196 protein-coding genes, 1 tRNA gene and 4 pseudogenes are annotated in these 230,686 nt (G+C 71.1%); 114 read left to right on the plus strand and 87 right to left on the minus strand.

What is annotated here, in order from left to right:
- Positions 1 to 28 precede the first annotated feature (28 nt).
- The 4 genes from OG766_RS29570 to OG766_RS29585 all read left to right on the plus strand — a co-directional run bounded on the left by OG766_RS29570 (position 29) and on the right by OG766_RS29585 (position 2,865).
- Positions 29 to 232, plus strand: a complete 204-nt coding sequence (locus tag OG766_RS29570; RefSeq protein WP_003973099.1) for a cold-shock protein — start codon at positions 29 to 31, stop codon at positions 230 to 232.
- 329 nt (positions 233 to 561) lie between these two features.
- Entirely contained in the window at positions 562 to 2,055 is a 1,494-nt protein-coding gene (locus OG766_RS29575; RefSeq protein WP_266386951.1) for a DEAD/DEAH box helicase, read from the plus strand.
- A gap of 46 nt (positions 2,056 to 2,101) precedes the next feature.
- Positions 2,102 to 2,506 carry a CBS domain-containing protein gene (locus OG766_RS29580; RefSeq protein ID WP_266386948.1) on the plus strand — a complete coding sequence of 135 codons (405 nt, stop codon included), beginning with the start codon at positions 2,102 to 2,104 and terminating at the stop codon, positions 2,504 to 2,506.
- A gap of 50 nt (positions 2,507 to 2,556) precedes the next feature.
- Positions 2,557 to 2,865, plus strand: a complete 309-nt coding sequence (locus OG766_RS29585) for an SCO5918 family protein (protein ID WP_266386945.1) — start codon at positions 2,557 to 2,559, stop codon at positions 2,863 to 2,865.
- 105 nt (positions 2,866 to 2,970) lie between these two features.
- Here OG766_RS29585 and OG766_RS29590 read toward each other — a convergent pair whose 3' ends face one another.
- Entirely contained in the window at positions 2,971 to 3,327 is a 357-nt protein-coding gene (locus OG766_RS29590) for a hypothetical protein (protein ID WP_328726591.1), read from the minus strand.
- Positions 3,328 to 4,206: 879 nt separating this feature from the next.
- Between OG766_RS29590 and OG766_RS29600 the strand changes: the two genes are divergently transcribed.
- Together OG766_RS29600 and OG766_RS29605 are read left to right on the plus strand one after the other, a co-directional pair.
- On the plus strand, positions 4,207 to 4,545 hold the full coding sequence (locus OG766_RS29600; RefSeq protein ID WP_266386940.1) for a MerR family transcriptional regulator: 339 nt from the start codon (positions 4,207 to 4,209) through the stop codon (positions 4,543 to 4,545).
- Positions 4,546 to 4,788: 243 nt separating this feature from the next.
- Complete coding sequence (locus OG766_RS29605; protein WP_030052720.1) at positions 4,789 to 4,992, plus strand: cold-shock protein; 204 nt, start codon at positions 4,789 to 4,791, stop codon at positions 4,990 to 4,992.
- 489 nt (positions 4,993 to 5,481) lie between these two features.
- Here the strand turns inward: OG766_RS29605 and OG766_RS29610 are convergent, their stop codons facing one another.
- A complete protein-coding gene (locus OG766_RS29610) occupies positions 5,482 to 5,769 on the minus strand; it encodes a hypothetical protein (protein ID WP_266386937.1) in 288 nt (95 codons plus the stop codon).
- Positions 5,770 to 6,134: 365 nt separating this feature from the next.
- On the opposite strand from OG766_RS29610, the gene trhA reads away from it, so the two are divergent.
- Entirely contained in the window at positions 6,135 to 6,920 is a 786-nt protein-coding gene (trhA, locus tag OG766_RS29615) for a PAQR family membrane homeostasis protein TrhA (RefSeq protein ID WP_423247206.1), read from the plus strand.
- A gap of 127 nt (positions 6,921 to 7,047) precedes the next feature.
- On the opposite strand, the gene OG766_RS29620 is transcribed toward trhA, so the two are convergent.
- Positions 7,048 to 8,286: a PP2C family protein-serine/threonine phosphatase gene (locus tag OG766_RS29620; protein WP_328726593.1), complete on the minus strand. Its 1,239-nt coding sequence runs from the start codon at positions 8,284 to 8,286 to the stop codon at positions 7,048 to 7,050.
- A gap of 163 nt (positions 8,287 to 8,449) precedes the next feature.
- Positions 8,450 to 8,824 (minus strand): hypothetical protein, encoded by a 375-nt coding sequence (locus OG766_RS29625; RefSeq protein WP_328726594.1) that lies wholly within the window; start codon positions 8,822 to 8,824, stop codon positions 8,450 to 8,452.
- 95 nt (positions 8,825 to 8,919) lie between these two features.
- Between OG766_RS29625 and OG766_RS29630 the strand changes: the two are divergent.
- A pseudogene (locus OG766_RS29630) lies at positions 8,920 to 9,978 on the plus strand (hemolysin family protein); the annotation flags it as partial.
- The gene (locus OG766_RS29635; protein ID WP_266386877.1) at positions 9,975 to 10,994 is read left to right on the plus strand and encodes a hemolysin family protein; all 1,020 of its coding nucleotides are present in this window, start codon (positions 9,975 to 9,977) and stop codon (positions 10,992 to 10,994) included. The pseudogene OG766_RS29630 and the gene OG766_RS29635, both read left to right, overlap by 4 nt.
- Positions 10,995 to 11,045: 51 nt before the next feature.
- Here the strand turns inward: OG766_RS29635 and OG766_RS29640 are convergent.
- Positions 11,046 to 11,372: pseudogene (locus OG766_RS29640) on the minus strand (transposase); the annotation flags it as partial.
- Between the two features lie 120 nt (positions 11,373 to 11,492).
- Positions 11,493 to 11,858 (minus strand): annotated as a pseudogene (locus OG766_RS29645) (transposase); the annotation flags it as partial.
- Positions 11,859 to 12,931: 1,073 nt separating this feature from the next.
- Between OG766_RS29645 and OG766_RS29650 the strand changes: the two are divergent.
- The 5 genes from OG766_RS29650 (at position 12,932) to OG766_RS29670 (ending at position 16,871) form a co-directional block, all read left to right on the plus strand.
- Positions 12,932 to 13,270 (plus strand): MerR family transcriptional regulator, encoded by a 339-nt coding sequence (locus OG766_RS29650; RefSeq protein ID WP_266386875.1) that lies wholly within the window; start codon positions 12,932 to 12,934, stop codon positions 13,268 to 13,270.
- 750 nt (positions 13,271 to 14,020) lie between these two features.
- Positions 14,021 to 14,224 (plus strand): cold-shock protein, encoded by a 204-nt coding sequence (locus tag OG766_RS29655; RefSeq protein ID WP_266386873.1) that lies wholly within the window; start codon positions 14,021 to 14,023, stop codon positions 14,222 to 14,224.
- A gap of 315 nt (positions 14,225 to 14,539) precedes the next feature.
- Entirely contained in the window at positions 14,540 to 16,054 is a 1,515-nt protein-coding gene (locus OG766_RS29660; RefSeq protein WP_266386870.1) for a DEAD/DEAH box helicase, read from the plus strand.
- Positions 16,055 to 16,100: 46 nt separating this feature from the next.
- Positions 16,101 to 16,505 (plus strand): CBS domain-containing protein, encoded by a 405-nt coding sequence (locus OG766_RS29665; protein WP_266386867.1) that lies wholly within the window; start codon positions 16,101 to 16,103, stop codon positions 16,503 to 16,505.
- 54 nt (positions 16,506 to 16,559) lie between these two features.
- Complete coding sequence (locus OG766_RS29670) at positions 16,560 to 16,871, plus strand: SCO5918 family protein (protein ID WP_266386864.1); 312 nt, start codon at positions 16,560 to 16,562, stop codon at positions 16,869 to 16,871.
- Between the two features lie 104 nt (positions 16,872 to 16,975).
- On the opposite strand, the gene OG766_RS29675 is transcribed toward OG766_RS29670, so the two are convergent.
- Positions 16,976 to 17,335, minus strand: a complete 360-nt coding sequence (locus OG766_RS29675; RefSeq protein ID WP_266386862.1) for a hypothetical protein — start codon at positions 17,333 to 17,335, stop codon at positions 16,976 to 16,978.
- Between the two features lie 414 nt (positions 17,336 to 17,749).
- On the opposite strand from OG766_RS29675, the gene OG766_RS29680 reads away from it, so the two are divergent.
- The 4 genes from OG766_RS29680 to OG766_RS29695 all read left to right on the plus strand — a co-directional run bounded on the left by OG766_RS29680 (position 17,750) and on the right by OG766_RS29695 (position 27,218).
- Entirely contained in the window at positions 17,750 to 20,275 is a 2,526-nt protein-coding gene (locus OG766_RS29680; RefSeq protein WP_328727543.1) for a S8 family serine peptidase, read from the plus strand.
- The gene (locus OG766_RS29685; RefSeq protein ID WP_328726595.1) at positions 20,272 to 23,139 is read left to right on the plus strand and encodes a VCBS repeat-containing protein; all 2,868 of its coding nucleotides are present in this window, start codon (positions 20,272 to 20,274) and stop codon (positions 23,137 to 23,139) included. The genes OG766_RS29680 and OG766_RS29685 overlap by 4 nt, the downstream gene beginning before the upstream one ends.
- Positions 23,140 to 23,303: 164 nt before the next feature.
- Complete coding sequence (locus OG766_RS29690; RefSeq protein WP_328726596.1) at positions 23,304 to 26,501, plus strand: ATP-binding protein; 3,198 nt, start codon at positions 23,304 to 23,306, stop codon at positions 26,499 to 26,501.
- 66 nt (positions 26,502 to 26,567) lie between these two features.
- A complete protein-coding gene (locus OG766_RS29695; protein WP_266386851.1) occupies positions 26,568 to 27,218 on the plus strand; it encodes a MerR family transcriptional regulator in 651 nt (216 codons plus the stop codon).
- Positions 27,219 to 27,336: 118 nt separating this feature from the next.
- Here the strand turns inward: OG766_RS29695 and OG766_RS29700 are convergent, their stop codons facing one another.
- From OG766_RS29700 to OG766_RS29730, 7 genes are all read right to left on the minus strand, one after another.
- On the minus strand, positions 27,337 to 28,560 hold the full coding sequence (locus OG766_RS29700) for a cytochrome P450 (RefSeq protein WP_328726597.1): 1,224 nt from the start codon (positions 28,558 to 28,560) through the stop codon (positions 27,337 to 27,339).
- 61 nt (positions 28,561 to 28,621) lie between these two features.
- On the minus strand, positions 28,622 to 30,019 hold the full coding sequence (locus OG766_RS29705; protein ID WP_328726598.1) for an NAD(P)/FAD-dependent oxidoreductase: 1,398 nt from the start codon (positions 30,017 to 30,019) through the stop codon (positions 28,622 to 28,624).
- The gene (locus OG766_RS29710; RefSeq protein WP_266386843.1) at positions 30,016 to 30,234 is read right to left on the minus strand and encodes a ferredoxin; all 219 of its coding nucleotides are present in this window, start codon (positions 30,232 to 30,234) and stop codon (positions 30,016 to 30,018) included. Before OG766_RS29710 ends, OG766_RS29705 begins: the two co-directional genes overlap by 4 nt.
- A gap of 370 nt (positions 30,235 to 30,604) precedes the next feature.
- Entirely contained in the window at positions 30,605 to 31,087 is a 483-nt protein-coding gene (locus tag OG766_RS29715; RefSeq protein ID WP_328726599.1) for a hypothetical protein, read from the minus strand.
- Between the two features lie 13 nt (positions 31,088 to 31,100).
- Positions 31,101 to 31,469, minus strand: coding sequence for an ArsR/SmtB family transcription factor (locus tag OG766_RS29720; RefSeq protein WP_328726600.1), 369 nt, complete (start codon positions 31,467 to 31,469; stop codon positions 31,101 to 31,103).
- Entirely contained in the window at positions 31,466 to 31,912 is a 447-nt protein-coding gene (locus OG766_RS29725) for an SRPBCC domain-containing protein (RefSeq protein WP_266386834.1), read from the minus strand. Before OG766_RS29725 ends, OG766_RS29720 begins: the two co-directional genes overlap by 4 nt.
- A 97-nt stretch (positions 31,913 to 32,009) precedes the next feature.
- On the minus strand, positions 32,010 to 32,492 hold the full coding sequence (locus OG766_RS29730; RefSeq protein WP_328726601.1) for an IS110 family transposase: 483 nt from the start codon (positions 32,490 to 32,492) through the stop codon (positions 32,010 to 32,012).
- 298 nt (positions 32,493 to 32,790) lie between these two features.
- Here OG766_RS29730 and OG766_RS29735 point away from each other — a divergent pair, with 298 nt between their 5' ends.
- The 5 genes from OG766_RS29735 to OG766_RS29755 all read left to right on the plus strand — a co-directional run bounded on the left by OG766_RS29735 (position 32,791) and on the right by OG766_RS29755 (position 37,281).
- A complete protein-coding gene (locus OG766_RS29735; RefSeq protein ID WP_443045625.1) occupies positions 32,791 to 33,891 on the plus strand; it encodes an IS110 family transposase in 1,101 nt (366 codons plus the stop codon).
- A 32-nt stretch (positions 33,892 to 33,923) separates the two neighbouring features.
- Positions 33,924 to 35,201, plus strand: a complete 1,278-nt coding sequence (gene pcaDC / locus OG766_RS29740) for a bifunctional 3-oxoadipate enol-lactonase/4-carboxymuconolactone decarboxylase PcaDC (RefSeq protein WP_328726603.1) — start codon at positions 33,924 to 33,926, stop codon at positions 35,199 to 35,201.
- A 131-nt stretch (positions 35,202 to 35,332) separates the two neighbouring features.
- Complete coding sequence (locus OG766_RS29745) at positions 35,333 to 35,965, plus strand: MBL fold metallo-hydrolase (protein WP_266386824.1); 633 nt, start codon at positions 35,333 to 35,335, stop codon at positions 35,963 to 35,965.
- A 29-nt stretch (positions 35,966 to 35,994) separates the two neighbouring features.
- Positions 35,995 to 36,774 (plus strand): exodeoxyribonuclease III, encoded by a 780-nt coding sequence (locus OG766_RS29750; RefSeq protein WP_266386821.1) that lies wholly within the window; start codon positions 35,995 to 35,997, stop codon positions 36,772 to 36,774.
- A 66-nt stretch (positions 36,775 to 36,840) separates the two neighbouring features.
- Complete coding sequence (locus OG766_RS29755) at positions 36,841 to 37,281, plus strand: DUF6278 family protein (protein ID WP_266386818.1); 441 nt, start codon at positions 36,841 to 36,843, stop codon at positions 37,279 to 37,281.
- Between the two features lie 249 nt (positions 37,282 to 37,530).
- Here the strand turns inward: OG766_RS29755 and OG766_RS29760 are convergent, their stop codons facing one another.
- On the minus strand, positions 37,531 to 39,117 hold the full coding sequence (locus OG766_RS29760) for an alpha/beta fold hydrolase (protein ID WP_328726605.1): 1,587 nt from the start codon (positions 39,115 to 39,117) through the stop codon (positions 37,531 to 37,533).
- Positions 39,118 to 39,229: 112 nt separating this feature from the next.
- Positions 39,230 to 40,444 (minus strand): Ig-like domain-containing protein, encoded by a 1,215-nt coding sequence (locus OG766_RS29765; RefSeq protein WP_443045563.1) that lies wholly within the window; start codon positions 40,442 to 40,444, stop codon positions 39,230 to 39,232.
- Positions 40,445 to 40,655: 211 nt separating this feature from the next.
- Between OG766_RS29765 and OG766_RS29770 the strand changes: the two genes are divergently transcribed.
- Entirely contained in the window at positions 40,656 to 41,429 is a 774-nt protein-coding gene (locus OG766_RS29770) for an alpha/beta fold hydrolase (protein WP_328726606.1), read from the plus strand.
- The gene (locus OG766_RS29775; RefSeq protein WP_266386810.1) at positions 41,426 to 42,691 is read left to right on the plus strand and encodes a cytochrome P450; all 1,266 of its coding nucleotides are present in this window, start codon (positions 41,426 to 41,428) and stop codon (positions 42,689 to 42,691) included. Before OG766_RS29770 ends, OG766_RS29775 begins: the two co-directional genes overlap by 4 nt.
- A gap of 40 nt (positions 42,692 to 42,731) precedes the next feature.
- On the opposite strand, the gene OG766_RS29780 is transcribed toward OG766_RS29775, so the two are convergent.
- Positions 42,732 to 43,484 (minus strand): hypothetical protein, encoded by a 753-nt coding sequence (locus OG766_RS29780; RefSeq protein ID WP_266386807.1) that lies wholly within the window; start codon positions 43,482 to 43,484, stop codon positions 42,732 to 42,734.
- Positions 43,485 to 43,589: 105 nt separating this feature from the next.
- On the opposite strand from OG766_RS29780, the gene ggt reads away from it, so the two are divergent.
- From ggt to OG766_RS29845, 13 genes are all read left to right on the plus strand, one after another.
- A complete protein-coding gene (gene ggt / locus OG766_RS29785) occupies positions 43,590 to 45,395 on the plus strand; it encodes a gamma-glutamyltransferase (protein WP_266386804.1) in 1,806 nt (601 codons plus the stop codon).
- 101 nt (positions 45,396 to 45,496) lie between these two features.
- The gene (locus OG766_RS29790) at positions 45,497 to 46,135 is read left to right on the plus strand and encodes a hypothetical protein (RefSeq protein ID WP_266386801.1); all 639 of its coding nucleotides are present in this window, start codon (positions 45,497 to 45,499) and stop codon (positions 46,133 to 46,135) included.
- Between the two features lie 142 nt (positions 46,136 to 46,277).
- Positions 46,278 to 46,508, plus strand: coding sequence for a ferredoxin (locus OG766_RS29795; RefSeq protein ID WP_266386798.1), 231 nt, complete (start codon positions 46,278 to 46,280; stop codon positions 46,506 to 46,508).
- Entirely contained in the window at positions 46,498 to 47,892 is a 1,395-nt protein-coding gene (locus OG766_RS29800; protein ID WP_266386795.1) for an NAD(P)/FAD-dependent oxidoreductase, read from the plus strand. Before OG766_RS29795 ends, OG766_RS29800 begins: the two co-directional genes overlap by 11 nt.
- Positions 47,893 to 47,919: 27 nt before the next feature.
- Positions 47,920 to 49,152, plus strand: coding sequence for a cytochrome P450 (locus OG766_RS29805; protein ID WP_266386792.1), 1,233 nt, complete (start codon positions 47,920 to 47,922; stop codon positions 49,150 to 49,152).
- Between the two features lie 106 nt (positions 49,153 to 49,258).
- On the plus strand, positions 49,259 to 49,510 hold the full coding sequence (locus OG766_RS29810) for a helix-turn-helix domain-containing protein (protein ID WP_266386789.1): 252 nt from the start codon (positions 49,259 to 49,261) through the stop codon (positions 49,508 to 49,510).
- Positions 49,511 to 49,532: 22 nt separating this feature from the next.
- Positions 49,533 to 49,922, plus strand: a complete 390-nt coding sequence (locus tag OG766_RS29815; RefSeq protein WP_266386785.1) for a PPOX class F420-dependent oxidoreductase — start codon at positions 49,533 to 49,535, stop codon at positions 49,920 to 49,922.
- A 94-nt stretch (positions 49,923 to 50,016) separates the two neighbouring features.
- Positions 50,017 to 51,441 carry a UL36 very large tegument protein gene (locus OG766_RS29820; RefSeq protein WP_266386783.1) on the plus strand — a complete coding sequence of 475 codons (1,425 nt, stop codon included), beginning with the start codon at positions 50,017 to 50,019 and terminating at the stop codon, positions 51,439 to 51,441.
- Positions 51,442 to 51,619: 178 nt separating this feature from the next.
- A complete protein-coding gene (locus OG766_RS29825; protein WP_266386781.1) occupies positions 51,620 to 52,462 on the plus strand; it encodes a nitrilase-related carbon-nitrogen hydrolase in 843 nt (280 codons plus the stop codon).
- Positions 52,459 to 53,739, plus strand: coding sequence for an aspartate aminotransferase family protein (locus tag OG766_RS29830; protein ID WP_328726607.1), 1,281 nt, complete (start codon positions 52,459 to 52,461; stop codon positions 53,737 to 53,739). Before OG766_RS29825 ends, OG766_RS29830 begins: the two co-directional genes overlap by 4 nt.
- A gap of 18 nt (positions 53,740 to 53,757) precedes the next feature.
- Complete coding sequence (hydA, locus tag OG766_RS29835) at positions 53,758 to 55,161, plus strand: dihydropyrimidinase (protein WP_328726608.1); 1,404 nt, start codon at positions 53,758 to 53,760, stop codon at positions 55,159 to 55,161.
- Between the two features lie 9 nt (positions 55,162 to 55,170).
- Positions 55,171 to 56,172 carry a TIGR03842 family LLM class F420-dependent oxidoreductase gene (locus tag OG766_RS29840; protein WP_266386772.1) on the plus strand — a complete coding sequence of 334 codons (1,002 nt, stop codon included), beginning with the start codon at positions 55,171 to 55,173 and terminating at the stop codon, positions 56,170 to 56,172.
- Between the two features lie 41 nt (positions 56,173 to 56,213).
- Positions 56,214 to 57,755 (plus strand): NCS1 family nucleobase:cation symporter-1, encoded by a 1,542-nt coding sequence (locus tag OG766_RS29845; RefSeq protein WP_266386769.1) that lies wholly within the window; start codon positions 56,214 to 56,216, stop codon positions 57,753 to 57,755.
- 225 nt (positions 57,756 to 57,980) lie between these two features.
- On the opposite strand, the gene OG766_RS29850 is transcribed toward OG766_RS29845, so the two are convergent.
- Entirely contained in the window at positions 57,981 to 58,775 is a 795-nt protein-coding gene (locus tag OG766_RS29850; RefSeq protein ID WP_266386766.1) for an SDR family NAD(P)-dependent oxidoreductase, read from the minus strand.
- A gap of 56 nt (positions 58,776 to 58,831) precedes the next feature.
- On the opposite strand from OG766_RS29850, the gene OG766_RS29855 reads away from it, so the two are divergent.
- The 3 genes from OG766_RS29855 to OG766_RS29865 all read left to right on the plus strand — a co-directional run bounded on the left by OG766_RS29855 (position 58,832) and on the right by OG766_RS29865 (position 62,627).
- Entirely contained in the window at positions 58,832 to 60,259 is a 1,428-nt protein-coding gene (locus OG766_RS29855; RefSeq protein ID WP_266386764.1) for an amidase, read from the plus strand.
- A 5-nt stretch (positions 60,260 to 60,264) separates the two neighbouring features.
- A complete protein-coding gene (locus OG766_RS29860) occupies positions 60,265 to 60,861 on the plus strand; it encodes a TetR/AcrR family transcriptional regulator (RefSeq protein WP_266386762.1) in 597 nt (198 codons plus the stop codon).
- Positions 60,862 to 61,016: 155 nt separating this feature from the next.
- Complete coding sequence (locus tag OG766_RS29865; protein WP_328726609.1) at positions 61,017 to 62,627, plus strand: FAD-binding oxidoreductase; 1,611 nt, start codon at positions 61,017 to 61,019, stop codon at positions 62,625 to 62,627.
- Between the two features lie 128 nt (positions 62,628 to 62,755).
- Here OG766_RS29865 and OG766_RS29870 read toward each other — a convergent pair whose 3' ends face one another.
- The 3 genes from OG766_RS29870 to OG766_RS29880 form a co-directional block, all read right to left on the minus strand.
- Positions 62,756 to 64,315: an alkaline phosphatase D family protein gene (locus OG766_RS29870; RefSeq protein ID WP_328726610.1), complete on the minus strand. Its 1,560-nt coding sequence runs from the start codon at positions 64,313 to 64,315 to the stop codon at positions 62,756 to 62,758.
- A 242-nt stretch (positions 64,316 to 64,557) separates the two neighbouring features.
- A complete protein-coding gene (locus tag OG766_RS29875) occupies positions 64,558 to 65,691 on the minus strand; it encodes an aminotransferase class I/II-fold pyridoxal phosphate-dependent enzyme (RefSeq protein WP_328726611.1) in 1,134 nt (377 codons plus the stop codon).
- A 4-nt stretch (positions 65,692 to 65,695) separates the two neighbouring features.
- On the minus strand, positions 65,696 to 66,340 hold the full coding sequence (locus tag OG766_RS29880) for a helix-turn-helix transcriptional regulator (protein WP_266386753.1): 645 nt from the start codon (positions 66,338 to 66,340) through the stop codon (positions 65,696 to 65,698).
- Between the two features lie 216 nt (positions 66,341 to 66,556).
- On the opposite strand from OG766_RS29880, the gene OG766_RS29885 reads away from it, so the two are divergent.
- The 11 genes from OG766_RS29885 (at position 66,557) to OG766_RS29935 (ending at position 79,891) form a co-directional block, all read left to right on the plus strand.
- The gene (locus OG766_RS29885) at positions 66,557 to 68,419 is read left to right on the plus strand and encodes an alpha-L-fucosidase (protein ID WP_328727544.1); all 1,863 of its coding nucleotides are present in this window, start codon (positions 66,557 to 66,559) and stop codon (positions 68,417 to 68,419) included.
- A gap of 221 nt (positions 68,420 to 68,640) precedes the next feature.
- Positions 68,641 to 69,678, plus strand: a complete 1,038-nt coding sequence (locus tag OG766_RS29890) for a methyltransferase domain-containing protein (protein WP_266386747.1) — start codon at positions 68,641 to 68,643, stop codon at positions 69,676 to 69,678.
- A gap of 245 nt (positions 69,679 to 69,923) precedes the next feature.
- Positions 69,924 to 71,528, plus strand: a complete 1,605-nt coding sequence (locus OG766_RS29895; RefSeq protein ID WP_328726612.1) for an ABC transporter substrate-binding protein — start codon at positions 69,924 to 69,926, stop codon at positions 71,526 to 71,528.
- Entirely contained in the window at positions 71,525 to 72,478 is a 954-nt protein-coding gene (locus OG766_RS29900; protein ID WP_266386740.1) for an ABC transporter permease, read from the plus strand. The genes OG766_RS29895 and OG766_RS29900 overlap by 4 nt, the downstream gene beginning before the upstream one ends.
- Before the next feature lie 62 nt (positions 72,479 to 72,540).
- Positions 72,541 to 73,362, plus strand: coding sequence for an ABC transporter permease (locus OG766_RS29905; protein WP_423247208.1), 822 nt, complete (start codon positions 72,541 to 72,543; stop codon positions 73,360 to 73,362).
- Positions 73,359 to 74,378, plus strand: coding sequence for an ABC transporter ATP-binding protein (locus OG766_RS29910; protein ID WP_328726613.1), 1,020 nt, complete (start codon positions 73,359 to 73,361; stop codon positions 74,376 to 74,378). The genes OG766_RS29905 and OG766_RS29910 overlap by 4 nt, the downstream gene beginning before the upstream one ends.
- Complete coding sequence (locus OG766_RS29915; RefSeq protein ID WP_266386735.1) at positions 74,375 to 75,397, plus strand: ABC transporter ATP-binding protein; 1,023 nt, start codon at positions 74,375 to 74,377, stop codon at positions 75,395 to 75,397. Before OG766_RS29910 ends, OG766_RS29915 begins: the two co-directional genes overlap by 4 nt.
- Positions 75,398 to 75,546: 149 nt before the next feature.
- On the plus strand, positions 75,547 to 77,352 hold the full coding sequence (locus tag OG766_RS29920) for a gamma-glutamyltransferase family protein (RefSeq protein ID WP_328726614.1): 1,806 nt from the start codon (positions 75,547 to 75,549) through the stop codon (positions 77,350 to 77,352).
- 107 nt (positions 77,353 to 77,459) lie between these two features.
- Positions 77,460 to 78,317: an inositol monophosphatase family protein gene (locus OG766_RS29925; RefSeq protein ID WP_266386730.1), complete on the plus strand. Its 858-nt coding sequence runs from the start codon at positions 77,460 to 77,462 to the stop codon at positions 78,315 to 78,317.
- 146 nt (positions 78,318 to 78,463) lie between these two features.
- Complete coding sequence (locus OG766_RS29930) at positions 78,464 to 79,204, plus strand: peptidase E (protein WP_266386727.1); 741 nt, start codon at positions 78,464 to 78,466, stop codon at positions 79,202 to 79,204.
- 87 nt (positions 79,205 to 79,291) lie between these two features.
- Complete coding sequence (locus OG766_RS29935; protein ID WP_266386724.1) at positions 79,292 to 79,891, plus strand: TetR/AcrR family transcriptional regulator; 600 nt, start codon at positions 79,292 to 79,294, stop codon at positions 79,889 to 79,891.
- Positions 79,892 to 80,012: 121 nt separating this feature from the next.
- Here the strand turns inward: OG766_RS29935 and OG766_RS29940 are convergent, their stop codons facing one another.
- Positions 80,013 to 80,867: a nucleotidyltransferase domain-containing protein gene (locus tag OG766_RS29940; RefSeq protein ID WP_443045626.1), complete on the minus strand. Its 855-nt coding sequence runs from the start codon at positions 80,865 to 80,867 to the stop codon at positions 80,013 to 80,015.
- A gap of 134 nt (positions 80,868 to 81,001) precedes the next feature.
- On the opposite strand from OG766_RS29940, the gene OG766_RS29945 reads away from it, so the two are divergent.
- The 4 genes from OG766_RS29945 (at position 81,002) to OG766_RS29960 (ending at position 85,216) form a co-directional block, all read left to right on the plus strand.
- Positions 81,002 to 82,417 carry a phytoene desaturase family protein gene (locus tag OG766_RS29945; RefSeq protein WP_266386721.1) on the plus strand — a complete coding sequence of 472 codons (1,416 nt, stop codon included), beginning with the start codon at positions 81,002 to 81,004 and terminating at the stop codon, positions 82,415 to 82,417.
- A gap of 125 nt (positions 82,418 to 82,542) precedes the next feature.
- Positions 82,543 to 83,061: an O-acetyl-ADP-ribose deacetylase gene (locus OG766_RS29950; protein ID WP_328726615.1), complete on the plus strand. Its 519-nt coding sequence runs from the start codon at positions 82,543 to 82,545 to the stop codon at positions 83,059 to 83,061.
- Between the two features lie 94 nt (positions 83,062 to 83,155).
- On the plus strand, positions 83,156 to 84,703 hold the full coding sequence (locus tag OG766_RS29955; RefSeq protein WP_266386715.1) for an AlkA N-terminal domain-containing protein: 1,548 nt from the start codon (positions 83,156 to 83,158) through the stop codon (positions 84,701 to 84,703).
- Between the two features lie 9 nt (positions 84,704 to 84,712).
- On the plus strand, positions 84,713 to 85,216 hold the full coding sequence (locus tag OG766_RS29960) for a methylated-DNA--[protein]-cysteine S-methyltransferase (RefSeq protein ID WP_266386712.1): 504 nt from the start codon (positions 84,713 to 84,715) through the stop codon (positions 85,214 to 85,216).
- A gap of 45 nt (positions 85,217 to 85,261) precedes the next feature.
- On the opposite strand, the gene OG766_RS29965 is transcribed toward OG766_RS29960, so the two are convergent.
- From OG766_RS29965 to OG766_RS29975, 3 genes are all read right to left on the minus strand, one after another.
- Positions 85,262 to 86,002, minus strand: a complete 741-nt coding sequence (locus OG766_RS29965) for an SIR2 family NAD-dependent protein deacylase (RefSeq protein WP_328726616.1) — start codon at positions 86,000 to 86,002, stop codon at positions 85,262 to 85,264.
- Between the two features lie 165 nt (positions 86,003 to 86,167).
- Positions 86,168 to 86,659: an NUDIX domain-containing protein gene (locus tag OG766_RS29970; RefSeq protein ID WP_266386706.1), complete on the minus strand. Its 492-nt coding sequence runs from the start codon at positions 86,657 to 86,659 to the stop codon at positions 86,168 to 86,170.
- A 91-nt stretch (positions 86,660 to 86,750) separates the two neighbouring features.
- Complete coding sequence (locus tag OG766_RS29975) at positions 86,751 to 87,848, minus strand: ADP-ribosylglycohydrolase family protein (protein ID WP_266386703.1); 1,098 nt, start codon at positions 87,846 to 87,848, stop codon at positions 86,751 to 86,753.
- 164 nt (positions 87,849 to 88,012) lie between these two features.
- Here OG766_RS29975 and OG766_RS29980 point away from each other — a divergent pair, with 164 nt between their 5' ends.
- Positions 88,013 to 89,143, plus strand: coding sequence for a glycerate kinase (locus OG766_RS29980; RefSeq protein ID WP_266386700.1), 1,131 nt, complete (start codon positions 88,013 to 88,015; stop codon positions 89,141 to 89,143).
- Positions 89,144 to 89,422: 279 nt separating this feature from the next.
- Positions 89,423 to 90,241 (plus strand): SAM-dependent methyltransferase, encoded by an 819-nt coding sequence (locus OG766_RS29985; RefSeq protein WP_328726617.1) that lies wholly within the window; start codon positions 89,423 to 89,425, stop codon positions 90,239 to 90,241.
- A 190-nt stretch (positions 90,242 to 90,431) separates the two neighbouring features.
- Here OG766_RS29985 and OG766_RS29990 read toward each other — a convergent pair whose 3' ends face one another.
- Entirely contained in the window at positions 90,432 to 91,334 is a 903-nt protein-coding gene (locus OG766_RS29990; protein WP_328726618.1) for a helix-turn-helix domain-containing protein, read from the minus strand.
- 92 nt (positions 91,335 to 91,426) lie between these two features.
- Positions 91,427 to 91,660, minus strand: coding sequence for a DUF397 domain-containing protein (locus OG766_RS29995; RefSeq protein ID WP_328726619.1), 234 nt, complete (start codon positions 91,658 to 91,660; stop codon positions 91,427 to 91,429).
- Between the two features lie 167 nt (positions 91,661 to 91,827).
- Between OG766_RS29995 and OG766_RS30000 the strand changes: the two genes are divergently transcribed.
- Entirely contained in the window at positions 91,828 to 92,373 is a 546-nt protein-coding gene (locus tag OG766_RS30000) for an ATP-binding protein (protein WP_266386689.1), read from the plus strand.
- A 262-nt stretch (positions 92,374 to 92,635) separates the two neighbouring features.
- Here OG766_RS30000 and pssA read toward each other — a convergent pair whose 3' ends face one another.
- The 9 genes from pssA to OG766_RS30045 form a co-directional block, all read right to left on the minus strand.
- Positions 92,636 to 93,505, minus strand: coding sequence for a CDP-diacylglycerol--serine O-phosphatidyltransferase (gene pssA, locus OG766_RS30005; protein WP_266388731.1), 870 nt, complete (start codon positions 93,503 to 93,505; stop codon positions 92,636 to 92,638).
- Positions 93,498 to 94,145, minus strand: coding sequence for a phosphatidylserine decarboxylase (locus tag OG766_RS30010; protein ID WP_266386686.1), 648 nt, complete (start codon positions 94,143 to 94,145; stop codon positions 93,498 to 93,500). Before OG766_RS30010 ends, pssA begins: the two co-directional genes overlap by 8 nt.
- A 191-nt stretch (positions 94,146 to 94,336) precedes the next feature.
- The gene (locus OG766_RS30015; RefSeq protein WP_266386683.1) at positions 94,337 to 95,542 is read right to left on the minus strand and encodes an acyl-CoA dehydrogenase family protein; all 1,206 of its coding nucleotides are present in this window, start codon (positions 95,540 to 95,542) and stop codon (positions 94,337 to 94,339) included.
- A gap of 2 nt (positions 95,543 to 95,544) precedes the next feature.
- Positions 95,545 to 96,126: a MaoC family dehydratase gene (locus OG766_RS30020; protein ID WP_328726620.1), complete on the minus strand. Its 582-nt coding sequence runs from the start codon at positions 96,124 to 96,126 to the stop codon at positions 95,545 to 95,547.
- Positions 96,127 to 96,131: 5 nt separating this feature from the next.
- The gene (locus OG766_RS30025; protein WP_266386678.1) at positions 96,132 to 97,097 is read right to left on the minus strand and encodes an HpcH/HpaI aldolase/citrate lyase family protein; all 966 of its coding nucleotides are present in this window, start codon (positions 97,095 to 97,097) and stop codon (positions 96,132 to 96,134) included.
- A complete protein-coding gene (locus OG766_RS30030; protein ID WP_328726621.1) occupies positions 97,094 to 99,106 on the minus strand; it encodes a protein meaA in 2,013 nt (670 codons plus the stop codon). The genes OG766_RS30025 and OG766_RS30030 overlap by 4 nt, the downstream gene beginning before the upstream one ends.
- Positions 99,107 to 99,122: 16 nt before the next feature.
- Positions 99,123 to 100,460, minus strand: coding sequence for a crotonyl-CoA carboxylase/reductase (gene ccrA, locus OG766_RS30035; RefSeq protein ID WP_266386672.1), 1,338 nt, complete (start codon positions 100,458 to 100,460; stop codon positions 99,123 to 99,125).
- 463 nt (positions 100,461 to 100,923) lie between these two features.
- Positions 100,924 to 101,760 carry a TetR family transcriptional regulator gene (locus tag OG766_RS30040; RefSeq protein ID WP_266386669.1) on the minus strand — a complete coding sequence of 279 codons (837 nt, stop codon included), beginning with the start codon at positions 101,758 to 101,760 and terminating at the stop codon, positions 100,924 to 100,926.
- Positions 101,761 to 101,863: 103 nt separating this feature from the next.
- Entirely contained in the window at positions 101,864 to 103,645 is a 1,782-nt protein-coding gene (locus OG766_RS30045; protein WP_328726622.1) for a 3-hydroxyacyl-CoA dehydrogenase family protein, read from the minus strand.
- Positions 103,646 to 104,051: 406 nt separating this feature from the next.
- Between OG766_RS30045 and OG766_RS30050 the strand changes: the two genes are divergently transcribed.
- Positions 104,052 to 104,627 (plus strand): HEAT repeat domain-containing protein, encoded by a 576-nt coding sequence (locus tag OG766_RS30050; RefSeq protein ID WP_266386663.1) that lies wholly within the window; start codon positions 104,052 to 104,054, stop codon positions 104,625 to 104,627.
- Here the strand turns inward: OG766_RS30050 and OG766_RS30055 are convergent.
- The 3 genes from OG766_RS30055 to OG766_RS30065 all read right to left on the minus strand — a co-directional run bounded on the left by OG766_RS30055 (position 104,576) and on the right by OG766_RS30065 (position 108,118).
- Entirely contained in the window at positions 104,576 to 105,190 is a 615-nt protein-coding gene (locus tag OG766_RS30055; RefSeq protein ID WP_328726623.1) for a GNAT family N-acetyltransferase, read from the minus strand. The two genes, OG766_RS30050 and OG766_RS30055, sit on opposite strands and share 52 nt — an antisense overlap.
- A gap of 93 nt (positions 105,191 to 105,283) precedes the next feature.
- A complete protein-coding gene (locus OG766_RS30060) occupies positions 105,284 to 106,873 on the minus strand; it encodes an alpha/beta hydrolase (protein WP_328726625.1) in 1,590 nt (529 codons plus the stop codon).
- A 183-nt stretch (positions 106,874 to 107,056) separates the two neighbouring features.
- On the minus strand, positions 107,057 to 108,118 hold the full coding sequence (locus OG766_RS30065; protein WP_266386656.1) for an Rv2578c family radical SAM protein: 1,062 nt from the start codon (positions 108,116 to 108,118) through the stop codon (positions 107,057 to 107,059).
- Between the two features lie 134 nt (positions 108,119 to 108,252).
- Here OG766_RS30065 and OG766_RS30070 point away from each other — a divergent pair, with 134 nt between their 5' ends.
- The 3 genes from OG766_RS30070 to OG766_RS36780 all read left to right on the plus strand — a co-directional run bounded on the left by OG766_RS30070 (position 108,253) and on the right by OG766_RS36780 (position 112,320).
- Positions 108,253 to 108,696 (plus strand): SRPBCC family protein, encoded by a 444-nt coding sequence (locus OG766_RS30070; protein WP_266386653.1) that lies wholly within the window; start codon positions 108,253 to 108,255, stop codon positions 108,694 to 108,696.
- A gap of 351 nt (positions 108,697 to 109,047) precedes the next feature.
- Positions 109,048 to 111,471, plus strand: coding sequence for an MFS transporter (locus OG766_RS30075; protein ID WP_266386651.1), 2,424 nt, complete (start codon positions 109,048 to 109,050; stop codon positions 111,469 to 111,471).
- 606 nt (positions 111,472 to 112,077) lie between these two features.
- On the plus strand, positions 112,078 to 112,320 hold the full coding sequence (locus tag OG766_RS36780) for a DUF6415 family natural product biosynthesis protein (RefSeq protein WP_353961742.1): 243 nt from the start codon (positions 112,078 to 112,080) through the stop codon (positions 112,318 to 112,320).
- Between the two features lie 214 nt (positions 112,321 to 112,534).
- On the opposite strand, the gene OG766_RS30080 is transcribed toward OG766_RS36780, so the two are convergent.
- The 4 genes from OG766_RS30080 to OG766_RS30095 all read right to left on the minus strand — a co-directional run bounded on the left by OG766_RS30080 (position 112,535) and on the right by OG766_RS30095 (position 117,453).
- Complete coding sequence (locus OG766_RS30080; protein WP_266386649.1) at positions 112,535 to 113,086, minus strand: SUKH-4 family immunity protein; 552 nt, start codon at positions 113,084 to 113,086, stop codon at positions 112,535 to 112,537.
- 28 nt (positions 113,087 to 113,114) lie between these two features.
- On the minus strand, positions 113,115 to 114,686 hold the full coding sequence (locus OG766_RS30085; protein WP_266386646.1) for a WXG100-like domain-containing protein: 1,572 nt from the start codon (positions 114,684 to 114,686) through the stop codon (positions 113,115 to 113,117).
- A 79-nt stretch (positions 114,687 to 114,765) separates the two neighbouring features.
- Complete coding sequence (locus OG766_RS30090) at positions 114,766 to 116,130, minus strand: WD40 repeat domain-containing protein (protein WP_328726626.1); 1,365 nt, start codon at positions 116,128 to 116,130, stop codon at positions 114,766 to 114,768.
- A 444-nt stretch (positions 116,131 to 116,574) separates the two neighbouring features.
- Positions 116,575 to 117,453 carry an SUKH-4 family immunity protein gene (locus OG766_RS30095; protein ID WP_328726627.1) on the minus strand — a complete coding sequence of 293 codons (879 nt, stop codon included), beginning with the start codon at positions 117,451 to 117,453 and terminating at the stop codon, positions 116,575 to 116,577.
- Positions 117,454 to 117,805: 352 nt separating this feature from the next.
- Here OG766_RS30095 and OG766_RS30100 point away from each other — a divergent pair, with 352 nt between their 5' ends.
- From OG766_RS30100 to OG766_RS30115, 4 genes are read left to right on the plus strand one after another with little or no spacing between them, the layout of a single operon-like run.
- Positions 117,806 to 118,639 carry a M55 family metallopeptidase gene (locus tag OG766_RS30100; protein WP_328726629.1) on the plus strand — a complete coding sequence of 278 codons (834 nt, stop codon included), beginning with the start codon at positions 117,806 to 117,808 and terminating at the stop codon, positions 118,637 to 118,639.
- Positions 118,632 to 119,987 (plus strand): M20/M25/M40 family metallo-hydrolase, encoded by a 1,356-nt coding sequence (locus OG766_RS30105; RefSeq protein WP_266386634.1) that lies wholly within the window; start codon positions 118,632 to 118,634, stop codon positions 119,985 to 119,987. Before OG766_RS30100 ends, OG766_RS30105 begins: the two co-directional genes overlap by 8 nt.
- Positions 119,988 to 119,999: 12 nt before the next feature.
- Positions 120,000 to 122,000: an LpqB family beta-propeller domain-containing protein gene (locus tag OG766_RS30110; RefSeq protein ID WP_328726630.1), complete on the plus strand. Its 2,001-nt coding sequence runs from the start codon at positions 120,000 to 120,002 to the stop codon at positions 121,998 to 122,000.
- A gap of 28 nt (positions 122,001 to 122,028) precedes the next feature.
- Entirely contained in the window at positions 122,029 to 122,961 is a 933-nt protein-coding gene (locus tag OG766_RS30115; RefSeq protein ID WP_266386628.1) for a S66 peptidase family protein, read from the plus strand.
- 204 nt (positions 122,962 to 123,165) lie between these two features.
- Here the strand turns inward: OG766_RS30115 and OG766_RS30120 are convergent, their stop codons facing one another.
- Together OG766_RS30120 and OG766_RS30125 are read right to left on the minus strand one after the other, a co-directional pair.
- Positions 123,166 to 124,254 (minus strand): adenosine deaminase, encoded by a 1,089-nt coding sequence (locus tag OG766_RS30120; RefSeq protein WP_266386625.1) that lies wholly within the window; start codon positions 124,252 to 124,254, stop codon positions 123,166 to 123,168.
- 126 nt (positions 124,255 to 124,380) lie between these two features.
- A complete protein-coding gene (locus OG766_RS30125) occupies positions 124,381 to 125,130 on the minus strand; it encodes a GntR family transcriptional regulator (protein ID WP_328726631.1) in 750 nt (249 codons plus the stop codon).
- A 281-nt stretch (positions 125,131 to 125,411) separates the two neighbouring features.
- On the opposite strand from OG766_RS30125, the gene OG766_RS30130 reads away from it, so the two are divergent.
- The 4 genes from OG766_RS30130 (at position 125,412) to OG766_RS30145 (ending at position 129,251) form a co-directional block, all read left to right on the plus strand.
- A complete protein-coding gene (locus tag OG766_RS30130) occupies positions 125,412 to 126,881 on the plus strand; it encodes an MFS transporter (protein ID WP_328726632.1) in 1,470 nt (489 codons plus the stop codon).
- A 173-nt stretch (positions 126,882 to 127,054) separates the two neighbouring features.
- Positions 127,055 to 127,339, plus strand: coding sequence for a DUF1049 domain-containing protein (locus tag OG766_RS30135; RefSeq protein ID WP_266386618.1), 285 nt, complete (start codon positions 127,055 to 127,057; stop codon positions 127,337 to 127,339).
- 19 nt (positions 127,340 to 127,358) lie between these two features.
- Positions 127,359 to 127,940 carry a GNAT family N-acetyltransferase gene (locus OG766_RS30140; RefSeq protein ID WP_328726633.1) on the plus strand — a complete coding sequence of 194 codons (582 nt, stop codon included), beginning with the start codon at positions 127,359 to 127,361 and terminating at the stop codon, positions 127,938 to 127,940.
- A 207-nt stretch (positions 127,941 to 128,147) separates the two neighbouring features.
- A complete protein-coding gene (locus tag OG766_RS30145; protein ID WP_266386613.1) occupies positions 128,148 to 129,251 on the plus strand; it encodes an endonuclease/exonuclease/phosphatase family protein in 1,104 nt (367 codons plus the stop codon).
- Between the two features lie 90 nt (positions 129,252 to 129,341).
- Here OG766_RS30145 and OG766_RS30150 read toward each other — a convergent pair whose 3' ends face one another.
- A complete protein-coding gene (locus OG766_RS30150; protein ID WP_328726635.1) occupies positions 129,342 to 129,905 on the minus strand; it encodes a DUF4232 domain-containing protein in 564 nt (187 codons plus the stop codon).
- A 433-nt stretch (positions 129,906 to 130,338) separates the two neighbouring features.
- Between OG766_RS30150 and OG766_RS30155 the strand changes: the two genes are divergently transcribed.
- Positions 130,339 to 132,318 (plus strand): DUF5107 domain-containing protein, encoded by a 1,980-nt coding sequence (locus OG766_RS30155; RefSeq protein ID WP_328726636.1) that lies wholly within the window; start codon positions 130,339 to 130,341, stop codon positions 132,316 to 132,318.
- Positions 132,319 to 132,420: 102 nt separating this feature from the next.
- Here OG766_RS30155 and OG766_RS30160 read toward each other — a convergent pair whose 3' ends face one another.
- The 3 genes from OG766_RS30160 to OG766_RS30170 form a co-directional block, all read right to left on the minus strand.
- On the minus strand, positions 132,421 to 132,780 hold the full coding sequence (locus OG766_RS30160; protein ID WP_328726638.1) for a VOC family protein: 360 nt from the start codon (positions 132,778 to 132,780) through the stop codon (positions 132,421 to 132,423).
- A gap of 127 nt (positions 132,781 to 132,907) precedes the next feature.
- Positions 132,908 to 133,720 (minus strand): class I SAM-dependent methyltransferase, encoded by an 813-nt coding sequence (locus OG766_RS30165; RefSeq protein WP_328726639.1) that lies wholly within the window; start codon positions 133,718 to 133,720, stop codon positions 132,908 to 132,910.
- 98 nt (positions 133,721 to 133,818) lie between these two features.
- The gene (locus OG766_RS30170) at positions 133,819 to 135,462 is read right to left on the minus strand and encodes a bifunctional phosphatase PAP2/diacylglycerol kinase family protein (RefSeq protein WP_328726640.1); all 1,644 of its coding nucleotides are present in this window, start codon (positions 135,460 to 135,462) and stop codon (positions 133,819 to 133,821) included.
- A 157-nt stretch (positions 135,463 to 135,619) separates the two neighbouring features.
- Here OG766_RS30170 and OG766_RS30175 point away from each other — a divergent pair, with 157 nt between their 5' ends.
- The 3 genes from OG766_RS30175 (at position 135,620) to OG766_RS30185 (ending at position 138,977) form a co-directional block, all read left to right on the plus strand.
- Entirely contained in the window at positions 135,620 to 136,192 is a 573-nt protein-coding gene (locus OG766_RS30175) for a TIGR03086 family metal-binding protein (RefSeq protein ID WP_328726641.1), read from the plus strand.
- Between the two features lie 222 nt (positions 136,193 to 136,414).
- Positions 136,415 to 137,632, plus strand: a complete 1,218-nt coding sequence (locus OG766_RS30180) for an aminotransferase class I/II-fold pyridoxal phosphate-dependent enzyme (protein WP_328726643.1) — start codon at positions 136,415 to 136,417, stop codon at positions 137,630 to 137,632.
- Between the two features lie 112 nt (positions 137,633 to 137,744).
- Positions 137,745 to 138,977, plus strand: a complete 1,233-nt coding sequence (locus OG766_RS30185; protein ID WP_328726644.1) for an MBL fold metallo-hydrolase — start codon at positions 137,745 to 137,747, stop codon at positions 138,975 to 138,977.
- On the opposite strand, the gene OG766_RS30190 is transcribed toward OG766_RS30185, so the two are convergent.
- Entirely contained in the window at positions 138,954 to 139,619 is a 666-nt protein-coding gene (locus OG766_RS30190) for a DedA family protein (protein ID WP_266386588.1), read from the minus strand. The genes OG766_RS30185 and OG766_RS30190 overlap by 24 nt on opposite strands.
- Entirely contained in the window at positions 139,616 to 140,389 is a 774-nt protein-coding gene (locus OG766_RS30195; RefSeq protein ID WP_266386585.1) for an MBL fold metallo-hydrolase, read from the minus strand. Before OG766_RS30195 ends, OG766_RS30190 begins: the two co-directional genes overlap by 4 nt.
- Before the next feature lie 145 nt (positions 140,390 to 140,534).
- Between OG766_RS30195 and OG766_RS30200 the strand changes: the two genes are divergently transcribed.
- From OG766_RS30200 to OG766_RS30225, 6 genes are all read left to right on the plus strand, one after another.
- Entirely contained in the window at positions 140,535 to 140,966 is a 432-nt protein-coding gene (locus OG766_RS30200; protein WP_266386583.1) for a hypothetical protein, read from the plus strand.
- Between the two features lie 77 nt (positions 140,967 to 141,043).
- Complete coding sequence (locus OG766_RS30205) at positions 141,044 to 143,212, plus strand: phage holin family protein (RefSeq protein ID WP_266386581.1); 2,169 nt, start codon at positions 141,044 to 141,046, stop codon at positions 143,210 to 143,212.
- A gap of 66 nt (positions 143,213 to 143,278) precedes the next feature.
- Positions 143,279 to 144,709: an amino acid permease gene (locus OG766_RS30210; RefSeq protein WP_266386578.1), complete on the plus strand. Its 1,431-nt coding sequence runs from the start codon at positions 143,279 to 143,281 to the stop codon at positions 144,707 to 144,709.
- Positions 144,710 to 144,801: 92 nt separating this feature from the next.
- Entirely contained in the window at positions 144,802 to 145,149 is a 348-nt protein-coding gene (locus tag OG766_RS30215) for a hypothetical protein (RefSeq protein ID WP_266386575.1), read from the plus strand.
- Positions 145,150 to 145,238: 89 nt separating this feature from the next.
- Positions 145,239 to 145,427 carry a hypothetical protein gene (locus OG766_RS30220; protein WP_328726646.1) on the plus strand — a complete coding sequence of 63 codons (189 nt, stop codon included), beginning with the start codon at positions 145,239 to 145,241 and terminating at the stop codon, positions 145,425 to 145,427.
- Positions 145,428 to 145,487: 60 nt separating this feature from the next.
- Positions 145,488 to 145,946 (plus strand): DUF3093 family protein, encoded by a 459-nt coding sequence (locus OG766_RS30225; RefSeq protein WP_266386571.1) that lies wholly within the window; start codon positions 145,488 to 145,490, stop codon positions 145,944 to 145,946.
- 226 nt (positions 145,947 to 146,172) lie between these two features.
- Here OG766_RS30225 and OG766_RS30230 read toward each other — a convergent pair whose 3' ends face one another.
- Positions 146,173 to 147,039: a helix-turn-helix domain-containing protein gene (locus tag OG766_RS30230; protein ID WP_328726648.1), complete on the minus strand. Its 867-nt coding sequence runs from the start codon at positions 147,037 to 147,039 to the stop codon at positions 146,173 to 146,175.
- A 49-nt stretch (positions 147,040 to 147,088) separates the two neighbouring features.
- Here OG766_RS30230 and OG766_RS30235 point away from each other — a divergent pair, with 49 nt between their 5' ends.
- From OG766_RS30235 to OG766_RS30245, 3 genes are all read left to right on the plus strand, one after another.
- Positions 147,089 to 147,394: a 4a-hydroxytetrahydrobiopterin dehydratase gene (locus OG766_RS30235; protein WP_266386566.1), complete on the plus strand. Its 306-nt coding sequence runs from the start codon at positions 147,089 to 147,091 to the stop codon at positions 147,392 to 147,394.
- A 5-nt stretch (positions 147,395 to 147,399) separates the two neighbouring features.
- Complete coding sequence (locus OG766_RS30240; protein ID WP_266388730.1) at positions 147,400 to 148,206, plus strand: class I SAM-dependent methyltransferase; 807 nt, start codon at positions 147,400 to 147,402, stop codon at positions 148,204 to 148,206.
- Positions 148,207 to 148,351: 145 nt separating this feature from the next.
- The gene (locus OG766_RS30245) at positions 148,352 to 149,248 is read left to right on the plus strand and encodes a class I SAM-dependent methyltransferase (RefSeq protein ID WP_328726649.1); all 897 of its coding nucleotides are present in this window, start codon (positions 148,352 to 148,354) and stop codon (positions 149,246 to 149,248) included.
- Between the two features lie 39 nt (positions 149,249 to 149,287).
- Here the strand turns inward: OG766_RS30245 and OG766_RS30250 are convergent, their stop codons facing one another.
- The 10 genes from OG766_RS30250 to OG766_RS30295 all read right to left on the minus strand — a co-directional run bounded on the left by OG766_RS30250 (position 149,288) and on the right by OG766_RS30295 (position 161,909).
- The gene (locus OG766_RS30250; protein ID WP_266386560.1) at positions 149,288 to 150,409 is read right to left on the minus strand and encodes a YeiH family protein; all 1,122 of its coding nucleotides are present in this window, start codon (positions 150,407 to 150,409) and stop codon (positions 149,288 to 149,290) included.
- A 44-nt stretch (positions 150,410 to 150,453) separates the two neighbouring features.
- Positions 150,454 to 151,020: a cysteine dioxygenase family protein gene (locus tag OG766_RS30255; protein WP_266386557.1), complete on the minus strand. Its 567-nt coding sequence runs from the start codon at positions 151,018 to 151,020 to the stop codon at positions 150,454 to 150,456.
- A 99-nt stretch (positions 151,021 to 151,119) separates the two neighbouring features.
- Positions 151,120 to 152,025 carry a LysR family transcriptional regulator gene (locus OG766_RS30260; RefSeq protein ID WP_266386554.1) on the minus strand — a complete coding sequence of 302 codons (906 nt, stop codon included), beginning with the start codon at positions 152,023 to 152,025 and terminating at the stop codon, positions 151,120 to 151,122.
- Between the two features lie 78 nt (positions 152,026 to 152,103).
- Complete coding sequence (locus OG766_RS30265; RefSeq protein WP_266386551.1) at positions 152,104 to 152,574, minus strand: RICIN domain-containing protein; 471 nt, start codon at positions 152,572 to 152,574, stop codon at positions 152,104 to 152,106.
- 67 nt (positions 152,575 to 152,641) lie between these two features.
- Positions 152,642 to 153,478, minus strand: a complete 837-nt coding sequence (locus OG766_RS30270; RefSeq protein ID WP_266386548.1) for an aldo/keto reductase — start codon at positions 153,476 to 153,478, stop codon at positions 152,642 to 152,644.
- A gap of 318 nt (positions 153,479 to 153,796) precedes the next feature.
- Entirely contained in the window at positions 153,797 to 154,564 is a 768-nt protein-coding gene (locus OG766_RS30275; protein ID WP_266386545.1) for an ABC transporter ATP-binding protein, read from the minus strand.
- Entirely contained in the window at positions 154,564 to 157,362 is a 2,799-nt protein-coding gene (locus OG766_RS30280) for an ABC transporter permease subunit (RefSeq protein ID WP_266386542.1), read from the minus strand. The genes OG766_RS30275 and OG766_RS30280 overlap by 1 nt, the downstream gene beginning before the upstream one ends.
- A 12-nt stretch (positions 157,363 to 157,374) precedes the next feature.
- Positions 157,375 to 158,634 carry an ABC transporter substrate-binding protein gene (locus OG766_RS30285; protein ID WP_328726651.1) on the minus strand — a complete coding sequence of 420 codons (1,260 nt, stop codon included), beginning with the start codon at positions 158,632 to 158,634 and terminating at the stop codon, positions 157,375 to 157,377.
- A 156-nt stretch (positions 158,635 to 158,790) separates the two neighbouring features.
- On the minus strand, positions 158,791 to 160,590 hold the full coding sequence (locus OG766_RS30290; RefSeq protein WP_266386536.1) for an AMP-dependent synthetase/ligase: 1,800 nt from the start codon (positions 160,588 to 160,590) through the stop codon (positions 158,791 to 158,793).
- Positions 160,591 to 161,003: 413 nt separating this feature from the next.
- Positions 161,004 to 161,909, minus strand: coding sequence for a LysR substrate-binding domain-containing protein (locus OG766_RS30295; RefSeq protein WP_266388727.1), 906 nt, complete (start codon positions 161,907 to 161,909; stop codon positions 161,004 to 161,006).
- Positions 161,910 to 162,027: 118 nt separating this feature from the next.
- Here OG766_RS30295 and OG766_RS30300 point away from each other — a divergent pair, with 118 nt between their 5' ends.
- Both OG766_RS30300 and OG766_RS30305 read left to right on the plus strand, forming a co-directional pair.
- Positions 162,028 to 163,056, plus strand: a complete 1,029-nt coding sequence (locus OG766_RS30300; protein ID WP_266386533.1) for a bile acid:sodium symporter family protein — start codon at positions 162,028 to 162,030, stop codon at positions 163,054 to 163,056.
- A gap of 155 nt (positions 163,057 to 163,211) precedes the next feature.
- Positions 163,212 to 165,140 carry a LamG-like jellyroll fold domain-containing protein gene (locus OG766_RS30305; RefSeq protein ID WP_266386531.1) on the plus strand — a complete coding sequence of 643 codons (1,929 nt, stop codon included), beginning with the start codon at positions 163,212 to 163,214 and terminating at the stop codon, positions 165,138 to 165,140.
- Between the two features lie 77 nt (positions 165,141 to 165,217).
- On the opposite strand, the gene fdhD is transcribed toward OG766_RS30305, so the two are convergent.
- From fdhD to OG766_RS30330, 5 genes are read right to left on the minus strand one after another with little or no spacing between them, the layout of a single operon-like run.
- Entirely contained in the window at positions 165,218 to 166,057 is an 840-nt protein-coding gene (gene fdhD, locus OG766_RS30310) for a formate dehydrogenase accessory sulfurtransferase FdhD (protein ID WP_266386529.1), read from the minus strand.
- A gap of 5 nt (positions 166,058 to 166,062) precedes the next feature.
- Positions 166,063 to 166,923 (minus strand): 2Fe-2S iron-sulfur cluster-binding protein, encoded by an 861-nt coding sequence (locus OG766_RS30315; protein ID WP_266386527.1) that lies wholly within the window; start codon positions 166,921 to 166,923, stop codon positions 166,063 to 166,065.
- Entirely contained in the window at positions 166,920 to 168,728 is a 1,809-nt protein-coding gene (locus OG766_RS30320; RefSeq protein ID WP_266386524.1) for an NADH-ubiquinone oxidoreductase-F iron-sulfur binding region domain-containing protein, read from the minus strand. The genes OG766_RS30315 and OG766_RS30320 overlap by 4 nt, the downstream gene beginning before the upstream one ends.
- Positions 168,729 to 168,734: 6 nt before the next feature.
- The gene (locus OG766_RS30325) at positions 168,735 to 170,666 is read right to left on the minus strand and encodes a molybdopterin oxidoreductase family protein (protein WP_266386521.1); all 1,932 of its coding nucleotides are present in this window, start codon (positions 170,664 to 170,666) and stop codon (positions 168,735 to 168,737) included.
- The gene (locus OG766_RS30330; protein ID WP_266386518.1) at positions 170,663 to 171,634 is read right to left on the minus strand and encodes a 2-dehydropantoate 2-reductase; all 972 of its coding nucleotides are present in this window, start codon (positions 171,632 to 171,634) and stop codon (positions 170,663 to 170,665) included. Before OG766_RS30330 ends, OG766_RS30325 begins: the two co-directional genes overlap by 4 nt.
- A 164-nt stretch (positions 171,635 to 171,798) precedes the next feature.
- Between OG766_RS30330 and OG766_RS30335 the strand changes: the two genes are divergently transcribed.
- The 4 genes from OG766_RS30335 to OG766_RS30350 all read left to right on the plus strand — a co-directional run bounded on the left by OG766_RS30335 (position 171,799) and on the right by OG766_RS30350 (position 176,675).
- The gene (locus OG766_RS30335; RefSeq protein WP_266386515.1) at positions 171,799 to 172,155 is read left to right on the plus strand and encodes a VOC family protein; all 357 of its coding nucleotides are present in this window, start codon (positions 171,799 to 171,801) and stop codon (positions 172,153 to 172,155) included.
- A gap of 176 nt (positions 172,156 to 172,331) precedes the next feature.
- Entirely contained in the window at positions 172,332 to 173,276 is a 945-nt protein-coding gene (locus tag OG766_RS30340) for a beta-ketoacyl-ACP synthase III (protein ID WP_266386511.1), read from the plus strand.
- Positions 173,277 to 173,346: 70 nt separating this feature from the next.
- On the plus strand, positions 173,347 to 174,021 hold the full coding sequence (locus tag OG766_RS30345; RefSeq protein WP_266386509.1) for a GntR family transcriptional regulator: 675 nt from the start codon (positions 173,347 to 173,349) through the stop codon (positions 174,019 to 174,021).
- A 50-nt stretch (positions 174,022 to 174,071) separates the two neighbouring features.
- Positions 174,072 to 176,675, plus strand: a complete 2,604-nt coding sequence (locus tag OG766_RS30350; protein WP_443045566.1) for a SpoIIE family protein phosphatase — start codon at positions 174,072 to 174,074, stop codon at positions 176,673 to 176,675.
- 136 nt (positions 176,676 to 176,811) lie between these two features.
- On the opposite strand, the gene OG766_RS30355 is transcribed toward OG766_RS30350, so the two are convergent.
- On the minus strand, positions 176,812 to 177,666 hold the full coding sequence (locus tag OG766_RS30355) for an NAD(P)H-binding protein (protein ID WP_266386507.1): 855 nt from the start codon (positions 177,664 to 177,666) through the stop codon (positions 176,812 to 176,814).
- A 192-nt stretch (positions 177,667 to 177,858) separates the two neighbouring features.
- Here OG766_RS30355 and OG766_RS30360 point away from each other — a divergent pair, with 192 nt between their 5' ends.
- The 16 genes from OG766_RS30360 to OG766_RS30435 all read left to right on the plus strand — a co-directional run bounded on the left by OG766_RS30360 (position 177,859) and on the right by OG766_RS30435 (position 198,723).
- Positions 177,859 to 178,158 carry a hypothetical protein gene (locus tag OG766_RS30360; protein ID WP_266386505.1) on the plus strand — a complete coding sequence of 100 codons (300 nt, stop codon included), beginning with the start codon at positions 177,859 to 177,861 and terminating at the stop codon, positions 178,156 to 178,158.
- Positions 178,159 to 178,350: 192 nt separating this feature from the next.
- A complete protein-coding gene (locus tag OG766_RS30365; protein WP_266388721.1) occupies positions 178,351 to 179,532 on the plus strand; it encodes an ROK family transcriptional regulator in 1,182 nt (393 codons plus the stop codon).
- A 198-nt stretch (positions 179,533 to 179,730) separates the two neighbouring features.
- Complete coding sequence (locus OG766_RS30370; RefSeq protein ID WP_266386502.1) at positions 179,731 to 181,266, plus strand: sugar ABC transporter ATP-binding protein; 1,536 nt, start codon at positions 179,731 to 179,733, stop codon at positions 181,264 to 181,266.
- Positions 181,263 to 182,294 carry an ABC transporter permease gene (locus OG766_RS30375; RefSeq protein ID WP_266386499.1) on the plus strand — a complete coding sequence of 344 codons (1,032 nt, stop codon included), beginning with the start codon at positions 181,263 to 181,265 and terminating at the stop codon, positions 182,292 to 182,294. Before OG766_RS30370 ends, OG766_RS30375 begins: the two co-directional genes overlap by 4 nt.
- Before the next feature lie 172 nt (positions 182,295 to 182,466).
- Positions 182,467 to 183,513 carry a substrate-binding domain-containing protein gene (locus OG766_RS30380; RefSeq protein WP_266386496.1) on the plus strand — a complete coding sequence of 349 codons (1,047 nt, stop codon included), beginning with the start codon at positions 182,467 to 182,469 and terminating at the stop codon, positions 183,511 to 183,513.
- Positions 183,514 to 183,558: 45 nt separating this feature from the next.
- The gene (locus OG766_RS30385; RefSeq protein ID WP_266386494.1) at positions 183,559 to 184,782 is read left to right on the plus strand and encodes a Gfo/Idh/MocA family protein; all 1,224 of its coding nucleotides are present in this window, start codon (positions 183,559 to 183,561) and stop codon (positions 184,780 to 184,782) included.
- A 13-nt stretch (positions 184,783 to 184,795) separates the two neighbouring features.
- On the plus strand, positions 184,796 to 185,800 hold the full coding sequence (locus OG766_RS30390; protein WP_328726656.1) for a sugar phosphate isomerase/epimerase family protein: 1,005 nt from the start codon (positions 184,796 to 184,798) through the stop codon (positions 185,798 to 185,800).
- Between the two features lie 290 nt (positions 185,801 to 186,090).
- Complete coding sequence (locus OG766_RS30395) at positions 186,091 to 189,807, plus strand: ThuA domain-containing protein (protein WP_328726657.1); 3,717 nt, start codon at positions 186,091 to 186,093, stop codon at positions 189,805 to 189,807.
- Positions 189,808 to 189,927: 120 nt separating this feature from the next.
- Entirely contained in the window at positions 189,928 to 191,061 is a 1,134-nt protein-coding gene (locus OG766_RS30400; protein ID WP_266388718.1) for an inositol-3-phosphate synthase, read from the plus strand.
- 641 nt (positions 191,062 to 191,702) lie between these two features.
- Entirely contained in the window at positions 191,703 to 192,755 is a 1,053-nt protein-coding gene (locus tag OG766_RS30405) for an SCO3242 family prenyltransferase (protein WP_266386485.1), read from the plus strand.
- Positions 192,752 to 193,618: a sugar phosphate isomerase/epimerase family protein gene (locus OG766_RS30410; protein WP_266386482.1), complete on the plus strand. Its 867-nt coding sequence runs from the start codon at positions 192,752 to 192,754 to the stop codon at positions 193,616 to 193,618. The genes OG766_RS30405 and OG766_RS30410 overlap by 4 nt, the downstream gene beginning before the upstream one ends.
- Positions 193,606 to 194,196 carry an EboA domain-containing protein gene (locus tag OG766_RS30415; RefSeq protein WP_328726658.1) on the plus strand — a complete coding sequence of 197 codons (591 nt, stop codon included), beginning with the start codon at positions 193,606 to 193,608 and terminating at the stop codon, positions 194,194 to 194,196. Before OG766_RS30410 ends, OG766_RS30415 begins: the two co-directional genes overlap by 13 nt.
- Positions 194,196 to 195,044 (plus strand): TatD family hydrolase, encoded by an 849-nt coding sequence (locus tag OG766_RS30420; RefSeq protein ID WP_266386474.1) that lies wholly within the window; start codon positions 194,196 to 194,198, stop codon positions 195,042 to 195,044. The genes OG766_RS30415 and OG766_RS30420 overlap by 1 nt, the downstream gene beginning before the upstream one ends.
- Before the next feature lie 13 nt (positions 195,045 to 195,057).
- Complete coding sequence (gene eboE / locus OG766_RS30425) at positions 195,058 to 196,257, plus strand: metabolite traffic protein EboE (RefSeq protein WP_328726659.1); 1,200 nt, start codon at positions 195,058 to 195,060, stop codon at positions 196,255 to 196,257.
- Positions 196,254 to 197,657 (plus strand): nucleotide pyrophosphatase/phosphodiesterase family protein, encoded by a 1,404-nt coding sequence (locus OG766_RS30430; RefSeq protein ID WP_328726660.1) that lies wholly within the window; start codon positions 196,254 to 196,256, stop codon positions 197,655 to 197,657. The genes eboE and OG766_RS30430 overlap by 4 nt, the downstream gene beginning before the upstream one ends.
- 34 nt (positions 197,658 to 197,691) lie before the next feature.
- Positions 197,692 to 198,723 (plus strand): sugar phosphate isomerase/epimerase family protein, encoded by a 1,032-nt coding sequence (locus OG766_RS30435; protein ID WP_266386466.1) that lies wholly within the window; start codon positions 197,692 to 197,694, stop codon positions 198,721 to 198,723.
- Here the strand turns inward: OG766_RS30435 and OG766_RS30440 are convergent.
- From OG766_RS30440 to OG766_RS30455, 4 genes are all read right to left on the minus strand, one after another.
- A complete protein-coding gene (locus OG766_RS30440) occupies positions 198,720 to 200,108 on the minus strand; it encodes an OFA family MFS transporter (protein ID WP_328727547.1) in 1,389 nt (462 codons plus the stop codon). The two genes, OG766_RS30435 and OG766_RS30440, sit on opposite strands and share 4 nt — an antisense overlap.
- A 118-nt stretch (positions 200,109 to 200,226) precedes the next feature.
- On the minus strand, positions 200,227 to 202,377 hold the full coding sequence (locus OG766_RS30445; RefSeq protein WP_266386463.1) for an acetate--CoA ligase family protein: 2,151 nt from the start codon (positions 202,375 to 202,377) through the stop codon (positions 200,227 to 200,229).
- Complete coding sequence (gene frc / locus OG766_RS30450; protein ID WP_266386460.1) at positions 202,377 to 203,606, minus strand: formyl-CoA transferase; 1,230 nt, start codon at positions 203,604 to 203,606, stop codon at positions 202,377 to 202,379. The genes OG766_RS30445 and frc overlap by 1 nt, the downstream gene beginning before the upstream one ends.
- Before the next feature lie 12 nt (positions 203,607 to 203,618).
- On the minus strand, positions 203,619 to 205,313 hold the full coding sequence (locus tag OG766_RS30455; RefSeq protein WP_266386457.1) for a thiamine pyrophosphate-binding protein: 1,695 nt from the start codon (positions 205,311 to 205,313) through the stop codon (positions 203,619 to 203,621).
- Between the two features lie 179 nt (positions 205,314 to 205,492).
- On the opposite strand from OG766_RS30455, the gene sucC reads away from it, so the two are divergent.
- From sucC to OG766_RS30475, 4 genes and pseudogenes are all read left to right on the plus strand, one after another.
- Positions 205,493 to 206,632, plus strand: coding sequence for an ADP-forming succinate--CoA ligase subunit beta (gene sucC, locus OG766_RS30460; protein ID WP_266386454.1), 1,140 nt, complete (start codon positions 205,493 to 205,495; stop codon positions 206,630 to 206,632).
- An 11-nt stretch (positions 206,633 to 206,643) separates the two neighbouring features.
- Positions 206,644 to 207,525 carry a succinate--CoA ligase subunit alpha gene (sucD, locus tag OG766_RS30465; protein ID WP_328726661.1) on the plus strand — a complete coding sequence of 294 codons (882 nt, stop codon included), beginning with the start codon at positions 206,644 to 206,646 and terminating at the stop codon, positions 207,523 to 207,525.
- A gap of 145 nt (positions 207,526 to 207,670) precedes the next feature.
- The gene (locus tag OG766_RS30470) at positions 207,671 to 209,230 is read left to right on the plus strand and encodes an aldehyde dehydrogenase family protein (RefSeq protein ID WP_328726662.1); all 1,560 of its coding nucleotides are present in this window, start codon (positions 207,671 to 207,673) and stop codon (positions 209,228 to 209,230) included.
- A 140-nt stretch (positions 209,231 to 209,370) separates the two neighbouring features.
- Positions 209,371 to 209,610: pseudogene (locus OG766_RS30475) on the plus strand (hypothetical protein); the annotation flags it as partial.
- 203 nt (positions 209,611 to 209,813) lie between these two features.
- Here the strand turns inward: OG766_RS30475 and OG766_RS30480 are convergent.
- Positions 209,814 to 211,025, minus strand: a complete 1,212-nt coding sequence (locus OG766_RS30480; protein WP_328726663.1) for a serine hydrolase domain-containing protein — start codon at positions 211,023 to 211,025, stop codon at positions 209,814 to 209,816.
- A 685-nt stretch (positions 211,026 to 211,710) separates the two neighbouring features.
- On the opposite strand from OG766_RS30480, the gene OG766_RS30485 reads away from it, so the two are divergent.
- Positions 211,711 to 212,922: a hypothetical protein gene (locus OG766_RS30485; RefSeq protein ID WP_328727548.1), complete on the plus strand. Its 1,212-nt coding sequence runs from the start codon at positions 211,711 to 211,713 to the stop codon at positions 212,920 to 212,922.
- A 71-nt stretch (positions 212,923 to 212,993) separates the two neighbouring features.
- Here the strand turns inward: OG766_RS30485 and OG766_RS30490 are convergent, their stop codons facing one another.
- The 9 genes from OG766_RS30490 to OG766_RS30530 form a co-directional block, all read right to left on the minus strand.
- Positions 212,994 to 213,674: a hypothetical protein gene (locus OG766_RS30490; protein WP_328726664.1), complete on the minus strand. Its 681-nt coding sequence runs from the start codon at positions 213,672 to 213,674 to the stop codon at positions 212,994 to 212,996.
- Between the two features lie 613 nt (positions 213,675 to 214,287).
- On the minus strand, positions 214,288 to 214,917 hold the full coding sequence (locus OG766_RS30495) for an ABC transporter permease (RefSeq protein ID WP_328726665.1): 630 nt from the start codon (positions 214,915 to 214,917) through the stop codon (positions 214,288 to 214,290).
- Between the two features lie 222 nt (positions 214,918 to 215,139).
- The gene (locus OG766_RS30500) at positions 215,140 to 216,501 is read right to left on the minus strand and encodes a carotenoid oxygenase family protein (RefSeq protein ID WP_328726666.1); all 1,362 of its coding nucleotides are present in this window, start codon (positions 216,499 to 216,501) and stop codon (positions 215,140 to 215,142) included.
- An 88-nt stretch (positions 216,502 to 216,589) separates the two neighbouring features.
- Positions 216,590 to 217,030 carry an SRPBCC family protein gene (locus OG766_RS30505; protein ID WP_328726667.1) on the minus strand — a complete coding sequence of 147 codons (441 nt, stop codon included), beginning with the start codon at positions 217,028 to 217,030 and terminating at the stop codon, positions 216,590 to 216,592.
- Positions 217,031 to 217,094: 64 nt separating this feature from the next.
- Entirely contained in the window at positions 217,095 to 218,606 is a 1,512-nt protein-coding gene (locus OG766_RS30510; protein WP_328726668.1) for an MFS transporter, read from the minus strand.
- A 194-nt stretch (positions 218,607 to 218,800) separates the two neighbouring features.
- Positions 218,801 to 219,196: a nuclear transport factor 2 family protein gene (locus tag OG766_RS30515; protein ID WP_328726669.1), complete on the minus strand. Its 396-nt coding sequence runs from the start codon at positions 219,194 to 219,196 to the stop codon at positions 218,801 to 218,803.
- 110 nt (positions 219,197 to 219,306) lie between these two features.
- Positions 219,307 to 220,548, minus strand: coding sequence for a cytochrome P450, cyclodipeptide synthase-associated (locus OG766_RS30520; protein WP_328726670.1), 1,242 nt, complete (start codon positions 220,546 to 220,548; stop codon positions 219,307 to 219,309).
- Positions 220,549 to 221,037: 489 nt separating this feature from the next.
- Positions 221,038 to 222,066 (minus strand): hypothetical protein, encoded by a 1,029-nt coding sequence (locus OG766_RS30525; RefSeq protein ID WP_328726671.1) that lies wholly within the window; start codon positions 222,064 to 222,066, stop codon positions 221,038 to 221,040.
- Positions 222,063 to 222,404, minus strand: a complete 342-nt coding sequence (locus tag OG766_RS30530) for a PadR family transcriptional regulator (RefSeq protein ID WP_328726672.1) — start codon at positions 222,402 to 222,404, stop codon at positions 222,063 to 222,065. Before OG766_RS30530 ends, OG766_RS30525 begins: the two co-directional genes overlap by 4 nt.
- A gap of 425 nt (positions 222,405 to 222,829) precedes the next feature.
- Between OG766_RS30530 and OG766_RS30535 the strand changes: the two genes are divergently transcribed.
- Positions 222,830 to 223,834 carry a PI-PLC domain-containing protein gene (locus OG766_RS30535; RefSeq protein ID WP_328726673.1) on the plus strand — a complete coding sequence of 335 codons (1,005 nt, stop codon included), beginning with the start codon at positions 222,830 to 222,832 and terminating at the stop codon, positions 223,832 to 223,834.
- A 77-nt stretch (positions 223,835 to 223,911) separates the two neighbouring features.
- Here OG766_RS30535 and OG766_RS30540 read toward each other — a convergent pair whose 3' ends face one another.
- The 3 genes from OG766_RS30540 to OG766_RS30550 form a co-directional block, all read right to left on the minus strand.
- Entirely contained in the window at positions 223,912 to 224,559 is a 648-nt protein-coding gene (locus tag OG766_RS30540; protein WP_328726674.1) for a class I SAM-dependent methyltransferase, read from the minus strand.
- Positions 224,560 to 224,642: 83 nt separating this feature from the next.
- Complete coding sequence (locus tag OG766_RS30545; RefSeq protein ID WP_328726675.1) at positions 224,643 to 225,188, minus strand: ATP-binding protein; 546 nt, start codon at positions 225,186 to 225,188, stop codon at positions 224,643 to 224,645.
- Positions 225,189 to 225,464: 276 nt separating this feature from the next.
- A tRNA-Leu gene (locus OG766_RS30550) sits at positions 225,465 to 225,549 on the minus strand.
- A gap of 296 nt (positions 225,550 to 225,845) precedes the next feature.
- On the opposite strand from OG766_RS30550, the gene OG766_RS30555 reads away from it, so the two are divergent.
- Complete coding sequence (locus OG766_RS30555) at positions 225,846 to 226,565, plus strand: DUF899 domain-containing protein (RefSeq protein ID WP_328726676.1); 720 nt, start codon at positions 225,846 to 225,848, stop codon at positions 226,563 to 226,565.
- 89 nt (positions 226,566 to 226,654) lie between these two features.
- Positions 226,655 to 227,056: a hypothetical protein gene (locus OG766_RS30560; RefSeq protein ID WP_328726677.1), complete on the plus strand. Its 402-nt coding sequence runs from the start codon at positions 226,655 to 226,657 to the stop codon at positions 227,054 to 227,056.
- Positions 227,057 to 227,139: 83 nt separating this feature from the next.
- On the opposite strand, the gene OG766_RS30565 is transcribed toward OG766_RS30560, so the two are convergent.
- Positions 227,140 to 228,951, minus strand: a complete 1,812-nt coding sequence (locus OG766_RS30565) for a vWA domain-containing protein (RefSeq protein WP_328726679.1) — start codon at positions 228,949 to 228,951, stop codon at positions 227,140 to 227,142.
- Positions 228,948 to 230,009 (minus strand): ATP-binding protein, encoded by a 1,062-nt coding sequence (locus OG766_RS30570; protein ID WP_266386377.1) that lies wholly within the window; start codon positions 230,007 to 230,009, stop codon positions 228,948 to 228,950. Before OG766_RS30570 ends, OG766_RS30565 begins: the two co-directional genes overlap by 4 nt.
- Between the last annotated feature and the right edge of the window lie 677 nt (positions 230,010 to 230,686).

Raw genomic sequence — 230,686 nt, forward strand, 5'->3', positions numbered from 1 at the left:
GATGTACTGCCCCCAAAGGAGATATGACATGGCTGCTGGTACCGTGAAGTGGTTCAACGCGGAAAAGGGCTTCGGCTTCATCGAGCAGGACGGTGGCGGCGCGGACGTGTTCGCCCACTACTCGAACATTGCCGCGCAGGGCTTCCGTGAGCTGCTCGAAGGTCAGAAGGTCAACTTCGACATCGCGCAGGGCCAGAAGGGCCCGACGGCCGAGAACATCGTTCCGGCCTGACGCTCACGCACAATCTGTAGCTGGGGCCCGCATCCTTCGGGGTGCGGGCCCCAGCTGCACGCATCTCCCGCAGCGGTTTCACCCGCATGACGACGCGGAGGAATCCGCAGTCCAACCACGAGCAGCTGCTCCTCCAGGATGCAGGCGCATCCGCAGCCGACGCTCGGATCTCAAATCCCCATCGCGTGACTAATTGCAGCATCTGCGCTCGCGGAGATTTCTGCCGGCCACATCTGCTTTCTTTTGCCGCCGGTCCATACTCGTAATTCTCCATGCTGCTCATCGGTGCGGGAATTCCTTGATATGTGCCACATCGAGGAAGGTTCCGCATGAACCACACATACACGAACGACCGCCCCGCCCGCGCCCGTAATGGCAGTGCCGACGCCGGAAGGGGTGGCACCCGCTTCGGCTCGCAGGCACCACGCCGTTCGGGCGGGCCGGCCCGCTCCGGCGGTTACGGCCCCCGGCCCGCCGCGGTGCAGGGTGAGTTCGCGCTCCCCAAAACGATCACCCCCGCGCTGCCCGCCGTTGAGGGCTTCGCCGATCTCGCCATGCCTGAACAACTGCTGACCGAACTCGGCAAGCAGGGGGTGACCGCACCGTTCCCGATCCAGGGGGCGACGCTGCCGAACTCCCTGGCGGGACGGCACGTCCTGGGCCGCGGGCGCACCGGTTCCGGCAAGACCCTCGCGTTCGGCCTCGCCCTGCTCGCCCGCACCGCTGGACAGCGTGCTGAGCCCCGCCAGCCGCTGGGATTGATCCTCGTACCGACGCGTGAGCTGGCGCAGCAGGTGACCGACGCACTCACCCCCTACGCCCGTTCCGTCAAGCTGCGGCTGGCCACGGTGGTGGGCGGGATGTCGATCGGCAAGCAGGCCGGCGCGCTGCGAGGCGGGGCCGAGGTGGTCGTCGCGACGCCCGGACGGCTCAAGGACCTCATCGACCGTGGCGAGTGCCGACTGAACCAGGTCGCGATCACCGTCCTGGACGAGGCCGACCAGATGGCCGACATGGGCTTCATGCCGCAGGTCACCGCGCTGCTCGACCAGGTGCGTCCGGAGGGGCAGCGGATGCTGTTCTCCGCCACCCTGGACCGTAACGTCGACCTGCTGGTGCGCCGGTATCTGACCGACCCCGTCGTGCATTCGGTCGACCCGTCGGCCGGTGCGGTCACGACGATGGAGCACCACGTCCTGCACGTCCACGGCGCCGACAAGCACGCCGCCACGACCGAGATCGCCGCCCGCGACGGCCGCGTGATCATGTTCCTGGACACCAAGCACGCCGTCGACCGGCTGACGCAGGACCTGCTGAACAGCGGGGTACGGGCCGCCGCCCTGCACGGCGGGAAGTCGCAGCCGCAGCGCACCCGCACGCTGGCGCAGTTCAAGACGGGGCACGTCACCGTGCTGGTGGCGACCAATGTCGCGGCGCGCGGCATCCACGTCGACAACCTCGACCTCGTCGTCAACGTCGATCCGCCGACCGACCACAAGGACTACCTCCACCGCGGCGGCCGTACCGCCCGCGCAGGCGAGTCCGGCAGCGTCGTCACGCTCGTCACACCGAACCAGCGCCGCAGCATGGTCCGCCTCATGTCGGACGCCGGAATCCGGCCGCAGACCACCCAGATCCGCTCGGGCGGCGAGGCCCTGAGCCGGATCACCGGTGCCCAGGCCCCGTCCGGCATCCCGGTCGTCATCACCGCACCGGTGGTCGAACGCCCAAAGCGCAACGCCTCCTCCCGAGGCCGACGCCGCCCCTCTTCGGCGACCCGGCGCGCCCCGGTACGCAAGTCCGTCTTCGACGCGGCGGCCTAGAACCTTCGTGATCAGGAAGCTGACCCATCTCTGCAGGAGGCACCTTTTGACACTGGTTCAGATGCAGCCCCGCCCGGTGGACGTCAACCCCGTTCACAGGACGGCGGTGGAGGTCATGGACGCGGCCGGACCGCAGGTCTGTGACGACATGAGCGTGGAGGTGGCGCTGGCCGTCATGGCCGCCGCCCGCACGGGCCGACTGGTCGTTTGCGACCAGGACGACCAGTGCACCGGCCTGGTCACCCGGAGCGAACTCACCGTCGTCCGCAACAGCTCCGTTTACACGGACCGCGTCCGTCTGCGCGACATCCTCGGCGACCACGGATCGTTCACCTCACCCGTGACCACGATGGCCGAAGCCGAGCAAGCGATGCGCTCCCGCCGGCTCGGTGCCCTGCGGGTCGTCGACGAGCAAGGCAGCGACCCGGGCATCCTCGCCCTCCGTCGCTGAAACGACTCACCCCTGGTCGGACCGTTCTCCCCTTCTCTCTGTGAGGCCACATGCGCTGCGTCATCGCCCGCTTCCCCTTCGAGCTCACCAAGGGTGGCGTGCTGGAATCGATGAAGGGCATCAAGCCCGAACCGGTCACCGGCGAATCCGTGACCATCGGCCGCCGTCACTACCCCGTCAAGCAGGTCGGCCAGGTCATCACCCGCCAGGACCGCCGTGACTTCAGCGCCGCCGAAGTCCTCCGGGCCATGACTCAGCTCGGCTTCACCTGCCGCGCCGTCCCCAAGGCCGCGCCCCTGGGCATTCTCAGCCCGATGCAGCACGCCTCCGCGATGCTCGGCACCCCCGTCACGGTCTGACCGTGTAAACAGGCACGAGCCGACACCTGACCAGCAGTGTGGGCCCGACCGGTACGCCGGTCGGGCCCACACTGCTGTTCAGCGGGTTTTTGTCGCAGTGATTGTTCAGCGGTCGGAATAGCTGAAGTCGCCCACGGTCCAAGCGCTGACGTTTTCGATCGCGACACGGTACATCCCGCCTGTCTCCGGGATCCCCACCGTGCCCTGCAGGATCCGGGCGACATGGAAGTGCAGATGCGTAGGCGGCCCGTTCGTCGCGGGGGTGACGAAGACGGCGGCGAACTCGCCCAGGCGGTCCGAGTCCGTCAGTACCTCCGAGACCCTCTGTCGCCACACTGCTTCGGGAGCCAGCCGACCGGTGATGACAGCACCACCGGTGACCACGGTCAGGGACATCTGGGTGCTCTGGCCGGACTCCACCAGGGCGGCGACGTCAACCAGTAGTTCGTCAGGCTTCGACACGAGGCAGATTATATTCACCGGCCATCGGGCTGCTTGAGCGGTGGCGCTACCGGGCAAGAAGGGCGCTCACGGTCTTGCCGCCGGAGGCCCGGCGGGTGACCGCGGTGGCGCGGGCGAGGCGGTTGACCATCCGCGCGGAAATCTATGCCAGCCGGAGTAGACATTGGGTGGTGGTGTGGTTATGGTTTCTCTCGTAGCCCAGAGAGACACCAGGGCTCGGCAGAGATGAACTGCCGGGCAGGAGTACCCGCAGTTGCAGTTCGCGGGACGGTGCGGTGGTGGAGTTTCGAAGCCAGGGTTGTTGCAGGACGGCGACGGGACTGACGACCGGACCGGGTGGCCCGTAGTGATCAGGGGCCGCCATGAGCAGTACCGCAGTGGCAGTACCTGTAAGTGCAGTTCGCAGTACCCAGCAGTGAAGTGAGTGAGCAGTACCTCGGTGAAGGCGTCGGCTGCAGGCGCGCGCACCGGGAAGTTCGGCAGTGGGGTTCTAAGCCAGAGCAGATGCAGGACGGGCGACGGGGCCGGCTGTCGAAGAGTGGCGCTGTCGCAGGCCACTGATCGGTTCGCATCACCAGCAGTACCGCAGTACGCAGTCCCCGTTGGTAAGTAGTTGATCAAGAGGGAAGAACGGAGGAGCCGAGCGCCATCAGGATCGCCCGGGCGGAAGTCTGAGTCCGGGTACCGCAGGACATCGATAGTGAGGTGGTCTCCGGTCAAGCAACCGCGATCCCCGCACCCCCGGCAACTTCCAGGTCGGGTCAGCGGACACAGAAGGCCGGCGCGGTATCAGGGCCGGCAGATGGTGTAGTAGTTCCTTCGGGGCCCTGGTGCCAGTACGGCGCCAGGGCCCCTCCACGCGTTCCACAGAGAGGTGCAATGACAGCAGACGACTCGTTCGGCCGTCTCGATGATGACGACTACCCCGCCTACACCATGGGCCGGGCCGCCGAGATGCTCGGCACCACCCAGGGCTTCCTCCGCGCCATCGGCGAAGCCCGCCTGATCACCCCGCTCCGCTCCGCGGGTGGCCACCGCCGCTACTCCCGCTACCAGCTGCGCATCGCGGCCCGAGCGCGCGAGCTCGTCGACCAGGGCACCCCCATCGAGGCCGCCTGCCGCATCATCATCCTCGAAGACCAGCTCGAGGAAGCCCAGCGCATCAACACCGAATACCGCCGCGCCGCCGAATCAGCGAATCCAACGACAACGGCATGAGATGAGCGTGCCCGTCAGCGTCGGCGGGCACCGCACGCGCGGTCTCGGTGCGCGGTGTGATCATTTCCTATGGTGACGCGGCGTGTGGGCGTGTAGCGTCTGCGTCAGCTGTCGTGGTTCGGAATTCCCTCTTACCCACGCCTTTGGTGTGGGCGTTTTGCTGTGCTGTGCCGCAGGGACCAGGGCGATCACCTCCGTCTGCCACATGGAGTGGCAGGTGTTCATCGACTGGAAGGCATGACCATGGCTACGGGAACTGTGAAGTGGTTCAACGCGGAGAAGGGCTTCGGTTTCATCGCCCAGGACGGCGGCGGCCCGGATGTCTTCGCGCACTACTCCGCGATCAACTCCACAGGCTTTCGTGAGCTCCAGGAGGGCCAGGCCGTGACGTTCGACGTCACCCAGGGCCAGAAGGGCCCGCAGGCCGAGAACATCAACCTGGCCTGAGCTCGCAGACCTGCCCGAGGGATCGCGCACGCCGCGTCCGGTGGCCGCCGCCCGTGCGGGCCCTGCCGCCCACCTGGACGAAGGCGCCTGCTCTCGTGCCGGGACGGCACCGGAACAGGGGTCGCGCAGCCATTGCTGCGCGGCCCCTGATCTGTGGAGGCCCGGGGCCGGTGCGACTTCGGCCCGGAACTTCCTGACCTCAGCCGCTGCAAGTGTCGTCGGGCACGGGAGCCGCATGTCCTGCGCGGCCGCCGTGCAGCTTGGAGGAGCCGACGTTCAGACGCTCGTCCAGGCGTCGAGGAAGGCTTTCCGTCCAGCCTGACGTGTCGCGGGAGAACCACATGGCCGTTGACACAGCCGGATCGTCCGACCTGCGGTCTGCGTGCAGGACGCGCCGGGCGGTGAGCTCGAGATCTCGGAGCCACAGTTCCCCGATGACCTGTGTCTTGAGGTCGGGCAGATGGTCGGACTCGACGAGGGCCTGACCGATCACCCCCCGGCTGCGACGCGCTGGGGAGGGGTCATCTCATCGACGGCCGAGAGGACCTGCCGGGCCAGGGCGGTTCCCTCTCCTGCCAGCGAACGCAGCACCAGAGCCTTGATGTTGACGGGCAGCAGGTACGCGGTGCCCGACGACCTCCACAGGTCCGACCAAAAGCGTTCTCCCGCCTTGGTGGGGGCAGGCAGCGCGGCCAGCAGCCCGAGGACACGGCCGGTGGCCGCATAGCCGTCGCAGTGGGCAGCTGCGACGACTGCGATGCCGGCGACGCCCGCCACATCGAGCCGGCCGGCCCCGAGAGCGGAGCCAGGTCCAGTTGGTGTTCCAACTGGCCTGCGAGGGCGCTGGATACGTGGGGGCGGACCTCAGGAAGCATCGGCGAACCTTGTGCGTAGGCGAGCGGAGATGCCCGTTCGGAAGCCCTGATCGTTCCCATGACCAGCCGCTCTATTCGGCTTCGGCAGGCCCAATCGGCGGCAGTGTCAACGGGGCTGGAGTTCACACGGTGGCGAACCGGCCCGGGCCCGGCGACGTGGCCCTGGGGTTCTGGACCGGCTTCCCGTCATGCTGTCGGGGTGAGGTTTCCTAGCATGACCGCATGGTTGCCAGTGACGCCCAGGAGCCCGGAGGAGGACGAGAAGCTGTGTCCCGCGACGCCGCTGAAGTCGAATGTGGTCACGTCGCGTCAGCGCGTGGAGAGCGCCGTGCAGACGGGCTACCCGACGAATCACCGGGCGACCATGCGGGGGAGGGGGCTCACTCGGTTGCTGCTCTGGTGGAGCGGGTGGCCGACCTGGCCGAACCGATCAAGCCGAGGTTGCGTGGCTGGCTCCACGCCGGAATGGTCCCCGCCGCACTGATCGCAGGCATCGTGCTCATCTGCCTGGCCCGCACCCCGCAGGCGGCCCTGGCCTGCGCCGTGTACTCGGTCACCGCCTGGCTGCTGTTCGCGACGAGCGCCATCTACCACCGCGGTACTTGGGGGCCGCTCGGCGAGGCTCTTCTGCGACGTCTCGACCATGCCAACATCTTCCTGATCATCGCCGGCACCTGCACCCCCCTGGCCGTGGTCCTCCTCCCGCCGGGCCAGCGGTCCGTGCTGCTGTGGATCGTGTGGGCGGGCGCGTTGGCCGGCATCGCGTTCCGGGTCCTGTGGGTCGCAGCTCCGCGCTGGCTGTACACCCCGTGCTACCTGGCCCTGGGGTGGGCACCCGTGCGCTATCTGCCCGACTTCCTGCACACCGGCGGAGCGGCCGTACTCACCTTGGTGGTGACCGGTGGTCTCCTCTACAGCGCGGGCGCGGTCGTCTACGCCCTGCAGCGTCCCGACCCCTCACCGCGTTGGTTCGGCTTTCACGAGGTGTTCCACGCCCTGACCGTGGCAGCCTTCACCGCGCACTACATCGCCATCTCCCTGGCCGTTTACTGACCGTACGTTCTGGCTCGCGCCGCTCGCCGAATGGCCGCCGAGGTATCGCGCCATTCGCGCAAGCCGTCCGCCCCGCCGCTTTGCCCGCCCAAGGGCCGCCGAGCGGGGCATCGGAGCAGTCCTCGAGTCATCGCCCGGGAGTGGCCCGTTTCGTCCGCGAGGGGGCGGAGGCGTCGGCGAGGTCGGCGCCGGTGTCGGCGTCCCGCCGGGAGTGGCCGACGCCGTGCCAGTCCAGGCACATGACGGTCGCGTCGTCCTGCAGGTGACCGTGGTTGGCGTCAAGGACCGCCGCGATGAGGGTGCGGGCGGCCTCACGGGGATGCAGCGCGCGGGTGCGGACGATCCGGTCCGACAGATCAAGACTGTGGGCGTTGCGCTCCAGCATGCCGTCGGTCAGCATCACCAGCCGGTCACCCGGCCGCAGTTCCAGCGACTGGACCCGGTAGCCGTGAGGGGCATGAAAGCCGAACGGCGCATCGATCTTCGGAGTGATCTCCCGCACCTGTCCGTCGCGCATCAGCAGCGGCCAGGGGTGCCCGGCGTTGATGAACTCGGTCTTGCCGTCGATCAGGCTGATACGCAGGAGCTGGCCGGTGACGAAGCCATGGCGGCCGTGCTCGCGCACAGCCTGGTCGGCCTGGCGGCCCTGTTCGGCGAGGTCGGCACCGGCCCGCCGTGCCCGGCGCAGAGCGCCCACCAGGAGAGTGGCCAGCAGTGCGGCGTCGACATCGTGCCCCATGGCGTCGGTGACGGAGAGCTGGACCGTGTCCCGGTCGACCACGTAGTCGAAGGTGTCGCCCCCGACGTGGTCGGCCGGCTCCAGCGCCCCGGCCACCGCGAACTGCGCCGCCTCACACGCCAGCGACGCCGGGAGCAGCCGGTGCTGGATCTCCGCGGCCAGGCTCAGCGGAGTGGTGCGGCGGCCCCACTGGTACACGTCGGTGAAGGACCGGTTCGCGATGACGATGTACGCCAGGGCGTGCGCGGTCTCGCTGACCTCTTGCATCACCTCCGCGTCCGGTGCCACGGGCAAGAACAGTTCCAGGAGCCCGATGGCGTCCCCACGGTTGGTCACCGGGGCGACGAGCCGCACCAGACCGCCGTCGCCCATGTCCTCCACGCTCGGCCGCTGGGTGCGGATCACGTCGTCGTAGAGGGTTCCCCGCAACATGATGCGCCGGGCGGGTTCATCGGTCTCGACGCTGCCCGCCGCCCCCAGCCGTACGACCGAGCCGCCGGTGAAGTCGGTGATCAGGAACGATACCGACGCGGCCCCGAGGTGCTCCTTGAGCATTCGGGCGACCACGTCAAGGGACTCCACCGGCGCCGCGGCCTCCGCCGCCGCCAGCGCCCCCGCCAGAGTCATCGCCCTGCCCCGGCCACCCCTGCTGTCGGGAAGACGAGCGGTCGGCCTGCCTTCTTCGCCAGGCCCGCATACGGTCACGGTGACTCCTCGCTCTTTTACTGGCCGCCGGTGCTCAGGGCCCCTGCCGAGTGGGCGAGGGGGCGGCGCCCGGGCCCGGTGCCGGTCAGATGTCATTGCACCACAGAGCCCCTGAACGGTCGCCAACCTCCGCCCCGGACTCGGCGGCCGTACGCCCTTGGCCGTGCGACACCCCAATGACCTTTCCCGCCGCCAAAGCCCTGGAGACCCGGCGCACCGAGGCGTACAACGGCTTCCTCGAACTCATCGACCGCGCCAAGGACAGCGGCCACCTGCGCGAGGACTTCGCCAGCCAGGACCTCGTCGTCCTGCTCATGGCCAACGTCGCGCCAAGGACAGCGGCCACCTGCGCGAGGACTTCGCCAGCCAGGACCTCGTCGTCCTGCTCATGGCCAACGCCGGCGTCGTCAACGCCACCGGCGACGCCGCCCCCGACACCTGGCGCCGCCTCGTCGCCCACATGCTCCGCTCCTACGCCACCCCCGACACCCCGCTGCCCGACGCACCCCCGCCGACCGCCCTGTATCGCGCGATGGTCCGCCTCAGTCGACCCGGCTGTCCGACGGCACGGTCTCGGCCATCTCGGTCACCCTTGCCTTCGTGCTGGCCACGGTGCTGCAGATGGTCCTGGGCGAGCTGGCCCCGAAGAACCTGGCGCTGGCCGTACCGGAGCGGCTCGCCAAGTCCCTCGCATCTTCCACCCTCATCTACTTGAAGATCGTCGGCCCGGTGGTGCACGTCTTCGACGGCGCCGCGAACAAGCTGCTGCGCAAGGTCGGCATCGAACCGGTCGAGGAGCTCCACCACGGCGCCACCCTCGAGGAACTCAGCCACCTGATCGGCGAATCCCACGAGCAGGGGCAGCTGCCCGCCGACACCGCCGAGCTCCTCGACCACGCCCTGCAGTTCTCCGAGCGCACGCTCGACGAGGTGATGGTGCCGCGCGCTGACGCCGTGTTCGTCCGCAAGGAGGCGACCCTCACCGAAGCGGTCGAGCTGATCGCGAAGCACGGTCACTCCAACTACCCTGTCTTCGGCGACCATCCGGACGACATCACCGGTGTGCTCGGCGTCCGGGACCTGACTTGGCTGCCGGCTGCCGACTTCGAGCGCGCCACCGCGGGCGAGACGGCCCGCCGCCCCCTGCTGCTGCCCGACACGCTGCCGCTGCCCCAGGCGGTGGCACAGATGCGTGAGCGGGACGACGAGTTCGCCGTCGTCCTGGACGAGCACGGCGGCCTCGCCGGAATCGTCACGTACGAAGACATCGCCGAGGAGCTGGTCGGCGACATCGCGGACGAGACCGACACCGTCATCCATCTCGCGGTCGCCGACGGGGACGGCTGGCTGGTGGACGCCGGCCGCCGCCTCGACGAGATCGAGGACGCCACCGGCATCGCCCTCCCCGAAGAGGACGACTACGACACCGTGGCCGGCCTGATCATCGACCGCCTCGGACGGTTCCCGGCCATCGGGGACCGCCTCACCGTGGACCTGCCCAACAACGGCTGGGCGGACATCGAGGTCCTCAGCCTCGACCGCCACGTCCCCGAGCGCGTACGCATCGAACGCCTCACCACCAAGCAGGACCAGGTCCAGGAGCCGCAGGCATGAGTTTCCCGATGGCACTCTTCGTCACCGTCCTGCTGCTGATCGGCAGCGGCTTCTTCGTCGCCGCCGAATTCGCCCTGGTCGCCGCCAAACGGCACCGCATGGAGAAGGCCGCCGCCGAGGGACAGCGCGGCGCCAAGGCCGCACTCGCCGGAATGCGCGAACTGTCCCTGATGCTCGCCGGCGCCCAGCTCGGCATCACCATCTGCACCCTGGGCCTGGGCTCGATCTCCAAGCCCGCCATCTCCCACCAGGTCGACCCCCTCCTGGAGAAGCTGGGCCTGCCCGCCGGACTCAGCTACGGAATCGCCTTCACCCTGGCCATGATCATCGTGGTCTTCCTGCACATGGTGCTCGGTGAAATGGCGCCCAAGTCCTGGGCCATCGCCCACCCGGAACGCTCCGCGATGCTCCTCGCCCCGCCCTTCCGCGCCCTCGTCAAGACCGTACGGCCGCTGATCTGGCTCCTCAACAAGGTCAGCAACGCGCTGGTACGCCTGTGCCGCGTACAGCCGCGCGACGAGCTGACCGCCGTACACAACCGCGAGCAGCTGACTCACCTGGTCGAGGAATCCGAGCGCCTCGGCCTGATCAACACCACCGACTCCGACCTGATCACCCGCTCCCTCACCGAACCCCAGACCCCGGTCGCCGACCTCCAGATCCCGGCACAGGACATCGTGAGCGTCCCCGCCGACGCGGACCCCGAGGCGATCCTCGCCCAAGCTGCCGCGGCCGACCGCTCCCGCCTCCTCGTCCGTGACGGCGAGCAGGTCCTCGGCTCGGTCCACGCCCGCGACGCTCTGGTCGCCCGCGCCCGCGGCCGCGTCCTGACCGCCCGCGACCTCGCTCGCCCCGTACCTGACCTGGCATCAGGCGACACGGTCTCGCACGCGGTCGAACAGCTCCGCCAGCGCCGCGCCTCACTCGCCGTCGTGCGCGACAGCAGCGGCAGGGTCACCGGCCTGGTCAGCCTCGACGACCTCATCGTCCGGCTCATGGGGCCGCAGACGGTGTGACCCCGGTAGAGCACCCTGATCTCGAATGTCCGTCAAAGCGGAACAAGCTCATACCAGTTTGATCAGCGTGGTGGGGTGCGGCACCGGAGAGGTCAACGGGATCCTGCAAAACCGCCGCCAGCTCAGCGAATCCGCCACCTCGCGGCATAACGTCTCGTAGCCGAGCTCGTAGCGATGCTTGAGGTACAGCAGCCTCAGCAGTGTCTCGACCGGGACCGAGGGACGCCCCAGCCGCTCGGCGAACACCGCCCGCCACGGGGCAATGAACCGTTCGTCGTCCAAGAACGCATCGATCCGGGCCAGCTCCGGGGACAGCTGTCGCGCCTGTTCCGGCAGCACGTCCCACCACGAGTCCTGCACTCCCGCGACACGCAACATCGCCACCACCCCCGGCTGCCGATGACCTACGTCAACTGTCCCGGCCAACCGATGGCTCCCACCAGCTCTCCCCAAAGCGTCACACCGCCAGCAGCCCCGACTTCTTCAGGGGCAAGTAGCTAGGGACTCGGCGAGCTTTTCCACTCGGCGGGTGGAAACGCCCAGCAGGTAGGCGGTGGCGACCACGCTGATAAGGGCGGCCTGCTCGGCACGCCGCCTGCGTTCCAGCAGCCAGTGCGGAAAGTAGCTCCCGCTGCGTAGCTTGGGGATGGCGAGCTCGACGGTGCCCGCCCGGGTGTCCCACTCGCGCGGACGATATCCGTTGCGGTGGTTGACTCGCTCATCGCTGACCTGGCCGTATTCGGCGTTGCAGAGGGCATCGGCCTCCGCGGACATGAGCGCGTCGGCGAACGTCTTGACCATCGCGCGCAGCAGGTCGGGACTCGCCGCGGCGAGGTTGTCTTCGGCGAGGGCGTGCAGGGGCAGACTGTCGGTGCGGTCATCGTGCTGATCTCCTTCGAGCTTCGACACCTCGAAGATCAGCCGGTGGCCGTTCCTCTATGCGGGGCTCATCCCAACGCCGGAGGAAACCCCGTATCAGGTCGAACCCGTACACCACCTCCCCGGACGCAACCGTGCCCCAGCCTGCGCGCGTTAACCACACGAAACCCCGGCTGTGGAGCGTGCCTGGCCGGTCATCCACGCAGTCGGACGGGGAAGCTGTGGTGTTCGCGGAGTCGAGGCCGCGCAACGGCGCTGCTCGGAGCGGGCGCCCCGGCTGGATTGTGCCGCCACGTGCCCCTCTGCGGTCGAGGACGACTATCTCTCTGACCGGCGAACGAAAATCTGTGTTGGCTGGAGTAGACATTGGGTGGTGGTGTGGTTATGGTTTCTCTCGTAGCCGAGATCAAGCAAGCCCGGCAGACACGAACTGCCGGGCAGCAGTACCCGCAGTTGCAGTTCGCGGGACGGTGCGGTGGTGGAGTTTCGAAGCCAGGGTTGTTGCAGGACGGCGACGGGACTGACGACCGGACCGGGTGGCCCGTAGTGATCAGGGGCCGCCATGAGCAGTACCGCAGTGGCAGTACCCGTAAGTGCAGTTCGCAGTACCCAGCAGTGAAGTGAGTGAGCAGTACCTCGGTGAAGGCGTCGGCTGCAGGCGCGCGCACCGGGAAGTTCGGCAGTGGGTTCTAAGCCGAGCAGACGCAGGACGGGCGACGGGGCCGGCTGCCGAAGAGCGGCATTGTCACAGGCCGCTGAGCAGTACGCAGTACCAGCAGTACGCGGTAGATGTTGATCAAGAGGGAAGAACGGAGGAGCCGAGCGCCATCAGGATCGCCCGGGCGGAAGTCTGAGTCCGGGTACCGCAGGACATCGATAGTGAGGTGGTCTCCGGTCAAGCAACCGCGATCCCCGCACCCCCGACAACTTCCAGGTCGGGTCAGCGGACACAGAAGGCCGGCGCGGTATCAGGGCCGGCAGATGGTGTAGTAGTTCCTTCGGGGCCCTGGTGCCAGTACGGCGCCAGGGCCCCTCCACGCGTTCCACAGAGAGGTGCAATGACAGCAGACGACTCGTTCGGCCGTCTCGATGACGACGACTACCCCGCCTACACCATGGGCCGGGCCGCCGAGATGCTCGGCACCACCCAGGGCTTCCTCCGCGCCATCGGCGAAGCCCGCCTGATCACCCCGCTCCGCTCCGCGGGTGGCCACCGCCGCTACTCCCGCTACCAGCTGCGCATCGCGGCCCGAGCGCGCGAGCTCGTCGACCAGGGCACCCCCATCGAGGCCGCCTGCCGCATCATCATCCTCGAAGACCAGCTCGAGGAAGCCCAGCGCATCAACACCGAATACCGCCGCGCCGCCGAATCGGTGGATTCACCGCCCGCGGTCTGAGGTGGTACGCCCGCCGGGTACCGGCGGGTCCCGCGTGTCGGGGGTGTGGCGCATGGATCGTTCCTATGGTGACAGGGTGTGCGGACGTATAGCGTCTGGGCTCACCTGTCGTGGTTCGGAAGTTCCCTTCACCCACGCCTTCGGCGTGGGTGTTTCGCTGTGCTGTGCCGCAGGGACCCCTTCCCGCCCGCGCTCGGAGCGTACGCCTGCCTCGGGGCAGGCCCTGCTGTCCGACGGGTTCACCCGAACAGCTGGCGTTGGCCGTCAGGCGACGGTGGCGGGATCTGGGGCGCACGTGATCAGGGCCGCGCAGCAATTGCTGCCCGGCCCTGATCTTGTCGGGGCCGGCGTACGGGCCGACGAGGCCGGCGCCGGGCTGAGTGGTACGGATCGTGTCACCGGAATACGCGTGTCCTCCGAGCCGTGAAGGGCGACCGCTCTTCCGGAAACGCTGCGTTCCGGGTGGATCAATATCTATGACCGCGAGGTGAGGGTTTAACGTGCCGCGCGGCCAGTGTTCTTGTCGCAGCTGGCAGAGCCGAATTATTTACCGTACGCGGGTCTCTGCCGCATGCTACTGTCGATCTCAGTTGCAGTTGTGGTTCCCAAAACTTAAAGCGCCTTCGCCGGTATTTCCAGCCACTGGAAGCGTTTTCGTGTTGCCGGTGATTTTCCGGACGGGGCATCATCGCGGCGACCCGGCATCCGTGCATCGCGGGTCCCGGCGTACTGCCCCAAAGGAGATATGACATGGCGTCAGGCGTCGTGAAGTGGTTCAACGCAGCCAAGGGTTTCGGCTTCATCGAGCAGGACGGTGGCGGCCCTGACGTGTTCGCCCACTTCTCGAACATCGCCGCCCAGGGCTTCCGTGAGCTGCTCGAAGGCCAGAAGGTCACCTTCGACATCGCGCAGGGTCAAAAGGGCCCGACGGCCGAGAACATCGTTCCCGCCTGACGCTGACGCGCACTTTGCAGCTGGGGCCCGCATCCCTCGGGGTGCGGGACCCAGCTGCGGGCATTTCCCGCAGTGGTGCCACCTGTGGGACAACACCGCCCGCAGCCCCTTCCTCATGGATGCGCGCCTCTTCGGAGCTGCACCCGTCGACGTCCGGGATTTCACGTCCACGTGACGTCACCCATTTCATCGCCTGCACCCCGCACCGGATTTACATTCGCTTTCGCATTCTATTCGGCCCGTTCTCGTGATTCCCCGCGCTGCGCTTCCGCTGCGGGAATTCCTTGATACGTGCCGTATCAAGGAAGGTTCTCAATGAACCCCACACGTAAGAACGGCCGCTCCTCCCACCCCCGCCGCCGCACCGGCGGCCCTGTTTTCGGCTCCGGCACCGCTTCGGGGCGGGGAGGCCGCTTCGGCTCACCCGCCCCGAGCCGTTCAGGGGGGCCGAGCCGCTCGGGCGGCCACGGCCGGCGGCCCGCAGCGGTCCAGGGCGAGTTCGCCCTGCCGGAGACGATCACTCCCGCGCTGCCCGCGGTCGAGGCGTTCGCCGACCTCGACATGCCCGAGCAGCTGCGGGCCGCGCTCACCGCGCAAGGCGTGAGCGTCCCGTTCCCGATCCAGGGCGCGACCCTGCCCAACACCCTCGCGGGCCGCGACGCCCTGGGACGCGGGCGCACCGGCTCCGGCAAAACCCTCGCCTTCGGCTTGGCCCTGCTGGCCCGAACCGCCGGACAGCGCGCCGAGCCCCGCCAGCCGCTGGCCCTGATCCTCGTGCCGACGCGTGAGCTGGCCCAGCAGGTGACCGACGCACTCACCCCCTACGCCCGCTCGGTGAAGCTGCGCCTGGCCACCGTCGTCGGCGGAATGCCGATAGGCAGGCAGGCCAACGCGCTGCGCGGTGGCGCCGAGGTGGTCGTCGCGACGCCGGGCCGCCTCAAGGACCTCATCGACCGCGGTGACTGCCGACTGAACCAGGTCGCGATCACCGTCCTGGACGAGGCCGATCAGATGGCCGACATGGGCTTCATGCCCCAGGTCACCTGGCTCTTGGACCAGGTCCGCCCCGAGGGCCAGCGGCTGCTGTTCTCCGCCACCCTCGACCGCAACGTCGACCTCCTGGTCCGCCGCTACCTCACCGATCCGGTCGTCCACTCCGTCGACCCGTCCGCGGGCGCGGTCACCACGATGGAACACCACGTCCTGCACGTGCACGGCGCCGACAAGCACCGGACGACGACGGAGATCGCGGCACGCGAGGGCCGGGTGATCATGTTCCTGGACACCAAGCACGCCGTCGACCGGCTGACGCAGGACCTGCTGAACAGCGGAGTACGGGCCGCCGCCCTGCACGGCGGGAAGTCACAGCCGCAGCGCACCCGCACCCTGACCCAGTTCAAGACCGGGCACGTCACCGTGCTCGTCGCGACAAACGTCGCGGCCCGCGGCATCCACGTCGACAACCTCGACCTCGTCGTCAACGTCGACCCACCGACCGACCACAAGGACTACCTCCACCGCGGCGGCCGTACCGCCCGCGCAGGCGAGTCCGGCAGCGTCGTCACCCTGGTCACCCCCAACCAGCGCCGCGCCATGACCCGCCTCATGACGGCCGCCGGCATCGTGCCCCAGACCACCCAGGTCCGCTCCGGCGAAGAGGCACTCAGCCGGATCACCGGCGCCCAGACCCCCTCCGGCGTCCCCGTGACGATCACCGCGCCGGTGGCCGAGCGGCGCAAGCGCAGCACGGCCTCCCGCGGCCGGCGCAGCCCCGCTTCGGCTGCCCGGCGCGTAACCGTGCGGCAGTCCTCCTTCGATGCGGCGGCCTAGAACCTTCGTGATCAGGAAACTGACCCATCTCTGCAGGAGGCACCTTTTGACGCTGGTTCAGATGCAGCCCCGCTCGGCGAATGCCACCCCCGTACACAGGACGGCGGTCGACGCCATGGACACAGGCGCACCGCAGGTCTGCGACGACATGACCATCGAGGTCGCCCTGTCCGTCATGGCAAGCGCCCGCACCGGGCACCTGCTCATCTGCGACAACGACGGCCTGTGCACCGCACTGGTCACCCAGGCCCAGCTCATCGCCGTCCACGACAGCTCCGCGTACACGGACCGGATCCAGCTGCGCGACATCCTCGGCGCCTGCGGGCCGTTCACCTCGCCCGTGAACACGATGGCCGAAGCCGAGCACGCCATGCGCTACCGCCGGCTCGATGCCCTGCCTGTCGCCGACGAACAAGTCAGCGCTCCGGGCGTCCTCGCCCTTGCCCGCTGAACCGCCTCACCGCGGCAGAACCATCCCCCTTCGTTCTTCTCCCTGTGAGGCATCATGCGCTGCGTCATCGCCCGCTTCCCGTTCGACCTCACCAAGAGCGGCGTCCTGGAATCCATGAAGGGCATCAGGCCCGAGCAGGTCATCGGCGAGTCCGTGATCATCGGCCGCCGCACCTACCCCGTCAAGCAGGTCGGCCAGGTCATCACACGCCAGGACCCCCGCGATTTCAGCGCCGGCGAAGTCCTCCGGGCCATGACACAGCTCGGCTTCACCTGCCGCGGCCTTCCTCGGACCGCCGCGCCCACGCGCGTCCTCGACCCGTTCCAACAGGCTTCCGCGATGCTCGGCGCCCCTGTGGTCGTCTGACCGAGGGGCAGGCGCGAGCCGCCACCAAACAGCAGTGAGGGCCCGACCGGCATGCGCCGGTCGGGCCCTCACCGCATACCGTCCGCTTCTCGACCCGGCGGGGGTCAGTGGTCGGAGTAGCTGAAGTCGCCCATGGTCCAGGCACTGACGTCCTCGATCGCCACGCGGTACATCCCGCCCGTCTCCGGGATCCCCACCGTGCCCTGCAGAATCCGCGCCACATGGAAATGCAGATGCGTGGGCGGCCCCTCCTTGCACGTAGTAGCAGTGAAGACAGCGGAGAAATCGCTCAGGCGGGCCGAGTCCGCCAGGACCTCCGACACCCGCTGCCTCCAGAGGGCTTCGGGAGCCAGCCGGCCCGTGATGACAGCACCACCGGCGACCACGGTCAGAGACATCTGATTGCTGTGCCCAGACTCCACCAGGGCGGCGACGTCAACGAGCAGTTGGTCAGGCTTCGACATGAGAGGCGATTTTAGTCACCGGCCGTCCGGTCAGCCCACGCAGTGGGTGCTTGATGGAAAATGCACGATCGAACTGAGTGGACGAGGGCGCGTTCGGCAACCGTGGCATGGGCGACCGAGGCGGGGCCGCCTTTCGCAAGTAGCTCTGCCCCGCCCGCCAGGAGTCGACTGCGCCCCGTACTCCTCGCCCGGCTGCGGAGGCGGGGAACGCAAATGCCTTTCAGCTCCTCAGGCGCGAAGTTGAGGCTCCGGCAACTCCCGTGATGAGACACCGCGTCAGTAATTCCCCAGTAACGGCCCGCTCGTAGCCTGCCCGGTCAAGCCAGCTCCGCGCTTCCGCTCTCGACATTTCGGTGGCTTCCGCGGAAACGGAGTACCGGCATTCCCTGCATCGGCCACTGAGGAGCTGTACAGATACATTTGCCTCGTTCGTCCCTGCGGCGAGCGGCCACCGCGTTGGCAGCGGTTGCCGCCACCCTCGCCGGCGGGCTTGCCGCCCCGGCCGCGAACGCGGCACCCCGGCACCATGCGATCGTCGACCCGGGCCTCACCGCCGCCGTTGAAGCCGGTCAGGAAGCGACCTTCTTCGTCGTCCTCGACAGCCACGCCGACCTGTCCGATGCTCTTCGGCAGCGCGGCAAGGCGCGGAAGGCAGCCGTGTTCCAGGCGCGGCGCGCCGAAGCCGCCCGGGACCAGAGCTCGCTGACCCGCTACCTGGACCAAGCGAAGATCGGCTACGAGTCGTACTGGATTGCGAACGCCGTAAAGGTCACCGGCGACAGGGATCTGGTCGAGCAGCTCGCCGCCCGTCCCGATGTCGCCGCCCTGAAGCAGGAGCAGCGCTACGCCATCGACACCGCCGCGATGGGCCCGGTCACCGCGACCGAGGCTGCGGACCCGGACTGGGGCGTCAAGGACATCCGGGCCGACCAGGTCTGGTCTCAGTACGACGACCGTGGCGAGGGCGTCGTCGTCGCCACCATCGACTCGGGTGCGCAGTTCGACCACCCGGCCCTGAAGGACAACTACCGGGGCAACCTCGGCGACGGCGCCGTGAGCCACGACTACAACTGGTACGACGCGTCCGGCCAGTGCCCCAGCAGCACACCCTGCGACAACAACGGCCACGGCATCCACACCACAGGCACCATCGCGGGCGCGGGCGGCATCGGCGTCGCTCCGGGCGCGAAGTGGATCGCCGTCAAGGGCTGCGAGGCCAACTCCTGCTCGGACTCCTCGCTGCTGAAGGCCGGCCAGTGGATCCTCGCGCCGACCGATCACAACGGGCAGAACCCGCGGCCCGATCTCGCCCCGGACATCGTCAACAACTCGTGGGGCGGCGGGAACACCACCTTCTACCAGGACATGATCGAGTCCTGGAACGCGGCGGGCATCTTCGAGGCGTTCGCCGCCGGCAACGCCGGCAACGGCACGACCTGTTCGACCACCGAGGCGCCGGGTGCCCAGGCTCCCGCGTACGGGGTCGGCGCGTACGACGCGAACGGAGCCATTGCTTCCTTCTCCGGCTTCGGCCCCTCCCTCGTCGACGGTTCCATGAAGCCGAACATCGCCGCGCCCGGCGTCAACGTCCGCTCTTCCTGGCCGGGCGACGGCTACCGGGCGATATCCGGTACGTCCATGGCGACCCCGCACGTCGCCGGTGCCGTCGCCCTGCTCTGGTCCGCGGCACCCTCCCTCGTCGGCGACATCGACGCCACCCGGGCCGTCCTGAACGACTCCGCACGGGACGTCGACGACACCCACTGCGGCGGCACCGCCGACGCCAACAACGTCTGGGGCGAGGGCAAACTCGACGCCTTCGCCGCCGTCGACCAGGCCCCGCACACCGCGGCCACCATCACCGGCACCGTCTCCGACCGGGCCACCGGCGCCGGGCTGGCCGGAATCGCTGTCGCCGCAGCGGGCGAGACCACCCAGCGCAGCGTGACCACGGACGCCTCGGGCGCCTACCGGCTGGTCCTGGCGGCCGGCACGTACACCGTTACCAGCGTGGGCTACGGCTACCGCACGGCCACGGAGACTCTCACCGTCACCAACGGCCAGGCCCTCTCCCGCGACATCGCGCTGGACGCCGCTCCCAGGCACGCCGTGACCGGCACCGTGTACGACGTGACGGGCAAGCCGCTCCCCGGTGCGAGCGTACGGATCGCCGAGGCGTCGCTCGCCCCTGTCGTGTCGGACGCCTCCGGCGCCTTCCGCTTCCCGGACGTCGCCGAAGGAACCTTCACCCTGGTCGCGACGCCGGCCGCGCCGGTGCTGTGCAACGGCACCTACCAGAAGGCCCTGACCGTGGACGGCGATGAGAGCCTGACCCTCCAGCTGCCCGCCCACAGCGACGCCTTCGGCAACAGCTGCCTGCCCGCCGCGTACTCCTGGGTCGGCGGCACCACAAAGGTCGCCCTCTCCGGCGACGAGAACGCCAAGACGGTCGCCCTGCCCTTCCCTGTGACGTTCTACGGCGTCCCGTACAACCAGGTCGGTGTCACGACCAACGGCCTGGTGAACTTCCTCGCCCCGCGGCTCGGCGACTACGCCAACACCGCGTTGCCGATGGAAGGTCAGCCCAACGGCATCCTCGCCGCCTACTGGGACGATCTCGTCCTCGACAAGAAGTCGGCCGTGAAGTCCGCTACCACCGGAACGGCCGGACAGCGGACGTTCGCGGTCGTCTGGGAGAACGCGGCCTTCGCGGCCGATCCGGGCCGGCGCGTCACGTTCGAGGCGGTCTTCGAAGAGGCGACCGGGGCGATCCTCCTGCAGTACCAGTCCATCGACGGCGCCTCGACGCTGGAGAAGGGTGGATCAGCGACCGTCGGCATCGAGAACCAGGCCGGCGTCGACGCCCTGCAGTACTCCTTCAACGAACCGGTCCTCACCGACCGTTCCGCCCTCCGCATTCTCCCCAAGGCGGCACGATGAAGAACCGATCCCGAGGCGCCGTGCGCCTCGCCACCGCCCTGCTCGCGCCCCAACTCGTGCTTGCCGCGCTCCCCGCGATCGCCAACCCGGCGTACGCCGAGGACGGGCCGCAGCAGGCCCGGGTCCTGACCGACGACCAGGCCGACGAACTCGAGCGTCGGTTCACGGCGGCCCCCGCTTCCCAGGGGGCGGCGGCGCCGAGCGAGACCGCCGAACCGGCGCCGGCCGAGCAGCCGCAGGACTCGGCATCACCCGTCACCCTCACCGAGGCGTCCGCACTGGAGACGTACCAGGGGCATGCCGAGACCGCCCAGCTCGGTGGCGGCAAGGGTGACTTCCTCGCCGTGCACAGTCGCGGCCTGATCACGCGTTTCGCGGCGGACGGCCGGGCCGTGTGGAAGCGCGACAACGAGTCCCTCTACGCCGACTGGCAGGTCAAGCCGTGGCGGCCGTGGCAGAAGGAGCCGTATCCGGCACGGATCACCGTCGGCTACGAGGCCAACAGTCCGTACGCCGATCTCGCCGACCGGGGCTTTGCCCAGGGGGACCTGACCGGCGACGGGGTGGCCGACGTCGTCTTCACCGCGGAGGTGGGCGCCAACCCGTATCGCCCGTTCACCTCCCCTGACTCGTCCCTGTCGACGGGTACCTTCGTCACCGTCCTCGACGGACGGACCGGCGCGACCCTGTGGTCGCGGATCTTCGCCGATGCCCAACAGGTCGCCCTCGTCGGCCGCACCCTGCTCGTCGCCGACCAGCCGTCCACCAACTTCGGTGCAGACAGCGCGTCGACGACGGTGCTGCACGGCTTCCGCTTCGCGTATGCGGACGGTCGGCTGACACCGGCGGCGACCTGGTCGTACGACACGGGCCGGCGCAACGGCCGGTGGGCCTCGGTCACTCCGCTGTCCGGCTCCGCGGCAGCCCTGTCCTGGTACGTGCGGAAAACCGATACCGCCCCGGCCACGAGCCGGACGCTCGTCATCGACACGGCGGACGGCACGCCGCGTTGGCAGACCGCCGGCACGATGTACGGGCGGGAGGCGGTCCACGACCCGTCCCGCAACCGGCTCGTGGCCATCGAGCAGGCCGACTACCGCGACGGGGTGTGGTACCAGCTGGTCGGCTATGACCTCGACGACGGCACCCGGACCGTGCTCGACGAGCGGGTCAACGCGCTCGGTACCGATCTGGCGGTCGGCGAGCTCAAGGGCGGCGGCGGCACCGAGTACGCGGTCGCCGAAGCCACCCTCGACGACAACCTTTCCATCAACGCGGCAACGGTGCGCGGACTGCGCGGTGACGGCGGGACGGAACTCTGGTCGTCCACCGTGAAGCGGGACGAGTCGAACGTGCGGGACGGCGACAGCGTCCTCGGCCTGCGGATCGCCGACGGCAAGGCCATCGCCTCCTACGTGACGACCGCGGACGGGGGCCGCGCGATCAACTCGGGAGGCAGCCGCTACGGCACGATCACCGCGTTCAGCGGTACGGACGGTTCGGCGCGGTGGTCGCACAAGGGCGCGGCCGCCTCCCCGATCTACGCACAGCCGTACCAGTCCGGCGACGACTGGCTGGTGCGAACCATCGACAACGACCAGAACATTCACAGCTACCGGCTGGGCAACGGCAAGTCGGCGGGGCTCGTACCGCTCCTGGCCGACCTGGCGACCGGCATCGCGGTCGATGTGAACGGGGACGGCCGCAAGGACCTGGTGGCCGGCGGCCAGTCGCGCGGCCTGTGGGCCTTCGACGGTCCGTCGCTGGCTGCGGGCAAGCCTCGGCTGCTGTGGCGGGCCACGCTGCCCGGCTCCGTGTACGGCGACATCGTGCTGGGTGACACGGACGGCGACGGACGCCGCGACGATGTGGTGGTGGCCGCGGAAACCGCCGCGGTGATCGTCGACGCCACGACCGGCCGGGTCGGCGCGACCATCGACCAGCCGGGGCAGTTCGTCCGCTCGGTGACCGTGGCGGATCTGAACAGCGACGGCGCTGACGACGTGCTCGTCCCGGCGGACGCCGTCCGCGCCTACCGGGGTGATGGCCGCCACCTGTGGTCGTACGCTCCCCAAGGTGCGGGGCCGGTTGTCTTCTCCGACCTGGCGGTGGCCGACGGCCGGGTGCTCGGTTCGTACCAGACGCCCTACCAGCGCGAGGCCGACACGGTCGGGGAGATGGCTCTTGACGCCCGGACCGGCACGGCTGCCTGGACCGCCGGCCCGGTGTGGACGGGTAGCGACCCGAAGATCTACGGCGCGCAGCTCTTCCACGGCGTGTACGCCTCGCCCGCGATCCCGTACGCGGACGGGCATGCGGTTGTCACCACCTGGATCGTGCGGGGCGACAACGGCTGGTGGACGGAATTCTTCGAGTTCCGCGACGTCCGCACGGGCGAGTTGGTGAAGTCCGCGACCGGTGGTGGGACCTTCACACTCGGCAACTGGTTCACCGGCGATGAGGGCCTGACCCTCGCCGGAACGGCCTCGCTGCAAACCTTCGGCAAGGACGGCAACGACTACCTGATCTACACGCTGCCGACCCTCCACCGAGCCGGTTTCGCGACCGGTCCCGGTGGGCGACGGCTGCTCGTGGGTGGCACCGAAGGCGCGGTGTACGTCTGGGACCCGTCGGTGCTCACGGCCGGCGCGCACTACCCGGATCACGAGGCCCGGCTGCAGCGGTACGCGACCCAGAACCTGGTGATCGCCGACCTCACCGGTGACGGCGTGGACGAGGTCGTCGGCCTGCACCCCGAACAACTCGGGCAGGACCGGGCGGCCGAACTGTCGGGCTACCGGTACGCGCTGGGGGCCGACAACCGGATACACGGGATGGTGACGGGCGTTCTGACCACGTCCTGACGTGACGCCGCTCATGAGGGCTCCCTATAGTGGGGGCCCTCATGAGCGTGGAGAGACCCCCGATGCTGCGGCTGCACCTCCTCGGCGGGTTTCGGGTCCACCGGGACGGCGGGCCACCGCTCGCGGAGCGATGGCCGCGACCGAGCGCCCGGACTCTACTCAAGTTGCTCGCGGTCTCCCCGGACCACCGCCTCCATCGCGAGGAGGCGATGGAGATCTGCTGGCCGGACGCCGACCCGCACGCAGCGCTCGGCAGCCTGCGGGTGGCACTGCACGCTGCCCGCCGGGCCGTCGAGCCGGAGCTCGCGCCCCGGGCCGCGTCGTCCTACCTCATCGGCGAGGGGGCGATGCTGCGCCTGGACCCGGACACGGTATGGATCGACGCCGACGAAGCCGAAGGGCTCGCGGAGGCAGCCCTCGCGCACGGCGACCGAGTGGAACTCGCCGTCGCCCTCGACGCGTTCACCGGCGAACTTCTCCCCGAGGACCGGTACGCACCGTGGTCCCGGGCCCGCCGGGAACGACTGGCCGCACTGCGGGAGAAGACCCTCCTCGCACTGGCCGCCGCTCATCTTGCGGCCGGCGCCACCGAGGAAGCGGTGGAGACGGCCGAGCAGGTCCTCGCGGCCTCGCCCGCCGAGGAGTACGCGCACCGCATCCTGATGGAGGCGTTCATCCGGCAGGGGCTCCGACGCCGGGCCGTGCACCAGTACCACCTGTGCCGGGAGGCACTGGACGCGGAGATCGGCGTGCGGCCGGGCCCCGAGACGGAAGCGCTGCACCGCAGAGCCCTCGCCGCGCCGACCACGGCCGCCCTGTCGCCGCGGCCCGCGCTGCCGGCAGCTCTGCGGGTGCCACCCTCTTCGCCCCTGCGCGGCCGGGACGACGTGCTGGCCGAGTTGCTAGGAGCCGACACCACGCCTGTCCTCCTCGTCACCGGGGAGGCCGGGCTGGGCAAGACGCGCCTCGTTGCCGAGGCGGCTCGCCGGGCCGCCGAGAAGGGCGCGGTCGTGCTGTGGGGCGCCGGCCACGACGCGGAAGGGCAACGGCCGTACGGCCCGTTCGCAGAGGCACTCGAGGGCTGGCTGGCGGACCGCTCCGTCGAGGAGTGGGCCCGTACGGGTGCGGAGTATCCGGAACTGGCCACTCTCCTGCCGGGGAGGGTGGAGCCGAAGTCGTGGAGAAGCCCGGAGGAGGAGCGGGACCGCCTGTTCCGGGCATCGGCCGCGTTGCTCGGCGAACTGGCGGAGCAGCGGCCGGTGCTGATGGTTCTGGACGACCTCCATGCCGCGGACGCGGGCTCCTTCCAGCTCCTCAGCCATCTTGCGCGGCGGGCCCGGGAGAGCGGCACGGGGTGGCGGTTTCTCGCCACGCTGCGCCCCGAGGAGTTGCCGGGCTCCGATCCGCGGCGGCACGCGCTGGAGATGCTGGTGCGCCAGTCGCTGGCCCGGGCTGTCCAACCGCCCCGCCTGCCCCGGCAGGCGTGTCTCGAGCTCGCGGCCGACGCGCTGGGCTCCCCAGCCGCTGCCGTACCGCAACGGGTCTGGGAGCTGTCCCTGGGCAATCCGCTCTTCGCACTCGAACTGGCGCGTGCGCTGCGGGACGGTGTCGCCGGCGATTCGGCAGCACCCGAGGGAGTACGGCAGTTGGTCGCACAGCGGCTCGGACGACTCGACCCGACAGCCCGTCGCGTGGTGGACGTGGTCGCGGTGGCGGGTCAGGACGCGGCGCTCGTCGAGGTTCTCGACGTCGCCCGTCGCTGCGGGCAGCGACAGCTGTCGACGGCCGAGGCGACGGAGGCCGTGGAGGCCGCTGTCGCCGCCTCGGTGCTGGAGGAGCGGCCGGTGGCCGTCGAGGGCCGTCCGATGGCCGGGCTTGCCTTCCGCCATCCCCTGGTCCGGATGACCTGCTACGAGATGCTGTCGGCGGCCCGGCGGCGGCTGCTGCACTCGGCCTACGCGGAGGCGGTGCTCCGGCGCCGGCCGGATGCCGTGGACACGCTCGCCGCCCAGTTGACGCGCGCTGACGACCCGCGCGCCACCGGGTATCTGCGCCGGGCAGCGGAACGCGCGGCGGCCCATTACGCAAACGACACCGCAGACCGCTACTACGCGGAGCTCACCGGCCGACTCGACGCGCTGGTCGCCGAATCGGCCCGCGCTCGGATGGACCACAGCGCCGTACTGCGCCGGATGGGGCGGTTCGAGGACGCGGCACGGCTGCTGCGCGAGGCTCTGGCGGAGATGGAGCGCTGCGGCGACCGGGACGGACGGGTTCTCGCCGCAGCCCGGCTCGCCGAACTCATGGCGAAGACCCGGAGCACGGACGAGGGTCTCCGGCTGCTCGATGCCTGTCCGCCCGCCCCCGACACACCGGCGGCGACGGCGAGCACCCACCATCTGGCCAGGGCTGTGCTCTGCTTCGTCGCCGGCCGGTACGAGGAAGGGGCGGCGGCCGCGCGGGCGGCGGAAACCGCGGCGCAGGCGGTGGAGGGCCCGGAGCGCAGAGGGCTGCTCGCCCGGGCGCTGGCGATGCGTGCGACGTCCCTGGGCTTGGCCGGTCGCTTCGGGGAGACGGGCCCGGTCGCTGAACGCGCACTACCGCACGCGAAGGCGTACGGAGATCCGCAGATACTCACCTTGGTCCTTTCGGTCCTGCGGGAAACCGCTCTTCGGGCGGGGCGGTTGCGTGAGGCCATCGAAACGGGGCGGCAGGCGTTGGACCTCGCCGAGCGGTCCGGCGATCCGACGGCGACCGTCTTCGAGCGGGCGAACCTGGCCAGACTCCACCTGCTGATGGAGGAGACAGCCGAGGCCCGGGACCTGGCGGAGACCGCGGTGCGGGAGACGCGGCCGGGTCTCGACTGGTGCGTGCCCTACGCTCAGGCAGCCCTCGCCCGGGTGCGGATTCGCATGGGAGAGCCGGGTGCGGGCGCGCTGCTGGACGAAGCCGAGCGTGCGGCGCGCGCGCAGGGGGACATTCAGGCCCAGCACGGGGTGCGGTCGGTGCGGGCCGAGCTGGAGTTGCAGGAGGGGCGCCCGGAGGAGGCGTTGGCGCTCCTCGCAGACCCAACGATGAGGCCGGCGGACCTGACGGCCCGCGCGTGGTTGGCATGCGGGCGCGTCAAGGAGGCCGTCGAGGCGGCGGCGGCAGAGGTGGAGCGCGCCGAGCGGGCCGGCGAGCGGCTTGCGGAGACGGATGCGCGGACGGTGCATGCCGCCGCCTTGGCGGAACTGGGCCGCGAGCGGGATGCGGCGGAAGCATTCCGACGGGCGGCCGCCTTGGCGGAATCCCTTCCCTACCCGGCGGGCTCTCGCCGCCTGGCGTTGGCCCGCCGCCGATGCGCGGCGGCGCCCCACTGACCGACACCGCACTTTCGCGCGAGGGGACGGTGTCCCGGTGCCCCTGTGGGGCGCGAAAGGTCGTCGTTGCAGGTCACGCGGCGCATCGGTACGACGATCAAGTACTACGTGCGTGAGGGGCTGATCCCGCCCGGGCGCCGCGTCGTGGCGACGCAGACCGACTACGACGAGCACCATCTGCGCAGGCTGCGTCTGGTGACGGCGCTGATCCAGGTCGGGAGGGTGCCGGTGGCCAGGGCACGGGAGGTGCTGGCCGCGGCGGAGGACGAGTCGCTGGACCTGTACAGCCGGCTGGGCGCCGCGGTCACCTCACTGCCGTCCTATTCCGTGCCGGACGAGACCGACCCGGCCGCGGCCGCTGCCCGCCGCGAGGTGGACGCCGTGGCGGACCGGCTGGGCTGGCGGTACGTCAAGGCGGCGGGCCGCCATTCCCCCGCCTACGGCACCCTGGTGTCCGCGGTCGCCGCCCTGGACCGCCTCGGCTGTCCGAGCAGTGCTGATCGCCTGATGCGGTACGCCCGCCCCGCCGACCTGCTGGCGGCAGGCGACCTCGATGAGATGGAGGAGTTCGGCACGACACCGGAACGGGTCGAAGCGGCGGTGGTCCTGACCGTTCTGTACGAACCGGTGCTGCTCAGCCTGCGCCGTCTCGGCCACATGGAGGAGTCCCGGCGGCGCTATGCGGACGGGCCGGACGGGCCGGACGCGGACTGCTGACCCTCGCCTCCACCTCGGCGGCCTGTGCCGCACGCTCCCGGCGCCACCGCGCCGGCGGACCTTCCCGAGGACCCTGGTCCTGCACGGACCGTACGCGAACCCCTTGCGGAAGCGGCCGTCAGTCGCGGATCCCGTCGATGTCGACCACGAGGTGGCGCGGGCCGCGGAAGATCTGGTTGCGGCGGTACGGCGGCGGATCCTCGACGAGCCGCGGGTTCTCCACACGGCGGACGAACTCCGCGACCGCGATCTGGGTCTCGAGCCGCGCGAGCGGGGCGCCGAAGCAGTAGTGGACGCTCTGGCTGAAGCCGACGTGCTGGTTGTCGGGGCGATCGAGGACCGGCTCGTCGGGATTCTCGAACCGCTCCGGGTCGCGGTTCGCCGAGCCGTACGCGAGGAGGATCGGCGCGCCCTTCGGGATCGTGGTGCCCGCGATCTCGATGTCCTCGAGCGCTGCCCGGGTGTGCCAGATGTGGACCGAGGACTCCAGGCGCAGGAACTCCTCGACGCCGGGCACGACCAGCTCGGGCCGGTGGCGCAGCTGTTCGTACACGTGGGGGTGGCGCAGCATGGTGAGCACGCTGTGGGCGATCAGATTGACCGACGTCTCGTGCCCGGCGAAGAGCAGGAGCACGGCATCGCTGACGAGCGTGTCCTGCGGCATGCGCCCATCGGGGCCGGTGTCGTGGACCATCGCCGAGAACATGCCCGGTCCGGGCTGCTCGGTGTACTGGTCGAGCAGGTCGGCGAGGAACTGCCGCAACTTGCCCACCTCCTCGACGCCCTTCTCCGCCCGGCGAAGCTGCTCCGGGTCGTTCGCCTCCGGGCCGAGGTCCGCGCCGTCCAGGGCGCTCTCGATCCAGTCGTGGAAGCGCGGGATGGACTCCAGCGGCACGCCCAGGATCTTGCAGATGATGGTCACGGGCAGCGGGAAGGCGAACTCGTCGACGAGGTCGATCCGGGTCTTGCCCTTCATGTCGTCCAGCAGTTCGGCGGTGAGGCGGCGGATCTCCGGCTCGAGGTCAGCGATCATGTGGGGGCGCTCGGGCGGTCCGAAGTGCCGCGTCATCCGGCGGCGATCCAGATCGTGCTCGGGCGGGTCCTCGGTGATGATCGACCCCTCGAAGGGGTTGGCGAACTGGTACTCCGCGGGGCGCTTCCGCGGATCCGAGGTGACCCGGTTGTCGTGGAGCAGCGCGACGATCTCTCGGTAGGTGCTGACGACGTAGGAGCCGTCCGGCTGCCGCGCCACCGGGGTCTTGCGGAGCTCTTCGTAGAACGGATACGGGTTGGCGCGGTTGGCGTAGCGGAGTGACTGCTGCCAGGGGGTTTCCTCGACCATGATGACGCTGTTTTCCTCCTGTTGCCCTGTCCGGCTGGATGCCCGATCCCGAGGGGCCGCATCAGCGGGGCCGGAACTCGGCCCTGCGCTCGCTTGGATCGTGGCCGGTCAGGACAACGTCGGGTATCGCCGTGGGGACGCCTGGCGCGGGGAACTCGGCCGGGATCGGCTTCATGTCGTCGGGCCGGTCCCAGCCCGGCGGCGGGGGCGGGAACGGACCCGACTGCTCGATCAGCTGCGCGTAGTGCTCCAGCCACCTGCCGTGATCGAAGGTGACGGCGGCGACGATGCGGCCCCGACGACCGTAGGCGGCGGCGAACCGGCGCTCCTTGACGGACCCCTGCATGAAGACGATCTCGTCGCCGAAGGTCGGCACGCCGACGGACTTGATGTTGACGCCGAACTGGCCGGACCAGAAGCCGGGCAGCAGCAGATGCGGGCGGTAGTCGGGCTCGAGGTTCACCATGTTGTGCGCCACGACCTCGGCGCCGAGGACGGCGTTGTCCCAGTGCTCCATCGCGAGGAACTGGTACTCGTACAGCACGTGGGGCGAGCGGGCCACGTCCCCCGCCACGTAGACGGAGTCGGTCACCACGCCGTTGATGTCGAAGGCCCGGCCGCCGGCGTCGCAGCCCACGCCCCAGAAACCGGACGCCAGCCCGGAGCCCTCCAGCCATTCCACGTTGCGGATCGACCCCAGCGAGGTCACCACCACGTCGGCCTCGATGGTGGTGTCGTCCGAGAGCTGAGCACGCCGCACGTGTCCGCCCGCGTCGCCGTCCAGCGACGACACGCCCACCCCGCAGCGCAGGTCCACGCCGTGGTCGCGCTGCATCTGAGCGGCGATCTCGCCGATCACCCCGCCGAGCGCGCCGACCAGCGGCGCCGAACCCCGTTCGACGACGGTCACCGGGATGTCGAGTTCCCGGCAGACGGAGGCCATCTCCGATCCGATGAACCCGGCACCTATGATCAGGACCCGCGACGGCCGCGCGGCCAGCGCCTGTTGGAGCCGTGCCGCGTCGTCACGCGAGCGCAGCGTGTACACGCCGTCCAGGGCGGCTTCGGCCGGATTCGGCCACTGACGCGCGCGGGTGCCCGTGGCGATCAGCAACCGGTCGTACGGGACCTGCTCGCCGGTGGCCAGGTGCACATTTCTGGTCATCCGGTCCAACCCGGTGGCGGCCACCCCGAGCCGCCAGTCCGCATCCACTTCCCGCAAGCGGGGCAGCTTGGTGTGGTCGGCCGGCACCCAGCCCTTGAGTACTTGCTTGGACAGCGGCGGACGCTCGTAGGGCTCGTACGGCTCGTCCCCGATGATGGTCAGAGGCCCGCTGAAGCCCTCATCACGCAAGGCTTCGGCGGCCCGCAGTCCCGCCAGGGAGGCACCTATGATGACGATCCGGCCGTTGGCCTTGAAGTCGCGCACCAGCTCAGCGACCGTTGCCGGCACGCTCATGACGTCCCACCCCGCTCCGCGCCGTCCAAGCGGTCGATCACGATCGCCTGCACCGGGCAGGCGGCAGCGGCTCGTTGAACCTGCAGACGCCGCTCGTCATCGGGGTTCGGCTCGTAGGTGAGCGCCTCCTCACCACTCAGTCTGAAGACCTCGTGGGCAAGAAACACGCACTGCGCGTATCCCTGGCAGCGATTCAGGTCCACGACGATCCGCATGGGCAGACTCCCTCCGTCCTGTCCCCCCACAGCCACCATCGAGGCGGTCGCTCGGCTACGCGGCGGTCATCAGGCCCTTCCGCCAGGTGCCCCTGCCCCACTGCCCACCCGTCGTCCGGCCAGGAAACCCGCTGGATCCCTGCATGCTCGATCTTGTCTGCCACGGCCATACCCGGCGGTGACGCACAGCCGGTGAGCATCACGGCCCGAGGGGCGTGGTCCACATCCGATGACGTCGGCATCGAGGCGCACCAGGAAGTTCCCGGATCCTGGGCGCGTCATCCAGACCGGACGTACGCCTCAAGGCTCGACGGGCCATGTCCACCGACGGCCTCAAGGTCTGGGAAGAGGCCAAGCCGTTCGCCGCCTTTCAGGCGTGTCCAGGGACGGCGACGCGAAGACCGAGGAGCTGTTCCGTATGCACGGGCACGTGGTCTTCGCCGAGGCCATCGATCAGGCTCGCCAGCGGAATCGGCTGGTCCAGCACGAGTGCGTCGTTGGACAGGAGGAGCGACGGCACCAGAACCGAGGCAGCTTCCTCGTTGAGCTGATCGGCGATGTCGCACAGGACGTTGGCCTGACTCCGGACATGATCAATCAAGTCCGCCCGGCCCGAGTGCTCGGCGATGATCCGGTCAAGATTCCAGCTGTCGAGGCAGATCCGATTGTCGAATGTGGGCCGCGAGCCGGCGACAACGCCCAGAGCAACCGCTGCGATCGAGGCATCGACGCTGAGGAGATGAGCCAATATCTGGTCGGCGTTCCATCCTCCATCGTCCGCCTCGCCGAGGTCGGGGATGGCTGCCGCATCGAGGAACCTGTCGTAGGCGCTGCGAAGTACCGACGTGTCCATAGCGTGCTTCCCTTCAGTTGGGGCGTGTCGAACTCGAATCCCGCTCCGCTGCCTCGGCGACGCGTTTGATGTTCGCCAGCCGCCGGTCCCAGTCGGCCGCGAGCGAGGCCATCCACCGTGCCGTCGTGTCCAGCGCCGCGGGCCGCACCGCGTACCGCACTTCGCGTCCGACCCGGCCGCCGGAAACCAGCCCGGCGGCGTCCAGGACGGCGAGGTGCTTGACCACTGCCTGCCGCGAGATGGGAAGTCGTTCGGCGAGCGTTGTGGCAGTGGCCTCACCTTGTGCGGCGAGCAGATCAAGCAGCTGACGTCGTGTCGGGTCGGCCAGCGCACCGAGGACGCTGTCGACGACCTCGGCGGCGCCGGGATGTTCTTCCGTCACGTGGAGGGCTGTTCGGCGCGCGTCTTGAGCGCGTCGAGCTCCAGGGGCCAGCCTTCGCTGTGGTCCTTCAGGTTCTGACTGCGCAGCTCCTCGGACCCGGCCAGCGCCGCGAACCCGCTCTCCACGACGCGGAGCCGCGTCTGGTCGCCTTCCTGGGTCAACGTGAACTCCACGAGGGTGCTGTTGTTCTCGCGCAGCTCTTCTCCGGGGAACGCGCTGGTCCAGCGGTACGCCAGGTATGTCGGCGGCTCGACCTTCTCCACGCGCACTGGGAAGTCGCCGTGCTCGGCGTTCTTCGCCACCATCGACTCACCCTCCCTGGCCACGGTGCCGGGCAGGCTAGCCTTGTCGGCCACCCAGAACCCGGGTTGAGCCACCAGCGACCAGACCCGCTCCAGGGGTGCCGCGATCAGGGTTTCGCGTTCGATCCGGTCCTCGCTCATAAGGGACTCCTTCATCGTCACGATCGGATGCAACCCCAGAGTTGCATATCGATCTCTAAGGTGCAACTCAAGGGTTGCACTTTGGTTGGGTGTCGCTTCAACCGGTTGCACCTTGGCGCTCATCGTTGGTTGGCGATGACGGATGGGAGCTGCGTGGGGGCCGCGATGATGGCCAGGCCATGTGAGATGCCCTGGTCAGGGCCGCAAGAGCCGAGCGTCGTTCGACGTCGCAGGTCGAGCGCGAAGGGCGGTCTCCGCCGGTGGCCAGCAGCCGGGCCCGGGCCGAGAGGGTGGAAGGAACGTCGACCACGTTCTCGCCGGCGGCGGCCAGCTGCTGGGCGAGCATACGGCCAAGTCCTCGGGCTCCTTCGACAGCGAAGCGGCGTTCGGGCCACTGCTGGCACCAGCGCATCAGCTGGCGGAAGGTGCCAGCGTTGACGGTAAACCGACGCTGAGCCACCTGGTGACCCGTGGCGTCGACGGCAACGGCGGTGTGGGACGACTTGTGGGGATCGACACCGATCAGGATCGCAGACAGGCCTCGCACTCGCTGAGTCAGGGAAAGGAGTGCGGTGGGCATCCTGACTTGAAGTCAACGTGTCGCTTTCATGCCTCTGTCGAGCCACACCGCGTAAGGTGCCGGTCGGCGATGGCACGCTATCGGTGAGCCCGCCAAGGAGCAGCAAGGAGCCTGCGGGCCCGTGCCGACCGGCACCCTGGACGCTACGGCTGCAGACCGGCGTCTGGGGTCGATTCAACAAGTCAGGGGACCTGCGGATCGTTGTGGCGTCCTCACGATTCTGACCGCCCTACCCGGCCCGGTGCCGGCAACGCGACGCGCCATCGGACCGGAAGGAACGGGCATGTCCGGATCGACCATGTCCAGTACGTCGCCTGCTCCAAAGTCCCGCCGTCGTCGCTCCGCGGGGGAGGTGGTTCTGGGAGTGGATACGCACCGGGATGCGCATGTGGCTGCGGTGCTCTCGTTGATGGGGACTGTGCTTGCCACCGACGAGTTCCCGGCCACCGCGGCCGGATACCGCGATCTGCTGAAGTGGGCCAGGAAGTTGGGAGCCGTGGGGCGGGCCGGGGTGGAGGGGACCGGCTCCTTCGGAGCGTCCCTGTCGCGCTATCTGCTTGCCCAGGGCGTGGACTTGTTTGACGTGAATCGGATGGACCGGGCAGATCGTCGTCGGCGCGGCAAATCGGATCCGCTCGATGCCCAGAACGCAGCGCGAGCCGTATTGAGCGGGCGGGCCCGTGCCCGGGCCAAATCGGGCGACGGACCGGTGCAGATCGCCAGGATGTACAAGCTGGCCAAGGGGTCGGCGGTGAAAGCCCGCACCCAGGCCGTCAACCAGCTCAAGTCCGTCCTCATTACTGCTGACCCCGCCTTGCGGGAAGAGCTGGCCCAACTGGGCAATGCGGAACTCTTCCGGACCTGTGCGCGGCTCGCCGACGTGAGCGGTCACGAGGAGGACGGTGAGGAATCGGTGCTGCAGGCCACTCGGATCACGCTGGGTCTGCTGGCTCACCGGATCGGCCAGCTCTCCGAGCAGATCCGCAGTGTGGACGCTCGTCTGGCCCGCCTCGTGAAATGTCATGCCCCGCAGCTGCTCGACGTGGTGGGGATCGGTCCGGACACGGCCGTCGCTTTGCTGATCACGGTGGGGGACAATCCGGAACGCCTGGACAATGAGGCGTCCTTTGCCGCGCTGTGCGGGGTCAGTCCTGTCGAGCGTTCGTCGGGGCGCCGGCAGTACCGTCGACTCAACCGCGGTGGCGACCGTCAGGCCAACGCCGCGCTTCATCGAATCGTGTTCACCCGTCTGCGGGTCGATCCGCGCACGCAGGTCTACTACGAGCGTCGGATCAAGGAAGGCAAGACCCGTCGCGAAATCGTCCGTTGCCTCAAACGCTATGCGGCCCGAGAGGTCTTCCACCTGGTCAAACAGGTACAGCCAGCACCCCGCTCATAGGGGCTGTCGTGACAGATGAGAGGGTCTCACGGGTGAGCGAGACACCACCGAACACCCTGCAATACCGCGTTGACGGGCCAGAAGACGCCCCGGTCCTGATCCTGGCTCCCTCACTGGGTACCACATGGCACATGTGGGACCGGCAGGTGCCGGAGCTGTCCCGGCAGTGGCGGATTCTGCGCTTCGACCTGCCGGGGCACGGCGGCGCCCCCGCGCACCCGGCGGGCTCGATGACCGAGCTGGCCGACCGCCTGGTCGCCACCCTCGACGAGCTCGGCATCCAGCGCTTCGGCTACGCGGGCTGCTCCATCGGCGGCGCGATCGGCATCGAGCTGGCGCTGCGGCTGCCGCACCGGGTCGCGTCGCTGGCGCTCGTCGCCGCCTCGCCGAGGTTCGGCACCGCCGACGAGTTCCGCCGGCGCGGTGTGATCGTCCGTACCAACGGTCTCGACCCGGTGGCGCGCACGGCCCCCGAGAGCTGGTTCACGTCGGGCTTCGCGGGCGCGCAGCCCGCGATCGTCGAGTGGGCCGTGCAGATGGTGCGCACCACCGACCCCGGCTGCTACATCGCCGCCTGCGAGGCGCTCGCCGCGTTCGACGTACGCGCCGATCTGGGACGGGTCGGCGTGCCCACCCTGGTCCTGGTCGGCTCCGAGGACCAGCTCACCGGGCCCGCGGAGGCCCGCACCCTGGTCGCCGGGATACCGGACGCACGGCTCGCGCTGGTCCCCGGCGCCTCGCACCTCGCGCCCGTGGAGCAGCCGGGGGCGGTCACCGATCTGCTCGTACGCCACTTCTCCCTGGCCTGGCAGGACACGCTCCACGCGATTCCGGTGCCGCCGATCAGCCCGTCGGTCTCCGCGCCGGTCGCCCCGGTCGCCGAGATCGCCCCGCCCGCCGAGCAGCCGCAGGCGGTGGGCGCGGTGCGGCCCGATCCGTACGAGGCCGGGATGAGGGTCCGGCGGGCGGTGCTGGGCGACGCGCACGTGGACCGGGCGATGGCGGGCGCCGACGACTTCACCGGTGACTTCCAGGAGCTGATCACCCGGTACGCCTGGGGGGAGGTCTGGACCCGCGACGGCCTGGACCGCCGTACCCGCAGCGTCGTGACGCTCACCGCGCTGGTCGCGGGCGGCCACCTGGACGAGCTGTCCTTCCACACCCGGGCGGCGCTGCGGAACGGACTGACCCCGGCGGAGATCCGCGAGATCCTGATCCACGCGGCGGTGTACTGCGGCGTACCGGCCGCGAACTCCGCGTTCCGGGTCGCCCAGACGGTGATCAAGGAGGAGACCACTCCCCACGAGTAGTCCCGGGTCTATCTCCGGCCCCCGGGCGTATCCCTGGTCCCGGGCGTGTTCCCGGCCCCGGGGATACGCCTGCGGCGGGGTGGGGAAAGATCCGTTCGGGGGCCGCCGTACGCGAGAGGGAGGTCACCCCGGTGAAGCTCACGAAGAAGTCGCACGCCTGCGTCCGCCTGGAGAAGGACGGGCGGACCCTCGTCATCGACCCCGGCGTCTTCAGCGAGCCGGACGCCGCCGCCGGTGCCGATGCCGTGCTGGTCACGCACGAGCATCCCGACCACTTCAACGAGGAGCGCCTGCGCGTCGCGCTCGACGCGAGTCCGGGCACCGAGATCTGGACGCTGCGCAGCGTCGCCGAGCAGCTCTCCGCCGCCTTCCCCGGCCGCGTCCACACCGTCGGTGACGGCGACACCTTCACCGCGGCCGGTTTCGACGTCCAGGTCCACGGTGAGCTGCACGCCGTGATCCACCCGGACCTGCCGAGGATCACCAATGTCGGCTTCCTCGTGGACGGTTCGGTCTTCCACCCCGGCGACGCCCTGACCGTCCCGGGCCGGCCGGTGGACACGCTGATGCTCCCCGTGATGGCTCCGTGGAACAAGGTCTCGGAGGTCATCGACTACGTACGCGAGGTCGCACCGCGCCGTGCGATCGACATCCACGACGCGCTGCTGACCGAGCTCGCCCGCCCCCTCTACGACACGCACATCGGCAATCTGGGCGGTGCCGAGCACAGCAGGCTGGCGTCGGGGGAATCCGCCGACCTCTGACTGTCGGACCCCGCGGTTAGGCTTGCCGCATGCGCATCGCCACGTTCAACGTCAATTCGATCACCGCCCGGCTGCCGCGGCTGCTCGCCTGGCTGGAGAGCAGCGGCACCGACGTGCTGTGCATCCAGGAGACCAAGTGCACCGCCGAGCAGTTCCCCGCCGACGCCCTGAAGGAGCTCGGCTACGAGTCCGCGGTCAATGCCGACGGCAGGTGGAACGGGGTGGCGGTGGTCTCCCGGGTGGGCCTCGACGACGTCGTGAAGGGCCTGGCCCGCGGCCCGGCCTACGGAGGTGTGCAGGAGCCCCGTGCGCTGAGCGCGACCTGCGGCGGCGTCCGGATCTGGTCGGTGTACGTGCCGAACGGCCGTGAGGTGGCCCATGAGCACTATGCGTACAAGCTGGCCTGGCTGGATGCGCTGAAGGCCGCGGTCGCCGAGGACGCCGCGGGGGAGCGGCCGTTCGCGGTGCTCGGTGATTACAACATCGCACCGACCGACGACGATGTGTGGGATCGGTCGTTCTTCGAGGGAATGACCCATGTGACCGAGCCGGAGCGTGCCGCGCTGGCCGGTCTGCGCGAGGTGGGCCTCGCCGACGTGGTGCCGCGCCCGCTCAAGTACGACCGGCCGTTCACGTACTGGGACTACCGCCAGCTGTGCTTCCCCAAGAACCGGGGCATGCGCATCGACCTGGTCTACGGCAACGAGCCGTTCGCCAAGGCGGTCAAGGACAGCTATGTCGACCGCGAGGAGCGCAAGGGCAAGGGCGCCTCGGACCATGCCCCGGTCGTGGTCGACCTCGACCTCTGAGACCTCCGGGGCGCCTCCTGCGCGCCGTGTGGTGCGCCCGTCCATGGGAATGCGAGGCTGATCCGTATGAACATCCCTTTCTTGGACAACTGGCGCAAACGGCACGGCGGTGACGGGAGCCGAACGCTGGCCTCCGCCGTCGGCGGCGACGCGGAGGGTGTGGCGGAGCTGCTCTCCGAGTGCGAACTGCTGCGGGTCCGGGCGGGGCAGCAGGGGCTTGAACTGGACGACACCCCGGCCTCGTTGGAGGCGCTCGACCAGCTGCCGCCCCGCTGGCGGGACGATCCGGAGGAGCTGCCCTGGCTGGGCAACGACGCGGGACTCTATCTGGGCACCGTGATCGTCCGGACCGTGCGGGGTGCCGCCTGGCATGTGTGGCCCGGCGGCCACCCCGTGGTGCGGCTCGCCTCGGGGCGTGAGATCAATGTGGTGGAGGCGGGACTGGGCTGGGCCGTGCACGGTTCGCCCGAGCTGTCCCAGGTCTATGCGGAGGCGGCGGAGGCCTGACGCCTCGCCCTTGCATTTAGATGCCAATTACCGCTTATGCCCCATTTGTGCGTGTCAGGCGTGAAGTCCCTTGTCCGGCTGGATAGTTTGCGTGACCTTGACACCGCTGAGATTGGGGCAGGGCAGCGTATGGCCGTCGATCTGTTGATCGAGCTGAGGGACGTCAACGACAACCACGCGGGGGGCGCACGTTCTCCAGGGCCGGGCAGTAGCTCATAGAGCCATGCCCTGCCCGGCAGCGGCCGGTGATCACTGCTCGCGCAGCGGGACCGACAGGTACGAGGGGTCGGCCGCGGGTGAGGAGAAGGTCAGCTGTGCGCCGGACGGGTTGTGCTCGATGTAGAGCGGGTCGACAGTGTCGACGACCACGGCCAGACGGTGGCCGGCCGGGACGTCGTAGGCGGTGGAGAACAACTCCAGGTCCACGGTGAACGGCTTGCCCGCGGTCTTGCCGTGGAAGGTGTACGGCGCATTGCTGACCAGCTTGCCGAGGCCGAGCGGCCCCACGTCGTAGAGATAGGCGACGAGGGTGCCGCTCTCCTTGGTGCTGGTGACCGTGGTGTGCAGCTTCACCGTCCCCCGGATCCGCCGGTCCGAGCCGTACCGCTCGGACTGCCACACGGCGGCGAACGACCGTGGCAGCAACGGGACCGAAGCGGTCGGGGGCAGCCTGACGAACTGGTCCAGGGCGTTCGACAGCATCAGGATGCCGCCGTTGGCGCCCGAATCGATGTTCGCGTGGATCCTCTTCGTGCCGCCCAGGGTGATCTTCCGGGTGTCCGCGCCCACCGACTTCCAGCTGGGGTACGTCTCGTAGCCGCCGCCGGAGCGGGACTTGAGGCGGACCGGCTGCTCGCGGTCCACGCCGTTGTCCGCGCCTTTGAGATGGTGGTCGAACCAGCGGTGGGCGCTGGTCCAGGTGTCGTTGGGCAGACCCAGCAGGCCGGTCGCCTCCGCGGTCGCGTGGTCGCCCGGGCGGAACTCCAGGCGCTTGGGCACCGTGAGCCGTTCGTAGAACTCGGCGTACTGGTTGGGCGGGAAGATGGTGTCGCCCCAGGCGTTTCCGAGCATCACGGCGGTGCCGTTGGCGTTGATGCGGTCGAGATGGGTGGCTGGGGAGCGCTTCTTGCCCCAGGCGATCATCTCGTCCTCCTTGGCCAGGTTCGAGCCGAGGAAGTCCTTGAGGATCTGCTGGAGTTCGGCACTGGGCCGGCCGGTGAGGTAGCCGGCGCCGCCGAGCATCGCGGCGGCCTGGAGGTGCTGGGTGCGGCCGCTGTAGATGGAGTCGATGAGATCGCCCCAGCCGCTGAGCGCCGCGACGGCCCTGACGCGCTTGTCGTGCGCGGCGGCGAGCAGGCTGATCCCGGCGCCGTACGACACTCCCGCCATGCCCACCCTGGAGGGGTCGGCGGGGGTGTGGGCGAGCGCCCAGTCGATGACCCGGGAGGCGTCGGCGACGTCCGGCGGCCCGGCCACCTCGATCCGGCCGCCGGACTGCCAGAAGCCGCGGGCGTTGTAACTGACCACCACATAGCCGGCACCGGCGAGCTTCGTGGCCTGCGCGAGGTACTCGACCTGCGGTGTGGCCCAGCTGGTCGGCAGCACGATCACCGGGTAGGTGCGCGAGCCGCCGGCGTCCGCCGGGGTGACGACATTGGCCTTCAGTACGGTGCCGCCGTCGCCGCGGATGTCGACGAACCGTACACCGGGCGCGGCCTCGGCCCCGGTGGCCGCCGCCGGGGCGGCCGGGGCCAGCCCGAAGGCGGCCCCGGCCAGCAGGGCCGCCGAGACGGCCCCGGTCGTCGAGGTGCGCAGGGGCTTGTGGGGGTGGACCATCGCTCACTCCTGACTTGGGCGAGTCCGAAAGTGAGCCGACGGTAACCGCTACGGCTTACCTGAGGTAACCGGCCGGTAAGTTACGCGAGCGTAACAATTGTTGGACATCGTGTCAGCGAAGTGCGCTCTTCTTCTGCCACTCCGCCCAGTCCAGATTCCACGCCCCGTAACCGTTGTTGAGGGCGATCGTGCCCTTGGCGTCACCACCGGTGATCTCGAACGGATCGCCGACCTGGACCTCGCCGTAGACCGCCGCGGCGTCCGCGTCGCTCATGCCGACGCAGCCCGAACTCCGGTTGGCGTTGCCGAAGTAGGCGGCGTTCCACGGCGCGGCGTGCGCGTACATCCCGGACCACGTCAGCCGCATCGAGGAGTCGACCATCTTGTCGTAGGCGTCGCCGAGTCCGACCGTCTCGGAGCGCATGTTGATCGTGCCCTCCTTGGACATCAGGACCGCCGTGCCGCGCCAGGAGCCCTTCTCGCCGCCGGGGGTGCCGGCCGACATCGGCACGTCCTTGATCTGCGTCCCGTCGCGGAACAGCTTCAGCCGGTGGTTGTCGAGGTCGACCTTCACCACCTGCTGCCGGCCGACCGTGAAGCCGGTCGTGTAGTCACGGACGAACCAGCCGCCGTCACCGCCCGAATCGACGCCGTTCAGCTCCGCGTCGAGCGTCACCCTGGTGCCGGGCTTGAAGTAGTCCTTCGGCCGCCAGTCCACCCGGGACCTGCCCGACCAGTCCTCCATCCAGCCCCAGGAGCCCTGGGTGTTGTCCGAGGTCACGACCTTGAGGTGGCGCTCGACCTCCGCCTTGTTCGTCACCTCGTGGTCGAAGACGATCGACAGCGGCTGGGCGATGCCCACCGTCGCGTTCTTGCCCGGCACCAGGGCCAGCTTGTTGACCTTCTCCGGCGCGGCCGTGGTGAACTGCGCCGTCGCCGTACCGCCCGCGTCGTCCCGCGCCTCGACCGCATAGGCCGTGCCCGGCGCCGCCTTGCGGGACGAGGTCCAGCTGCGGCCGTCGGCGGCGACCTTGCCGTCGAGCTTTCCGCCCTTGGAGTCGGTGACCGTGACCTGCTGCAGCTTCCCCGCGGCGAGCGTCACCCGCACGGGCTCACCCGCCCTGGCCTGCGTGCCCCGCAGGTTCACCGTGATGCTCGTCCGCGGTTTCCCCTTGTCGTCGGACCGGCCGTCCTCCGAGGCGGAGGCGCCGGAACACCCCGCCAGCGCGACCGTCAGGGCCACGGCACCGGCGGTCGCGGCGACGCCGGCCGGGCGGACGCGCAGGGTGCGCGGGTGGGTGCGGACGCGGACGCGGCTGCGGCTCAACTCAGACCTCCGTGAAGTTGTCTCTCTCCCCTTAAGAGAGCAACGAGCGAGAGGCACGGTTGCGCATATGCCGGGAATTTCCACCGCTGTTGGGTGTGATGTGTCCGACAGTGCGCCGGTTCTGCACCCTGGCGGTTCCGCGGACGGCGGTACACCGTGGTGGCGTACGCCCGCAGTCCCCTCGCTCCGCTGCCCCGCGAACGGAGAAGACGTGACCCTCTTCGTGCTCCCGCACACGCTGCTCGGTGACGGCCCGCACCGGGTCGTCGCCGTCCACGGCTGGCTCGCCGACCGCGACGGCTTCGCCGCCGTGCGTCCCGACCTCGACCTGGAGTCCTTCACGTACGCCTTCGTCGATCTGCGCGGCTACGGCGAGGCGATGGGCACGCCCGGCGCGTACACCACGAGCGAGGGCGCCGCCGATGTGCTGTGCCTCGCCGGGCGGCTCGGCTGGGAGCGCTTCTCGCTCGTCGGGCACTCCATGGGCGCTGCCGTGGCCCAGCGTGTGCTCGCCCTCGCACCCGGCCGGGTGCGGCGGCTCGTCGGCGTCTCGCCCGTTCCGGCCCACGGGATGCCGATGCCGCCCGAGCAGTGGGGGCTGTTCGCCGACGCCGCCGACCGCCCGGCGAACCGGCGCCTCATCATCGACCTCACCACCGGTTCGGTACGGCCCGGCGCCTGGCTGGACCGGATGGTGCGGCGGTCGGTGGAGCGCAGCGACGCCAAGGCGTTCCGGGCCTGGCTCGACTCCTGGGCCGTGGAGGACTTCCACACCGACGTCGACGGCTCGACCGTTCCGGCGCTCGCCGTGACCGGCGCACTCGACCCCGCCGTCAACGCCGCCCTGATGCAGGAGACCTGGCTGCGTTCCTACGTACGCGGAGAAGTCGCCGAACTGGCCCACGCGGGGCACTACGCCATGGACGAGACACCGCTGCAGCTGATCCGTACCGTCGAGGACTTCCTGCGGGCCGAGGCGGCATGAGCCCGACCGCCGTCCCCGACGTGTTCGACCCGCGGCGCTACGCGGCCGGGCTGCCGCACGACTCCTTCCGTGAACTGCGCGACCGTCACCCGGTGGCCTGGCAGGAGGAGTACGAGGTGCTGGGCTGGCCGGCGGGGCCCGGCTTCTGGGCCGTCACCCGGCACGCCGACGTGGTGCGCGTCCTCAAGGACGCGCGGACGTACTCGTCATGGGCCGGGGCCACCCAGATCCGCGACCCCGACCCGGCCGATCTGCCGTTCATCCGACGCATGATGCTCAACCAGGACCCCTCGCCCCGTTCCGCGGGGGAGGGCCCGGCCGACCACGGCCGGCTGCGGCGGCTGGTCAGCCGCGCCTTCACCCCCGGCCGCGTCGACCGCTTCGCCGGCGTCGCCCGCGGCCGGGCCCGTCGGCTGCTCGGCGCGGCCCGGGAGGCCGGCGGGGTCGTCGACCTCGTCACCGCCGTCACCGACGAGTACGCGCTCCTCAACCTCGCCGACCTGCTCGGCGTACCGGAGAGCGACCGGGGGCTGCTGCTGAAGTGGACCGAACGCGTCATCGCGTACCAGGACCCGGACGAGCCGCCCGTACGAGGAGAGGACGGCGAGCCGGTCAATCCGCGTTCGCCCGCGATGCTGCGGGAGATGTTCGACTACGCTCAGGAACTCGCCGCCTACAAGCGACGCAACCCGGGCGACGACGTCATGACCTCGCTCGCCGGCGGCGAACTCGCCGACGCCGAACTGGAGATGTTCTTCTTCCTGCTCACCGTCGCCGGGAACGACACCGTCCGCAGCGCCGCACCCGGCGGCTTCCTGGCCCTCGCCCGGCATCCGGACGAGCAGCGGAGGCTGCGGGCCCGGGAGGTGGCGGTGGACACCGCCGTGGACGAACTGCTGCGCTGGCATCCGCCCGTGCTGTCCTTCCGCCGCACCGCGGCCCGCGACACGACGCTCGGCGGCCAGGACGTACGCGAGGGCGACAAGGTCGTCGTCTTCCACGCCTCGGCCAACTACGACGAACGCGCCTTCGAGGACCCCCACCGACTCGACCTCGCCCGCTCCCCGAACCCCCATGTGTCGTTCGGGGACGGGCCGCACGTCTGCCTCGGCGCGCACTTCGCCCGCCTCCAGCTGCGGGTGCTGCACGAGGAAGCGAGGGCGCTGCTTCCCGCGGTCTCGGTGGCAGCGCCGCCGCGGCGGCTGGTGTCCAACTTCATCAACGGCCTCAAGTCGCTGCCGCTGGGCATGGACGGGCCGTGACACCGCTCCCGGACCCCGACCCGCCCGCTTCCCGCTCCGCTCAGTCCGACTTGCTCGTGGCCCGGTGGGAGGTGCGGACCGCCGGGGCCGGGGACTGCGCCGCCCGGGTCACATCGGCGACGAGTTCGACGACGTCCGGGCCGTACGCCTGGGTGTTGACGACCTTCAGCAGCAGCACGAAGGAGTTGCCGCCGTGCTTGCGCGCCAGCTTCTCGTGGTGGCGGGCCAGATAGCGGGTGGCCGCCTGGTTCGTTATCGCCCGCTGCCCGCAGAAGAGGAACACCGGCCGGCCGCCCTCACCCGCGGTCAGCCGGGCCAGCAGCACGTACTCGGTGGTGCCCGCCTCCAGGCGGTAGCGCTCGGAGCCGATCTGGAACGCGCCGCGGTCGGGGCCCGGCTCCACATCCGTGTTGATCGTCACTCCGGGCAGGAGACTGCTCAGGTGCGCGGCCATCCGTCGATTGGAGTAGGGACCTCCGACGCAGAACTCGGTGCGGTCGCCGAAGCCCTGCTGGGCGACGTCGTGCTGGAGGATCTGCGCGTTCGCACCGCAGTCCTTGACCAGCGCGGACAGCTCCATCAGCGCGAACACATCGAAGCGGTGGACCGCGCCCTCGCTGCCGGCCTCGCGGTTGACCACGAGCAGACACTCGGAATTGCCCGGGAGACCGAAGAAGGCCTGCTTGCGACGGAGCTTGCGACGCCACAGATAGGTGCGGGCGATCCAGCCGAGCGAGGCACTGATACCGGCGGCCACCACGCCGAGCACGATGTTGCGCAGGTCTTCATTCATGGGCGCGCATGCTAGCGGGCCGAGCGGAACAATGTTCGATGTGGTCCTGACGTACCGCGGGCGCCGACGTTACGCTGCGCGGACGTCCGCCGGCTGGAGGTACGCATGCGTCGCAAAGCCGTCCGTCATCTTCCGGTTCCCGCCGTCGTGCTGGCCGTACTGGCTGCCGGTGGTGCCGCGCCGCCGACCGGCACCGCGGTACCGGAGCCGGTCAAGCAGCCCGTGGCCGCCGGCCACGGGGGAGCCGTCGCGAGTGTCGACGCGGACGCCTCGGCCGTGGGCATCGAGGTGCTGCGCGGCGGCGGGAACGCGGTGGACGCGGCGGTCGCGACGGCCGCGGCACTCGGTGTCACCGAGCCGTACTCGGCCGGCATCGGCGGGGGCGGCTACTTCGTGTACTACGACGCCCGCACCCGCACCGTCCACACGATCGACGGCCGCGAGACCGCGCCACGCTCCGCCGACGCCTCGCTCTTCCTGGAGAACGGCAAGCCCGTCCCCTTCGAGGAGGGCGTGACCAGCGGCCTCGGCGTCGGCACCCCCGGCACGCCCGCGACCTGGGACGCGGCGCTCGGCGCGTGGGGCAGCCGGCCGCTGCGGCAGCTGCTGAAGCCGGCCGAGCGGCTGGCGAAGGACGGCTTCACCGTGGACGCGACGTTCCGCGCCCAGACCCAGGCGAACGAGGCCCGCTTCCGGGACTTCCCGGCCACCGCGGAGCTGTTCCTGCCCGGCGGGCAGCTGCCGGTCGTCGGGTCGGTGTTCAGGAACCCGGGGCTCGCGCGCACGTACGGGGAGATCGCGAGCAAGGGCACCGGCACGCTGTACCGGGGCGCGATCGCCCGGGACATCGTGAACACCGTGCGCGAGCCGGGCGTACGCGAGGGCGCGACACGCGTCGTGCGCCCCGGCGATCTGACCGCGCGCGACCTGGCCGACTACCGGACGCTGCGGCGGCTGCCGACGAGGATGACGTACCGGGGGCTCGACGTCTACGGCATGGCGCCGTCGTCGTCCGGCGGCACGAGCGTCGGGGAGGCGCTCAACATCCTGGAGGGGACGGACATCTCCGGGCTGTCGGAGGCGAAGTACCTGCACCGCTTCATCGAGGCGAGCCGCATCGCGTTCGCGGACCGGGGACGCTGGGTCGGCGACCCGGCGTTCGAGGACGTACCGGTGCGGGAGCTGCTCTCGCAGCGGTACGCGGACTCTCGGGCGTGCCTGATCCGCGACGACGCGGTCCTGACCAGCCCGCTCGCGCCGGGCGACCCGCGGAAGCCGGCGGCCTGCGTGAACGCGGGGAAGGCGGCTCCGACGACGTACGAGGGCGAGAACACGACGCATCTGACGGTCGCCGACAAGTGGGGCAACGTCGTCGCCTACACCCTGACCATCGAGTCGACCGGCGGCAGCGGCATCACCGTCCCCGGGCGCGGCTTCCTGCTGAACAACGAACTGACCGACTTCTCCTTCGCCCCGGCCGACCCCGCGGTCCACGACCCGAACCTGCCGGGCCCGGGCAAGCGCCCCCGCTCCTCCATGTCCCCGACGATCGTCCTCGACCACCGTGACCGGCCCGTACTGGCGCTCGGCTCCCCGGGCGGCGCGACCATCATCACCACGGCGCTGCAGACACTGACCGGCGTCGTCGACCGCCGCCTGCCCCTCGTGGACGCCATCGCCGCCCCCCGCGCCAGCCAGCGCAACCAGCCCACCACCGAACTCGAACCGGCCCTCTGGAACAGTCCGCTGCGGGCCGAACTGGAATCCCTCGGCCACGCCTTCCGCCAGAACCCGGAGATCGGCGCGGCCACGGGCGTCCAGCGCCTCCCGGACGGCCGCTGGCTGGCAGCCGCGGAGAAGACCCGACGCGGCGGCGGCTCGGCGATGGTGGTGCACCCGGCCACCCCGTAGACCCCGCGCCCGGCCCGCCCGGGCTAACCCGCCTGGGTTGCTTCCGGTGGCGCGGCCGGCGGGTGGGCTGCTTGCTGGACGGGAGAGAAAGCGAGTGGTCCATGGAGCCGAACAGAGAGCGGCTGCGGACCCCGCGGGCCGCGGGGCTGGCCGGGGTGGTGTTCGCGGTGCTGCTGGCGGCCGCCATCGTGCTGATGCGGCTGGCGATTCCCGAGGGGGCCGCAGGGGCGGCGGACGACACGCTGAGTCCCGACCGGCGAAAAGCGGTGCGCGTGGCGCTGGAGCTCGTGCCGTTCGCGGGGATCTTCTTCCTGTGGTTCATGGGCGCGCTGCGCGCGCAGGTGGGTGAGGCGGAGGACAAGTTCGTCGCCACCGTGTTCCTCGGCAGCGGGATGATCTTCGTGGCCAGTATGTTCGGCGCCGCCGCGGCCGCGGGCAGCATCGTGGACGACCAGTCGCCGTCGGCGTTCGGCCGCAACTTCGCGTACACCCTGCTGACGACCTATTCGATGCGGATGGCGGCCGTCTTCATCTTCGCCACCTCGACCATCGGTCACCGGCTCGGGGTGTTCCCGCGGCCCCTCGCCGTCCTGGGATACGTGGCGGGCCTGGTGCTGCTGGTCGCGGGATCCGGCTTCCCGTGGTCCGAGATGGTCTTCCCCGCCTGGTCCGTGATCATCGGCATCCATCTGATCCGGCTCCGGCTGCACTCCCGGCCCGAGCCCGCCGACGTGCACTGACGCCCGCCGACGTGCTCTGACGTCCGTCGGTTCACTCCCGCGGCCCGCCATGACATGCGGCGCCGGGTACGCGAGCGCATTCTGACACCGGTGCGCACTCCGACACCGGCGAGTGACCGGGCACGGGAAGGGCTGAACCGTGATGAGAGTTGTCGTCGATCTCAACCGCTGCCAGGGCTACGCGCAGTGCGCGTTCCTCGCACCGGACGTCTTCGAAATGCACGGCGAGGAGTCGCTGCTCTACAACCCGCGCGTCGACGAGGCACGCCGGGACGAGGTGAGCCAGGCCGTGGCGGCCTGCCCGGTGCAGGCCATCCTCATGGACCGGTCCGACGAGACCGTGACCCCGAGGGAGCCTCTCGATGTCCGTTGACGGATACCTCGACCGACTCAAGCGCGACGGCCGCATCGTCGTCGTGGGCGCCTCCCTGGCCGGCCTCAGAGGCGCGGAGACCCTGAGGGACGGCGGCTTCGCCGGGACGCTCACGATGATCGGCGACGAGCCCTACGAGCCCTACGACCGGCCCCCGCTGTCCAAGGGCGTCCTGCTGGGCAAGGCCACCGCCGACCACACGGCCCTGCCCCGGCGCCGCGCCCTCGACGCCGAGTGGCGGCTCGGGGTCCCCGCCTCCGGGCTCGACATGGCCGCCAAGCGGGTACGGCTGGCCGACGGCGACGAGGTGGAGTACGACCGGCTGCTGATCGCCACCGGCGTACGCGCACGGCCGTGGCCGCACGAGCGCGAGGCCGCACTCGACGGGGTCTTCGTCCTGCGCACCCGCGACGACGCCACCGCGCTGCAGAAGCGGCTGGCGGACGGCCCCCGCCGGGTCTTCGTGATCGGAGCCGGGTTCACCGGCTCGGAGATCGCCTCCGCGTGCCGCGAGCGGGAGATCGAGGTCACCGTCGCGGAACGCGGCGCCGCCCCCCTGGTGGGCGCGCTCGGCGGTGTCGTCGGTGAGGTCGCCGCCCAGATGCAGCGCGAGAACGGCGTGGACCTGCGCACCGGCGTCATGGTGACCGGTCTCGAAGGCGACTCGGCGGGCCGGGTGCGCGCCGCCCATCTCTCCGACGGCTCCAGCGTCGAGACCGATGTCGTCGTCGTGTCGCTCGGCGCGACGCGCAACACCGAATGGCTCGCCGGCTCGGGCCTGGGCGCGGGCCCCCGCGGCATCGCCTGCGACGCCGGCTGCCGGGCCTTCGACATCCGCGGCATCGTCACCGACGACATCTTCGTGGCCGGTGACGTGGCACGCTCCCCGCACCCGCTGTTCAACTACCAGTTCCTGTCCCTGGAGCACTGGGGCAACGCCGTCACCCAGGCCGAGACCGCGGCGCACAACATGCTCTGCGAAAGTGTGGACCGCCGCCCCCACATGTGGATCCCGGCCTTCTGGTCCTCCCAGTTCGGCGTCAACATCAAGTCGGTCGGCGTGCCGTCCATGGGCACGGAGATCATCGTCACGCAGGGCTCGCTCAGCGAGCACAGGTTCGCCGCCGTCTACGGGTTCCAGGACCGTGTCATCGGCGCCGTCACCTTCGACGATGCGCGGTGGCTGCCGTTCTACCAGCAGCTGATCGAGTCGACCGCGCCGTTCCCGCCGCAGTTCCCGACCGTGGACCGCCGTCCCGAGGGAGCGCGGCCGGTGTCCGCCGACTTCCCCGACCCGTCGGTGCCCACGCACGGCCCGACCGTCACCCTCAGTGGCTATTCGCCGGCGGACCGGCGGATCACCTTCACCCCCGGCCGGCACTGATCCGCGCGCGACCCCAAGGAACTCGTCATGACCCAAGGCAATCTCCTGCGCCAGATCCTCGAGTACGGCAACCGTCCGAACCCGTACCCCCTGTACGCGGAGCTCCGCAAGACCCCGGTGCTCAACGAGGGGGACGGCGCGTACGTCGTGAGCACCTACTGGGAGATCCTGAGCCTGCTGCACGATCCCCGGGTCAGCTCCGACCCCCACAATCTGGCCGTGCCCGGAGGCCCCGGGTTCGACCCGAACGACGAGTCGAGCCTGCCGCCCAGCTTCATCCGGCTCGACCCCCCGGAGCACGACCGGCTGCGCCGGATGACGAACACCTCGTTCGGACCGCCCCACAAGGCGCGCCGGATCCACGAGATGCGGGGCGAACTGGACGAGATCGTCTCCGGCCTCATCGACGGGATCGGGAGCACGGACCGGATCGATCTGGTCGAGCAGTTCTCGTACCCCTTCCCGGTGACGGTGATCTGCCGGCTGCTCGGTGTTCCGCGCGAGGACGAGTCGCGCTTCCACACCTGGGCGGACACCCTGGCCGCCAGCCTGGACCCGATGCCGGGGGAGGACCCGACCGAACGGAACAAGATCGCGCAGAAGGCCCGTACGGAACTGGGCATGTATCTGGCCGGGCTGATCGAGGAGCGCCGCAAGAACCCCCAGGACGACATGCTGTCCGAACTGGCGAATCTCAAGGGCCCGGACGGGTCGATGACGACGATGGAACTGCTCAGCACCTCCGCCCTGTTGCTGATCGCCGGCCATGAGACCACGGTCAACCTGATCACCAACGGGATGCTGACGCTGCTGCGCAACCCGGACGTGCTCCAGCGGCTGCGCGACGACCCGAAGCTGGCGGTCCCCATCGTGGAGGAACTGCTGCGTTTCGAGCCTCCGGTGCAACTGGTGCCGAACCGCACCACGCTCGCGGACATCGAGATCGGCGGCGTCACCATCCCCAAGGGCGCGTCGCTGTGGCTCGTCGTGGCCGCGGGCAATCGCGACCCGCAGCGGTTCAAGGAGCCCGAGCGGTTCGACCCGGACCGTGAGGACATCGAGCACCTGGGCTTCGGCAGCGGTATCCACAGCTGCTTCGGCGCGCCGCTCGCGAGGCTGGAGGCGCAGATCGCGCTGAGCGAACTGGCCCGCAGGCTCGTCAATCCCCGGCTGCTGGAGGATCCGCCCGAGTACCGCCAGAACGCCGTCCTGCGCGGTCCCCGTCATCTGCCGATCACCTGCGACGAGATCAGGCCCTGAGCCGGCGACGAGATCAGGCCCTGAGCGGGCGGCCCGGCGACGGAGGGCATCGCGATCCCGACCGTCCCAATTACTTTACCGGTCGACGCGGTACTACCATGACGGCATGGTGCGTACCCCCCTGACACCCGAAGAGCGTGAACGCGGAGAGCGGCTCGGCCGGATGCTCCGTGAGGCGCGCGGCTCGCGGAGCATGGTGGAAGTGGCCGCGGCCGCTCATCTCTCCGCCGAGACCCTCCGCAAGATCGAGACGGGCCGCGCGCCGACGCCCGCGTTCTTCACGGTGGCGGCGCTCGCGGGGGCGCTGGGTCTGTCCATGGACGAGATCGTGACCCGCTGCGCGCTCGTGCCGGTCTGAGGGGGCGCGTAGGCTCGCGCGCGTGGACCTCCAGGAGCTCGACCGCGCGAAGTACATCAGCCTCACCACGTTCCGCAAGGACGGGACGGGAGTCGCGACGCCCGTGTGGTTCGCCGTCCAGGGCGGTGAGGTGTACGTCTGGACCCGCTCCGACTCCTGGAAGGTCAAGCGGCTGCGCAGGGACGGCCGGGTCACCGTGACCGCGTGCGACGTGCGCGGCCGCGTCGAGGAGGGCGCCGACGTCGTGGAGGGGACGGCGCGGCTGCTGGACGGCGCGGAGCTGAAGAAGGTCCGGGGGCTCCTGGCCCGCAAGTACACCTGGCAGTTCTGGCTCGTCGACGTGCCCGCCGCCGTCGTACGCCGCGGCAAGCGCCCGCACACCGGCATCGCAGTGACGCTCCGGACACGTTGAGCGATCCGCACCGCCCACGAAAACTCCGTGTAGCCGTGGCGTAACACGGCTGGGGTCGAATGCCTGCGAACCCGATGCGGAGGGCGGGCAGGCAATGGCGGTGGATCAACTCCCCGTACAGGTGGGGGCGTTCGCGCGGTACCTGAGGGAGCTGACGGCGCGCCTCGACCCGGAGAGCGGCTGGTACGCGGTCTTCCGGCAGCGCGACCTCGCCGGACTGTCGGCGTGCCTGCGGGGTACGGAGATCCCGCCGTGGGACGTGGTGGGCTCGCTCCTGGACGACCTCGTCGCCGACGCGGCGGAGGCGGCGAGGGCGGGGGCGCTGCACGCGGCCGCGGCGGCCGCCCACGACCGCCGGGCGGGCGGCGGCGAAGCCCTCCTGAAGCGGCTGGAACTCATGCGCCGCGAACAGGCCCACGCGGCGGAACGCGGGCAGGAACTCCTGGGCCGGCTGGCCGTCCTCCCCGAGGGCAGCCCCGAACACCAGCGCCTCGCCCATGAACTGTCCTGGACCAACGACGACCACACCCGCGCCACGGCCCGCTGCTCGGAACTCATGTCCCGCCTCGCCGCACTCGCACCGCCCCCGGGCCCGCCACCGGCCGGCCCGTTCACCCCGGCCGGCCCGTTCGCTCCGAACGCCTCGCACGACGCGGCACCGGATGCGTGGTTCCGCCCCGCCGACGAGGAGAGCGGGGTCATGGAGTCGGCCGTGGCCGAGGTGGCGGAGCGTCAGCAGGCCGCGGGGCCCGAGGTGTCGGCGCGCGGTGGCAGGCGGGGCGGGAAGCGGCGGCCGCGCGGGGCGAGATACGCCTGGCTGGACGATGCCGAGGGCGAGGACGGCGAGGAGGCCGTCGCCGTACCCGTGACCGACGTGCCCGACCTGCCCATGGGCGGGGCGCGCCCGCGCGGCGCGCGGTTCGGCGGGGGCGGGGCCGGCGAGCCGGCCGCCGCGGCCGTGGAACCCGACGCGGCGCCGGCCGACGCGGAGGAGGAGCGCGCCGCCCTCGCGGCCGTCGCCGTCCTCTGGCGGCTACGGGCCGAGGGGCGCAGCGGAGAGGCGCACGCGCTGCTGTGCGAGGCCGCCGCCGGTCCCGTCGCCCGGCTGCCGGTGCTGGCGGCCGAGTTGCACCGCGCCGGGCTCGGCGCCGACTGGGCCACCCTGCTCTGGGAGGTGGCCTCGCTGCCGCCCGGCCGGCTCGCCGCCGCCGCGGGCGCGCTCGCCGCGGCGGGCCGGGACGACGACTGCGGCCAACTGCTGCGCCAGGGCGTCGCCCGCCCCGCGGGCGAGATCGCCGACGCCGTGCTCGCGCTCGACGACGCCGGTGCCCGGCGCGAGGCGGACGCGCTGCTGGAAGCGTTCCTGCGGGTCCGTACCCCGGAGGAGAGTGCCGGGATCGCCGCCACGGCTCCCCGCCGCCTCGTCCCGCAACTGCTCTCCGCCGCCCGTGCGGTGTCGGCCGACCGGGAGCGCGACCTTGTGCACGCGCTGCGCGTCGCAGGACTCATCAGCGGCTGAAGTGCGCCGGAAAACGTACGGTATACGCTGTATGTCGACCGCTCGGGTGCGAAACATGATCGACACTGCGGGTTGACGACGATGGTCTTGCCCCAGTGTGTGACGGGGCTTACGTTCTCCTCCTACGTATCGCATCTACGTGCGTAGAGGCTCTGACGTCTTGTCGAAGGAGCAGCTCATGACCAACGTCGTTCGCGCCGCACTCGTCCAGGCGACCTGGACCGGCGACACCGAATCCATGATCGCCAAACATGAGGAGCACGCTCGCGAGGCGGCCCGCCAGGGCGCCAAGGTCATCGGGTTCCAGGAGGTCTTCAACGCCCCGTACTTCTGCCAGGTGCAGGAGGCCGAGCACTACCGCTGGGCGGAGCCCGTACCCGACGGCCCCACCGTTCTGCGCATGCGGGACCTCGCCCGGGAGACCGGCATGGTGATCGTCGTCCCCGTCTTCGAGGTCGAGGACTCCGGCTTCTACTACAACACCGCCGCGGTGATCGACGCCGACGGCACCTACCTCGGCAAGTACCGCAAGCACCACATCCCGCAGGTCAAGGGATTCTGGGAGAAGTACTACTTCAGGCCGGGCAACGCCGGCTGGCCCGTCTTCGACACCGCTGTCGGCAAGGTCGGCGTCTACATCTGCTACGACCGCCACTTCCCGGAGGGCTGGCGCCAACTCGGCCTCGGAGGAGCCCAGTTGGTCTACAACCCGTCGGCCACCTCCCGGGGCCTGTCCGCCTACCTCTGGCAGCTGGAGCAGCCCGCCGCCGCCGTCGCCAACGAGTACTTCATCGCCGCCATCAACCGGGTCGGCCAGGAGGAGTACGGCGACAACGACTTCTACGGCACGAGCTACTTCGTCAACCCGCGCGGGCAGTTCGTCGGGGACGTCGCCAGCGACAAGGCGGAGGAACTGGTCGTCAGGGACCTCGACTTCGACCTGATCGACGAGGTGCGCCAGCAGTGGGCGTTCTACCGGGACCGCAGGCCCGACGCGTACGAGGGGCTGGTGCAGCCGTGAGCGACCTGTACGAGCGGCACCGCGCCGTCATCCCCGACTGGGTCGCCCTCTACTACAAGGACCCCGTCGAGATCACCCATGGCGAGGGACGGTACGTCTGGGACGCGGCCGGCAACCGCTACCTCGACTTCTTCGGCGGCATCCTCACCACGATGACCGCCCACGCCCTTCCCGAGGTCACCAAGGCCGTCAGCGAGCAGGCCGGGCGGATCGTCCACTCCTCCACGCTCTATCTGAACCGCCCCATGGTCGAGCTGGCCGAGCGCGTCGCCGCCCTCTCCGGCATCCCCGACGCCCGGGTCTTCTTCACCACCTCCGGTACCGAGGCCAACGACACCGCCCTGCTGCTGGCCACCGCGTACCGCAGGTCCAACCAGATCCTGGCCATGCGCAACAGCTACCACGGCCGCTCCTTCTCGGCCGTGTCCATCACCGGCAACCGCGCCTGGTCCCCGACCGGCCTCTCCCCGCTGCAGACGCTGTACGTGCACGGGGGCGTCCGCACCCGCGGCCCGTACGCGGCGCTGTCGGACGCGCAGTTCACCGAGGCCTGCGTGGCCGATCTGGAGGACCTGCTCGGCCACACCCACGACGTGGCCGCGCTGATCGCCGAACCGGTCCAGGGCGTCGGCGGATTCACCTCGCCGCCGGACGGGCTCTACGCCGCGTTCCGCGAGGTCCTCGACCGGCACGGCATCCTGTGGATCTCCGACGAGGTGCAGACCGGCTGGGGCAGGACCGGCGACCACTTCTGGGGCTGGCAGGCCCACGCGGCGAGCGGTCCGCCGGACATCCTCACCTTCGCCAAGGGCATCGGCAACGGCATGTCGCTGGGCGGGGTCGTGGCCCGCGCCGACGTGATGAACTGCATCGACGCCAACTCCATCTCCACCTTCGGCGGTTCACCCGTCACCGCGGCCGCCGGGCTCGCGAACCTCTCGTACCTCCTGGAACACGACCTCCAGGGCAACGCGCGCCGCGTCGGCGGGCTGCTCATCGAGCGGCTCCGCGCCATCGCCGCAGCGGTCCCCGCCGTGCGCGAGGTGCGCGGACGCGGACTGATGATCGGTGTCGAACTGGTCAGGCCCGGCACGGACGAGGCATTCCCGGAGGCCGCCACCGCCGTACTCGAAGCGGCACGCGAGGGCGGGCTGCTCATCGGCAAGGGCGGCGCCCACAACACCAGCGTGCTGCGGATCGCGCCGCCGCTGTCCCTCACCGTCGCCGAGGCGGAAGAGGGCGCCTCGATCCTCGAACGAACGCTGCGCAGCCTCTAGTCCACGCGAGGGGAACCCATGAGCAACCGCACCCTGATCCGCGGCGGACTCGTCATCACCGCGGCCGACGAGACCCACGCCGATGTCCTGATCGAGGACGGCCGCATCGCCGCCCTGGCCGCCCACGGCTCCACCGCCGCCGAGAGCTGGAGCGCCGACCGCACCATCGACGCCACCGGGAAGTACGTCATCCCGGGCGGTGTGGACGCGCACACCCACATGGAGCTGCCGTTCGGCGGCACCTTCGCCTCCGACACCTTCGAGACCGGAACGCGGGCCGCCGCCTGGGGCGGCACCACCACCATCGTGGACTTCGCCGTCCAGACACAGGGCCAGGGACTGCGCGAAGGGCTCGACGCCTGGTACGCGAAGGCCGACGGCAACTGCGCGATCGACTACGGCTTCCACATGATCCTCTCCGACGTCAACGAGTCCTCGCTCAAGGAGATGGACCTGCTCGTCGAGGAGGGCGTCACCTCCTTCAAGCTCTTCATGGCCTATCCCGGCGTCTTCTACAGCGACGACGGCCAGATCCTGCGCGCCATGCAGCGCGGCACCTCCAACGGCGGGCTGATCATGATGCACGCCGAGAACGGCATCGCCATCGACGTCCTCGTCGAACAGGCCCTGGCGCGCGGCGAGACCGATCCCCGCTACCACGGCGAGGTCCGCAAGGTGCTGCTGGAGGCCGAGGCCACGCACCGCGCCATCCAGCTCGCCCGGGTCGCCGGCGCTCCGCTGTACGTCGTCCACGTCTCGGCCGAGGAGGCCGTCGCCGAGCTCGCCACCGCCCGCGACAAGGGACTCCCGGTCTTCGGTGAGACCTGCCCGCAGTATCTGTTCCTGTCCACCGACAATCTCGCCGAGCCGGACTTCGAGGGCGCGAAGTACGTGTGCAGCACGCCTCTGAGGCCGCGCGAGCACCAGGCCGCGCTGTGGCGGGGACTGCGGACCAACGACCTCCAGGTCGTCTCCACCGACCACTGCCCGTTCTGCTTCACGGGCCAGAAGGACCTCGGCCGCGGCGACTTCTCCAAGATCCCCAACGGGCTCCCGGGGGTGGAGAACCGGATGGACCTGCTGCACCAGGCGGTCCTCGACGGGCACATCTCCCGCCGCCGCTGGATCGAGATCGCCTGCGCCTCGCCCGCCCGGATGTTCGGCCTCTACCCGAAGAAGGGCACCATCGCCCCCGGCGCCGACGCCGACGTCGTCGTGTACGACCCGGGCGCCTCGCAGACCCTGTCGGCGCAGACCCACCACATGAACGTCGACTACTCGGCCTACGAGGGCAAGCGGATCACCGGACAGGTGGAGACCGTCCTCTCGCGCGGCGAAGTCGTCATCGACCAGCGGGAGTTCACGGGCCGGGTCGGCCACGGCGTGTACACCCCCCGCTCCACCTGTCAGTACCTTAACTAGGAGGTCCCGGTGGACTTCGGACTCGTCCTGCAGACCGATCCGCCCGCCTCGGCGGTCGTGGGCCTGATGCGGCGCGCGGAGCGCAACGGCTTCCGCTACGGCTGGACGTTCGACTCGGCGGTCCTGTGGCAGGAGCCGTTCGTCATCTACAGCCAGATCCTGGAACACACGCAGAAGATGCACGTGGGCCCCATGGTCACCAACCCCGGGACCAGGACGTGGGAGGTCACCGCCTCCACCTTCGCCACCCTCAACGACATGTACGGCAACCGCACCGTCTGCGGTATCGGCCGAGGCGACTCCGCGATGCGGGTCGCCGGCCGCCGGCCCAACACCCTGGCGCGGCTCGGCGAGGCGATCGGAGTCATCCGCGACCTCGCCGAGGGGCGCGAGGCGGTCGTCGACGGACAGCCGCTGCGGATCCCCTGGGTCCGCGACGGGAAACTGCCGGTGTGGATGGCCGCGTACGGGCCCAAGGCGCTGGCCCTCGCCGGGCAGCGGGCCGACGGCTTCATCCTCCAGCTCGCCGACCTCTACCTCACCGAGTGGATGGTGAAGGCCGTGCGCGCCGCGGCCGCCGAGGCCGGACGCGACCCGGAGGCGATCACCATCTGCGTCGCCGCGCCCGCGTACGTCGGTGACGACCTGGCGCACGCCCGCGACCAGTGCCGCTGGTTCGGCGGGATGGTCGGCAACCACGTCGCCGATCTGGTCTCCCGCTACGGAGAGCACTCGGACATGGTGCCGGAGGCGCTGACCGCCTACATCAAGGAACGGCACGGCTACGACTACAGCCACCACGGCAAGGCCGGGAACCCCTCCACGGACTTCGTGCCCGACGAGATCGTCGACCGCTTCTGCCTGCTCGGCCCGGCGTCCGCGCACATCGAGAAGCTGAAGGCGCTGCGCGACCTGGGCGTGGACCAGTTCGCGGTCTACAACATGCACGACGCGAAGGAAGCGACGATCGACGCCTACGGGGCCGAGATCATCCCCGCACTCAACCGCTGAAGGCCGCTCTCCCCGCCGGCCACCGCTGAAGGGTCCCGTCCATGACCGCGACCGTCCCCCCGGCCCCGTCCCCCTCCCCGTCCGGCTCCGGCCAGATAACCGATGCCCAGGGCCGGGTGGAGCTCGTCCCCGGCGCCCTCCCCGACGAAGGCCGCTTCGTCAACGGCGATCTGCTGCCCGTGCCGTTCGCCCGCCGCCACTGGACCACGTACAACTTCGCCGCCCTGTGGGTCGGCATGGCCCACAACATCCCGTCGTGGCTGCTCGCCTCCGGGCTCGTCGCGCTCGGCATGGACTGGAAACAGGCCGTCTTCACGATCGCGCTGGCCAATGTGATCGTGCTGTTCCCGATGCTGCTCACCGGGCATGCAGGGCCCAAGTACGGCATCCCCTTCCCGGTGCTCGCGCGCGCCTCCTTCGGACTGCGCGGCGCCAACCTCCCGGCGCTGATCCGGGCCGCGGTGGCCTGCGCCTGGTTCGGCATCCAGACCTGGATCGGCGGCCAGGGCATCTTCGTGCTGCTCGGCACCATCTTCGGCGGCTGGGCGGAGGTGGCCGAGATCGGCGGCCAGCCGTGGACGCTGTGGCTGTGCTTCCTCGTCTTCTGGGTGCTCGAACTCGCCATCATCTACCGGGGCATGGAGACCCTGCGCAGATTCGAGAACTGGGCGGCACCGTTCGTCATCGTCGGCGCGCTGGTGCTGCTGGTGTGGATCGCCGTCAAGGCGGGCGGCTTCGGTCCGCTGCTCGACCAGCCCTCGAAGCTCGGCTGGGGCGAGGACTTCTGGCCGGTGTTCTTCCCCGCCCTGATGGGGATGATCGCCTTCTGGTCCACTCTGTCCCTCAACATCCCGGACTTCACCCGCTTCGGCGCCGGCCAGCGCGCCCAGGTCTGGGGCCAGACGCTGGGCCTGCCCACGACCATGACGCTCTTCGCGCTGCTGTCGGTGTTCGTCACCTCCGGCTCCCAGGCCGTGTACGGTGCGCCGATCTGGGACCCGGTCCAGCTCGCCGCCAAGACGGACAACGTCTTCGGGCTGCTGTTCGCCCTGGTGACGGTGCTGATCGCGACGATCTCCGTGAACATCGCGGCGAACGTGGTGTCACCCGCGTACGACCTGGCGAACCTCGCGCCGCGCTTCATCAACTTCCGTACCGGCGCGCTGATCACGGGCGTCGTCGGCGTCCTCATCATGCCGTGGAAGCTGACCGAGACCCCCGAGCTGTACATCTTCACCTGGCTCGGTCTCGTCGGCGGACTGCTCGGCACCGTCGCCGGCATCCTCATCGCCGACTACTGGGTCATCCGCCGCGCCCATCTGGACCTGGCGGACCTCTACCGGCCCGAGGGGCGCTACTGGTACGCGTCCGGCTGGAACTGGCGGGCCGTCCTCTCCTTCGTGGTGGGCGGCGTGCTGGCGGTGGGCGGCTCGCACTCCGCGCCGGGGAAGGGACCGTTCCCCGAGGAGGGCCTGATCCCCTTCCTGAAGCCGCTCGCGGACTACGGCTGGGCGGTGGGGCTCGCGGCCGCGCTGCTGCTGTACACCCTGCTGATGCTGCCGCAACGGGTCCGGCAGCACTGAGCACTGAGCACTGAGCACCGGGCACGGGCGGGGGACACCCGCCGGGGTCCCGGTGGACCCGGGGGCCCGGACCGCTCCCCAGCGGTCCGGACCCCCGGGAGCGGATGAGGCCGTGCCTCCGTACCGCCGGGCGGGGTAATGAGGTGCCAGCGGCCGCGGATTCCGGGATGCCTTCGCTTTCCGGGCGGGCCGGGCCCGAGGCCAGGGCCCGGCCCCGCGCCGGTGTCAGCGGCTGTCGCGCTGGGCCGCCACGATGCGGCGGACCGTCCGCTCCGCGCCGCCGGAGCGGCGCTGGACGCGCTCGGCGAAGCCGGGGAACTGGCCGCCGATCGCACTGAGGATCCTCATCTCGGGCGGGGCCACGTTCACTTCGGCGCGGTCGCGCTCCACGGCCCGTACCACGCCCGCGACGACCTGCCGCGGTGAGACGGTACGCAGCCCCGCCGGCGTCCCGGCACCCGTCGCCGCGAACATGCCCGCGTCCCGGACGAATCCGGGCTGCACCACCGACACGCCGACACCGTGCTCGTGCAGGTCCTGGCGCAGCCCGAGCGCGAAGCCGCGCAGCCCGAACTTGGTGGCGTTGTAGAGGGCCGAGTGCTTCGTCGCCGTCTTGCCCGAGATGGAGCCGACGAACGCCAGATGGCCCCGGCCCGCCTCGACCATGGCGGGGGCGAGCAGCCGGGCCAGCATGGCCGGGGCGCGGAGGTTGACCGCGAGGGCGCGGTCGATCTGGTCCGGGGTGTAGTCGAGGAGTTCGCCGCTGGAGGGCAGCGCGGCGTTGGCGATGAGGATCTCGGTGCCGGCCGCCTCGCGGGCGAGGCGCGTGACATCGTCCGGGTCGGCCAGATCGGCGACGATTCCTCGTGCGTCGTACGCCTTCACCAGCGGGTCGAGCGCGTCGGCGCGGCGTCCCGTGAGGATCAACCGGGCGCCTCGGCGGGCGAGTTCGGCCGCGAGCGCGGCGCCGATACCGCCGGTGACACCGGTGAGCAGAACGGTTGATCCGGTGATGCGCATCTGGTTACCCTCCAGTTCTGTTCGTTCGAACGAACGATAAGGAGCACAGGGTGGCCATGTCCACAACAGATTTCTCGGGACTCGTCGAGCACGCAGGAAAGCTGAGGGACGGCCAGGCCACCTCGGTGGAACTCGTCCAGGCGTCGATCGAGCGCATCGAGGCGAGCCGGCCCACCCTCAACGCCTTCCGGCACGTACGGGCCGAGGCCGCGCTCGCGGAGGCCCAGGACGCCGACCGCCGGCTGGCGGCGGGGGAGCGGCTGCCGCTGCTCGGCGTGCCCATGGCCGTCAAGGACGACACCGATGTGGCGGGGCTGCCCACGCTGTTCGGCTGCCAGGGGGACCTCGCGCCCGCCCGCGCCGACGGCGAGGTGGTACGCCGGCTGCGCGCGGCCGGCGCCGTCATCGTCGGCAAGACCAACTCCTGCGAGCTGGGCCAGTGGGCGTTCACCGAGGGCCCCGCCTTCGGCGCCACCCGCAACCCCTGGTCCACGGACCACACCCCGGGCGGATCCTCCGGCGGCTCGGCCGCCGCCGTCGCCGCGGGCCTCGTGCCCGCCGCCCTCGGCTCCGACGGCGCCGGCTCCATCCGCATCCCCGCCGCCTGGACCCATCTCGTCGGCATCAAACCGCAGCGCGGCCGCGTCTCGGTCCACCCGCACACCGACGCCTTCCAGGGCCTCACCGTCAACGGCCCGCTCGCCCGCACCGTCGCCGACGCCGCCCTGCTGCTCGACGTCGTCCAGGGCTCCCACCCGGAGGACCTGCACCGGCCGGACGCCATCGACGCCTCGGCCGCGGCCCGCCGCGAACCGGGCCGGCTGCGCATCGCCCTCGCCTGGCGGCCACCGCTCACGCTCACCGGCGCCAGGCCCCACCCCGACGTCCGCCGCGCCGTGACCCGGCTCGCCGAGGCCCTCGCCCGCCTCGGCCACGATGTCGAGGAGGCCCGGCCCCGCTACGGGCTGATCGGCCTCGGCTTCGTCCCGCGCGGCACCACGGGCATCGCCGAGATCGCCGCCCTGCACCCCGAACCGGACCTGCTCGACCCGCGCACCCGCACCGCCCTGCGCAACGGCAGGCTGCTCGGCGGCCGGGTCGTACGGGCCGCCCGTGCCCGCGAGGCCCGCCAGCACAGCCGTATCGGCGCGCTGTTCGACTCGTACGACGTGCTGCTCACCCCGACCACCGCCGCGCCCCCGCCGCGCATCGGCACCTTCGACGGGCTCAGCGCCTGGCGGACCAACAAGGCCATGGCGGCGGTGTGCCCGTACGCCTGGCCCTGGAACGTCCTCGGCTGGCCCGGAGTGAACGTCCCCGCGGGCTTCACCGCGGACGGGCTGCCCGTCGGCGCGCAGCTGCTCGGCCCCGAGGGCGGGGAGGAGCGGCTCATCTCGCTGGCCGCCCAGCTGGAGGACGACCTCCGCTGGCACGAGCACTACCCCGACCCCCTGATCACCTGGGGTGCCTCGGTGGAACAATGACGCGCATGTCCAGCCAGACCAGCGCGTCCGCGGCGTCCGCCGCACCCTCCATACCTCCGACCCGGCAGCGCATCATCGGCGCCGTCCTGCGCATCATCGGCCAGGACGGCATCGCCGCCGTCACCAACCGGCGGATAGCCAAGGAGGCCGGGGTCTCGCTCGGTTCGGTCACCTACCACTTCGCCAGCCAGCACGACCTGCTGCGTGAGGCGCTGTTGCACTTCGTCCGCGAGGAGACCAGGCGCTTCACCGATCTCGCGGACGCCGGCCAGGCCGAGGGCGTCGACATCGACGGTGCGGCCGTGCTGGCCGGACAGGTCGCGGACGGCACCGTCTTCGACAGCGAACACATCGCACCCTTCGAGCTGTACATCCAGGCGGGACGCGACGAGCGGCTCCGCGAGGCCGCCGCCGAGTGCTTCAGCGCCTACGACCGGCTCGCCGCGCAGATCCTCACCGCCCTCGGCGTTCCCGACGCCGACCGTCTCGCCGCCTCCACCGTCGCGCTGGTCACCGGGCTCCAGCTGCGCCGCCTGGCCACCGGCTCCCCGGCGCAGGACCTCACGGACGCACTGCTGCTGCTGGTGCGCGGCGCCGGCTGATCGCCCGTCACCGACCGGTCACCTCTCGCCGACCGGCCACCTCTCGTCGGCCGTTCGCCCGTCATCGGGCCCATGACATGGAGCGGGCACGGAACCCGCCGGCGCTCGACCGCATCCTCCAGGTCGGATGTCGACCAAGGGCGAGGGGCGGGACGATGGGCGGGACGGCACGGCGGGCGAACGCGGCGGCCACGGAGGGGGAGACGGGAGCCGGCGGCGGACTCACCCGGCGGGGACTGCTCGGCGCCGGGATAGCCGCCGGTGCGGCCGCGACCGCCGCCGGAGTCTTCGCCTCCAGGGCACCCGCCGCCACCGCGGGCCGGGCGCCCGCCGCACCCCGCGCCGGTGACTGGACGGCCCTGGCACGCGGCCTCGACGGCACGCTCGTACGGCCCGGCAGCCGCGACTACGACACCGCGCGCACCCTCTTCAACCCCCGCTTCGACGGCGTACGGCCCGCCGGGATCGCGTACTGCGCACGGCCCGAGGACGTCCGCAGCTGCCTGGAGTTCGCCCGCCGGCACCAGGTCCCCGTCGCGGTACGCAGCGGCGGGCACTCGTACGCGGGCTGGTCGTCCGGGCCGGGACTGATCGTCGACGTGCAGAAGATGGCGTCCGTCTCGCTCTCCGGGACCGGCGCGACGATCGGCGCCGGAGCCAAACTCATCGACGTCTACGACCGGCTGACGGCGCGGGGGCGGACCGTGCCCGCCGGGTCCTGTCCCACGGTGGGGATCTCCGGACTGGCACTCGGCGGCGGTGTCGGCGTCGTCAGCCGCGCCTACGGACTGACGAGCGACAGCATCACCGGCGCCCGCATCGTCACGGCCGACGGCCGGATCCGTGACGTGGACGCCCGCCGGGAACCCGACCTGTTCTGGGCGCTGCGCGGCGGCGGGAACGCCCAGTTCGGCGTCGTCACCGAACTGCGGCTGCGCACCCACGCGGCACCGCAGTGCACCACCTTCTTCCTGAGCTGGCCCTGGTCCAGTGCCGCGGCCGTCGTCCGCGAATGGCAGCGCTGGGCCCCCACCGCCCCCGACGAGATCTGGGCCAACCTGCATCTGTCCGCACCCGTCGGAGGACGGCCGGGCTCGGTCCGGGTCGGCGGTCTGACGCTCGGGACCCGCGGGGACATCGAGAACCGGCTCGACCGCCTCGCCGACGCCGTCGGCGCGCCCGCCCGTTCGGTGTCCGTGCGCACGCGGCCCTACATGGACGCGATGAAGGTGATGGGCGGCGTATCGGGCTACACGATCGCCCAGTCCCACCAGAAGGGCAGCCTGCCCGGCCGCACCCCGCAGGGCCGGGTGGCGCGCGAATCGTACGCGGCACGCTCGGACTTCTACACCCGGCGCATCCCGGCCGACGGCGTGCGGGCCCTGCTCGCCCGGGTGGAGAAGCTCGCGGCCCTCACCGGAGGCGGCGCGGGCAGCGTGGCCCTGGACGCCCTCGGCGGCGCGGTGGGCCGCGTCCGGCCGACGGACACGGCCTTCGTCCACCGCAACGCGCTGTTCCTGGCGCAGTACATCGTCTCCTGGCCCGACTCCGCCTCCGCGACCACCGTGGCCCGGCACCAGGCCTGGCTCGACGGCACGCACGGGGCGATGCGGCCCTGGGCGAGCGGCGAGGCGTACCAGAACTACACGGACCCCAAACTCCGCGACTGGCGCCGGGCGTACTACGGCGTGAACGCCGACCGCCTCGCACGGGTGCGGGCGGCGTACGATCCCGGGCGCCTCTTCAGGCACCCGCAGTCGCTCTGACCACCGGGCGCCGCCGGCGGTCACGAAGGCAGCGGCCGCGGCGAGGTGGCGGCGTGACGACGTCGCGTCGCCGTCCACCGCCCGGCCGGGCCCGTGTCCACCCGCCCGGCCGGGCGTCCTGCGGCGGATCAGGGCCGCGCGGCTGACGGATCCCGTCGGTACTGGGCGGGAGACCCCGACGTCCTCGGGTCCTCGTACGCGCCGGTCCTGCCCCGGTCGACGTGGAACCTGGTGAGGGTGGTCACGGGCGAGCAGGGGTCGCGGCGATCGGCGATCACCCGCATCTCCGTGGTCCAGCGGCGTGCGGTGACGTCGTGGACGTCGTATCCGTAGCGGTCGCCTTCGAAGTACTGCAGGTGCGGGTTGAGGCGGCCGATCTCCGGCCCGCGCGCGGCGTTCCACTCGGGCCCGTAGGAGTCCGAGGTCACCGAGTGCGCGGTGAACTCCGTACCGATCACGGGGGAGTCGGGGTTGGTGAAGTCGGGCCGGATGTCGTCCACGAAGGCCGAGTGCCAGTCGCCCGTGACGACGACGAAGTCCTCCAGGCCGAGCCCGTTCAACTGCGTGAGGACGTCGGCGCGTTCGGCCCGGTAGCCGTCCCACTGCATGTCGTAGTAGTGGTCGCCGCCGGGGGCGTCCAGCTTGGAGATCATGATCGAGTTGGCCCAGCAGTGCCAGCCGTGAGCATCGCGCGCCTGGTCCAGGAGCCAGTCGCGCTGCTTCGCGCCGAGAATGGTGCTGTCGGGCCGGTCGGCCCGGCTGCGGTACTGCCGCAGGTCGAGGATGGTCAGGTCCAGCAGGCTGCCCCAGTTGCGGCGGCGGTAGATCTGCTGGTGCGGCACGGGGTTCGCGCCCACCATGCGGTGCGGCATGTTTTCGTACCAGGCCTGGTAGGCCGCATCGCGGCGGGCGAGGAACGCGGCGTCGTCACGGCCGTCGTAGTAGCCCTGCACCTCGTGGTTGTCCCAGGTGAGGTACCACGGGTGGGCGGCGTGGGCGGCGCGCAGATCCGGGTCGCCCTTGTAGAGCGCGTGCCGCCTGCGGTACGAGACGAGGTCGAAGACCTCGGGCCCCTCGTGGCTGCGTACGGTGCCGCCGTACACGCCGTTCTCGTAGATGTAGTCGCCGAGATGCACGACGAAGTCGACGTCCTCGCGGGCGATTCCCCGGAGCGCGGAGTAGTAACCGCTGGCGAAGTTCTGGCAGTTGGCGGTGGCGAAGCGGACCCGGTCGACCCGCCCGGCGGGCGCCGTCCGCGTCCGGCCGAGGCGGCTCGTCCTGCCGAGCGCGCTGAACGCGTAGTAGTAACGGCGGCCGGGCTGCAGCCCGTGCACGTCGACATGGACGCTGTGGCCCTGCGCCGCGGTGGCCGCGACGGTGCCGCCCGCCACCTTCCGGCGCAGCGCACGGTCGGTGGCCACGACCCAGCGGACCTCCACGGCATCCGGGAGGGGCTGCTCGTCGGCGAGCGGCTCGGGAGCCAGCCGGGTCCAGAGAGAGACCCCGTGCTGCACGGGATCGCCCGAGGCCACGCCCAGTGTGAACGGCGCCGGATCGTACGAGGCCCCCAGCTCCTGGGCGGCTTCGAGAGCCTGAGCCGGTGAGAGCTTCGCGCTCAGGGGCCAGACCGCCGCCAGTGTCCCGGCCACGGCGGCCGATCTGAGCAGGTCACGGCGATTCAGCGACATGTACACCCTCCAGTCGATGTGCGGGCTGTGCCGACACAACGAATCAGCCGCGAGTGAACGCAAGGGGTGTGGCCGAAGACCGGCCGAGCACATCTCAACCTGGCCGCGATGCACGGGCCGAGACTCGTGGAACCGCCATGCACGGCCCGATGCTCGTGGAACCGCGGTGCGCGGGGCGGTGGTTCAGGCGATGAGCCGGTGCACGACGGCGCAGGGGGGCGCGGCGTCGACGACGGGGAGGCTCATCGGCGCGTCCGCAGCCAGCGGGCGACGGCGGAAAGGCCCTCTTCCGGGTCGCGCCGGCCGATGCCGATGCGGAACCGGTCGGTGGGGGTGGGGGTGAGGTCCGAGCGGTAGATGCTCGCGGGCAGGAGCAGGACGCCGGCCTCCTCCACCAGCCTGGTGCAGAACTCCTCCACACCCTCCGGCCCGAGGTAGCGGGGGTACGCCACGCAGCCGCCGTCCGGTGCCCGCCAGGCGAAGTCGTCCGGGAACCGGGCGAAGAAGGCGTCGAAGGCGGGCAGGTTCCGGGCGATCAACGCCCGGTTGCGGTCCAGGATCGTGGCGCGGGACTTGAGCGCGATCCGGGCCAGGACCTCGCTGGGGGCCGCGTTGCAGATGGTGGTGTAGTGCTTGGCCCGCTCCAGCCGGCCGAGGAGGGCCCGGTCGCGGCAGGTGATCCAGCCGATCCGCAGGCCCGGCAGACCCAGGGACTTCGAGGTCACGTTCAGCGACAGGGCGCGTTCGGACAGGTCCGCGGCCTGCGGCAGCGTACGGGCGGGGTCGCGTTCCAGCCCGCGGTAGACCTCGTCGCTGAACAGGTGGATGCCGCGCTCGTCGCACAGCCCGGCGAGTGCGGCGAAGTCGGCGGAGCCGATGACCTTGCCGGTGGGGTTGTTGGGGAAGTTGACCGACACGACCCGGGTGCTGGGCCGCAGCGCCGCCTTCACCCGGTCGAGATCCAGGGCCCAGTCGCGATCGGCGTCGAGAGCGACGCCGGTGACGTCGCACAGGGCGAGCGGCACGGTCTCGGCCGCCTGGTAGTTCGGGGTCACCACGACCGCGTGGTCGCCGGGACCGAGCAGCACGTTCATCGCCAGGTACAGGGCCTCTTCGGCGCCGGCGAAGCAGAGCACGTCGGCGGCGTCCGCCCGCTCGTACGTTCCGGCGATCACCTCGCGCAGGGCGGGATCGCCGAAGGTCTCGGTGTAGCCGAGCGACAGCTGCTCGAACGCGGCCCGGTCCTCGTCGTCGCCCAGCGCGAGCAGTTCGCCCAGCGTCATGGTCTGGACGTCGGAGGCGGTCAGGTGGTGGCGCGCGGTGAACTCCCAACGGGAGAAGTAGGTTTCCAGGCGGAAGTCGGGCAGCCGGGTCATGGTGCTAGTCCTTCGTACGGGGTGCTCTGAGCTCGGCCAGCAGGCCGTAGAGGGTGGACCGGGAGATCCGCAGGGCGCCCGCGACGACCGGCGTCGCACGGCGCACCGCGAAGACGCCGTCCTCGTCCAGCCGGCCGAGGAGCGCGAGACGGTCCTGGCGGGTGAGCCGCTCCACGGGGCGGCCGCATTCGCGTACGTACGCGCCGACGACGTGCTGGACGCGCTCGGTCCAGTCCTGCTCGAACAGCGGCTCCGGGCGGGCCACGCTCGGTGCGCCGAACGCGGACAGCACCGCCGCGGCCTGTTCCAGCGGCGTGCGATCGAGGTTGACGCACAGCACCGCGGACGGCTGCCCGGCGGGGTCGCGCAGGACCGCGCTGACCGACGACAGCCGCCGCCCGTCCGCGAGCAGCTTCTCGTACGGCCCGAACACGTCGCGGGCGGACGGATCGAGCGCGTCCAGCTCGCCGAGGAGCGACGGGTCGCCGGGGCCCCGGGAGGTCAGCGGATTCCAGATCCCCAGGATCCGGTCGGTGCCGGGATCGTGCAGCACCACCTCGGCGTACGGGCCGAGCAGCAGCGCCACGGCCTGGCACACCGGCGCCCACTGCCGCACACGAGGGTCCGCGCCGTCCTCCACATCACTCATGCCTGGACTGTACGTCCGATCTGGACAGATAGTCCAACCGTGTCCGCTCATCATCGGATGAATGTGCTCCATGATTGCCGAACTTCCCGATGGTTCGCGGGAGTTGAACCCATTGACATCCGATGTATCGGGGTCTCATTCTTCAGCGTGCGACAGGTAGGACGCCCTGTCGCGCACGCTCCCCCCACCACCGTCTCTGGAGCCGCCATGCCTGCCATGCGTGCCGTCAGTGCCGTCAGTGCCGTTCTCCGCTCGGTCCGCCGATCCCTCAGAGGGCTGTCCCTCCTGCTGGGCGCCTTCCTGCTGGCCGTCACCGGAGCCGGCGTGAGTGCCGGGCCGGCCGCGGCCGCGGGGCCGGGGACGAACCACGCGGCGGACGATCCGTTCACGTCCTCCCGCACCAGCTGGTTCCGCAGCGACAAGTTCGGGATGTTCATCCACTTCGGCGCCTACTCGCAGTACGAGGGCGAGTACACCCGCGCCGACGGGACCGTCTGCCGGAACGCCGAGTGGATCAAGCGTTCCTGCGGCATCCCCATGGCCGAGTACGAGGCCGCCGCACGGCAGTTCAACCCGTCCGCCTTCGACGCGAACGCGATCGTCACGGCGGCGAAGAACGCGGGCCAGAAGTACATCGTGATCACGTCCAAGCACCACGACGGATACGCGATGTGGCCGACGAAGCAGAACGCGTGGAACCTGCGCGACCACTCGTCCTTCGACCCGGGCCGCGACCTCCTCGCCGAGCTGAAGACGGCCGCGGACGCCCAGGGCATCAAGCTCGGCTTCTACTACTCGATCTGGGACTGGCACGACCCGGACTTCCCCGACGCCGCCACCTTCCCGAAGTACCGTACCCGGATGTACGCGCAGCTCAAGGAGCTGATCGACGGCTACGACCCGGCGCTGCTCTGGTTCGACGGCGAATGGGACACCGACAACCCCGTCAACCGCTGGTCGCCCCAGGACGGCGCCGCGCTGGAGACGTACCTGCGCGGGCTCGACCCCCAGCTGATCATCAACAACCGGGTCGGCAAGCGGCGCGTCGTCGACGGCGACTACGGCACCCCCGAGCAGGAGATCCCCGGCGCGCCGGTCGACGGCCAGCTGTGGGAGAGCTGCATGACCCTCAACAACAGCTGGGGGTACGCGAAGCACGACAACAACTGGAAGACCGCCACCACCGTGGTGCAGAACCTGCTCGACATCTCCAGCCGCAGCGGCAACTACCTGCTCAACGTCGGCCCCGACAAGCTCGGCCGTATCCCCGCGCCGTCCCTCAACCGCCTCGGTGACGTCGGCCGCTGGCTGAACACCGCGGGCCAGGGCTCCGCCGTGTACGGCACGGGCGGCGCCACCGGACTCGTCGCCGACCCGGCATGGGGAGCGGTCGCCCGCAAGGGCCACGACAAGCTGTACGCATCCGTGTTCACGCCCTCCTGGCCGGCCGCCGGGCAGGCGGTGCACCTCACCGCCAAGGCGTCGTTCACCGTCAACAGCGCGCGCGTGCTGAACAGTTCGCAGACCGTCACCGTCACCAGGGCGGGCGACGGCTTCGACATCAGGCCCTCCGGCGGAGCCACCGACGGCGCGGCCTCCGTCATCGAACTGTCCATCACCCCGCCCTCGCCCACGGCGCCGGGCACCGGCACCGGCCTGAAGGCCGAGTCGTTCGCCAACACCACCTTCGCGGGTACCCCGGCCGCCACCGTCACCGATCCCACGATCAACAAGGCGTACCGCTTCGACGGCTCCCCGGCCGCGGCCATCCCGGCCGACAACTTCGCCACCCGCTGGACGGGCTCCATCCAGCCGCGCTACGGCGAACCGCTCACCTTCACCACCGTCTCCGACGACACCGTCCGCCTCTGGGTCAACGGGCAACTCGTCATCGACAACACCACGCCCCATGTGCCGCAGGTGAACAAGGCCACGGTCACCGGCCTCCAGGCGGGACAGAAGTACGCGATCAAGGTCGAACACACGGAGCAGGGCGGCGAAGCCCACATGAAGCTGCTCTGGTCCAGCCCCAGCATGGAACAGTCCGTCGTCCCCAGGTCCCAGCTCTACGCCCCCTGACAGCCGTCCCGCCGGGAAAGCCCGTCCGCCCCGCGACCGCCCCGGCCGCGGGGCGGACGGGTTTCCCGGCGGGCGGCTGCCGCACCGCTCCTGCGGGAGGGCCGGCAACTCGGCGACCAGGCCGCCGGTTTCACCGTCCGGCGCGTAGTACGCTTCGTGTACTACGCGCCGCGTAGCATCGGGGGAAGCATCCCGGAAGCCCGTCCACAGCTGGAGCAGTCATGCGCACCAACGACGCCCAGATGCTCGTCCTCTGTGCCCTGACCGACGGGCCGCTGCACGGATACGCCATCAATGCGGCCATCGAGCGGGTCTCCGGCCGGCGCCTCGGTCCCGGGAGTCTCTACGGAGCGTTGGCCCGTCTGGAGGCGAAGCAGCTGGTGGAGCCCCTGGAGGGAGAGGATCGCCGGCGCACGGTGCGTCTGACGCGCGCCGGGCGGGAGCTTCTCGAGCGGGAGGCGCACTCCATGGCCCGCCTGTCCGGGCGGGTGTTCGAGAGTGCCGTTCCCGACGAGGTCGGCTACCTCGACCGAGTGGCGGCGACCGATCTGGGGCGTTCCTACAAGGGCGCCATGCTGGACGCGCTGGATGTCCGGCCCGGCGAGACCGCACTCGATCTGGGCTGCGGACCGGGAACGGATCTCGTCGCCCTCGCCGGGGCGGTCACGCCGTCCGGGAGGGTGATCGGCGTCGATTCCAGCCAGGAGATGGTCGAGCGGGCACGCGGGCGCACGGAGGGTATCGCCGCCGTCGAGGTGCAACTGGCCGATGTCCACGGGCTTCCGTTCGACGACGGCAGCATCGACCGTGCCCGGACCGACCGCGTGCTCCAGCATGTGGCGGATCCGGCCCAGGCGCTCGCGGAGGCCCGGCGGGTACTGCGTCCGGGCGGCAGGCTCGTCATGGGTGAACCCGACTGGGATTCGCTGACCATCGACTGTCCCGACATCGACGTGGCGCGTGCCTACACCCACCACATCACGGACAAGGTCGTGCGCAACGGGGTCATCGGCCGTCAACTGGCCAGGCTGGCGCAGGACGCGGGGTTCGCCGTGCCGGCCGTCGTCCCGGTCACATCGGTCTTTCGTGATGTCCAGGCCGCGGACCAGGTGCTCGGCCTTCAGCGCAACACCGAGCGCGCCGTGGCCGCGGGCCGCCTGTCCGCCCCGGCGTCGCAGGAGTGGCTCGACCACCTCGCCACGGGCCCCTTCTTCGCCGCGGTGACGCTGTACATCGTCGTTGCGGAAGCCGCCTCGTAGTCGTGGGTGCTCTCGTCCCCGGTTGCGGCGGTTGAGGCCTCCGCCCTGCCGTGAGGGACGGGTGGGGTTCGCCGGCCGGCCGCGTGGGCGTAGTTACGTGTGCTGTGCACCTTTTGCCGGGCGGGGTTACCCGATCTTCATCAAAAGCCTGCCCGCTTCCGCCTCCCGCCCCTTGTCGTGCGGACTGTATGCGAAATGCGGTCTGCGGTATTCCTTGATCACCTCTGGCGGGAGGAAGTTCCCTCGTGCGCCGAACAGCTGTTGCCCCCGCGGCAGTTGCCCTGATGGCCCTCACCGGCTGCTCGTCCCTGCAGACCTCGGCGACCGAGGTCGGCGGCGTCCGGATGACCGATGAGCGCCCCGTACGCGACGGCGGAACCCTCACCGTCGCCCTCAACGCCGACCCGGACAAGCTCGATCCGACCCTCGCCCAGACGCTCGTCGGCCGGACCGTCTTCTCGTCGATGTGCGAGAAGCTCTACGACATCGACCAGCACGGCACCGTCGTCCCCCAGCTCGCCGCCGCGCTGCCCACGACGTCCGCCGACGGCCGCACCGTCACCGTCCCCGTACGCAAGGGCCTCACCTTCAGCGACGGGACCGCCCTCGACGCACGCGCCGTCGTCACCTCGCTGCTGCGCCACCGCGACCTGCCCGGATCGGCGCGCGGCACCGAACTCGCCCCGCTCCGCGCCGTCGCGGCCACCGGCCCGTACACGGTGAAGCTCACCCTCCAGCAGCCGTACGTCCCGCTCACCGGTGTGCTCGCCGACCGCTCCGGCATGGTGATGTCCCCGACCGCGCTCAAGAAGTACGGCAAGGACTTCACCAACCACCCCTCCTGCGTCGGCCCCTTCCGCTTCGCCGAACGCGTCGGCGGCGACCGCATCGTCCTCGTCAAGGACCCGCACTACTACGACGCCGACCGGGTCCACCTGGACCGGGTCGTCTTCAAGCCCATCCCCGACGGCAACGTCCGCCTCGCCAACCTGCGCTCCGGCGACATCCAGATCGGCGACCAGATGAGCCCCGTCGACGTCCGCAGCGCGCTCACCGAACCGAAGCTCCAGCTCTTCAACTCGCCCTCCCTCGGCTACCAGGGCATCGGCCTCAACGTCGGCAACGTGAAGGGCCTCGGCGAGAAGCCCGGCCGGATCGACACCCCCATCGCCCGCGACGTCCGCGTCCGCGAGGCCTTCGAGCTCTCCCTGGACCGCGCCCTCATCAACAAGGTCGTCTACCAGGGCATGTACGAACCGGCCTGCGGCCCGCTCTCGCCCCAGTCCGCCATCGCCCCCGGCGAACCGGCCTCCCGCTGCCCGCAGCGCGACATCGACAAGGCCAAGCGCCTGCTGCGTGAGGCCGGCGTGAGCGTCCCCGTGGCGATGGAGCTGAAGGTCTCCACCACACCCGAGCAGAGCCGGCTCGGCCAGGTCGTCCAGGCCATGGCCAAGGAGGCCGGATTCGCGGTCACCCTGCGGCCCACCGAGTACGCCACGCTCCTCGACGAGACCGACGCCGGCCGGTACGACGCCTTCACCAGCGGCTGGTCGGGCCGGCTCGACCCGGACGGCAACATCGCGAGCTTCCTGCGGACCCAGGGCGCCATGAACGCCTACGGACTCTCCGACCCGGACATCGACCGCCTCGTCGAACGCGGCCGCACCGAGGCCGACCCCGCGGAGCGCACCCGTATCTACGCCGAACTGACCCGCCGGGTGCGGGCCGAACACACCCTCATCTACCTCTACCGGCAGAAGAACTACGTCGTCGCCTCCACCTCCGTCGCGGGTGTCCGCGTCTACGGCGACGGCCTCGTCCGGGTCAGGACCGCGGGGTACACACGATGACCACCTACCTGCTGCGGCGGCTCCGCCAGTCCCTCCTCACCCTCTTCCTCGTCAGCATCGTCGTCTTCGCCGGCATCCGGGCCCTGCCCGGTGACCCGGCGCTCGCCCTCGCCGGTGAGGAACGCAGCCCCGAGGCGCTCGCCGCGATCCGCGCGAGCTACGGACTCGACGACAACGTTCTCATCCAGTACGGCCGGTTCATCGGCCATGCCCTCACCGGCGACCTCGGCACCTCCTCCCGTACCGGACTCCCCGTCGCCGACGCCATCACCGAAGCCCTGCCCGTGACCCTCGAACTGGCCGCGCTGTCCCTCCTGCTGGCCGTCGTCGTCGGCATCGGCGCCGGAGTCGTCGCGGCCGTGCGGCGCGGCAGGCCGGAGGAGTGGCTGGCCAACGCGATCGCCCTGCTGGGCCTTTCGGTGCCGACGTTCTGGCTCGGCATCGTGCTCGTGCTCACCTTCGCCATCGCCGTACCCGTCTTCGCCGCCTCCGGATACGTCCCCTTCGGCACGGACCCGTTCGACAACCTGCGCCGCATGGTGCTGCCCGCGGTCGTCCTCGGCTCCGGACTCGCGGCCGTCGTCATGCGCCAGACCCGGGCCGCGATGCTCGACTCGCTCTCCGCCGACTACATCCGCACCGCCAGGGCCAAGGGCCTCTCCCGGCGGGCCGTCATCGGCCGGCACGCCCTGCGCAACTCCCTCGTCACCGTCGTCACGGTGCTCGGCCTGCAACTCGGCCACCTGATCTCCGGAGCCGTCGTCACCGAGCAGATCTTCGTCCTCCCCGGCTTCGGCAAGCTCACCATCGACGCCGTCTTCACCCGCGACTACGCGACGCTGCAAGGCGTGGTGCTGTGCACCTCCGCCGCGTACATCCTCATCAACCTGCTGGTCGACGTGCTCTATTCGGTGATCGACCCGCGCATCCGGCTCGGAGGTGCCCGGTGACCACGACCGTACTCAGCGCCCTGCGGCCGAGGTCCGGCGCCGCGGCCCCGGGCGCCGCCGGACTGCGCGCGCTCGGCCGCAACCGGCTCGCGCTCACCGGCGCCGTCATCGCCGCCGTGTTCGTCCTCGCGGCCCTCTTCGCCCCGCTGATCGCCCCGTACGACCCCGCCCAGCCCGACTTCGGCAACGCGCTGGCCGCGCCCGGCCGGTCGCACTGGCTCGGCACCGACGACCTCGGCCGCGACCAGCTCTCCCGCATCGTCCACGGCGCCCGCGCCTCGATGCAGGTCGGACTGCTCGCCGTGGTCCTCGCCTTCCTCGTCGGGGTACCGCTCGGACTGGTCGCCGGCTACTACGGCCGCCTCGCCGACAGCACCGTCTCCCGCCTCACCGACACCATGCTGGCGTTCCCCTTCCTGGTGCTCGCCGTCGGGCTCGCCGCGGTGCTCGGACCCTCGCTGACCAACGCCACCATCGCCATCGGCATCTCCCAGATCCCCGCCGTCATCCGCATCACCCGCGCCGAGACACTGCGCCTCAAGCACACCGACTACGTCGCCGCGGCCATCGCCAACGGCGGCGGCGACGCCACCGTCCTCGGCCGGCACATCCTCCCCAACGCCACCTCCGCGCTGATCGTCCAGGCCACCGTCGGCATCCCCGCCGCGATCATCGGCGAGGCGCTGCTGAGCTTCCTCGGCCTGGGAGTGCAGCCGCCCGACCCCTCGCTCGGCGTCATGCTCTCCGGCGCCCAGGCATTCCTCGCGCCCGCCCCCTGGCTGGCCGTCTTCCCCGGACTCGCGATCGTCGCCGCGACACTCGCGTTCAACCTGCTCGGCGACGGGCTGCGCGACATCCTCGACCCCCGTGGAGCGACCCGATGACCACACCTGTGCTCAGCGTCCGGGACCTGTCCGTGTCGTTCCGCGGCGACGCCCGAACCGTCCACGCCGTCGACTCCGTCAGCTACGACCTCGCGGCGGGCGAAGTCCTCGCGGTCGTCGGCGAGTCGGGCTGCGGCAAGTCCGTCACCTCGATGGCGGTGATGGGGCTGCTGCCGCCCACCGCCCGGGTCGAGGGCTCCGTCCGGCTGGCCGGCCGCGAACTGGCCGGAGCCGACGAGCGGACACTCGGCAAGATCCGCGGCAAGGACATCGCGATGATCTTCCAGGAGCCGATGACCTCCCTCAACCCCGTCCTCACCGTCGGCCGCCAGATCACCGAGGTGCTCCGGCGCCACCAAGGACTTCGCCGCAGGGAAGCCGTCGAGCGGGCCGTCGAACTCCTCACCCTGGTCGGCATCCCCGCGCCCCGCAGCCGTATCGACGAGTACCCGCACCAGCTGAGCGGCGGAATGCGCCAGCGCGTGATGATCGCCGTGGCGGTCGCCTGCGACCCGTCGGTCCTCATCGCCGACGAGCCGACCACCGCGCTCGACGTCACCGTCCAGGCCGGCATCCTGGAGGTGCTGCGGTCGCTGCGCGAGCGCCTCGGCACCGCGATCGTCCTCATCACCCATGACCTCGGCGTCGTCGCCGAACTCGCCGACCGGGTGCTGGTGATGTACGCGGGCCGCTCCGTCGAAGAGGCCCCGGTGCACGAACTGTTCGCCGCGCCCCGGCATCCGTACACGAGCGGGCTGCTCGGTGCCGTACTGCGCCCGGGCGGCGAGGGCAAACGGCGGCTCCCGGAGATCCCCGGCCTCGTGCCGAGCCTCGACACCCAGCCCGACGCCTGCACGTTCGCCCCGCGCTGTGCGTACGCCGACGACGACTGCACCGCCGCACGACCGGACTTCGAGACGCTCGGCGGCACCCGTGCCGGCCACGGCGGTGTCCACGCGGTGGCCTGTCGGCACCCGCTTCCGCTCACTCCCACGAGCCCGGAGGTCATGCAGTGACCAGCCCATCGCCCGCTCTCGAACTGGACGGCCTCACCCGCCACTTCGCCTCCGGCGGCAGCACCGTCCGCGCCGTCGACGGTGTCAGCCTCACCGTCGGCCGAGGCGAAGTGCTCGGCCTCGTCGGCGAGTCCGGCAGCGGGAAGTCGACCGTCGGCCGCTGCGCCGTACGTCTCGACGAACCCACCGCCGGCACCGTCCGCATCGGCGGAACCGATGTCACCCGGCTCTCCCGGCGCGCCCTGCGGCCCCTGCGCAAGGACTTCCACCTCGTCTTCCAGGACCCGTCGTCGTCACTCGACCCGCGGATGACGGCCGGCGCCATCATCGCCGAACCGATCCGGCTGCACCGGCTGGCCGCGCGCGGCGAGGCCGTACGCACCCGCGTCGCGGAGCTGCTCGCGCAGGTCGGGCTGCGCCCGGAGCACGCCGACCGGCACCCGCACGAACTCTCCGGCGGCCAGCGCCAGCGCATCTCGCTGGCCCGGGCACTCGCCGTCGACCCGGATCTGCTCATCGCCGACGAGCCCACGTCGGCGCTCGACGTCTCCGTCCAGGCGTCCGTGCTCAATCTGCTGGCCGATCTGCAGCGGGACCGGGGCTTCGGCTGCCTGTTCATCACCCATGACCTCGCGGCCGTCGAGTTCCTCGCGGACCGGATCGCCGTGATGTACCTCGGCCGGATCGTCGAACAGGCCCCGACCGCCGAACTGTTCGCGGCGCCCAAGCATCCGTACACCCGGGCACTGCTGTCGGCGGCGCCCGTACCGGACCCGGCGGCGCAACGCTCCCGCGAGCGGATCGTGCTCAGCGGCGAGCTGCCGAGCCCGCTGTCCCCACCGCCGGGCTGCCACTTCCACACCCGCTGTCCGGTGGCCGTCGACCGCTGCCGCACCGACGTCCCGGAGCTGCGTACGCTGCCGGGGACGGCCCGGCAGGTCGCCTGTCATCTGGTGGCCGAGGACGGCACGGCGCCCGTCGCGACCAACGCGTCCCCGGCGTCCGACCTCGCCTCCTGATCCCGGACCCGGAACCCCCGGACCGGGAACCCCGGACCGGGAACCATGATCCCCGAACCCCGAACCCCGAACCCCGAACCCCTGAACCCCGAACCCCGAACCCCTGAACCCCGAACCCCGAACCCCGTACACCGATGGAGCCATCCCGCATGTTCACCACCCGGCCGACCCTTCAGGGCACCTTCGGCATGGTGTCCTCCACCCACTGGCTCGCCTCGCAGTCCGCGATGGCCGTACTGGAGGACGGCGGGAACGCCTTCGACGCCGCCGTCGCCGCGGGCTTCGTCCTGCACGTCGTCGAGCCGCACCTCAACGGCCCCGCAGGAGAGGTCCCGATCATCCTCGCGCCCGCGGGCGGCGAGGTGCGGGTGCTGTGCGGCCAGGGCCCCGCGCCCGCCGGCGCCACCATCGACCACTACCGGGGGCTCGGACTCGGTCTCGTCCCCGGCACCGGGCCGCTCGCCGCCGCCGTCCCCGGCGCGTTCGACGCCTGGATGGTGCTGCTGCGCGACCACGGCACCAGGACGCCCGCCGAGGTGCTGAAGTACGCCATCGGGTACGCGGAGGACGGGCACGCGCCGGTCGAGCGGGTCGGCGAGACCGTGGAGACCGTACGCGAGCTGTTCGAGACCGAGTGGACGACCTCCGCCGAGGTGTATCTGCCGGGCGGCCGGGCCCCGCGGCCCGGCGAACTGTTCCGCAACCCGGCCCTGGCCGCGACCTGGCGGCGGCTGATCGCGGAGGCGGGCGACGGCAGCAGGACCGAGCAGATCGAGCGGGCGCGGGCCGTCTGGCGCGAGGGCTTCATCGCCGAGGCACTGGTCGGCCGATCCGCCGTGCCCACCATGGACACGAGCGGCACCCGGCACACCGGCACGCTCACCGCGGCCGATCTCGCCGGCTGGTCCGCCGCGTACGAGGCGCCGGCGACGTACGACTGGCGCGGCTGGACGCTGTGCAAGGCGGGCGGCTGGAGCCAGGGCCCCGCGTTCCTGCAGCAGTTGGCGCTGCTGCCGCCCGAGCTGCCCGAGTACGGTTCCGCCGAGTACGTCCACCTCCTCGTCGAGGGCTGCAAGCTCGCCATGGCGGACCGCGAGGCCTGGTACGGCGACGCCGCGGACGTCCCGCTGGAAGCGCTGCTGTCGGAGCCGTACAACGCCGAGCGGCGGGGCCTGATCGGCGCGAAGGCCTCGTACGAGCTGCGGCCGGGAAGCCCCGGCGGACGCGCCCCCGTGCTCAGCGCGCACGCTCTCGGCGTCGCGGCGGGCGGGACGGGCTTCGACGCGATGGGCATCACCGGCGGACCGGCGGCAGGGGTCGGCGAGCCGACCGTCGCCAAGGACGGTGCGACGCGCGGCGACACCTGCCACCTCGACGTCGTCGACCGGTGGGGCAACATGGTCGCGGCCACGCCCAGCGGCGGCTGGCTCCAGTCCAACCCGGTCGTGCTGGAGCTGGGCTTTCCGCTCGGCACGCGACTGCAGATGGCCTGGCTGGACCCGGGGCTGCCGAACTCGCTCACGCCGGGGCGCCGCCCCCGCACCACCCTCACCCCGTCGCTGGCGCTGCGCGACGGGAAGCCCGTGATGGCCTTCGGCACACCGGGCGGCGACCAGCAGGACCAGTGGCAGCTGCACTTCTTCCTGGCCGTGGCGCTGCGCGGCGAGGTCCGTGGCGGGCTGGACCTGCAGGGCGCGATCGACGCCCCGAACTGGCACAACGACAGCTTCCCCGGCTCCTTCTACCCGCGCGGGATGCGTCCCGGATCCCTCACCGTGGAGTCCCGGACGGACCCCGAGGTCGTGGCGGAGCTGCGGCGGCGCGGCCATGACGTCACGGTCGGGGAGCCCTGGTCGGAGGGCCGGCTGTGCGCGGTCGCGCGGGACCCGGAAACCGGTGTGCTGTCGGCGGCGGCGAACCCGCGTGGCATGCAGGGTTATGCGGTGGGCCGCTGACCGGACACCTCGCGTTCACCCTGCCTTGACCCGTGGTCGGCCGGGTGTCCATCCGGTGGTCACCGGGCGGCAGCTGGGATGTCAGTGGGGCGTGCTTTGCTGGACGCATGACCGAAGAGCTTTTGTCCGGGACGACCGGAAACCCCTGGGAGTCCCGAATCCTCGCGCTGGTCGAGGAGGCGGTCCGCAAGGCGGCCGCCTCCGAGATCATGCCGCGATTCCGCCGGCTCGCCGCGCACGAGATCGTCGAGAAGAGCGGTCCGTACGACCTGGTGACGGTGGCCGACCGCAACGCCGAGGAGCATCTGACGGCGTCCCTCACGGCGCTGCTGCCCGGCTCGGTCGTGGTGGGTGAGGAAGCGGTCCACGCGGACCCGGCGGTGTACGGGGCGCTGCAGGAAGACGCGCCCGTGTGGATCGTCGACCCCGTGGACGGCACGCGTCAGTTCGTGCACGGTGACCCCGGCTTCTGCACGCTCGTCGCGCTGGCCCGGCGCGGCGAGGTGCTCGCGTCGTGGACGTACGCCCCCGCGCTGGACGAGATGGCGACGGCGCTGCGCGGCCACGGCGCCCGGGTGGACGGCAGGGAGATACGGTCGGGTTCGCCGGAGCCGGGCGCGGTCCTCGAAGTGGCCATGTCCCACCCGGACTTCACGACCCCCGAGGAGAAGCAGGCTCTCCTCGCGCTGCGCACCGACGGCGTCCACGCCCGCCCGTGCGGCTCCGCCGGCCTGGAGTACCTCGCGGTGGCCCGCGGTGAACTCGATGCGGTTGCCTTCTCTTGGGAGAATGCCTGGGATCACGCGGCAGGCCTCCTCCTCGTCGCCGAAGCAGGCGGCACGGACCTGACCCTGACCGGCGACCGCTTCCGCATCACGGGCGGCAACGCCCTGCCGTTCACGGCGGGCAGGGACGCGGCCACGACGCGGCGGATCCACGAACTCCTCGCCTCGGGCGCGCGGTAGCTCGGGCGCGCGGTAGCGGACAGCAGCGCCGAGCGGTGGGGCGGCCCGGGTGGGACGGATCCAGCGCGACGGCGCCGGTGGGATGGTCCGGTGGGGCGTGGGGCCGTCGGAAAGCGAGCCGTGACGCCTCGATAGGGTCGTGTGCCATGACCGCTCCGGAACCCACCATCCTCGCCACGTCCGGGGGCCACCGCGCCGGAGACCGCACAAGGGTGACCTTCGATTCGCTGGTGCACCACGCCGTCGAGCTGTCCGGGGTCCACGGCCGTAGGCCCCGCGTCATGTACGTGGGCACGGCCATCGGGGACGCCGAGCACTTCAGCTCGCGGATGACCGAGGCCGCCCGCGTGGCGGGCTTCGACCTCACCCCCCTCCACCTCTTCCCCATGCCGAACCTCGAGGACATCGAGGGCGCCGTCCTCGACCAGGACGTCGTCTGGGTCATGGGTGGCTCCGTCGCCAACCTGCTGGCGGTATGGCGCGTCCACGGACTCGACGCCGTCCTGCGCCGCGCCTGGCGGGCGGGAGTCGTGCTCAGCGGGGTCAGCGCGGGATCGATCTGCTGGTTCCGGGGCGGCACCACCGACTCCTTCGGACCCGAACTGCGCCCGCTCACCAACGCCCTCGGCTTCCTGCCCTACGGCAACGGGGTCCACTACGACTCCGACCCCGGCCGCCGCCCCCTGGTGCACCGGCTGATCGCGGACGGCACCCTGCCCACCACACACTGCACCGACGACGGCGTCGGCCTCGTCTACCGCGGCACCGAACTCGTCGAGGCCGTCACGGAAGTACCGGGCAAGGGCGCCTACGTCGTCGTACGCGACGGCGACAGGGCCGTCGAGGAGCGCATCGAGCCCCGCGGACTGCCCGCGCCGAGGTCCTGAGCCTTCACCGCCCCGCAAGAAGTCGAACCACGCGTAGTACTCTGCTTGAAGTGGTGTGAACTCGGTGCTGCATCTGGAGTGGTGTCGATGGTGAGACGTAACGACCAGCGGCGCGCTGCCCTCGTCGACGCGGCGATCGAGGTGCTGGCCCGGGAAGGCGCAAGAGGCCTGACGTTCCGGGCCGTGGATGCCGAGGCCACCGTTCCCGCCGGCACGGCGTCCAACTACTTCGCCAGCCGCGACGACCTGTTGACTCAGGCCGGCGCCCGCGTCTACGAGCGACTCCAGCCCGACGAGGCCACGATCGCCCGCCAGCAGGCGGCCGGACGCGACCGCGATACCTACGCTGAACTGATGCGCGAGCTCGTCGGCCGCGTCGCATCCTTCCGCACCGGTTACCTCGCTCTGCTGGAGCTCCGCCTCGAGGCCACCCGCCGCCCCGAACTGCGCAAGGTCCTCACCGAGCGAGTCCGAGCCGACGTCGACGCCAACGTCGCCTACCACGAGGCTTCCGGCCTCCCCGGCGATTCCATGGCCGTCAAGCTGCTCATACTGACGCTGAACTGGCTGATCGTCGAACAGCTCACCCTGCCGGACGTCTTCACGGAGGCAGAGCGTGAACAACTGGTGACGGCCGCGGTGGAGCGCATCGTGGCGGCGGACGAGACGACTCGGCCCCAGAAGTGACGCGGTGACCTGCCGGCACTGGCGACGCCGACACGCCGGCACTGCCCCACCAGGTATGAGCAGCCGGAGGCAGGACCGGCGCACCCCCCCGGTCGCCCCGCGGGGCCCGGAGCCGCACGCGTCATCCGAGGGCGGCACGCACCTCGGCCGTCAGGGAGCGAGCCGACGCGACGGCCCCGGCGTCCAGGGCGCGCAGCGCCTCCGTGACGCGCGACGCGAGGCCGGGTGGCGCGGCGGGCAGGGCGGAGGCCGCCGCCAGCGCGCCCTTCTCGTTGAGACACCAGACACGGTGGTGCGCGTGCAGAGACTGCACGAGGATGCCGAACGCCCGTGAAAGACACAGCGAGACATGGAGGGCGTCACCGCCGGGCGCCGACTTGGCCGCGGCCGACACCGAGAACTCCGCCTCCCACACCGCACGGGTCAGCGCCTGCCGCAGCGGCTCGGGATACGTCGCCGTCGCCGACCGAAGAGCCGCCAGCTCGCCCCCGGGGTCGGCCAGGACACGGCACAGCGCCACCTCGCCGGGATACGCGGGGGACCAGAAGCCCAGCGGGTGCCCGGGCTGGACACCCACCTCGTACCGCCCCGCCCGGCAGTCCGCCCAGACGGACTCCACCCGGTCCAGATCGCGGAGGATCCAGTCGACCGCGACCCCGTCCACCGAGAGCCACGCGCCGCCGTTCACCCAGGGGCCCCAGCCGCCCGGCCCCGCCACCTCCACCGCGGCTCCCGTCACCTGCGCGGCCAGCGCGGCCAGGGCCGCCACGTCCAGGTCGCCCCGGTAGTAGACGCCCAGATCCCAGTCGGAGTCCGGCCGGTGCGCCCCACGCGCCCTGCTGCCGCCGAGCGCCACCGCGCGTACCCCCGGTACGTCCACCAGCGCGGTCGCCATCGCTTCGACGAGCTGGTGAGTCCCGTCGTCCACGGGGCCCGTCGCCCGCTCGTCAGCCCGGTCGTCCGCCGGGCCGATCATCCCGTCGTCCGCCGGGCCGCTCACCTGGCCGTTCACCTGGTCGTTCATCGCCGCGGAGGCTACCGCCGACGGCGTTGTCCGCGCCGCCGAATATCCTGGGTTCCTTGGCCATCGGCAGACGAAGGAGTCCCAAGGTGCCGTCGATGCTCGATGCCGTCGTCGTGGGGGCGGGGCCCAACGGACTGACCGCTGCCGCGGAGTTGGCGCGCCGCGGATTCTCGGTCGCCGTGTTCGAGGCCCTGGACACCGTGGGCGGTGGCGCCAGGACCGAGGAGCTCACCCTCCCCGGCTTCCGGCACGACCCCTGCTCCGCGGTCCACCCGCTAGGCGTGGGCTCGCCCGCGTTCAAGGCCATGCCGCTCGGGCGGTACGGGCTGGAGTGGCTGCACCCGCCGCTCCCCATGGCCCACCCCTTCGACGACGGCACCGCCGCCGTTCTCTCCCGCTCCGTCGCGGAGACCGCCGCCTCCTTCGGGCCCCGCGACGCGGGGGCGTACCGCCGCCTCGTCGCCCCGTACCTCGGCAGATGGGACACCCTCGCCCGGGACTTCATGTCCCTGCCGAGCACCGCCCTGCCGCGCGACCCCGTCACCCTCGCCCGCTTCGGCCTCACCGGACTGCCGCCGTCCACCTGGCTGTTGCGCCGGTTCAGCGACGACCGCGCCCGCGCGCTGTTCGCCGGTCTCGTCGCCCATGTCATCGCCCCGCTGAGCGGTCTCGGCACCGGCGCCGTCGCTCTCGTCTTCGCGCTCGCCGCACACGCGGGCGGCTGGCCGCTGCCGCGCGGCGGCTCGCAGTCGATCTCCGACGCCCTCGCCGCGTACGTACGGGACTGCGGCGGCACGATCCACACCGGCACCGAGATCAAGCGTCTCGACGACCTGCCGCCCGCCCGGGCCTATGTCTTCGACACCTCGCCCACCGCCCTCGCCCGGATCGCGGGCCTCGGCCGGGCCTACGACGGCTATCGCTACGGAGCCGCCGTCTTCAAGATCGACTACGCTCTGGACGGGCCCGTGCCGTGGACCGCCGAGGAGGCCCGTCGCGCCGGCACGGTCCAGATCGGCCCCAGCAGCCGTGAGATCGCCACCGCGCTCCGGCAGGCCTCCGGGGGCCGCGTCCCCGGCACCCCCTTCCTGATCTCCGCCCAGCCCAGCCTCGTCGACCCGTCCCGGGCACCCGAGGGCAAGCATGTCTTCTGGGTGTACGGCCATGTTCCGCACGCCTGGGAGGGCGACCTCACCGAGGCGATCGAGCGGCAGATCGAGCGCTTCGCCCCGGACTTCCGTGACCGTGTCCTGGCCCGCGCCACCGCGGGCCCGCCCGAACTGGCCGCGCGCAACGCCAACTACGTGGGCGGCGACATCGCCTGCGGCGCGGCCAGAGGCCTCCAGCTGCTGCTGCGCCCCAAGCTGTCCCTGTTCCCGTACGCGACCCCCCACCCGGCGGTCTTCCTGTGCTCCTCCGCGACCCCGCCGGGCCCGGGCGTGCACGGCATGTCCGGGCACAACGCGGCGAAGGCGGTGTGGCGGCACCTGCGCGCCCAGTGAGGCATGTGCGCCCAGTGACGTCGAGGCACCCCGGTGAATCCGGGCCCAGTGGCATCGAGGCGCTCGTGACGCATGTGCGCGCTCAGTGACGCCTGCCCCACGCGCCGGCGCGGCATGATGGCCGTATGAGCAGGCGCCCCGCCATCACCCTCGTCCGCGGAGACATCACCGAGCAGCACGTCGACGCCGTCGTCAACGCAGCGAACTCCTCGCTGCTCGGTGGCGGAGGCGTCGACGGGGCGATCCACCGACGCGGCGGCCCGGAGATCCTCGCCGCATGCCGCAAGCTGCGCGCCTCGCACTACGGCAAGGGCCTCCCGACCGGCCAGGCGGTCGCCACGACCGCGGGGAGACTCCCGGCCCGATGGGTCATCCACACCGTCGGCCCGGTCCACTCGGCGTCCGAGGACCGCTCCGGCCTCCTCGCCTCCTGCTACCGCGCCTCGCTGGGCGTCGCCGACGAACTGGGTGCCGCCACGGTCGCCTTCCCCGCCGTCTCCACCGGCATCTACGGCTGGCCGATGGACGACGGCGCCCGCATCGCGATCGAGACCGTACGGACCACGCAGACATCGGTGGAGGAGGTCCGCTTCGTGCTCTTCGACGACACGGCCTACGAGGCGTTCGCCGCGCACCTGAGCTGATCGCGCACCCGGGGGCCCGCGGCCGCCCCGGCCACGCCGGGTCGATGTCGTTTTCTCGCCAGCGCAGCCCCCTCCGGTGGCCGATGCTTGAGCCATGCACACCGACACCGAGCGTTGCGTGAGAGCCGTCCAGTCCAAGGACGCCCGGTTCGACGGCTGGTTCTTCACCGCGGTGCTGACGACCCGGATCTACTGCCGGCCCAGTTGTCCCGCCGTGCCGCCCAAGGTCGAGAACATGACGTTCCACCCCAGCGCGGCGGCGTGCCAGCAGGCCGGTTTCCGGGCATGCAAGCGGTGCCGCCCCGACACCAGCCCCGGCTCGCCGGAGTGGAACGTCCGCGCCGACGCCGTCGCCCGTGCCATGCGGCTGATCCAGGACGGGGTCGTCGACCGCGAGGGCGTGCCCGGGCTCGCCGCCCGGCTCGGCTACTCCACCCGGCAGATCGAGCGCCAGCTGCTCGCCGAGGTCGGTGCGGGCCCGCTCGCCCTGGCCCGCGCGCAGCGCGCCCAGACCGCGCGGCTGCTCATCGAGACCACCACCCTGCCGATGGCCGACGTCGCCTTCGCCGCCGGCTTCTCCTCGATCCGGACCTTCAACGACACCGTCCGCGAGGTGTTCGCGCTCGCCCCGAGCGAGCTGCGCACCCGTGCCGCCGCCCGCCCGGGCCGCGGACACGGACGAGGCCATGGACACGAACGAGGCCATGAACACGGGCAAAGGCACGGGCGCGCTACGGAACCGGTCCCCGGGACGCCCGGCGTCCTCGCTCTGCGCCTGCCGTTCCGCGCGCCCCTCAACCCCGACAACCTCTTCGGGCATCTGGTGGCGACCGCGGTCCCCGGCGTGGAGGAGTGGCGCGACGGCGCCTACCGCCGCACCCTGACGCTCCCGCACGGCCACGGCATCGTCTCCCTGGCCCCGTGCCCGGACCACATCGCCTGCCGGCTGTCCCTCACCGACCACCGCGATCTGACCTTCGCCATCAGCGTCTGCCGCCGCATGCTCGACCTCGACGCCGACCCCGTCGCCGTCGACGACCAGCTCCGCACCGATCCGCTGCTCGCGCCGCTCGTCGACAAGGGGCCGGGCAGACGGGTGCCGCGTACCGTCGACGCCGCGGAGTTCGCCGTACGGGCCGTCCTCGGCCAGCAGGTGTCGACCGCGGCGGCCCGCACCCACGCCGCCCGGCTGGTCACGGCCCACGGCACCCCCGTCCACGACGCCGAGGGCGGCCTCACCCATCTCTTCCCGGCCCCCGAGGCGCTCTCAGGCGTCGACCCGGAGACGCTCGCCTTCCCGCGCAGCCGGCGCACCACCCTCACCACCCTGTTCGGGGCCCTCGCCGACGGCACCCTGCGGCTCGGCCCCGACAGCGACTGGAACGAGGCCCGCGCGCAGCTCGCCGCACTGCCCGGATTCGGTCCCTGGACCGTCGAGGCCATCGCGATGCGCGGCCTGGGGGACCCCGACGCCTTCCTGCCCACCGACCTCGGCATCCGGCACGCCGCGGCCGACCTCGGCCTGCCGTCGACCCCCGCGGCGCTCACCGCCCGCGCCGCGGCCTGGCGGCCCTGGCGCGCCTACGCGGTCCAGTACCTCTGGGCCACCGGCGACCACCCCATCAACCGACTCCCCGTCTGAGGAAGCACCATGAGCCGCACCCACACCGTCGTCGACAGCCCGTACGGCCCGCTCACCCTCGTCGCCACGGACTCCGTCCTGAGCGGCCTCTACATGACCGGGCAGCGCCACCGCCCCGCCGAGGAGCACTTCGGCGACCCCGACCCGCGTCCCTTCGGCGCGACGATCCACCAGCTCGACGCCTACTTCGCGGGCGACCTGAAGGACTTCGACCTGCCGCTGCACCTCGCGGGCACCCCGTTCCAGCGCAGCGTCTGGGAACAGCTGTGCCTGATCCCGTACGGCGAGACCCGTACGTACGGCGAACTCGCCGACGCCCTCGGCAACCCCGGCGCCTCCCGCGCGGTCGGCCTCGCCAACGGCAAGAACCCGATCGGCATCGTCGTCCCCTGCCACCGGGTCATCGGCTCCAGCGGCAGCCTGACCGGCTACGGCGGCGGCCTCGACCGCAAGCAGCGCCTGCTGGCCTTCGAGAAGGGCACCCCGGACGACGCGCTGTTCCCGGCGTTCTAGACCCGTACGTCCAGAGCGCCTGTAGGTCCACGGCGCCCATACGTCCTACGTGTCCTGGGTGCCGTCCGCGATCCGTTCGAGCAGCGCCGGCAGTGCCGTGCCGATCGGCTCGCGGATGATCTCGGCCGCGAGTTCGTCGTACGGCGTCGGTTCGGCGTTCACGACGATCAGCCGGGCGCCGTTGTCCGAGGCGATCCCGGCGAGGGAGGCGGCGGGCTGCACCTGCAGGCTGGAACCGACCGCGATGAAGACCTCGCAGGCCTTGGCGATGCCCATCGCCTCACTCAGCACCACCGGGTCGAGCCGCTGTCCGAACATCACCGTCGCCGACTTCAGGATCCCGCCGCAGACCCGGCACGGCGGGTCCTCCTCGCCGTCGGCGACGCGCACGAGCGCTTTCTCCATGGGGGAGCGGGCGTGGCAGCGCGTGCACTCCACCTGGCGTGCGGTGCCGTGGAGTTCGAGGACCTTGCGGTCGGGCATCCCGGCGAGCTGGTGCAGCCCGTCGACGTTCTGCGTGATCACCCGCACCGCCACGCCGTTCCGCCCGCGCTCCAGTTCGGCGACCGCCCGGTGCGCCGCGTTGGGCTCCGCGCGCAGCGTCGGCGCGTCCCGCCGCATCCGCCAGGCGCGGCGGCGGATGTCGGGGTCGGCCATGTAGTAGTCGTAGGTGACCAGCTTCTCGGCCTCCGGGTCACGCCGCCACAGGCCGTTGGGCCCGCGGTAGTCGGGAATGCCGGAGTCGGTGGAGATACCGGCGCCGCTGAGGATCGCGACGAGAGTCATGCCGCGAGCGTACGCAGCGACGCCACGGTGCGGCGAACGGATAATCCTGCACCTGCGCGCATGACGGCCAGGCCACGGGCCGCAGCCGCCTGTCGCCCGTCGCCCATCGCGCCCCCGCGACAACCCTCGCCCCCAGGGAAGGTCGGGATCCGGCCCGACCGCCCTTCACCGCCCCGGGCGTCCGTCGACCAGCTCGACCGGGCCCGTGCCGGAGTCGAGCGCGTCCAGCGCGGCGAGGACGCGATGGCCCAGTTCGCCGAGCAGATAGGTCGTGATCTCCTCGGGCGACACCAGCTTCCAGGAGATCAGCTCCTCCTCCTGGAGCCGGATCGCCGAGAACCGCTCCCCGCTCAGCACGCCGCCGTCGTAGACGTACGCGACGATCGGCGGCCGGTCATGTCCCCGTACCCAGTCGATCGCGAGCAGCCGCCCCGGTTCGACGTCCAGCCCGATCTCCTCCAGCGTCTCGCGCCGGGCGGCCTCGCGGGGCGTCTCTCCGGCGTCGGACTCGACCGTGCCGCCCGGAAGCGCCCATCCCGCACGGTAGTTGGGCTCGACGAGCAGCACCCGGCCCTCGCCGTCCCGGAAGAGGGTGGCGGCCCCGGCGAGTACCCGGGGGAGGGACGCGATGTACGCGGCGTATTCGTTGGTGGTCACGCCGGAAGCGTAGTGGGCCGGGCAGATCGGGCGCCCGGCCGTCGTCCCGGTCAGGAGCGGTGGCGGGAGCGGTGGCGGGAGGGGTCTTCCGTCACGCCCCCGCGCCGGCCGGCGTCGCGGCAGCCAAACGGGCGGTCCGGTTGGCCAGTTCACCGATCCGTGCGCCGTCGAAGCCGAACACCGCGCTGCGCACCCGGTCCTCCAGCGGCCGGGTCCACTGCGGCGGAATGCCGGACGCGCCGCACAGCACCCCGGCGACCGAACCGGCCGTCGCCCCGTTGGAGTCGGTGTCCAGGCCGCCGCGCACGGTCAGCGCGATGGTGGACGTGAAGTCCCCCGCCCCGTACAGCAGTCCGGCCGTGATGACACCGGCGTTCGGAACGGTGTGGATCCAGCCGAGGCGGCCGGTCTCCCGGTCCAGCTCGGTGAGCGCGTCGGACCAGGGGAGGCCCGCGTCGTACAGGGCCGTCGCACGCCGGACGGTACGGGCGAGCCTGCAGCTCGCCGGGACACGGGTGAGGGCGGTCTCGACGGCCTCGCGGGCCGTCGTCGCCGTGAAGGCCGCGGCGATCATCGCCGCCGCCCACATCGCCCCGTACACCCCGTTGCCGGTGTGGGACAGCACTGCGTCCCGGCGGGCGAGGGAGGCCGCGCGGGCCGGATCGCCCGGGCAGGTCCAGCCGAAGATGTCCGCACGGATCAGCGCGCCGATCCACTCCTGGTGGGGATTGTCGTACGTGGCGGTGAGCGGCGGCTTCAGCCCGGCGGTGAGGTTGCGGTACGCCGCCCGCTCGGCCGTGAAGGTCTGCAGGTACGGCAGCCTCAGCAGCCACAGCTCGCCGACCTGCTCGGTGGTGAAGTCGAAGCCGTGGGTCTCCAGCAGATGGAGGCCGAGGATCGCGTAGTCGACGTCGTCGTCGCGGCAGCTGCCGTGGATCCGGCCGCGGACGCAACTCCGCCACTCCGGGCGCAGCTCGAAGTCCGCCGCCGACCCCGGGGGCGGCTCGGGGAGATAGTCGGTGAGCGGGAGCGCACCGGTGAGCCGCAGATAGCGGTCGATGCGGTCACGGGTCCAGTAGTCACCGCGCTCGACGGGCTTGCCGAGCATGTTGCCGGCGATCCTGCCCAGCCAGCCGCCGAGGATCCGCTCGGCGGTCCGGGGGCCCTGGGGGGTGCCTGGAGGCGTCATGACTCGGGTGTACCCCGTCCCCGCTCATCGATCGCCCCGCGGCGGCAGGGGCGCATGGCGACAGGGGCTGATATAGGACAGATCCCGTCCGCTTTCCAATCGGTGCTGGTGCGGATAGGGTCGTGGCGGCGCGACTGCCTGTTCGAAAGCAAGGGAAACAGAAGGTGACGGACGGAGCAGTTACCGCCGCGCACGTGCTCGTGGCGGCGGACAAGTTCAAGGGCTCGCTCACGGCTGTACAGGTCGCGGAGCGGGTGACGGCCGGGCTGCGGCGGGTCGTCCCGGAGCTCGCCGTGGAGACCCTGCCGGTCGCCGACGGCGGCGACGGCACGGTCGCGGCGGCCGTGGCGGCCGGGTTCGAGCGCCGTGAGGTGCCGGTGACCGGGCCGCTCGGTGAGTCCGTGACGGCGGCGTACGCGCTGCGCGGCACCACCGCCGTGGTGGAGATGGCCGAGGCGTCCGGACTGCAGCACCTTCCCGAGGGCGTGTTCGCGCCACTCACGGCGACGACGTACGGTTCCGGTGAGCTGCTGCGCGCCGCACTCGACGCGGGAGCGCGGACGATCGTCTTCGGCGTCGGCGGAAGCGCCACGACGGACGGCGGGGCCGGGATGCTGGCCGCGCTGGGCGCGCGCTTCCTGGACGCGGACGGGCGGCCCGTCGGCCCCGGCGGCGGTGCGCTGGCAGACGTGGCGACCGCCGACCTGTCCGGCCTGGACGCCCGTTTCAAGGACGTCGAACTGGTCCTCGCCAGCGACGTCGACAATCCGCTGACCGGCCCGAAGGGCGCGCCCGCCGTCTTCGGCCCGCAGAAGGGTGCCTCGCCCGAGGACGTCGCCACGCTGGACGCGGCGCTCGCCCACTACGCGTCGGTCCTCGGCCCCGAGCAGGCCGGGCAGCCCGGCGCCGGCGCCGCGGGCGGTATCGGTTACGGAGCGCTGGTCGCGCTCGGCGCGAGCTTCCGGCCCGGCATCGAGGTCATGCTCGACATCCTCGGCTTCGCCCCGGCGCTGTCCCGGGCCACCCTCGTCATCACCGGCGAGGGCTCGCTCGACGAGCAGACCCTCCACGGCAAGGCCCCGGCGGGCGTCGCCGCGGCGGCCCGCGCGCAGGGCATCGAGGTCGTCGCGGTGTGCGGCCGCCTCGCGCTCCCGCCGGCCGCACTCGCCGGCGCCGGTATCCGCCGCGCCTACGCCCTCCTCGACCTGGAGCCCGACCCGGCCACCTGCATGGCCCAGGCGGGCCCTCTGCTGGAACGCGCGGCGGAGTCGATCGCCCGGGACTTCCTCTCCTGACCACATCCGGCGGCCCGGCCCGGGTCCGCTCGAATCCGGGCCCCGGGCCACGGGTCGGCCCGGGGCAAGTCCCTTGCATGCTCTGCGGATTGACCTGAGCCGGCCGATGGGCGGGCCCTGGCCCGGTCCGCGCACGCGGCGAAGTGGCTTCCCCCGAATGGCCGAAAGAAGGCCCTGCCGCAACCGGGCTGTTCCAACGACCTGTACCGCCTCCCTGGTGCTCTTTAGCATGTGCGTCCTACCCGACCAGATTTCCCCGTTGACGTGAATGAGGACTGGATGCAGCGCGAGTCGTGGAGCCCGGACGCCATCGACACCAAGGTGCCCAGCGTGGCGCGAATGTACGACTACTTCCTGGGGGGCGACGACAACTACCAGTCCGACCGCGACGCCTGCGCCCAGTTGTTGCAGCAGGTTCCCAGCACCAAGGTGCTCGCGGTCAACAACCGTCGCTTCCTGCAGCGCGTCGTGCGAACGCTGGCCGCCGACTACGGAATCCGCCAGTTCGTCGACCACGGCTCAGGGCTGCCGACCCAGGACAACGTCCACCAGGTCGCCCAGGCCGTCGACCCGGAGTCACGGGTCGTCTACGTGGACAGCGACCCCATCGTGCTCGCACACGGCCGCGCGCTTCTGGAGGAGAACGACCGCACCGCGGTCATCCAGGCCGACATGCGGGACACCGAAGGCATCTTCAGCCATGAGGAGACGACACGGCTGATCGACTTCAGCCGGCCGGTCGCCGCGCTCTTCGTGTCGGTGCTGCACTGCATTCCGGACGAGGACGATCCGGCAGGGCTCGTCCGCCAGGTCGCCGAACGCCTCGCCCCCGGCAGCTTCATGGTGGTCTGTCAGCTGGTCAGCGACCGGCCCGAGATCCGCAAGTTCGTCACGGACTTCATGGCGGAGGCCACCGGCGGCCACTGGGGCCGGGTCCGCGAGGAGCACGAAGTGACGGAGTTCATCCGGAGCGCGGGCCTGGAGGTGCTGGAGCCGGGTCTGGTGGAGGTGTCCACCTGGCGGCCCGACACCGACCTCGCCCCCGTCCAGCAGACCGACGAATGGATCGAGTGGGGCGGCGTGGGCCGCGTCGTCTGAGCCCTCCGCTCACCCCCGTACGCACCGCGGCCCCCGGGCGTCTCTCCCGCCCGGGGGCCGCGGCGTTGCTCCAGAACCATCTCAGGGGACGGATCGGCCAGAGGGTCCCAGGGGGCCTCGGAGAGGCTCGGAGCCGGGACACGAGTCCCCGAGAGGCTCAGATAGGGCGGGACACGAGTCTCCGAGAGACTCAGAAGCGGGACAGGCGCTCCTGTACGAGGTCCAGTGACTGCCTCGGCGTGAGGGCGCAGGCACCGAGCCGGTCCATCATGTCGCGGTACTGCTCGACGACCTGCGGCTTCTGGCTGAACGTGCTGTCGGTCAGATGCTCGATGTAGACGGCGTCCTTCAAGTCGCTCAGCGCGAAGCGCAGATACGTCACCCCTGTACCGACGCCGACCGATGCCGTCAGGTCCAGCGGCGCGATCTGCAGGGTGATCCTGGGCTGTTGCATCATCGCGGCGAGATGCTCCAGCTGACCGCGCATCACCTGCGGACCGCCGACCGTGCGCATGAGCACGGACTCGTCGATCACGGCCCACAGGCGCGGACCGTCGGGCTGGTCCAGCTGACGCTGCCGCTCCTGACGGAGATCGACGCGGCGCTGCACGTCGTGGGTGTACAGGCGCGCGGGCCCGGACTGGATCACCGCGCGGGCGTAGGCGGAGGTCTGCAACAGGCCGGGCACATAGAACGGTTCGTACGTACGGATGGTCGCCGCCGCCCCCTCCAGCGCGACCAGCGGCGCGAAGAAGTCGGACAGGACGTCGCTGAAGGTGCGCCACCAGTCGCTGCGGCGGGACTGCTCCACCAGCCGCAGGAACTCCGCGACGCGTTCCTCCCCGTCCACGCCGTAGAGACCCAGCAGGGCGAGGGCGTCGGCGGGCTTGCAGCCGTGCCGGCCCAGCTCGATCCGGCTGGTCTTGGACCGCGAGAAGCCGAGCCGGACGTCGACGGCCGAGGGGTCGAGCCCGGCGGCGGCGCGGAGTTCGCGCAGCTTGCCGCCCAGGATCACCTTCAGGGCGGTCGGGTTGCTCTCGACCGCCCCCAAGGGCCCGGCGAACAACGACGGGCCCGGTTCTACTGCAGCCATCGCGCGCTCCTGCGGACTATTGAGAAGACGACGACACTATCCCGTACATCTATAGGTGAGCCATGGGGAAATGGTCGACGCGGGGGCGGTTTTCAGCCAATCACGCCGTCGAAATCGCCATCGCGGGCGCCCGCGACAAAGGCCTCCACCTCGTCGCGTGTGTACACGAGGGCAGGCCCTTGCGGATCGCGGGAGTTGCGCAGGGCCACCTGTCCGTCCGGGAGTGCCGCCAGCTCCACGCAGTTACCCGTGGCGTTGCTGTGACTGCTCTTGATCCATGTCGCCGCGTTCAACGCGTCCGCCCGCATGCCGTTGGAGAACTCCATGCCCACCAACCCCTCTGTGTTCGCACGTTCGTTCGCTCCGGATCTGGTCAATGCAATCTCAGATGCAATTGCATTTCCGAGGCCGACTCGACAATACTCGTTCACCACCGGCTGCCGCAGCGTCGAACACCCAGGCCTGCAGGGGGACATGAACAGTGACAACTCACATGTCAACCATTTCGACCACGAAGGCCGGGCACGGTAGTCGGCGCGCGTCAGCGCAGTTCGGCCCGAAACCGTCGCCCGGTGGTTCTGGTGCGACATGGCAGGACAACGCCCTGGACGGGCTGCCCGCCCTCGGCGGGTTCGCCGCGTGCGGACTGGACGGCACCCTTCTCAACGCCCGCCAGGCGCGGCGCTTCGTCGCCCTCACGCTGAACGGCTGGGAGCTGGAGCCGCTCATCCCGGACATGTCGCTGATCGTCAGCGAACTCGTCACCAACGCCGTCCGGCACGCGCTCGCCCCCCGTCCGCAGGGGGCCGCCACGGAGTACCCCCTCTGGCTGGGCCTCGTCCGCGAACCCGGACACCTCGTCTGCTCGGTCGCCGACCCGAGCCCCGAGCCGCCGCGTCCCCGCACCGCCGAGGCCTCCGCGCTGGACGGCCGCGGCCTCGACCTGATCGACGCGCTGAGCGAGAGCTGGTCCTGGTCGCCGACGGAGCCGCGCGGCAAGACGGTGTGGGCGAGCCTGGCGGTCCCGGGCCAGGACTGAGCCCGGCCGCGTTCCGCGCAACCGCCGGCACCGGCAGGAGCCGCCCCGTCGCGTACGCACCGCCGCGCCGGCCCTGCACGACATTCCACGCCTGCCGCGCTGCCGCGCACGACGCTCTCGCACACTCCACGCACCCGCCGCCGTCCCCGGACGACCGACCCCGGACCCGCGAACGCCCGCCCGTGCACGCATGGCACGACGAAGGGCCCGGGTGCCATGCACCCGGGCCCTTCGAGGTGGTTCTGAGACCGCTGTGAAGCCGCTACGGAAGCTGCGCCGAGGCCCGTGCCTCGCGACGGTTGTCGCGGAAGGTGTTCACCCGCCGTGCCGTCGCGAAGAGCGGGATCGTCGCCGCCAGCACGATCTGCAGGGCGCAGCCGGCCTGGAGCAGCATCTGGCCGCCCGGGGCGTCGAAGGCCCAGGCCGCCAGCAGGCCCATCGCCCCCACGATCCAGCTCAGCATCGCCACCGCGAGGACACCCCGCGGCTTCGGGTACTCGACCCGGCTCACCATCAGCCAGGCCGTACCGATGATCGCGAGCAGCGTCGGGATGAACGGCAGCCCGAGCAGCACGATCGAGACGACCGTCAGCGCGCCGAAGGGGCTCGGCATGCCCTGGAACATGCCGTCCTTCATCGTCACGCACGAGAAGCGCGCAAGCCTGAGCACCACCGCCAGCAGCACCACGATCGCGGCCACCGCCGAGACCTTCTGCTGCAGGTCTACGCCGGGAGTGACCATGCCGTACACGAGTACGAAGTAGGCCGGGGCCAGACCGAAGCTGATCAGGTCCGAGAGATTGTCGAGCTCGGCGCCCATCGGGGACGAGCGCAGCTTGCGGGCCACGATGCCGTCGAAGAGGTCGAAGATCGCCGCGGCCAGCATCAGGATCACGGCGGTGGCGGCGCTGTTGCGCGCCATGCCGGTCTCGGTGCTGCCCGTGAGGTGCGGGATCAGGATTCCGGTGGTGGTGAAGTACACCGCCATGAATCCGCACGTCGCGTTACCGAGAGTGAGGGTGTCCGCTATCGACAACCGCAGTGAGAGGGGCATCTCCTCCGCTTCGTCCGCGGCCCCGGACCCGGGCTCGGTCCCTTCGACCCAGCCCGCCTGTGTCTCGGGATCAATCACGGTCAATGCGAGTCACCCCCGCGGTCGTGGCCTGGCCGACCTCGACTGCGACCTCGACACCCGCCGGGAGGTAGATGTCGACACGCGAGCCGAAGCGGATCAGGCCGATGCGCTCACCCTGCTCCACCTTGGTGCCCTGCGGGATGTACGGAACGATGCGGCGGGCCACGGCGCCGGCGATCTGGACCATCTCGATGTCACCGAGTTCGGTGTCGAAGTGCCAGACGACGCGCTCGTTGTTCTCGCTCTCCTTGTTGAACGCCGGGACGAACCCGCCGGGCACGTGCTCGACGGACGTCACCGTGCCCGCGAGCGGGGCGCGGTTGACGTGGACGTTCAGCGGGCTCATGAAGATCGCGACGCGGGTGCGCCCGTCCTTCCACGGCATGATGCTCTGCACCACACCGTCGGCCGGGGAGATGACCCGGCCCTGGGTGATCTCGCGCTCGGGGTCGCGGAAGAACCACAGCATGCCCGCCGCGAGAGCGGTGGTGGGCACGGCGATGGCCGCGGCACGCTTCGACCGGCGCGCACGCGCCAGGCTGAGCGCCGCGGTCGCGACGGTCGGCAGAAGCCACGGCGATGCTCCGCGCGCGAGGCGGACGCGGCCGCGAGGTGCAGAGGTTTGGCTGTGGGGCATGGATGACCTTCGTAGCGGATGATGCCGCGCTGGCAACAAAGGGGACGGCGGCTTTTTGGCGATGCTATCGGTTGCGGGCCGCAACTGGGCAAGCCAGAAGCCGAGTCGGTCGGCCGGAAGCCTTCGCCAAAGGCTGCCGGAGTGTGACGTAGTTCGCGGCCGAACCGGCCGAACCGACTCAAAAGCCTCATTCAGCCCTGGAGCCGATACTCCTCGAGGAGCCGGCGACCAATGATCATTTTCTGGATCTCGGCGGTACCTTCGCCGATCAGCAGCATAGGGGCCTCGCGGTAGAGACGCTCGATCTCGTACTCCTTGGAGAAGCCGTAACCGCCGTGGATCCGGAAGGCGTCCTCGACGACTTCCTTGCAGTATTCGGAGGCGAGGTACTTCGCCATCCCTGCCTCCAGGTCGTTTCGCTCCCCGGAGTCCTTTTTGCGTGCCGCGTTGACCATCATCGCATGGGCGGCCTCGACCTTGGTAGCCATCTCCGCGAGCTTGAACTGAATGGCCTGGTGCTGCGCGATCGGCTTTCCGAAAGTGTGACGCTGCTGGGCATAGGAGACACCCAGCTCGAAGGCACGCTGAGCGACACCGCAGCCACGTGCCGCCACGTTCACCCGGCCGACTTCCACTCCGTCCATCATTTGGTAAAACCCTCGGCCCGTGGTGCCGCCGAGGACCCGATTGGCCGGAATGCGCAGTCCGTCCATGATGAGCTCGGTCGTGTCGACGCCCTTGTAGCCCATCTTGTCGATCTTCCCGGGAATGGTGAGGCCCGGGCGGACCTCTCCGAATCCGGGCTCCTTCTCGACCAGGAACGTCGTCATCGACTTGTGCGGGGCGGTGCCCTCGGGGTGTCCTTCGTCACTTCGGACGAGAACCGCCACGAGCGTCGACGTGCCGCCGTTCGTCAGCCACATCTTCTGGCCGTTGAGGACGTACTCGTCACCGTCCTTCACCGCCTTCGACGTGATCGCCGACACGTCCGAGCCGAGCGCCGGCTCGGACATCGAGAACGCGCCGCGCACCTCGCCGGCCGCCATCCGGGGCAGGAAGTGGTCCTTCTGCTCCTGGGTGCCGTGCTGCTTGAGCATGTACGCCACGATGAAGTGCGTGTTGATGATGCCCGAGACGGACATCCAGCCCCGGGCGATCTCCTCGACGCACAGCGCGTACGTGAGGAGGGACTCGCCCAGGCCCCCGTACTCCTCCGGAATCATCAGGCCGAAGAGCCCGAGTTCCTTCAGTCCGTCGACGATCTGCTGCGGGTACTCGTCGCGGTGCTCCAGCCCGGTGGCGACCGGGATGATCTCCTTGTCGACGAAGTCCCGGACGGTCGAGAGGATCTCCTGCTGGACGTCGGTCAGACCAGCGGTCTGGGCGAGTCGGGCCATGACTACTTCTCCGCCTTCTTCGAGGGCTCGATCGGCTCGGCACCAGAGGTGCCGCCCCGCAGGGGCGCCGTTTGAGGGTGGTGGTGGGAGACGGCCGGGCGGCCGGGCTGCTCGCCGCCGCGCTCCTTGATGTACGTCTCGGTGGGCACCATCACCTTGCGGCGGAACACGCACACCAGGGTGCCGTCCTGCTTGTAGCCCTTCGTCTCGACGTAGACGATGCCGCGGTCGCTCTTCGACTTCGACGGGGTCTTGTCGAGGACGGTCGTCTCGCCGTAGATCGTGTCTCCGTGGAACGTCGGGGCGACGTGCCGCAGCGACTCGATCTCCAGGTTGGCGATCGCCTTGCCCGAGACGTCCGGCACGGACATGCCGAGCAGCAGCGAGTAGATGTAGTTGCCCACGACGACGTTCTTCCCGAAGTCGGTCGTCTTCTCCGCATAGTTCGTGTCCATGTGGAGCGGGTGGTGGTTCATGGTCAGCAGGCAGAAGAGGTGGTCGTCGTACTCCGTGACCGTCTTCCCGGGCCAGTGCTTGTAGACGGCGCCGACCTCGAACTCCTCGTATGTGCGTCCGAACTGCATGATGCTCAGGCCTCCGGGGCTTCGAACTTCGAGGTACGGGTCATCCCGGCGGCGCGGCCCTTGCCGGAGATGACGAGCGCCATCTTGCGGCTGGCCTCGTCGATCATCTCGTCGCCGAGCATCGCGGAGCCCTTCTTGCCCCCCGCCTCGGACGTGTAGTAGTCGTACGCGTCCAGGATCAGCTCGGCGTGGTCGAAGTCCTCCTGGGAGGGCGAGAAGATCTCGTTGGCCGCGGCGACCTGGTCCGGGTGGAGCACCCACTTGCCGTCGAAGCCGAGGGCGGCGGCCCGCTGGGCCACGGCGCGGTAGCCCTCCTGGTTGCGGATCTGCAGGTAGGGGCCGTCGATCGCCTGGAGGTTGTTGGCACGGGCGGCCATGAGGATCTTCATCAGGATGTAGTGGTAGGCGTCCGCCGGGTAGCCGGGCGGCTGCTCGCCGACGACCAGCGACTTCATGTTGATGGACGCCATGAAGTCGGCCGGGCCGAAGATGATCGTCTCCACGCGCGGGGAGGCCTGGGCGATCGCGTTGACGTTGTTGAGGCCCTGGGCGTTCTCGATCTGCGCCTCGATGCCGATCTTGCCGACCTCGAAGCCCATGGTCTTCTCGATCTGCGTCAGCAGCAGATCGAGCGCCACGATCTGCTCGGCGTCCTGGACCTTCGGCAGCATGATGCAGTCGAGGTTCTGGCCCGCGCCCTCGACGACCGTGACGACGTCCCGGTACGTCCAGTGCGTCGTCCAGTCGTTGACCCGCACGACCCGCGTCTTGCCCGTCCAGTCGCCCTCGTTGAGGAACTTGACGATGGTGTGCCGCGCCTCGGGCTTGGCGAGCGGCGCGCACGCGTCCTCCAGGTCCAGGAAGACCTGGTCGGCCGGCAGTCCCTGGGCCTTCTCCAGGAAGCGCGGGTTCGAACCGGGCACCGCGAGGCAGGAGCGTCGCGGACGCAGGCGGTTCACGGGGCTGGTCATGCGGGGACCTCCAGGGGGTCGAGCTTGTTCGCTTTCCGGATCTCGTCGACGATACGGCCGATGATCTCCGTGATACCGAAGTCCTTCGGGGTGAAGACGGCGGCGACACCCGCACGCTTCAGGTCCTCGGCGTCGCTGTTCGGGATGATCCCGCCCACGATCACCGGGATGTCGGATGCGCCCGCCTCACGCAGACGCGTCAGTACGTCCGGCACCAGCTCGGCGTGCGAGCCGGACAGGATCGACAGGCCCACGCAGTGCACGTCCTCCGCGAGGGCGGCGTTGACGATCTGCTCGGGCGTGAGCCGGATGCCCTGGTAGACCACCTCGAAGCCCGCGTCGCGGGCGCGTACGGCGATCTGCTCGGCACCGTTGGAGTGCCCGTCCAGGCCGGGCTTGCCCACCAGCAGCCGCAGCCGGCCCGAGCCCAGCTCGCCGGCGGTACGGGAGACCTTGTCCCGTACGAGTGCCATCGGCGTGCCCTCCTCGGCGGTGACCGCGACCGGCGCGGACGACACACCCGTCGGGGCGCGGAACTCGCCGAAGACGTCCCGCAGCGCCCACGCCCACTCGCCGGTGGTGACACCCGCGCGGGCGCACTCGACGGTGGCGGCCATCAGATTGCCGTCACCGGCGGCCGTGGCCTTCAGAGCGGCCAGCGCCTCCTGGGCGCGGCCCTCCTCGCGGTTGTCGCGCCACTCGTGGAGCTTCGCGACGACCCGGGCCTCGTTCGCCGGGTCGACCGTCATGATCGCGGTGTCGAGGTCCGCGGTGAGCGGGTTCTCCTCGGTGGTCTCGAAGATGTTGACGCCGACGATCTTCTCCTGGCCGCCCTCGATCCGGGCGCGCCGCTCGGCGTGCGAGGACACCAGCTGCGACTTGAGGTACCCGGACTCGACGGCCGCCATCGCGCCGCCCATCTCCTGGATCCGGTCGATCTCGGCGAGCGACTCCGTGACGAGGGCGTCGACCTTGGCCTCGATGACGTGCGAGCCCGCGAAGATGTCCTCGTACTCCAGCAGATCGCTCTCGTGGGCGAGCACCTGCTGGATGCGCAGCGACCACTGCTGATCCCAGGGCCTGGGCAGGCCCAGGGCCTCGTTCCACGCCGGGAGCTGGACGGCGCGGGCGCGGGCGTCCTTGGAGAGGGTCACCGCCAGCATTTCGAGGACGATGCGCTGGACGTTGTTCTCCGGCTGGGCCTCGGTCAGACCGAGCGAGTTGACCTGGACGCCGTAGCGGAAACGGCGCTGCTTGGCGTTCTCGATGCCGTACCGCTCACGCGTGACCTTGTCCCAGATGCGCCCGAAGGCGCGCATCTTGCACATCTCCTCGATGAAGCGGACGCCCGCGTTCACGAAGAAGGAGATCCGGGCGACGACATCGCCGAACTTCTCCCGGGGGACCTGCCCGGAGTCCCGTACGGCGTCCAGGACGGCGATCGCCGTGGACATCGCGTAGGCGATCTCCTGGACGGGCGTGGCCCCGGCCTCCTGCAGGTGGTAGCTGCAGATGTTGATCGGGTTCCACTTGGGGATGTTCGCCACCGTGTAGGTGATCATGTCGGTCGTCAGGCGCAGCGACGGGCCGGGCGGGAAGACGTGCGTCCCGCGCGACAGGTACTCCTTGACGATGTCGTTCTGCGTCGTCCCCTGGAGCTTGGTGATGTCGGCGCCCTGCTCCTCCGCGACCACCTGATAGAGCGCCAGAAGCCACATGGCCGTGGCGTTGATGGTCATCGAGGTGTTCATCTGCTCCAGGGGGATGTCCTGGAACAGCCGCCGCATGTCACCGAGGTGCGAGACCGGGACCCCGACCCGGCCGACCTCGCCGCGGGCGAGGATGTGGTCGGGGTCGTAGCCGGTCTGCGTGGGCAGGTCGAAGGCGACCGACAGGCCGGTCTGGCCCTTGGCGAGGTTGCGCCGGTACAGCTCGTTGGAGGCCTCGGCCGTGGAGTGACCGGCGTACGTGCGCATGAGCCACGGCCGGTCCTTCTGACGCTCTGTCATCGAACGGACCTCTGCCTCAGATGTTCCGGAAGCGGTTGATGGCGTCGAGGTGCTTGGCGCGCAGCTCCTCGTCGCGCACGCCCAGGCCCTCCTCGGGCGCCAGCGCGAGGACGCCGACCTTGCCCTGGTGGAGGTTGCGGTGGACGTCGTAGGCGGCCTGGCCGGTGTCCTCCAGGGAGTACACCTTCGACAGGGTGGGGTGGATCTTGCCCTTGGCGATCAGGCGGTTGGCCTCCCACGCCTCGCGGTAGTTCGCGAAGTGCGAGCCGATGATGCGCTTCAGCGACATCCACAGGTAGCGGTTGTCGTACTCGTGCATGTAGCCCGAGGTCGAGGCGCAGGTGGTGATGGTGCCGCCCTTGCGGGTGACGAAGACGCTCGCGCCGAAGGTCTCGCGTCCCGGGTGCTCGAAGACGATGTCGATGTCCTCGCCGCCGGTGAACTCACGGATGCGCTTGCCGAAGCGCTTCCACTCCTTCGGGTCCTGGGTCTGCTCGTCCTTCCAGAACTTGTAGCCCTCGGCGTTGCGGTCGATGATCGCCTCGGCGCCCATGGAGCGGCAGATGTCGGCCTTCTGGTCGCTGGAGACGACGCAGATCGGGTTGGCGCCGCCGGCGAGCGCGAACTGGGTGGCGTACGAGCCGAGTCCGCCGCTCGCTCCCCAGATCAGCACGTTGTCGCCCTGCTTCATCGCCGCGCCGTTGCGCGAGACCAGCTGGCGGTAGGCGGTGGAGTTCACCAGGCCCGGTGCCGCGGCCTCCTCCCAGCTGAGGTGCTTGGGCTTGGGCATCAGCTGGTTCGACTTGACGAGGGCGATCTCCGCCAGGCCGCCGAAGTTGGTCTCGAAGCCCCAGATGCGCTGCTCGGGGTCGAGCATCGTGTCGTTGTGGCCGTCGGAGGACTCCAGCTCGACCGAGAGGCAGTGCGCGACGACCTCGTCACCGGGGGTCCAGGCGTTCACGCCCGGGCCGGTGCGCAGGACGACGCCCGCCAGGTCGGAGCCGATGACGTGGTACGGCAGGTCGTGGCGCTTGGTGAGCTCGGAGAGCCGTCCGTAACGCTCCAGGAAGCCGAAGGTCGACAGCGGCTCGAAGATCGAGGTCCAGACGGAGTTGTAGTTGACCGAGGAGGCCATGACCGCGACGAGCGCCTCGCCGGGGCCGAGCTCCGGGACCGGCACGTCGTCGAGGTGCAGCGACTTGCGCGGGTCCTTCTCGCGCGTGGTGAGACCGGAGAACATCTCGGTCTCGTCCTTGTGCACGGTCACCGCACGGTACGACTCGGGGAGCGGCAGTGCGGCGAAGTCGGCGGACGTGCTGTCCGGCGACTGGATCGCGTCCAGGATTTCCTTCACGGTGTTGCCTCCGGCGAATGGCGTTCGAGACGAGAACGCTGAGGGGAGCGTCGGGGAGTGTCTGCTGTGGAGGTGTGCCGTCGGTTCGGCGGGGTGGTGCCGGCAGCGCTTGTGGGCGCGGGAGGTTGCCTGTGACGCAGGCGTCCGGGCGCGCGAGCCGGTGGCTTGCGGGGACAGCCGACGTACGACAGTTGTCTGCACGCCGGCCGCCCGGACAACATCAACGTATGGCACCCCGTGCCAGGCCGCAAGACACTGCGTGCCAACAATTTCACTCACATGCAATCTCCCGGTCACAGATGAGCGATGATCGATCGGATAAGGGGCCTGACCTGCGACAACGGCCGCCCGGAAGGGGCGGCCGTTGCCTGGAGTATCCGTCTGTGACCACACAGTGGTGGGTGATGTGGCCCATGACTCGGGCCTCGGCGCGTACCCGGGGCGCGTCCCGGAGGGAACGTTCCTAGCGGCCGCGCAGCGCCTGTTCGATCGTGCGCATGACCTCCGGCAGCGGGGCGTCCGTCCGTGCCACCGCGACCAGGACCTCCCCGCCCGACTGGACCTGAGCCGCGGGACTCCGCTCCGCGCCCGCGCCCGGGCCCGAGCGTCCCGCGCCGATCCCGGATCCGAACGTGTCGCGGACGATCGCGAACGCGTGGTCGAGCTGCGCCTCCACGTCGCCCTGGCCGCCCGCCCGCAGCCAGCGCCGCAGCACATGGTTGTGCGCGGTGACCACGGCGGACGCGGCCACCTCGGCGAGCAGGGGGTCGTCGTTGCCGTCGTGGTGGTCGCGCTCGTCGAAGTGGCCCAGCAGATAACGGGTGAACAGCCGCTCGTAGCGGGCCACCGAGGCGATCTCCCGCTCCCGCAGCGTCGGCACCTCGCGGGTCAGCCGGTAGCGCTCGACGGAGACCGCGGGGGAGGCCGCGTACATCTTCATGACTTCCTTGATGCCCCGGCACACGGTGTCGAGCGGGTGCTCATGGGGCGGCGCGGCGTTCAGCACCGCCTCGGCCCGCACGAGCGTGTCGTCGTGGTCCGGGAAGATCGCCTCTTCCTTGGAGCGGAAGTGCCGGAAGAACGTCCGGCGGGCGACCCCTGCCGTCGCGGCGATCTCGTCGACGGTCGTCGCCTCGTATCCCTTGGTGGCGAACAGTTCCATGGCCGCCGCGGCCAGTTCCCGGCGCATCTTGAGCCGCTGAGCGGCGGCGCGGCTGCCCGCGGCGCTTTCCGGGGCGTCGGTCGAGGCGGGCGCGGAGGTCCGGGAGGGCCGTCGGGGGGCGTCAGCGGGCTGGGACATGCCCTGAACGTACTGCATCTGCGCGGCGGGCTGCGCCTGCAGGGGCGGGCCGCCCGCACCGTCCAGCAGCCCGCCCCAGCCCGATCCGTTCGCGCCGCCGGAATCAGCGCCGGGCATATTCGCGGAAGCCGCGACCGGTCTTGCGGCCGAGGCAGCCCGCGGCCACCAGGTGCTCGAGCAGCGGCGCGGGGGCCAGGCCCGGGTCCCGGAACTCCCGGTGGAGCACCTTCTCGATCGCGAGCGAGACATCGAGGCCGACGACGTCGAGGAGTTCGAAGGGCCCCATCGGATAGCCGCCGCCGAGCTTCATCGCCGCGTCGATGTCGTCGAGCGAGGCGTAGTGCTCCTCCACCATCTTGATCGCGTTGTTGAGGTACGGGAACAGCAGCGCGTTCACGATGAAGCCCGCGCGGTCGCCGCAGTCCACCGGGTGCTTCCTGATCCTCGTCGTCACCTCGCGGACCGTGGCGTGGACTTCGTCGGAGGTCAGCACCGTACGGACGATCTCGACGAGCTTCATCGCCGGCGCCGGGTTGAAGAAGTGCATGCCGATGACGTCCTGGGGCCGCGAGGTGGCGCGGGCGCAGGCGACGACGGGCAGCGAGGAGGTCGTGGTGGCGAGCACCGCGCCGGGCTTGCAGATCTTGTCGAGGGTGGCGAACAGCTGCTGCTTGATCTCCAGGTCCTCGGCGACGGCCTCCAGTGCCAGATCGACCTCGGCGAACGCGTCGAGCGAGCCGGCCGGCGTGATCCGTGCCAGCGTCTCCTCGCGGGCCTCGGAGGTCATCCGCCCCTTGTCGACAGAGCGCGAAAGCGACTTGGCGATACGGGACTTGGCCGTCTCGGCCTTCTCCTGGCCGCGGGCGGCGAGGACGACGTCGTAGCCGGCCTTCGCGAAGACCTCCGCGATACCGCTCGCCATCGTGCCCGAACCGGCCACGCCGACCGAGGCCACCGGGCGCCCGCCGGCGGCCTGCGCGGCCTCCAGCGGCGTCAGCGCGTCGCGCACGACGGCGGCGCTGTCCGGCGCCTCGTAGGTGTAGAAACCGCGGCCCGACTTGCGGCCGGTCAGTCCCGCCTCGCTGAGCTGCTTCAGGATCGGCGCGGGGGCGTGCAGCCGGTCGTGGGACTCGGCGTACATCGCGTCCAGGACGGTGCGGGCCGTGTCGATGCCGATCAGGTCCAGCAGCGCGAGCGGGCCCATCGGCAGTCCGCAGCCGAGCTTCATCGCGGCGTCGATGTCCTCGCGGGAGGCGTACTTCGCCTCGTACATCGCGGCGGCCTGGTTGAGGTAGCCGAAGAGCAGCCCGTCCGCGACGAAACCGGGCCGGTCGCCGACCGCGACGGGCTCCTTGCCGAGGTCACGGGCGAGCACGGTGACGGCCTCCACCGCGTGCGGGGCGGTCAGCACCGAGGAGACCACCTCGACGAGCTTCATCGCCGGCGCCGGGTTGAAGAAGTGCAGGCCGAGGACGCGCTCGGGGCGCGCCGAGTCGGCGGCGAGCCGGGTCACCGACAGCGCGTTGGTGCCGGTGGCGATGATCGTCTCCGGGCGCACGACGGTGTCGAGCGCCTGGATGACCTGTTGCTTCGCCTCGTACGACTCGGGCACGACCTCGATGACGAGGTCCGCTTCCGCGGCCGCCTGGAGGTCGGAGAAGGTGCGGAAGCGCGCGAGGATGTTCCGGCGCTCCTCCTCGGTGATGCGCTCACGCTCGACGGCGCGCGCGGTGGAGGCTTCGAGGGCGGTGACGGCGTGGCGGGCGGCGGCGTCGCTGCTGTCGATGCCGATGACCTCACGGCCGGCCCGGGCGAGGACCTCGGCGATACCGGTGCCCATGGTGCCGAGACCGACGACGGCGATGGTGGAGAGAGGGATGTCCATCACGGGACTCCAGGAATGAGTGACGACTGAGGGAGGGCGTACGTGCCGCGGGGCGCCGCCCGCGGTCCGCAGCCGCGGACCGGGCGAGGCGCGTGGCACGCGCAGAGCGCATGTCGCGATGAAGATGGCGACGGACCCTGTCCCGGAGTCACGCCGAACTGCCGAACCGACCAGCTCTCCCCGGCCCTGCGGCCTGGGAGTCACCCCCGGGCGGCTGCGTCACCAGGCCGCCGAGAGCAGTGCGGGTGTTGCCCGCTCACTTGAGGTTAACCGGCGAGTAACGAGCGCGCCAGCCCTGGGCGGATGTGATCTGCGCCGCGCTCCGTGGCCCCCGCCGCGCCCACCGGAGGGTGACGTCCGGATCGTGCCGGACCCGGTCCGGGGCGCAGCGCCTAGGCTGCTCCGTATGGACGCGGACCTGGACGACCTGGCACGGCGCACCCGGCGGGAAGTGTCCGGCCAGCACGAGGAGGAACTGCACCGGCGGCTGACCGCCGTCGCCGACCCGGACGACCTTGCCGCGGTGCTGACCGAGACCCAACGGCCCTTATGGGCGCGGGAGATCGCCGCCTTCCGCCTCGGCTGCGCCGGAGACCGCCGCGCCTTCGAACCCCTCGTCCTGCTGCTCAACCACCGCGACCCGGACCGCTGTGTCTCCGCCTCCTACGCCCTGACCAGGCTCGGCGACCCGCGTACCGCACAGGCCGCCGCCGCGCTCGCCACCAACGAGCGGCGCGTCGCCTACGCCCTCACCCCCGTACGCCTGCTCACCGCTCTGCGCGCCCCCGAATCCGCCCCGGCGCTCATCACCGCCCTCAACCGGCGGCTGACGCCCGGCGATCCGCACTGGCGCGTGGCACTCGCCTGTGTCGAGGGCCTGGGCGCCCTCGCCGACGAGCGTGCCCGCCCGGTCCTGCGGACGGCCCTCACTCACCCCCGGCTGTCCGCCGCGGCCTCCGCCGCGCTGAGCCGCCTGCCGTAACGCACCTCCTGCACCACGGCGCCACCCACCTCGAACGGCTCCTGTGCACCGTCCGCCGTGAAGCCGGCCTTCTCGTAGAAGCGGCGCGCCCGCGCGTTGTCCTTGAGCACCCACAGCAGCAGCGCGGGCCGGCCGTCCGCCTCCGCCCGGGACAGCAACCCGGTGAGCAGCGCCCGCCCCACACCGGTCCCGATCCGCTCCGGCCGTACGTACAGCGCGTACACCTCGCCGTCGCCGGTCGTCGTGTCCTCCTCGCGGTACGGCCCGTAGCATCCCCAGCCGACGACCTCGCCGGCCGTCTCGGCCACCAGGTGGACCACTCCGGCGCGGTCCGCGGCGGCCAGCTGGGCCCGGCGGCGCCCGGCGTCCGCCGTCTCGTCCATCGCGTCGAGGTACTCCTGAGGCATCAGCCCGGCGTAGGCGTGCCGCCAGCCCCCGACCCGGACGGCCGCGACCGCCTCGCAGTCGGCGTCGGTCATGCGCCGCAGGCGCACCTGCCGCGCGGCCGGTTCCCCGGGGACGGCGCTGGCAGGGGCGGGCACATGGAGGGGGTGCGGGCTCATGCCCCTCATCCTGGCGCACGCCACTGACAACGCTCCGTCCGGTCCTTCCGGTCCAGCCTCGCCCGTCCGGTCCCGCCCGTCGGTTCCCGCCCGTCAGTTCCGGTGGCCGAGCAGCCGGTGCAGCGCGGCCCCGGCCCGGTCCCCGTCCGTGGCACCCGTCCGTACCCCCGGCTTCAGCGGCTTCGGCTCGGGCTTCGCGGCGCAGACCGCGTCCGCGGGCCCGGCCGCGGCGGACGGCGGCAGCTTCCCGGTGGCCAGATAGTCCGTCACATAGCGGTCCAGGCACTTGTTCCCGCTCAGCGAGATCGCGTGGTTGCCGCCGCCGTCCTCGACGACCAGCCGGGAGCTCCGCAGTTTGCGGTGGAGGGTGACACCGCCCTCGTACGGTGTGGCCGCGTCGTCCGTGGCCTGGAGGATCAGCACCGGCGGCGCCGCGTGGTTGGTGACGTCCGTCGGGCCGAGGGGCGCCAGCGGCCAGAACACGCACGGCGCGTTGTACCAGGCGTTGTTCCAGGTGGAGAAGGGGGCCTTCGCGTGGACCGCCCAGTTGTCGTCGCGCCAGGTGTCCCAGCTCCGGGGCCACGCCGCGTCCCGGCACTGGACCGCCGTGTAGACGGAGTAGCTGTTCTCGCCCTGCTTGTCGACGGCGCCGAAGGACTCGTACGCCTCGACGAGCGACTTGGTGGCCCCGGTGCGTACGTAGGCGGCGAACGCGTCGGCGAGATACGGCCAGAAGCCGTTGTAGTAGCCGCCGGGCAGGAAGGTGTCCTCGAGTTCGGCCGGGCCGATCCTCTTCGCCGCGGGTGCCTTGCCCAGCGATGTGCGCATCGCGTACCAGGCGGCCTCGACCTTCGCCGGGTCGCTGCCCAGCCGGTAGGTCGCGTGGTGCCTGGCCACCCAGGCGGCGAACGCCTTGTGACGGGCGTCGAAGCCGAGGTCCTGGCCGAGGTTGGCGCGGTACCAGACGCCGTCGGGGTTCACCGCGGAGTCGAGCACCATGCGCCGGACGTGCTGCGGGAAGTACTTGGCGTACACGGCGCCGAGATAGGTGCCGTACGAGTACCCGAGGTAGCTCATCTTCCCGGTGCCGAGGGCCTGCCGTACGACGTCGAGGTCCTTCGCCATGGCGGCCGTGTTCATATGGGGCAGCAGATCGGCGTGCCTGGTCGTACAGCCCACGGTGAAGGACCGCGCCCTGGCCAGATTCGCCCGCTCGGTGCGGACGTCGAGCGGGAGCGAGTCGGGGCGTACGGGCGCGAAGTGGCCGGGGCGGCAGTTGAGCGCCGGCTGTGAGGAGCCCACTCCGCGCGGGTCGAACCCGATCACGTCGTACTGGGCCGAGACCTTGGCGGGGAGCGACGCCGCGACGAAACCGGCCGTCTTCAGCCCGGAGGCGCCCGGCCCGCCCGGGTTGACCAGCAGCGGTCCCTGGAAGGTCTTGGCGGTGTGCCGTACCCGCGAGAGCGCCAGCGTGATCTGTCTGCCGCTCGGATCGGCGTGGTCCAGCGGCACCTTCACCGACGAGCATTCGAGCTTCGGATGCTCCTCGGTCGCGCAGGCGGTCCACTTCAGCGCCCCGGCGCGGGGCGCCGTCGGCCCCGCGGTGGCGGCGGACTGCATGCCGGTGACCAGTGCGGTCACCGTCGCGCCGACGGCGACCAGCACTCCTGCGCGTCTGTTCACATGTCCTCCCGGGACGACGGGGGCGCGGCCGGGCGGCGCGGAGCCCCGGGGCAGCGTTCCCCGATATCCACCGTCAGGGACATGTTCGTGCCGTAAGTGACCCGTTTGGTGAGGGAGGAGGGGTGGGGCGGCGGACGGGGGAGGGCTGCGGACGACGTTCGCAGGAGGACGGCGGGGCGGCGGTCAGAGGAGGCTGAGCTGGGTCGCGGCGGGCTCGGCGAGAACGGGTTGGGGGGCCGGCGGGATCCGGCGAGGCGTGCCGCGTTGCGCCGGGCCTATCCCGAACTCGGTTGCCAGCTCGTGCACATGGCGGGTGATCCGCCGCTGGTACCACTTGGGCGCGTAGGCGCCCTCCGCGTACAGCCGCTCGTACCGCCGCACCAGGTGCGGATGCTCCCGGGCCAGCCACGCCATGAACCATTCGCGCGCTCCGGGCCGCAGATGCAGCACGAGAGGCGTCACGGACGTCGCCCCGGCCGACGCGATCGCCCGTACGGTCGCGCGCAGCTGGTCCGGGTGGTCGCCGAGGAAGGGGATGACCGGGGCCATCAGCACTCCGCAGCCGATGCCGTGCTCGGTGAGTGTCCGGACCACGTCGAGGCGCCGCTCGGGCGACGGCGTACCCGGCTCGACCGAGCGCCACAGCCCGGGGTCCGTGAAGCCGACCGAGACGGAGATCCCGACGTCGGTCACCTCCGCGGCCTGCCGCAGCAGCTCCAGATCACGCAGGATCAGCGTGCCCTTGGTGAGGATCGAGAACGGATTGGCGTGGTCGCGCAGGGCGCCGATGATGCCGGGCATCAGGTGGTAGCGCCCCTCCGCCCGCTGGTAGCAGTCGACGTTCGTGCCCATCGCGATGTGCGCGCCCTGCCAGCGGCGCGAGGCCAGCTGGCGCCGTAGCAGCTCCGGCGCGTTGACCTTGACGACGATCTGGCTGTCGAAGCCGAGCCCGGTGTCCAGGTCCAGATAGCTGTGGGTCTTGCGGGCGAAGCAGTACACACAGGCGTGCGTGCAGCCCCGGTACGGATTCACCGTCCATTCGAACGGCATCCGTGAGGCGCCCGGTACCCGGTTCAGGATCGAACGGGCGCGGACCTCGTGGAAGGTGATCCCGCGGAACTCGGGGGTGTCGAAGGTGCGTGTGGTCACGGCGTCCGTGCCGAAGAGCGCGATGTCCCCGGGCAGGGTCGCGCTCTCGGGGTCCGTGGCGTTCCGGCCGTTCTCGGCGAGATTGTCCCAGCGCATGGGCGCCTCCTCGGTAGCACTGACCACAGAATAGAACACTTGTTCCCTTGATCGCTGCAACCCCGATTTTGGGCGGCCCCCCGTGAGGTGGTTGGCTTGGTCCATCGCAGGAACCGAGTGCTGGAGGAGAAGCAATGGCGCAGGTCGAGGCCACGACGGAGCGGGTCATCGCGGCGGACGCGGAGACCGTGTTCGACACGCTGGCCGACTACAAGGACACCCGCGCGAAGCTCCTGCCCGAGCACTTCAGCGAGTACGAGGTGCGTGAGGGAGGCGACGGCGAGGGCACCCTCGTCCACTGGAAGCTCCAGGCCACGAGCAAGCGCGTCCGCGACTGCCTGCTGGAGGTCTCCGAGCCGACCGACGGACAGCTGGTCGAGAAGGACCGCAACTCCTCCATGGTCACCACCTGGACCGTGACGCCCGCCGGCGAGGGCCGCTCCCGGGCCGTGGTCACCACCGTCTGGAACGGCGCGGGCGGCATCGGCGGATTCTTCGAGCGGACGTTCGCTCCCAAGGGGCTCGCCCGGATCTACGACGAGGTCCTCGCCAAGCTCGCCGCCGAGGTGGAGAAGTAGGTCTTTCGTAGCTCTTTCGTTCGGTGGCCCGTCCGTTCGGTGGCCCGTCCGTTCAGTGGTCCTTGCGTCCGGCGGTCCGTTCGGCGGGTGTGACCCCGGTCTTCCCGGGGTGACGCCTCCCTTCACGGGCGCGGCACGGGTCACCGTTTCGAGTGGTTTTCCCTGCGGCTCCCTCGTGCGCCCGGCGTGCCGGGAGCCGCGGGAAAGCTCCTGATGAGCGCCTGTTGTGCGCCCCCGTCGCCCCGCCCGCCCTCCTCTCCGGCGCCTGTTTCCCGGTAACGTCCCGCTTGCTCCTCCTTGGCGTGTAATGCGAAGAATGACGCCGCGCAGCCGCGACGAGGGGAGCAGTACGTGGGCGGGACCACTCTGGTGAAGGACGGGCAGACCGCCGAGACGGCCGGTCGTCCCGGGCCTCCCGCGCCCCCCGCCCCGGCAGCGGCCGACGCCGTGGAGGACCGGAGCCCACGCCGCGTACGCCTCGTCTTCTTCAGCCTGATGCTCGCGCTGCTGCTCGCCGCGCTGGAGCAGATGATCGTCGCCACCGCCCTGCCGAAGATCGTCGGTGAACTCCAGGGCCTGGACCGCATGTCCTGGGCCATCACCGCGTATCTCCTCACGGCGACGATCGGACTGCCGGTCTACGGAAAGCTCGGGGACCTCTACGGTCGCAAGGGCGTCTTCCAGTTCGCCATCGTCGTGTTCGTCATCGGCTCGGCCCTGGCCGGCTGGTCCCGCACGATGGACGAACTCATCGCCTTCCGGGCGATCCAGGGCATCGGCGCCGGCGGACTGATGATCGGCGTCCAGGCGATCATCGCCGATATCGTCCCGGCCAGGGAACGCGGCCGCTTCATGGGCCTCATCGGCGCGGCCTTCGGGCTCGCCTCGGTCGCGGGGCCACTGCTGGGCGGCTTCTTCACCGACCATCTCTCCTGGCGCTGGTGCTTCTACATCAACGTGCCCTTCGGCCTGGTCACGCTCGCGGTCGTGGCCGTCGTCCTGAAGCTGCCCAAGCCGCCCGCGCGGGCCCGTTTCGACGTCCTCGGCGCCTTCTTCCTCGCGGCCGCCTCCACCTGCCTGGTGCTGCTGACGAGCTGGGGCGGCACGGAGTACGCCTGGGACTCACGCGTCATCCTGGGCCTCGCGGCGGGAGCCGCCGGAACGACCCTGCTCTTCCTCGTCGTCGAGCACTACGCGCCCGAACCGGTCATCCCCCTGCGGCTGTTCCGCGACTCGGTGTTCAACATCACCGGCCTCGTGGGAGCCGTGATCGGCGTCGCCCTCTTCGGCGCGGCCAGCTATCTGCCCACCTTCCTGCAGATGGTCGACGGTGCGAGCGCCACCGAGTCCGGACTGCTGATGCTGCCCATGATGGGCGGCATCGTCGTCGCCTCCATCGTCTCCGGACAGCTCATCAGCCGCACCGGCCGCTACAAGGTCTACCCGGTGGCCGGCACCGCCGTCTCGGCCGTCGGCATGTGGCTGCTGTCGCGGCTGGAGGCCGACACCACCCGGCTCGAGTACTCGCTCTGGCAGGCCGTCCTCGGCATCGGCGTGGGCATGGTGATGCCGGTACTGATCCTGGCCGTGCAGAACTCCGTACCGCCCGCCGATCTCGGCACCGCCACCAGCGCCAACAACTACTTCCGGCAGATCGGCGGCAGCGTCGGCGCGGCGGTCTTCGGCACCCTCTTCGCCGACCGGCTCACCCATGCGCTCGACGGGCGCGTCCACGCAGCCGACGGCCTTCCCGCCGCCGAGTCCCTCACCCCGCAGCTCGTCCACGCGATGCCGCCGGAGCTGCGCGACCACTACATCCAGGCGTACGCCGACGCGATGCCGCGGATCTTCCTCTACCTCGTACCGGTGCTCGTCCTCGGCCTGTTCCTCGCCTTCTTCCTCAAGGAGAAACCGCTGGTGTCCCATCACGCCCCCGCCTCCGCGGACCCCACCTCCGTACCGCACGCCCGCACGGCGCCGGCCGCTCCCTCGCCCGCAGCCCACAGCGCCGGGGTGCCCGTCTGCGGGACCGTCCAGCACCACGACGGCAGCACCGTCCCGCGCGCCGCGCTCACCCTCATCGACATCCGGGGGCAGCAGATCGGACGCGGCGCGAGCGGCGAGGACGGACGGTACGCGCTCAGCGTGCCCGGCTCCGGCAGTTACGTCCTCATCGCGGCGGCCGGCGGGCACCAGCCGCAGGCCGTGTCGGTCACCGTCGGCGAACGGCCGGTCGAACTGGACGTCGTGCTCGGCGGAGCGGGGCGCCTCGCGGGGAGCGTCGTCACCGCTGACGGGAGCCCGGTGCGCGATGCCGCCGTGACCCTGACCGACGTACGCGGCGACGTCGTCGCGTCCGCGCGGAGCGGGCGCGAGGGCGGCTATGTGATCGGTGAACTGGTGGCGGGCGAGTACACGCTGGCGGCGAGCGCCCCGGCCTTCCGCCCGGCCGCGCTGCCCGTCAGCGTCCAGGCCGCCCGCGAGACGCGGCAGGACATCGAACTCGCGGGTGGCGCGGTGCTGCGCGGCACGGTGCGCGCCGGCGGCGGACGGCCCGTCGAGGACGCGCGGGTGACGCTGCTGGACGCGGCCGGCAACGTCGTCGACACCCTCACCACGGGCCCCGACGGAACCTTCCGCTTCGTCGACCTGTCCTCCGGCGAGTACACCGTCATCGCGGCGGGCTATCCGCCGGTGGCGACGGTGCTGCAGGTCGCGGCCGGAGGGCGTACGGAGCGCGAACTCCAGCTGGGGCACGAGGACCGGTACTCCTGACCCACGGGACCGCGCCACCATCTGGGCCCGGGGGTAGACCCCGTTCCGCACCCGTTTCGGTGGGACCGCGCGGCTACATACGTAGCCATGACAGCCGAGGCCGACGATGGCATCTGTGTGGTCGGGCCGAGCCTGGATGGCCCCGGTCCTGGGACATCGCATGTCGGAGCTCGTCCGCTCGTTGGATGAGCTCCTGGTCCTCCCAGGAGCTTGTGATGCGGAGGATACGCTCGTGCCCGCTGTGCCTCTCGGCCGTCGTAGAACCAGCCTTCGACGGCTTCGCGGCTGGCTCCGCGTTCTCCAAACCGAGCCGCGAGGCAGTTCCTGGTAGAGCGGAAGGACATCCTCAGGGTTGCGGATGCCAAGCGCTTCGAGTGTGTGGCGGAAGAACAACACGGTGCCTTCTCCACCCCGCCCAGCACATCACTGCCGCGACGGTAGAACGCTGACTGCTTCAAGCGGCCCCGAACAGACGGTACTTGGCGATCCAGGGGAGAACGCCATCGTCCAGAGGGCGGTGCTGCCATCGAGTCCCGACGGCCTACGCATGGTCCTGCGCAAGTTGCGGAGCCGGGAAGCTTTCGTTGCGGGGCGCTCCTTGACGACGTGGCTGATGTGTTGGACGACATCGTGCCCACCGAAGAACACCTCGAGGAGACTGCGGATCGCTTCAGCGGCCACCTGCTGCGGCTCGTCCCCATCGCGGTTGCCGCCGGTGCGGAGAAGTGGGACGCCACCGCAGCTCGGCACATTGAGCGAGCCCGTGCCCTGCGCCCGAGGAGCTGCCCGGAAGTCACGGGATACGTGAAGTCCCCCGAGCCAGCTGCGGGCGGAGGTAGAGCAGCATGACGCAACAGCACTACAGGAACGGCATGCGCGTTCCCTACATGACCGACTGGAGCGCAGAGGCTGTTCTTCAGCCGAGGATCATCCGACTCATCGCACGCCGCTGAGGTGATCAGGTCCCGGCCGGAAATGGTGGCTCTGGGAGGGGGACACGGTCGGGTCACCGCTCTGCTGGGCTGAGCCGACGGCGCGGCCCGCGGTTGGATCGAGGGTGGCTCTACCAGCTGCCTTCCATGATTTCATCGAAGATGATGTTCCACTCTGAGATGGGGTCTTCGAAGGGAGTGCTGTCGAAGGCTTCGATCCGGGACCGTGTCTGCAGAGCGAGTGCTTCCTCGTCCTCGGAAGCGTCGCGTTCGAGGTGGAACTCCTGCAGCGCGCAGAGGCTGTAGACGAGGGACTCGACATTGCGGTGCATGAGAAGGTGACGGCTGGTGCCTTCCGGGAAGGCGTAGACCTTCTCGGTGGTTGAGTCGAGGGCCAGGAGCGAGTCCTGAAAGTAGCCCAAGACCGCCCATTCTTCGGCTCCTGGAGGGCATGGACGCCCGATGGATGCCAGGAACTCACCGAGGAGTGCCGGGTCGTGAACCGGGTCCTTGACATCCATTCGTGACAGGAACAAGTCGTCGTGGGGAAGGCCTACTTCGTGGAGCATGCGCATCGAGGGTGACTCGACGGTTTGGTGGTCATGCGCGTCGCGGGGGAACATGACGACGCCCGGCAGCCCGAACAAGCGGACAATGTCTGCCGTGCTGACGGAGTAATTCATGGCTGGAACCTCGCTGGGTGTGGTCGAGCTAGCGGCCGTGGGCCTTTTTCAATCCATCGACATACTTTTGATGCTGGGCGTTGCCCTCTTCTCTCTTCCCGTTCAGCTGATCGTAGTCGACCACATCAGTCACGGTGAGACCGGGGTTGTGTGTGGCGAAGTGCTTTGCGAGCCATGCGTCACATCGGCTGTTGCGTTTCTGGCATGGTGCACGTTCGGTGAAAACCTCGTCCAGTCCGGCTTGCTTTCCCTTGTGAATCAACGGGTATCCTATGACCCGCTCGGAGTGCATGCCGCGATCGCTGCGGCCGACGAGGATGATCTCCTTTTGCGAATCCGAAGGGTCAATGTACCTACCGGCCGCATAGTTGTGCTTGCTCTCGTAGTCGTTATTGGCGTAGCGGGCGATCTGTGTAGCCTGTCCCAGCGGATCGTCGTACGGGTCGACTCGGCTCGACTTTACAACTGCGGTCTCGTCGTCCTGAACTCCCACCCTTGCCTTCTCGGCCCTGCTCTCGGGCCGCCACACCGTGCCGTTGGACTCGAGAAGGTCGTGGATCCCCGACTTGTCGTCCTTGTCGACGGGCTTGAGTGTTCCGTCGGGTAGAAGCTGCTGCACCGTGCCGTCCTTGGCGAGGAGGTACATGGGTACGTCCTTGCCGTCTCCGTCCTTACGTCGAGGACTGCAGCCGTCGACCTTCTCCTTGACGTCCTTGTCGGTGCCGTCATTGGTTCGTTTGGTCTTGTCGAGGCCGTCGACGTTCTTCTCAATTTCCTTGTGCATCTTGACTGCGGTCGACTCGACCTTGTCTTCGGCCTTGTCGATGGCGGCACCGAACTTGGCGAAACGGTCGTCCTTCTTGGTGACGAGACTGCGCTTTGCTCGCTTATCGCCGAAGGTCTTCTTCTTGTCGTGCAGTCGGCCATGCTCCTTGCCGAGCTGGTCAATGGCGTCAGCGAACTCTGCGAATTCGATCCAGAGGTCCTGTCCGACAGCGCTGGAGCCCTCGGGCAAGAGGGAGCCGTTCTTGTCGCGCCCGCCGGAGGCGGTGGTGTCGTCGAACAGGCCCTCGAGTTTGGTCAGGATCTCGCCTTCGATCTTCTCGACGGCAAGATCGACGAGTTGTGATACGAGCAGGTCGATGGCTTCCCTGATAGCCATTTTGAGCGCCAAGGCGGCGCCGGCACCGATCAGCGCGGAGAGGCCGCCGGTAAAGATGGCGCCGATCAGTCCGCCGGTTACGGCGGCAGCCGCCGTGCCGAGGTCGGCAATGACCGCTACCTTGCAGGTGGTGACGTAGCCTGCGCCGGTGTCCATCGCGCCGGCAAGCAGGTCCATGGCGTCGGCCAGGTGCTTCATGTCCTGGCCGGAGACCTTGCCCCATCGCTGCCTGAAAGCGTCCACCGCGACGCCCTTGCTGCGGCCGGCCAAAACGTTACTGCAGGCCTTGTTGGCGTCGCGGATGGTGTCGCGTAGCTCCTCGGCGAACTCGCGATACTCCCGTGCGGTGTCCTTGAGGTCGTCCTCATCGATGTCGGGCCAGTCGACGCCCACCATCTCCATGATGTCCCGCAGGTCTTCAGGCAGCTGTATGCCCATCCGTGGCACCCCCGTCGTAGCAAGTCCGGTCCACAACGGTGATCCACTCTAGACGGATGCTCCTCCAACTGGACTGTGACTATGAGCCGTTGACTGGTGCGGAAGGATTCGGGACGAGTGCAGTGATGGCCTCGTCCATGCCGATCACGACGAGAGTCTCACCCGTCGCAGCACGCTGGGAGCAGACGGCCCGCACTGGTGGTCCCGGCCGGAAGGGAAGGACAGTTCCGCTGTCGAGGTCCATGTATTCGACCAGGCCATCGGCCCAGGCCACGATCAGTTCCAGGGAGTGAGCGGAGGAGGTACTCGCACTGATCGCCGCCAAGGAGGTGGACCTGCTCCGCAGGGGTTCGGGCATCGGCTCTGCCGCCGGGCTCCAGGCCCGGATGCGACCGTCAACACCGCCCGAGTAGACCAGCGTTATGTCCGTCCCGTTGAGCTCAAGCCCCGTAACGGCTTCAACGGGCCCATTGTGCAACAGCTGTGACGTGGCTTCTACCTCGCCACCTTTCCCTACGGAGAGAACGTGTACGTGTCCCGTGGCGTCTCCGAAGACGACACCGTCCGGCAGCGATGCGGCAGCCGTGAGCTTGGTGCCGTCTGGACGGTCCGGGAAGGCCAGCACGGCTTCACGTAGCCGGCTCCACGGGTCTGACTCTGGTTCGAGCAAGGCCTGCAGGCCCTGCTTCTGCGGAACCTCGCCAACAAGGCTGACCCCTCCGAACTCGTCGAGGACGGTGGCTGTGCCGTCGGGCAGGCACATCAGTGCCTTGGCCGGGCGGCTTCGACGGGTTGACAGGCGTCCGCGTGCAGTGCCCCCTACGCTGTCCAGCAGCCGTATGGCACCGAGGAAATCAGCGCACAGGACGTGCTCGGCGTGCCGCGCCCTTCCTGTCGCAAGTGCGGAGACAGGCCCGGGCCAGCCCGAGTGTCCGCCCTCCAGTGTGTACGTGCGCACCAAGCGCCATGACTCGGGTTGAGTCATTTCTTCCAGAGCGGAACGGGCCTCGGAAGGTCGGCCACTGTCCAACGCCGCCAGTAAGGTCAGTGCGCGGGTGGAAACCTTCGTGGCGCCACAAAGAGCCTGGCCGGCCCTCAGCCACGCGCGGCCGAGGTCGCTCGCCATTTCCGCTGCCCGGTCCTCGTGTTCCAACCACGCGGTCACCGCATGCGGATCGGCTCGCACCATGGAACCCGCAGTAAAGGCGATGTCATCGACTTCACGGGGCACTGCCACCTGCAGGCCCGGGCTCACCACCGGGCCGGGATAGGGGTACAGCGGCCCCACGTCGACTGCAGGGGCGACTGTCTGCCCCCACTGGAGGAAGCCGCCGAAGTCCGTCCAACGGGGCTGGCTGAGATCCATAAGCGCCGGTCCGGGGTTCTGATCGAGGAGTTGCTCCGTGCACAGAGCGTCACTGCGGGACTCGACAACCAGCTTCACGTGAGGGATCTTCAGGAGAGGCAGGATGAGTTGGTCAACCACGGACCCGGCTGCCTGCGAAAGGTGGAGGTCACAAAGGACCAAAACGGTACGTCGCATGTCCTCGGCGATGCTCGCAATGAGTTCACCGGGTGCCCTCGCCACCACTCCCAAGTGATCTGCGAGAAGCCACGCAGCTCCCCGCAGACCCGAACCTGCCAGCGGCGCCACCGCGTGAGTTCGCCACGTGTTTCCATCGACGGATGGAATCTCGCCGTGCTTCACGAGCCACGCAAGCAGGTTGGACTTACCTGAACCTGCCGGCCCCGTCAGCACGCACAACCGCGGAGCTCGGGCGTCGGCGAGCCACCCCAGCAGCGCGGATGCCGCAGGCTCCCGGCCGGCCCCCGGCCGCGGTTTTCGGACGGCCGTCCCCTCTGGCACCTCATCCCCCTGGTTCTTGGGCTAACCCTGCCGACGACGAGCCTGGCGAGCGGCGAAGATGATGGCCTCTTTGAGTCCTTCTTCGCGTGATTCCGCAGATGCCCCGTACCCGAAGCTGTGAGTGAACTGCGCACGGGGGAAGGTATGTTGCATCCACACAGCACAGTAGTGACCCGGCATGAAGCAAGGCTCAAGCTCGCAGTAGACCCGGGTGACCTGTTCCGGGCGCACTCCCGAGGACGAGAGCCGCTGCCAGATCCGCTCTTCGGGGTGCAACCTGCCAATCCCCGTGCTGTCCGTGACGACCTCCTTGCGCCCCCCTGCCAGCTCGAACTCGAAGGATGCCGAGAACGGGAAGTTCAGCGTGTGCCGTACGTCATCCAGGACACGCGGCCACCAGCTTTCACGCTCGGCGAAGGCCAGAGGGTCAAGCTCCTGGAGTCCAGTCATCAGGCTGTGCAGAACGGGCACGGCACCTTGCAAGCCGTCCGCCACAGCGATGCGCGACACAGCACGGTCCAGCAGGACGAGAGCCTCACTGAACAGATCGACGCTCGCGCTCACGTACATGTCCGGCAGCACCTCGGACAAGAACACTGCCTGGACCGCACCATCCGGCCTTACGCAAAGGTCGGCCCCACCGTCGGTCCCCAGACGCAACCAGCGGCTGAGCGGACCGGGCGGTGCCTGAAGCTGCTGACGCGAAGCAAAAGCGCCCAGCTGAGCTGCATCGCCGCTGGATGCTGCACGGAAGTACGGCCCGACAGCGACCGGTATGCCTTGCTCGCGTAGTGTCCGGGTAGCCCCCTCGGGGACATGGGAGCCCTGGAGCGCCACGGCGGGGAAACGGCGCAGACCCTCGGTGCCGAAATGCTCAATGATCGGATTGTTCGTTGACACCTGCGCTCCTCGCCGATGATCACACCGTGGCCATCGTAACTCCAGGGTTGATCAAGCCGGCCCCTGCGGTTCTGTGGTCGCGAGGAGCGGGCCGTCTGCCTGCTCCTCGTCCTGATCACCTGGGACCATCCCCGCCCGCGAGACGCGGCAGGACATCGAACTCGCGGGTGGCGCGGTGCGCGCCGGCGGTGGACGGCCCGTCGAGGACGCGCGGGTGACCCTGCTCCGGCCCGTGCTCCGGGCCCGTGAAATGGCTGGTCGCGGGCCCGAGTGACGGACGTCATTGGTCTGAACCACCAAGAGTTATCCACAGGGCTGGTCGGCTCGGCGGGCGGCGCGTACGGTTCCTGGCATGAAGATCCTGATCAGCGCCGACATGGAAGGCGCCACCGGCGTCACCTGGCCGGCTGATGTGCTGCCCGGCACCCCCCAATGGGAGCGGTGCCGGTCCCTGTTCACCTCGGACGTGAACGCGGCGGTGCTCGGCTTCTTCGACGGCGGTGCCGACGAAGTGCTCATCAACGAGGCGCACTGGACCATGCGCAATCTGCTGCTGGAGCGCCTGGACGAGCGTGCGGAAATGCTGACAGGACGCCACAAGACGCTCTCCATGGTGGAAGGCGTGCAGCACGGCGATGTGGACGGCATCGCCTTTATCGGCTATCACACGGGCGCGGGCGCCGAGGGCGTCCTGGCCCACACCTACCTCGCGAACTCGATCACGGGCGTCTGGCTGAACGGCACCCGGGCGAGCGAGGGCCTGCTCAACGCCCAGGTGGTCGCGGAGTGCGGCGTTCCGGTGATCCTGGTGACCGGCGACGACCTCACCTGCGACGACGCCCTGGGGTATGCGCCCGAGGCCCGCAAGGTCGCGGTCAAGGACCATGTCTCGCGGTACGCGGCGGTGTGCCGTACCCCCGCCCGTACCGCTGCCGACATCCGCTCGGCAGCCAAGGAGGCCACCGCGCTCGCCGTCCGCCACGAGCCGGTGCAGGGCGGCCCGTTCACGGTGGAGCTGGAGTTCGACGCCGAGCATCTCGCCGCGGCCGCGACGGTGGTGCCCGGCACGGCCCGCAGCGGCGAGCGCCGCACCGTCTACACCAGCGAGACGATGTATGAGGCCATTCGTACGTTCAAGGCGGTCACGACGATCGTCTCTGCCGCCGTGGAGGAGCAGTATGGCTGACGTGACCCGCCCCGAAACGCAGACCGGATCACCGGTCGACGACATCGCCCTCGACGAGGTCGTGGCCTTCACCTCCGAACTCATCCGTATCGACACCACCAACCGCGGCGGCGGCGACTGCCGCGAGAGGCCCGCGGCCGAGTACGTCGCGGAGCGGCTCGCCGGAGCCGGACTGGAGCCCGTGCTGCTGGAGCGCACACCGGGCCGTACGAACGTGGTGGCCAGGATCGAGGGCACCGACCCGTCCGCCGACGCCCTGCTCGTCCACGGTCATCTCGACGTGGTCCCCGCCGAGCCCGCCGACTGGACCGTGCACCCCTTCTCCGGTGAGGTGCGCGACGGCGTCGTCTGGGGCCGCGGCGCGGTCGACATGAAGAACATGGACGCGATGGTCCTCGCGGTCGTCCGGGCGTGGAAGCGCGCCGGCATCCGGCCCCGGCGGGACATCGTCATCGCCTACACGGCGGACGAGGAGGCGAGCGCGGAGGACGGCTCGGGCTTCCTCGCCGATCAGCACCCGGAGCTCTTCGAGGGCTGCACGGAAGGCATCAGCGAATCCGGGGCCTTCACCTTCCACGCCGGACCCGGGATGTCGCTCTACCCGATCGCGGCGGGCGAGCGCGGTACGGCCTGGCTCAAGCTCACCGCCCACGGCCGCGCGGGCCACGGCTCCAAGGTCAACCGGGCCAACGCGGTCACCAGGCTCGCCGCGGCCATCGGCCGGATCGGCGCCCACGAGTGGCCGGTCCGCCTCACCCGGACCGTGCGGGCCGCCCTGTCCGAGCTTGCCGCGCTCTACGGCATCGACGTCGACGTCGACGCACCGGACTTTGACGTGGACGCCCTCATGGCCAAGCTCGGCCGGGCCGCCGCACTCGTCGAACCCGTCGTGCGCAACAGCGCCAACCCGACCATGCTCGACGCCGGATACAAGGTCAACGTGATCCCCGGGCACGCCACCGCCTTCGTCGACGGGCGGATGCTGCCCGGTGGCGAGGAGGAGTTCCGTGAGACCCTCGACCGGCTCACCGGACCCGACGTCGACTGGGAGTTCCACCACCGGGAGGTCGCCCTGGAGGCGCCCGTCGACTCCCCGACGTTCGCCAAACTGCGCGCGGCGATCGAGCGCTTCGACCCGGCCGGGCATGTCGTCCCGTTCTGCATGTCGGGCGGCACCGACGCCAAGCAGTTCTCCCGGCTCGGCATCACCGGGTACGGCTTCTCACCGCTGAAGCTGCCCGAGGAGTACGACTACGCGGCCATGTTCCACGGCGTCGACGAGCGCGTCCCCGTCGACGCACTCCATTTCGGCGTCCGCGTTCTCGACCACTATCTGAAGTCCGCATAGGGGGAGTTGGCAATGGTACCCACGGGGGCCTACGGCACATGGCCGTCGCCGATCGACGCCGCGCTCGCAGCGTCGCACGACGGCCGTCCCGAGTTCGTCGGCACCGTCGGCGACGAGGTGTGGTGGACCGCGCCGCGCCCCGCCGAGGGAGGGCGCCGGGCCCTGGTCCGCCGCCGGGCCGGCGGAGCCGAGGAGTCGGTCCTGCCCGCCCCGTGGAACGTGCGCAGCCGGGTCATCGAGTACGGCGGACAGCCGTGGGCCGGAGCCGCCCGCTCCGAGGGCGGCCCGCTCATCGTCTTCGTCCACCACCCCGACCAGCGGCTGTACGCGTACGAACCGGACGGCGGCGGTGAGCCGCGGCCGCTGACCCCGGTGTCGACGGTGGGCGACGGGCTGCGCTGGGTCGACCCGGTCGTCCACCTGGACCGTGGCGAGGTCTGGTGTGTGCTGGAGGAGTTCACCGGCGAGAGTCCCACCGATCTGCGGCGGGTGATCGCGGCCGTGCCGCTGGACGGTTCCGCGGCCGGGGACCGCGCGGCCGTGCGGGAGCTGACCGACGACCGGCACCGGTTCGTCACCGGCCCCCGGCTGTCCCCGGACGGGCGCCGTGTCGCGTGGATCGCCTGGGACCATCCGCGCATGCCCTGGGACGGCACGGAAGCCATGATCGGCGAGGTGACGGACGGCGGGCCGTTCGCGGGCGCGCGCCCCGTCGCGGGCGGCCCCGACGAGTCGGTGGCCCAGGTCGGCTGGGCCCGGGACGGATCCCTGCTCTTCGTCTCGGACCCCGGCAACTGGTGGGAGCTGCGCCGTATCCGGCCGGACGCCCTGGACGGCGGCGAGCCGACGGCCGTCGGTCTCTGCGAGGGCCGCGGCGAGGAGTTCGGCGGCCCGCTGTGGAAGATCGGCCTGACCTGGTTCCAGCCGCTCGACAGCGGACTGATCGCGGTCATTCACGGAAAGGGCTCCACCGCCCTCGGGATACTCGACCCCGAGACCGGTGAGCTCGTCGACGCGGCCGGCCCCTGGACCGAGTGGGCCTCGACGCTCGCCGCGCACGGCAGCCGGGTCGTCGGCGTCGCCGCGAGCCCGCGCAGCGGGTACGAGGTGGTGGAACTCGACACCCGCACCGGCAGGACCCGCGTCATCGGCTCGGCCCACGCCGACTCGGTCGACCCCGCCTACTACCCAGAGCCCCAGATCCGCACCTTCACCGGGCCGGACAACCGGGAGATCCACGCCCACATCTATCCGCCGCACAACCCGGACCGCATCGCCCCCGGCGACGAACTGCCGCCCTATGTGGTGTGGGCGCACGGCGGACCCACCGGACACGCGCCGCTCGTCCTGGACCTGGAGATCGCCTACTTCACCTCGCGCGGCATCGGCGTCGCCGAGGTCAACTACGGCGGTTCGACGGGCTACGGACGGGAGTACCGCAACCGGCTGCGCGAACAGTGGGGCGTCGTCGACGTCGAGGACTGCGCCGCGGTCGCGGAGGCCCTCGCCTCCGAAGGCACCGCCGATCCCGACCGGCTCGCGATCCGCGGCGGCAGCGCCGGAGGCTGGACCACCGCCGCCTCGCTCACCGGCACGGACGTGTACGCGTGCGGCACGATCATCTATCCCATCCTGGATCTGATGGGCTGGGCCACCGACGAGACCCATGACTTCGAGTCCCGGTACCTCGAATCGCTGATCGGGTCGCTCGCCGAGGTCCCCGGCCGCTACCGGGAGCGGTCTCCCATCGAGCACGTCGACCGGATCTCCGCGCCCTTCCTGCTGCTCCAGGGACTGGACGACCCGATCTGTCCACCGGTGCAGAGCGAGCGTTTCCTCGCCCAGATGGCGGGACGCGGCATCGCTCACGCCTACATCGCGTTCGAGGGGGAGAGCCATGGGTTCCGCCGCGCGGACACCATGATCCGCGCCCTGGAGGCCGAACTGTCCCTGTACGGCCAGACGTTCGGCATCGCACGCACCGACGTCCCCCAGCTCGAACTGAAGAAATGAAGGACGCAGTGAACCAGGAGCCCGCGCAGTGACCCTCACGCCCCTGACCCGGCCCCCGCGTCTCGTCCCGGGCGACAGGATCGCCGTCGTCTCGCCGAGCGGTCCCGTTCCGGCCGAGCGGCTCGAAGCGGGGCTGGACATTCTGCGCGGCTGGGACCTGGAGCCGGTCGTCATGCCCCATGTCCTGGACGAGCATCCCCGGCTCGGCTACCTCGCGGGAGCGGACGAGGCCCGCGCCCGGGACCTGGAGCAGGCGTACGTCGATCCGTCCGTCTCCGCCGTGATGTGCGCCCGCGGCGGCTACGGCGCCCAGCGCATGGTGGACCTCGTCGACTGGGCGGCGATACGGGCGGCGGGCCCGAAGGCGTTCATCGGATACAGCGATGTGACCGCGCTCCATGAGGCGTTCGCGGTCCGCGCCGGGATGTCGACGCTGCACGGCGCCATGACCGCGGCGATGACGTTCCTCAAGGACGCCCCCACGCAGGAGTCGCTGCGCGCCACGCTGTTCGAGCCCGAGTCGGTCATGACCCTCGGCCTGGAGACCGCCCGCGGGCTGGTGCCGGGGCGGGCCAGGGGCATCACGCTGGGCGGCTGTGTCAGCCTGCTCGCCGCCGAGCTCGGCACCCCGCACGCCCGGCCCTCGGCACGCGGCGGGCTGCTGCTGATCGAGGACGTGGGGGAGGAGCCGTACCGACTGGACCGGATCCTCACCCAGCTGCTGCGCTCGGGATGGCTGGACGGGGTGGCCGGCCTGGCCCTCGGCTCCTGGGCGGACTGCGGCCCGTACGAGAACGTCCGGACGCTGTTCCAGGACCGGCTCGCAGGGCTCGGGGTGCCGGTCGTCGAGGAGGTCGGCTTCGGGCACGGCCCCACGACGCTGACCATGCCCCTCGGGGTTCCGGCGGTGCTGGACGCCGGGACGGGAACGCTGACGCTGGACGCTCCGGCGCTGACCTGACGCCCGGTCACGGCCGGGGCGCGTCCTGCCGGGTGCTGTTCCGCCGGGACCGGAGCGCCTGCCGGGGTTCCGCCCGGATCCCGCCCGGGGTTCCGCCCGGATCCCGCCCCGGTCCCGGCGGAACAGCCCGTGCCTGCGTCCGATGCCTCAGTCCGCGCCTGCGTCCGGTGCCTGCGTTCCTCACCTCCGTCCGGTGCCGGCGGATCAGCCGATCGCCGCATACCCCGGGCGGATCACCTCGTCGATGAGGCGCCGACGCTCCGGCAGCGGCAGGAACGCCGACTCGACGGCCGCGACCGTGAACTTCTCGAAGACCTCGGGCCCGTAGCCGAACGCGTCCGCCATGTGCTGGAACTCGCGGCTCATGGTCGTGCCGGAGACCAGACGGTTGTCGGTGTTGAGCGTGACCCGGAAGCCGAGGCGGTGCAGCAGGTCGATCGGGTGCGTCGCGTAGTCCTTCGCCGCACCGGTCTGGAGGTTGGAGGTCGGGCAGACCTCCAGCGCGATCCGGTTGTCGCGGACGTACGCGGCGAGGTGGCCCAGCGTGGCCGTGCCGTCGTCGTGGACCCGGATGTCGTCGGTGATACGGACACCGTGCCCGATCCGCTCGGCCCCGCAGATCTGGACGGCCTCATGGATGGACTCGGCGCCGACGGCCTCGCCCGCGTGGATCGTGAAGTGGCAGTTGTGCCGCTTGAGGTGCTGGAAGGCGGGGAGGTGGTTGGCCGGCGGATTGCCGATCTCGCCGCCGGCGATGTCGAAGCCGGCGACCCCGCGGTCCCGGTGGGCCACGGTCAGCTCGGCTATCTCCAGCGAGCGCCGTGTGTGCCGCATGCCCGTGAGCAGCGCGCGCACGGTGATACGGCCACCCGCCCGGCGCTCGCCCTCGCGGAAGCCCTCGTTGACGGCGTCCACGACCTCGTCGAGGCCGAGTCCGCGCTCCTGGTGCTGCTCCGGCGCATAGCGCACCTCGGCGTACACGACCCCGTCGGCCGCCAGGTCCTCGGCGCACTCCGCGGCGATCCGGAAGAGGGACTCGCGGGTCTGCATCACCGCGCAGGTGTGGGCGAAGGTCTCCAGATAGCGCTCCAGCGATCCGGAGTCCGCGGCGTCGCGGAACCAGGCGGCGAGCGCGGCGGGATCCTCGGTGGGCAGGGCGTCGTAGCCGCACTCCCGGGCCAGCTCGACGATCGTGGCGGGGCGCAGACCGCCGTCCAGATGGTCGTGGAGCACGGCCTTGGGGGCGCGGCGGATCCAGTCGGCGACGGCGGCAGAGTTGTCAGACAAGTGCATGCAGCGGGAGTGTACGCCACCGTGCTGCCCGACGCGTCAGAGCCCGGGCCTCCGCGCCCGGCACCCCGCGGCGCGGGGTGTGCGCGGCGGCCCCTGCGGGCGGCGGCGCCGCTGGCCGGGCACGCCCTAGTTCGACTGGAGCACCGGCAGGGCGGGAGCGCCCGTCGGCAGCATGTGCTTGGCGGCCAGGACGGGAACGTCCTCGGCCCGTACGACCTGGGTGACCAGCACGGCGGGGGTGTCGGCCGGGCGGTTCAGCTGGGCCCCGCGCCGCTGGCCGAGCACGGTCGCCGTCACGCCCGAATGGGCGGTCAGCGGCACGCCCCGGGACGCGCCGGCCAGCACCGCCAGCATCGACGTCCGGTCGTCGGTGACCGTACCGCGCAGGGCCTGCGCGAAGGCCGGATGGACCCGGTCCAGCACGTCGTCGGGCGCCGCCCACTCCTGGCTGAGCGCCGCCGCGGCGCCCTCGCCCGACAGCAGGGACTCCCAGAACCGAAGCTCCGCCCGGGCCGGGGCGAGCAGATGCTGGGTGGTGAAGTCGGTCGGCTCCTCGACGGCCCGCAGCAGCGCCCGCACCCGCAGCGGCGCCCCCGCGGAGAGCTGTTCCTCCAGCGGCAGGATGTGCTCGAAGCCGCGGCGCGGCGGGCGGTCGTTGACGGTCCTGCCGACCCCGCGGCGGACCGTCAGCAGCCCGTCCTCCTGGAGCAGCAGCAGGGCCTCCCGCAGGGCCGGCCGGCTGACGCCCAGCTCGGAGGCGAGGCGCGGCTCGGACGGCAGGGTGGAGCCGGGCGGATAGGTGCCGTCGTGGATGGCGTCCGCGATCCGCTCGTACAGGACGACGACCGGCCTGCGCTGCTGTCCGCCGACTGCCACGAACCCTCCTCGGCTCACTTGTCAGGCTGGCCGTTCCGCGGTCACCGGCCGTGTGGACGGGCCGCCTGGCGCGCCTGACGGTTCATTTTCCCGCTCACCGTAATTCACATCCGGAAGGCCTTAACGTTCTACGCACGTAGATCTCAGGCTGTTCGAGCAGCACTTGTCAGACAAGGTGGGCGAGGCCCGGCCCCTGGCGGGCTGCCGCGCTGTCGACGACCACATCGGTGGATTCGAGACCGACATCCAAGGCAACAAGGCAACAAGGCAAAGGGGCCGACATGTCATCCACGCCCGGCCGGACGCGTTCCGGGGCCGACTCCGACCTGGCGGGCCGCGGCGGCATGCTGACGGCCATGGTGCTGGCCGTACTCGGCTACCAGATCAACGCCACGATGCTGAGCCCCGCGCTGCCCGACGTCATCGAGCGCCTCGGCACCACGACGGCCGCCGCGGGTCTCTCCCAGACGCTGTTCTTCCTGATGGCGGCGATCGGCCAGGTCACCCTGGCCCGCCTCAGCGACCGACGCGGCCGCAAGCCGATGATGATCCTCTGCGCGATCGTGCTGATCGTCGGAGACCTGCTGTGCGTCCTCGCCCCGAACATCGAGGTCTTCATCGCGGGCCGGATCCTCCAGGGCGTCTCCGCCGCCATGTTCACGCTGGCCTTCCTCTCCCTGAACCAGCTGCTCAGCCCCGCCGGCTTCGGCAAGGCCGCGGGCATCATCACCGCCGTCAACGGCGGCCTCGCGGGCGTCGACGCCATCGCCGGCGGCCAGATCGCGGACACGATCGGCTTCCGGGGCATCTTCGTCTGCTCGGCGCTGATCGCCGTCGCCGGCCTGATCGGCGTCCGCAGGTACGTCCCCGACGTACCGCCCACCACCACCGAGGGCCGGTTCGACTCGCGCGGCATCGCCGCGCTCTCCCTCGGCCTCACCGGCGTCCTCGTCGGTCTCGCCCAGGGCGCCGCCTGGGGCTGGGCCTCGCCGCTGACCCTCGGCTTCCTGCTCGGCGGCGTCGCCGCCCTCGCCTTCTTCGTCGTCTCGCAGAAGTCCGCCACCGACCCGGTCATCGACATCGAGGTCCTCGCCTCGCGCCGCGCCTGGCCGCTGCTGATCACCACGATCTGCACCCTCGGCGGAGCCTTCGGCGCGATCGCCCTGACCATCCCGCTGTTCGCCCAGGACACCGAGGTCGGCCTCGGGCTCTCGGCCGTCACCGCCGCCGTGCTCTTCCTGACCCCCATCCAGCTCATCGGCGTGATCTCCGCCCCGCTGACCGGACGTCTCGGCCCGAAGTTCGGCTGGCGCACGATCGTCGTCACCGGCGCCGTCGCCAACTTCGTGATCTTCGTCTTCGCCACGCTCTTCCTGCACAACGAGTGGATCCTGGTCGCCACGCTGGCCGCGCTCGGCGTGACGTACGGCGGCTTCATGCTCACCGGCCTCAACGGACTGGCCGTCACCACCGCGCCCAAGGACAAGCCCGGCTCCCTCTCCGGGCTCAACGGTGCCTGCTTCGGCATCGGGGCCTCGCTCGGCATCGCCCTCGCCTCCGCGATGATCACGGCGGGCAGCGACGCGCACGGCGTCACCGGGGCCGGCTACCGGAACGCCATGTTCGTCGCGCTCGCGCTGCTGGCGGTCGGCGTGGTCACCGCGCTGCTGATCCAGCGCCCGGACCCGGCGGAGCGAGCCGGGTCCGGAAAGGGCGAGGACGAGCCGCGGCTGGTGCTCAGCCACCACTGAGACCGGGCCTGACACGCCGCCGCGCGAGCCGCCGCCGCAGCCAGCCGGTGGTGCCGCGCTCGGAGGCGGTGGCGCCGCCGCACGGCCCCGTCCCCGCACGGGGCGCCGTACGAGTCACCCGTACGGACCCCTCCGCAGGCCTCATGGGACCAGGAGCCGTCCATCCTGGTCCCATGAGCCGCAAGGACACGTCGACCGGTGCGAGGAACAGGACTAAGGGCGCAGGGAAGCGCGCCGTCCGGAGCCCGGAGGGCTTGCGCGGCCGACTCACACCGGCCAGGATCGCCGGCCTGGTGATCGTGGTCCTGACCCTGGTCTTCATCTTCGAGAACACCCGGCAGGTGAGGATCAGGCTGCTGATCCCCGAGGTCACGATGCCGCTGTATCTGGCCCTGCCGGCCACCTGGGTCCTCGGCGGTCTCTGCGGCGGATACCTCTTCCGCCGCCGTACCGGATGACGGGGACTAGCCTGACGCCATGACCGACAGACCCGGTCCGCATCCCCGCCCCGACGGCGCCTCCGGCGGACTCGTGGCCGAAGGCCCGCGGACCGTCATACGCCCGTTCCGCCTCGACGACGCGGCCGAGTTCACCGCGCTGGCCCGCGAGAGCGGCCGGCTGCACCGGCCGTGGCTGTTCCCGCCCCAGACGGCTGCCGCGTACACCGTCTACGCCCGCAGGCTCATCGAGGACCCGACGAAGGCCGGCTTCCTGGTGTGCGAGCGTGCGGACGGCCGCATCGCCGGTTTCATCAACATCAACAACATCGTCGAGGGCGCCTTCCTCAGCGGGGCCCTCGGCTACGGCGCCTTCGCGCACGCCGCGGGCCGCGGACTGATGAGCGAGGGCCTCGGCCTCGTCGTCCGCCAGGCCTTCGGCCCGCTCGGGCTGCACCGTCTCGAAGCCAACATCCAGCCCCGCAACGCGTCGTCCATCGCGCTCGTGCGCCGCCTGGGCTTCCGGCTGGAGGGATTCTCGCCCGACTTCCTCTTCATCGACGGCGCCTGGCGCGACCACGAGCGGTGGGCGATCACGGCGGAGATGGGGATCCGCGCTTGAAGAGCGTTCCCGTGGGGCATGCCCCTCGGACGTTGCCCGGCTGAATGAGGAGTGGCCGCTCTGCGTCCTCTCCGTGCCGATACGCAGCCAACTCGCCACGTTCCACCCGGGTTCACCCGTCGTACGCGGGGCGCCTCGATGCTTCGTCCGGGCCGGTGCCGAGAAGTGCCCGGGCAACAACTGTTCAGCGATTGACGGAGGTCATTGATGGTCAAGCGGCGTGAGCTGCTCGGGATGGTGGGCGCGACGGTCGGAGCCTCAGTGCTGGGGGTGGGCACGGCCGAGGCCGGGCCTCAGGTCGCGGAGGGCAGGCACCGCCCCTCGCACCGGACGCTCAAGGTCATGCAGTTCAACATCTGGCTCGGCGGCAGCCAGGTCCCCGGTGGTCGGGCCGGTATCGCCGACACCATCGCCGCGGTCCAGCCGGACGTGGTCATGCTCAGCGAGTCGACTCCGGAGCGGGTCGCCAACACGCTGGCCGATCTCGCCGAGCGCGGCCTGACCTTCTACGACAACGCGAACCCGAGCGATCCCGGCGTGATATCGCGCTACCCGATCATCGAGCACAAGTCCTTCCCGTACTGGTCGAAGGCGGTCATCGCGGTCGACGGCACCGAGGTCGCGGCCTACTCCGGGCATCTCGAGTACCGCTACTACGCCAACTACCTCCCGCGCGGCTACGGCGGCGGCACGCCGGCACCCCTGGAGACGTCCGAGTACGGCTGGGACGAGATCCCGACCGGCCCGATCACCGACGTCGACCTGATCGAGCGGCTCAACGAGGCGTCCGGGCGTACCGCGGTGACGAAGACGGTGCTGGCGGACGCCGCGATGGAGCGCCGCCGGGGACGGCTCACCGTGCTGGCCGGGGACTTCAACGAGCCGTCGCACCGGGACTGGACGCGCCGGACCCGGAACCTGTTCGACCACAACGGCACGGTTGTCGAGTGGTCGACGACCAAGGCGATCGAGGACGCCGGTTTCCGCGACAGCTACCGCGAGGTGTACCCCGACCCCGTTCGCTCGCCGGGCTTCACCTGGCCGAGCGACAACCCGGGTGTCGAGCCCGGGCAGCTCACCTGGGCTCCGAAGGCGGACGAGCGGGACCGGATCGACTTCATCTTCTACCACCCGGACCGGCGGATCCGTCTTCTCGACAGCGTCGTCGTCGGCCCGTCCACCACGATCGTCCGCAACGAGCGGGTGGAGGAGACCGGCCGGGAGAAGTTCTGGGAGCCGAGCTGGACCTGGCCCACCGATCACAAGGCCGTGCTCAGCACCTTCCGGGTGTCCACCCACCGCCCTCACTGACCGGTTGCCGTCCGTGACCGGTCGCCGACCGTCGGGGGTCGTCGGGGACCGGTACGGCCGGACCGGCCGGACCGGCCGGACCGGCCGGGCTCAGTTGTGGACGGGGCCCACGAAGTTGCCGGGACGCGTGGCCGATTCCTGTTCGGTGACCGGTCCCCAGCGCCAACGCAGGTTCTTCGACGCCGTGTTGTTGGGCGGGGTGACGATCGCGGTGACCGGCTCGATGACACCGTCGTCGCCCGACTGTGCCGCCAGGAACGTGAGGGTGAACCGGGCGGCCTTCCCTGGTTCGAGCGTCACGGCCGTGTGCGTGGCCGACCTCTGGTCGGTGAGGGTCTCCGTCGTCGCTCCCTGAGCGAGTGTCACCTTCGGGAAGCCGTCCAGCATGCACGAGAAGCGTTCGAGATTCCGCAGCGTGACGACGGCGGTCTGCTGGGTACCGGGATCTCTGCCGCCGGACACGGCCGTGCCGCCGGGGGCCCACGACAGCGCCAGATCCGAGGTCAGACACGGCGGGGGCGGCGCCGCTGCCGCGGGCGTGGCCATGACCACCGGGGCGGTGACAGCCGCTGCGGCCAGGACGCGTCCGGCATGCGTACGGATGCGGCTACGGTCGGTGGGCTTGCCCTTGCGGGCGCGTTTCGGCCATGACATGCGGTACCTCCGTCGTGGGTGGCTGGGGCGTCCGGACCCGCGATGCGCTGCTCTGGAAGATCACGAGCGCCGACGAGCACAGACCACTTCACCCTAAACCACCCATTTGGGTGATGCATCCCGAATCCGGGTCTCGGCCGGCCTTCCGCCCCCGTCCACCCTCATCCACCCGGTCCACCCCGGTCGTCCACCGCCGGCCCACCGCCGTTTCCCGACCTCGACCCCGGCCTCGACCCGGACGGCAGCGCGGGAGCGCCGCTCGCCGATCCGGTCGTCGCGGCCTTCCGTCGCGGTCTTTGCCGAAGACTGACCCGGAGAACCCCTGGTCAGCGCGGCGCTCACCGTGTTCCATGGTCAACGGGGCCGCCGGCCACAGGAGTTGCCGGGCCGGCGTGCGGCCCCGTGTGAGCGACGCGAACGAAGCGAGGTTGCCTTGGCCACGACCGTGCGACGTGCCGTACTGACCCTGCCCGCGGCCCCGTTGGGCCCGGAGAATCCGCTGCCCGCCCTGCGTCCCCTCGACGAAGTCCACACGCTCGACGACCGCGCCAGGGCGGGACTGCCGCGCGACATGGTGCGGCAGATCGGGTACGAGCCGCTGCGCACCGTCCTGCCGACCCGCCTGCGGGACGGATACGGGCGGGAGCGCGGACCGGCGGACCTCGACACGATCGTGATCGAGAACGACCGGCTCCGGGTCACCGTCCTGCCCGGGCTCGGCGGCCGTGTCCACTCGCTGCACCACAAGCCCACGGGCCGGGAACTCGTCTACCGCAACCCCGTCCTCCAGCCCGCCGACTTCGCCCTCAACGGCGCCTGGTTCTCCGGCGGCATCGAGTGGAACACCGGAGCCACCGGCCACACCACCCTCTCCTGCGCGCCGCTGCACGCCGCCGTGGTCCCGGCTCCCGACGGCGGCGACATGGTCAGGCTCTGGGAGTGGGAGCGGCTGCGCGACCTGCCGTTCCAGGTGGACCTCTGGCTGCCCGACGGCTCCGACTTCCTCTACGTGGGCGTGCGGATCCGCAATCCCCATGAGCGGTCCGCGCCGGTCTACTGGTGGTCCAACACCGCCATACCGGAGGGACAGGGGACCCGGGTCCTCGCGCCGGCCGAGGGGGCCTGGCACTTCGGCTACGAACGCACGCTGAGGCAGACGGCGCTGCCGGAGCACGACGGGGCGGACCGTACGTACCCGCTGCGCAGCGAGTACCCCGCCGACTACTTCTACGACGTTCCCGGCGACGCCCGTAAGTGGATCGCCTCGCTCGACGCGGACGGCCGCGGGCTCGTCCAGACCTCGACCGACCGGTTGCGCGGCCGCAAGCTCTTCCTCTGGGGCGCGGGGTCCGGCGGACGGAACTGGCAGCGATGGCTGACCGAGCCGGGCACACCCGGCTACGCCGAGATCCAGTCCGGGCTCGCCCGCACCCAGCTGGAGCACGTACGGCTCGACGCCGGGCAGGAGTTCAGCTGGCTGGAGGCGTACGGTCCGCTCGCCGCCGACCCGGCGGCCGTGCACGGCGACGACTGGGCCGCGGCCCGCGCCGAGACGGCCGCGCGTCTCGAGGAGGCCCTGCCCCGCGCGGACGTCGACGCCGCCCACGCGGCGTGGCAGCGGTACGCCGACACCGAACCCGGCGAGACGCTGGCCACCGGCTCCGGCTGGGGCGCGCTCGAAGTGCTCCGCGCCGGCCACAAGCTGCCGGGAACCCCCTTCGACGCGTCCACCCTCGGCGAGGAGCAGGCGCCGTGGCTGGAGCTGCTGCAGACCGGCGTCCTGCCCGCGCCGCGCCGAGTCGCCCCGCCCGGCCCCACCCTCGTCGCCCCGCACTGGCGCGACATGCTGGAGACCGCACCCGCGGAACCCCACACCGAGTACCACCTCGGCGTCGCCCAATGGCACGCAGGCGACCACGCCCAGGCCGTACGGAGCTGGGAGCGCGGGCTCCGGCTCGCGCCCTCACGCTGGCCGCTGCTGCGCTGCCTCGCCCTCGCCGACCGTGAGGGCGGCCATCCGGAGCGTGCGGCCGAGTTGTACGCCGAGGCCTTCGACGATCTGTGCGCGGAGCGTCGCGACGACGGCGAGGCCTGGACCGCGGCGACGGCGGCGCTGGCCCGCGAGACGCTCGAGAGCCTCCTCGGCACGGGCCGTGCCGCGGCCGCCCGCGCGGTCCAGGACCGGCTGTGGCCCGCACTCCGCGACCGTGGCCGGTTCCGGCTGCTGGAGGCCAGGCTGCTCCTCGCGGAGGGCGACCGCGCCGCCGCACGGGCCGTCTTCGACGACGGCTTCGAGGTGGCGGACCTCGGGGAGGGGGCCGAGATCCTCGGCGACATCTGGGCAGAGCTGACCGACGAACCGCTGCCCGCCCGCTACGACTTCAGGATGCGGCCGCTCCGCTCGCCCGAGTGAGCGGCCGCCCGGGGAGCCCGGAGCGCGGGGGCGGGCAGGGCGAGCGGCGGTGGGGCCCGGAGCGCGGGGGTGGGGCACGGCGGGCGGTCGGCGCGGACCGCCTCACTGCTCGGGCCCGGCCTTCCGGTCGACGTACTCGAACACCGACCCGTCCGGGTGGACCGCGATGAGATTGCGGCCCACCGGGGTCGGCACCGGGCCCGCCAGCACAGTGGCGCCCACCGCGGTGAGCGTCGAGTGTGCCGCGTCCACGTCCTCGACCGCGATGGTCGCCGTCACCTTGCGCAGGATCTCCAGCTCCGACTCGGGGCCGCTCATCAGGAGGAAGCATCCCACCGCCGCGACCGACACCCCGCCGCGCTCGAAGCGGAGCGGGGGCGTGCCCGTGAGGCGTTCGTAGAAGCCGGCCGCGGCCTCCAGGTCGTCGACGCAGATACGCAGCGTGGTTCCGAGGATCTCCATACGGGCGAGGGTAGTTGGCGTCGAAAGACCACGAGATCGATTCCCGCCGCGGGCTCACCGGAACCGGCGGAGCTGCCCGCGTGCCCCGCGGAGCTGCCCGCGTGCCGGACCCGGCGGAGCCGCCTGTCTACCGCACCCGGCACAGCAGTTCGCCGTGCGGCACCATGAACCAGCCGTCGTCCTGGCGGCCCCACTCGTGCCAGCCCGCGGCGATGTCCGCCAGGTGCCCCGGCTGTGCGTGCCCGCCCTCGACGGCCAGCGCCGCATAGGCCGACGCCGTCGTACGGTCCGCCCACAGCCCGCTCCACCACTCGCGTTCGCGCGGCGTGACGAAGCACCAGGCGGAGGCGGTCGCCGTCACCTCCGTGAACCCCGCGCGCCGGGCCCAGGAGTACAGCCTGCGGCCGGCGTCCGGTTCACCGCCGTTCGCCCGTGCCACCCGACGGTACAGCGCCAGCCAGTCGTCCAGGACCGGGACTTCGGGGTACCAGGCGAAGGCGCCGTAGTCGCTGTCGCGGACGGCGACGATCCCGCCGGGCCGGCACACCCGGCGCATCTCGCGCAGCGCGAGCACCGGGTCGCCGACGTGCTGCAGGACCTGGTGGGCGTGCACGACGTCGAAGGAGTCGTCGGGAAAGTCCAGTGCGTGGACATCGGCGACCGCGAAGCGGACGTTGAGGAGCGCCCGTGCGGCCACCACCTCGCGTGCCCGGTCCAGCACATCCGCGGCGGCGTCGACCGCGGTCACCGTGCCGGGCGCGACCAGGGCCGCCAGATCGGCCGTGATCGTGCCGGGACCGCAGCCGACGTCCAGCACCTCGTCCCCGGGCCGCAGTTCGGGAACGAGATACGCGGCCGAGTTGGCGGCCGTGCGCCAGCGGTGCGAGCGCAGCACCGACTCGTGGTGCCCGTGGGTGTAGACAGCGGTCTCCTTCGGCATGGCCGTGGCCCCTCTCTCCTGCTCTCTCCCGACGCGGTACGGCCACGGTACGCCGGACTCCCGGATACTGAGACCTGCGTCTCGGCATGCGGGCAGCGTCAGAACGACGTCGCTGGGGCCGACGGGCGGTACACGATGAGCGCCTCGGGCACCTTCTCCACCGTCAGTTCCTGCGGAGCCTCGGCCACTTCGCCGTCGAACGCGAGCGGTGTGCCCGACGGCAGACCCGCGATCCGCAGCCGCCGCAGCCGCACCGCCGCATGGACGGGGGAGCGGCTCAGCGGACCGGCGAGCGCCGCCGCCAGCAGCCGCAGCCCGGGGCCCCGCCCGCCGTGCACCACCCGTACGTCGAGCAGACCGTCCGCGAGGTCGTAGCGGCGGCCGGGCGTCGGGCCGACCCGCTGATACGCGCCGTTCCCGGCGAACAGCAGCCAGAGGGGCCGCCTGCGCCCGTCGAACTCGGCCTCCAGGGGATGCCGTCCGCGCAGGGTCCGCAGCGCGGCCAGCACCCCGGCCGGCCAGCTGCCGATCCGGGGCGACCACCGCTCACGCACCTGCACCATCTCCGGATACACGCCCAGCGAGAAGGTGTTGATGAAGTGGCCTTCGGGCGCGCCGTCCGGTCCGGGTGTGAACCGGCCCAGGTCGACCCGTACCGCGTCACCCGAGGCCAGGGCCCGGCAGGTGTCGTGGACGGTCTCGATGCCCAGATCGTGCGCGAAGTGGTTGAGCGTGCCGCCGGGGAACACGGCGAGCGGCAGCCCGTGCCGGGCGGCGAAGGTCGCGGCCCGGTTGACCGTGCCGTCGCCGCCGAGGATGCCGAGCGCCCGGCAGCCGCTCGCCGCCGCTTCCTCCAGCGCGTCGTCGAGATCCTCCGGCGCACACTCGACCACCCGGGCCAGCGGCAGAGCGTCCCGCACCAGCTCCGTCGGGTCGTCCCCGCCGGTGAGAGCCGTGCCCGCAAGGCCGCCGAGCGCACCGGAACCGTTCGCGCCGGACGAGCGGTTCGCGACGACCACGAGGTCCTTGCCGCCGGGCAGCTGCGGCGCCGGGGCGTGCGGCCGGCCGGGCGGCGGGAGCTGGTCGCGTGTCGGCACCAGACCACGCACGGCGAACGCCGCGCCCACACCGAGTGCCGCGCCCACCAGGACATCGCTCGGATAGTGCACTCCGGTGTACACACGGGACAGCGCGACCGCGGCCGCGACGGGCGCGACCACCGCGCCCCACGCCTTCGACTCCATCGCCACACCCGTGGCGAACGCCGCCGCCGAGGCGGAGTGCCCGGAGGGGAAGGACGTGGTGAACGGCTGCTGTTTCAGCTGCCTGACCAGCGGTACGGCATCGAGGACGGGCCGCGCCCTGCGCACCGACCGCTTGGCCACCGTGTTGATGGTCGCCGAGGCCAGCGCCAGCGACGCCACGCCCCGTACCGCGGCCCTGCGCGCCCGGGCGCCACGCCCGAGGAACGCCATCCCGGCCGCTGTGCCGAACCAGAGAAGCCCGTGGTCGGCGCCCCGGCTGAGCCTCGGCAGCACAGGATCGGCGCCCGGCCAGTGGCGGGTCGCCACCACATCGAAGGCATGGCGGTCCCATCCGGCGAGCACCGAGGCGACACGGCGGGCGAGCGCCGAGCGCGCGACGGGCCGCGGTCCCGGATGCGGCACGAGACGCGCGGCGGGATGCGCGGCGGGATAGGAGGCGGGGTGGTGCGGTGCGTGTTCACGAGGGAGGTCCGGCATGGAACGCGGGTACCCCGGGCGCCCGCACCCCAAGCGGCTCCTCGTGAAGTTCCCACCCTCAGGCGGCGGGCCCTGCGCACGCTCGTGCCCGCGCCGCCCGCCCGCCCGCCGGTGCGCGCGCTCGCGAGGGCCGCGGCGCCGGAGCACAGTGGAGCGTATGGACAATCGCCTGCTGGACCGGCACGCCGAGGCGCTCGCCCTCTTCACCGACCGGGTGCACGCCGTCCGGCCGGAGCAGTGGGACGCGCCGACACCCTGTGCCGAGTGGTCCGTACGGGACCTCGTCAACCACGTGGCCTCCGAGCAGTTCTGGGTGCCGCCCCTGGTCGGCGAGGGCCGGACCATCGCCGACGTCGGCGACGCCTTCGACGGCGACGTCCTCGGCGAGCATCCCGCCGTCACCTGGGACCGGGCCGCCTCCGCCGCCAAGGCCGCCTTCCGCGAACCGGGCGCGCTCGACCGCACGGTGACGCTGTCGTACGGCGAGAGCACGGTCGCCGCCTACTGCTCCCAGATGGTGGCGGACCTGGCCGTGCACGCCTGGGATCTGTCCAGGGGCATCGGCGCGGACGAGACGCTCCCCGACGAACTCGTCGGCTTCACCGTACGAGAGGTCTCCCCGTACGCGACGGAGCTCGTCGGCAGCGGACTGTTCGGTCCCGCCGTGCAGCCGCCGGCCGGGGCGGACGCGCAGACGAAGCTGCTCTGTCTGCTGGGCCGCCGTCCCTGACGCAGTCCTCGACGCGGCCACCTTCGCCCCGGTGGTGCGTCATCCGCTGCCCGTGGAGTGAGCGTTGGGGCCGGGGACCCGTGGCTGCGACCGCCGTGGGGACCCGCGGCTGCGGCAACGGCCGAACGGCCCGTCCGGAGCGGCGGTACGGCCCGAACCTCCGTATAAAGGGCACGTGGGCCGGGCAGGGATTCCCGGGCCGTGAGTACGGGAGGTGGGCGCATGCGGCGGACGGATCCGGAAGGCCGCGGCCCGGTCCGTTACGGCCCGCCCGCGCCGGACCCCGGCCTGCCCGTGCTGCCCGAACTCGCCGAGGTGCTCGCGGCCGCCGCCGGACGTACCTCGCCCGAGCCGCCCGGTGGCGGGCCGGTGCTGCGCGAGGCCGCCGCCGGCTACTGGTGGCGGCGCGGACTGCGCAGCCGCCCCGACGACATCGCGGCAGCCCCCGGTGCCCAGCCGCTGCTGCTCGCCCTGCTCGCCGCACACGGTGGCGACGTCCTCATGCCGCGGCCCTGCCCGGCCTGGTGGACACCGCAGGCCAGGGTCCTCGGCCGGCCCACCTACCACGTGCCCACCGCCGCCGAGAGCGGCGGCGTACCCGATCCGTACGCGCTGCTGGAGACCGTGCGCAGAATCCGGGCGGAGGGCGGCGCCCCGCACGTCGTCCTGATGTCCGTCGCCGACGACCCCACCGCCACCGTCGCCCCGCCCGAACTGGTCCGCGAGGCCTGCGAGGCCGCGGTCGACGAAGGACTGCACATCATCAGCGACGAGACCTGGCGGGACACGGTGCACGAGCCGCACGCACACGTGCTGCTCAGCCCCGCCGAGATGTGCCCCGACGACGTGACCGTCCTCAGCGACCTGTCCGGAGCGCTCGTACCGGCCGCATGGCCGGTCGCCGTGGCCCGGTTCCCGGCGACCGGGCACGCCATCGACCGGCGGGCCCGGGTCCTCGACATCCTCACCGCGCTCGGCGGATTCGTCGCCGGACCGGTCGCGGCCGCCGCCGCGCACGCCCTCGGCGAACCCGGCCCGGTCACCGCCAGGTCCGCGCACGCCAACGCGCTCCATGCCCGGGTCGCGACCGCGGTCCACCACGAGGTCCTCACCGCCGGCGCGCTGGCCCGCCTCCCTCAGGCCGGCCGCCATCTGTACGCCGACCTCGGTCCGCTGCGTGCCCGGCTCGCCGGGCGCGGAGTTACCGACTCGATGGAGCTGGAGGACTACCTCAGCGGCCGCCTGCGCACCCCGGTCCCCGGCGGCCACCGCTTCGGCGACGAACTGGGTGCCCTGCGCGTACGCCTCGACACCGGCCCGTTCCTCGGCGCGAGCCCCGAGGAACGCCTCGAAGCCCTCGCGGCCGAGGCGCCCCTGGAACTGCCCCATGTCGCCGGGGCGTTGGCCTTCTTCCGCTCGGCGTTCCAGGAACTCCGATGACGTCCGACGACCTCCGATGACCTCGGTCCCCCTCCACGTCCCCATCCCCATCCCCATCCCGACCCGGAAACCGCGCCCCGCGAGCCCCCCACCGCGCTGAACGGAGCCGCAGATGACGGAACAGACGGAGCAGCCCCCGCGCCCTTCCCCGACGGCGCCGACCACGTGCACCACGGGCACCGCGCGGGCCCTCGGCCGCACCACCCCGGACCACGTCCCGCACACGACCGACACGACCGACACGACCGACACGCCACCCTCCACCGCCCACACGCCTCCGGCGCCCCCGGCACGCGAGCTACGCGAGGCACGCGAGGCGCAGACCGCGTCTTCGGGGACCGCACGGAGGCCCGCGGCGCCGACCGGGTTGCGGCCGCTCGGGCTCAGCCGGCGCTGGCCGCGGTCGTTCGCCGACCGGCTCACCGCGCCGCTGCCCGGGGTACGGGCCATGGCCAGGCTGGCCAGGGAAGGGGCGCTGCGGCCCCCGGCCGCCGGGCTCAAGGACATTCCCCGGCTGCCCTTCTCGCCCGGGCCGCTTCCCGACGCCGAACCGGGCACGGTCGCCGTCACCTGGGCCGGGCACGCCAGCTGGGTGATCGGGATCGGGGAGCTGACGGTGCTGACCGACCCCGTCTGGTCCCGCCGGATCCTCGGTACGCCCGCACGGCTCACCCCGGTCGGCGTCCGCTGGGAGGACCTGCCGCCCGTCGACGCCGTCGTCATCAGCCACAACCACTACGACCACCTCGACGCCCCCACCATCGCGCGGCTGCCCAGGCGCACCCCGCTGTTCGTGCCCGCGGGCCTCGGCGGCTGGTTCCGGCGCCGGCGCTTCACCCGGGTGACCGAACTCGACTGGTGGGAGACGGCGGAGCTGCCCGCGGGGAGCGGGGTGGGCTCGGTCCGGTTCGAGTTCGTCCCCGCGCACCACTGGTCCAAACGCACGCTGACCGACACCTGCCGCTCGCTCTGGGGCGGCTGGATCCTCACCGACCAGCGCGGCCGGCAGGTCTACTTCGCGGGCGACACCGGATACGGCCACTGGTTCAAGGAGATCGGCCGCCGTCACCCGGAGATCGACCTGGCGCTGCTGCCGATCGGCGCCTACGCGCCGCGCTGGTGGCTCAGCTCCGTGCACACCGATCCGGAGGAGGCCCTGCAGGCCTTCGAGGACCTCGGCGCGCGGAACATGGCCCCGATGCACTGGGCGACGTTCGTGCTCTCCGCGGAGCCGGTGATGGAGCCGATCCGGCGGCTGCTGACCGCGTGGGCGCAGACCGGCAGGCCGCGCCAGGAGCTGTGGGACCTTCCGGTCGGCGGATCACGCGTGCTGACCGCCGGATGAGCTGTTCCCGCGGTTCCCGCGACGCCCGCGATGTCCGCGGAGCCTGTGCCACAGCGCGGGCACCACGCTGAGCAGCAGCGTCAGCCCCACCGCCGCCAGCACGCCCTGCCACGGCTCGGCGAACAGGGAGCCGCCGAGGATCCCGATCAGCCCGTACGTGGCCGCCCACGTCAGGCACGCGGGCGCATCGCCCCGCGCGAACCGGGCCATCGGCATCCGCGCCAGCAGACAGGCGAGCATCACCGGAATCCGCCCCGCCGGCACCAGCCGGGACAGGACGAGCACGGCCACGCCGTGCTCGTCGAGCCGCTGCTGAGCCTGCGCCAGCCGGTCCGGCGCCGCACGCTGCCTCAGCGCCTCCAGCCACGTCGAACCGTTCTTCGACCCGACGCCGCGCCTGCCCAGCCAGTACAGCGTGATGTCCCCGAGGAACGCCGCGGACGCGGCGACCAGGAACACGAAGACCATGGAGAACGGCGCGGTCTGATGGAGCGCCACCACCGCAGCCGAGCTGACCACCGCCCCCGTCGGCACCACGGGCACCAGCGCACCCAGCGCCACCAGCAGGAACAGCGACGGATAGCCGACGGCCTGCTGTGTGGACTCCGGCGGCAACTGCCCCACCACGTCCTGGAGGGTCACCTCGCGACCTCCGGCCGGACGCTCTCGCCGTGCCCCAGCCGGTGCACCGCCACCCGCGGCGCGAGGAGCGCCGCCTTCCGTACGAACTCGTCCCCCGGCGAATGGAACTCGTGCGGCCGGATCGCGTCCATCCCGATCGGCCAGTACGTGCCGTAGTGCACGGGCACCGCCGACCGGGGCGCCAGCGCCGCGAGGGCCCGCGCCGCGCGGTCCGGGTTCAGATGGCCGTGCCCCAGGAACGGGCCCCAGCCGCCGACCGGCAGCAGCGCCACGTCCACCGGGCCGACCGCGTCCGCCATACCGTCGAACAGGCCGGTGTCTCCGGCGAAGTAGGTGCGCGCGGTGCCCCGGATGACATAGCCGAGCGCCGGAGAGCGGTGCGGCCCCACCGGCAGCCGCCGTCCGTCGTGCGCCGCGGGCACGGCCCGTACGCGCAGGTCCTCCACCGCGACCTCGTCGCCCGGGCCCACCTCGATGACCCGCAGCCCGCCCAGCCTGCGCAGCCCCGGGACCGCCCGCCGGGCGCCGCGCGGCACGATCAGCCGGGTGCCGGGGGCGAGCCGGGCCAGCGACGGCAGATGCAGATGGTCGCAGTGCAGGTGCGAGACGACCACGACCTGGGCGTCCGCGGCCTCGGGCGGCGGCAGTTCACCGCGCCGCCGGCGCAGATGCGCCAGCCTGCCCGCGAACAGCGGGTCGGTCAGCACCCGCACCCCGGAGTCCTCGACCGTACAGGTGGCGTGACCCCACCAGGTGACCTCCACCGCCACGCACCGCCTCCACGTCGTCGCCTGCGTACGAGCGTAGGCGCTCGCACGCCCGCCGGACCCCCACGCGCCCCGATGCGCGCCTCCCCCGGGTGGGCGTACCCGGAGTAGGGTCGGCCCACGACAGCCGACGCAGGGGGAACGGTCCATGCCAGACGTAGGGGGCGACGGCGTGCGCGACGACGTGCGGGTCGCGGCGATCGCCAGCCTGACCCCGCTGGAGGAGCTCGACGCCGACCCGTTCCTCGTCGACACGCGCAGCCAGCACGCCATGTGCGCCCGGTGGGCCGCCGGCAACGGATATGTCGTCGCCCGCGAACTGCTGTTCTACCGGCTCCGTCCCGACCACCGCGGTCTGTGGGCCGACGTCGACGCCGGCCTCGTCGACCTCTTCGTCGCCCCCAACGAGCGCGTCCTCGCCCGCGCCCTGACCTCCGTGCCCGAGTTCTCCGCCGAATGCGAACGCCGCGGGGTCCCCCTGGCCACGGCGGGCCTCGACGAGCCCGCGTACGACGCCGCGATGAAGGCGAGCGTGCACCGGCGCATGTCGATGCCGACGGCGGGCTACGACGGCTGCTGACCCGGAGCACGGGCACCCGGCCGCTCTCCGTGCGTGACACGCTGGAACGGAGGCGAGGCGAGAGGCTGTGACGGCGCGTGGGTGAACGGCGATGGAGGACCGCGGGCAGCGCGCTGTGGCGGATCATCGTGGTGTGGGCGGTGTCGACCCTCACGCTGCTCGTGCTCGCCGGGGCGCTGCCCGACTTCCGGCTGCAGTCGGAGGACGGCGAGAGCATCACCAGGACCGCGATCACCGCGGCCTGGGGCGCCGGTGCGTTCGGGCTGCTCAGCGCACTGGTCTGGCCCCTGGTCGTACGCGCCTTCCTGCTGGTGCCGGCGCTGGTGCTGGGGCTGCTGGTGTTCTTCCTCAACGGCTCGCTGCTGCTGCTCGCCCTCCGGCTGATCCCCGACGGAGGCGGCGCGGCCGCCCCGGAGACCGCCGTCGTCGTCGCCGCCGTCATGTCCGCCGTCGCCTCCGCCACCTCCACCGCCCTCGCCGTCCGTGACGACAACGCCTACCGGCGGCGCCTTTCCCGCCTCGCCACCCGCCGCCGCAGACGGGGCGGGCGGGGCGGACCCGGCGCGGCGGACGGCGCCGCAGCCCCGCCCGGCACCGTGTTCCTGCAGCTCGACGGAGTCGGACACGCCGTGCTCGTACGGGCCGTCGAGGACGGGCTCATGCCCACCGTCGCGCGCTGGCTCGGTTCCTCGCACCGGCTCACCCGCTGGCGTACCGACTGGTCCAGCCAGACCGGCGCCAGCCAGCTCGGCATCCTGCACGGCTCGAACCACGACGTCCCCGGTTTCCGCTGGTACGAGAAGGACACCCGCCGGATCATGGTCAGCAACCGTCCCGCGAGCGCCGTCGAGCTCCAGCGCCGTGCCGTGCGGCGGACCCGGGACGCCGGACTGCTCAGCCTCGACGGCGCCAGCCGCGGCAACCTGTTCACCGGCGGCGCCGACCAGCTCGCGCTGGTGCTCTCCGTCGCGGCCCGCCGCGGCCGCGCCAACCGCTCCCGCGCCGGCTACTTCGCCTACTTCTCCGACCCCGCCAACGCCGTACGCACCGCCGTGTCGTTCGTCGCGGAGGTCGCCCGCGAGATCGGCCAGTCGGTCCGCTCCCGGCTGCGCGGCGACGAGCCGCGCACCGGGCGCGGCGGCCTCTACCCCCTCATCCGGGCCTTCGCCACCGTCGTCGAACGGGACGTGGTGGTCGCCGCGGTGATGGGGGACATGCTCGCCGGACGCACCACCGTCTACGCCGACCTCGTCGCCTACGACGAGGTGGCCCACCACTCGGGACCGCACAGCCGGGACGCGGCGAAGGTCCTGGAACGGATCGACCGCTCCCTCGCCCTGATCGCCAAGGTCGCCGAGCACGCGCCCCGCACCTACCGGATCGTGCTCCTGTCCGACCACGGCCAGAGCCCCGGCGAGACCTTCGACGGCGCCTACGGCCTCACCCTGAAGGATCTCGTCCGGGCCGGCTGCGGGCTGCCCGTGTCCCGCCGCGCCGGCCGTACGAAGAGCGGCGCCGAGGCCCGTGACGCCGCCCGGCACGCGCTGCTCGGCGCGCTGCACCGGCCCATGGGGGAGGACGGCGCCCCCGAGCAGCCGGCGGACGGCCCGTCCGAGCCGGTCGTCCTCGCCTCCGGGAACCTGGGCCTGATCTCCTTCCCCGGGTTGCCGGGCCGCCCCAGCCGGGAACAGATCGACCGCCGCCACCCCGCGCTGCTGCACACCCTCGCCTCACATCCCGGCATCGGCTTCCTGCTGGTGCGCAGCGAACGGCACGGCTCGGTGGTGCTCGGCCGGGACGCGTCGGGCACGGTGGAGCTGCCGGTGGACCCGCTCGACGACTCCGGGCCGCTGGCCGTGTTCGGGCCTGGAGCGGCCGACGCGATCCGCCGCACCGATTCGTTCCCTCACGTCGCCGACATCATGGTCAACTCGATGCACGACCCCGTCACCGGCCGGGTGCACGCCTTCGAGGCACAGATCGGCTCGCACGGCGGGCTCGGCGGCGAGCAGTCCTACCCCTTCCTCCTGTCGCCGTACGAACTGTCCGAGCCCGTCGCCGACGGCACGGAGCTGGTCGGTGCCGAACAGGTGCACACGGTGCTGCAGCGATGGCTGGACGAATCCCGGGGCGAACCGTTCGCGCCGCAGGTGCCCCTCGGTCCCGTGGAGGATCCCCGGTCACCGGGCCGCCAGGAAGAAGCATTTCCGGTCATCGGTCGGGTCGTACAGGACAAATCCGAGTGATTTGGTGCGGTGTTCACCGTCCCTGACCATGGTCGGGTTGTACGGAGAAAGGCGCACCACCCCCCCATGACCACCACAGTTCCCCGGAACGAACCGACCACCGCCATCGCCACCGCCGGGGAGCCGGGCGAAGACCGGAGCAAACACGCCAGGCGCTTCGGGCTGCCCGTCGCCACCGCACTGGTCATGGGCAACATCATCGGCGGCGGGATCTTCCTGCTGCCCGCCTCCGTGGCCCCCTTCGGGACGATCAGCCTGGTCGCCTTCGCCGTCCTGACCGTCGGGGCGATCGCGCTCGCCCTGGTCTTCGGACGGCTCGCCGAGCGCCATCCGCGCACCGGCGGCCCCTACGTCTACGCCCGTGAGGCCTTCGGTGACTTCGCCGGATTCCTCGCCGCCTGGTCGTACTGGATCACGGCCTGGGTGTCGAACGCCGCGCTGGCCGTGGCCGCCGTCGGCTATCTCGACGTCCTCCTGCCGCTCCACGACTCCAAGCCGGCGACCATGGCGGCGGCCCTGGTGCTCCAGTGGCTGCCGGCCGTGGCCAACCTGGCGGGCACGCGGTACGTCGGCGCCGTCCAGCTCGTCGCGACCGTCATGAAGTTCGTGCCGCTGCTGCTCGTCGCCGTCGGCGGTCTGTTCTTCTTCGACGCGGACAACCTCGGGCCGTTCGAGGCGAGCGGCTCCGGCACGGTCGGAGCGATCTCCGCCTCCGCCGCGATCCTGCTCTTCAGCTACCTCGGCGTGGAGTCGGCGGCGGTCAGCGCGGGCGAGGTCCGTGACCCGCGGCGCAATGTCGGACGCGCCACCATCCTCGGCACCCTCGGTGCCGCGGTGGTCTATCTGCTCGGCACGCTCGCGGTGTTCGGCACCGTCGCCCATGACGAACTGACCGGTTCCACCGCCCCGTTCTCGGACGCCGTCAACGCCATGTTCGGCGGCTCCTGGGGCGGTTCGGCCGTGGCGTGCATGGCGCTCGTCTCCATGGTCGGCGCGCTGAACGGGTGGACCCTGCTCAGCGCCCAGACCCCGTACGCGGCCGCCCGCGACGGCCTCTTCCCGGCCGCCTTCGCCCGCAAGCGGCGCGGTGTGCCGACGGTGGGAGTGCTCGTGACCGTCGTCCTGGCCTCGCTGCTGACGGTCTACAACTACACGGCCGGTTCCGGCGGCGTGTTCGAGATCCTCGTCCTCGTCACCACGTTCACGGCGACCGTGCCGTATCTGCTGGCGACGGCCGCGCAGATCTACTACCTGGCCTCGGGCCAGGCGCACCGCGTCAGCCGGGCACGGCTGCTGCGCGACGGTGTCCTCGCGGCGGTCGCCGCCGGCTTCTCGGTGTGGCTGGTCGCCGGATCCGGTTACGCGGCCGTCTACCAGGGCGTGCTGTTCCTCTTCGCCGGTGTCCTCGTGTACGCGTGGATGTCGGCGCGCAACCACCGGACCACGAGGACGGCGACGCCGGCGGTCGCCGGGGACACGGCAGCCCGAGAGGCGTAGCCGGACGTAGTCCGAAAGGGCGAATTCCCGGCACGGGTGGCGCGTCGCGGGTGGTTCCCGGGCACAGGTGGCATGTCCAGGAGGTTGTGCCCGTGAACCGTCCCGTGCGCTGTGCCGACCGTGTCGTGCTCGCCGTCCTGATGGCGCTCGTCGCCGTACTCGGGACCCGGGCGGGCGCCACGGCCGTCACCTCGCCCGGTGCGGATCGCCCGCCGGCCTCCGCACCCGCCGATCCGGCAGGTGAGGCACCGCAGGACACGTCCGAAACGGAACAGCCCCCGCCCGTCCGGGCGGAGCGGCGCCCCGCGCGGGCCTGCGAGCCGCCCGGGGACACGACCGAAGGCGCCGGCGCCCTCGGCCCGTATCCCCGTGGAGCGGCCCGGCCCGCGGCCGCGCCGCCCCCGCCCCCCGCCACGAGGCTCCTGGTCCTGCGCTGCTGAGGACCCGTACGGGACCGGCACCACGACATGCCGTGTCCCGACGGACGGTCACCACCCCTCACACCCTCACCATGCGCAAGGAGACAGCCATGCCCATCGACCCCTACGCCGCAGTGAACGCCATCATCCGTGCCGAGGTCGTCCGCACCGGTCCGGACGAGCACGGTGTCCCCGGTGCCGCCGAACGAGAACCCGAACCCCCCGAGCCCTCCGAAGGAAACGCCCCCGGCTCCCGCTCCGGCTCCCGCTCCGGCTCCCGGTCCGGCGACGGCCTCTGATCCACGCCGCCGGACGCCCCCAGCGCGCCGGGCGGCCCCAGGCGTGAAACCATCGGCCTCATGACTGCCTATCAGGAGCGCCTTGTCGTACCGGTGCGCTGGTGGTTGCTGGCCGCTGCGGCCAGCTGCGGAGTCGCCCTCGCGGTCGCTCCGCTCGGCATCGGACCGGCGCTGACCGCCGCGGCGGTCAGCGCCGTGCTCCTGGCGGCCGCACTCGTCGGCTACGGCGCGGCACGCCTGCGCGTCCAGGACGGTGTACTGATCACCGAAGGGCTCGCGATGCGGGTGGAACGCCTCGGCTGGATCGAGATCCTGGACGAGGACGAGGCACTGGAATGGCGCACGTTCCGGGCCGGTCCGCACGCGCGCTTCGCCCTGCGGGCGTACATCCCGACGGCGGTCCGGGTCGAGGTCGCCGACCCGGCCGTCCCGTTCCGCTATCTGTACGTGTCCACCCGGCATCCCGTGCAGGTGGTCCGGGCCATCAACGCCGCGAAAGCGGAAGCACAGCCCGTCTGAACCCGCCGGTGCGACCCTCCGGCGCGATCCGCCGGTGCGATCCGCCGGTGCGATCCGCCGGTGCGAGCTGCCGGTGTGACCGCCGGTCCCAGCCGCCGGTCTGAGCCGCCGAGGTCAAGGGCGGCGGCTCAGACCGGCTTCCGGCGGGCGCAGGGCTGCATCCCGGCGCAGGCCCTCGTCGTCGCGTGCCTCGCCGGGCCGCAGTGGTCGGCCCTGCGTGCCACGGTCACGGGGTGAGGGACCTCAGGTACGTCACCGTCGCCGGGTCGGCCGGCAGCAAGGTCTCGATGGCGAGCTCGGCCACGGTGACGTCCATCGGCGTGTTGAACGTCGAGACCGACGAGACGAAGGACAGCACCCTGCCCTCGTGCTCGATCACCAGCGGCAGCGCGACATGCGGGTACGGCGCCGCGTCCTCCCCGTCCCGCTCGCCCTCCCCGCCCTCCACGCCTGCTCCGTCACCTCGGTCCTCGCCGTGCTCCGGCGCGCCGCCCCCGGACCCCGCAAGCGGATACGCGGCGACCTCCTCGTACAGCTCGCGCAGCTCCGGAGAGCGGACCAGTGCCATCTGGTGCTCCATCCGGGCCAGCAGATGGGCCCGCCACTCCCGCAGATTCCGGATCCGCGGGGCGAGGCCCTCCGGGTGGAGGGTGATCCGCATCGCGTTCAGCGGGGGAGCGAGCAGATGCCCTGGCAGGCCCTCCAGGAGCAGCGCGATCCCCCGATTGGCCGACACCACCGTGTACGTCCCGTCGACCACCAGCGCCGGATAGGGCTCGTAGCCCCGGAGCAGCTGCTCGATACCCGCGCGCAGGGAACCCATCGCGGGATCGTCCAGCGGCGTCTGCGCGTACCGCGGCGCGTAACCGGCCGCCAGCAGCAGCACGTTCCGCTCGCGCACCGGCACGTCGAGCTGCTCCGCGAGCCGCAGGATCATCTCCTCGCTCGGCCGGGACCTGCCCGTTTCGACGAAACTGATGTGCCGGGCCGAGGAGCCCGCGCGCAGGGCCAGCGCCAGCTGACTCAGTCCGCGCCGCTCCCGCCAGCCGCGCAGGAGTGGCCCTACTCCCGTGTCGGGCGCGACAGTTGTCATACGGTCACCGTAACGTCGCCGACAGACACATCCGGAGGGAGCCTCGCTCATGCCCACAGAGCCGCTGTCGCAGAAGGAGATCGAGGACAGGCTGCGGGAACTGCCCGGCTGGTCACAGGAGGGCGACCGCATCGCCCGCACCTACCGGCTCGGCACCCACTTCGCCGCCACCGCACTGGTCGTCCATGTCGCGCAGATCCAGGAGGACCTGAACCATCACTCGGACCTGCTCCTCGGCTACAACACGGTCAACCTCACCGTGAACTCGCACGACGCGGGCGGCACGATCACCGAACGCGATTTCGAACTCGCCCGCCGCGTCGAAGCGGTCGCCCCGAACCACGGCGCGAGCTGACCGTGCTGCACGACGACGAGACCTGCGACACGGCCGGCAGCGTCAGCGCCGGCCGGGACACCTTCCTCGACCACGACGTCGAGGCCGCCGTCTACGACGCCACGCGCGGCGGCGCGCCCCGTGCCGCCGCGGCCGCGGCGGCGGTGCTCTCCCTCGTCCCGGACGCGGCCCGCGCGCTGCTCGACATCGGCTGCGGCACCGGGCTGGTGACCGAGCGGCTGGGCCGGCCGGGGCTTCGGGTGCTCGGCGCCGACTTCTCGCCCGGCATGGCCAGGATGGCCGCCGGCCGGGTCGAGGGCGTCGTCCTCGCCGATGCGCGCCGGCTGCCGCTGCCCGACGCGTCCGTGGACGCGGTCAGCGCGGTGTGGCTGCTGCACCTGGTGCCGGACGCCCGGACCGCGGTGGCCGAGGCGGCGCGTGTGCTGCGCCCCGGCGGGGTGTTCGTCACCACCGTGGACAAGGACGCCGGGCACGACGTCGGCAGCGACATCGACGCCGTCCTCGCCCCGTACCGGACGGCGCGGGCGTACGACCGCGCGGCCCGTATCGAGGCGTTCGCCGCGGCCCACGGCCTCGGCCCCGCGGGAGAGACCCACTTCACCGGCCATGGGCTGGGCCGCTCACCGCGCCGCACCGCGCAGGCGCTGCTCCGCGGCGAGTACGCGTCACGGCTGACGGCCCGCGGCGCGGTCGCCGAGAAGCTCGCGGCGGAACTGTCCGCCCTGCCCGAACCGGACGAACCGCGCGCCGAGCCCCGCTACCGGGTCCTGGCACTGCGTCGCTCCTCCGCGTCCTCGCCACCACCCCACTGATGCGTTCACCGTCACCGTCACCGTCGCCTTCACCCGATTCCCCTGCTCACGCCGGTGCAGGCGGACGACGGCTCCGAGCGCCCGCCGCTTTGCCGGAACGGCAACAGAACTCGCCATCCCGGCCCACTGCGCGCACCCTGGCGCCATGAGCCATCACCACCACGGGGCCGGCGACAGCCACGACCCCGCCCACGTCACGACCGACGTGGACTGGGACGAACTCGCCCCGCTCCTCGAACGCCAAGCCGCACTGCAGGGCCCGATGTACGCGCAGGCCGCGGCCTGGATCGGGGAGCAGCTTCCCGCCGCGGCCGTACGCCGCGTCCTCGACATCGGCAGCGGACCGGGAGTGATCAGCTGTCTGCTCGCGGAGGCGTTCCCGTACGCGGAGGTCGTCGCCGTCGACGGCACGCCCGCCCTCCTCGACCAGGCCCGCGCCCGCGCCGAGCGCACCGGCCTCGGCGACCGTGTCCGTACCCATGTCGCCGAACTCCCCGGCGGCATCGAGGATCTGGGCGAGGCGGACCTGATCTGGGCGGGCAACTCGCTGCACCACCTGGGCGATCAGCGCGCGGCCCTCGCCGGCTTCGCCCGGCTGCTGCGGCCCGGCGGGCTGCTCGCGCTCGTCGAGGGCGGGCTGCCGCCGCGTCATCTGCCGCGTGACATCGGCATCGGCCGGCCCGGCCTGGAGGGCCGGCTCGAAGCCGCCAACACCGCATGGTTCGAGGAGATGCGCGCCGCCCTGCCCGGCGCCAGGACGGAGGTCGAGGACTGGCGCGCCCTGCTCTCCGCGGTCGGCCTGACCCCCACCGTCACCCGCTCCTTCCTCCTCGACGTCCCGGCCCCGGTCACCGCCCCCGTGCGCGAACACCTGGTCTCCGCCTTCTCATGGCAGCGAAAGGCCCTGGGGGACCGGCTGGACGCCGACGACGCCGCCGTACTGGAACGGCTGCTGGACCCGGACGACAAGGACGGTCTGATGCACCGCCCGGACTGCTTTCTGCTGGCGGCCCGCACCGTGCACACGGCCCGGCGGGGCTAGGCCGTCTCGGACACGGCCCGCAGGGGTTGACCTGGAGGCTTAGAGCCTCGCGGTCAGCAGGACGCCCGCGTACGACACCGTGGCGATGAGCACCCAGGCCGTGAGCCCGGCCACGGCGACCCGAGTGCCGGTGCGGGTCAGGGACGGCAGATGGACCGCGCTGCCCAGGCCGAACAGCGCCGCGGCGAGCAGGAGTTCCTGAGCCGTGCCGGCCGCCGCGAGGGCGGGGGCGGGGAGCAGACCCGTGGTGCGCAGGGCCACCAGGGCGAGGAATCCCACGACGAACAGCGGGACCAGGGGAGGCCGGCCGGCCGAGGGGGCGCCGCGGCCGCGGCGGCGCACGCTGACCACGACGGCCGCGACCAGCGGGGCCAGCAGCGCCACCCGCATCAGCTTGACCAGGACGGCCTCGCCCAGGGCGTCCGCCCCCGCCGTCCCGGCGGTGGCCACCACCTGGCCCACGTCATGGACACCCGCCCCCACCCACCGTCCGAACTCGGCGTCGCTCAGCCCCAGGGGGCTGTGCAGCAGCGGCAGTACGGCGATGGCGAGCGTGCCGCACAGCGTCACCAGCGCCACCGAGGTGACGACGTCCTCGTCGTCGCTGTCGTGGACCGTGGCGACCGCGCCGATCGCGGACGCGCCGCAGATGGAGTAGCCGGTGGCGATGAGCAGCGGCTGGTCGCCCGGCAGTCCGAGGCGGCGCCCCAGCCACCAGGTGCCGCAGAACGTGGCGGCCACCACGGCGAGCACCATCGCGACCGTCGCCCAGCCCAGCCCCAGCACGTCCGCCATGCTCAGCTTGAGCCCGAGCAGCACGATCCCGGCCCGCATCAAGCGTTTCGACGCCAGCGTCAGTCCCGTACGGCAGCGGCCGCGGACATGGGCGCGCAGCCAGGGGGTGTGCGCGGCGGCGATACCGAGGACGACGGCGGCGGTGAGCATCGGCACGGCGGGCACGAGGAGGTGCACCAGCCACGCCGCACCCACTGCACCGGCGGCGAGCACCAGGCCGGGACCGGGGCCGGGACGGGAGCCGGGGCCGGGGCCGTTCGGCTTCTCGGGCGTCCGACGCGAGGCGCCGCGTGAAGCCCCACGTGAGGTCCCACCGGAAGGGCTACGTGAAGTGCCGTGTGAAGTCCGCGAAGTGACGCGTGACATTGCACGCGCGGTGATGCCGTGCGCCCAGGAGCCGGCGAGGGCCATCACCGGTCGGCGGGCAGGCTGTAGACGCGCCGGACGCTGGTGCCGAGGCGGGCGATGTCGGCGCCGTACACATGGAGGGACTGCGCCACACCGGTCCCGGCGTTGCGCACGAGGTGGATGTCGCCGGGCGGAGCGAACGCGGCGACCGCGCCGCGCGGGTTCACCACGTCCTCGGTGGCCACCAGCCGGGCCGTCGAGCCCTGCGGGACCAGGCGATAACGGCGTTCGTGCTCCTCGCCCTCATGAACACCCGTGACGCACCAGGAGACATGATCGTGGATGGGGGTGTGCTGCCCGGGCAGCCAGACCAGGGCCACGACGGAGAAGCTGCCGTCCTGCTCGGCGTGCAGGACGTGCTGCCGGTAGTGCCGCGGGTCCCCCTCGCACTGCTCGGCGGTGAGCAGGTCGGGCCTGCCGAGGTGCGGCAGGAGCTGTTCCGCCACGAGGTGTGCCGTGGGCTCCGGCGGCAGCCCGCGGTTCACGGTCTCGCGTATCTCCGTCACCAGCGAGCGCAGACGTGCGGTCGTCCGCGGAGGGGAGTTCGTGGCTGTGCTCGAAGGCGTCATGAAACGCAGCGTCCGCCCGCGTACTCCGGCGCGTCCACGTGGGATTGCTTGGCGGGTCCTCAACCACCGCTTATGGATGCGGCGGCGCGCGGCGGCTCCTCAGCAGCCGATCTTGCGCTCGGCCACCGCCACGAGCCGGTCCAGCACCAGGGCCGTGGCGGGGATACGGAGATGGTCGCGCAGAGCGTACGCGTGGACCCGGCGGCGGGTGTGCGGCTCCACGATCCGGCCCGTGACCTTCTGGTGGCAGAGGAACGACAGCACCAGCTGCGGCACCATCGCGATCCCCACCCCCGCCGCCACCAGACTCTGCATCACCAGGTTGTCGTCCGTGGTGCACGCGATGTCGGGGGTGAACCCCTCCTCGGCGCAGGCGTGCAGGAAGTTGGCACGACAGCGCAGACAGCCCGCGATCCACCGCTCGTGGGCCAGATCGGCCAGGCGCACCGAGCGGCGGCGGGCCAGCGGATGCCCGGTGGGGAGCAGGACCGTCAGCGGGTCCTCCAGCAGCCTGACCTCCGACAGCTCACCGGGAATCTCCGCCGACTGGCCCGGATAACTGAAGGCCAGGGAGATGTCGCACGCGCCCTCGGCCACCAGCCGCAGCGACTCCGGCGGCTCGCTCTCGGTCAACTCGACACGTATCCCCGGGTGTTCGGCGGCGAGCATGGCCATCGCCTCCGGGATGAGGGTCGCCCCGGCGCTGGGGAACGCGCACACCCGCACCCGCCCCGCGCGGAGCCTGGCTATCGCGTCGATCTGCTGCTGCGCCGCGGTCAGGCTGTCGAGGATCACCTCGGTGTGCCGGGTCAGCGCCTCCCCGGCCTCGGTGAGCCGGATGCCCCGGCCGACCCTGGTGAACAGCGGTGTGCCGAGGTCCCGCTCCAGCGCCTTCATCTGCTGGCTGACCGCCGGCTGGGTGTAGCCCAGCGTCCGGGCGGCCGCCGAGTACGAGCCGGTCCTGACCACCTCATGGAAAGTCCTGATGTACCGGGAGTCGAACACAGCAGAAGCATAAGCAGAAATTGGGACGTCGAAAGAAGGTAAGTCCCTGACAGAACAGGCCGATTGATCCGGCGTGGGTCACCCGGTGACCGGTTCCGGCCGCCACCACTGGAACGGCGAGTCGGTGTCCTCCCACTGCCGCACGTTCGCACCGTCGTCTCCGGAGCCGCCCTCGGTCTCCAGCAGCAGCCCGCTGATATGGCTGATGAGCGTCACGGTCCCGGGGGCGTCGAGGTGCTGCTCGATCAGCCACTCCTGAGCGCCGTAGTTGTTCGCCTTCCACTGCTGGACGTTGGCGCCGTTCTCGGTGGAGGCGTTGGCGACGTCGAGCCGCTTGCCGCTGTTCACGTTGATGAGGTGATAGAGGCCGCCGCCTGCGTGCGTGACGTCCCACTGCTGTGCCGGTGTCCCGGTCTCCCGGCCCTGCTGCACATTGGCACCGCTGCCCTTGGCGCCGTTGTACACCTCCAGGAGCAGTCCGCTGCCGGCGTTGCGTACGAGGTAGCGGCCTTCCCGGAAGGGCGCTGCGGGGGTGCGGGACCTGCTCATGGGGCCTCACCCTACGTGAGGCCCCATGGCAGGCGGCCGCTCAGGGCCTCGGCCGCCGCGGCGAGCGTCAGACGCCCAGCGAGAACGTCGCCGGGTCCGGTCCGAGGCGCCGGCCCTCTTCCAGGGCGCCGAACGCCGCCAGATCGTCGGCGTCCAGCTCGAAGTCGAAGACGTCGATGTTCTCCTGGATCCGGGACGGGGTCACGGACTTGGGGATCACGACGTTGCCCAGCTGCAGATGCCAGCGGAGCACGGCCTGCGCCGGGGTCTTCCCGTGCTTCTGCGCGATCGCGACGATCGTCGGGACCTCCAGCAGCCCGCGGCCCTGGCCGAGCGGGGACCACGCCTCGGTGGCGATGCCGTGCTTGGCGTGGAACGCCCGCGACTCGGCCTGCTGGAGCTGCGGGTGGAGCTCGATCTGGTTCGCGGCCGGCACGACCGAGGTCTCGCCGAACAGCCGCTCCAGGTGCGCGGGAAGGAAGTTGGACACGCCGATCGCCTTGGCGCGGCCGTCGGCGAGGATGGTCTCGAACGCCTTGTACGTGTCCACGAACGCGTCCTTGGCCGGAAGCGGCCAGTGGATCAGGTACAGGTCGACGTAATCGAGGCCCAGCCTGGCGAGCGAGGCGTCGAAGGCGCGGAGCGTCGAGTCGTAGCCCTGCTCGGTGTTCCAGAGCTTGGTGGTGAGGAAGAGCTCCTCACGGGGGATACCGGAGGCGGCGACGGCCTGGCCGGTTCCCTTCTCGTTGTCGTAGATGGCTGCGGTGTCGATGCTGCGGTAACCGGCCTCCAGGGCCGTACCGACGGCCTTCGCCGCCTCGTCGTCCGGCACCTGCCACACGCCGTAGCCGAGCTGCGGCATGGAGACACCGTTGTTGAGGGTGATGGAGGGGACCTTGCTCACGAGCGGTCGATCCTTACGTCGTCGGGAAGTGCTCCCATGGTCAACGATCACAACGGCCGGGTGATTCCCGTCAGGGGAGACCGACCGGTACGACTACGACCCTATGGGTATCGGCGCCCCCGGTCCTGTCGACCCCTGCACGTAGGCGGCGCCCCGCCCGGAGACGCTTGTCGGACGGCCCCGCAGCGGTGGGGTGGCTGTCGGGGAGAAGGGTGCGAAGCGGCCGGGAGGCAACCGGCGTGGTCACGGAACGTGTTCGGTCGACGCCTCCCCGTTCTCTTCTGCGGACGAGGCCACGTCGGTGGCACTCGACCCGGCTCAGGTACCGGCGGCCGGGGGCGCCGCGGTGGGTGTCCGGCCGGGGGACGGCGTGCCCAGATAGGCGTCCCGGACCCGCGGGTCGGCGCGGACCTCGGCCGGGGTGCCCTCCGCGAGGACCTCGCCCAGATCCAGGACGACGACGCGCGTGCACAGCTCCATCACGAAGGTGACATTGTGCTCGACGAGCAGCACCGCGCAGTTCTGCTCGGCGGCGAGGCGCCGGACGACCGCGGCGAGCCGGTCGCGTTCCCCGGCCGGCATACCGGAGGCGGGCTCGTCGAGCAGCAGCACACGAGGCGGGTCGGCGAGCGCCCTGGCCAGCTCCACCATGCGGCCCTGGCCGACCGGGAGCCCGCCCGCGTACGTCTGCGCGAGCGCGTCCAGACCGCACTCGCGCAGCACGGTGGCGGCGCGTTCGCGGCGGGCGGGGCCGGAGCCCCGCCGCCATTCCTGGGCGACGAGGAGATGGTCCCTGACCGTCAACTGCCCGAAGAGCTGCTGCCGCTGGAACGTACGGCGCACTCCGTGACGGGCCCGCCAGACGGGGGAGCGGCGCGTGATGTCCGCCCCCTCCAGCAGGATCCGGCCCTCGTCGGCGCGGCGGATCCCGGACAGCACGTCGAACAGGGTCGTCTTTCCCGCCCCGTTGGGCCCGATCAGCCCGCAGATCTCGCCGGGCCGCAGACCGATGCCGACGCCGTGCAGCGCCCGTACCCCGCCGAACCGCACCCCCACCGCGTCCGTCTCCAGTACGTACGCCGTCATCACCGGACCCCTTCCCCGAGGCCCAGGTACGCCTCGGTGAGCCGCTCCGCGTCGACATCGGCGCGCGGGCCGCACCAGCCGACCCGGCCCTGCGCGAGATACGCCACGGTGTCGGCGATCCCCAGCACCTCGGCGGCCTTCTCCTCCACCAGCAGCAGCGCGGTGCCCGCCGCGCGGAGCTCGGTCAGCAGCAGGAAGACCTCCTCGGCGACGCGCGGAGCGAGTCCGAGCGACGGCTCGTCGGCGATCAGGACGGCGGGCGGGCGCTGCAGGAGCGGGGCGAGGGCGAGCAACTGCTGCTCACCCCCGGACAGTGAGCCGGCGTGGACGCCGCGGCGGGCGGCGAGGTGGGGGAAGCGCTCGTACACGGCTTCCCGGGCGGCCCTGTCCGCCGGCCGCAGCGCGAGATTCTCCTCGATGGTGAGCCCCGGGAAGATCCCGCGCCCCTCCGGGGCGAGGAGCACACCCCGCCGCGCCCGCCGCACGGCCCGGTCCGAGGTCGCCTCCCGCCCGCCGACGCGGACCTCTCCACGCTCCACGGCGAGCACACCGGCGGCGACGCGGCACGCGGTGGACTTCCCGGCCCCGTTGGGCCCGAGCACGGCGAGTATCTCCCCGCCGCGGACGGCCAGATCCACACCGCGCAGGACGGAAGCCTCCCCGTAACCGGCGTACACACCGCGCAACTCCAGTGCGGTCTCCGCCCGTTCCCGCGGTCCGTCGGTGCCGTCGGTGCCGACGGTTTCGCCCGTGAGGTACCCGGTGCCGGCGCCGGTGAGGTACTCGCTGCCGGTGCGGGCGCCCACGCCCGTGTCCGTGCCGGAGTCGCCCCGAACTGCTGGGCGTTGCTCCCGCTCGGCTGCTTTGCCCACCCCGGGGGATGAGCGGCGCGCGGCCCTGCGGGCGTGCAGGCGTGTCGGGATCGCCGCGCAGTAGCCGTCGGGGTCGTTCGCCAGCGCCAGTCCCGCCAGCCCGAACAGGATCACCGGAAGGTGCGAGGACTCCGTCACGTACTGCGCCAGCAGATGCGGCATCAGCGCGAACACCAGTCCCGCCACCACCGCGAACTGGGGCCTGCGCACCCCTGCGGCGACCACCACCGCCAGCCACACCAGCCCCGTCATCGCGGTGAAGTCGGTCGCCGTGACACGGGTGTTGTACGACGCGTACATCACGCCGCCGAAGCCCGCGAGCCCCGCCGACAGCGTGAACAGCAGCAGTTTCGTACGGACGACGGACACGCCCGACGCCAGCGCAGCCGCCGGGGCGGACCGTACCGCCAGCATCGCCCGCCCCGTGGGGGAGTCGCGCAGGGCGCTGAGCCCGGCCACCGCGACCGTCACCAGCACCACCAGTGCCACGCCCAGCGCACGGTCGTCGGTCAGGTCCACGGGACCGAGGACGGGACGGGGGATCTCCCAGCCGGTGTCGCCGTTGCGCAGCGGGCCGAACTGGAACAGCACCTGGTCCGCCAGGAAGGCCAGCGCCAGCGTGGCGAGCGCCAGGGACCGCCCGCCCAGCCGGAGCGCGGGCAGGGCGACGACCGCGCCCAGCACCGCCGCCCCGCACGTCCCCACCAAGGCCGCCGCCGCGAACGGCCAGCCGTGGCTCATCAGCAGTCCCGCCACCAGCGCCGCCCCCGTGACGAACGTGGCCTGCGCGAGCGACACCATCGCGCCGAGTCCCGTCACCACCGTGAACGACACGAACACCAGCGAGATCGCCAGCCCCTGCGCCAGGACGCCGCTCCAGAACGGGGTCGTCACCGTGTAGAAGGCGGCCGCCAGCAGCACCGCCGCGCCCAGCCACACCCCCCACCGCCGCCCCCACGATCGCCCGGCGAGATAGTCGGCCGGTGCCGCGTCCGAGGCCGCCGTCCCCGCGGCCCGGCGGCGCCGCGCCATCACCAGCAGCCCCGCGAAGAGGATCAGGAACGGTACGGCCGTGCGGAATCCCGTGATCCGCTCCGCGAACGACGCGTATCCGGCGACGAGGTTCTGCAGCACCCCGAGCGCCAGCCCGCCCGCGAACGCCAGTGGCACCGACGCGAAGCGCCCCAGTACCGCCGCCGTCGCCGAGACGAAGAGGAAGAGGGTGTAGTCGTGCGCGGACAGGCCCAGCAGCGGGGTGGCCAGCACCCCGGCGAGCCCCGCGAGAGCCGACGACAGCATCCAGGCGACCGACGACAGCCGGTCCGCGCTGATGCCGCGCAGCTCCACCAGTTCACGGTGGTCGACGGCGGCCCGCAGCCGCAGCCCGAGCCGGGTGTGCCGCATCAGCACCCACAGCCCGGCCGCCGTCACCGCCGTGATGGTCCAGGTGATCAGCTGGTCGGAGTCGACGCCGACCCCGTCCACCGGCTGCCAGGACACCGCCGGGCTCGGCCCGACGCCCGGCAGCCCGTACTGGTTCTCCGCGGGCAGCACCGGGGCGCCGGCGTCCGCCAGCAGTTCCACCACCCACAGCCCCGCCGCGGGCAGCGCGACCAGCAGCCCGATTGTGGCGACGATCTGCGCCGTCTCCCCGGCCCGCGCGAGCCCCCGGAACATCAGCACGTCGAGGCCCCAGCCGATGCCGGGCGCCACGACGAACACCAGCAGCAGCGCGGTCGGCACGGCGGGCCATCCGAAGCCGGAGTGCAGCTCGTAGAAGGCGAGCGCGCACAGATAGGCCGTCGCGCCGTGGGCGAAGTTGAACAGCCCGGAGGCGGAGTACGACAGCACGAGACCCGTCGCCAGCAGCGCGTACAGCGCCCCCGAGACCAGTCCGCTCAGGACGAACCCCAGCAGATCACCCACGATCCGCGCCCCCTACCGGAACGGGACGGGCGGGTAGCACCTGAACGGCGACGACACCTCGTACCGCCCGTTCCTCAGCTGTACGAGCGCCCCGCAGCCGAAGCTCTCGCGCTGCCCCTTGGGTTCGGCCCGGTCCCCGACGAGCGTTCCGGTGTCGGAGAAGGCGGCCGCGGCCTTCTGGAAGGACTCGACGGTCAGCTCCCGGCCGGCCTTCTCCGCGATGGCGAGGAAGAGGTCCGCGGACATGTAGCCGGTCACCATGTGCATGTTGAGCGGGATGTCCTTGCCGCCCGCCGCATTGGCGATGTCCTCCTTGAACTGCCGCATCGCGGGGCTGTTCGACTCGAACGGCTCGAACTGGAGCAGGACGTGCACCCCGTCCAGGGCCTGCCGGGTCGCCTCCTTGGTGAGCAGCCCCGGGTCGTAGTCGGTCGGATCCGAGATGACCCCCTTGAAGCCGGCCCGCTTCAGCGCCGTGAACAGCCCGATGTTGTACGGCGTCTGCATCACGGAGACGACCGCGTCGGGCGCTTTGCCGCCGTCGGACCGGAGGATCTCCTTGGTGTACGCGGACCAGTCGCTCGGCGCCGACGCCGCAGGCACGACGGCCTTCGCGTAGGAGACCCGGAAGCCCGCCGCCGTGAAACCCTGGGTGAAGGTGCGGATGCCGAACTTGCCCGCGTCGCTGTCGGCGGCGATCAGCGCGACCGACCTGCCCTTCGTCCCGCCGAGCACCGCTCCGAGGCCCTCCGGCCAGGTCTGGTTGAGGGTGCCGCCCGGCATGGGGACGAGGCAGCCGTTGAAGCCGTAGATGTGCTTCGGTCCGCAGAACGACGGCAGCGTTCCCCAGCCGAACGTCGGCACCTTCTGCTGTTCCAGGAAGTCGGCGCCGGAGAACGTCACCGAGCTCATCGGCGCGACGGCGAAGACCTTCTCCTGCTGGACCAGGGTGCGGGCGGCGGCGAGGTTCCTGGCCGGATCCTGGCCGTCGTCCTCGGCGCCCAGGTAGTCGATCCGGCGGCCGTGGACGCCGCCCTCGGCGTTGGCGCGGTCGTAGCGGGCCCTGGCTCCGAGGTCCGTGTCCTTCTTGGAGTAGCCGCTCGCGGTGGTCATGGAGACGATCCCGCCGACCCTGACGGAGTCCGCGCTCACTCCGCGCGTCGTGGCGCCGGCGGCGCCGCCCGGTGCGCCGGAGGTGGAGGCGGAGTTGCAGGCGGTGGCGAGCAGCAGTGCCGCGGCGGCTGCGGCGACGGTGCGGATCGGTCGCAACACGGTGGGTCCTCCCTGGCGAGTGACCCGAATTGTGCGATGGAGCTGATGGACCGTCAATAACTGACGCATCGTCAATTCAGGGGCCGTCGGCACGTCGTGGCGCGCGGCCGGGTACGGTGAGGAGCCGTGCGGTGAGGCGGGGCGAGAGGCGGCGCCTCAGTGATAGAGCGCGTCCACCTCGTTGGCGTACGCCGTCTCGATCGCCTTCCGCTTCAGCTTCAGCGATGGCGTCAGCAGCCCGTGCTCCTCGCTGAACGGATGCGCCAGGATCCGGAACGTACGGATGGACTCGGCCTTGGACACCAGGGTGTTGGCGGCCACCACGGCCCGGCGGACCTCCATCTCCAGATCCGGGTCACGCACGAGCTCGGCCGGTTTCATCGGCGCCCTGTTGCGCATCGCCAGCCAGTGCTCGACGGCCTCGTGGTCCACGGTGACCAGCGCCGCGATGTAGGGACGGTCGTTGCCGACGACGATGCACTGCGCCACCAGCGGATGGGCCCGCACCCGCTCCTCGAGACCGATCGGCGACACGCTCTTGCCGCCGGACGTCACCAGGATCTCCTTCTTCCGCCCGGTGATCGTCAGATAGCCGTCCTCGTCCAGGGCCCCCAGATCGCCGGTGGACAACCAGCCGTCGTTGAGCACGGCGTCCGTCGACTTCGGGTCGTTCAGATAGCCGGAGAAGAGCTGTGGGCCGTGCAGCCACACCTCGCCGTCCTCGGCGATGTGGACCGTCGTCCCCGGGATGGGCTGGCCGACCGTGCCGTACTTGGTGCGCTCCGGCGGGTTCGCGGTCGCCGCCGCGGTCGACTCCGTCAGCCCGTACCCCTCGAAGACGGTGACGCCCGCGCCCTCGAAGAAGAGGCCGAGGCGCCGGTCCATGGCCGAACCGCCGGACATCGCGTGCCGCACCCGGCCGCCCATGGCCTCGCGAACCTTCTGGTAGACGACCTTCTCGAAGAACTGGTGCTGCAGCCGCAGGCTCGCGGACGGACCGGGCCCGAGCCCGAAGGCCCGGTGCTCCATGGCCTCCGCGTACCGCACCGCCACCTCGACGGCCTTGTCGAACGGCCCCGTCTTGCCCGCGGCCTCCGCCTTGCGCCGGGCTGCGTTGAAGACCTTCTCGAAGATGTACGGCACGGCCAGGATGAACGTCGGCCGGAAGGACGCGAGATCGGAGATCAGCGCACTGGCCTGCAGCACGGGCTGATGCCCCATCTTGACCCGGCCCAGGATCGCCGCGACCTCCACCATCCGCCCGAAGACGTGCGCGAGCGGCAGGAACAGCAGCGTCGCGGCCTCGTCGCCCGGCTTGGAGTGGAAGACCGGCTCCCAGCGTCCGATGAGCGTGTCGGTCTCGTACATGAAGTTGGCGTGGGTGATCACACAGCCCTTGGGCCGGCCGGTCGTCCCCGAGGTGTAGATCACCGTGGCGATGGACTCCGGGGTCACCGCCCGCCGGTGCCGGTGCACCACGTCGTCCTCGATGTGCGCGCCCGCCTCGAAGAGTTCGTCGACCGCGCCCTTGTCGAGCTGCCACAGCCGCTTGAGCTGCGGCAGCCGGTCGATGACCGAGCCGATGGTCATCGCGTGGTCCTCGTGCTCGACCATGCAGGCGGACACCTCGGCGTCGTGCAGCATCCACAGGACCTGCTCGGCCGAGGACGTGGGGTAGATGGGAACGGACTGCGCGCCCACCGCCCACAGGGCGAAGTCGAAGAGCGTCCACTCGTAGCGGGTGCGGCACATGATCGCGACCCGGTCGCCGAACCGCACGCCCTGGGCGAGCAGTCCCTTCGCGAGGGCGAGCACCTCGTCGCGGAAGTCGGCGGACGTCATGTCGTGCCACTGGCCGTCGTCGTCCTTGCGGCCGAGCGCGACCCGTTCGGGGTCGGTCTGGGCGTGGTCGAACACGGCATCCGCCAGTCCGCCGACAAGGGGGGCCGACGCCAAGGGGGGAACCGTGAACTCACGCAATGACCTGCTCCTTGTGGCGCTCCGCACAGCGCCGGTGACGGTACCCCACCGGGCGGTCATGCGGGAGCCCCTTCAACAACTCGGCACATTTCGCATCGGCGCTGGTCAGCCGCTCAGATCCAGCCAACGACGGTGATGGCAGGTCATGTTCTGACCGAAGAGTAAGTCGCGACAGATGGAATCTGCACGGAATCTGTACGCGGCCAACACGCCCTGGTCGTGCCCCGCGCCCGGAGCGCGGGGCGGCAGACCGGCACGGGGGACCACGGGCCGTCCGGCGGGCGGTGCGGGCCGGGCGGCGGCGTCAGCGGGAGCCGGGAGCCGGGAGCCGGGAGCCGGGGGACGGGGGACGGTGCGGGCCGGGCGCGGTCAGCGGGAGCCGGCGGACGTCAGTGCGGGCCGCCCGCCGGCCGGTGCAGCCGGTCGCCGCCCGCCAGGATCGCGGCGGCCAGCGCGTCCGCGGCCTCCTGGGTGCCGTGCGGGGCGCCAGCACGATGGCCGTGGAGCAGAACGAAGTCCACGTCGCCCAGCTCCGGCAGGCCGACGCGGGCCGGAACCGGCACCAGACCCGGCGGGATCAGCCCGCGCGTATGGGCCATCACCCCCAGGCCCGCCCGCGCCGCCGCGACCAGTGCGCTCAGGCTCGTGCTCGTGCAGGCGATGCGCCAGGCCCGCCCGTGTGCCTCGAGGACCTCCAGCGCGCGGGCCCGGGTGATCCCGGGCGGAGGGAAGACGATCAGCGGGACCGGGCGGTCCGGGTCCAGCCTCAGCTGCGGGGCGCCGATCCAGATCAGCGCGTCCTGCCAGACCAGTTCGCCGGGCGCGCCCTGAGCGCCGCGCGTGCGGCGCTTGGCGAGGACGAGGTCGAGCCGGCCCGCCTCCAGCTGCTCGTGCAGCGTGCCCGAGAGCTCGACGGTCAGCTCCAGATCGACCTCGGGATGGTCGCGGCGGAACGACTCGAGGATCTCCGGCAGCCGGGTGAGCACGAAGTCCTCGGACGCGCCGAAGCGCAGCCGGCCGCGCAGTCGCGTCCCGGTGAAGAACGCCGCCGCCCGCTCGTGCGCCTCCAGGATCGTCCGCGCGAAGCCGAGCATCGCCTCGCCGTCCTCGGTGAGCTGCACGCTGTGCGTGTCCCGGGTGAAGAGCTGGCGGCCCGCCGCCTCCTCGAGCCGCCGCACATGCTGGCTCACCGTCGACTGGCGCACGCCGAGCCGCCGGGCCGCCTGCGTGAAGCTCAGCGTCTGGGCCACGGCGAGGAAGGTGCGCAGCTGGGCCGGGTCGTACACGGAACCCATGATAGCCACGCCCATCACGAAACGTGATGGCAGTCAGAACGGTGTACGGGATTCCCGATCGCCCGGTGGGCGTGGACGATGGAGGGGGCACGACCTGAACCGAGAGCAAGTGGAGCACATGAGCCGCCGCACCCCCCTTCGACCGCCGTCCTGGCTGCCGGTCGACGCCTACATCCTCGCGCTGCTCGCCACCGTGCTCCTCGCGGCGCTGCTCCCCGCGTCCGGAGCGGCGGCCACGGTCACCGACGGAGCCGCCACCGGGGCGGTCGCGCTGCTCTTCTTCCTCTACGGCGCGCGGCTGTCGACCCGCGAGGCGATGGACGGACTGCGGCACTGGCGACTGCATCTGACCGTGCTGGCCGCCACGTTCGTCCTCTTCCCGCTGCTCGGACTGGCGGCCGGGGGACTGGTCCCCGCCGTCCTCACCCCGCCGCTGTACGGCGGACTCCTCTTCCTGTGCCTCGTGCCGTCCACCATCCAGTCGTCGATCGCGTTCACCTCGATGGCCCGCGGCAACGTGCCCGCGGCGATCTGCGCCGGCTCCTTCTCCAGCCTCGCCGGGATCCTCCTCACCCCCCTGCTGGCCGCGCTGCTCCTCGGGCAGGGTGCCGGCGGCTTCTCGGCGGACTCCCTGCTGAAGATCGTGCTCCAGCTGCTGGTGCCGTTCCTGTCGGGACAGCTGCTGCGCCGCTGGATCGGCGGCTTCCTCGGCCGGCACAGGAGGCTCCTCGGATACGTCGACCGCGGCTCGATCCTGCTCGTCGTCTACACCGCCTTCAGCGAAGGCATGATCGCCGGCATCTGGCACCAGGTCACCCCCGTGCGGCTGGGCGCGCTGCTCCTCGTGGAGGCGGTGCTCCTGGCCGTGATGCTCAGCCTGACCTGGTACGCGTCCAAGCGGCTCGGCTTCGTACGCGCCGACCGGATCGCGATCCAGTTCGCCGGCTCCAAGAAGAGCCTGGCGGCCGGGCTGCCGATGGCGAGCGTCCTCTTCGGCGCGCAGGCGAGCCTCGCCGTGCTGCCGTTGATGCTCTTCCACCAGATGCAGTTGATGGTGTGCGCCGTCATCGCCAAACGGCGGGCGAACGACCCGCAGCCGATGGCGCCCGCGCCGGAACGGACACCGGCGCGCGCCTCCGCCCGCTGAGTTCCCCTTCCCCGATCCGCTCGCGCGGCCTTCCCCGGGTCCGTTCACACAGTCTTCTTCCCGGCGTTGCCGATGTGGCGGGGTGTGACATGTGACGCGCGCATAGCGTCCCGGTCGTCACGAGGGACCAGGACGGGAACAAGGGGTGGGGAAGCATGTCCAGTCAGCTCCAGGGGCCGGACCGGGACGTTCCGGCGACGGACGGCACACGCGGGACCAGCCGGAGGACCGTGCTCCGGGCGGCCGGTGTCGCGGGAGCGGCGACCGCCGCCGCCGGGCTCACCGGCACGGCCGCGGCCGCGGCGCCCGCCGCGGGGCCCGCGTCTGCTCCCGCGGCGACGTCCGACAACGTTGCCGGATGGCGGACCGACCCCGACAGCCCCCGGTTCACGCTCGCCGTCATGCCCGACACCCAGTACCTCTTCGACGGTGCGAGCATCCACAAGGAGCCCGTCGAGGCGGCGCTGCGCCACGTACTGGACCACGCCCGCGACGAGAACATCGTGTTCCTGTCCCATCTGGGCGACCTCACCGAGAACGGCCGGGCGGAGGAACTCGCCCCGCTCGGCGAGGCGTTCCGGATCCTGGACCGGCGCGGCGCCGGCTACAGCGTCCTCGCCGGGAACCACGACATCGACTCCCGGACCGACGACCAGCGCGGCCGCACCCCCTACCTCGACGCCTTCGGACCGCAGCGGCTGCGCGGGCTGCGCACCTTCGGCGGCGCCTCGCCGGACGGCTACAACACGTACCACCGCTTCCGTGCCGCGGGCCGCACCTGGCTCGTGCTGGCGCTGGACTGGCGGCCGTCAGCCGCCGGGATCGCCTGGGCGAAGAACGTCATCGCCCAGCACCCGAGGACACCCGTCGTCCTCACGACCCATGAGCTCGTGTACGCCGACACCGCCGGCGAGGAGGCACGGCTCTCCGGCTTCGGGCAGCACCTGTGGGACGAGCTCATCGAGAGCCACGACCAGATCTTCCTCGCCCTGGGCGGACACTTCTGGCCGGCCGCCCGCACCGTCCGGACGAACGCCGCCGGCAACGACGTCCATCTGCACGTCACCAACTACCAGGACCGCTACTTCGGCGGCAGCGCGATGATCCGCCTCTACCGCTTCGACCTGTCCCGGAAAACCATCGACGTCTCCACGTTCTCCCCCTGGCTCCTCGCCAAGGAGAAGTCCGGCCGGCTCAACGCCCTGGAGCGGCGCGAGCTCGAACTCACCGACGCCGACAACTCCTTCTCCGTACCCGTCGACTTCGAGAAGCGCTTCGCCGGCTTCGCACCCCTCACCCCGCGCCGCCCCCGCCCCGCCGAGCGCATGCTGCTCCCCGGCACCGTCGCGTACTGGCGCTTCGACAGCGGCCGGCCCGACGGCTCCGCCGCGGACGAGGACCTCCGCGTCCGCGACCTCTCCGGCCACGGCAACGACCTGATCCGCACCGCCGTCCCCGGCAGCCCCGCCGACGCCCTGCGCTGGTCCGGCCGGCACCACCCCGACCAGCCCGGCCACGGCAGCCTCTTCCTCGACGGCTCGAAGCCCCCGCTGCGCGGCGCCTGTCTGCGCACCGTGCCGGGCGCGCCCCTCGACACCCAGACATTCCGGTCCGGTTGCACCATCGAGGCGTTCTTCATGCTGCCCGACGACTGGACGAGCTCCCGCAACGCCTGGTCGGCGCTGCTCAGCCGCCAGGGCACCCTCGGCGCGGCCGGGAAGACCGGCGACCCCGAGGAGCCCGTGGTCACCCTCTCCCTCTCCGACGGGCACGCCCTCCAGTGGGCCGCCGCGCCCCTCGACCAGAAGGGACTCGTCACGAACTGGAGCCATGAACTCCCGCTCGGCACCTGGTGGCACGCCGCCGTCGTCAACGACGGCCGCCGCACCACGATGTACGTCGACGGCTGCCCGGTCGCCCGCAACCCCGCCACCTCCACCCAGGGCCTGACCACCCTCGGACTGTCCTGGCTGCTCGGCGGCTACGAGTACGGCGGCAGGCTCGACCAGCTCTTCCGCGGCTGGATCGGCGACGTCCGCATCACCGGGCGCGCCCTGCCCACCGGCGCGTTCATGAACGCCTAGACGCACCGGTCCGCAGCGTCGTCGACGCGGGTAAGGACCCGGCCGGCGCAGGGGGCGCTCCCCGCCGGCCGGGTCCGTCACACCCCCGAGCGAAGGGCGAGACGTTCCTCACCCGCGTACACGTTCATGTCCGGGCCGCGCAGAAAGCCGACCAGCGTCAGCCCGGTCTCGGCCGCCAGGTCGACGGCCAGGGACGAGGGCGCGGAGACGGCCGCGAGCACCGGGATCCCCGCCATCACCGCCTTCTGCGCCAGTTCGAACGACGCACGGCCCGACACCAGCAGGATCGCCCGGGACAGCGGCAGCAGATCCTCGCGCAGTGCCCTGCCGACGAGCTTGTCGACGGCGTTGTGCCGGCCGACGTCCTCACGGACGTCGAGCAGTTCGCCGTCCTCCGAGAACAGCGCCGCCGCGTGCAGCCCGCCGGTCCGGTCGAAGACCCGCTGCGCGGCCCGGAGCCGGTCGGGGAGGCCGGACAGCAGCGCGGGCTCGACCCGGACCGGCGGAGTGTCGGCGATGGGGAAGCGGGTCGTGGTGCGTACCGCGTCGAGGCTGGCCTTGCCGCACAGGCCGCACGACGACGTCGTGTACACATGGCGTTCCAGGGTGATGTCCGGTACCGGAACACCCGGCGCGAGCTGCACGTCGACCACGTTGTACGTGTTCGTACCGTCGTCCTTGGCGCCCGCGCAGTACACGATCGACCGCACCTCGGCCGCAGAGCCGATCACGCCCTCGCTGACGAGGAACCCGGCCGCGAGTGCGAAGTCGTCGCCGGGCGTGCGCATGGTGATCGCCAGCGGCCGGCCGTTCAGCCGGATCTCCAGCGGCTCCTCGGCGACGAGTGTGTCCGGCCGGGCCGTCACCGCACCGTTCCTGATCCGGATGGTGCGGCGGCGCTCGGTGACCCGTCCCATGATGATCAGTCCCGATTCTGTACGTGGGCGAAGCCGAAGCGGCCCTTGATGCAGAGGTTGCCGTGGGTCACCGGGTTGTCGTGCGGCGAGGTGACCTTGACGATGTCATTGTCCTGCACGTGCAGGGTCACATTGCACCCCACACCGCAGTAGGCGCACACCGTCGTCGTCTCCGTCTGCGCCGACTCGTCCCAGGTACCCGCCGCACGCATGTCGAACTCGGACTTGAACGACAGCGCGCCGGTCGGGCACACCTCGATGCAGTTGCCGCAGTACACACACGCGGAGTCGGTGAGCGGGGCCGCGTGCTCGGTGGAGATCCGGGCGTCGAAGCCGCGGCCCGCGACGGCGATCGCGAAGGTGTTCTGCCACTGCTCGCCACAGGCGTCGACGCACTTGTAGCAGAGGATGCACTTGCCGTAGTCGCGCACGTACAGCTCGTTGTCGACCTTCGGGTCCTCCTCGACCCGGGCCGCGTCCGGGCCGAACCGGCCGGGCTCGGCCCCGTACTCCTCGATCCATCCGGCGACGCCGGGCGTCGTCGACATGTCGACCGAGGAGGCGAGCAGTTCCAGGACGACCTTGCGGCTGTGCCGGGTGCGCTCGCTGTCCGTGCGCACGCTCATGCCGGGCTCGGCACGGCGGGAGCAGGCAGGGGCGAGCGTCCGCGCGCCCTCGACCTCGACGACACACACCCGGCAGGCGTTCTTCGGCGTGAGCGTGTCGCCCTGGCACAGCGTCGGCACGTCCTTGCCCTCGGCCCGGCAGGCGTCGAGGATGGTGGACCCCTCCGGGGCCCTGACGGTCTCGCCGTCCAGGGTGAACTCGACGAGACGGCGCGGCAGTCCCAGCGGTACGGCGGTCATGCGTACGCCCCCAGACGGTCGATGGCGGACTCCACGGCGTTCCACGCGGTCTGCCCGAGACCGCAGATCGAGGCGTCCCGCATGGCACGGCCCACCTCCCGGAGCAGGGCGATGTCGTCGACGGCCGCCGCGCCCGTGCGGTCGGCGATCCGGCGCAGCGCCTCCTCCTGCCGGACGGTGCCCACCCGGCAGGGCACGCACTGCCCGCACGACTCGTCGCGGAAGAACTCCGCGATGCGCAGCAGGATCCGGGGAAGCTCGACCCGGTCGTCCAGGACGAGGACGACACCCGAGCCGAGGGTCGTGCCGGCCGCCCGGGTCCCCTCGAAGGTGAGGGGGATGTCCATCTCGTCGGGCCGTACGAAACCGCCGGCCGCGCCGCCGAGCAGCACGGCCCGCATCCGCTCCGGCTTCCCGGCGAGTTCGAGGAGGTCGCCGAGGGTGGCGCCGAACGGCAGCTCGTACACGCCGGGCCGCGACACGCTGCCCGAGACACAGAACAGTTTCGTCTCGGCGGCGGCGAAGGCCTCCGCCCCCCGGGTGAGGACCGGCAGGACGTTGACGAGCGTCTCGACGTTGTTCGCCGCGGTGGGCTTGCCGAACAGGCCCTTCTCCACCGGGAACGGGGGCTTGGAGCGCGGCTCGCCCCGGTACCCCTCGATCGAGTTGAACAGCGCGGTCTCCTCACCGCAGATGTACGCGCCCGCGCCGCGCCGGATCTCGATGTCGAAGGCGTAGCCCTGTCCGAGGACGTCGTCGCCGAGCAGGCCCCGGGCGCGAGCCTGGGTGAGGGCGTTCTCCAGCAGGCCGAGAGCCCGCGGATACTCGCCGCGCAGATACAGATAGCCCCGGTGCGCGCCCACCGCGTAGCCCGCGACGGTCATCGCCTCGACGACGGCGTACGGGTCGCCCTCCATGACCACGCGGTCCTTGAACGTGCCGGGTTCGGACTCGTCGGCGTTGCACACGAGATAGTGCGGGCCGTCGGGCTGGGAGGCGGTCGCCTGCCACTTGCGCCCGGTGGGAAACGCCGCCCCGCCCCGTCCGACCAGGCCCGACTCGGTCACCTCACGGATCACCGCGGCCGGCCCGAGCGCGAACGCCCGGCGCAGCGCCGTGTACCCGCCGTGCGCCCGGTAGTCGTCCAGGCTGTACGGGTCCACGGCCCCGACCCGGCGCAGCAGCACCAGCCCGTCCTGCCCGGCCTGCGGAACGGCGTCCGCGGCAACCGGCTCCGGGCCCGCGTCCGCGGGAGCGCGCGCCGCCTCCGCGACGGCCCCGGCGGCCGCGGGGGCGACGACGGCGGTCACCGGGGACTCGCCCGCGCGCACCACCAGTGCCGCCGGAGCCCGTTCGCACAACCCCAGGCAGGGGCTCCGCTCGAAGGACACCCCGGCCGCCTCCAGTCCCGCGCACACCCGGTCCGCGCCGCGGGCCGCGCACGCCAGGTCCGTACACGCGTGGACGACCGTCGTGGGGCGGGGCCGCAGGGAGAACATCGAGTAGAACGTCGCCACCCCGTAGGCCTCCGCCGGGGGCACCATGAGCCGGCGGCACAGATACGCCAGCGCCCCCTCGCTGATCCAGCCCACCCGGTCGTTCACCGCGTGCAGCCCCGGCAGCAGCAGATCGCGCCGCTCCCGCGCCGCGTGGCCGCCGCGCGCCCATCGCAGGTCCTTCTCGCTGCGGCCGGAGCCGTCGCTGCCGGGGCCCGCGTCCCACGCCGAGACGGGCGGCCCGAGCAGCGTGTCCACCGCGGCCCGTTCCTCGTCGGTCGGCCTGCTGTCGCCGAAGTGCAGATCCACGGTGCCTCAGCTCCCCACCCGCAGCTTCTCGATCCGTATCGCCGAGGCCTTGAACTCGGCCGTGCCCGCGATCGGGCAGTTCGCCTCGATCGTCAGCTGGTTGGTGTCGACCTCGTCGGGAAAGTGCATCGTCATGAAGGCGAGCCCGGGCCGCAGCGCGGTGTCCACCCACACCGGTGCCACCACCGAACCGCGCCGCGAGGTCACCTTGACCCGCTCGCCGACGACGACGCCGTAGCGCTCCGCGTCCTCCGGGCACAGCTCCACGTACTCGCCGCGCCGCAGCGGTGAGGCGAAACTCCCGCTCTGCACCCCGGTGTTGTACGAGTCGAGCCGGCGTCCCGTCGTCAGCCGGATCGGATAGCGCTCATCGGTCAGATCCACCGGCGGATCGTGCTCGACGAGCCCGAACGGCGCGCGCCGGCCCCGAGCGGCCGGGTCCGCCTCCCACAGCCGTCCGTGCAGGAAGCTCGACGGCAGCCGTTCGAGGTCGGGGCAGGGCCACTGCAGGCCCTGGTGTTCCTCCAGCCGTTCGTAGGTCATCCCGAAGTGGTCGGGGGACAGGGCCCGCAGTTCGTTCCACACGGCCTCGGCGCCGGCGAACTTCCAGTCGTGACCGAGCCGATGTGCCATGTCACACAGGATGTCGATGTCCTCGCGTGCCTCGCCCGGAGCAGTCACCGCCGCCCGCACCCGCTGGACACGCCGTTCGCTGTTGGTGGTGGTCCCGTCGGTCTCCGCCCAGGCGGCGGTCGCCGGCAGCACCACGTCCGCCATCTCCGCCGTCCTGGTCAGGAAGATGTCCTGGACGACGAGATGGTCGAGGGCGGCGAGGCGGCGGATCGCCTGTTCGCTGTCGGCCTCGGACTGGGCCGGGTTCTCGCCGATGCAGTAGACCGCCCGCAGCCCGCCCTCCTCCATCGCCTCGAACATGTCGGTGAGTGTCAATCCGTACCGTGGCTGGATGGCCGTGTCCCAGGCGGTCTCGAACTTCGCCCGGTGGGCCGGGTCGAGGATGTCCTGGAAGCCGGGCAGCCGGTTGGGGATCGCACCCATGTCACCGCCGCCCTGCACGTTGTTCTGCCCGCGCAGCGGCTGCACCCCGGAGCCGTAGCGGCCCACGTGCCCGGTGAGCAGGGCCAGGTTGATGAGCGCGCGGACGTTGTCGGTGCCGTTGTGGTGCTCGGTGATGCCCAGGGTCCAGCACAGCTGGGCCCGTTCGGCCCGGGCGTAGGCGTGGGCCAGTTCCCGGATCGCCGCGGCGGGGACCCCGGTGACTTTCTGGGCCGCGGTCAGGGTCCAGGGCTGGACCAGTGCCGCGTACTCCTCGAACCCGGTCGTGGCGCGCTCCACGAAGGCCCGGTTGACCAGCTCCGCGTGGATGATCTCGCGGCCGACGGCGTGCGCGAGCGGGATGTCCGTGCCGACGTCGAGGCCCAGCCAGCTCTCGGCCCAGGCGGCGGTGGAGGTGCGGCGCGGATCGACCGCGTACATCCGCGCCCCGTTGTGTATCCCGCGCAGCACGTGCTGGAAGAAGATCGGGTGCGCGAAGCGGGCGTTGGAGCCCCACATCACGATGACGTCGGTGTGTTCCACCTCCGCGTAGGAGGAGGTGCCGCCGCCGGAGCCGAAGGCGGCGGAGAGTCCGGCGACGCTCGGGGCGTGGCAGGTCCGGTTGCAGGAGTCGACGTTGTTGGTGCCCATCACCACGCGGGTGAACTTCTGCGCCACGTAGTTCATCTCGTTGGTGGCGCGTGCGCAGGAGAGCATGGCGAAGGAGTCGGGACCGTGCTCCTGGCGGGTCCGGCGGAAGCCGTCCGCCGCCCGGTCCAGTGCCTCCTCCCAACTCGCCCTGCGCAGCGGGCCGTTCTTCGTGTCACGGACGAGCGGATGGGTGAGCCGGGTGTAGTTCTGTTTCGTTCGCTCTCGCTTCTTCACGCTGCGCTCCTCGTCGCCAGCAGGTCCGAGATGGCGGCCACCGTGCGCAGGGTGGGCACCGGCACCGCGGTGATCCCGGCGAGTTCCACGACGGCGGCGAGCAGTACGTCGAGCTCCAGGGGTTTGCCCTTCTCCAGGTCCTGGAGCGTGGAGGTGCGGTGGTCGCCCACCCGCTCGGCGCCCGCGAGGCGCCGCTCGACGGAGATGGCGGGCCGGCAGCCGAGGGCCGCGGCGACCTGCAGCGTCTCGGTCATCATCTGTTCGATGACCTCGCGGGTGGTGCGGTGCCGGCACATCTCCCGCATCGTCGCCCGGGTGAGGGCGCTGATCGGGTTGAAGGAGATGTTGCCGAGCAGTTTGATCCAGATGTCGTTGCGCAGGTCCGGTTCCACCGGGCACTTCAGGCCGCCGGCCCGCATCGCCTCGCTGAACTCCCGGCAGCGCCCGGACAGGGAGCGGTCCGGCTCGCCGACCGAGAAGCGGGTGCCTTCGAGATGGCGGACAACCCCCGGGCCCGCCAGCTCGGTCGCCGCGTACACGACGCAGCCGACGGCCCGTTCGGGGGCGAGGACGGCGCTGACCGTCCCGCCCGGGTCGACGCTTTCGATGCGCTGTCCGTCGTAGGGGCCGCCGTGCCGGTGGAAGTACCACCAGGGGATGCCGTTCTGGGCGGCGACGATCGTGGTGCCGTCCTTCAGCAGCGGCTCGATCAGCGGCCCGCACGCCGCGTACGAGTTGGCCTTCAGGCCCAGGAACACATGGTCGACCGGGCCGATGTCGGCCGGCCGGTCCGTGGCGTGGACGCGCGCGGTGTGGTCGCCGCGCGGGCTGAGCACGCGGACGCCGTGCTGCTTCATGGCCGCCAGATGCGGGCCGCGGGCGATGAGATGGACGTCGGCTCCGGCGCGCGTCAGCGCGGCTCCGACGTAGGCGCCGATCGCACCGGCGCCGACGACTGCGACTTTCACGTGAGGCTCTCCGTTCGGTCGAGGGAACCGAGAAACGGGGCGACAGAGACAGGCTGAACGGTGTCGAACTGTGTCGACGATATATTGTCTACAGTATGGATTTGCCGCCGACAAGGCGTGTGGCAGCGTGGAGAGGACAGCCCGTCGGACGACAGGAGCCAGTGATGGCCGGGGAGATCTCGTTCTTCGAACTCGGGGTGGACGATCCCGTGAAGGCCCGTACCTTCTACGGGAACCTCTTCGGCTGGACCTTCGAGGAGGTGCCCACCGGAACCGGCTTCGCGATCACCACACCCTCCGTCCCCGGCGGAGTCCACGGCGCCGACGCCGAGGCCACTCCGTACCTCTTCTTCAAGGTCGACGATCTTGAGGAAGCCCTGGAACGGATCGTCGAACTGGGCGGTACGGTCGAGGGCCCCGACACCGAGGGCGAGGAGAGCGTCGCGCGCTTCGGCCGCTTCCGCTTCTGCCGTGACGACCAGGGCTCGCCGTTCGGGGTGCACCAGCCCCCGGCGAGCTGAGCGGACCCTTCCGGGCAGGAGGCGCCGGCGCGATGATCGCCGCCTCCAGACCGAGGCGCTGACCGGAAGCTCCAAGACGAGAGGGTGAATCCTGTCGGTTCGGCCGCCCTGCTACCCACCGGTCGCTGACGAGACTGGACAGCTCCTGATCTCGACAGCAAGGGGGGTGCCCGGGCATGACCGGCACTCGTATCGCCGCGCTCGGGCACTACCAGCCCGCCAAGGTGCTCACGAACGACGAGCTGGCGGCGAGGGTCGACACCAGCGACGAATGGATCACCAGCCGGGTCGGCATCAGGACCCGCCATGTCGCGGGCCCCACCGAACCGGTGGACGAACTGGCCGCCCATGCCGCCGCGAAGGCCCTCGCCGCCGCCGGGCTGACGCCCGCCGACATCGACCTCGTGCTCGTCGCCACCTCCACCGCCATCGACCGCTCCCCGAACACCGCGGCCCGGGTCGCCGCCCGGCTCGGCATGGGATCCCCCGCGGTCATGGACCTCAACGTCGTCTGCGCGGGGTTCACCCACGCCCTCGCCACCGCCGACCACGCCGTACGCGCCGGCTCCGCCACCCGCGCGCTCGTCATCGGCGCCGACAAGATGACCGACGTCACCGACTGGAGCGACCGCACCACCTGCGTCCTCGTCGGCGACGGGGCCGGTGCCGCGGTCGTGGAGGCGTGCGACGACCACGAGGCGGGCATCGGGCCCGTGCTGTGGGGCTCCGTCCCGGAGATGGGGAACGCCGTACGGATCGAGGGCACCCCGCCCCGCTTCGCCCAGGAGGGCCAGGCCGTCTACCGCTGGGCCACCACCCAGCTCCCGCCGATCGCCCGCCAGGTCTGCGAGCGGGCCGGAATCACCCCCGAGGACCTCGCCGCCGTCGTCCTGCACCAGGCCAATCTGCGGATCATCGAGCCCGTCGCCCGCCGGATCGGCGCGGTGAACGCGGTCGTCGCCCGCGACGTCGTGGAATCCGGCAACACCTCGGCCGCCTCGATCCCCATGGCCCTGTCCAAGCTCGTCGAACGCGGCGATGTCGCTCCCGGCGCGCCCGCGCTGCTCTTCGGCTTCGGCGGGAATCTGTCCTACGCGGGACAGGTGATCCGCTGCCCCTGAGGGAATGCGCTCGGTAGACTGTAGACGATAACCAATTGGTGTCGTAGCTCCGAGGACAGAGGGGGACCCGATGTTGTCCGCAGGACTGCCGCAGGGCGCCGTGCCCAGGCTGGAGCGGCCCGGCCCGCTGCGCGAGCGCGTCTACGAGGCGCTGCTCGAGCTCATCACCACCCGCGCACTGCAGCCCGGCCAGCATCTCGTCGAGAGCGAACTCGCAGGTCACCTCGGTGTGTCCCGGCAGCCCGTACGGGAGGCGCTGCAGCGGCTCAACACCGAGGGATGGGTCGATCTGCGCCCCGCCCAGGGCGCGTTCGTCCATGAGCCCACCGAGGAGGAGGCCGACCAGCTGCTGTCGGTCCGTACCCTCCTGGAGGCCGAGGCCGCCCGGCTCGCCGCCGCCAACTCCGGCTCGGCCGGCATCGCGGCACTCGAAGAGCTCTGCGCCAAGGGAGAGCGGGCCGTCGCCGACGACGACGTGGACCTGGCGGTGTCGACCAACGCCGCCTTCCACGCCAAGGTGATGGAACTCGCCGGCAATGTCGTGCTCGCCGAACTGGCCGGCCAGGTCGACCGGCGCGTCCGCTGGTACTACACCCCCGTCGCCCGGCAGCGCGGCAAGCAGTCCTGGATCGAGCACCGGGAGCTGATCGCCGCCATCTCGGCACGCGACGAGCAGCGCGCCACCGAGGTCATGCGGGCCCACACCGAACACACCCGCAGGACCTACCACCAGCGCGAGGCCTGAGGCCCGCCCGCCCCACGGCCCGCGGCGGCGCCGGAGCGGGCCGGCTGAAGGTGCGCTCCCGGGCGGCCGGGGCGCATCCTTACTGTGTGACCTGGTACGGCGCGGCCAGGCCCGGCACGCGCACGGAGCGCGGGCCGCAGAGCGGGACGAGCGGCGGCGCGGTCCACAACCTGGACGAGCTCGGCCTGGTGCTCGCCGAGGCCGCGGTCAAGGCGATCGGCGCCGTGGGCGGCTACGCCGGTGGGGTGTACCTGCGCTCGAAGGCCTCGAACCTGCTGCGGCTCGCCGTGCTCGTCGGACTGCCCGGCGAACTGATGCGACCGTGGTGGCGCATGCATGTGAACCGGCCCTTCCCGGTGGCCGAGTGCCATCGCAGGTCCCAGCCCATCCACCTCGCCGACGGCGAGGAGGCCATGCAGCGCTTCCCGCAACTCATGGCCGGCCTGCCCTTCCCGTTCGGCTCGCTCTACGCCCCGGTCACCTGCGGCGACGATCGATTCGGGGTACTCGTGGCGCTGCGCCCCGCCACCCCGGGGCAGCCGGTCGGCGAAGCCGACCGCCGCCGCATCACCGACGCGGGCCTGCGGCTCGGCGCCGACCTCGGCGAACTCCAGGACACCGGCACCCCCGTGCTGTGGGAGTGGGAGCCGGTCGTCGTCCACGCTCCCGACGCCCAGACCCCCGGAACCGCCGTCCGCCCCGTACGGATCGGCAGGTTCGACTGGGACCTCGGCAGCGGATCGCTCACCGCCGACGAGGAACTCTGCGCCATCCTCGGCATCGACTCCCCGGGATTCACCGGCACCATCGACGCACTCGCCGAGAGCGTCGTGCCCGAGGACGCGTACCAGCTGTGGGCCATGGCCCGCGAAGCGGCCCGGCACGAACGGCCGGTCGTGCGCCGGATACGGCTGCACCACCTCGAAGGCCCGCCGCTCCTGGTGGAACTGGCGGGCCGTCCCGCGCACCAGCCCTCCGGCACCGCGGCGTGCCGGATCACCGGATCACTCATCGACCTCGGCGCCGGAATGATCGCTGGAGAGGCCGGGGACCGTCTTCCCGACGGCCTCTTCGCCCTCGACCGGGCCTGCCGCATCACCTATGTCAATCGCGTCGCCGAGAAGCTGATCGGCACCAACCGCCACGATCTCGTCGGCCGGGTGCTGTGGGAAGCCGTGCCCTGGCTCGACTCGCCCGCCTACGCGGACTACTACCGGGCGGCGCTGCTCTCCCACTCCGCCGTCGAGTTCCAGGCCGGCCGGGGCCAGGACGACTGGTTCACGCTCACCCTCTTCCCCGGCCACCAGGGCGTGACCGGCACGGTCGTCGCCGCCGAACGCCCCGACTACACCCCGGGTTCCGTCAGCCACCCGGGTGCGGGCATCGGCACCTTCGCCTCGCCCGCCGACCGGGCCAGCGCCCTGTACCGGCCGGTCGCCCTGGCCATCGCCCTGACGGAGGCCGTCACCGCCCGCCAGGTCTCCGCGGTCGTCACCGAGGAACTGCTGCCCGCGTTCGGCGGCCGGCAACTGGCCATCTACGTCCTGCACGAACGCCATCTCTATCTGGCCTGGGAGACCGGCTTCCCGGCCGGCTTCCTCGAACCCTTCGACGGCGTGGGCCTGGACGCGCGCATTCCCGGCGTCGAAACCCTCACCACCGGCCGCCCGATCTTCTTCGAGTCCATGGACACACTGGCCGCCGCCTACCCCGGGCTCGCGATCGACGCCTCCGTCGGTGCCCGGGCCTTCCTGCCGCTCATCGCCTCCGGCCGCCCCGTCGGCTCCTGCATCCTCGGCTTCGACCACCCGCGCGGCTTCGCACCCGAGGAACGCACCGTCCTCACCGCCCTCGCCGGACTCATCGCCCAGGCCCTCGAACGCGCACAGCGCTACGACAGCGAATCCGCCCTGGCCCGCGGCCTCCAGGACGCCCTCCTCCCGCACCGGCTGCCCGTCATCAGGAACGTGGAGACCGCCGGCCGCTACCTCCCCGGCACCCAGGGCATGGACGTCGGCGGCGACTGGTACGACGTCATCGAGACCGACCGCGGGCTCGCCCTCGTCATCGGCGACGTCCAGGGCCACGGGGTGTCCGCCGCCGCCATCATGGGGCAACTGCGCAGCGCCGTACGGGCGTTCGCCCTGGCCGGCCGGGAGCCCGACGAGGTCATGTCCGGGACCAACCGGCTGCTCATCGACCTCGACCCGGCACAGTTCGCCACCTGCTGCTACGTACGGCTCGACCCGGCGACCGGCGCGGCCCAGGCCGTGCGCGCCGGACACCCGCAGCCGCTGCTGCGCAGACCGGGCGGCAGGACCGAGGTGCTGGACCTCCCCGGCGGCATCGTCCTCGGCGTCGACCCGGAGGAGGCGTATCCCGTCTCCGAACTCACCCTGGAGCCCGGGGCGGTGCTGGCCCTCTACACCGACGGGCTCATCGAGGAGGCGGGCACCGACATCGACGCCGGGATCGAGCGGCTGCGCTCCACCCTCTCCAGGGTCAGCGGGATCACCATCGCCGACACCGCCGACCGCCTCATCCGTGAGGCGCGGCACGCCAAGGACCGGCCCGACGACATCGCGCTGCTGCTCACCGCCCGCTGGACCGGGCGGGAGGCCGGCCGGACCCTGGCAGACCCGGGCGGATCCTGACGGCCCGGCGCAGGAGCGAGGGCCCGGCGAACGAACGACGGCGCTTCTCCGGAGCGACGGCGCGGCGCAGGAGCGGCGGCCCGGCGCAGGAACGACGGCGCTCCTCCGGAACCGCGGCCACCTCAGGGGCGCGGTCTCACATACGGAACGCGGCCGCACCCCGGAAGGCGTCGGCGTGCGCCTGCGCCCACTGCGCGAACGTCCGCGGCGGGCGGCCCGTCAGATCGCCGACGGCCGGCAGCACCGGCGACTCGTCCAGCGTCCCCTCGGCGAAGAAGCCGAAGAACGCGTCGACGTACTCGACCGGCATCCGGGCCTCCATCACGGCCCGTGCCTCCTCGTCCGACAGCGCCTCGAAGCGCAGCGTCCGGCCGAGCACCTCGCCGAGGATCCGCGCCCGGTCGGCGGGCAGCAGCGCCTCAGGACCGGACAGCGTGTAGGCCCGGCCCTCGTGACCGGACCCCGTCAGCGCGAGAGCAGCGACGGCGGCGATGTCGCGGGGGTCGACGACGGCGCTGCGGGCACCGGCGAACGGGGCGCGCACGGTGTCGCTCCCGGCGCGCAGCGCCTCCGCCCACTCCAGGGTGTTCGACATGAACGAGAACGGGCGCAGAAACGTCCACGGCAGTCCCGACTCCCTGACCGCCGACTCCGCCTCGGTCATGTAGCGGGTCACGGCGTTCGACGTGTCACCGTCGGGCACCGAGGCGCCGGACAGCAGCACGACCCGCTCGACCCCGGCCGCGCGCATGGCGGCGAGCGACTCATGCGCCTGCTGGTGGCCGGGCATCATGAAGACGGCCCGTACGCCGTCGAGCGCGGCCGCCACCGAATCGGCGCTGTTCAGATCCCCTGACACTCCCTCAGCGCCCGTGGGCAGATCCGCCGAGGCCGCGGACCGGCTGAACGCCCGCACCGGTGCTCCCGCCCGGGCCAGCGCGCTCACCAGCTCGGAGCCGACATGGCCCGTGGCGCCGGTCACCAGAATCATGCGGGTTCCCTCCACCTGCGGCCGGGCACTCCCACCCAGTCTCACGCCGGGCCGTGGCGCCCGCCACCCGGTGCCATCGGAGCGGCCGCCCCGGCGTGCCCGGCGCGGCGTGCGGGGAGCGGCCGGGCGGGGCACGCTGGTCCTGGGGCTGCCGGCCGCCCGGCGCAGGGCCGTGGAGGAAGGGGAGCTGCGATGTTCGCGAGACTGAGCAGGTACCAGGGGTCGCCCGTCCCCGCCGAGGGCGATCTGTCGGCGCATGCGGAAGCGGTCGTCAAGCGGATACGGGGACTTCCCGGGTTCCTCGGCGTGTACTACTTCGTCGAGCGGGCGACCGGCAAGGCCGTGTCGCTGACCCTGTGGGAGGACGAGCAGACCATGCAGGCGAGCGAGGAGCGGGCCGACCGGATCCGGGTGGAGACCGCACACAGGGAAGGCCAGCGCATCGTCTCCGTCGAGCGCTACGAAGTGGGGTTCAGCCACCTCGTCCCCTGAGCCGGTGCCGGGCCGTCAGCGCCTGCCCTCCCACGGCTTTGTCCTGGGTGTGGAGAAAGTTGTAGTGGATTGCTGCTCAACTTCTTCCCACTCGGGGAAAGCGCTGCTAGGTTCCCCTCGAAAGCCCGACGGAAGCGGCTGACTGGGGTTCCCCATGCAGATGTTCAGGGGAGGGAGGGGCGCGTGAGACGCATGACGGCTCGACCGGCCAACGCGCACCAGGCGCGACTTCTGCGGCTGTTGCGTGACGGCGGTCCCAACTCCCGTGCCCAGCTGGGCGATCAGGTCGACCTCTCCCGTTCCAAGCTCGCCGTCGAGGTCGACCGGCTGCTCGAGACCGGGCTGGTCGTCGCGGACGGTCTCGCCGCCTCCCGTGGCGGCCGCCGTTCGCACAACATCCGGCTCGCCCCGAACCTGCGCTTCCTCGGCGTCGACATCGGAGCCACCTCCGTCGATGTCGCCGTCACCAATGCCGAACTGGAGGTCCTCGGCCACCTCAACCACCCGATGGACGTCCGCGAAGGCCCGGTCGCCGTCTTCGAGCAGGTCCTCGCCATGGCCGCCAAGCTGAAGGCCTCCGGCCTCGCCGAGGGCTTCGACGGCGCGGGCATCGGCGTACCGGGACCCGTCCGCTACCCCGAAGGCGTCCCCGTCGCTCCACCGATCATGCCCGGCTGGGACGGCTTCCCGGTCCGCGAGGCACTCAGCCAGGAACTCGGCTGCCCGGTCATGGTCGACAACGACGTGAACCTGATGGCGATGGGGGAGCAGCACGCGGGCGTCGCACGCTCCGTCGGCGACTTCCTCTGCATCAAGATCGGTACGGGTATCGGCTGCGGCATCGTCGTCGGCGGCGAGGTCTACCGGGGTACGACCGGCAGCGCCGGCGACATCGGCCACATCCAGGTCGAGGCCGGCGGACGTCCCTGCGCCTGCGGCAACAAGGGCTGCCTGGAAGCCCACTTCAGCGGTGCCGCGCTCGCCCGCGACGCCGAGGACGCGGCCCGCACCGGACGGTCGCCGGAGCTCGCCGCACGGCTGGACACGGCGGGCAGGCTCACCGCCGCCGACGTCGCCACGGCGGCCGCGGCCGGCGACTCCACCTCACTCGACCTGATCCGCGAGGGCGGCAACCGGGTCGGCCAGGTCATCGCCGGACTCGTCAGCTTCTTCAACCCGGGCCTCGTGGTGATCGGCGGCGGGGTCACCGGACTCGGCCACACCCTGCTCGCCAGCGTCCGCACCCAGGTCTACCGGCAGTCACTGCCGCTGGCCACCGGCAATCTCCCCATCGTGCTGGGCGAACTGGGCCCCACCGCCGGCGTCATCGGCGCGGCCCGCCTCATCAGCGACCACCTGTTCTCCCCCGCCTGATCAACACCGGCGGCCCATGGCCGTCCGTTCCGCACGGGGCTCCGGACGAAGGCCCGGGGAAGGAACGGACGGGCACGAGCCACCCGGGATCCCGCACCTGACGGCACCACCGTCCCGTCACCTGACGGCACCACCCGCACCGCGCACTGGTCATCAGCCCTGCTCGCTCACCGGCCGCACCCGCCGAGGGGATCCGCCATGGCACCAGAACCACCCGCACCCCCCGCACCACCCCTGCTCACCATGTCCGGCATCACCAAGTCCTTCCCCGGCGTCCGTGCCCTCGACGGGGTGGACCTGGACGTCCAGGCCGGCGAGGTCCACTGCCTCCTCGGCCAGAACGGTGCCGGGAAGTCCACCCTCATCAAGGTGCTCGCCGGAGCCCACCAGCCCGACGACGGACAGATCACCTGGCGCGGCGAACCCGTCGCGCTGAAGTCGCCCATCGCCGCCATGCGCCTCGGCATCGCCACCATCTACCAGGAACTCGACCTGGTGGAGGGCCTGTCGGTCGCCGAGAACGTGTTCCTCGGCCATGAGCCGACCGCCGCCGGGTTCGTCGTCCGCGGCCGGGAGGCCCGGCAGGCCACCACCGCGCTCCTGCGCCGCCTCGGCCACCCCGAGATCGATCCCGCCCGCCCGGTCGGCCGACTCTCCGCCGCCCAGCAGCAGATCGTCTCCATGGCCCGCGCGCTCTCCCACGACGTACGCCTCATCGTCATGGACGAGCCGTCCGCCGCCCTCGACCCCGACGAGACCGACAACCTCTTCCGTATCGTCGCCGGCCTCACCGCCGCAGGCGTCGCCGTCGTCTACATCTCCCACCGGCTGGAGGAGATCCGCCGCATCGGCGACCGCGTCACCGTCCTCAAGGACGGCCGGGCCGTGGCCGGCGGACTGCCCGCCAAGGAGACCCCCACGCGGGACATCGTTGCCATGATGACCGGCCGCAACGTCGAGTACGTCTTCCCCGACCGGCCCACCGCCCCGGCCGGCGGCGCCCCCGTCCTCCGGGTCGAAGGGCTCGCCCGGGACGGCGAGTTCGCGCCCGTCGACCTGGAGCTGCGCCCGGGGGAGATCGTCGGACTCGCCGGTCTCGTCGGCTCGGGACGCTCCGAGATCCTGGAGACCATCTTCGGAGCCCGCCGGCCCACCGCGGGCCGGGTCAGTGTCGACGGCCACGCACTCAAACCCGGCAGCGTACGCTCCGCCGTCCGTGCCGGACTCGGACTCGCACCCGAGGAACGCAAGGCCCAGGGCCTGCTGATGCTGGAATCCGTCACCCGCAACGTGTCGGTGTCCTCCCTCTCCCGCTTCTCCCGCGGCGGCTGGCTCGACCGCGGCGCCGAGCGCCGGGCCGCACAGCGGGCCACCCGGGAGCTGTCGCTGCGCCCCGACAACCCCGACGCCCGTATCCGCACCCTCTCCGGCGGCAACCAGCAGAAGGCGGTCCTCGCCCGCTGGCTGCTGCGCGGCTGCCGTGTCCTGCTGCTGGACGAGCCGACCCGCGGCGTCGACGTCGGCGCCCGCGCCGAGCTGTACGCGGTGATCCGCCGGCTCGCCGACGAAGGGCTCGCCGTCCTCCTCGTCTCCAGCGAGGTGCCCGAAGTACTGGGCCTCGCCGACCGGGTGCTGGTGCTCCGCGAAGGCCGTGTCGTGCACACGGCGCCCGCCGGGGAGCTGGACGAGCACCGTGTACTCGACCTTGTCATGGAAGGGAGCCCGAGCTCATGACGCAGCCCGCCTCCGAGGCCCCGCAGGCACCGCCGCAGGCCCCGGCCACGTCCCCGGCCGCCAAGGGCGGCCGGCCGGCCCTGGGACTGCGCGCCGACATCCGCAACCTGTCGCTGCTCGGCGTCCTCGCCGTGCTCGTCGCGGTCGGCGGCATCACCAAGCCCGACACCTTCCTGGACACCTCCAACCTCCAGCTGGTGCTCACCCAGGCGTCCGTCATCGGCGTCGTCACCGTCGGCATGACCTTCGTCATCACCAGCGGCGGCATCGATCTCTCCGTCGGCGCGATCGTGGCCCTGGCGTCGGTGTGGGCGACGACCCTCGCCACCCAGGAGTACGGCTTCGCGGGCATCCTCTTCACCGCGCTGATCGTCGGCGTCGGCTGCGGCCTGGTGAACGGTCTGCTCATCGCCTACGGCGGCATGGTGCCGTTCATCGCGACCCTCGCCATGCTCGCCTCGGCGCGCGGTCTCGCCCTGCAGATCACCGACGGCAAGACGCAGATCGTGAGCGTGCAGCCGGTGCTCGACCTCGGCGTCCCCGACTCCTATCTGCTCGGCATCCCTCCGCTGGTGCTGGTCTTCGCCGCCGTCACCGTCGTCGGCTGGCTGGTGCTGAACCGGACCACGTTCGGACGCCGCACCGTCGCCGTCGGCGGCAACGCGGAGGCGGCCCGGCTCGCCGGGATCGACGTACGCCGCCAGCGGCTCTACCTGTATCTGCTCTCCGGGCTGTGCTGCGGCATCGCGGCCTTCCTGCTGATCATCCTGTCGGGCTCCGGCCAGAACACCAACGGCAATCTGTACGAGCTCGACGCCATCGCCGCCGCGATCATCGGCGGCACCCTGCTCAGCGGCGGCCGCGGCACCATCGTCGGCTCCGTCCTCGGTGTCCTCGTCTTCACCACCATCACCAACATCTTCGCTCTCAACAATCTGGAGAGCGCCGTCCAGCAGATCGCCAAGGGAGCGATCATCGTGGCCGCCGTCCTGGTCCAGCGCAGCACCTTGCGCAACGGCGAGGCATGACACGGCACATGTGACACCGGGCGTGTGACATTGCGCCCGTGACACCGCGCTCGTGCCGTTGCGTACGTGCCATCGCGTACGTGACACCTCGCACCTTTCGCCCTCGCACTCTTCCTCCTCTCACCCCGCCCCGCACGCCCGATCACGCCTGGCCCGAAAGGGGTCCATCGCCATGCCAGAAATCCCGGCCACCAGCCGCAGAGGACTGCTGTTCGGCACCGCCGCCGTCTCCGCCGGCGCCCTCCTCACCGCCTGCACCAGCAACGAGCCGAAGAAGAGCGACACGGCCACCAACAACGTCCCGGCCGCCGACGACAAGCCCGGAAAGGCCGTCACCATCGGCTTCGCCGGACCGCAGGCCGACCACGGCTGGCTCAACGCGATCAACGAGAACGCCAAGGAGCGCGCCAAGAAGTACTCCGAGGTGACCCTGGAGATCACCGAGGGCTCGAACGACACCGCCGCCCAGATCGGCCAGATCCAGACGCTGATCAACAAGAAGGTCGACGTCCTGGTGATCCTGCCGGCCGACGGCAAGGCCCTCACCCAGGTCGGCCTCCAGGCCATGAAGGCCGGCATCCCGGTGATCAACCTGGACCGGATCTTCGCCTCCCCGCAGGCGTACCGCTGCTGGATCGGCGGCGACAACTACGGCATGGGCCTCAACGCGGGCCGCTTCATCGGCGAGCAGCTCAAGGACAAGCCGAACGCCAAGGTCATCGAGCTCGCCGGAATGGACAACCTGGAGCTCACCAAGCAGCGCACCCAGGGCTTCGACGACGCCCTGAAGAACTACCCCAACATCAAGAAGGTCGCCCGCCAGGCGGCCGAGTTCACCGTCGAGTCCGGCCAGGCCAAGATGGCCCAGCTGCTCCAGGCGCAGAAGCAGTTCGACGCGCTGTGGAACCACGACGACGACCAGGGCGTGGGTGCCCTGCGCGCCATCCAGCAGGCCGGCCGGGACGACTTCCTCATGGTCGGCGGCGCCGGCGCCAAGTCCGCGATGGACGCCATCAAGGCCGACAACAGCGTGCTGAAGGCAACGGTCCTCTACCCGCCGACGATGGCCGCCTCCGCCATCGACCTGGCCCGCGCCCTCGGCCAGGCCAAGGGCGTCAGCGGCATGGCGGAGCTGGAGATCCCCGCCTCCATCACCCTCTACTCGGCCGTCGTCACCAAGGACAACGTCGACCAGTACCTGCCCACGGGCTTCAACTGATCGGCCCGCCCGCCCCCACCGCGCAACCGACGAGGAGGAATCCGTATGGCCGGTAAGGAACAGAGGGACATCGAGGCCGGGCCGCCCCCGCCCGTGGAGCCGGCACTCGGCGTCGGCATGGTCGGATACGCGTTCATGGGCGCCGCCCACTCACAGGGCTGGCGCACCGTGGGCCGGGTCTTCGACCTGCCGCTGCGCCCGGTCCTCGCCGCGATCGGCGGCCGTGACGCGGCCGCCGTCCGGGCCGCCGCCGACCGGCACGGCTGGGCGGCGGCGGAGACCGACTGGCGAGCCCTCATCGCCCGGGACGATGTGCAGGTGGTCGACATCTGCACCCCGGGCGACAGCCATGCGGAGATCGCCGTCGCGGCGCTGGAGGCGGGCAAGCACGTCCTGTGCGAGAAGCCGCTGGCCAATTCGGTCGCCGAGGCCGAGGCGATGGTCGCCGCGGCCGAGGCGGCCGCCGCCCGCGGGCAGGTCGCCATGGTCGGCTTCAACTACCGGCGGCTGCCCGCGATCGCGTACGCCCGCCGGCTGATCGCCGACGGCCGGCTCGGTGCGCTGCGCCACGTACGGATCACCTATCTGCAGGACTGGCTCGTCGACCCGGACTTCCCGCTGACCTGGCGGCTGGAGCGCGAGCACGCGGGATCGGGGGCGCTCGGCGACCTGGGGGCGCACGCCGTGGACCTCGCGCAGTACCTGACGGGGGAGCAGCTGGTGGGGGTCTCCGCGCTCACCGAGACCTTCGTACGGGAGCGGCCGCTGCTCGCCGGGGCCTCCACGGGGCTCTCGGCGAGCGGGGCGACCGGGCGCGGTCAGGTCACCGTGGACGACGCGGCCCTGTTCACCGGACGGCTCGCCTCCGGGGCGCTGGCCTCCTTCGAGGCGACCAGGATGGCGGCGGGCCGCAAGAACGCCCTGCGGCTGGAGATCAACGGTGAGCGCGGCTCGCTCGCCTTCGACCTGGAGCGGCTCAACGAGCTGTCCTTCCACGACCACACCGAGCCCGCGGTGTCGGCCGGCTTCCGGCGGATCCTCGTCACGGAGCCGGACCACCCCTATCTGGAGGCGTGGTGGCCGCCCGGTCACGCCCTCGGCTACGAGCACACCTTCGTGCACCAGGCCCGTGACCTGGTGCGGGCCATCGCCGCGGGCACCACCGCGCCCGCGCCGTCGTTCGCCGACGGACTGCAGGTGCAGCGGGTACTCGCGGCGGTGGAGGAGAGCGCCGAGAAGAACGCCGTCTACACACCCGTTCCCGTCTGAGGAGGTCCTCGACGTGCCACGTCCCTTCACTCTCTTCACCGGCCAGTGGGCCGATCTGCCGCTGGAGGAGGTCTGCCGGCTCGCCCGTGACTTCGGCTACGACGGGCTGGAACTCGCCTGCTGGGGTGACCATTTCGAGGTCGACAAGGCCCTCGCCGACCCCTCGTACCTGGACGGGCGGCGGGCGCTGCTCGACAAGTACGGGCTGAAGTGCTGGGCGATCTCCAACCACCTCGTCGGCCAGGCCGTCTGCGACAACCCGATCGACGAGCGGCACCAGGCCATCGTGCCCGCGAGGATCTGGGGCGACGGCGAGCCCGAGGGCGTACGGCAGCGGGCCGCGTGCGAGCTGCAGGACACCGCGCGGGCCGCGGCCGCCTTCGGGGTGCGCACCGTCATCGGCTTCACCGGCTCCTCGATCTGGCATCTCGTCGCCATGTTCCCCCCGGTGCCGGAGCGGATGATCGAGCGGGGCTACGAGGACTTCGCCGAGCGGTGGAACCCGATCCTCGACGTCTTCGACGCGGAGGGTGTGCGCTTCGCCCACGAGGTCCATCCCAGCGAGATCGCCTACGACTACTGGACCACGCACCGCGCGCTGGAGGCCCTCGGCCACCGGCCGGCGTTCGGGCTGAACTTCGACCCGAGCCACTTCGTCTGGCAGGACCTCGACCCGGTCGGCTTCCTCTACGACTTCCGGGACCGGATCTACCACGTCGACTGCAAGGAGGCGCGCAAGCGGCTCGACGGCCGCAACGGCCGGCTCGGCTCGCACCTTCCGTGGGGCGATCCGCGCCGGGGCTGGGACTTCGTCTCGGCCGGGCACGGTGACGTGCCGTGGGAGGACGTGTTCCGCATGCTCCGCTCGATCGGATACGACGGTCCCGTGTCGGTGGAGTGGGAGGACGCCGGCATGGACCGGCTGACCGGTGCGCCGGAAGCGCTTGCCACGCTCAAGAGGTACGACTTCGATCCGCCGTCGGCGTCGTTCGACGCGGCCTTCGGAGGCGGCGACTAGCCCGATCCCGCAGGTCCGAGCCCGGTGGCGGCAGCCGCCACCGGGCGGTCCGGCGTGCCCGGACACAGCTTTGTCCTGCCACGGGAGAAAGTTCAACTTCCCTGCCGTGCAAGGGCTTTCGGTCCAGGATGAACCCGGCTACCGTCCCTGAGGTGTACAGGACATAGCCCCGAAACATACTCCCCGACCACGACCACTGACCCGACCAGCGTGACGGCGCACGCCGGTCCCCGGACCTTCCGCACGGCAGCAGCACCCGCCCGTACGACCGCTATTTCCGGAGGACACACGTGCACAGAAAACGGCCCGGAGCACAGCGAGTACGCATCAGAAAGGGACTCGCGCTCCTCACCGGCGGCCTCCTCGCCGCGACGTCGCTCGCCCTCGCCGCCCCCGTCGGCGCCCTGACCCCCGCGCACGACGCGGAACCGGCCGCGGCGGCCGAGGAGTTCCAGCAGGTCACCCTCGCCAAGGGAGAGCCCGAGGTCGGCGAACCCATGTCGCTCGCCGTCCTGCCCGACCGCAGTGTGCTGCACACCTCGCGCGACGGCGAACTGCGCTCGACCGACGCGGCCGGCAACACCCGCGTCGTCGGCACCATCCCCGTCTACGCGCACGACGAGGAAGGCCTCCAGGGCGTCGGCATCGACCCCGGTTTCAGCGAGAACCGGGCGATCTACCTCTACTACGCGCCCCCGCTGGACACCCCCGCGGGCGACGCCCCCAACGACGGCACCGCCGCCGACTTCGCCAAGTACGACGGCGTCAACAGGCTCTCCCGCTTCGTCCTCAAGGCCGACGGCACCCTCGACAACGCCAGCGAGAAGAAGGTCATCGACATCCCCGCCACCCGCGGCATCTGCTGCCACGTCGGCGGAGACATCGACTTCGACGCGCAGGGCAACCTGTACCTGTCGACCGGTGACGATTCCAACCCGTTCGCCTCCGACGGCTTCACCCCCATCGACGAGCGGGCCGGCCGCAACCCGGCCTACGACGCCCGCCGCACCTCCGGCAACACCAACGACCTCCGCGGAAAGATCCTCCGTATCAAGGTCGCCGACGACGGCTCCTACACCGTCCCCGACGGCAACCTCTTCGCCCCGGGCACCGACAAGACCCGGCCCGAGATCTACGCGATGGGCTTCCGCAACCCGTTCCGGTTCAGCGTCGACAAGAAGACCGGAGTGCTGTACGTAGGCGACTACGGGCCCGACGCCGGCGCGGCCGACCCCAAGCGCGGACCGGCCGGACAGGTCGAGTTCGCCCGGGTCACCAAGCCCGGCAACTTCGGCTGGCCGTTCTGCACCGGCGACAACGACCCCTTCGTCGACTACGACTTCGCCACGAAGGTGTCGGGGGAGACCTTCGACTGCGCGGCCCCGAAGAACGACTCGCCGCACAACACCGGCCTCACCGAGCTGCCGCCCGCCGAGCCGGCCTGGATCCCCTACGACGGCGGCTCCGTACCCGAGTTCGGCACCGGCTCCGAGTCCCCGATGGGCGGGCCCGTCTACCACTACGACCCGGCCCTCGACTCCCCGGTGAAGTTCCCCGAGGCCTACGACGGCGACTTCTTCGCCGGCGAGTTCGGCCGCCGCTGGATCAAGCGCATCGAGCACGGCTCCGACGGCGCCGTCCAGTCCATCAACGACGTCCCCTGGACCGGGACGCAGATCATGGACATGAGCTTCGGCCCGGACGGCGCGCTCTACGTCCTCGACTACGGCACCGCCTGGTTCGGCGGCGACGAGCACTCCGCGCTGTACCGCATCGAGAACGCCACCGGAGGCCGCTCACCGGTCGCCGAGGCCGGTGCGAACAAGACCTCCGGCAAGGCACCGCTGAAGGTCGCCTTCTCCTCCGCCGGCACGACCGACGCCGACGGCGACGCCCTCACCTACAGCTGGGACTTCGGCGACGGCGGCACCTCCACGGCCGCGAACCCGGCGTACACCTACCGCAAGAACGGCACCTACACCGCGACCGTCACCGCGAAGGACCCCACCGGACGCACCGGCTCCGCCAGCGTCCAGGTCGTCGTCGGCAACACCGCGCCCAAGGTGACCCTGGAACTCCCCGCCGAGGGAACCCTGTTCGACTTCGGTGACGAGATCCCGTTCAAGGTGACCGCCACCGACCCCGAGGACGGCACCGTCGACTGCGCCAAGGTCAAGGTCACCTACATCCTCGGCCACGACAGCCACGGCCACCCCGTGACCTCCGCCAACGGCTGCACCGGCACCATCAAGACGTCCGCCGACGGCGGCCACGACCCGAACGCGAACATCTTCGGGGTCTTCGACGCCGAGTACACCGACGGCGGAGGCGGCGGCCAGGCCCCCCTCACCGGCCACGACCAGGCACAGCTCCAGCCGCGCCACCGGCAGGCCGAGCACTACACCGGCTCGTCCGGCGTCAAGGTCTACGACAAGGCGCCCGCCAACGGAGGAAAGACCGTGGGCGACATCGACGACGGAGACTGGATCTCCTTCAAGCCCTACAACCTCAGCGGCTCCACCAAGCTGACCGCCCGTATCTCCTCCGGCGGTGCCGGCGGCTTCCTCGAGGTCCGCACCGGCTCTGCCAACGGAACCCTGCTCGGCTCGGCGCCCGTCCCCGTGACCGGCGGCTGGGAGACCTTCCAGGACGTCGACGTCCCGCTGCGCGCCGTACCGAAGAAGACCACCGAGCTGTTCCTGGTCTTCAAGGGCGGGGCCGGAGCGCTCTACGACGTCGACGACTTCGAGCTCACCAACACACCCGTCGACCGCAGCGCCAAGCGGGTCCTCGTCTTCTCCAGGACGGCGGGCTTCCGCCACGACTCCATCCCGGCCGGTGTGGCGGCCCTGAAGGAACTCGGCGCCGGCAGCAACATCACGGTCGACGCCACCGAGGAACCGGCCCAGTTCACCACCAGCAACCTCGCCCGCTACGACGCCGTGGTGTTCCTGTCGACCACCGGTGACGTCCTGAACGCCGAACAGCAGAAGGCGTTCGAGAACTACGTCGCCACCGGCGGCGGCTACATGGGCGTCCACGCGGCCGCCGACACCGAGTACGACTGGCCCTTCTACGGCGGACTCGTCGGCGCCTACTTCCACTCCCACCCGCAGATCCAGAAGGCCACCGTCCGGGTCGAGGACCACGACCACCCGGCGACCTCCCACCTCGACGCGGCCTGGGAGCGCACCGACGAGTGGTACAACTACCGCAGCAACCCCCGCGGCCAGGCCCGCGTCCTCGCCACCCTCGACGAGACCACCTATCAGGGCGGCACCATGAAGGGCGACCACCCGATCGCCTGGTGCCAGACCTACCAGGGCGGCCGCGCCTTCTACACCGGCGGCGGACACACCAAGGAGTCCTACGCCGAACCGGCCTTCCGCCAGCATCTGCTCGGCGGACTGCGCTACACCTCCGGGCAGGTCAACGCCGACTGCAAGCCGGCCACCGGCTACCGGGACCTGTTCAACGGACAGACCCTGGAAGGCTGGAAGCAGGCCGGGCCCGGAAAGTTCAACGTCGTCGACGGTGAACTGCGCTCCGAGGGCGGCATGGGCATGCTCTGGTACCAGGCCAAGGAACTGAAGTCGTACTCGCTCAAGCTCGACTGGAAGATGGCGGGCGACGACAACTCCGGGATCTTCGTCGGCTTCCCGGCCTCCGACGACCCTTGGTCCGCCGTGAACAACGGCTACGAGGTGCAGATCGACGCCACCGACGCCGCCGACCGCACCACCGGCGCCGTCTACGGCTTCAAGTCGGCCGACCTCAAGGCCCGCGACCGGGTGCTGCGGCCCCCGGGCCAGTGGAACAGCTACGAGATCAAGGTCCAGGGTGAGCGGCTCCAGGTCTTCCTCAACGGCGTGAAGATCAACGACTTCACCAACACCGACCCGGTCCGCAGCCTCAAGGACGGCTACGTCGGCATCCAGAACCACGGCGCCGACGACCAGGTGTCCTTCCGCAACATCCAGCTCAGGGAACTGCCCTCGTCCTCATAGGGCGGCCCCTGCCGGACCCACAAGCCGGCGGCGGGCGGGGAGACGCCGTACCCCCGCCCGCCGCCCCACCACAGCGAGCCAGGGAGGCAGCCCGTGACGCCCGTGACGCCCGTGACGCCCATGACGCCCGTGACGAACACCGAGGAACGCCGCACCGGGGTCTGGCTGATCGGAGCCCGCGGCTCCGTCGCCACCACCGCGGTCGCCGGATGCGCGGCGGTCACCGCCGGACTGCACCCGGCGACGGGCATGGTGACGGAATCCGAGCCGTTCGCCGCGGCCGGTCTGCCATCGTTGTCATCCCTGGTCTTCGGCGGCCACGACACCGCCGCCTGCCCCCTGCCCAAACGAGCCGAACACCTCGCGGCGGGCGGCGTCCTCCCGCACGGCCTGCCGACGGCCGTGCGCACCGAACTCGCCGCGGCGGACGAGGAGATCCGCACCGGCGGCCCCCTCCCCGGCGACACCCGCACGGACGAGGAACTGATCGCGGCCTTCGCCGCCGACATCACCGCCTTCGTCCAGCGCCACGACCTGGCCCGGGCCGTCGTCGTCAACGTCGCCTCCACCGAGCCCGCCCCCGGCCCGGACTCCGCACGGCTGCCCGCCAGCTCCCTCTACGCGGCCGCCGCGATCGAAGCCGGCTGCCCCTATGTCAACTTCACCCCCTCCACCGGACTGCGCACCGCGGCCCTCACCGACGCCGCCTCCGCCCGCGGACTTCCCCACGCCGGCCGGGACGGCAAGACAGGCCAGACGCTGCTCCGCTCCGTACTCGCCCCCATGTTCGTGCAACGCGCCCTGTCCGTACGGGCATGGTCCGGCACCAACCTGCTGGGCGGCGGGGACGGGGCGGCGCTGGCCGACCCGGCGGCCGCCGCCGCGAAGAACGCCGGCAAGGAACGTGTCCTCGCCGACACCCTCGGCACCGCACCCGAGGGCGAGGTCCACATCGACGACGTCCCGGCCCTCGGCGACTGGAAGACCGCCTGGGACCACATCGCCTTCGACGGCTTCCTCGGCACCCGCATGGTCCTGCAGACCACCTGGCAGGGCTGCGACTCCGCCCTCGCCGCCCCCCTCGTCCTCGACCTCGCCCGGCTCGCCGCCCGCGCCCACGAAGCCGGACTCGCCGGTCCCCTTCCGGAACTCGCCTTCTACTTCAAGGACCCCGATCCGGGAGCCCCGCCGGCCCTCGCCGACCAGTACGCGACCCTGCTCGCCTTCGCGGACCGCCTCCGGGACCCCCGATGACCCCGGCCGTCCTGCGCCGGGCCACCCCCGGCGTGCTGTGCGCCCTGGCCCTCCTGGGCCTCCTGCGCTCCGCCGCGGCCCACCTGTCGCCCGCCGGCCGGCCGGACCCCGCGCCCACGGGCGGGGACGGCGCCGACGGCTGCGGTGAGGCCTGGACCCCCCGGGGGATCCCCCGACCGCGGACCACGGAGCCCTCACCGGCGACCGTGACCGCCGACGACCGCCCGGGCACGACACCGGGGGGCGTGCCCGGGCCCCCCACCGAGGACCCCACGCCCACGGCCGCGTCCGGGCGGACGGCAAGCGGCGCGGTTCCGGTGGGACCGGCGGGTGCCACGGCACCGGCGGGACCGGGGGCGGGGGCGGCTCGTGGCTCCGCCGGGGACGCGCCGTCGGGGGCCGAGCCCGAGCCCGTGTCCACGGCCACGGCAACGGGGCCTGCCTCCGCATCCCGGCCTGCGGCCGCGCGGACGGCAAGTCCGGCGGGTCCGGCGGGCGCCACGGCGCCGGCGGGACCGGGGGCGGGGGCGGCTCGTGGCTCCGCCGGGGACGCGCCGTCGGGCGCCGAGTCCGAGCCCGTGTCCACGGCCACGGGGCGCCTCCCCGTATCCCCGCCCGCGGTCGCGCGGACGGGGGGTGCGATGTCCCGCACGGCTCCTTCAGGCGGAGGGCGGCTCAGGGCGTGGGCGGAACTCCTGCGCGTCTCCGCCCTGTTCACCGTTCCCGGCGACGCTCTCGCGGGCGCGGCCTGCGCGGGAGTGCGCCCCAATCGCCGAACCGTCCTCGCCATCGGTTCCTCCCTGTGCCTCTACGAAGCCGGCATGGCCCTCAACGACTGGGCCGACCGCGACGAGGACGCCGTCGACCGCCCGCACCGTCCCATCCCGTCGGGGCGGATCAGCCCCGCCGCGGCCCTGAGCGCGGCGGGCGCGCTCACCGCGGCCGGGCTGGCCCTGGCCGCCCGCGCGGGCCGTGCCCCCCTGGCCGTCGCCACGGCTCTGGCGGCGGCCGTCTGGGCGTACGACGTCCACCTGAAGCACACCCCGGCCGGCCCCGCCGCGATGGCCTCGGCCCGCACCCTGGACCTCCTCCTCGGCGCAACGGCCAGCCAGCCGCGTGCCTTTCGCAGCGCGCTGCCCCACGCGGCCCTGCTCGGCGCCCACACCTACGCCGTGACATCGGTGTCGCGCAACGAAACCCAAGGTGGCTCCACCAAGGCCCCCCTCGCGGCGATGGCGACGACCCTCGCCATCGCCGCGATCACCGCCCGCGACGCCACCGCCCACCGCTCACCGTGGCGCGCGACCGACCCGGCAACGACACCCGCACGCCCCGGGCAGCACACCCGGCCCGCGGCCCTTGGCGCGGTCAGGGCCCGGTCCCTGCCCCCGACGCACCCCGCACCGCGCGGAACCGGGGGAGCGCACCCCGCGCACTCCGCGCACCCCGCCGGGCCCGTCGTCGCCGCCCTCACCACCGCCCTCTACGTCCGCACCGCCCTCACCCCCCTCCTGCACGCCGCCCTCAACCCCTCCCCGCCCCTGACCCAGCGCGCCGTCGGCGCGGGGATCCGCGCCATGATCCCGCTGCAGGCCGCACTCGCCGCCCGCGCCGGAGCGACCGGCACCGGACTCGCGGTCCTGGGCCTCATCCCCGTCGCCCGCCGCCTCGCCCGGAAGGTGAGCCCCACATGAGCCTGCGCCTCGGCTACGGAACCAACGGCCTCACCGACCTCCGTCTCGACGACGCCCTCGTCCTCCTCGCCGACCTCGGCTACGACGGCGTCGGCCTCACCCTCGACCACATGCACCTCGACCCCCTCGCCCCCGACCTCGGCCCCCGCACCCGCCGTCTCGCGGGCCGCCTCGCCGACCTGGGGCTCGAGGTCACCGTCGAGACCGGCGCCCGCTATGTCCTCGACCCGCGCCGCAAGCACGGCCCGTCCCTCCTCGATCCGGACCCGGAGGCCCGCGCCGCCCGCACCGCGCTCCTCCTGCGCGCCGTGCAGGTCGCCGCGGACCTCGGCGCCCACGCCGTGCACTGCTTCAGCGGCATCACCCCGGACGCCACCTCGCCCGACACCGCCTGGCAGCGCCTCGCAGCCGCCCTCACGCCCGTCCTCGACGCCGCCGCCACGGCCCGTGTCCCTCTCGCCGTCGAACCCGAACCCGGCCATCTCCTCGCCACCCTCGACGACTTCCACCACCTCCGCTCCCTCCTCGGCGACCCCGAACCCCTCGGGCTCACCCTCGACATCGGCCACTGCCAGTGCCTGGAACCGGCAACCCCCGCCGAGTGCGTCAAACAGGCCGCGCCCTGGCTACGGCACGTCCAGATCGAGGACATGCGTCGCGGCGTCCACGAACACCTCCCCTTCGGCGACGGCGAGATCGACTTCCCGCCCGTCCTCGACGCCCTCGCCGCCACCGGCTACCAGGGGCTGACCGTCGTCGAACTGCCCCGCCACTCCCACGCAGGCCCCGAACTCGCCCGTGCCTCCATCGAGTTCCTCCGCTCCCACACGCCCACGAACGGAGCACCCGCATGGCGATCCTGACCCGCGAGGAACTCGACACCCGGCTCGACGGCGCCGCCCGGGCCTGGCTCCACGAAGCCCTCGCCGAAGCCGCCCACTGCGCCCCCGTCTGGGAGCTGCGCTTCGCCACCGCCGGCCGCCACTGCGGCCAGGACCACGCCGACTCCGTACGCACCCACCTCCTCCGCGAAGCCCACGCGGACGCCCCGACCCTCACCCGCCTCTACCAGCAGGGCACCGCCGCCGAACGCCGCGCCGTCCTCCTCGCCCTGCCCCATCTCGCACCCGACCCCGCCGCCGGCCTCCCCCTCGTCGAGGACGCCCTGCGCACCAACGACACCCGGCTCGTCGCCGCCGCCGTCGGCCCCTACGCCGCCGAGCACCTCCCCGCGCACTCCTGGCGTCACGCCGTCCTGAAGTGCCTGTTCACCGGGGTGCCCCTCGACACCGCCGACGGCCTCGAACGCCGCGCCCACGGCGACACCGAACTCGCCCGGATGCTCGCCGACTACGCCGCGGAACGCACCGCCGCCGGCCGCCCCGTCCCCGCCGACCTCCACCGCGTCCTCGCCCTGACGTCCCCCACGGAGGAGTCCTGATGCGTATCTTCGACCCCCACATCCACATGACCTCCCGCACCACGGACGACTACCAGGCGATGTACGCCGCGGGTGTCCGCGCCCTCGTCGAACCCTCCTTCTGGCTCGGCCAGCCCCGCACCTCACCCGCCTCCTTCTTCGACTACTTCGACTCCCTCCTCGGCTGGGAACCCTTCCGCGCCGCCCAGTACGGCATCGCCCACCACTGCACCATCGCCCTCAACCCGAAAGAGGCCAACGACCCCCGCTGCACCCCCGTCCTCGACGCACTGCCCCGCTACCTCGTCAAGGACAACGTCGTCGCCGTCGGCGAGATCGGCTACGACTCCATGACGCCGGCCGAGGACACCGCCCTCGCCGCCCAGCTCCAGCTCGCCGCCGACCACGGACTGCCCGCACTCGTCCACACCCCGCACCGCGACAAACTCGCCGGCCTGCACCGCACCATCGACGCCGTCCGCGAGTCCGCACTCGCCCCCGAACGGGTCCTCCTCGACCACCTCAACGAGACGACGGTGAAGGACGCCGCCGACAGCGGCTGCTGGCTCGGGTTCTCCATCTACCCCGACACCAAGATGGACGAGGACCGCATGGTCGCCATCCTCAAGAACCACGGACTGGAGCGTGTCCTGGTCAACTCGGCCGCAGACTGGGGCAAGAGCGACCCGCTGAAGACCCGCAGGACCGCCGACGCCATGCTCGCCGCCGGATTCACCGACGACGACGTCGACCGGGTGCTGTGGCGCAACCCCGTCGCCTTCTACGGGCAGAGCGGCCGCCTCCAGCTCGACGTCCCGGCCCCCGAGGCCCTGCACGAGGGCAACTCCATCCTCCGCGGCGGAGAATGAGGAGGCGAGACCCATGCGCTTCCGCCACCCCGACGGCACCACGGTGCACCTGTCCTACTGCACCAACGTCCATCCCGCCGAAACCCTCGACGGTGTCCTCGCCCAGCTCCGCGACCACTGCGAACCCGTCCGCAAACGCCTCGGCCGTGACCGGCTCGGCATCGGCCTGTGGCTCGCCAGGGCAGCTGCCCGGGCCCTGGTCACCGACCCGGCGGCACTGCGCGGCCTGCGCGCCGAACTCGACCGCCGCGGACTGGAGGTCGTCACCCTCAACGGCTTCCCGTACGAAGGCTTCGGCGCCGACGAGGTCAAGTACCGCGTCTACCGGCCCGACTGGGCCGAACCGGAACGCCTCGCCCACACCGGAGACCTGGCCCGTCTCCTCGCCGCACTGCTGCCCGACGATGTCACCGAAGGGTCCGTCTCCACCCTCCCGCTGGCCTGGCGCACCCGCTACGACGAACACGCCGCCACCACCGCCCACACCGCACTGACCACCCTCGCCGAACGTCTCGACGCACTCGAGGAACTCACCGGCAAATCCATCCGGATCGCCCTCGAACCCGAACCGGGCTGCGTCGTCGAGACCACCGCCGACGCCATCCGCCCCCTCGCCGCCATAGCGAGCCCCCGCATCGGCATCTGCATCGACACCTGCCACCTCGCCACCTCCTTCGAAGAACCCGGACCCGCGATCCACGCCCTCACCACCGCGGGCATCACCATCCCCAAAGCGCAGCTCTCCGCCGCCCTGCACGCAGAACACCCCCATCTCCCCGACGTACGCGACGCCCTCGCCGCCTTCGCCGAACCCCGCTTCCTCCACCAGACCCGCACCCTGCCCCGGGCCCGCCGCCCGGGACAGCCGCCCACCGCCGCCGGACTGCGCGGCACCGACGACCTCCACGAGGCCCTCGCCGCCGACACCCTCCCCGACGCCACCCCCTGGCGCGCCCACTTCCACGTCCCCCTGCACGCGCCGCCCGCCCCGCCGCTCACCTCCACCCTCCCCGTGCTGTGCGACACCCTGGCCCGCCTCGTCGGCGGCCCCACCCCGCTCACCCGCCATCTCGAGGTCGAGACGTACACCTGGCAGGCACTCCCCGAGGAGCTGCGCCCCCGCAGCCGCGCCCAACTCGCCGACGGAATCGCCGCCGAACTCACCCTCGCCCGTGACCTGCTCACCGACCTCGGCCTCAAGGAACTGCCATGAGCGACACCACCCCCGCCGACACCGCACGCCCCACCCCCCTTCTCGTCCTGGACGTCGTCGGACTCACCCCCCAGCTGCTGAACCACATGCCTCACCTGAAACGCCTTGCCGCCGCCGGCTCACAGGCCCCGCTCGGGACCGTGCTGCCCGCCGTCACCTGCGCGGCCCAGTCGACGTTCCTCACCGGCACCCTCCCCTCCGAACACGGCATCGTCGGCAACGGCTGGTACTTCCGCGAACTCGGCGACGTCCTGCTGTGGCGGCAGCACAACGGACTCGTCGCCGGCGACAAACTCTGGGACGCCGCCCGCCGCGCCCACCCCGGCTACACCGTCGCCAACATCTGCTGGTGGTACGCCATGGGCGCCGACACCGACATCACCGTCACCCCCCGCCCCGTCTACTACGCCGACGGCCGCAAGGAACCCGACTGCTACACCCGGCCGCCCGCCCTCCACGACGAACTCACCGACAGATTCGGCACCTTCCCCCTCTTCCACTTCTGGGGACCCGGAGCCGACATCGTCTCCAGCCGCTGGATCATCGACGCCACCCGCCACATCCTGCGCACCCGCACCCCCGATCTCGCGCTCTGCTACCTCCCGCACCTCGACTACGACCTCCAGCGGTACGGCCCCGACGACCCCCGCTCCCACCGGGCGGCCGCCGACCTCGACACGGCCATGGCCCCCCTCCTCGACGACGCCGCCGGCGAAGGCCGCACCGTCGTCGCCCTCTCCGAATACGGCATCACCCGCGTCAGCCGGCACATCGACATCAACCGCGAACTACGGCGCGCAGGGCTCCTCGAAGTCCACACCCAGGACGGCATGGAATACCTCGACGCGATGGCATCGCGCGCCTTCGCCGTCGCCGACCACCAGCTCGCGCATGTCTACGTACGCCGCCCCGAGGACCTCGACGCCACCCGCGAAGCCCTCAGCGGACTCGCCGGCATCGCCGAACTCCTCGACGACGAAGGCAAGAAGACCCACGGCCTCGACCATCCGCGCTCCGGCGAACTCGTCGCCGTCGCCGACCCCGACGCCTGGTTCACGTACTACTACTGGCTCGACGACACCAAGGCACCCGACTTCGCCCAGCTCGTCGAGATCCACCGCAAACCCGGCTACGACCCCGTCGAACTGTTCATGGACCCCGAAGACCCCTACGTCCGCGTCAAGGCCGCAACGGCCCTCGCCCGCAAGAAACTCGGCATGCGCTACCGCATGGCGGTCGTACCGCTCGACCCCTCACCTATTCGCGGCAGCCATGGCCGCCTCCCCACGAGCGATGACGAAGGTCCGCTCATTCTGTGCTCCACCCCCCGCGCCGTAACAGGCCGCGTCGCGGCCACCGATGTGAAGTCCCTGCTCCTTCACCTCGCCGGACTCCACTGAAGCACACTCCACTGACAACGAGGAGTTATCCACCATGAGCCGCACGAGCAAGCACACCGATCCCGAGCTCAGCCGCAAGCTCACCAGACGCGGCATGCTCGGCGTCGCCGCCGGAGCGAGCGCCGCAGCCCTCCTCGGCGCCACCGCCCCCACCGCCGCCGCCCACGGCAAGGGCCACGGCCGCCCCGTCCTGCCCCCCGGCCGCCTCGGCATCCAGCTCTACTCACTGCGCGACAAGGTCTCCACCCTCGGCTTCGCCGCCGTCTTCGCCGAACTCGAGAAGTACGGCTACGACGAGGTCGAGTACGCCGGCTACACCCAGGGCTCCGCCGGAGCCATCACCCTGGAGCAGCTGCGCCGCCTCACCCGCGACCACGGACTGCGCGCCATCGGCAGCCACGTCGGCTACTACAACGACGGTGACCCGAACGCGTACACCTTCGCCCAGAACCTCGACAAGGTCCTCGACGACGCCCAGGCCCTCGGCCTCAAGCACATCGGCACCGCATCAGGACCCTGGCGCTACGGCGCCACCGTCGACGGCTGGAAGCGCTGCGCCGAGGAGTTCAACCAGTACGGCGCCGCCGCCAGGGCCCGCGGCATGAAGTTCTACCAGCACAACCACGCCGAGGAATTCTCCTTCGCCACCGACAGGCCCGACGTACGGCTCTACGACGTACTCCTCGCCGAGACCGATCCCGACCTCGTGTACCTGGAGATGGACATCTACTGGGCCTACGCCGGCCAGTTCCGCTTCTCCAAGCGCGTCGACGGCACCCCGGCCCCCTTCGACCCGCTGCGCTACGTCCTCAAGCAGCCCGACCGCTACCCGCTCTTCCACGTCAAGGACGGCGAACACGACGACTCCGCCCGCGACGGCTACCGAATGGTGGACGTCGGGGACGGAGACATCGACTACAAGCGGTTCATCTCGGCCGTGACCCGCACCCGCGGGGGCCGCCTCGACCACCACTGGCAGGCCGAGCACGACAACCCCGTCGAGTCGTTCACCTTCGCCCGGAAGTCGAGCGCACACCTCCACTCGCTCCGGGAAAAGGACTGCTAGACCACATCACGGCTGATCGGCTGCGGGTTCGCCTGAATACGGCGGGCCCGCGGCCGCCCCGGCGCATGAAGGAACAACGCCACCACACCGGCGAACAACGAGATCGACCCGGCCAGGACGAACGCGCCCTCATAACCCCACGCGCCCACCACCACGGCCCCCATGCCCGACCCCAGCAGCCCGGACACCAGCTTCGAGCTGTACACCAGCCCGTAGTTCGACGCGTTGTTGTTCTCACCGAAGTAGTCCGCCGTCATCGCCGCGAACATCGGGAAGATCGCGCCGCCGCCGAATCCGGAAATGCTGGAGAACAACAGGAACAACGGCAGATTGCTGATGCTGCCCGACCACAGAATGCCGTACTGGGACAACCCCAGCACCACACACACGAAGATCAGGCACTGCTTACGGCCGTACCGGTCCGACAGCCAGCCGATCACACCCCGTCCCGTGCCGTTCACGATCGCCTTCAGCGACATCGCCGTCGCCACGATCCCGCCCGCGAACCCCGCCTCGTCACCGAACGGCACCTGGAACGCGATACCGAAGATGTTCACACCCGAGGTGCACAGCAGACAGAACCACATCAACGCCACCCGGCCCGTACGCCAGGCCTCCGTCGGCGTGTACTGCTTCACCGCCGGCGGATTCTTCTCCAGCGCCCGCCGCGCCCGCGGATCGTCCGGCTTCCGCAGCGGATCCACCTCGGCCGGCCACCAGTTCTTCGGCGGGTCCTGGAAGAAGTGACCGGAAACGGCCACCACGCCCGCCAGGAACACACCCACCGACACCAGCACCCAACGGAAGTTCGTCAGATCCATAAAGCCGGTGAAGATGAACACGAACGGCACCGAACCATAGGCGAAACCACCGTTGACGAAACCGGTCTTGCCGCCCTTGCGCTCCGGATACCACTTGCCGACCATGTTCACGCACGTCGCGTACACCATGCCCGCGCCCATACCGCTGAACATGCCGAAACCGACGTACGCCACCACCACGTGCGGCGCGAACGCGAGCGACAGATAACCCAGCAAGGTGCCCACAGCACCCAGCATCATCGCCCAACGCGCCGGCAGCTTCCCGCTCTCCCGCAGCTTGCCCGCCGGGAAAGCCACCGCCGCCTGGAAGAACACCCACACCCCGAGCATCCAGAAAATGTGCTGGTTGCTCCACTGATGCGCCGTGTGCAGAGTCTCCTCGGCGGACGCGAACGCGTACTCCGCCGAACTGATGCCCATCATGCCGACCCACGGCAGAATGACCATCCACTTGCGTTTGCGGCCCATGATGTCGACATCGGACTCACCGATGCGGTACACCCGGCCGTTGGCGTCCGTCACCTCCCTGTAAGGGACGGGCGTGGAGATGTCTGTCGTCGCCATGTCGATCGAACCCTTCGCGTCGAAGAAGCCAGGCCAGCGCCCCCTGTCCGTACTCTTCGTGCCGGAGCCCGCGGCAAGCGGAAAGCCACGGGCCCCGTGGGCCGTACCGTCACTCAGCTCATCGACCACCACCCGGCAGCAAACCCGCCGCCCGCGCCCACGCGTACTTCGCGCCCAGCACCGCGACCGGCTTCTCCGTCGTGTACGGATACGCCACCACGCCCCGCTCGAAGAGATACGCGCACGCCTCCTCGACCTCCACATCGCCGGCCAGCGACGCCACCACCGGCTTCTCGACGCCCCGCGCCCGGAACTCCTCCACCACCCGGGCCGTCAGCTCCGCGAACACCATCGGGGGAGTGACGATCGTGTGCCAGTAACCCAGCACCAGCGCGTGAATCCGCGGATCCTCCATCCCCAGCCGGATCGTCGCCTCGTACGTCGACGGCGGCTCACCACCCGTGATGTCGATCGGATTGCCCGCGGCCCCGAAAGGCGGGATGAACGCCCGGAACGCCGCGTCCAGATCCTCCGGAATCTCCATCAGGGAAAGGCCGTTGTCGACGATCGCGTCCGACAGCAGCACACCGGAACCACCCGCACCCGTGATGATCACGACATTGTCGCCCCGGGGCGCCGGCAGCACCGGAAGCGCCCGCGCGAACTCCAGCATCTCGCCCAGACCCGGCGCCCGGATCACACCGGCCTGCCGCAGAATGTCGTCGTACACGGCGTCATCACCGGCCAGCGCGCCCGTATGCGAACCCGCCGCCCGCGCCCCCGCACTCGTACGACCCGCCTTCAGCACCACCACCGGCTTCTTCGGCACCGTCGCACGCGCCGCCTCCACAAAGGCGCGACCGTCCTTCAGATCCTCCAGATGCATCGCGATGCACTCCGTACGGGGATCCTCGGCGAACCACGTCAGCAGATCGTCCTCATCGATGTCGGACTTGTTCCCGAGCCCGACGATCGCCGACACACCCGTACGCGTCGTCCGCGCGAAACCCAGGATCGCCATACCGATCCCGCCCGACTGCGACGTCAACGCCACCGGGCCCTTCACGTCGTACGGCGTGCAGAACGTGGCACACAGGTCCTGCCACGTCGAGTAGTAACCGTAGATGTTCGGCCCCAGCAGCCGCACCCCGTGCCGCTCCGCGATGGCCACGATCTCGTCCTGCAGCGCCTGCTCACCCGTCTCGGCGAAACCCGAAGGGATCAGCACCGCGTTCGGAATCCCCTTGCGCCCCACCTCCTCGAGCGCCGAGGCCACGAACCGGGCGGGAATCGCGAAGACCGCCACATCCACCTCACCGGGAACGTCGGTGACACTCTTGTACGCCTTGCGGCCCAGAATGTCATCGGCCCGGGGATTCACCGGATGAATCTCCCCGGCGAAACCACCGTCGACCAGGTTCCGCATCACCGAATTCCCGATCTTGCCCTGCTCGTTCGACGCACCGATCACCGCCACCGACCGCGGCTCCATCAGCCGGCGCATCGACCGCAGGATCTCCTCACGGCCGTACCTGCGCCGCTCCTTGCGCGCCCCCTCCGACAGGATCACCCGGATGTCCGCCGCCATCGCCCCGTCCGGCGTCGCGATCACCGGATTGAGATCGACCTCCGCGATCTCCGGGAAATCGTCCACCAGCCGCGACACCCGCCTGATCTGCTCCGCCAGCGCCCACCGGTCCACCGGCGGCGCACCCCGCACCCCCCGCAGCACCTCCGCCGCCCCGATCGAGTCCAGCATCGACGCCGCCTCGTCCGCACTCACCGGCGCCAGCCGGAACGTGACGTCCTTCAGCACCTCGACCAGCACACCACCGAGACCGAACGCCACCACCTTCCCGAACGTCGGATCCGTGACCGCGCCGACGATGACCTCCTGGCCCGGCGGCAGCAACTGCTGCACCTGCACACCGTCGATCCGCGCGCCCGGCGCGTACGCCCGCACGCTCTCGACGATCCGGCGGAACGCGGCACGCACCTCCGCGGCGCCCTCCACCCCGACGACCACACCGCCCGCATCCGTCTTGTGCAGCACATCCGGCGAGACGATCTTCAGAACGACCTTCCCGCCCAGCCGGTCGGCGAACACCACCGCCTCTTCCACGTCCCGCGCCAGCGCCTCACCCGGAACAGCGATCCCATAGGCATCGGCCAGCGTCTTGCCCTCCGGCGCCGTCAGCGCCGTCCGGCCCTCCGCACGCACCGCGGCGAGCAGCGCCCGCACCGCATCCTTGTCGACGTCGTACGTCACTAGATCACCCCGCCCGTCCTCAGCAGCCGCAACTCCTCGTCCCCGAGCCCCAGCTCACCCACGTACACCTCGGCGTTGTGCTCACCCAGCAGCGGCGAACGGACCACATCCACCGGAGAGTCCGACAGCTTCAGCGGCGAGCCGACCGTCGTGAACGAACCACGCTCCGGATGCGCCACCTCCACGACCATCTCGTTCGCCACCAGCGACGCGTCCTCGATGATCTCCTTCGTCGACAGGATCGGCCCGCACGGGATGTTGTGGGCGTTGAGCCGCTCCAGCACCTCCCACTTCGCGAGCGTCGACGACCACTCCTCGATCAGCTGGAACATCTTCCCCAGCTTCGGAAGCCGCGCCTCCGGCGTCGCCCACTCGGGATCGTCCGCGAGCTCCGGCCGGCCGATCAGCCGCGACAGCGGCTCCCACCCCACCGGCTGCACGATCACGTACACGTAGTCGTTCGGACCACCCGGAGCACACCGCACCGCCCACCCCGGCTGACCGCCACCCGAGGCGTTTCCCGAACGGGGAACCTCATCACCGAAGTCCTCGTTGGGATACTCGGCAAGGGCTCCATGGGCCAGCCGCTGCTGATCGCGCAACTTCACCCGGCACAGGTTGAGCACGGCATGCTGCATGGCCACATTGACCCGCTGCCCGCGCCCGGTGCACTCCCGCTGGAACAACGCGGCGAGAATCCCCGCCACCGCGTGCACCCCCGTGCCCGAATCACCGATCTGGGCACCCGTCGCCAGCGGCGGACCGTCCTCGAAGCCGGTCGTCGACATCGACCCGCCCATGGCCTGAGCCACCACCTCGTACGCCTTGAACTTGGTGTACGGGCCCTCACCGAACCCCTTGATGGAGGCATAGACGATCCGTGGATTGATCTCCCTGATGCGCTCCCAGGTGAACCCCATCCGGTCCACCGCACCCGGCCCGAAGTTCTCCACCAGCACATCGGAACGCCGGATCAGCTCGGTCAGCAGCTCCTTGCCGCGCTCGGACTTGGTGTTGAGCGTGATGCTCCGCTTGTTGCAGTTGAGCATCGTGAAGTAGAGCGAGTCGACGTCGGGGAGATCACGCAACTGCCTGCGCGTGATGTCACCGCCCGGCGCCTCCAGCTTCACCACGTCCGCACCCAGCCACGCCAGAAGCTGCGTCGCCGAAGGGCCGGACTGGACATGTGTCATGTCGAGGACACGGATGCCCTCAAGAGCCTTGCTCATGGCCGGCGCTCCTCACTTGTACATGGTCTGGTTCATGGTCCCGGGGGCGTACGCGTCCGGGTCCACCCAGACGTTGATCAGCGACGGCAGCCCCGACTCACGCGCACGCCGCAACGCCGGCCCGATGTCGGCCGGGTCGCGGACCTCCTCGCCGTAACCGCCCAGCATCCGCGCGAACTCGTCGTAGTGGACGTCCCCGAGTGTGTTGCCGACCCGCTCACGCTCCAGGCCGTACTTCTGCGCCTGGCCGTAACGGATCTGATTCATCGACGAGTTGTTGCCGACGATCCCGACGAAGGGGAGGTTGTAGCGGACCAGCGTCTCGAAGTCCCACCCGGTGAGACTGAACGCGCCGTCACCGAAGAGGGCCACGACCTCCTTGTCCGGCCGGGCCTGCTTCGCCGCCAGCACGAACGGAACACCGACACCGAGCGTGCCCAGCGGACCCGGGTCCATCCAGTGCCCGGGCGACTTGGGCTGCACGACCTGCCCGGAGAACGTGACGATGTCGCCGCCGTCGCCGATGTAGATCGAATCCTCGGTCAGGAAGTCGTTGATCTCGCTCACGAGACGGTACGGATGGATGGGGGAGGCCTCGGACCTCAGCTGCGGCAGCCGCTTCTCGAGCGCCGTCTGCTCCGCCGTCCTGAGCTCCTCCAGCCACGCCTTCCGCTTGACCGACCCGCCGTTGAGACGGCCGGACACCGACTCGACCACGGACTTCAGGATCCGCCCGGCGTCACCCACGATCCCCAGATCGACGTCACGGTTCTTGCCGACCGTCCGGTAGTCCAGGTCGATCTGCACCACCGTCGCCGCCGGCGACAGCCGCTTCCCGTACCCCATCCGGAAGTCGAACGGCGTCCCGACGATCACGATCACATCGGCGTTGGCGAACGCGTACCGCCGCGACAGCTGGAAGTGGTGCGGATCCCCGGGCGGCAGCGTGCCCCGCCCCGCGCCGTTCATGTACGCGGGCACATTGAGCGCCCGCACGAACTCGACCGCCGCGTCCGTCGCCCGCGTCGTCCACACCTGACTGCCCAGCAGGATCGCCGGCTTCTCCGCATGCACCAGCAGATCCGCCAGCTTCTCCACCGCCTCCGGATCGCCGGCCGAGCGCGTCGAGGCCCGGTACCGCCCCGCCTCGGGCACCCGCGCCTTCTCCACCGGCACCTTCGCGTCCAGGACATCACGGGGGATCTCCAGGAACGACGGTCCGGGAGCGCCGTGGTAGCACTCGCGGAACGCCATCGAGACCATGTCCGCCGCCCGCGCGGTGTCCGGGACGGTCGCGGCGAACTTGGTGATCGGCGTCATCATGTCGACGTGCGGCAGGTCCTGCAGCGACCCCATCTTGTGCTGGGTGTGCGCGCCCTGACCGCCGATCAGCAGCATGGGGGACTCGGCCCGGAAGGCGTTGGCCACCCCGGTGACGGCGTCCGTGGTCCCCGGCCCCGCCGTGACCACGGCGCAGCCCGGCTTCCCGGTGATCCGGGCGTAGCCGTCGGCTGCATGCGCCGCGACCTGCTCGTGGCGTACGTCGACGACTTCGATGCCTTCGTCCACGCATCCGTCGTAGATGTCGATGATGTGACCGCCGCACAGGGTGTAGATGACGTCGACCCCTTCGGCCTTGAGCGCCTTGGCGACCAGATGCCCACCGGAGATGAGGTCCTGCTGACGGTCCTGGCTGTCGTCGGGCATGGCGAAGTCCTGTCCCTTCGTAGGGGAGAGAGTCGGGTGCTCCGAGCCGGTGCGACCTGCTCCGGGCTGCCCTCCCAGCAGATTGCATACAGTCGACGAATACTGTATGAACCTTGTTATCCCGCATCCGGTGGGTGGTGTCCAGGGGGCGTGCGGCACTTTCCTAGACAGGAGCCGGCATGGATCTGTACGAGTACCAGGCACGCGAGATCTTCCAGCAGTACGGCATCGCCGTACCCGACGCCGAAACCGCCGACACGGCCCGCGAAGCCCGCGCGGCCGCAGAACGCCTCGGCGGCCGCGTCATCGTCAAGGCCCAGGTCAAGACCGGCGGCCGCGGCAAGGCAGGCGGCGTCAAACTCGCCGCCGACCCGCCCGCCGCCGAACTCACCGCCCGCCAGATCCTCGGCATGGACATCAAGGGCCACCAGGTGCGCAAGGTCATGCTCGCCCGGCCCGCCGCCATCGACGCCGAGTACTACATCTCCTACGTCCTCGACCGCGCCGCCGGCCACTTCCTCGCCATCGCCTCCGCCGAAGGCGGCATGGACATCGAGGAAGTCGCCGCCACCCGGCCCCAAGCCGTCGCCCGCATCCCCGTCGACCCCCGCGCAGGCGTCAGCGAAACCACGGCCGCCGAGATCGCCGCGGCCGCCGGCCTCCCACCCGCCACCGCACCCGTACTCCACCGCCTCTGGCGCGCCCTGACCGACGAGGACGCCCTCCTCGTCGAGGTCAACCCCCTCGTCCGCACCACCGGGGGAGACATCCTCGCCCTCGACGGCAAAATCACCCTCGACGACAACGCCCGCTTCCGGCAGGCCCGCTGGGGCGACCGCGCCGGCGCCCACGACGACCCGCTGGAAGCCGCAGCGGCCGCCAAAGGCCTCAACTACGTACGCCTCGACGGCGAAGTCGGCATCATCGGCAACGGCGCCGGACTGGTCATGTCCACCCTCGACGTCGTCGCGGGCTGCGGCGCCCGGCCCGCGAACTTCCTCGACATCGGCGGAGGGGCATCCGCCCAGGTCATGGCCGACGCCCTGGCCACCGTCCTCGACGACCCCGGAGTCCGGAGCGTCCTCGTCAACGTCTTCGGCGGCATCACGGCCTGCGACTCCGTCGCCGACGGCATCGTCACCGCCCTCGACACCGTACGACTGACCAAACCCCTCGTCGTACGCCTCGACGGCAACAACGCCGCACGCGGCCGCGCCATCCTCGACGCCCGCGCCCACCCGCTCGTCCAGCAGGCCACCACGATGGACGCCGCCGCCCGCCGGGCCGCCGTCCTCGCCACCGACGTCACAGCAGTGTGAGGAGACCGGACATGGCCATCTATCTCACCAAGGACAGCAAGGTCCTCGTGCAGGGCATGACCGGAGGCGAGGGCATGAAGCACACCCGCCGGATGCTCGCCGCCGGCACCGACATCGTCGGCGGCGTCAACCCGCGCAAGGCGGGCCGCAGCGTCGACTTCGACGACCGCACCGTCCCCGTCTTCGGCTCCGTACGCGAAGCCGTCCACGCCACCGGAGCGGACGCCACCGTCGTCTTCGTCCCGCCGGCGTTCACCGGGGCGGCCGTCACCGAGGCCGTGGACGCCGGCATCGGGCTCGCCGTCGTCATCACCGAAGGCGTGCCCGTCCACGACGCCGTCGCCTTCACCGCGTACGCGAAAGCGCGCGGGACACGGGTCATCGGGCCCAACTGCCCCGGCCTGATCAGCCCTGGACAGTCCAACGCAGGGATCATCCCCGCCGACATCGCGCCCGCGCCGGGCGTGATCGGACTCGTCTCCAAGTCCGGCACGCTCACGTACCAACTGATGCACGAGCTGCGGGACATCGGCTTCTCCTCGGCCGTCGGCATCGGCGGCGACCCCGTCATCGGGACGAGCCACATCGACTGCCTCGCCGCCTTCGAGGCCGATCCGGACACCGAGCTCATCGTGCTGATCGGCGAGATCGGGGGTGACGCGGAGGAACGTGCGGCGACAGTTATCAGAGAACAGATTTCAAAGTCTGTCATCGCATACATCGCCGGCTTCACGGCACCGGAAGGCAGGACCATGGGCCATGCCGGCGCCATCGTCTCCGGTTCCACCGGCACGGCGCACGCCAAGAAGGCGGCACTCGAAGCCGCCGGAGTCACCGTCGGCTCCACCCCCAGCGAGACCGCACAGCTGGTACGCGACCATCTCGCCCGGTGAAGCATCACGTCCGGTGACGCCGCGTGACACCACCCGCACCCGGCCCCTGCTGTGTGACGCTCGTAGTACCGGGCTCACCACGTTCCTCCCCGAACGAGCCGTTCGACCTCCCGCCCCGACTGTGCACCGAGAGCGGAGAAGACCCATGGCAGCACCCCTCAACCATCCCCGCACCCTCGTCCCCAAGCCCGGCACCTCCTGGGCCGAGGCCTGGCAGCGCTGTCTGACCATCGCCCCCGAGGCGTTCACCGACGACCGCGTCCTCAACCTCTGGGACAGCCGCTGGCAGGCCGACGGCCGCCCCCTCACCGCCACCAGCCCCGTCGACGGCGGCCCGATCGCCGGCCCGCCCCGCCTCGACGCGGCCACCGCCCACCAGGCCGTCCGCGCCTCGCTCGACCAGCACCGCGCCTGGCGCCACATCCCGCTGCCCGAACGCCGCGCCCGCGTCGCCGCCACCCTCGACGCCCTCACCGAGCATCGCGAACTGCTCTCCCTGCTGCTCGTCCACGAGATCGGCAAGCCCTGGCGGCTCGCGCAGGCCGACGTCGACCGGGCCATCGACGGGGCGCGCTGGTACGTCGACGGCATCGAGACGATGCTCGCCGGCCGCACCCCTCTCGCCGGCCCCGTCTCCAACATCGCGAGCTGGAACTACCCGATGTCCGTCCTCGTCCACGCGATGCTCGTCCAGGCACTGGCCGGAAACGCGGTCATCGCCAAGGCACCCACCGACGGCGGACTGTCCTGCCTCACCCTCGCCTGCGCGCTCGCCGCCCGCGAGGGAATCCCCGTCACCCTGGTCAGCGGCAGCGGCGGCGAACTGTCCGAAGCCCTCGTCCGCGCCCCCGAGATCGGCTGTGTCTCCTTCGTCGGCGGCCGCGACACCGGCGCCCGCATCGCCACCGCGGTGGCCGACCTCGGCAAGCGCCACATCCTCGAACAGGAGGGCCTCAACACCTGGGGCATCTGGAACTACTCCGACTGGGACGCCCTGACCGCCGTCATCCCCAAGCTCTTCGACTACGGCAAGCAGCGCTGCACCGCCTACCCGCGCTTCGTCGTGCAGCGCACCGCGTTCGCCGACTTCCTCGCCGCCTACCTTCCCGCGGTCCGCTCGATCCGCCTGGGCCACCCCCTGGCCGTCGAGCACCCCGACGACCCGCTCCCCGAGCTGGACTTCGGCCCCCTCATCAACGCCGCGAAGGCCAAGGAGCTGACCGACCAGGTCGCCGAGGCCATCGACCGCGGCGCCGTCCCGCTCCACCGCGGCTCCCTCACGGACGGTCACTTCCTGCCCGGCCAGGACACCAGCGCCTACGTCGCGCCCGTCACCCTCCTGGGCCCGCCGCCGTCCTCCCCGCTCCACCACGCCGAACCCTTCGGACCCGTCGACACCATCGTCCTCGTCGACACCGAGGCGGAACTGCTCGCCGCGATGAACGCCTCCAACGGAGCCCTCGTCGCCACCCTCTCCACCGACGACCCGGACACCTACGAGCGGCTGTCGCCGCAGATCCGCGCCTTCAAGGTGGGCCGCGGAAAGCCCCGCTCACGCGGCGACCGCGAGGAACTGTTCGGCGGCTTCGGCGCCTCCTGGCGCGGCGCGTTCGTCGGAGGCGAGCTGCTCGTGAAGGCGGTCACCGAAGGCGACCCGGGCGAAAGGCTCCCCGGCAACTTCCCCGACTACCAGCTCAACGCCTGACCCACCGACGCCCCTGGCGGTCGGGCCGCGGCGCGCAGGGGGAGTGGGCCGCTGTTGTCACAAACACGGTGGTTGTCGGGTCCTAGTGAGTGTGACGAGCCGGTCACGGCACACCTCTCTCAACCCCCAGAGGAGCTCACATGAGCGAGAACGCGGGTATCCGCGTCGAGCACGCGGCCTATGCCTTTGCCTGTATGCACTGCGGATACGGCTGGGAGCAGGCGTACGAGATCGAGCACCACACGGACGCCGCAGGACACGACTTCATCATTCACAAGACGGACGGGGTACGCGTGACGTCGCCCTTGTCCGAGCTGACGTGCCTGAACTGTGGCGAGCACAAGGTGCGCATCATGCGGGAGGGGCAGGTCTCGTCCGTGAGCACGAAGCGTTCCGAGAAGGGACCTCAGTAGCCGTTTCTCCGACGGCCGACCGGATCGGGGCGGTTCCCAGGGCCAGGGGTCCCGCACACGCTTCGGTGGGACCGCGAAGGCGCCCCCGCGCACGGCCGCAGAGCCGGTGGGCGGGGGCGCTTCGGCGTGACCGGCCTCCTGTCACGGACGACCCGTCAGGACAGGGCCGCTCAGTGGCGGACCACCTGAGGAGCGATGTCCTCGGTGAACCCCTCCGCGTCGGAGGGCGCGAACTTGTCGGCCTTGGCGACGGTGGTGCCGCAGAAAGCGGCCTCCAGTGTGCCCCCGAGAACGGTGTTCACGGTTCCATTGTTGGAGGTGTTCGCCATGGACGTCATGCTGCGCTTGCCGTCGGCCGTGGTGAAGGCGTACGTGTAGTAGCCCTGGACGGTGCCTGTGTGGCCGTACACCGTCACGCCGCACGAGAGCTTGCGGCCGCGCAGGCCGAGTCCGTAGGACTGGGTGCCGTCCGAGTTGACCGGAACCATGCTCATCATCTGCTGCAGCTGCGCCTGGGGGACGAGCTTGCCGGAGACGAGGGAGGAGAAGAAGCGGTTGAGGTCGGCCGCGTTGGAGATGACCGCTCCGGCCGACTGTCCCCAGGAGACGGTCTGTTCGGTGGAGTCGACCAGCGGCAGCGTGGTGTCGTCCTGGCGCAGGTAGCCACGTGCGTGGGAATCGGAGATGGCGGTCCCCGGGTGCACGTAGGAGGTGTTCCTGAGCTTCAGCGGCTCGAAGACGCGCTGCTGGTAGTGGGTGGCCATCGGCACACCGGTGAGGTGCTCGATGAGCCGGCCCAGCACGACGAAGTTGGTGTTGGAGTAGCTGTGGGCGGCTCCCGGTTCGTTGTTCACCTTGTGGGCCGTCGACAGGTCGATCAGCTCCTGGTAGGTGAACACCTTGTTCCGCACCGACTCGAAGCCCGGAACGGTGTAGTAGAACATGTCGTTGGTGTAGTCCCACAGACCGCTGCGGTGGCTGAGCAGGTGCCGCACGGTGATGCGGTCGTCCGGCAGCGGCTTCGGGAGGTAGGTGTTCGCCGAGGCGTCGAGGTCGAGACGTCCCTCGGCCGCCAGCTGCATGAGCACCACCGTGGTGAAGCTCTTGCTGACACTGCCGACCCGGAACCGGCGGTCGGCGTCCATCGCGGCGTGAGTGGCGGTGTCGGCCTGTCCCCTCGAGATGCGGTAGCTCGAGGTGCCCGAGTCGATGCGGGTGAGGGCGCCGGGCGCCCCGTTGGCCATGGCCTGCTTCTGCACGTTGAGGACGGCGGTGACGGAGGGGTTGGGCAGGGGGGAGGTGGCTGCGCCGGCCGGAGAGGCGACCAGGGTGGCCGTCACGGCGGAGCCTGCGAGCACGATGCTCACGTTCTTGATGCGCATCAGAGTCCTTTGGTACGTGATCAGGTGGGCGCCGCCCGCTCCGATGGAGCCGCCGATGCCCCTCTCCCGCGAAGAGGGCCGGGCAGCCGTCGTGCACCGCCGTCCCCGCGTTCACGCGGGCACGGGCGATGAGGCGGCGCCGGCTCGGGGACGACGCTGGATGCATCGTAATGGTGTGACACGGTGTTACGGGCAGTGGCACTCGCGATGTCATGAGATCGGCCCGACCGGGTCCCGCGCGGCCCGCGCGGAGGTCGGAGCAACGGGGCCGGAGCAGTCTCCACCACCGGTGCCCAGCAGGCTGTCCGCATATGCCCTGGTTTGCGCGAGTGTGGCGATGGGCAGTATCGGCCCCACTGATGTGCCACTGTTCAGTCACACTGTCTTGGGGTGGCGCGGGTACCTCGGCGCGGTGCCCGACGGCGTGCGGTGGGCGGGCTGATCCGGCTGATCAGGTGTCACAGATGTCCGCGGCGCCTGGTCATGGGGAGCAGGACAACCACTGAGCGACGGGTTCACCACCATGAGCGTCGGACATTCACGGCACGTCGAAGACCCCGGGACGACTCCGCCGTCGCCAACGGTGCAGATCCCCGCGTCGGCCCCGAATGCGGCCGTGCCCCGGAGCGGGCGTGGGATCAGCCGACGGGGCGTGCTGGGAGTGGGCCTGGGCGCCGCGGCGGCGATGGGTGTCGCAGGCTGCGGCATGGGATCGGGTTCCGACTCCGGTAGGGGTGATGTGGGACGGCCGGACGGCAGCGGGGGAGAGGGCGTGGGCGGTGGCACGTCGCCCGGGCCCACCACCGAGCCGATACAGCTCATAGGCGACGGTTCGACGGCCGACACCGGAAAGCAGCCGCACCAGCCCGACGCGCCGGTACCGCTCGCGCCCGGTCAGGCTCCGCCGCAATTCGTGATCTTTTCGTGGGACGGTGCGGGCGAGGTCGGCAACGGCCTCTTCCCGCGGTTCCTGGAACTCGCCAAGAACCATGACGCGGCGATGACGTTCTTCCTCTCCGGCCTCTATCTGCTGCCGGAGTCGAAGAAGTCGCTCTACCGGCCGCCGAACAATCCCGTGGGCGCTTCCGACATCGGCTATCTCACCGACGGGCACGTCAAGGACACGCTCAAGTACGTCCGGCAGGCCTGGCTCGAGGGACATGAGATAGGCACCCACTTCAACGGGCATTTCTGCGGCGGATCGGGTTCGGTCGGGAACTGGACGCCCGCGCAGTGGGAGAACGAGATCGACCAGGCTGTGTCCTTCGTCACCCAGTGGAAGACCAACAGCGGCTGGACGGACCTCGACCCGCTGCCTTTCGACTACGAGAAGGAACTCGTCGGCGGCCGCACCCCCTGCCTGCTCGGCCAGGACAAGCTCCTGCCGACCGCGAAGAAGCTCGGCTGGCGCTACGACGCCAGCTCGCCCGGCGGCCGCCAGATGTGGCCCGACAAGCGCGGCGGGGTGTGGGACCTGCCGCTGCAGGCGCTCCCCTTCCCCGGGCACTCCTTCGAGGTGCTCTCGATGGACTACAACATCCTCGCCAACCAGTCGGGGAATTCGACCAAGGGTGTGCCGTCGCGCTATCCGGGCTGGCGGAAGCAGGCCACCGAGGCCTACGTCAGCGGATTCACGCGGGCGTACGAGTCGAATCGCGCGCCGCTGTTCATCGGCAACCACTTCGAGCAGTGGAACGGCGGTATCTACATGGACGCCGTCGAGGAGGCCCTGAAGACCATGGCCGGGAAGAAGGACGTACGGCTGGTGTCGTTCCGGCAGTTCTGCGACTGGCTGGACGTCCAGGACCCGAAGATCCTCACCAAGCTCCGGGCGCTGGAAGTCGGACAGTCCCCGGCAGGAGGCTGGAACACCTTCCTCAAAGCCACCGCAGCCTAGGCCCTGTCCGATACACCTGAATCGCGTTGTGGGTGAGGAGAACGCGATCCATTGTTCAAGTCCGGACAGGCCTACTGTGGCAGGCACGGCTCAGCGGTCGTTGGTTTCCTTCGCTCTCCCTCCGGGGTGAAGGTGAAGGATCGGCGGAACGGACCCTCGCCGAAGCGCACCGCGAGAAGCAGCGGTTGGTCGTGCTCTGGCGGCCACGACTCGGTCCCGGGCTCGCTGCCGTTCCACAGGTGGAAGACCACCATCGGCTGTTTCGGATCCTTGCTGAGGTAGCCGAGCGTCTTTCCGTACAAAGGATTGTTTCCTCCGAAAAGCACGGAGGGAGCCCCGAACTCCGCTGTGACGTCCGTCCACGTGCGGTCCTCCCTCGCCCACTGCCGGACACGACCTTTGAGGGCTTCGTACGCCTCGTCCGCGAGAACCCCGTCCGGCTTGAGCCAACCGCGTTGCTGCGCGAACTCCGCGTACACCGACGCCATGCCGTACTCGTAGTTGTGCCCGGGGATCAAGTCTCGGAAGGCCCCGGTCACGCCGGCAGCAGACCAGAGCCCGACGTCTTCCCAGTCTTGCTGCTGCTGAGTGAACGCCCCGGGCTGACGTTCAACGAACAGCAGGTGATCAAGCAGGATCCGAAGAGCCAGCTCGCCCCCAAACATCCCGGGTCGGCGGAGCGCGAGGTTGAGCTGGTCAACAAGGTGAGCGTGTATCTCTTCGGCAGTGGCAAGCGGGTTGGGAAGGGTCACGTGCACAGTCTTCCGCATCAAGTGCATGATCTCGTAAGGGATGACGTGTTCTTCGTGGCTAACGTTTAGTCCCGGTGGGGGTGTTTGGTATCGGGGGTGCCGCCATGCGGCTACGGTTGCTCGGCAGGTTCAATGTGAGCGTGGATGATTCGTTGTGGAGCAGGCTGTCGGTCGAGGCGCGAGCAGAGGTGGACGCTCTGATCGCCGATGGCCGCCACATACAGGCCATCGCAGTGATGCGCGAGTGCCTGCCACAGCCTGATCTCCGTGAGTGCGTCGACCTGCTGGAGCTCCGTGCCAGTAGCTTGCGGCAGTAGGCAGAGACGCGTGATGGCGCCGAGGTCGATCAGGGGCCGTGTCAGCTCGGGTGGATTCGCGAGTCAGCCGGCGGCGATGAGGTCGATCATCGCGACGTGGATCATGGCTGCGGGGCGGTAGGAGTGGGTACGGTGCGGGCGGGCGACACGGTGGTCTCGCCCTTCTCGCGGGTGACCTCCACTCGCAAGTCATCCCTGCCCTCTGTGGCGGGATCGGAGGGCCGACTCGTCCCGGCGCAGGGCATCAAGCCGGTGGTCGCCCGCCGCGAGCTCACACACCGATCCCGCCACGGCGTTCACCGCTGGGGACGCCCTGCGTACCGGGTGAGGCGGCGGCGTTCGAGGACCGCGGCGAGGGCGTAGGCGCCGCCGCCTGCGACGGCGAGGACCCAGTAGAGGCCGGGGGTGCCGAGGAAGAGCGCCGCGGTGGAGGTCAGAGCCAGCCAGACGCCGAGGCTGTAGTGGAGCAGGTTGCGACGTGCGGCGCCTTCGGCGAGGTAGAGCAGCCCGACGACGAGGCCGGAGCCGGCGGGCCAGAGGATGGACTGCAGTTCTGGCATGCCGAGGGCGGACGTCAGGCCGGTGATGGCGAGGAACAGGGCGGTGAAGGCCGCGACCCAGGCGGCGCCGAGCAGTTTGCCGGTGAGGATGTCCGGCCCGGTGGCCCCGCGCTGGGCGCGCAGGGCGGCGACGGTGGCCTGGGTGATGCCGGTTGCCAGGCCGATTCCGAGGAGTGTGATGGGCAGCCAGCCGGGCAGGCCGAGGATGGGGTTGTCGCCCTGGGAGACCGCGGCGGCGCCGTGTCCCAGCAGGTAGGCGAGACCGAAGCTGACGTAGGCATCGCGGTTGTCGACCTCGTTCACGAGACGACTCGGGGTGGTTATGACGCCGGTGGTGACCGGAGCGTCGGGGGCTGCGACGGACATGGGGGAGTCCTCCGTGGTGGCTTGACGGTGTGAGTGAGGGGTTCGGGAACGGCACGGGCGGCTCTGGCCGGTGTGCGGTACCCGGGCCGCGGCGGGGGCGGTGACCCGACTCGGCGGGGTCACCGCCCGTCGAACGTGGTGGGCGGGCTCCGGGACCGCGGCCCGGAGCCCGCCCCACCGACGGTCCTCCCCGGCTGTGCAGCGTGCCGGGGACGGTGTGGGTCAGTCCTCGCTGATGTCCAGGGCGCTGTCCGGGATCCAGGAGCCGTGGATCCCGGCGGTCACGCGGCGGGGCAGGTGGACGGTGGCGATCCGGTCGAGGCCGGAGGCGTCCAGGACCAGCAGTTGCGAGGCGTCCTGCTTGAGGTCGGAGACGACGGTGAGCAGATACCCGTCGTCCTCGTTGGTGGCGCCGGCCGCGGGGACGAACACCGCCTCGCTGGGCAGCCGGGCGTCACCGACCTGGTGAATGCGGCGGGCGCCGGTGGTGCGGTCGTACTTGACGACGCCGTAGCCGCCGAAACCTTCCTGGTCGGGGAAGGATACCGCGTACTGGTAGCGGTTCTCGGCGCCCAGGTAGTCCTCGTTGAGGGTCGGAAACTCCACGGCGAGGTCGTCGATGATCTGCTCGTCGACGGTGCCGGTCGCGGTGTCGATGACCCACCGGCGCGTGTACGAACGGGTGTTGGGCTCCGTGCCACGCTCGGGCGCGCCCACCCACCAGTTCCAGGAGAGCTGGAACCCTTCGCGGTCCACGGTGGGGCCTTCCAGGACGATGCGGCCCTGGCCGTCCTCGTAGGCGTTGGCGACGTGCAGCATGTTGCCCGGTTCGATGGAGAACCAGCGGACGTGCCCGGCTCCGTCGCCCGTACGGGGCATGACACCGATCCGGGAGGGCTGCTGGTCGCTCCAGCCGTAGGGGATGCCGGAGTGTTCGGCGGGGTCGAAGGTGACGTTGCCCTCGATGAAGACGACGTGGCGGCGGGTGATGGCGAAGTCGTGCTTGAGCGAGGCGGTCGCGCCCAGGATCTCGGCGCTGTGGACGATCTCCCCCTTGGCGTCGCAGACGTAGTACGTCAGGAACGGCGGGAAGGGCGAGGAGCCGAAGAAGTGGAGTTCCCCCGTCACCGGATCCTCCTTGGGGTGCGCCGTCATGGCGGTGCGCAGTCGGCCGTTGAAGTCATGGGCGCCGACCGTCTCCAGGTCCGGGGTGAGTTCGAAGGGGAAGTTCGCCTCGCACAGCGCGAGCAGCCGCCCGGCGTGCTCGATGACGTGGGTCCCCGCGGTGCTCACCGTCAGGTCCGGGCCGCGCTCGGTCATGTACGGAGCGCCCTCGAGGGCGGGGGTGTGCACCCAGCGGTTGCGGTACCACTCGGCGCGGCCCTCGCGGAGGCGGATGCCGTGGACCATGCCACTGCCCTTGAACCAGTGGGTCGGGGTGACGCCGGGCTTGGGGTTGTGGCTGTTGCGGATCAGACGGCCGGTCAGCTCGGGGGGCAGGGAGCCCTCGACGGTGAGGCCGGTGGCGGTGATCTCGTCGGCGACGGGGGTGTAGTGGCCGGTCAGATAGGGCTTGCTGCTCATGCTCGCGTCCTCGGATTTCGTGGTCGTGGTCGTGGTCGTGGTCGTGCGTGCTGTGTCGGTGTGTCGGCGTGTGTTGTGGTGTGGAGTGTCAGGTCGTCCGCTCGGCGCGTGCCTTGAGGCAGTCGAGCCAGCTCTCCAGGGAGGCCTTCAGGGCCGCGGCGAGTTCGTCCGTCCCGGCGTCCACGGCATCTCCGCTCCAGGACTCCTCGGTGTGGACGATGACGTGGTCCCCGGTCTGCTCGAAGGTCCATGCGTGGATGCCGACGATGCCCTCGACGGTCCCGCCCCAGACGATCCGCTGTTCGGCGACGAGTTCGTGGATGGTGGACGTGATGGTCATCCCGTGGGTGCGCCAGGTGAAGTCGTTGCCGACCGCGGCCGGCCCGCTGAGCCTGGCCTGGTCGATGTCGACGTTCCAGACCGGCCAGTTGTCGATGCCGGTGTGCAGCGCCCAGACGGTGGCGAGCGGGGCGTCGATGGTCGTCGTCAGGCTGACGACGACGGGGGCGGTGGTGTCGACGGTGTGCATGCGATGTCCTCTTCGGTGGTGGTGGTCGTGGTCGGTCGGGTTGGCTCGGAAGCCGGGTACGGGATCAGGTGGTGGGTGCGTACGGGGCGGCCCGGTCCCGCGGGCGCGGCGTCGTGGAGACGGCCGCGGCGGGCGGGAGGGCGCCGCGGTTGGTGCGGTTGGTGCGGCTGTGTCGGGTGAGTGGCAGGGCGAGGAGTGCGGCGGCGGCCAGAACCGCGGCCGAGACGAAGAAGGCGGCTCGGTAACCGGAGCTGAGCGCCTCCACGTGGGACTGGTGGGTGGATGCGTGGGCGGTGACGGAGCCGGCGAGGGTGGCCAGGGCGGCGAGACCGATCGCGCCGCCGACCTGGCGGGTGGTGTTCACCAGCCCGCCGGCCAGACCCGCGTCCTGAGGCGGGACACCGTCCACGGCGAGTGCGGTGAGCTGGACGAAGGCGATGCTCAGCCCGAGTCCGACAAGGATGCTCGGACCGAGGACGTCGGTGAGGTAGCCGCCGTCGGCGCTGAGCCGTGACAGCCACAGCAGTCCGGCGGCCTCGGTGAGCAGGGCCGCGGTCACCGTTGCGGTGCCGCCGATGCGCCGGGAGATACGGGGTGCGACAGCGGCGCCGAGCATATTGGCCACGGCGAGGGGGAGTTGGCCCACTCCGGTGGCCAAGGGGTCCATTCCGAGGGCCTGCTGCTGGTAGAGCGGCAGGAAGAAGAACAGGGCGATCCACACGGACCCCAGCAGGGCCATCAACAGGTTTCCGGCGGCGACGCGGCCGGTGGTGAACAGTCGCGGGGGTATCAGCGCGTTCGGCCGGCGGATCTCGATCACGACGAAGGCCGCGAGCAGTGTGCCGGCACCGGCGAGGGCGCCGAGCACTCGGGCGTCCGTCCAGCCGGTGCCGCGTGCGGTGGTCAGGCCCCAGACCAGGCAGGTCAGGGCCAGTGTGACGGTGACGGTGCCCAGGAGGTCGAATCGCGCGGACTCCCGAACAGCAGCCTCTGGCACCAGGGCCGCCACGGCGATGAGGACCAGCACCGCCCCGAGCGCGACGGCGTGGAAGATCCAGGGCCAGCCCCACGCCTGGGTGAGCACGCCGCCCAGCAGGACGCCTCCCGCCCCTCCCGCACCGGATACCGCGCCCCACACGCCCAGGGCTTTGCCACGTCCGGAGCCGGACGGGTACAGGTCCATCGCCAGTGCGAGTGCGGCCGGGGCGATGGCGGCGGCGCCAAGTCCCTGCACGGCGCGGGCGGCGATCAGGACGCCCGTGGAGGTGGCCAGTCCCGCTGCCAGCGAGGCTCCCGCGAACAGTGCGAGGCCGGCGATCAGCACCCGGCGACGGCCGAGGAGGTCGGCCGCCCTCCCTCCGGCCAGGAGCAGCGCCCCGAACGCCAGGCCGTAGGCGTTGATCACCCATGTGGTGCCGCCGTCCGACAGGTTCACACCGGCACGGATCTGCGGCAGCGCCACGTTCACGATCGAGGTGGCGAGCATGACGGCGAACTGCGCGGCGGCGAGCGCCGCGAGTACGGCTCCCGGCCGGTGAGGTGGGGGTGCCTGGTCCTTCGTGCGTCCAAGGTTCATGGCGCACAGCCTCGTGTCGGGCGGTGTCCACTTTCCATGCCCGGCAGCCGCGTTGACTGTCCAGTCCTGTCCGCACCTGTCCACGAGCGGTACGGTCACGGACGTACGCCGGCGGGTGCACGACCAGAACCGTGCATGACGGGCGCTCGGGGATCACCGGTCAACGCCCCGGTCCATCCGCAGGTTCCCTAGCGTCAGTCGATGAGTCCCAGGTTCTGGTCGTCGGGGTGGCCGGTGAGCAGGAGGGTGGTTTCCTCGACGCGTTGGAAGCGGCCGTCGGGGGCGCACTCGGCGAAGAGGTAGACCTCGGTGCGGGAGGTGCGGCCGTTGTGCTGGGTGAGGGTGACGGTGTGGCGGTCGGCGTAGCGCAGTCCGTCGCGGAACTCGTCGTGGACCTCGATGTGTCCGCTGCGGACCAGGGACCGCAGGCGTGTCATGTGCTGGGTGAAGGCTGCGCGGTCGCTCCATACGCCGTCGGTGCGCTGGCGGTAGTCGGGCGTGAAGTGCCGGTCGAGGGCTTCGGTGAGGTCGAGGCCCGGGGTGAACAGCAGGTCGTTGATGGCTCTGGTGATGTCGGTCGGTGTCGTCATCGCTGTCTTCTCCTGACGAAGGTGGGGGTACGGGAAGAGCCCTGGTGCGCGAGCCGGTGAAGTGGCCGGTGAAGTGGGCCGGGGGCGGGGCCGGGGGCCGGGGGAGGGTGTCACTCGTGGCCGGGGACGGTTTCGCGGGTGGGTGAGAAGTCCAGCGAGAGGGACGCGGGGCCGCGGGTGTACAGGCCGGTCTCCTGGTAGTGGCAGCCGGGGGTGTGGCGGACCTGGTCGAGGAGGGGGAGGAGTATCGCGGCGACGGTCTCGATCTCGGCGCGGGCGAAGGACGCGCCGACGCATTGATGGAGGCCCGTACCGAAGGCGAGGTGTTGGGCGGCGGCGGTGAAAGAGCGGGTGGTGCCCAGGTCGGGGCGGTGGATGTCGAAGGTGTCCGGGGTGGTGAAGGCGTCGGGGTCGCGGTTGGCCGCGCCGATCATGCAGAAGACGGTGGCGCCTGCGGGGATGGTGATGTCGGCGAACACGGCGTCCTGCTCGACCTGGCGGGGGATGAGCTGCACGGGTGGGGTGTAGCGCAGTGTTTCGGCGATCGCGGCGGTCAGCAGGTTCGGGTCCTGGCGGACCTGGGCCATCTGCTCGGGGTGGTCGATCAGGTGCTTGAAGAGTAGGGCGAGGGTCTTGTCGGCGGGCTCGGTGGCGGCGGCCAGGACGTTGATGACCAGTGCGGTGACCTCGCGGTTGTCCATGGTGATGCCGTCGAACTCGGCGGTGCAGAGCTTCGATATGAGGTCGTCGCCGGGGCGGTGGCGACGTTGCTCGATGAGCGGGACGAGGTAGGCCTCCAGCTGCTCGGCGCAGTCCAGGCAGTGGCGGCGGCGTTCGGCGGTGAGGGTGATGCTGGTGATGAACTCGGCGACTCCGCTGTGCCAGGCGGCGACCTGCCGCCAGTCCTGCTTGTCCAGGCCGAGGACATCGAGTGTCACGTGGACGGCGAGGGGTCTGCCGAAGTCGTTGACGAGGTCCACCCTGCCTCGGGGAAGGAACGGGGCGATGAGCTCGGCGGCGTTGGCGTGGATGGCGCGCATCTGGTCGTGCAGGGCCTGCCCGGTGAAGCTCCGGACGACGATCTTTCGCTTGGCGGTGTGCTCGGCCCCGGTCATCTGGGCGAGGACCGGTCCGCGCATCACCGGCTCGGCACGGACCTGCAGTGTCTCGGTGCTGAACGCCTGATGGTCGGTCAGTACCCGCTTGACGTCGTGGTAGCGGGACAGGAAGTAGCTGTCGATCGCGGGCTCGTAGTGCACCGGTGCCTGCTCCCTCAACGGGGCGAAGTACCGGTAGGGGTCGGCGGCGAAGTCCTCGGACAGGACACTGAAGTGGGGGGTGACCATGGTCATGGCAGGAAATCTCTCAAGGGAAGGGCAAGGAGGGGGGGCGGCACCTGCTTGCCGAGTTCGCAGGGTGGGGGGGGGCGTCGGCGGCCTGGACCGCGAGGGTCCGGCAGAAGGAACGGCTGGGCCGGGCGAATGCCGAGGCCCATGCCGGGAGCCGAGTCGCCCGCTGCGTGGAACGCTGCGGGGACGCTCCTCGATGAGGCCGACGAGCACGAGCGGCGACGGACGACGCTGAAGGCTCTTGCCGCCCCAGGGGGAGCACGCGAGTTCATGTCCCCGGCAGTCGGGCGCCTGCGTTGCCGCACTCGCGCTCGCGCGCTGATCGGCCCTTCTCCCCCTGACGCGAATGACGGCTCCCGCGCCCGTGCTCAGCACCGGGCACCGGTGCCGGAACCCTGCCGGCGGGCCCCACAGCGGCCGCCCGTCAGGGCTCCGCTCGGGGATTCCGGCCGGGGCGTCGTCGGCAGCGACCCTACGGAGCCGGCAGCGCGGCTATCGCCGGGGCGAGGTGCTGCGTTGCTTGCGCACCAGGGGGATCGCGAGGAGCACCAGGTTCACGGCGAGTGCGCCGGCGGCGAGCGCGGTTTGCCAGAACGGGCCGCCGGAGGCGAGATTGACCACCAGATACCCGGTGAGGATCACGGCGAATATCGCGTTCTGGACGTCGCTGCGCCGCCACCACCGTGGGCGGGGAGACTCCTCTTCGGACAGCCGCAACGCGTACAGCTCCACAGGCCCGAACTCTTCTTCCGGCGCGCGGTCGGTGGCGGCGAGGTGGTCGGCGGCTTCCCTGGTGAGCTCTGCGGCGCGTGCGCGGGGCACGGCGTGGCTCTCTTCGAGCAGCTGGGTCAGCCGGCCGAGCCAGTGCTCACGCCCGACCGTGTTCTGCGCGTCCGTCCGAGATTGCATGGTGACCCCTTCAGGTTCAGGTTCAGGTTCAGGTTCTGCGGTTGGTTTGCTGTTCCCTGTGGCACACCCGAGCAGTGCGAGGCCCAGCAGGCACAGGGCAGGGGCGGGTAGGTGGCCGAAGACCTGTTGAGAGAGGGTGGTGAAGGCCGTCGCGCCGAGCACCGTTGCGACGGCGACGAGCACCCACCCCGCGATACGCCGTCGGGATCGCGAGGCGGTGGCCGCGACATGACTGCCCATCAGGGCCATGGCGACGAACGATGAGCCGACCAGCCCGCCAGGGGTCAGAGCCAGCGTGAATCCGTTGGCGATCCACAAACAGGCGCCGGCCACCAGAGCGGCCGTACCGATCGGGGCGAGTGCGGCGCGGACTGTCGCCGCCGGTGCCTGGCCGCCCCGGTGGCGAAGACGCTCCTCGGGCGGGACGCGCTCGCTGACCACGCTGGCGGCGTACGCCTCCGGCGAGCCGAAGGCGTCCTCGGGGCTCTCACCGCTGTCCGCGCAATGCTGTGCGACCTCGTCCAGCACCGTGTCCGCGAGGGTGCTGTCCACCGGCTGTGCGGCCAGTGCCAGTCGAACCCGTGCGTTCCACCGGGTGACCTCATCCGTCATGGCAACTCCTCCATACCGTGGGCGAGGAGTTGATCCATCGCGTCGGAGAACTGCTTCCAGCTGGTGGCCTCTTCACGTAGCCGGGCCCGCCCTGTGTCGGTGAGCCGGTAGACCTTGCGTCCCGGCCCGCCCTCACCGGGCTCCCATCGCGCCTCCACCACCCCGTCGGTCTCGAGTCGTCCGAGCACCGGATACAGGGCGCCGCCACGGATCGTGCCGAATCCACGGGAGGCCAACTCCTGCACCAGCGCATACCCGTGCCGGTCGCCCTCGGCAAGCACGGCGGCGAGCGCCAGTGGCAGCACCCCACGCAACCAGCCGGTCTCCACTGCGACCATCGATAGTCAACTCTACTTTCTACTCCGCGAGCTCGACTAGTTCGTTCTCAGACTAGTGAACCACATGTCCGATCCATGTCAACAGCCCTCCAGGGACACGAGGTTGTGCCGCACGCCGCGAGGACGATGCGCCGTCGGTACGTCGGTACCAGGCGACGCGCAGCGAGACGCCAGCGGCCGCGCAAGAGGACCGCCATGGCAGCGGCCGTGCTGGGCGAGCGGCTCCGGCGACTCTCCCTTGCCATGCGTCGGATACCGGCCGAACGTGTGCGCGAGGGGGGCCAATTGAGGAGCCCCGCGCTACTCTCCGCGCCATGACTGACGCGAGCACGTTACGTCGGTGGCGGGGTGGACGGCGCGTGCGCGGCATGCAAGCCACCGCGCGCCCGAGAAGAACCCTGCGGCATACCTTGATGTGCCTCCTTGTGCTGGCACTCCTCGGCACCGGGCCCGCTGCGGCCGCCTCTGCCGCGGACCGGGTCCCCGGCGGAGCTCCCTCCACCGTCGCCCTCCCTGCGGGCACGCGTGCCTCCGACCCCGCGGTCGCCCGCTGGGGCGAGCGCCGGCTCGACGAAGTCGCCTTCCTGACCAGCCACAATGCATTCACCAACTACGAGGACGCACGGTGGAGTTCGGTGAATCAGGCCGAATCGGTGCGTGCTCAGCTGGACAATGGCGTCCGCGGCCTGAGTCTTGACACGCACTGGTACGAGCGGAGCACCTGGCTGTGCATCATCAGCTTCGGGAGCGACTGCTATCCCAGCGACGTGTACCTGTGCCACGGCGACTGCAAGACCTTCGCCGGCGCCACGTACGCCCTGCCGCGGCAGTCCTTCCACGGCACGATGCAGACCGTGGTGGACTTCCTCGCCGCCCACCCCCAGGAGGTGGTCACCGTCTTCCTGGAAGACTACGTCGATGCAGAGCAGCTGAGTCGGTCCCTCGACAGGGTCAGGGGACTGCCCGAGCTTCTGTTCCGGGCCGACGAGTGGGGCGTACGCGGGCAGGGATGGCCGAAGGTGGCCGATCTCGTCACCGCCGGTAAACGCCTGCTGGTCTTCTCCGACCGGTCCGACCGCGAGCACTTGGGCGTCATGTACGACAAGTCCTGGACGGTGAGCAACTACTGGAGCCTCGGGGATCTCGGCAACGACCTCGCGTGCGTCAGCCGCTGGTCCGATGTGCCCCTGGACCGCCAGGAGCCCGGTTTCCGGCGGCTGTTCACCATGAGCCACCACCGCAACGTACCCACCGTCCTCACGGCGGCGCTGGACAACGGCACCAAGCTGAGGAACCGCATCGCCGAGCGGTGCCGGCCCGCAGCCGGGGGCCGCAGTCCGAACTTCGTCTCCGTCGACTTCCACCGGCTGTCGGACGGCAGCGGCCACACGCCTGCCTCGATCGTCGGGGAACTCAACGCGCTCCCCTGACGGAACTCACCGCCGATCCCGCACGGGCTCACTCGCCCCGCCGCAGGCGTACGGCGCTGCCCCGGTCGGCCCTCCGTCTAGGCTTTGCGGGCGAGCAGCTGAATCTCCTGGAACTGCCGTCGATCGGTGGGCTGGGGCTGGCGAACCATCCGGGCTACCTCGACCAACCCGGACGCTCGCAGTGTCGCGGCGAGGTGATCGGGCCACCAGCGATAGGCCGGCGCGACGGTGTGATCGAAAGCCTGCGTCGGGTGAGACGGATCATCGCTTGCCGAGAAGCCGACCAGAAGGTGGCCGCCAGGTGTCAGCACACGATGGAACTCCGCCAGGATGACGGGGAGTTCCCGCGGTGGAGTGTGGATGATGGACCAACGTGAGAGCAGGCCAATCAGCACGCCGTCAGCGATGTCCAGCGCGGCCATCGAGCCCACGTCGAACCGCAGGCCCGGATACGCCTGCCGAGCCAACTTGATCATCGCAGGGGAGGCATCAACACCGAACGCCGTCAGCCGCAGCTCGTCCAGATAAGCGGTGACATGGCCCGGGCCGCACCCGAGGTCCGCGACCTGACCGTCCCCACTCGCACGTACGGCCTCCGCGAAGGCACCCAGGATCGCACGGTCCAGGGGACTGTCACGCAGTGTGTCGCGGAACAGCTGTGCATAGGTGGCGGCAGCGGCATCGTAGGCCTCGCGGGTGGTGCTGAGGGCATCGTGTTCGACCATGCTCGCGAAAGTAGTCCTGGCGCTGAGGCGAGTCGAGAGGATCACGACCTACTGAGCCGCCGGCCTCGGTGAGATCACACTCGTCAACCTCTGGCGGATCGAGCCTCGGCCTTGACGGCCTCCGCGATCTGCAGGGCAGCCTGGGCGGGCGTGAGGTGTGTGGTGTCGACGACCTCGGCCTCGGCGTGCAGCCACGTGCGGGCTGCCTCGGCGTAGGACTCGAGGTACGTGAGCCGGAACGGGGAGTCGGGGCCGAGAACGGTGTCGCCCGCGATGCGGCCGCGGAGGGTGTCCTGGTCAGCATGGAGGACGAAGTGCCGTACCGGGATCGCATGGTGGGCGAGGCCCGCGCTGATCTCGCGCCAGTACTCCTCGACCAGGACGGTCATCGGCATCACCAGAGTGCCGCCGGTGTAGTCGAGTACGCGGCGGGCCGTGTCGACGACGAGCGGCCGCCACGGCGGCCAGTGCTGGAAGTTGTCCGTCCTGGGCAACCCTGGCGTGATGTCCATGAGTGTCTCGCCGACCTTCTCGGCGTCGAACACCCGTGAATCCGGAATCAGCTGCTGCACGAGTGCACTGGTCGTCGTCTTGCCTGCGCCGTGGGTGCCGTTGAGCCAAACAATCACGGGGCCGAGGCTAGCGGTGCACGGGCCGCAGCCGACGCCTGTCACGGCGCAGGTCATGCCGAACCGATCACAGCGCGGAGGCGCGGGGCCCTAGTCACAGCGAAACAGCTCCACGGGGAGCTGAAACCGAGGTCCGGCGGCTACCGTGAGTTCGCGACCGGTTACTCCGGACTGAAGATCGACATGAGTGAATGCGGACATCATCGCCACCTGCGAACACGAAAAGAGGACCGCGACCGTAAGGTCGAGGCCCTTGATTCCGCATCCATTGAAGAGTGTCCGAGGGGGGACTTGAACCCCCACGCCCGATAAAGGGCACTAGCACCTCAAGCTAGCGCGTCTGCCATTCCGCCACCCGGACCAGGTGTATCGCCGCCCCGGGGTGCTCCCCGCGGCGACATGGACAACTCTACCAGGGGTTCGAGGTGCCTCTGAACCGCATTTCGCGTGGTCAGTGGGGTGGGCGGCGACCCTCGGCGCCGGTCGCGGTGCCCTCGCGGCTCACCGGCGCGACAGGTATGCGGAGTGCGATCAGGTGTGTACGTATGGTGAGGGTGCGGTCGGCCTCGCGGTGACGTGGCGATCGATGAGTTTCGGGGCCCGGTGGGGTCTGCCTCTGTACAAGCGAAAGCTGGGCACGAGCTCTGTGAGGGAATCATGACCACCCATGCACTTCCACCCGTCGTCGACGCCGCAACGTGGGAGCACCGGCTTGAGGCGCTGCGTGCTCGGGAGAAGGCCGCGACGCGGGAGCTCGACGCCGTCGCCGCCGAGCGGCGTCGGCTGCCGATGGTCGAGATGCCCGAGTACACCCTGGAGGGCGAGGACGGGCCCGTTCGGCTGGTGGACGTCTTCGAGGGCAAGAGGCAACTGATCGTCTACAACCACATGTGGTTCGCCGGCGAGGAATGGCAGTGTTCGGGCTGCACCGGGTTGACCTCGCAGTACACCCGTCTGGGCTTCCTGGACAACTACGACGCGCGATTCGTCATCGTCACCCAGGGCCCGATCAAGGAGGCGCTCGCCTACAAGCAGCGGGTCGGCAACCGGATGACGTGGTACTCGACCGCCAACAGTTCGTTCGGCGCCGACGTCGGCGCACCGGCCGGCGGGGGATTCGCGGTCAACGTCTTCCTGCGCGACGGCGACACCGTCTATCGCACCTGGCACACCAACGGCCGGGGAACCGAGCAGCTCAGCCACACCTTCCCGCTGATCGACGTACTGCCGTACGGACGGCAGGAGGAATGGCAGGACTCGCCCGAGGGCTGGCCCCAGTCGCCCACGTACAGCGGGTGGGCGTCGTCCGAGGACATCGCTGCGCTCTATGGCCCGGGCTCGGGCTCGGGCTCAGGCACAGGCCCCGGCGGCGGCTGAACGGCGCCCCGCATCACGGTCGACGGGCGGGTCGGCTCGTCGCAGAACGCCCGCCGAGCTGCGAGCACCCGCTGCTAGATTCGTCCGCCATGCGATCACGTGAATACGACCTCGACTTCCGCGACAAGGCCGGGCGCATACGCGCCTGGGGAATCGGTCTGCTGGCTGTCGCGACGCTCCAATGGGCTTGGTGCGCCCTGTTGTTGCTCACGCCGTACGAGGTCGACGAGGAGCCGGAGGACCGTTACCCCGCGGAGTGTGAGTCGCGGCTGCTGACCGAGCGCGGTACGGCCAACGAGGGCCTGCAGAGGAACGACTGGTGTCAGGACGAACGCGACTGGCCCGAAGCCCTGGCTGTGCTCGGGCTGTCCGTGCCCGTCTCGGTCGCTGGCGTGGCGCTCTTCACGAGCGGGAGTCTGAGCATCAGGATGAGCGCCCATGCCGAGGCGATGCGTGAACTGGACAAGTTCACCGACGCACGGTCCGCGTAGCCCGGCCCCGAGACGCCGTGCCTCTGACCGGCCTCTCATCGTAGGCGCTTCCGCCGGCGCCCGAGATCCTCGTGGGGCGCGCCTCAGCGCAAGCGGAACACCGGCCCGCGGGGTGTGAAGGGGAGCGGGGCGCCCTCCGGGACGAGGTAGGCGTGTTCGGGTCGTACACGGAGTACGTCGCAGTGGCCGTCCGTGATGATGAGTACGGGCGCCGTGTCAGGGAAGTCCTCCGCTCGCCGGAGGAGGTCGATCCCTGGCTGGAGGACGGTGCCGCCGCGCCCGCGTACCCGGACCCGGCCGGCGATCTCCGTCGGCGGCAGATATCCCGCGTCGTACGGGGCGGCGTCGCAGAAGACCACCCGGGCGGCAGGGACGTCGCGGGCCTCGGCGTACGACGCGATGGCGCCGAGAGCCTTGCCGAGCAGCCGGGCGTTCATGGAACCGGACGTGTCCAGGACGACGCCGAAAGTGCACCGGGCGACCTCCTCGGGCGGGAAGTACCGTCCGGCGCGCGGGATGTCGGGCGTGGACGTCTGGCGGCGGGCGGGCCGCGCGTAGCTGCGCACGGCCTCCGGGCGGGGCACGAACTCGTCGAACCAGCGGGCCAGCCGGGCGTCCCACGGCACCGGCGGATGGGCCAGCGCCCGGATCTCCTGGACCAGTCCTGCGGGCAGTAGCCCCCGTTCGCCGCCGAGGTGCAGATCGAGGCCCTGAACCAGGCCGCGCCGGTAGAACTCGTCGAGGTCGACCCCGTCACGAAGGCGTCCGCCGAGCGGTTCGCCGAGGATGTCGCGGGCGCCCTTGCCGCGGAGGGTGGCCAGGCGCCGGATGCGGCGGGCATCGACGACGATCCGGTCGTACACCTCCTCCGCGGAAAGGTCCCTCAACGCAGGGTCGTACAACAGCCCTTCCGGCATGGTGCCGACGCCCATCTCCACGAGCCAGCCGTTGATGACGTAGTCGGCGGCGACGTTGAAGAGGTACGGGTCGCGGGCGCCGCGGCGGTCACCGTGGCGCAGGGCGGCGTGCAGCATCTCGTGGGCCAGGATGAAACGCCATTCCTCGTCGTCGTACCGGCGCAGTGGGTTGACGTAGATCTCGCCGAGCGTCGCATCGACGGCGGCGACCGCGATGCCGTGGGCACGGGACAGTTCGGCGTCCGCGACGAGCTTCATGCCCGCCGCGATCCCCCCGAGCAGCGGGTAGGAGGAGACGAACCAGCTGAACGCCCGGTCCCAGGGGCGCGCGGGAAGCCGTTCGCCGGTGAGCGTGTCGCGCCGGCCGCCCGCGACATCCATGGCGGCGGACATGGTCCGGGTCAGGGCATGGGCGAACGCGAGCTGCCAGTCGGCGGGGGTGTGCCACCGCGACCACGACACCAGGATCTGGTCGGGGGTCTCTCCTGCCGTACCGCCGTGTTCGTACGCGGCGGGGATGCCGTCGCGGCGCCAGCGGGTCGCGAGCTGCTCCTCGTCGCCGTCGGGGTAGGACGCCGGGAGATGCTCGGGGGCACGGCCGACGGGGTAGGTGAGCAGGAAGCGGTTGACGACGGCGCAACGGGCGGCGAGTCCGGGCCGGTCGGGCTGCGTACGGGGGCCCGTGGCGGCGGGGACGTGGCCGAAACCGAGATGGATGAGGCAGTGGGCGATGGCCCAGGCCCACTCGGACGGCTCGGCGCGGCGGTCGGGATGGACATGGATCCTGCCGTTGGAGTCGACGGCGGCCAGGCCGTGGCGCGGGTTCAGCTCGCAGTCGCGCATACGGCAGACATCGGCCTCCAGCGCGGCGAGGGCCGGATTGCGCCGGACGGCGGCCAGGCCGGCGAGGAACGCCTCGGTGGCCGCGTCGTTCCGTGCCTTCTTCCCGTGCGGTCCCCGGCCGGCCGCGCGGCTCACCGGCGGGCCTCGACCAGCCGCGGCATGTCGCGGGCGGCCTCGACGAGGAACCAGGCGGGCAGCACGGGCCGGCCGTCCTCGTCGTCGCGGATGACGGTCTGGGCGACCTCGACGGAGATCTCGGCGAGCTGGACGAGCAGCGCCTTGGCGCGGTGCGCGGTCTCTCGCAGGGCGGGCGGGATCTGTTCCTTGGTGGCGGGGAGTTCCTTGACGAGCCGGCCCCGGAAGGCGTCGGCCAGGTAGTAGAGCAGGTCGCGGTCCTGGATGCGGTGGGGCCAGGACGCGTCGCCCTTGATGATGGCGTCGATGCCGTACGCGTGCCGCACGATCTTGGCGTAGCCGCAGAAGGACACGGCGTGCGCGGGGGTGAGGGTGCCGTGCGCGACGATCTTGAGGGTGTCCTCGTCCAGCGTCGGCCCGAAGGAGTGCAGCGCGTCGGAGAGCATGTGCCAGGAGCGGGGAGTGGAGAACGGTTCCTCGGTCTTCGGCGGCTGCGACCACAGGTGGTCGGGCCGGTCGGCGACGTAGTCGACGACCCAGGGGTGAATGCCGTTCTCACCCGCCCATACGAGCCAGTCCGTGGCGGAGGCACGCAGATGGACGTGGGTGAGCCGGTTGACCAGCGCGGAAGCGATGGGTCTGGCCAGCGCGTTGTCGGTGGCGCGGTTGCCGGCGCCGATGACGACGGACCCCGCGGGAAGTTCGTACGTGCCGATACGCCGGTCGAGGATCAGGGAGTAGAACGCCTTCTGCACATCGGGAGTCGCGGCGTTCAGCTCGTCGAGGAAGAGACAGTAGGGCTCGTCACGGGCGATGGCCTCGGGCGGGCAGAAGACGGACCTGCCGTCGCGGATCTGCGGTACGCCGATGAGGTCTTCGGGCGCGAGCTGGGTGCCGAGGAGGCTGACGCACTCGAGGCCGAGGGACTCGGCGAAGTTCCGTACGAGGGACGACTTGCCGATGCCGGGAGCGCCCCACAGGAAGACGGGTCGCACCGTGGCGAGGCCGAGGAGCAGCTCGGGGACACGGGAGGGCGTGACGGTGACGGCTGCCTGCAAGCTGAGGACTCCTGAGAACGTGCGATGTCCGGTGCGCCCGGACTGTTCGATGCGTCCCGACAGTCTGTACGCCTCGGGCCTCACGGCGCAGCCGGTTTATCGGCCGACGACTGCGGGGCGTCCATGGCGACGGTGTCCGAGGCGGTGCGTGTCGCATCGTTGACATGGCGCGTTTGTGCCACCTGGCGGGGGATGACACACCGGTTGGCACGGCGGATGATCGCGGTGTGAACCACGGGTGGACGGAGGGATATTGCTCGATCGACAGCATTGATGCCGGTTGCCGGAGACGTGCCGACCGGATCGGCGAGGTGTGTCGCGCAGGCCTGCGGCGCCGATCGATCCCGTCCCGAACCCACAGTTCCGTCACCTGAGGCCGAGCGCGGCGGCGATCCTCTGCCTCGACCGGTCCTCTGTGCCACCGGCATTGCCACTGCCACTGCCTCTCCGCTCACCACTTCCGCGCTCACACTTTTCCGCTCACCACGTGACCGGTCACTACGTCTCCGGTCACCACGTCACGGGTCACCGGGACGAGGCACACCCTGACGAACAGGCCCGCGGGAACGGAAGGCCGGCGGTTCGGCCGTGTTCCGTGTCGAGGCCGGATGCGGTTCGTCTCACACGATCCAGGTGTGACATGCCGGCTCCGTGCCGTCCTGACGCCCGCTCACACG

The sequence above is a fragment of the Streptomyces sp. NBC_00259 genome (assembly GCF_036181745.1).
Lineage (GTDB): Bacteria > Actinomycetota > Actinomycetes > Streptomycetales > Streptomycetaceae > Streptomyces > Streptomyces pratisoli.

Bases quoted from the DNA above. Each gene is read 5' to 3' on its own strand.
- OG766_RS30225 (WP_266386571.1), top strand. From the start codon at position 145,488: ATGACTGCCTATCAGGAGCGCCTTGTCGTACCGGTGCGCTGGTGGTTG.
- OG766_RS29880 (WP_266386753.1), bottom strand. From the start codon at position 66,340: ATGAGTGATGTGGAGGACGGCGCGGACCCTCGTGTGCGGCAGTGGGCG.
- fdhD (WP_266386529.1), bottom strand. From the start codon at position 166,057: ATGGGACGGGTCACCGAGCGCCGCCGCACCATCCGGATCAGGAACGGT.
- OG766_RS29715 (WP_328726599.1), bottom strand. From the start codon at position 31,087: ATGGACACGTCGGTACTTCGCAGCGCCTACGACAGGTTCCTCGATGCG.
- OG766_RS29955 (WP_266386715.1), top strand. From the start codon at position 83,156: ATGCACACCGACACCGAGCGTTGCGTGAGAGCCGTCCAGTCCAAGGAC.
- OG766_RS30010 (WP_266386686.1), bottom strand. From the start codon at position 94,145: ATGCCCCACAGCCAAACCTCTGCACCTCGCGGCCGCGTCCGCCTCGCG.
- OG766_RS29975 (WP_266386703.1), bottom strand. From the start codon at position 87,848: ATGACGCCTCCAGGCACCCCCCAGGGCCCCCGGACCGCCGAGCGGATC.
- OG766_RS29995 (WP_328726619.1), bottom strand. From the start codon at position 91,660: ATGGAGTTCTCCAACGGCATGCGGGCGGACGCGTTGAACGCGGCGACA.
- OG766_RS30480 (WP_328726663.1), bottom strand. From the start codon at position 211,025: ATGCGCATCAAGAACGTGAGCATCGTGCTCGCAGGCTCCGCCGTGACG.
- OG766_RS29845 (WP_266386769.1), top strand. From the start codon at position 56,214: ATGACCGCGACCGTCCCCCCGGCCCCGTCCCCCTCCCCGTCCGGCTCC.
- OG766_RS29685 (WP_328726595.1), top strand. From the start codon at position 20,272: ATGAAGAACCGATCCCGAGGCGCCGTGCGCCTCGCCACCGCCCTGCTC.
- OG766_RS30145 (WP_266386613.1), top strand. From the start codon at position 128,148: ATGGTCAAGCGGCGTGAGCTGCTCGGGATGGTGGGCGCGACGGTCGGA.
- OG766_RS29965 (WP_328726616.1), bottom strand. From the start codon at position 86,002: ATGACTCTCGTCGCGATCCTCAGCGGCGCCGGTATCTCCACCGACTCC.
- OG766_RS30255 (WP_266386557.1), bottom strand. From the start codon at position 151,020: ATGACGCCTTCGAGCACAGCCACGAACTCCCCTCCGCGGACGACCGCA.
- OG766_RS29820 (WP_266386783.1), top strand. From the start codon at position 50,017: ATGGCGGTGGATCAACTCCCCGTACAGGTGGGGGCGTTCGCGCGGTAC.
- OG766_RS29850 (WP_266386766.1), bottom strand. From the start codon at position 58,775: ATGCGCATCACCGGATCAACCGTTCTGCTCACCGGTGTCACCGGCGGT.
- OG766_RS29650 (WP_266386875.1), top strand. From the start codon at position 12,932: ATGACAGCAGACGACTCGTTCGGCCGTCTCGATGACGACGACTACCCC.
- OG766_RS30110 (WP_328726630.1), top strand. From the start codon at position 120,000: ATGGTACCCACGGGGGCCTACGGCACATGGCCGTCGCCGATCGACGCC.
- OG766_RS30530 (WP_328726672.1), bottom strand. From the start codon at position 222,404: ATGGTCGCAGTGGAGACCGGCTGGTTGCGTGGGGTGCTGCCACTGGCG.
- OG766_RS30405 (WP_266386485.1), top strand. From the start codon at position 191,703: ATGTCCCGCACGGCTCCTTCAGGCGGAGGGCGGCTCAGGGCGTGGGCG.
- OG766_RS30250 (WP_266386560.1), bottom strand. From the start codon at position 150,409: ATGTCACGCGTCACTTCGCGGACTTCACACGGCACTTCACGTAGCCCT.
- OG766_RS29860 (WP_266386762.1), top strand. From the start codon at position 60,265: ATGTCCAGCCAGACCAGCGCGTCCGCGGCGTCCGCCGCACCCTCCATA.
- OG766_RS29910 (WP_328726613.1), top strand. From the start codon at position 73,359: ATGACCACACCTGTGCTCAGCGTCCGGGACCTGTCCGTGTCGTTCCGC.
- OG766_RS30130 (WP_328726632.1), top strand. From the start codon at position 125,412: ATGTCATCCACGCCCGGCCGGACGCGTTCCGGGGCCGACTCCGACCTG.
- OG766_RS30295 (WP_266388727.1), bottom strand. From the start codon at position 161,909: ATGGGTTCCGTGTACGACCCGGCCCAGCTGCGCACCTTCCTCGCCGTG.
- OG766_RS30185 (WP_328726644.1), top strand. From the start codon at position 137,745: ATGACGGAACAGACGGAGCAGCCCCCGCGCCCTTCCCCGACGGCGCCG.
- OG766_RS29755 (WP_266386818.1), top strand. From the start codon at position 36,841: ATGAACATCCCTTTCTTGGACAACTGGCGCAAACGGCACGGCGGTGAC.
- OG766_RS29675 (WP_266386862.1), bottom strand. From the start codon at position 17,335: ATGTCGAAGCCTGACCAACTGCTCGTTGACGTCGCCGCCCTGGTGGAG.
- OG766_RS29655 (WP_266386873.1), top strand. From the start codon at position 14,021: ATGGCGTCAGGCGTCGTGAAGTGGTTCAACGCAGCCAAGGGTTTCGGC.
- OG766_RS30170 (WP_328726640.1), bottom strand. From the start codon at position 135,462: ATGCCGGACCTCCCTCGTGAACACGCACCGCACCACCCCGCCTCCTAT.
- OG766_RS30275 (WP_266386545.1), bottom strand. From the start codon at position 154,564: ATGACGGCGTACGTACTGGAGACGGACGCGGTGGGGGTGCGGTTCGGC.
- OG766_RS29790 (WP_266386801.1), top strand. From the start codon at position 45,497: ATGGAGCCGAACAGAGAGCGGCTGCGGACCCCGCGGGCCGCGGGGCTG.
- ggt (WP_266386804.1), top strand. From the start codon at position 43,590: ATGCGTCGCAAAGCCGTCCGTCATCTTCCGGTTCCCGCCGTCGTGCTG.
- OG766_RS30385 (WP_266386494.1), top strand. From the start codon at position 183,559: ATGGCCGGTAAGGAACAGAGGGACATCGAGGCCGGGCCGCCCCCGCCC.
- OG766_RS29730 (WP_328726601.1), bottom strand. From the start codon at position 32,492: ATGCCCACCGCACTCCTTTCCCTGACTCAGCGAGTGCGAGGCCTGTCT.
- OG766_RS29810 (WP_266386789.1), top strand. From the start codon at position 49,259: ATGGTGCGTACCCCCCTGACACCCGAAGAGCGTGAACGCGGAGAGCGG.
- hydA (WP_328726608.1), top strand. From the start codon at position 53,758: ATGAGCAACCGCACCCTGATCCGCGGCGGACTCGTCATCACCGCGGCC.
- OG766_RS30230 (WP_328726648.1), bottom strand. From the start codon at position 147,039: ATGACAACTGTCGCGCCCGACACGGGAGTAGGGCCACTCCTGCGCGGC.
- OG766_RS30370 (WP_266386502.1), top strand. From the start codon at position 179,731: ATGGCACCAGAACCACCCGCACCCCCCGCACCACCCCTGCTCACCATG.
- OG766_RS30510 (WP_328726668.1), bottom strand. From the start codon at position 218,606: ATGAACCTTGGACGCACGAAGGACCAGGCACCCCCACCTCACCGGCCG.
- OG766_RS29585 (WP_266386945.1), top strand. From the start codon at position 2,557: ATGCGCTGCGTCATCGCCCGCTTCCCCTTCGAGCTCACCAAGGGTGGC.
- OG766_RS30375 (WP_266386499.1), top strand. From the start codon at position 181,263: ATGACGCAGCCCGCCTCCGAGGCCCCGCAGGCACCGCCGCAGGCCCCG.
- OG766_RS29925 (WP_266386730.1), top strand. From the start codon at position 77,460: ATGACCGAAGAGCTTTTGTCCGGGACGACCGGAAACCCCTGGGAGTCC.
- OG766_RS29700 (WP_328726597.1), bottom strand. From the start codon at position 28,560: ATGGTCGAGGAAACCCCCTGGCAGCAGTCACTCCGCTACGCCAACCGC.
- OG766_RS30435 (WP_266386466.1), top strand. From the start codon at position 197,692: ATGAGCCGCACGAGCAAGCACACCGATCCCGAGCTCAGCCGCAAGCTC.
- OG766_RS30180 (WP_328726643.1), top strand. From the start codon at position 136,415: ATGCGGCGGACGGATCCGGAAGGCCGCGGCCCGGTCCGTTACGGCCCG.
- OG766_RS29795 (WP_266386798.1), top strand. From the start codon at position 46,278: ATGAGAGTTGTCGTCGATCTCAACCGCTGCCAGGGCTACGCGCAGTGC.
- OG766_RS30515 (WP_328726669.1), bottom strand. From the start codon at position 219,196: ATGACGACACCGACCGACATCACCAGAGCCATCAACGACCTGCTGTTC.
- OG766_RS30030 (WP_328726621.1), bottom strand. From the start codon at position 99,106: ATGACAGAGCGTCAGAAGGACCGGCCGTGGCTCATGCGCACGTACGCC.
- OG766_RS30315 (WP_266386527.1), bottom strand. From the start codon at position 166,923: ATGACCGCCGTACCGCTGGGACTGCCGCGCCGTCTCGTCGAGTTCACC.
- OG766_RS30400 (WP_266388718.1), top strand. From the start codon at position 189,928: ATGACGCCCGTGACGAACACCGAGGAACGCCGCACCGGGGTCTGGCTG.
- OG766_RS30020 (WP_328726620.1), bottom strand. From the start codon at position 96,126: ATGCAGTTCGGACGCACATACGAGGAGTTCGAGGTCGGCGCCGTCTAC.
- OG766_RS29775 (WP_266386810.1), top strand. From the start codon at position 41,426: ATGAGCCCGACCGCCGTCCCCGACGTGTTCGACCCGCGGCGCTACGCG.
- frc (WP_266386460.1), bottom strand. From the start codon at position 203,606: ATGAGCAAGGCTCTTGAGGGCATCCGTGTCCTCGACATGACACATGTC.
- OG766_RS29800 (WP_266386795.1), top strand. From the start codon at position 46,498: ATGTCCGTTGACGGATACCTCGACCGACTCAAGCGCGACGGCCGCATC.
- OG766_RS30430 (WP_328726660.1), top strand. From the start codon at position 196,254: ATGAGCGACACCACCCCCGCCGACACCGCACGCCCCACCCCCCTTCTC.
- OG766_RS29600 (WP_266386940.1), top strand. From the start codon at position 4,207: ATGACAGCAGACGACTCGTTCGGCCGTCTCGATGATGACGACTACCCC.
- OG766_RS29575 (WP_266386951.1), top strand. From the start codon at position 562: ATGAACCACACATACACGAACGACCGCCCCGCCCGCGCCCGTAATGGC.
- OG766_RS30415 (WP_328726658.1), top strand. From the start codon at position 193,606: ATGGCGATCCTGACCCGCGAGGAACTCGACACCCGGCTCGACGGCGCC.
- OG766_RS30470 (WP_328726662.1), top strand. From the start codon at position 207,671: ATGGCAGCACCCCTCAACCATCCCCGCACCCTCGTCCCCAAGCCCGGC.
- OG766_RS29930 (WP_266386727.1), top strand. From the start codon at position 78,464: ATGACCGCTCCGGAACCCACCATCCTCGCCACGTCCGGGGGCCACCGC.
- OG766_RS30420 (WP_266386474.1), top strand. From the start codon at position 194,196: ATGCGTATCTTCGACCCCCACATCCACATGACCTCCCGCACCACGGAC.
- OG766_RS30015 (WP_266386683.1), bottom strand. From the start codon at position 95,542: ATGGCCCGACTCGCCCAGACCGCTGGTCTGACCGACGTCCAGCAGGAG.
- OG766_RS29865 (WP_328726609.1), top strand. From the start codon at position 61,017: ATGGGCGGGACGGCACGGCGGGCGAACGCGGCGGCCACGGAGGGGGAG.
- OG766_RS30380 (WP_266386496.1), top strand. From the start codon at position 182,467: ATGCCAGAAATCCCGGCCACCAGCCGCAGAGGACTGCTGTTCGGCACC.
- sucC (WP_266386454.1), top strand. From the start codon at position 205,493: ATGGATCTGTACGAGTACCAGGCACGCGAGATCTTCCAGCAGTACGGC.
- OG766_RS29885 (WP_328727544.1), top strand. From the start codon at position 66,557: ATGCGTGCCGTCAGTGCCGTCAGTGCCGTTCTCCGCTCGGTCCGCCGA.
- OG766_RS30100 (WP_328726629.1), top strand. From the start codon at position 117,806: ATGAAGATCCTGATCAGCGCCGACATGGAAGGCGCCACCGGCGTCACC.
- OG766_RS30355 (WP_266386507.1), bottom strand. From the start codon at position 177,666: ATGATTCTGGTGACCGGCGCCACGGGCCATGTCGGCTCCGAGCTGGTG.
- OG766_RS30045 (WP_328726622.1), bottom strand. From the start codon at position 103,645: ATGGACATCCCTCTCTCCACCATCGCCGTCGTCGGTCTCGGCACCATG.
- eboE (WP_328726659.1), top strand. From the start codon at position 195,058: ATGCGCTTCCGCCACCCCGACGGCACCACGGTGCACCTGTCCTACTGC.
- OG766_RS30455 (WP_266386457.1), bottom strand. From the start codon at position 205,313: ATGCCCGACGACAGCCAGGACCGTCAGCAGGACCTCATCTCCGGTGGG.
- OG766_RS30305 (WP_266386531.1), top strand. From the start codon at position 163,212: ATGTCCAGTCAGCTCCAGGGGCCGGACCGGGACGTTCCGGCGACGGAC.
- OG766_RS29985 (WP_328726617.1), top strand. From the start codon at position 89,423: ATGCAGCGCGAGTCGTGGAGCCCGGACGCCATCGACACCAAGGTGCCC.
- OG766_RS30210 (WP_266386578.1), top strand. From the start codon at position 143,279: ATGACCACCACAGTTCCCCGGAACGAACCGACCACCGCCATCGCCACC.
- OG766_RS30085 (WP_266386646.1), bottom strand. From the start codon at position 114,686: ATGGGCATACAGCTGCCTGAAGACCTGCGGGACATCATGGAGATGGTG.
- OG766_RS29570 (WP_003973099.1), top strand. From the start codon at position 29: ATGGCTGCTGGTACCGTGAAGTGGTTCAACGCGGAAAAGGGCTTCGGC.
- OG766_RS29750 (WP_266386821.1), top strand. From the start codon at position 35,995: ATGCGCATCGCCACGTTCAACGTCAATTCGATCACCGCCCGGCTGCCG.
- OG766_RS29780 (WP_266386807.1), bottom strand. From the start codon at position 43,484: ATGAATGAAGACCTGCGCAACATCGTGCTCGGCGTGGTGGCCGCCGGT.
- OG766_RS30340 (WP_266386511.1), top strand. From the start codon at position 172,332: ATGACCGGCACTCGTATCGCCGCGCTCGGGCACTACCAGCCCGCCAAG.
- OG766_RS30200 (WP_266386583.1), top strand. From the start codon at position 140,535: ATGCCAGACGTAGGGGGCGACGGCGTGCGCGACGACGTGCGGGTCGCG.
- OG766_RS30070 (WP_266386653.1), top strand. From the start codon at position 108,253: ATGGCGCAGGTCGAGGCCACGACGGAGCGGGTCATCGCGGCGGACGCG.
- OG766_RS30335 (WP_266386515.1), top strand. From the start codon at position 171,799: ATGGCCGGGGAGATCTCGTTCTTCGAACTCGGGGTGGACGATCCCGTG.
- OG766_RS30065 (WP_266386656.1), bottom strand. From the start codon at position 108,118: ATGCGCTGGGACAATCTCGCCGAGAACGGCCGGAACGCCACGGACCCC.
- OG766_RS29950 (WP_328726615.1), top strand. From the start codon at position 82,543: ATGAGCAGGCGCCCCGCCATCACCCTCGTCCGCGGAGACATCACCGAG.
- OG766_RS29710 (WP_266386843.1), bottom strand. From the start codon at position 30,234: ATGCGGATCGTCGTGGACCTGAATCGCTGCCAGGGATACGCGCAGTGC.
- OG766_RS30040 (WP_266386669.1), bottom strand. From the start codon at position 101,760: ATGTCCCAGCCCGCTGACGCCCCCCGACGGCCCTCCCGGACCTCCGCG.
- OG766_RS29935 (WP_266386724.1), top strand. From the start codon at position 79,292: ATGGTGAGACGTAACGACCAGCGGCGCGCTGCCCTCGTCGACGCGGCG.
- OG766_RS29875 (WP_328726611.1), bottom strand. From the start codon at position 65,691: ATGACCCGGCTGCCCGACTTCCGCCTGGAAACCTACTTCTCCCGTTGG.
- OG766_RS30505 (WP_328726667.1), bottom strand. From the start codon at position 217,030: ATGCACACCGTCGACACCACCGCCCCCGTCGTCGTCAGCCTGACGACG.
- OG766_RS30555 (WP_328726676.1), top strand. From the start codon at position 225,846: ATGACCACCCATGCACTTCCACCCGTCGTCGACGCCGCAACGTGGGAG.
- OG766_RS29735 (WP_443045625.1), top strand. From the start codon at position 32,791: ATGTCCAGTACGTCGCCTGCTCCAAAGTCCCGCCGTCGTCGCTCCGCG.
- OG766_RS29805 (WP_266386792.1), top strand. From the start codon at position 47,920: ATGACCCAAGGCAATCTCCTGCGCCAGATCCTCGAGTACGGCAACCGT.
- OG766_RS30520 (WP_328726670.1), bottom strand. From the start codon at position 220,548: ATGACCATGGTCACCCCCCACTTCAGTGTCCTGTCCGAGGACTTCGCC.
- OG766_RS30055 (WP_328726623.1), bottom strand. From the start codon at position 105,190: ATGAGCCCGCACCCCCTCCATGTGCCCGCCCCTGCCAGCGCCGTCCCC.
- OG766_RS30140 (WP_328726633.1), top strand. From the start codon at position 127,359: ATGACCGACAGACCCGGTCCGCATCCCCGCCCCGACGGCGCCTCCGGC.
- OG766_RS29620 (WP_328726593.1), bottom strand. From the start codon at position 8,286: ATGACTCTGGCGGGGGCGCTGGCGGCGGCGGAGGCCGCGGCGCCGGTG.
- OG766_RS30000 (WP_266386689.1), top strand. From the start codon at position 91,828: ATGTCAACCATTTCGACCACGAAGGCCGGGCACGGTAGTCGGCGCGCG.
- sucD (WP_328726661.1), top strand. From the start codon at position 206,644: ATGGCCATCTATCTCACCAAGGACAGCAAGGTCCTCGTGCAGGGCATG.
- OG766_RS30050 (WP_266386663.1), top strand. From the start codon at position 104,052: ATGGACGCGGACCTGGACGACCTGGCACGGCGCACCCGGCGGGAAGTG.
- OG766_RS30105 (WP_266386634.1), top strand. From the start codon at position 118,632: ATGGCTGACGTGACCCGCCCCGAAACGCAGACCGGATCACCGGTCGAC.
- OG766_RS30025 (WP_266386678.1), bottom strand. From the start codon at position 97,097: ATGACCAGCCCCGTGAACCGCCTGCGTCCGCGACGCTCCTGCCTCGCG.
- OG766_RS30540 (WP_328726674.1), bottom strand. From the start codon at position 224,559: ATGGTCGAACACGATGCCCTCAGCACCACCCGCGAGGCCTACGATGCC.
- OG766_RS30345 (WP_266386509.1), top strand. From the start codon at position 173,347: ATGTTGTCCGCAGGACTGCCGCAGGGCGCCGTGCCCAGGCTGGAGCGG.
- OG766_RS30160 (WP_328726638.1), bottom strand. From the start codon at position 132,780: ATGGAGATCCTCGGAACCACGCTGCGTATCTGCGTCGACGACCTGGAG.
- OG766_RS29725 (WP_266386834.1), bottom strand. From the start codon at position 31,912: ATGAGCGAGGACCGGATCGAACGCGAAACCCTGATCGCGGCACCCCTG.
- OG766_RS30440 (WP_328727547.1), bottom strand. From the start codon at position 200,108: ATGGCGACGACAGACATCTCCACGCCCGTCCCTTACAGGGAGGTGACG.
- OG766_RS30120 (WP_266386625.1), bottom strand. From the start codon at position 124,254: ATGCACTTGTCTGACAACTCTGCCGCCGTCGCCGACTGGATCCGCCGC.
- OG766_RS29920 (WP_328726614.1), top strand. From the start codon at position 75,547: ATGTTCACCACCCGGCCGACCCTTCAGGGCACCTTCGGCATGGTGTCC.
- OG766_RS30265 (WP_266386551.1), bottom strand. From the start codon at position 152,574: ATGAGCAGGTCCCGCACCCCCGCAGCGCCCTTCCGGGAAGGCCGCTAC.
- OG766_RS30235 (WP_266386566.1), top strand. From the start codon at position 147,089: ATGCCCACAGAGCCGCTGTCGCAGAAGGAGATCGAGGACAGGCTGCGG.
- OG766_RS30245 (WP_328726649.1), top strand. From the start codon at position 148,352: ATGAGCCATCACCACCACGGGGCCGGCGACAGCCACGACCCCGCCCAC.
- OG766_RS30150 (WP_328726635.1), bottom strand. From the start codon at position 129,905: ATGTCATGGCCGAAACGCGCCCGCAAGGGCAAGCCCACCGACCGTAGC.
- OG766_RS29990 (WP_328726618.1), bottom strand. From the start codon at position 91,334: ATGGCTGCAGTAGAACCGGGCCCGTCGTTGTTCGCCGGGCCCTTGGGG.
- OG766_RS30500 (WP_328726666.1), bottom strand. From the start codon at position 216,501: ATGAGCAGCAAGCCCTATCTGACCGGCCACTACACCCCCGTCGCCGAC.
- OG766_RS29890 (WP_266386747.1), top strand. From the start codon at position 68,641: ATGCGCACCAACGACGCCCAGATGCTCGTCCTCTGTGCCCTGACCGAC.
- OG766_RS30175 (WP_328726641.1), top strand. From the start codon at position 135,620: ATGGACAATCGCCTGCTGGACCGGCACGCCGAGGCGCTCGCCCTCTTC.
- OG766_RS30365 (WP_266388721.1), top strand. From the start codon at position 178,351: ATGACGGCTCGACCGGCCAACGCGCACCAGGCGCGACTTCTGCGGCTG.
- OG766_RS29760 (WP_328726605.1), bottom strand. From the start codon at position 39,117: ATGGTCCACCCCCACAAGCCCCTGCGCACCTCGACGACCGGGGCCGTC.
- OG766_RS29635 (WP_266386877.1), top strand. From the start codon at position 9,975: ATGAGTTTCCCGATGGCACTCTTCGTCACCGTCCTGCTGCTGATCGGC.
- OG766_RS29705 (WP_328726598.1), bottom strand. From the start codon at position 30,019: ATGAGCGTGCCGGCAACGGTCGCTGAGCTGGTGCGCGACTTCAAGGCC.
- OG766_RS30485 (WP_328727548.1), top strand. From the start codon at position 211,711: ATGGGTGTCGCAGGCTGCGGCATGGGATCGGGTTCCGACTCCGGTAGG.
- OG766_RS29855 (WP_266386764.1), top strand. From the start codon at position 58,832: ATGTCCACAACAGATTTCTCGGGACTCGTCGAGCACGCAGGAAAGCTG.
- OG766_RS29870 (WP_328726610.1), bottom strand. From the start codon at position 64,315: ATGTCGCTGAATCGCCGTGACCTGCTCAGATCGGCCGCCGTGGCCGGG.
- OG766_RS29900 (WP_266386740.1), top strand. From the start codon at position 71,525: ATGACCACCTACCTGCTGCGGCGGCTCCGCCAGTCCCTCCTCACCCTC.
- OG766_RS29825 (WP_266386781.1), top strand. From the start codon at position 51,620: ATGACCAACGTCGTTCGCGCCGCACTCGTCCAGGCGACCTGGACCGGC.
- OG766_RS30300 (WP_266386533.1), top strand. From the start codon at position 162,028: ATGAGCCGCCGCACCCCCCTTCGACCGCCGTCCTGGCTGCCGGTCGAC.
- OG766_RS30410 (WP_266386482.1), top strand. From the start codon at position 192,752: ATGAGCCTGCGCCTCGGCTACGGAACCAACGGCCTCACCGACCTCCGT.
- OG766_RS30495 (WP_328726665.1), bottom strand. From the start codon at position 214,917: ATGTCCGTCGCAGCCCCCGACGCTCCGGTCACCACCGGCGTCATAACC.
- OG766_RS29670 (WP_266386864.1), top strand. From the start codon at position 16,560: ATGCGCTGCGTCATCGCCCGCTTCCCGTTCGACCTCACCAAGAGCGGC.
- OG766_RS30165 (WP_328726639.1), bottom strand. From the start codon at position 133,720: ATGCCGAAGGAGACCGCTGTCTACACCCACGGGCACCACGAGTCGGTG.
- OG766_RS30220 (WP_328726646.1), top strand. From the start codon at position 145,239: ATGCCCATCGACCCCTACGCCGCAGTGAACGCCATCATCCGTGCCGAG.
- OG766_RS30525 (WP_328726671.1), bottom strand. From the start codon at position 222,066: ATGACGGATGAGGTCACCCGGTGGAACGCACGGGTTCGACTGGCACTG.
- OG766_RS29940 (WP_443045626.1), bottom strand. From the start codon at position 80,867: ATGATCGGCCCGGCGGACGACCGGGCTGACGAGCGGGCGACGGGCCCC.
- OG766_RS30135 (WP_266386618.1), top strand. From the start codon at position 127,055: ATGAGCCGCAAGGACACGTCGACCGGTGCGAGGAACAGGACTAAGGGC.
- OG766_RS29605 (WP_030052720.1), top strand. From the start codon at position 4,789: ATGGCTACGGGAACTGTGAAGTGGTTCAACGCGGAGAAGGGCTTCGGT.
- OG766_RS30080 (WP_266386649.1), bottom strand. From the start codon at position 113,086: ATGAATTACTCCGTCAGCACGGCAGACATTGTCCGCTTGTTCGGGCTG.
- OG766_RS30560 (WP_328726677.1), top strand. From the start codon at position 226,655: ATGCGATCACGTGAATACGACCTCGACTTCCGCGACAAGGCCGGGCGC.
- OG766_RS29660 (WP_266386870.1), top strand. From the start codon at position 14,540: ATGAACCCCACACGTAAGAACGGCCGCTCCTCCCACCCCCGCCGCCGC.
- OG766_RS29960 (WP_266386712.1), top strand. From the start codon at position 84,713: ATGAGCCGCACCCACACCGTCGTCGACAGCCCGTACGGCCCGCTCACC.
- OG766_RS30360 (WP_266386505.1), top strand. From the start codon at position 177,859: ATGTTCGCGAGACTGAGCAGGTACCAGGGGTCGCCCGTCCCCGCCGAG.